Source organism: Corallincola spongiicola, assembly GCF_004284785.1.
In the GTDB taxonomy this organism is placed as follows: Bacteria; Pseudomonadota; Gammaproteobacteria; order Enterobacterales; family Neiellaceae; genus Corallincola; species Corallincola holothuriorum.
Genome location: NZ_SHLY01000002.1, coordinates 115,344 through 346,029, shown reverse-complemented (window position 1 = coordinate 346,029; position 230,686 = coordinate 115,344). Strand labels below are relative to the sequence as shown.

The window sequence follows — 230,686 nt, the reverse complement described above, 5'->3', positions numbered from 1 at the left end:
CGACGCCGTGCCGACAGATAGCGATAGCCACTATGGCCAGCCACACCGAAAAGGCCGCCAAAAATAGCCAGGGAACCGAAGGCGTCGACCAGCGAATGGGAATCTCGTCCCAGCAGGTAGAAATCGTTCAACCCCGCCAAGCGCCCCTGTTGCTGGTGACATTCAATGCAGTCCACCGCTTGCTCACCGGGCGCCACCATATGTTTGATAGGCCAGTAGCCATTGGTCTCGATAAACCCGTAACTGCCACTGAATTCAACATGGTTATTGTCAGCCCCTACCTGCAACGCTCTTTGCCAATCAAATTCAGTCCAAAATGCACCGGAGCCTTTTTTGCCATAGAGCTTGATCGGCAAGATGCGATTAAATTCAGTGTCATAGGGTTGTTTGCCGCGATGGATCTTAAATGGCCAGATGCGGGCATCCTGATCACGGTAGTCACCGGTCGGCGGGTTAATATCAATAGGGGCAGCCATCGGATCGATGACGTCCTGTAGAGTTTTCTGCTGCAGTTCACCTTTGTACCAGCGATACTCTGGCACCACATTTTTACCCCAAGTAAAGGTGCCTTTCTTCGACATATAGCGATGGGCTTCCACACCGTCGAACAGCGCATCTTCAGAGAATGGCTTGCCATCTTTCAGCTGACCCGCGGTGGACCAATCCCAACTCAATTTGGTCAGGTAAGGGCCTCGGGCCATCTCCGGAATATGGCAGGAGGCACACGCTACCTTGGCGGTGTGGTTGTCGAGTTGCCTTTGATCGTGGGGCTTGTTGCCGTGACAGGACTCGCAGGAGAGGTTTTTGCCATCACGCTCGGCGCGTCCCATATCTAATTGGTGATCAACAAATGCCACCTTGCCGTTGTAACGTCCGGCGATCTCATGGCCACTAGTTTTATGACAGGTTTGGCAACTGAAATTGAGCTTGTCACTGCTCATGTGCACATCAAGTTCATGCACTGGGTCAACCAATGACATGTCGGTGTCGCCATGTTTTACACCGTTACCTCCGCCCCCGTTGGCATGGCAAGAGAGGCAATTTTCTCGCTGTGGTTGGCCGACATTCTGTGCCACACGGCGCAGATCCACGGCGGGGATCAGTTGACCACCAATCAAGGTATCTTCGTAGTAAGGGTGGCCAGACATGGCCGCGGATTTTTTATAGGTGCCCGTAGTGTCATGACACACCAGGCAATCGACATTCTCTTCCGCTTCAAAGTCGAATTTATCATTACGCCAACCATAGCCAGCGTGACACTGAGTACAGCTCTCATTACCGCGGGCAGCGACACAATAATTGTTAAAACCGTTCTCGCCTTTGCCTACCATTTTGCCGTCTACTTTCGCAGCCCAACGCCAATGAAATGAGTCATGTACCTGTTCAGCGGCTTCGGTATGGCATTCCAAGCAGGCTTCGGTGACGTCCGGAGCGTAATCAAACGCCTGATCCAGTTGTTCAAATTTGCTGTGATCGGCAGTCATTGCCGCACGAGGTTTTGGCGTACCATCAGCTTGTTCATTGGCCAATACATTGGTTAAAACCAAAAGCAATACGCTGGCAAACAGCAACAACCCTTTAATTTTCATCCCACCTCACCACTCACGATGTCGATATGCTGTTTCTGCGGTGGCTAGGATCGCTACTCAGCAGATAACGATCGGAAAATTAACATGGGGGTTACAAAGGAAAGGCGGGTTGAGATCAATATAAATAGTGAATTGCGTATTTTCTTAATTAATTTATTTCGAATGTGACTTGGTTAACAGCCGTTTATTCGATAGGCAAAGAACGGGGTTGTCGTTAATAACATTTAGGGAGGTGTCATTTCGGGAAAAACAGATGAGTCAGCAGGCATCTGCCTGCGAACTCATCCCCGAATAGGTCTAAGTGAAGCGTTTCGCCAACCACAGTCCGATTGTCATCGCTACGACAAACAGCAGCAGCTGAGTTCCGGCAAAACTGAGGGAGGCTAATGCCGGGCCAGGACAAAGCCCGACCATACCCCAACCGACACCAAACAGGGCAGCACCAGACACAAGGCGACGATCAATCTGTTTGAACGCGGGCAGCTTAAAGCTATCACTGAACAGTGGCTTAGCGGTGCCAGACGAATCATCCGCAGAACGCTCCACTCTCGGTTTAACCAGCAGAAAATACCCCGGCAGATACACTAACAGTGCACCGCCCATCACCAACATCAGTGAGGGATCCCAGTAGCCAAACAGATCGAGAAAACCAAGCACTTTCGTTGGATCCAACATCTGCGAAAATGCGAGACCGACACCAAATAGCAACCCCGCCAACAGCGCCGATAAACATGACTTCATCAGAGGCCTCCAGCAATCACATTGAACTGGTTGATAATCACGACCGTGACGATGGCGCTGACCATGAAGGTGACCGTGGCCACCAGCGAACGCGGTGATAAGCGGCCAATCCCACAGATGCCATGACCCGATGTGCAACCAGAACCCACGCCCGTGCCCAAACCCACCAGCAAACCGGCAGCCATGAGCCAAAGGACGCTATGCTTTGGAAAAATCGGCAATTCACCGCCGGCCAATTGCCACAGCTGCGGACCAAGTAACAAGCCAGCCAAAAACATCAGGCGCCAGCGTTTGTCAGCCATCGACAGTGAAAACAAGCCACTGAAGATGCCACTGATACCGGCTATTCGCCCATTGGCGAGTAGCAACCAAAGCGCTGCCGTCCCAATTAGCATGCCCCCCAAGAGTGCACTCACCGGAGTAAAGTTTGCCATATCGATCATCAGGCTACTCCCCTTCAACCACCAGCGGTGTCGCTTGACGACAGCCTTTAAACATCTGCCAGGTTTTAAAGCCACCGGTCAGATTTTTCGCTTTAAAGCCACGGTTTACCAACATGCGATAAGCCACATGGCCGCGCAAGCCGACCTGACACGCCACCAGATATTCGACCGTCGGGTCCAGTTCAGTCAGACGATCACGCAGTTCGTCCACCGGAATATTAATGGCGCCGTCGAATGCCCCCACGCGCTCTAATTCAGCAGGAGTGCGCACATCCAGTAATTTCTGCTCTGCAGTTATTGCAGCGAGTTCTTCGGCAAAACAAAGCTCTGTGTCACCCCGCAGCCAGTTCGCCGCGACAAATCCGGCCAGATTGACAGGATCTTTGGCCGAACCGTAGGGCGGCGCATAACACAGCTCAAGTTCTTCGAGATCAAACACGGTCATGCCAGCACGCTGCGCCACCGCTAGTACGTCGATGCGCTTATCAACGCCTTTTTTACCTAACGCTTGGGCGCCAAGAATTTTGCCTTCATCAGGGGTAAATAGCAGTTTGAGACTGATCTGCTCAGCCCCCGGGAAATAGGAAGCATGATCCATCGGGTGCACATACACCTTGCGGTAGTCGATCCCTGCGCGGCGCAGAGATTTTTCGTTCATACCCGTGGCAGCAACCGTCAGATCAAATACCCGACATACCGCCGTACCCTGGGTCTTGGTAAATGCACGCTTGGCGCCCAACGCATTATCAGCAGCGATCCGCCCTTGCCTGTTAGCTGGCCCTGCCAAAGGAATAAGCGCAGGCTTGCCACTGACCCACTCGGTGATCTCTACCGCATCCCCCACCGCCAGAATATCGGGATCAGAGGTACGCATTTGCTCATCGACCTGAATGCCGCCACGCTCACCCAACGCAAGCCCTGCCGCTTTCGCCAATGCGGTTTCCGGGCGCACGCCGATCGCGAGGATCACGATCCCGGTCTCCAAATCACTGCCGTCAGAGAGCGATAAAGTTAAGCCGGTATCCGTCGCCGTCACCTTGGTTAATCCAGCGTGCAAACGCAGATCGACACCATGTGCCTCCAGCTCACTGTGCAGTGGTGTCGCCATTTCGATATCAACTGGCGCCATTACCTGACCGGAGAGCTCGACCAAAGTGGTCTCTAAACCACGCTGCCGTAACGCTTCAGCTGCCTCTAGTCCAATAAAGCCGCCGCCAACCACGGTGGCATGGGTTGGCCGTTGTTGCTCCAATATCCGCATAATGCGGTCCATATCCGGAATATTGCGCATGGTCTGAATACGGTCATCACTGATCCCTTCAACGTCAGGGATAAATGGAGCCGCTCCGGGACTCAAAATCAAAGTGTCATAGTCAACAAGATAGCTGGTGTTCTGCTGCGCATCCCGCACCGTGATCTGCTTTTGTTCGCGATCAATGGCAATCACGTCTGAGTGCAATCGCACCTCGACATTAAAACGGCGCTTAAAGCTTTCTGGGGTTTGCAACAGCAGAGCATCACGCGACTGAATATCACCACCGATATGATATGGCAGACCACAATTAGCAAAGGAGATATAAGCACCACGATCCAGCATGATGATCTCAGCATCTTCCGACATTCTACGCGCCCTTGCCGCCGCAGACGCACCACCAGCCACACCACCCACTATCACAATACGTTTCATCTCAACCTCACTGATTGCGATCTTGTTCACCATGATCGCATCGATTATTTACTGCCGATTAATCGGCGCTTGGGCAGAAGACATCGTGCAGCGCATTGATCACCGTTGCCACTGAGGGCTGGGCAATACGATAGTAAACTGACTGCCCCTCCTTCCGGGAAGAGACCAGTCCAGCATGGCGCAATTGCGCCAAGTGCTGAGAAAACGCTGGCGCAGACATACCGCTGCCCTGTTGTAGCTCAGCGACAGAGTGTTCCTTTTCAATCAACCGGCACAAGATCAGCAAACGCTGAGGGTGAGCAAGCTGTTTGAGAAAGTCGGCCGCTTGCTGGGCATTTGCTTTCATCTGTTCGATATCATTCATGGGCGTCAGTAAACCATATTCGGAGTAGATAGTTAAGTAATTACGCAACTAATTAATGACCAATTAGTCCTATCCCATCATAGTACTCAAGATAAGGTATCGATTAAATGACTGATAAATCTGTCATCTGGGTTAATAAAAATCCCCCTAAGCTGTGGAAACTGATTAAACTCTTAATTGTCACACCAAAACTGCTTATTTGATCGGAAAAACAATAAGGTAACCTGTTATGTCACAAACGGATCTGCAAGCTGATCGTCAGTTCACAAAGCGCGCCTTAGAAGCAGCAATACGTATCGCTGCCGTATTCTTTATAGCGTCATGGTGTTACGACATCATCAAACCCTTCTTGGCTCCCATCATCTGGGCCGCCATTATTGCCGTTGCGGTAAAACCCGTCAGTGACTGGATCGAAGTAAAAACCGGCTTAAGCAGAAAGTTAACCGCCACTCTGGTAACTGTGAGCCTACTCGCCGCCCTCATTGCTCCGGCAAGTATTGTCGCGGATAAGATCACTGAAAATATTCAGACCGTGTCAGCGCAAGTCGAAAAAGGGGAGTTCGACCTGCCTAACCCAGAGGAAAAAGTGAAAGAGTGGCCACTCATTGGCGAGAAAGTCCACGCAGCCTGGGATGATGCCGCCAATAATTTAGAAGGCTTTTTGAAAAAGCATGACACGCAAGTCAAGGAAGCAGGTCGGGTAGTCTTTAGTAAAGCCGCTGGCATTACTGTTTCACTGCTTGTCATGGTGTTTTCAATCATCATTGCTGGTGTTTTTCTTGCTGGGGCTGACGGCTCGGAACGTTTTGTCACACGCTTATCGAAACGCTTAGCTGGGGAAAAAGGGGCCAAGTTCGCCAACCTTGCGAGCGTGACGGTGAGAAACGTGACCCGCGGCATTCTCGGCGTTGCCATCCTGCAAGCCCTATTAGCAGGCCTAGGCTTCTATCTGATCGACCTGCCTGCAGCGCCGCTACTGGCACTATTGGTGCTGGTCATGAGCATCATCCAGATTAATCCGCTGCTACTGATGGTGCCTTTAGCCATTTATGTATTCTCCTTCGCCTCACCCGTGGTTGCGGTTATCTATATGATATGGAGCATCGCTGTCGGACTGATGGACAACGTATTGAAACCGTTGATCATGGGTAAAGGCTCACAGGTACCTATGATGGTGATATTTCTTGGTGCCGTTGGAGGCTTTATCACCATGGGTTTCGTCGGACTATTTGTCGGTGCGGTGATTATGGTGTTGGGATATGAGTTGTTTAGCGCCTGGCTGAGTGACAATCAAGAAACCACATCGAACTCAAGCACAGAGAAGACACTGGAGCAACCTTCAGAAAGCTAACACAACCCATATGAGAAGGATGGTACACCTTGGTCTCCTAGCCTAACGAGACTAAGGTGTAACCATTTTGATGTTCACTATCAAGCGACTACCAACACGTAGCACTATATTAATAACATATTTCAATTAAGGCTGGTGATCGCCTCATCTTTATGAAAACTTAACGCTATTTCCTCCTGCGACTGCTCGCATGGAAACAAACCAAGACTAATAGGCCCCGTTAGGCTTAAGTAATTTTTAGGAACCCGTGAATGAGTAAATTACTGTCGATCTCCTTTTCGCTGTTAATTGGCGTAACGTTGCTTGCCGGCTGCATCGCCAAACCAGATGTATCAGCGACCTATTCTGGTTTCTTAGGTGATGCTGAAGATTACGCCGTCTTAAAGCCAGTCAAAGATGAGCAAGGTAATGTAATCGCGATGCGTTACCTGCACCCCTCCTTCGACCTAGCCGCCTATCAGCACATTATGATCCAACCAGTGAAGTTCTACCTAAGAACTGACTTAGCGCGGATGACGACGCTTACTGAAGAACAAAAACAGGAGATAGCCTCCGTATTCGAAGCCAAATTAATGGCAGCGGTCAATGGCCAGTTCACCCTAGTCGACAAACCTGGCCCTGGCACATTGATTATTCAACCAGCCATTTCAGGGGTGGCAATCGCACGCCCAGATATGGCAGGAAAAGACTATCTCCCTATCGGTTTCGTGGTTCGAAGCTTAGGAGAAATGAGACAAACTGCCGATCAAGTATCAGTAGTATTTTTTGAAGGAAAATTCTTCGATGGTGAAACTGGTTTACGTGTCGGTGCCCTCGTAGAAGGCCATCAAGGGCGAACTGTCGCGCGAGGAGAACCACTGACGATCGAAGATCTAAGGCCTGCGTTAGGATACTGGGCTGGGAAATTGGAAAATGCGCTGCATGAAGCCTCCAATGGCACCTTAGACAGCACGAAAGCCGATAGCCAGTAACACAAAAAGAGCTACGCCCCACCAGCAATGGTCGCCCAATTAATTATTGGGCGGCCTGTTCTTCTGCTTGCTGGGTTAGCGGAGCCTTCTTGTGGTAACGCCCCAACACCGAGCTCAGCACCACAAAGCTAAAGGCTGAATAAGCCACCTGCACCAACGGAAACAACATTAATCCAGCGGCAACAACAATCAGATCCATCATCAAGATCACTTTGCCTGCGTGAATACCGGTACGTTTTTCCATATACAGCGCAAGAATATTCACACCACCCAACGACGTGCCGTGACGGAACAATAAAATCAATCCGATACCGATCAAGCCGCCACCAATCAAGGCACTCATTAACGGTGGGATCTCTTCAAAACGGATCAAGTAGATCATCAAATCACTGGTTGCAGAGACACAAACAATACAGATCAAGCTGCGCCAGGCAAACGCCATACCCAGTTGCTTAATTGCCAATGCAAAGAACGGCAAATTGATAACAAAGAACCAGAAGCCAAAGGTTACTGGGAGCAGCTCATTCGTGACGATCGATAGCCCGGCAGTACCGCTAACCAGCAACCCGGCAGCGGAAAGAAAGCATATTCCGAGAGAAACCAGAAAGCAGCCCTCCAAGCGCGCAAACCATTCATGCCCAAACTTTTTCAACGCCGCCATATTAGAAAACCTTTGCCAGAATCCGGCCTGTTGTAATGTATTCATAACGAACCCTTAGCCGTCATCGCTGATGGGAGCGGCTGGATTGGCTGCTTCACCTGTCGTGGATGATAACGACCAATCACTGATGCCAATACGGCAAATGCAATCAATGAGCTAACGACTGTTTGCCAATCAAAAATTAATAGCGACAGCAAACCGATGGAGATATCCCAAGCCAATATCACTTTTGCCGAGTGCCAACCCCATCTCAGCTCCAGATAGAGCGCTAAAATATTCACCCCACCGATAGAGCCGCGCTGACGAAACAGCACCACCAAACCAAAACCGATCAACAAACCCGCCAGTAACGCTGCCAATGGCTGTGGCATATGCACTTCCGCCAGCAGTGGCCCCAGCAGGTCGACCAATAGAGAAACAATAAAGCTACAAGCTAAACTGATCAGCGCAAACTCGCGGCGCAAACGCAGAAAAGCCAACACAAAAAACGGCAGGTTAGCCAATAGCAACCAGCTTCCCATGGTAAGCGGCAAATAATGGTGAGCAATCAACGCCAAACCCGGGCTACCACCGACGATGAGATCGGCATTGCCCAGAATGATGACACCGATAGCGACAAGGAAGCAGCCTTCGAGCAAGGCATACCAGCGTAACGCGTGAAACTTCATCACGACTCCATATAAAGATGCATCGGCCCTGATTGGGCACAAATAACAGGTAGTACAGAAACAGGGGCGCTTTTATGATGGTTGTAGGTAGAGCCCGAAATGCGAGCGGCATTATATCGGAGCCATTAGCAGATAGATGCCAACAGTAAAGAATTCAAAACAACGACTACAGCGGCAAACTGTGAAGGCAAGTGTCACTTATTATTTACAGGTAAAACATCAGCTAACAAACAAAAATACCCCCTAAGGGGTACTCTTGATTTGCACAGTTTTGAACACTCGCCATGCAAAAGAGAATCTTTTTGGTGAAATTGCCAGCAAAACAGAAGATGCAGCAGAGATACACATTATAAGAACAAATCAATATATATCATATAGTTAAAACGAAAAAATCAAGCTGGCATAGATATTGGAACGCGCAGGTAGACCTGAAAATTATCGGTTCAGAGTAAACAAATGACATCTGCGATGTGCGTACAGACAGCAAAAGAAGCCGTTCCCAACAGCCACCCCATTATCGTCGTGGGAACCGGCCCGGTGGGAATTCGTGCTGCCCAAGAGCTTCGCCAACGCATGCCGACACAACCGCTGACACTGTTTGGTGGTGAACCATGGCAACCATACGACCGAATTAAGCTCTCCTCTTTACTCGCTGGTGAGCTAGACCTCGACGAAATCTCTTTGGAGCGATTTCGTCGCCAGGGCAATGATCATCATCAGACCCAACACCTCAATTGTCCGATCCTCGAAATAGACCGAACGAACCAACAGGTCAAAGACGTTCACGGACAATGGCATCATTACAGCAAGCTCATACTTGCGGTGGGCTCTCACCCCCATATACCGAAAATTGCTGGCACCGAACTGAAAGGTGTCTATACCTTTCGGAACCTCAATGATGCTCAAGCATTGATGGCACGCACAGCCCGTGCTCGTCATGTCGTCGTCATCGGTGGCGGTTTGCTCGGCTTAGAGGCTGCCAAGGCTATGCAATGGGGCAATACCCGCGTCACCGTTGTTCAACAGGGTGAAACCTTGATGAACCGGCAACTGGATAAGCTGGGTGGAAGCTACCTGCAGCAGTCGATAGAACAAGTCGGGATCGACGTACTTACCGGAAATGGCGTGCGCGAGATCCGCGGCGTAGAACGAGTTGAACAGATAGTACTGCGCGATGGCACAGAGTTAACAGCTGACACAGTGATTGTGGCCGCAGGGATCACGCCGAACAGGGAGCTCGCGCTTGCCGCACATCTGCCGGTCGGTCACGGTATCCGCGTCAACGATCAACTGCAGACTGAGGATCCCAACATCTACGCCGTCGGTGAGTGTGCGGAGCATGGCGGTGTCACCTATGGCTTAGTCGCACCTGGCTACGAACAAGCTGCTGTCGCAGCTGAACATATCGCACATCAGCGTGGGCAGTACGCCGGCTCCCTCAATGTCACCGCCCTTAAAGTGGTTGGCGAAGAGGTTTTCAGTATGGGTGAGGTCACCCAACTACCGAAACGTATTGCGCAACAGGAACTGGTATTTCAGGACAATGAGCATTATCGCAAGATAGTGGTACACAAAGGTCGCTTAGTCGGCGCCATCAGTGTCGGCCCCTGGTCCGAAGTTAGGCGAATACAGGAGCATGTCAGACAGAAGCGGCCGCTCTCCATCTGGCAACAATGGCGTTTCAAACGTTACGGCAACATCTGGCCAGACAACGACGATCTCAGCATTCAAGCTTGGCCGGCGGAAGCGATCGTTTGCAACTGCATGAATATCAGCAAAGGTCAGCTGGTTGATTGTGTGAATACCGGCTGCCAAAACTTACAAGCGCTGTCGAATAAGACCGGTGCAGGTACTGTGTGTGGCAGCTGTAAACCGCTGTTACAAGAAGTCTGTGGCAGCCAACAACCTTTAGAACCTGTGCGCTGGTCAAGGTCACTGGCACTGCTCAGCTTGTTGTGCATCATTGGCGCTAGCCTGTTTACCCTGTTCCCATCACCAATTAGCGAATCGGTGCAACAGGGTTGGTGGTTGGAGCAACTGTGGCGCGATGGCACCTGGAAACAAGTCAGCGGCTTCACCATTTTAGGGTTATCAGTCGCTGCCGCCCTATTAAGCCTGCGAAAACGAATTAAAAAATTCACCCTGATGAATTTCGAACACTGGCGCCTAGTACATACAGTGGTAGGTGCATTAATAGTCAGTACGTTGCTTATTCACACCGGATTAAGTTTGGGTAGCAACCTGAATCGATGGCTAATGATCAGTTTTTTGGCACTACTAACCATTGGTTGCGGTGCAGCGATCCATAGCGCAATCAGCCACAAGCTCTCGCTCAGCGGCAGTCGCCGCTGGCAGAAGATTTGGCTATGGGGCCACATTCTTGCGTTCTGGCCTTTGCCAGTACTGCTGACCTTCCACGTGTTATCGGTTTATTACTTCTAGGGGCGCAGTGATGGCAGTAAAGAAGCTCGCTTGGAGTAGTTGGATAGCAATGAGCATTGCGGCCGCAGCCTATCTGGGCTACGTGATGTTCGCCAGTGCCGACAAAGAGCTGTTGCTGATAGGCGAAGCCAGCCATGGTCACTACCAAATCGAATTGGCCTGTAGCAGCTGCCATGGCGATGGCTTCAGCAGCGAAAAAGATCTGCAGAACGCCTGCATTAGCTGCCATGGCGAAGAGCTAGAAGTCGCCAATGACAGCCATCCGGTCAGCAAATTTACCGATCCACGCAACGCTGATCGGCTGGAGAAACTCGATGCCCGTTTCTGTGTCACCTGCCATGTCGAGCATCAACAAGAAAGAACCGGCGAGATGGGCGTCACGCTCCCCGGCGACTTCTGCTACGAGTGCCATCAGGATATTGCCGAAGAGCGACCAACTCACCAAGGGATGGGGTTTGATACCTGTGCCAGTGCTGGCTGCCACAACTATCACGACAACAAGGCTCTGTACGAAGATTTCTTAGTCAAACATGCAGCAGCACCTTGGCTAGAGCAAGGTGCTTCACTGCCTCTACTCAGCGGCGACGCGAAAATCGCAGCCCTCGCAGCTCTAGATATGCAACAAGCAACAGATGACGACGCTACGCCAGAGTCACACCAAAGCTTAGCTGTAACACCACCGACGCCGGACTTCCCTCAAGAATGGCAAGTAGAGGGGCAGTTGATCGCCGACTGGCACGGCAGCGCCCATGGCAACGGCCAGGTAAATTGCGCAGGCTGCCATCAGGACAGCCAGGAAAACTGGATTGAGCAACCCGGCATGGCGCAATGCGCGAGCTGCCATGAGGCGCAAACAACCGCTTTTACTCAGGGAAAACATGGCATGCGCATGGATCCACGGTTAAACGCCTCGCTGACACCAATGCAGCCCAACATGGCCCGTCAGCCGATGCAAGAGGATGCAGGACACCTGACGCTGACCTGTAACAGCTGCCACTCCCCCCATCAGTTCAATATCCAGCAGGCCGCTGTTGAGTCCTGCTTAGGATGCCACGCAGACGAGCATAGCCAGAGCTATGAAGGATCTCCCCATGCTCAATCCTGGTTAGCAGAACAAGCCGGAACCGCAGCCGAGGGAACGGGCGTGAGCTGCGCCAGCTGCCATTTACCCAGAATTACCATCGGCGATGAAGTCATCGCCAACCATAACCAAAACGATAATTTGAGACCCAATGAAAAGATGCTCCGTTCAGTTTGCATGAGCTGCCATAGTTTGAGCTTCTCGCTCGATGCCTTGGCCGACCCGCAACTGATTAAAAACAATTTCAACGGCCAACCAGCAGTTCATATCGAAAGCGTCGATATGGCTGTCGGCAGGCTTGAAAAATAAGACCTACCATCGGGAGAGAAGCACAATGACTACCAAACTACTCGCAATATCAGCAACTGCCGCAGCACTCATGCTGTCTGGTTGTGGTGAAGAGAAAAGCGCCGGCATTTCACCCCAGCAGTTTACCGATGCTCTGCATCTGGTGATGGATTCAGATCGTGCCGTATACACTAAAAAAGTAGTGGGCCGCCTCGCCAAGCAAGAGCAGGTGATTAAAGCCTCTGAACACTTTATGGATGACAAAGCACTACCGCTGCCCGCTCAGATGTTCCGATTTGGCGCAGAAACCGTGGCTGGAAAAACCGACAAATTTAGCTATTCATTGCAATCACTTTGGCCCATCAACAGCCAGAATTCGCCTGTCACAGAAGCCGAAAAAGCGGGACTGCAGTTCATCATCGATAATCCCGGACAGAACTACTATGGCGAAGAGACACTAGGTGGGGTGACCTATTTCACTGCGGTATATCCAGATGTAGCAGTGGCGCCGGTATGCGCCAGTTGCCACAACGAACACAAAGATAGCCCTCGCACTGACTTTAAGGTGGGTGACGTCATGGGTGGTGTTGTGATCCGCGTACCTATCTAAGGAGTTCGCCATGCAAACAGCCAGATATTTGATCTGGCTGCCAGCCCTGCTGGTTATGGGCTGTCAGCCATCGGGTCCGGAGCCGGGCCAGCAGGTATGGGAGCAAACCTGCGCCGTATGTCACCTAAATGGCATAGCAGGCGCGCCCCCCATAGGTAATCAAGCTGCGTGGGCACCGCGGATCGCCAAAGGGCTAGATACCCTGGTCGGCCACGCCCAAAACGGCTTTGAAGGAGAGGAAGGCACCATGCCTGCCCGCGGTGGTAATACGTCCCTGACCGACACTCAGGTGGCGGAGGCCGTTAACTATATGATTAGTCAATCTCAATAAGGGATAGATCATGGGAATATTTTCTAGCCTGTTTGGCAAGAAGGAGCCAAAAATGGAAGCTGAAACCGAAGTAAAACTGAGTTTATATGAGCGTTTAGGTGGCGAAGCTGCCGTTGACGCTGCCGTTGATATTTTTTACCGCAAAGTGCTGATGGATGACCGCATCAGTGAGTATTTTGACGGTATCGATATGGATGCTCAGGCGAAAAAACAAAAAGCATTTTTAACCATGGTTTTTGGTGGGCCAGCGAACTACAACGGCAAAGATCTACGTACAGCTCACGCGGGTATGAAAGGTCTCAGCGACATCCATGTCGATGCTGTGGTTGAAAATCTGGGGGCAACACTAAAAGAGCTCGGCGTACCTGACAGCGATATTGCAGAAGTTGCGGCGATTGCTGAAAGTGTGCGCGATGACGTCCTTAATCGTTAAGCACCTTAATTGCTATACCATGTGACCACGGGGCAGCCCCTTCTCGATATATTGAGAAGGGCTTCCCGAGTCAGCGACATTACACCCTTTGATACAACGAATAACCCCAGGTGACACCATGGCTAAAGTGCAATTTCAAGACGCCACAATAGAGATAAACCCAGACCAATCGCTACTCGAAGCCCTGCTGTCCGCTGACAAAAACATCCCCAACAGCTGCCGCTCCGGCCTGTGCCAAAGCTGCTTAGTCCAGTCCACTGACGGCCACATTCCCCACCCTGCTCAGAAAGGTCTATCGACAGCTGAAATTGAAACCAAACATCTGCTTGCCTGTCAGTGCTATCCCAGTACCGATATGACGGTTCAGCTCCCGGACAGTGGTGACCGCAAGATTGCCGCCACCGTAGTAGAAAAAACCCAACTTCCCGGCCAAGTCATCCGCCTTCGGCTCCATGCCAAACTCGACTATAAACCGGGGCAATACGTTAACCTTTGGCGCGATGAATCAACGATCAGGAGTTACTCCTTAGCCAGTGTTCCCGCTCTCGAAGAACACCTGGAATTTCATATTAGAGTGCAACCTGAAGGGCGTTTTAGCGGCTGGATGCAGGAATCTCTTCAGGTTGGCGATGAGCTACAACTACAAGGCCCGAATGGCCTTTGCTTTTACACTGCTGGCGACCCCGCTCAACCTATGCTGTTGGCAGGCATTGGCACGGGCTTAGCGCCATTGTGGGGAATTGCTCGTGATGCTTTAAAACAGGGGCATAGCGGCCCGATCCATCTCTATACCGGTGCCCGCAATGCCGACAACCTCTACCTGCATGAGGAGATAGCAGCGTTAGCGGCTGCCCATGACAATCTGCATTACCAGGTCAGCCTGCTTGAAACAGACACCCCCAGCGACGCAAAGACAATCGACCAGCTAATTGCCAGCCAGCATGATGCGTTAAATGGTTATCGTGTTTTTCTCTGCGGCTCGCCGCAGCGCGTCAACAAGCTGCGGAAGCTCTGCTTTTTGAAAGGAGCGAGCATGCAAGCGATCCAGTGCGATCTGTTTCAGCCCGCTGCTTAACGAAATAGAACAAACGTGCTAAATGGCCAAGACTCTGGCCGTTCAGCTCACGAACCACCAATAAAACATAGCGTATAGGCCAGCTGAAACCGTTCATCTAACACCAAACAGCACTACTCAGCCTGTGCCAGCTCTGTCGTGGCCAAAGGCAAGTTAGCGGCTTTCCAGCCAATTAAGTCGCCCTCCAGATGACGCAGTTGAGTAAACCCCTTGGCTTGCAATAAGGCTTCAGCGATCCCTGCCCGGCGGCCACTGCGGCAGTAAACCACAATCAACTCTTGTTGCTCACCGTCGAGCTCCTGCCAGCGCTTATCTAACTCATCATAAGAGATATTTATCGCCCCAGGAATATGACCGGCGGCATACTCTTCCGCGCTACGTACATCCAACAGGATCTGCTGAGGGTTATTCTCAGCTAACGCTAACCATTCCTGTTGCGAAATAAGCTGAATTTCACCAGCGGCTACCCAACTGCTCCATAAGGCACATATAGCGACAAGGATCCGTTTCATGATTAATACTCCCAACAATTAAAAGCCATGCAGGAAACGCGCTGTTTCGCGTGTCTCAGCGAAAGTGATTTCCTGCTAACTGAATGCGCTCTATTCAACACTGTCTGAGGAGCGGTTTCAAATTACAGAGGGGAAAAAATGAATATCAAAGCAAGAAACTAGAGCGAATGAAGATCGATGAGGATGGCGGAGATAAAAAAACACCGCCCGGAGGCGGTGCTTTCTACAACTTGCTAGTCAGCACTTAGGCTTCAGCAACAACACTCAGTTTAACGGTCGCAGTGATTTCACTGTGAACCTGAACGTCGATGTCGTATTCGCCAGTGTTGCGAATAGTGCCCAGCGGCAGACGAACTTCGCTCTTAACAACATCAACGCCAGCGGCGGAGATGGCGTCAGCGATGTCGCGAGTACCGATAGAACCGAACAGTTTGCCTTCGTCACCAGCTTTAGATGCGATAACCACATCTTCCAGGGCGCTCAGCTTGTCTGCACGAGCCTGCGCAGTCGCTTGTTGTGAAGCCAATTTAGCTTCCAACTCACTACGACGCTCTTCGAATACAGCCACGTTAGCTTTAGTTGCAGGAACTGCCTTACCGGTAGGGATCAGGTAGTTACGTGCGTAGCCAGCCTTAACGGTTACTTGGTCGCCCAAGCCACCCAGGTTAGCAATTTTATCAAGAAGAATAATTTGCATTACCTTTCCTCTTCAATTGGTCCGAGTTAGGCCCGGCCTTACTTATGCGTATCGCTGTAAGGCAGCAGAGCCAGGTAACGTGCACGTTTAATAGCGCGTGCCAGCTGACGCTGGTACTTTGCGCTAGTGCCGGTAATACGGCTAGGCACGATTTTGCCACTCTCAGTGATGTAACCTTTGAGTGTCTGGATATCTTTGTAATCAATTTCTGTGACGCCATCTGCGCTAAAGCGGCAGAATTTACGGCGGCGGAAAAAACGAGCCATGGCACGATCTCCTAAGCAATCATTTCAATCTGTTGGGCATGTAATACTAATTTTCCTACACCATTTGGTGTTCGATGATGGCTGATAAAGCCAGTCACATTAGCCACACTACCCTTAGTTAAATTTACAGTCTGGGGCTGAATTCCATGCCCGCTGGCGATAACGGTTACGTAACACCAAGCACGACGTGGAAAATCCGCTTCCATCTGCTGAGACTGATGTTCCAGTGCGAATTCGCAGTGGGGAACGCCAGCCGGACTTCTGCTCATCGCCGGTGTCGTTACGACCGTTCCGGTCAACACCAAACGATTATCAGCGTCCATTACTCAGCTTTTGGCGCTTCTTCAGCCGCAGGGGCTTCAGCAGCCGGAGCTGGTGCAGCAGCTGGAGCTGGCGCAGCTTCTTCGCGGCGAGCCGGACGTTCGTCACGGTCGTCACGACGGGCTGGACGCTCGTCACGTGCTTTAGCCATTGGTGACTGCTCAGTAACAGCGCTTTTGGTTTTCATAACCATGTTGCGCAGCACAGCGTCGTTGAAGCGGAAAGCTGTTTCCAGCTCGTCTACGCTTTCAGCAGTCGCTTCTACGTTCATCAGGACGTAGTGTGCTTTGTGCAACTTGTCGATTGGGTAAGCCAGTTGACGACGACCCCAATCTTCAAGACGGTGTACTTGACCGCCTGCAGCAGTGATCACGCCAGTATAACGCTCGATCATGCCTGGTACTTGCTCGCTTTGGTCCGGATGAACCATAAAAACGATTTCGTAATGACGCATTTAAACGCTCCTTACGGGTTAACAGCCTCTGGGCCTCGGCTCAGCCACACCGATATAGAGGCAAGGAACTTATGAAATGGCTGATTTCAGGGACGCGAATAGTACAGAAATTCATCGCCACGCTCAAGGACTATCTTTAGTAGCAGAACGAATAAAAATCCCGCCTTAACAGGTCTACTTCTATGTCACTTGCAGACAACCGAAGGAAATAAGGAACAGCTATGGCAATTGAGCAGATGATCATCGCCTTAATCATGTTGTTAGCTGCTAGCCTGTTTTCAGAACCTGTCGCTCAATGGTTACGCCTACCCCATACTCTGCTGTTAGTATTTATTGGATTCATTGGCTCAGAGCTAGTATTGCTGGCCGGCTATGATACGGGCCTTCGTGCCGACACTTTTCAACACCTAGTGGTGTTTGTCTTTCTACCGATTTTAATTTTTGAAGCAGCATTTGCCATCAATGCTCAGGCACTGATAAGGCTACTCCTACCCATCATGAGCCTAGCAATCATTGGGGTGCTGCTGACCACCGCGGTCATCGGTGCTGCACTGTATTACGCCATCGGTCATCCGCAAGGCTTTCCCTGGAGCTCAGCACTGTTGGCAGGGGTACTACTCGCCGCTACAGATCCTGTCGCTGTCGTCACACAACTAAAGTCATTGGGCGCACCCGAGCGCTTAGCGATCATGCTTGAGGGTGAAAGCCTATTTAATGATGCCACCGCCATCGTCTTGTTCTCCGTACTATTGCTGATCGCCAGTGGCGGTAGCCAGATGAATGCAAGCGATGCCTTGCTTGAGTTTCTCCGCGTGTTTCTCGGTGGGGCAGCCATCGGCGCTGTCATTGGTCTTGTTGGCGTGTGGATTATGCACAAGCTAATCAGTTTTCCGCAACGGGCACAGCTGACCCTGCTACTGGCATACGGCAGCTTTAGTGCTGCTGAGATATGGTGGCACGTGTCCGGCGTGATGGCGGTACTGATCTGTGGCCTGCTGGTGGGGAATCTAAGCCAACGACAAACCGAGGGTGCCTCTTTCCGCACGCAGCAGCCATCACTCCATGAACGCCTGCACCAATTGTGGGGGCTACTTGGCTACTTGGCCAACGGCCTGCTGTTTTTGTTGATGGGTATTACGATCACCCTAAATATGTTCACTGAACGCTACCTGGCGATGATGATTGGCATCTTCGCTATTTTGCTGGCTCGCGGATTGAGCATTCCATTCAGCCTGGCGATTGCCAGACTGATACGCGGCCCAAAAATAACACTACAAGAGCAACGCATTATGCACTGGGGGGGCCTCCGCGGCGCCATAACGTTGGTGCTGGCTCTCTCACTACCCACCTCGATTGAAGGCTGGTGGACCATCCAATCGATTGCTTACGGTGTGGTGATCTTTACCTTGCTGGTTCAAGCCCCCAGCATGCCATGGCTACTGCGTAAAAGTGGTTTAAACCGGAAAAAGTGAACATCCCTTAGCCAGAAAAAACGTTAGTTCACGGTATGTTTGAGCATGAAATGGCGCTTTCAGACAAAGCGGCTGTAACAAGGAGGTGCGATGACCCATAATCAATTGTGCCGTTAGTTGATCATGAGAGAGCCACCATGTTTGAGTTAGATCCATGCTTAGAGCAAGATTCTGTTTTCATTATCGACCTGCCGCTTTGTCAGCTACGCATGGAAAATGATCAACGCTTTCCCTGGCTGCTACTGATCCCCCGTCAACAAGGCCTGGTCGAAGTCACCGAGTTGTCAGCAGCGCAACAACAACAGCTCATACAAGAGAGCTGTCGGGTCTCTAACGCGCTGAAGAAACTCACCGGTTGCAAAAAGATAAATGTGGCCAGTTTAGGTAACGTCGTGGCCCAACTGCATTGGCATGTGGTGGCGCGTTTTGAATCCGATGCAGCCTGGCCTGGACCTGTGTGGGGCGCTGGCGAAGCACAGCCCTGGAACGAAAAAGAGCGCGACGAGTTTATCGCCGCGCTCTTACATCAATTAAACTTATCCGCGCCCTAAGGCACAGCTTAAGATTGACGCTGACGCACCACCTCATACAAACAGATACCCGCAGCCACTGATACATTTAGGCTGCTGACTGTCCCCGCCATCGGCAACTTAACCAGCTCATCGCAATGCTCCCTGGTCAAACGGCGCAAGCCTTTGCCTTCTGCGCCCATGGCAATCGCCATTGGCCCAACCAACTTGGTTTGATAAAGGTTGGTGTCCGTTTCTCCAGCGGTCCCTACGATCCACACGCCCGCATCTTGCAGATGTCGCATGGTACGAGCCAGGTTGGTGACAGCCACCAACGGTACTGACTCAGCAGCGCCACAGGCGACTTTACGCACGGTGGCGTTAAGTGAGGCGGATTTATCCCGAGGCACCACCACGGCATCCACACCGGCGGCATCTGCACATCGTAAACACGCGCCAAGATTGTGCGGATCGGTCACACCATCCAGGATCAACAAAAACGGCTGTTCAGTGCGTTCAAGGATCTTATCCAGATCATGCTCATTGAGCGCAGGCGCGGGCTTAATACGTGCCACAACCCCTTGGTGAGTAGCACCAGCCGTTTTATCATCCAACGCTTTACGGGACATCTGTTGCACCGAGATACCGTTGCGCTGACCGAGATTAACTATCTCAGTCAGTTTTTCATCTAGCCGACCTTTTAACAGGTAAAGCTCAATAAACTGTTCTGGCGATTTCTTCAACGCCGCCGCAACGGCATGAATGCCAAATATAAGATCAGACTGATTCACCAAAATTACCTTCTAATTATTTGGTTGTTAGCTATTTACGCTTTTTCTTGGCTGGTTTTTTCTTCGCTTTACCGCCACCAAGCGCAGCAGCGGCTGAGCGCTGCGCCGCAGACATACCAGAGTTCTTACCCTTCTTACCGCGGCCTCCGGCTTTACCTTTCTTCGATGGCGCAACAATACCGGCTTTCATTTTGTCTCGCTCACTGACCGCTTTTCCGCCGCTTTTGCCACGAGAGGCACCCGCTTTATTCCGTCCAGCGCCACCACTCTTGCCACGCCCTTTACTACTGGAGTTACGACCGCTGCCGCTACGTCCTTTATTCGCCGTGGCGTTTTCACCCGCCAGTTCAAAGTCGATCTTACGATCTTCAAGGTTAACCCCCACCACTTTGACGCAAACAGTATCTCCGAGGCGATAACGTGTATGGCTGTTTTCACCAATCAGCTGATGGTGCACCTGATCAAACTGATAGTAGTCATTCTTCAACGTAGAGACATGAACCAAACCATCGATCAACAGATCATTCAAACGCACAAAGAAGCCAAAACTGTTCACTGACGAGATCACACCGAACAGCTCGTCACCAACGTGATCCTGCATATACTCACATTTCAGAAACGCATCAACATCACGGGTCGCATCATCGGCACGGCGCTCGGTCATCGAGCACTGAGGGCCAAACAGATCCATCTCTTCGCTCTGATAGTGATAGCCGCCGGTGGGTGTCCAGCGTTGTTTTTGATCGCCATGAGTTTCTTTCGCCACCAGATACTTCAACGCCCGATGGAGTAGAAGATCCGGATAGCGGCGGATCGGCGAGGTAAAGTGACTGTATGCAGCCAATGCTAGGCCAAAATGACCTTCATTATCAGCATCATAGATAGCCTGCTGCATCGAGCGCAGCAACATAGTTTGGATCAACTCCTGATCTGGTCGCCCCTCAATCTGACTGACCAGGGCACCAAAATCAGACGGTGTAGGCTTATCATCACCGCTCAAGTTAAGACCTAACTCACCAATAAAGCGCCGGAAGTTCTGCAGCCGTTCTTGCCCTGGAGATTGATGCACGCGATACAGTGCTGGCTCTTTGTGCTTACCGACAAAGCGGGCAGAGGCAACATTTGCCAAGATCATGCACTCTTCGATCATCTTGTGGGCGTCATTGCGCTCCACCGGAACTATCTCTTCAATTTTACGCTGCGCATTAAAAATGAAACGGCTTTCTACTGTTTCAAATTCGATGGCACCACGCTGCTGGCGCGCACCTTTTAAAGCACAATACAGACGATGCAACTCTTGCAAGTGAGGAACCTGAGTCGCGTACTGCTCATTCAGTTTGTCATCGCCATCAAGAATGGCAGCAACTTTGTTGTAGGTGAAACGAGCATGGCTATTCATGACCGCTTCATAAAACTTATATCCGGATAGCTGCCCCTTCGCACTCACCGTCATCTCGCACACCATACAGAGGCGATCGACTTGCGGATTCAAAGAGCAAAGCCCATTGGAGAGCTTCTCAGGCAACATGGGGATCACCTGATTCGGAAAGTAGACTGAGTTGCCACGATTCTGCGCTTCGTTATCCAATGCGGTATCGGGTCGCACGTAATAGCTAACATCGGCAATAGCTACCCACAGGCGCCAACCGCCGGAGCGTTTTTTCTCGCAATAGACGGCGTCATCAAAGTCGCGGGCATCTTCACCATCAATGGTGACAAGTGGTAAGTCACGCAGATCTACTCGGTCGGCCTTGGCCTCTTCCGGTACATCTTCACCGACTTTTTTTATCTGCCGCTTAACATCTTTCGGCCACTCATGGGGGATATCATAGTTGCGCAGGGCGATCTCGATCTCCATGCCCGGCGCCATATGCTCACCCAGCACCTCAATCACCTTACCCATGGCATTGAAACGTTGCGTCGGTCGAGTTGTGATCTGACAAACGACGATCTGACCATGCCGAGCGCCTAATTTATCTTCCGGTGGGATCAGAATATCTTGATTAATACGGGTATCATCGGCCACCACAAAGCCCATGCCATTTTCCACAAAGTAACGCCCGACAATCTCCGGATTGCGCTCCTCCACCACACGAACCACACGGGCTTCTTTGCGCCCCTTTCGATCAGTGCCTACCTCTTGTACCAGCACCTTATCGCCGTGCAGCACTGTGGCCATCTGGCGGTCATGCAGGAACAGGTCTTCTCCTTTGCCACTGGCCGTTTCTGGCCGGACAAAACCAAACCCCTCGCGGTGAGCGATCACTGTACCTTTAATCAAGTTCAGTCGTTCTGGCAGCGCATATTTTTTACTGCGATTAAACACCAGCTGACCATCTCGTTCCATTGCTCGAAGACGGCGTTTCAAAGCGATACTCTGATCCTCGCCCTGCAAATCCAACTGTGCCTTCACTTCATCATAAGAGAGGGGAGCCGAGCTGGCTTCAAACAGAGAAAGAAGATAGGTGCGGCTAGGGATAGGATTTTCGTATTTAGCCTGTTCCGAGGCCAATTCCGGATCTTGATGCGGTTTATTCACTTAAACTGCCTACTGTGTGGAGTTACCCACAGTATACCGGATCTGTGAACAAGCGCCGAATCACAGTTCCACTATGTATTATAAATTAACCCTTTATCGACGCTTGCTTCAGTTCGGCCACCACTTCCGGTGGCATATGAGTGGCCAATTGGGCAAGTAATTTGGCAGCACGTTGGTGGGTTGCCTTGTCGGCGATCACTGCTTCACTTAGCCAACGATAAGCATCCGCGTAGTCATAGGGACTCCCCTGCCCGGCAGCAAAAATCTCTACCAGCTCCAGTTGTGCACGAAGGTTGCCTAATGAAGCCGCTTCCCGCAGGTAAACAATGGCCCTATCGAAATTCTTCTGCACCAAGATGCCTCGATGATAGTAGCGGCCAAGTTGTTCCAATGCTGCAGGTAAGCCTTGACTCGCGGCACGCTCGATATAATGAATGCCTAACGGCGCATCCCGGTCATAACAAACTCCCCAAGCCAGCATGTCGCCATAGAGGAATTGATAAACGGGAACTTCCATCTTTTTAGCGCGCGCTTCGATATCAGCGACCAGCTGACAATCGTCATCCTTTACCTGCTGCAGATGCTTATTTGCAACAATCAACTGTCCTAACAGATCCTGAGAGTAGATCTGAATGGCACGCAAAGGCGGCGCGGTTTCTATCTCTGGTTCACCCGCCAACACTGGGGCGGTGTCAGCACCTGGTGCTGGGGCTGGTTCGTTGGCGAACGTCGTGACAGATAGCCCAAGTAAAATGCATAGGGCACTAAATCGAATAATCATCTTTTACTACCTTTGGTGCGATAACCCGTTATCGGCATCGATGGCTCAAGCTTTAGTGTAACCCAACCACTACATCTTAGTTGAGCCTACGCAGCGCTCAAATTTTGAACAAATAGATGTTCGCCAGTATGATCTTGATCCATTGAGGTGTCACTGAAGCCACCAGCGGCTGAGAAGTCGTTATACTCAACATAGATCAACAAGAGCCTATGCAGGGAGAGCCTAAATGTTGAGACTGATGTTGTTATGTTGTTCGTTATTTATTCTGTTTCCCGCCCATGCCAATAACCAACTAAAGGTGCTTTCTCCTGTTATTGGTCATTGGACAACTAAAGAGGGCAATGCCAGACAACATTTCTACTGGGGTGTGGGTGAGCGGATTATCCACGGTTATATGGAGATACCATTAGGTGACGGTTGGCAACGGGTCTCTGAAGGCTCATACCACTGGGATCCCGTCACCAGCAGTGTTCGTGGCACCTTCGTTGGCATCAACATGGGAATTTCCTTGTTCTACGTAAAAGGCGCAATGGAGGGAGGCAAACTGGTGTTTCATAACCGTACCCTCAGTGAACAAGGGCAATGGCTAGACAGCGTTGAAACATGGACCTTTGGTAACCCAAACAGTTTTGAATATGTTATCGAAAAAGTGGAAGCCGGTCATCGCAAGCCATGGTTACACGGCCAGTGGTTGAGAGTGCAGGAAGAGCCAGAAGAAAACCAACGATAAAATAACGTGACTAAACGACAAACAATAAAAAAGCCGCATCAATGCGGCTTTTTTGCTCCCGTAACACGCTTAAGCTATTCGGCAAAAGGGTGACGCAGGATCATGGTCTCATTTCGGTCTGGACCCGTAGAGATAATATCGACCGGCACTTCCAACAACTCTTCAATGCGCTTGATGTAGTTACGAGCTTCGACTGGGAGTTTCTCAACCTCTGTCACTCCATAAGTCGAACTCTGCCAACCAGGCATTGACTCGTACAAGGTTTCAACCTCTTCGTAGCCATCAGCAGCCATCGGCGGAACCTCAACGACAGAGCCATCTTTAAGCTTATAGCCCGTACAGATTTTCAGTTCGTCCAAGCCATCAAGTACATCCAACTTAGTCAGGCATAAACCTGTGATGGAGTTGATCTGCACAGCACGACGCATCACTACAGCATCAAACCAGCCACAACGACGCTGACGACCAGTGGTTGCGCCAAACTCGTGGCCTTTGGTTCCCAGGTGGTTACCCACTTCACAACCAAGTTCAGTAGGGAACGGACCCGCACCCACACGAGTGGTGTACGCCTTAACGATACCCAGCACATAATCGAGATGACAAGGACCAAAACCAGCACCTGTGGCGACACCACCGACCGTGGTATTGGAAGAGGTCACATAAGGGTATGTACCGTGGTCGATATCCAGCAAGGTACCTTGAGCACCTTCAAACATAATGGATTCGCCGTTCTTACGAGCCTTATCCAATACGTCCGTGACATCAACAGTCATCGCTTTCAATGTATCGGCGATGGCAAGGCAATCGGCCAATACCGTGTCGTAATCCACTGCATCAACTTTGTAGTAATCGGTCAGCATAAAGTTGTGATATGCCATCACCTCTTTCAGCTTCACAGCAAAGTCTTCAGCGTTGAACAGGTCACCGACACGTAAACCGCGACGGGATACCTTATCTTCATAAGCGGGACCGATACCACGACCGGTGGTACCGATAGCTTTCTTACCGCGCGCTTTTTCACGGGCAACATCTAATGCCACGTGATACGGCAGGATAAGCGGACATGCTTCTGAAATGAACAAGCGCTCGCGCGCAGGTACACCACGCTCCTCAAGCATCTTAAGCTCTTTAAACAAAGCATCCGGAGCCAAAACCACGCCATTACCGATAAGGCATTTTACGTTGTCACGTAAAATTCCTGATGGGATAAGGTGCAGAACGGTTTTTTCACCGTCTATCACCAAGGTGTGACCCGCATTGTGTCCGCCTTGATAGCGCACAACATAGCTGGCTTGATCTGTTAGCAGGTCTACGACCTTGCCTTTACCTTCGTCACCCCATTGGGTGCCTAGCACTACAACGTTTTTGCCCATTTCTCAGGTCGCCACTGTTCTAACGGTTGCGAGGAAAAGCGGGATTCTAGCAGATCTGGTGGAGAGATCACCCTTTTTGCCTAAGGATCAGCCATAACAACAGCAAACCTGCTGAAACCATTACCAATCCAATTTGGCGAAGCAACTCTGGGGACTGTGCTGACATGCGCCGAAGTAGACGGCTCCAGCGGTTAGGAAACATGAGTGGGCCAACGCCCTCAACAACAAGTAGTAGTGCAAATCCAATCAATAAACCAGTTGTTAGCATGCTGTCTAAATTCCCTACTCAGAATACACGCAATAAAAAGGGGCCTGAAAGGCCCCTGTCGTCTATTTTAGTTCAGCTTGTTTCATGTACTGAAAGAATTCACTGTCAGGACGGATAACCAAAATATCCCCCTTGTTAGCGAAACTCTCGCGGTAAGCCCGCAAAGAGCGCAAGAAAGCAAAGAACTCAGGATCTTTGTTGTAAGCATCAGCAAAGACTTGTGCCGCAGACGCGTCACCTTCGCCTCGTAACGTACGCGACTGACGTTCAGCATCCGCCAACATGACTGTCACTCGGCGATCCACTTCCGCCATGATGATCTCCGCTTGCTCTCGCCCTTTCGAACGGTGCTCACGGGCAACAACTTCACGTTCAGTACGCATCCGGTTAAAGATCGCATCACGGATCTCTTCCGGCAGGTTGATGGTTTTCACCCGCACATCGACCACTTCGATGCCCAGGTCTTTAGCACTTTCCGCACCTTCGCTTAAGGCTTCCGCCATCAAGTCATCACGTTCACCAGAAACGATCTCCTGAATTGTACGGGTACCAAATTCAGTACGCAGACCGTTCGTGATTTTCAGTTCCAGCAAGCCTTCTGCACGGTAGCGATCACCACCGGTAGCCAGATAATACTTAGCAAAATCTTTGATCCGCCATTTAGCGTACGAATCAACCAGCAAATCTTTCTTCTCTTTGGTGATAAAACGATTTTCCTGAGCGCTCAATGTTTGCAGACGCGCATCCAAAATCTTTACACCATCGATCAGAGGGATCTTAAACTGTATACCTGGCTCATAAACCACTGCCAACCCGTCTGCTCCACGGATGACCTTTTTAAACCGCTCAACAATACCGCGCTCGCCCTCTTTGACGACAAAAACAGAGGAATAGAACAGCACCGCAATCAGGGCAATTAAAACGACTCCAATACGCTGCATGATTAATTTCTCCCCTGACGGAAACCTTGGTCACGAACGGTACGCCCGTTAACCTCTGGATAGCTCTTATCGCTAACCGATGAATCGATCACCATAGGTGGCGTACCTGAACTCGGACTACGAACATTGTCACGTTGCTTCATCATCTGCTCCAGCGGCAGGTACATCAGGTTGTTGCCACCTTCGACATCAACCAATACCTTGCTGGTATTGCTCAATACAGACTGCATCATTTCGATATACAGACGACTACGAGTCACTTCAGGTGCCGCTTGGTATTGAGGCAACATTTGTTCGAACTGGGCCACTTCACCCTGTGCTTCCAACGTTACCTTCTGCTTATAACCTTCAGCCTCTTCCAACATACGCTCTACATGACCTCGAGCCTGAGGCTCTTTCTCGCGAGCGTAAGCGCGTGCCTTGTTGATGATCCGCTCTTCATCTTCTCGTGCCGCAACCGCATCATCAAATGCATCACGTACTTGCTGAGGCGGACGCGCATTCTGAAAGTTAACATCACGAATGGTGATACCGATGCCGTAGTTCTCGATAATCTTTTCTAACTCTTTCCACGTATCTTGACGCACCTGCTCTCGGCCTTCACTAAGCACGTCATCCATGCGGGCATGACCGACGACATAACGCAATGCGCTATCCGTTGCCTGCTTCAGGGTGTCATAAGGATCCGGAACGCTAAATAGGAAGGCACGCGGGTCAACGACGCGGAACTGTACTTCCATCTCCACGCGCACCACATTTTCATCACGGGTTAACATGTTGCCACGGGACGGCATAGATTGCGTGGTGCTGACATCGACAGCGATATAATCGTCAATAAACACTGGACGCCAATGAAGACCAGGCTGTACCTCTTCGTGATAAGCACCAAAACGCAAAACCACACCGCGCTCAGCTTCCCGAATGGTATAAAAACCACTTAATGCCCAAACAATGACGGCAACCACCAGTACCAAGCCGATAATGCCGGCAGAAAAACCGCCGCTGCTCGCACCCGAACCCCCGCTGCCACCAAAGATCCCGCCTAAACGGCGTGAAACATTTCGAATCGCTTCATCTAAATCAGGTGGTCCCTGATCGCGGCCACCTTTATTTCCCCAAGGGTCTTTATCTTGACCCCCTTTCCCCGGCTCATTCCACGCCATCGATGCTACTCCAGTTTTATGGATGCTCTATTAATCAAAGAATTACGTTAATCTATTCTTCTGCCATCCAATTAATGACAAATATATGACTCAATTGGTTCCGGTGAATGCTTAATTAATCTCTGCCAATCAGCACTTGGCATGCGTACCGTCATTAACCAGCCACCTTGTTCCGTATACTCATCTTGCTGCACACAATTCAAGCCATACAGCACCCCTCGCACCCTACCAAGTTGCGGGGGAAGGTTTAAACAGTGCTCAACCACCGTGCCAGATAAACGCTCACTTAACGCTTCAAACAGCAACTCAATACCGAGATCCTGCTGCGCCGACAACCAGACACTGACCGGTAAGCCATCATCATCCCGTTCAATACGGGGCAACATATCCTCGACCAAATCAATCTTGTTATACACCATGAGCACGGGCACTTCACCCGCATCGATCTCATCCAGCACCAAATTGACCTGATAGGTATTGTCTTGCAGACGTTCGTCTGCAACATCAACCACATGCAACAGCAATTGCGCTTCCTGCGTTTCCTGCAGGGTCGCTTTGAATGCCGCCACCAGATCATGGGGGAGATGACGAATAAAACCAACCGTATCCGCTAAAATAGTCGGTCCAACATCATCTATATCCAATTTTCTCAATGTTGGATCTAGGGTCGCAAATAGCTGATCTGCGGCATACACCCCAGCATCAGTAATACGGTTAAACAGCGTCGACTTACCTGCGTTGGTATAACCCACTAATGACACCGTTGGAATTTCCACCCGGCGCCTGGCTCGGCGGCCCTGCTCTCGCTGCTTTGAGACCTTAGCCAATCGCTTGAGAATGTGGTTGATACGCCCGCGCAACAATCGACGATCAGTTTCCAGCTGGGTTTCACCCGGTCCCCGCAAGCCAATACCACCTTTTTGCCGCTCCAAGTGGGTCCAGCCACGGATCAAGCGCGTAGAAAGATGGCGCAATTGGGCAAGTTCAACCTGCAGCTTACCTTCGTGAGTACGCGCCCGCTGCGCAAAGATATCCAGGATCAGGCCGGTACGGTCGATCACTCGACACTTACATATCTGTTCCAGATTGCGCTCTTGGGAGGGAGATAGCGCATGATTAAAGATAATAAGGTCTGCCGAGGTTGCCTGAACCAAGGCAGCCACTTCATCAGCCTTACCTGCGCCAATAAAATATTTTGCACTAGGAGAAGGACGGCGGGTAGTGACCACATCAACAGCATCAACTCCCGCCGAATGAACAAGCATCTTTAACTCTGTTAAATCTTCCCGTTCACCCTCGTCTGTGAAATCAACATGAATCAGGATCGCCTGTTCACCAACGTCATAACGGTCAAACAAGCGTTATCGCCTCCGGTCCATTAACCACTTTGATCGCCATTTTCAGGCTTACCTGCGGTATGACTTGCATGTGAGATGGGACGTGCTGGAACCACGGTTGAAATAGCATGCTTGTAAACCATCTGGCTCACAGTGTTTTTCAAAAGGATCACAAACTGGTCAAATGACTCTACCTGTCCCTGTAATTTAATCCCGTTTACCAGATAAATAGAAACTGGCACACGTTCCTTACGCAAAGCGTTTAAAAATGGATCCTGCAAAGATTGCCCCTTAGACATCGCCTTATCCTTATTATTTTATTATTGCTAATTATTATGTGAAGATATTTCCCTAAACAAGACAGTAGTATAAACAACACAGACCTGTCTAGCGAATGGCTGCAAGCAAGATTTTCAGGTTATTTTTATCATCACTTTGCAACCAGGTAACATTTGGCCAATTTCGTAACCAGGTTAATTGCCTTTTGGCCAATTGTCTTGTCGCCACAACACCTCGAAAGATCATCTCTTTTTCATCATAACGGCCTTCGAGATATTCCCAAACCTGGCGGTAGCCAACACAGCGAATTGACGGCAGATCTATGTGTAGATCGCCACGCTCATACAAGCGCCTCACCTCTTCCACCAAGCCCTGCTCGACCATCTGTTTAAAACGCAATTCGATGCGCTGATGAAGTACCTGACGGTCATTCGGCGCAATCGCAAATTGCACGACATCAAAAGGCAAAGGCTCCGCAGATTGTTGCGCGATCCATTCTGATAAGCTTTTACCACTACGCCGATAAACCTCTATCGCGCGGGACAGCCGTTGCGGATCATTGGGATGGATACGGGCAGCTGAGTCTGGATCGAACGAGGCGAGTTCGTCATGCAAAGCTTGCCAGCCTTTGCTGTCAGCTTCCAGTTCAATCTGTTTGCGCAGCTCGGGATCAGCCTCCGGCAGCTCAGATAGCCCTTCCAGCAAGGTCTTAAAATACAGCATAGTGCCACCAACCAGCACAGGTAATTTACCCGCGGCCACGGCATTGTGCATAAGTTGCAAAGCGTCTTGGCGAAATCGTGCTGCAGAATAGGCCTCCGCCGGATCAATCACATCAATGAGCTGATGCGGACATTGCGCCAGCTCTGCTGAAGAGGGTTTCGCCGTACCAATATCCATCCCTCGATAAACCAGTGCAGAGTCGACACTGATCACCTCACAGGGATACGCCTCATTCAACGCCATCGCCAGATCCGTTTTACCAGAAGCGGTAGGCCCCATCAGAAATATCGCTTTAGGTTTGCTTACGTTAGCATCAGTGTTCATGGTGCTCCGGATAACGATTGCTAAGTTCGGCCATTGCACTGTTTAAGCCGATCTCAATACTGTTATTTCTTAGTAGAGAATCTATCTCATTGGACGGCAACACCTCTTGCAACCAATGTTGCAACTGGGCAAGCGATTGCGTCTGCTGAGCTGTCGCTAGCGGCATAGCCAACCACTTCACTAGCTGTGATAGTGTCACTTCGGCATTTTGCGATAAGAACTCTAACAACGGCGGTATGATTGTCGACCAGCTTACTTGCCGCAATCTTGCCGGGATCGTTTTCAGAATTAGCTTGCCCCTCTTCGGTTGCGCCATCTGCAGTCCTAGCTGCGTAAGCAACGCCTCATGATGTTGCGCGGCATGAACAAGTTCGTCAGATAAAGAGAAGCTCACCGGCAGTAACAGAGGTTGCGCGACGATACCATCAGCGACATCCGCTATCAGAGCACATTGAATTCGCTGTTGATAAGCCGGAATTAATGCCGCTAAATACAACTGTCCATCATCACGAAACAGCAGGTAATGCTGTTGATGAATGGCCAACCATTGAAGATCCGTGCTTTGGTCACCTGATAACACAGGTGTAGCGGCTGAGTCATCGGCCGGCACCGTCATCAACTGGCTATAGGCTGCCGCGGCGGCTGGCTCAACAGCACCCTGACCGCGATAAGTCGATGGCGCATGGCGAGCGCGACCGTCATAGCCGGCCGATTGTGGTTCAGCAATCCTTAATGCCGGTGGCTGGTAGCCCGCATCGTTGCTGGTCTCAGTTTTCGCCTCAGCAGCAAAGCTCGGCGAACTCCCTGAGCTGTCTGCAACAACGCTCTCCGGCAGAGTTTCCGGTGCGGCAATTTCTCCCCAATTAAGGCCTTCATTCAATGCCTGATGCAAAACCTGATAGATATAGTCATGCACCAATCGGGACTGATGAAAACGCACCTCATGTTTGGCGGGATGAACATTCACATCCACCTGCCGTGGGTCGATGTCAAAATAGAGCAGAAATACCGGCTGCAGATCAGCTGGCAGCAGCTCATCATAGGCCTGACGTACCGCATGATTAATCAGTTTATCGCGCATCACACGGCCGTTGACGTAACAGTACTGATAATCATGGCTCGGTTTGCAGGCTTGCGGATGCGCCAACCAACCCCGTATCTGCATATCGTGGTGTTGTGCTTTGACTTGGATAGCTTGCGCCAGAAATTTTTGCCCAAATACCACCTGCAGACGTTTGCCTAAGGCAACATCAGAATCACCACTACGAAACTGGCGCACCGGTTTGCCGTTGTGGGTCAGGGTAATGGACACATCTTGTCGCGCTAATCCAATCCGCTTAACCACTTCATCAATGTGATTGAATTCGGTTTTTTCGGTACGCAAAAAACGGCGACGGGCTGGCGTATTGAAAAATAGATCGGCCACCTCTACGGTAGTGCCTTGAGGGTGGCTGGCAGGGAGTAATTCAACCGTCATGTCACGCCCCTCCGCTTTTGCCGCCCATGCTTCGCTCTGTTCGGCACTGCGGGAGGTAAAAATAAGGCGGGACACGGAACTGATACTGGCGAGTGCTTCGCCACGAAACCCCATGCTAGTGATCGCTTCGAGATCATCCAACGTGCTGACCTTAGATGTCGCGTGGCGGCTCAGTGCCAGTGTCAGTTGCTCCTTTTCAACACCACAGCCATTATCACGAATGCGGATAAGTTGATGACCGCCGCGAAGGATATCGATCTGGATCCGCGTTGCCCCTGCGTCCAAGCTGTTCTCCAACAACTCTTTAACCACAGATGCGGGGCGTTCGACAACTTCACCCGCCGCGATCTGATTAGCCAAACGCGGGGGTAGGATTTGAATGGGCATCGACTCAGGAACTCGGTATTGTCAGCACTTGACCTATTCTGAGCATATCGCTTTTTAACTGATTGGTCTTCTTCAGTTGCGTGACCGACGTATTGTAGCGCTGAGCTAGCACAGATAAAGATTCACCGCTTCGAACCGTATGCGTGCGCGGATGTAAGCTGGCGTAAAGGCTACCTTCAGGTGGCGCTCTGCGAAAATACCGACTAACGCCCTTAAAGATCGCTTTCGCCAATCCTACTTGATGGGATTTGCTATTAAGTAGCTTCTCTTCTTCCGGATTAGAGATAAAGCCAGTTTCAATCAATATAGAAGGGATATCTGGTGATTTCAGCACGGCTAAACTGGCTGATACCGGATCTTTTTTATGTAACTTGGTCACTTTACCCATGTAGTAAAGAATGTCTTTACTCGCCTCATAGCCTGTCGCTCGGCTGTTATCCATCGACATATCAAGCAAGGTTTGCGTTAAGTATTTTTCACTCTGAGCATCAGACAACACCTCGCCAGCGCCACCGAGCAATTCTGAATGTTTCTCAGTCTTCTCCAACCAACGGCCGATCTCTGTTTTGGCTCGACGGTTCGACAAATACCACACCGAGGCCCCCCGCGGCTGTGGCGAAGTAAAGGCATCAGCATGGATCGATAGTAACAGATCAGCACCGTGTTGACGGGCCAGTTCAGAGCGACGGTTGAGGCCGACATAATAATCACCGGTGCGCAACAGCACCGCCTTCATGCCCTTTTCCGCGTCAATAAGCTTACCCAAACGGCGGGCAATTTCTAACGTCACTTTTTTCTCGTAGATACCACGGCCACCGATAGAGCCAGGATCTTCGCCACCATGACCAGCATCAATGGCGATCACAATCTCACGTTTTTGCTCACTACGGTTATTGGTGATCACCGCCTTTTTTTTCTTTTCATCAAACAGATCGATAACCACCCGATCGCCATACGGCTCGGTAGGCTTCAAGGCAAACACCTTTGGCTTCAATGCCTGTTTCAGATCTAACACCACGCGCAGGGTGCCTTTCTTAGGTGGTTTGCTGGTACGTACCTTTTTAACCAGATCGCTGCCTTTAGCAACATTTCGCAAATCTAATGATGTATTTGAAGATTTAAAGTCAAATACCAGACGATCAGGATTTTTCAACGCAAAATAGCTGTACTCTGCCGGTGCTGACAGATCAAACACCACACGGGTATTGTCCGGTGATGGCCACACCCTCACGCCATGCAACTCAGCAGCCATGGCACTCAGACTGACCGCCATCGCTACCCAGACGGTTGCGCCTATTCGGATCAGTTTACCCAACATCTTCATACCACTCATGTCACTCATTTTCTGTTACGCTGCTAAACGCAGTACCGCTCTTTAATGCTGCCAAGATAGCAATACCGCGCACATTTTTTGCTGTCATTGTCAGCTGCCTCGCCTCGCCCTCATAAGCCAAGGAGACAGTGAGATCCGCCTCGGGAAGAAACCCCTCCCCACGTTGCGGCCATTCTATTAGAGAAACGTTATTGTCTGCAAAGTAATCACGAACCCCCATAAATTCAAGTTCCTCGGGGTCTGCAAGGCGATAAAGGTCGAAGTGGAACACACTTTGCTCACTAAACTGGTAACTCTCCACCAAGGTGTAGGTCGGACTTTTCACATTGCCATTATGCCCTAATCCTTGCACTACACCGCGACTAAAGGTGGTTTTGCCTGCACCTAAATCACCATACAGGTAGATCACTGCTCCCTGCTTCAGCGCCGGCGCCAAGCGTTTGCCAAAGGCGACAGTGGCATCACTGTCAGGCAGTAGGAAGTTCAACTGTTTGGTGTCTTCTGTTTCTGTCATCTTACGGATTCACTAACGTTCGAATATGTGGCAATAAATCAGTGGCACAGGTACCACGCTCACCCATGATGGTTGCCATCTCTGCAGCATCTCCATGAATGCAGACAGCCAACGCGGCGGCATCACTGATCGTCAAACCTTGGGCAATCAATGCGGCGATTATACCGCAAAGTATGTCTCCCATCCCGCCACTGGCCATACCGGGATTTCCCACCGTCGCGACAGCGAGCTGTTGGCCGTCATAAATGAGTGTGCCGGGGCCTTTCAGAACCACGACCCCACCTAGTTTTTTCTGCAATGCCCGCACGGCCGCATACCGATCTTGCTCGACCTCTTCAATATCACAGCCAAGCAGACGCGCCGCTTCGCCAGGATGAGGAGTTAATACCCAATTACTGCGATATGGAATATCCGGCATCGCGGCCAGCAGATTCAAGGCATCGGCATCAACGACCAACGGCTGAGGTTGTTGCAAGGTGGCCTGGAGATGTTGTAACCCCCAAGAGCGCCGCCCCAGACCAGGACCGACGACCACCACATCAGCCCAATTAAGTCGGTTTTCAACCAGCTCATCACTCTCGGCGGACTCAAGGCACATCAACTCAGGCTGCTGTGCCAACATCACCGCCTGATGACCAGGATGCGTGATAGTGGCAATCAAACCCGCCCCAGCCCTTAACGCAGCTCGCGCCGCCAATACTAATGCGCCAGCATAACTCTGGTCTCCACCAACCAAACTGACTCGGCCATAATCTCCTTTGTGGGAAACCTTTGAACGGGGCGCGATTAACGGATTAAAGGTCTGACGCCGAACTAAACCAACACAAGATTCAACGAGTCCATCAAATGCCGCGCCGATACCTAAATCATTAAACTGCAGCTCACCCACATGATCTGCGGCGCTACCGGTAAATAGCCCCAACTTACGACCAACAAAACAGATGGTTGCCGTCGCGTGTACTGCGTAGGATTCAACCCACCCCGTATCGGCATTCATCCCCGACGGAATATCAATAGCAAGCACAGGTACACCGGCATTATTGATGCAGGCTATCACCTCATCAAAGGGCGATCGCAGTGGACCTTTTGCCCCAGTACCTAACATGGCGTCGACAATCACATCCGCTTTGGCTAATAGCTCCGGCTGCCAACCGGTAACCTCACCCCCTGCGGCCATAAATGCCGCTTTTGCCTTGGCAGCATCACCAGCGGATTGTTCCGAATGTCCCACTTGACACAGAGTGACCTGCAACTCTTCCGAAAGCGCCAAACGGCCTAAGACAAAGCCGTCACCACCATTATTTCCCCGTCCGCATAATACCAAGATATTGGTGGCTAACGGCCAGCGGCTCCGAAGCGCAAGGTAAGCGGCATTGCCCGCCCGTTGCATCAAATCCCATAGTGACAAGCCGACCGAGATAGCAGCTTCGCCTTCATGCTTTTGCACTTCAGACGCGGAATAGAGTGGGTATGTTAGACTGGAGCCCTTAAGAGTCGAACGATCCATATTCATGTCGATTAAAACTTCACCGGATTTAATTCAGTTAACTGAAGATATCAAGCGCTGGGGCCAAGAGCTAGGCTTTCAGCAAGTTGGTATCAGCGATCTTGATCTGCGCGATCAAAAACAGGGGATGGAGCTGTGGTTAGCCAATGGCTATCACGGTGAGATGCAGTACATGACGGCCCATGGGGATATGCGCTATCACCCAGAGCAGTTGCATCCTGGCGCACTAAGAGCGATCACTGTGCGTATGGACTACCTACCAGAAGACGCCCAGTTTGCTGCCAACTTAAGCGATCCCAATCAGGCCTACATCAGTCGCTATGCCTTAGGGCGCGATTATCACAAATTGATCCGGAATCGGCTAAAGAAATTAGCCCAACGCATTGCCGAACAGATCGATGGTGTGAATGCCCGCCCCTTTGTCGATTCAGCACCCATATTGGAGCGACCATTGGCTGCGAAAGCGGGGCTGGGGTGGATCGGAAAACACAGCCTGTTATTAGACGAGCAGGCTGGAAGCTGGTTTTTCCTAGGTGAGTTACTCATCAATCTACCGCTACCGGTCGATACGGCGAGTGACACTGCCCCCGGTTGTGGCAACTGCAAAGCTTGCATCACCATCTGTCCGACGCAGGCCATTGTTGAACCCTATGTTGTTGATGCCCGCCGCTGTATCAGCTACCTGACCATTGAACACCCAGGGATCATTGATGAAGCGCTACGCCCACTCATGGGAAATCGCATTTATGGCTGCGATGACTGCCAGCTAATCTGCCCATGGAATCGCTACGCGCAACTGACTCAGGAGGGGGACTTTTCACCACGACAACAACTGCATCCACAAAAACTATTAGATCTGTTTGCTTGGGATGAAGCCACCTTTTTGAAAAATACCGAAGGCAGCCCGATCCGGCGGATCGGCCATCAACGCTGGCTACGTAACATCGCCATCGCCTTGGGCAATGCGCCGTATAACGAGGCGATCGTTACTGCGTTAACTAACGTAATACAAGCTGAGCCATCGGAGATGGTTGGTGAACATGTTGGGTGGGCGATTCAACAACAGAGAAGTAAGTCCGCTGATTATGAACTTAGACGGCAAACCCAGCGTCTAATCAACAGTGTCGAACGCGCGCTACCCAGAGATGCGTAATGGCGACACCCAATTAACAATTGCTAACCAAAACTCTGCTTTGGTTCAACCTAATGTCACCAAAGCATAGATATACTAACGCCTGAACTTTGGGTTAAATAGAAAAGGAATCAGTCAGTTATGGATGCAAATCTTTTACCCTATATCATCGTCGCCTTGGCTGGCGTGGTGGTTTACTCCGGCGTAGTCACCGTCAGACAGGGCTTCAACTACACCATCGAGCGCTTTGGTAAATATACACGAACCTTAGCGCCGGGCTTTCACTTCGTCATTCCGTTTATCGACAAGATAGGTAAGCGCATCAATATGATGGAACAAGTGCTGGATATTCCTAGCCAAGAAGTGATCAGTGCTGATAACGCCATGGTACGTATCGATGCACTGTGCTTTTTCATGCCTGTGAATGCCGCCAAAGCCAGTTATGAAGTGAATGATCTGGAACATGCACTGCGTCAGCTCACCATGACCAACATTCGTACCGTGCTTGGCTCCATGGAACTGGATCGCATGCTGTCAGAACGGGACGAAATCAACTCTCGCCTATTAAGCGTGGTCGATGCAGCTGCCGCGCCATGGGGACTCAAAGTAAACCGTATCGAAATTAAAGATATCAATCCGCCACAGGATCTGGTGGAAGCGATGGCGAATCAGATGAAGGCCGAGCGTGAAAAGCGTGCCAACATCTTGGAAGCAGAAGGCTTTCGCCAAGCTGCTATTTTGAAAGCTGAAGGTGAAAAACAGTCACAAATCTTAGAAGCTGAAGGTCGCCGTGAAGCGGCATTCCGTGATGCGGAAGCGCGGGAACGTGAAGCCCAGGCCGAAGCAAAAGCCACCAAAGATGTGTCAGAGGCGATCGCAGCAGGTGATAACAACGCTCTTAATTACTTTGTCGCACAAAGTTATGTCGGTGCGATCGAAAAACTCGCGTCCGCAGACAACCAGAAAGTGCTGATACTGCCGACCGAAACCACCGGAATGCTTGGCGCACTGGATGGCATAAAAGAGCTACTCGGCAGTACCAAAGGAGGCTAAGGATGATGCCCATAATGGAATTTATGCAAACCATGGGACCGGAAGCATGGGCAATTCTTGGCATCACTTTAATTATTATTGAGGTGTTCGCGCCCAGCAGCTTTCTGCTTTGGCCCGGTTTATCTGCACTAACGGTGTCAGTCGGCATGTTGTTGTACCCACTTGCTTGGCAAGACCAATTCATCGTGTTTGCCGTATTGTCAGTTGTCATCACCTTAGTAGGGCGACGATTTTACAATCCGCAGCATATTATTAGCGATCAGCCTGAACTGAATATTGTCAGTAGTCGCTACATTGGTCACATCTATACGCTGGCAGAAGATAGCAACAATGGTCGTGGTCGCGTCAAGATCGGTGATTCTCTTTGGTTAGCAGAAATTGAGGGGGAGAAAAATCTTACCGCAGGCACACCAGTACAGGTGGTTGCTCAACGTGACACCGTATTGAAAGTGAAAGAGTTAGAGCCCTAGCCCTTCCCGCTGCATCACCTTCGTCAGCAGTTGCGCCGAATCTTCGGGGTGCTGCTGACAAATCCACATCCCCATCCGCTCAAACCCTCCCATCGCTTGGGTGATAGGAAAAAATTCGACATAAAGATCATTCCCCGGGCCAATATGCCAAGCATAGTTAAACGCGGGCTCACAGTTCAGGGCAGGCATCGCTGCACGCAATAGCTTGACCCCAAGCTGTACACCTCTGGTCATCGCGCTGAGCTGAGCAGCACTTAACTCATGCAAATAGCCTGTGCCGGTCGTTTTTAAGTGCAACATCATATGCAGCGGGCGGCGCATAAAATAGGGGATTAACAGCACCGCTTCACCGAGATCGGCAATAGTTAAATTAGCCGGATTTTCTGACAACAAAAAGTTGCTAAAGCTGCGCTGATGGCGACGTTGAAAACTCCAATCATGAAAGCTGCGCTGCGGCATGATATTGCAAAAACTTATCTGCTGATGACCATGGCTTAGTGAAGCCCCTGCGGGAGCGCCAAAATTTTTGATGACCGACAGATGACCAAACTTATCAGCCAAGGCATCACTCGGCGGCATATAGCCTTCAGATGTCGTCAACAAGCGCTGCTCTAGTTCAGCGAGCCGTTGCACGGTAATCTCCAGATCCGCCAGCGGCATATTATGCCAATCCAGTTCATGAATAGAGCTGGTCCATTGCAGCAGATGCATGCCGTAAGTTGCCCGCCCATTCCGCTCTGGATCTGGATAAAGGGGTTTATCTAATAACGATTCGTTCATCCGTTCGCAGGGAAACAGGATCGGATATAGGTTTTGCGAAATAAAAGTGAAGCCTTGTGATAGCGGCGTGTAGTCGACAAAGCGAGTTTCAATACCCTCGCAGATGGGACAACCTTCATGCTCATCGTGCTCCGTCAGCGCGACCTCTTCCAAATCATGATGACGCAATGCTCGTGAGGCATTATAAATCACCATATTGCCGTCGCGTGGATCCAGCTGACATAGCTGCTGCGGCACATGCCCTTCTATTTTTGGATCATCAGCCAACCAACTGCGTAATAACTCGGTATCCGCTTCCGCTAACGGCTTTGGCGGCAATAAATGACTGATCGTCTCGAAATCCAACTGTTTAGGCATATGTTTTTGGGACTTAATTACAATTCAACTCCTTAAATTTTTAGTACACTTTGCAGAAATAGGGGCTTATTTTAAATAATAAACAAGCCAAACTTAATCTGGAGAGGGCTGGGATGCAGGTTTTAGGCATAGATATCGGTGGTTCAGGCATTAAAGGCGCGGTAGTCGACTTGACCACAGGAGAGCTGGTCACCGAACGCCACCGGATCCCCACTCCGCAACCTGCCACGCCAGAACAAGTAGCCAACACAGTGGCTGAGCTGGTTGAGCACTTCGCCTGGAAAGGCCCCGTCGGTTGTGGTTTTCCCGCCGCGATCCAGCACGGTATTGCGCGTACCGCAGCAAATATCGACAAAAGCTTTATCGGCACCGATGTTGCCAAGCTGTTCAGTAACATAACAAAATGCCCCTGCTACGTACTCAACGATGCCGATGCCGCCGGCGTGACCGAGATGCACTTTGGTGCCGGCCGAGGGATCAAAGGTGTTGTACTGATGGTCACCATAGGCACCGGATTAGGCACAGCACTGTTCAGCGACGGTAAACTATTACCCAACACTGAACTAGGGCACATCCTGCTGGAAAATGGCCTTGAAGGTGAGCAGTATGCATCATCGGCGGTGCGCGAACGCGAAGAGTTAGGCTGGGGCAAGTGGGGTAAGCGTTTTAATACTTACCTGCAACAAATGGAAGCTCTGTTTTGGCCCGATATTATTCTTCTCGGTGGCGGAGCCAGTAAGAAATTTGAGAAATTTAGCGATAAAATTGAGGTCGATGCCTTGGTGACACCGGCAGCATCACTGAATCAGGCTGGGATCATCGGTGCCGCACTGTATGCTGCTGAACAGCACACCGGCGCAGATCTGACACAACTGCCTGCCTAGTCGGACAAATCAATATCGCTAACGGTGAGAGCCTGCATCAATGCAGATTGACAGCTAGCAACTTCAAAGGTGCTCACTTTGATCTGTTCTGGCCAGCCATCAGCTGGCCAACCACCTTTTTGCAATAACGCCCGCAAAAACTGATCGGCAGAGGGTAGCTGATGCCATACCTGAGGCAAAAACACGGCTCTGCGCGCTCCCTGCTGTAACAGCACACCATCAATGTTGGGTCTTAGTTGATGGCATAACGCCTGATAATCCTCCGCCAAACAGGCCACTAAGGGCGACAACACAGAGACCTCCAGCGTTAACTCAGACAACTCATCACGCCCAACCGGGGCAAATCGTGGATCACGAAAAGCCGCATCATATGCATGCTCAATCAGATCTTGCCAAAGCGGTTGGATCGCCGACAAACCACCAATACATCCGCGGAGCTGCTCAGCTTTGTGCAAAGTGACAAAACAGCAAGCATACTCTTGCAGCCAAGCTGCTGAAGGGAGCTCCAGAGGGCGCCAGCGCTGCGCGCTGTCGACCGCTGACTCGATCGCTTTTGCGGCCAGCCATAACAGTTGCGATTGCTGATTCTCACTGAGCGTAAACGGCAAAGCTGGCATAACCGACCACCCTGTTTTTATCGCCTGTGCTATCGCCTGAATTGCACTGTGCTAACAGGCTTATCTCTGCTTTCTGGTTTTGCAGCAACGCCATGAGCCCATTGATGGCGCGACAACCACAGGCGTCAGCTCCGTGCAGCTGCATTGACTTACTTAAGATCTGAGCAACGGTTTGTTGATCATGCCGCTGCGCGATTGGGTAACTCTCGAAATGGCTGAGATCACTGCTAACGACGATCAAGCAGCTTGGATCATGCCAAAAAGGCTCCAGTAACGCCGCCAGCGTCGCAGCGGGGATCTCGCCGACAACCACGGGCACAATCTCAAACTTCTGCAAACTGAGCTGTAAAAACGGCAGCTGAACCTCTAATCCATGTTCCAAACGGTGGGCTTCATCATGCCATTCTGCCCACTCAGAGGTTGCCAGCAACGCCAATGCGGCACGGTCCAACAGCAGCTGCCCTAGTGGCGTCGAAAACAATTCACAAGTTGGCAAAGCTAAACCGTGCAACGGCACCCTGTGGTTAGGCCCCAACAACAGGACAGTACGGATCTGTTGCGCCCGCCCTTTTAACTGTGCGTAGCCTGCCGCAGCGACTTCACCTGAATACTGATAGCCGGCATGGGGAACAATAAGCGCTTTAGGCATACGTTCAAGTTGCGGCGTATTCATTAACCAGCAAGCGATCTCTGCAGCCAAGAGATCACCGTCGTCCGGGTAAAAGCTGCCCGCATGGGCTGCTTCACGAACCGTCATCATTCCTCCGCCAGCAACTAAACTCTTCTATGAGTATATCTGTTACTGGGATAAATATGACGGCGCCCCCCTCAAGTGACTATCATCCGACCCAATATTGGCAGCTCATGCCAGACAAAAGGGTGCAATGTACTCTTTGCCCCAAGCTCTGCACTTTACGCGAGGGCAAGCGCGGTGCCTGCTACGTGCGCATGGCACATGCAGGGAAAATTGTGCTCACCAGCTATGGTCGCTCTAGCGGATTCTGCATCGACCCTATCGAGAAGAAACCGCTCAACCATTTCTACCCTGGCAGCTCAGTGCTTTCATTCGGTACCGCTGGCTGCAATTTAGGCTGTAAGTTTTGTCAGAACTGGGATATCAGCAAATCCAGAGAGATGGATACGCTCGCCGCAACAGCCAATCCACAACAGATTGTTGCAGCAGCGACGCGTTACCAGTGCCGAAGTGTGGCTTTCACCTATAACGACCCGGTGATTTTTCTTGAGTACGCCACCGATGTCGCGCAAGCTTGTCGCGAACAACAAATTGAGGCTGTGGCCGTCTCCGCAGGCTATATCAACCCCCTACCCCGTGCGGATTTCTACCAAGCTATGAGCGCGGTGAATATCGACCTCAAAGCCTTTACTGAGCGCTTTTATCGCAAGCTATGCGCTGGCCACTTGGCGCCAGTGCTCGACACGCTGCTGTATCTCAAGCATGAAACTCATGTGTGGCTGGAGATAACAAACCTAATCATCCCCGGAGAAAATGATTCTGCAGCGGAAATCACTGCGATGTGTGAGTGGCTAATCACCCATCTAGGCGCAGACGTGCCGCTACACTTCAGCGCTTTCCATCCAGACTTCAAAATGCGCGACACCCCAAGCACACCGAAAGAGACACTGCTTGGTGCACGTGACATCGCCAAACAGATAGGGCTGCACCATGTCTACTTGGGTAATATTCATCACTCGCCCTCAGACAGCAGCTACTGCGCTAACTGCGGCGAGCGCCTGATCGAACGGGACTGGTATCAGTTGGGTGAATATAAGCTAACAGCCGATGGCTGCTGCCCCAAATGCCAAAGCCCACTGGCGGGCCGCTTTCACCATCACGCTGAACGTTTTGGTGCCAAGCGGATCCCCGTCAGCATCAAGGGTTAAGCATCCATTGCATAGCGTACTCCACATGCAGGAGGGTAGAGTCAAGTAATGGGATATGGTGAGTCTGTTCGCGCATTAGCATCGCTAGCTCGGTGCAACCTAACAGAATCGCCTGTGCACCCTGTTGCTCCAATGCATCAATGGTCAGCAATAGCTCGGCCTCGGATGCATCGCGGATCTCACCATGGCAAAGCTCTTTGAAAATAATATCGTGGATCACTCTTTGAGTCCGCTGATCTGGCGTGATGACGTCGATACCATGTACCAACTCCAAGCGTTCACGGTAGAAAGGTTCTTCCATAGTGAAGCGGGTGCCCAGCAAACCAATCTTCTTAATCCCCATCTGCTTGGCTTTAACGGCAGTGATATCAATGATGTTTAGTACCGGGATCGACAACTGATTTTCCAGCTGTGGCGCCACCTTGTGAATCGAATTGCTACACAACAATAAGCCTTCGGCTCCCGCTCGCTCCAACTTTTGCGACGCATGCAGGATCTTCTGACCCACCGCAGTCCAGTCTCCTTGCTCTTGCAACGTGGCTATTTCACGAAAATTGAAGCTGTATATCAAAGTGCTGGCGGAATTAAGACCACCTAAACGCTCATAGATCTCTTCATTCAAGGACTTATAGTAGATGGCTGTCGATTCCCAGCTCATTCCTCCTACCAAACCAATAGTTTTCAACTCAAACCTATCCTTACGTCCAGCGACGTCCTATTCTCAGCGTTAAACCCGATCAACCGGAATAGCTGCCAGCGATTTTCCATACCAAGTGTCACAGCCACCGTGGCCAGTGCACCCCTTAGGTTGTTGCAAACGACGATAACCTTGGCGCAAATACAACGCATTTGCCGCCGCCATACTGGCCAAAGTCTCCAAATAACAATAGCAGTAATGTTGCGCAGCCCACTCCTCTAAACGCACTAACAATTGCCGCCCCCAGCCGAATCCTCGGCCTGCAGCAGCTAAATACATTTTTTGCAGCTCACAAACGCCATCATCGTTCCCTGCCAGCGGGCCGATGCCTCCGCCGCCAAGCAGCACACCATCATGCTCAATCACCAGGTAGTGACATTTTTCATCTTGATAAGTCTGATACATCTGATCCAGTGACGGATCTTGCCATGCAAAGCCCGGCTGATTGGCACCAAATTCAGTTAATACACGACGAATAACGGCTGCTAAGGCAACATTATCCCTAGCTTCAATCTCACGAATAATCACAATCTAGCCATCACTACATATCATCCATTCTTGCGACGCCATGCACCATACGTCGTTGACGCTCCTGCTCATGGCCGATCAAGTTGAGCAGTAGCTCCTCAGTCTCTGTAGACACAGCGTTTGGCACCTGCTGTGATAACAATGCCATCAGCTCGTTGTCGAATTTAAGCACCAGCTTCAGTAACTGATGCTCATCGATATCTTCTGCCAGTTGATAGGCCTGTAGCCGCTCCAATAAATCGGTTTCCCCGGTGTTTTCGAACCAAGTATCCAAAGCCGCCGCAGGCGCTAACTCCATATATTCAACCAGTGCTTGCTGCTGCTCACGCTCTTTACTGGCAAGAAACTGCAATAACAGCTGGCTGCGGGGGTTCTTTAAGTCAGGCAGCCAGGATTGATATCTGTTCGCCAATGCCAAGCGTGCTTCAGCGACAAACGCCAACAGTTCTCGAGCTTGCTTAAAACGCATATAGCCTCCTCAGCCCTGCCCTGTTAATGCCTGAGGCAGGTACAAAAAGGGCCCGCATCGCGAGCCCTTTCACTGGGTTAATCGGCAAACTTAATGCCAATATCCTGATGTTGGTCTCTGGCTTCCGCACTTTTGGGGAGCACTACTTTTAGCACCCCTTTACGATATTCAGCACAGATCCCTTCTCTGTTAATGGCTGCATGAAGCGGTATCCGGCGTTCAAAATGCCCGTAGAAACGCTCCTGTAGATGGTAACCACGGGGATCCTCTTCTTCATCCCGCGCCAACTGCTTTTCTCCCTTAAGGATCAGCTGATCACCATCAAACTGCAGCTGAATATCCTGTTCTTTAATATCAGGTAACTCGGCCGTGACCACAATCTGGTCATCTTTCTCAACGACATCGACGGCAGGAGAGTTCCAATCTGCCATTCCATGTTGAGCCCATTTCAGGCCTGTCCCTGAAAACTCATCAAACAGACTATTTATACGTTGCTGCAATGTGTCTACTGGCATCGACTTGTCGCCAAACAGAGATGGAAAAAGCGGTTTCATAACGCCTCCTCCTCACCATTCAGTGAGTAAACACCTACACATCAGAGGCCACAGACTACTTGGCCTCACTCTTAATATAGCGCGGCAGCTGCACCGCGATAGTGCAATTAGACTTGGCAATGATCGGGATCAAGAATCAGTTTTTGCTTGTTCACGCTGCCACGCATCGATCATTTCTGGCACCACCACAACGACGCCATTGCGGCTGACATAAAACCGCTTTGCATCTAGAACCAAGTCTTCTCCAATCACCATGCCATCAGGGATCTCGCAGCGCTCGGCGATCACAGCTCGGCGAATACGGCAATGCCGTCCAACTTGTACCGACGGCATTAACACGGCGTCCTCAACACTGGAGCCCTGCTCAACCGTCACTTTGTATGAGAGTAAGGAACGCTTAACCACGCCCCCAGAGATAATACAGCCAGCTGAAACCATGCTGTTTAGCGCCATGCCACAATACTTTTCATCCTCAAACACAAACTTGGCGGCAGGAAGCTGCTCTTGATAGGTCCAGATAGGCCAACGCTCATCATACAAATTAAGTTCAGGGTCGATGTTCACCAGGTCCATACTGGCCTGGTAATATTCATCAATGTTCCCTACATCTTTCCAATACGGCTGTACCGATGCGCTATCATCCTCGTAGCAATAAGCGTAGGTATTATGATGAGCCACACACTTAGGAATAATATCCATACCAAAATCGTGGCTTGAATGGGGATTACTGCCATCGGCCATCAGCATTTTTTCTAGAAACGCCATCTCAATCACATAGATACCCATGCTGGCTAACGTCATATCTTCCCGTCCAGGCATAGGTGTTGGCTGTTCCGGCTTTTCAACAAACTCGGTAATACGATGATTGTCATCAATCGACATAACACCAAACTCAGCGCCCCGCTCTTTTGGCACAGGAATACAGCCGATGGTGATATCTGCACCGGTTTCCACATGCTGGGAGAGCAGCAAGGTGTAATCCATCTTATATACATGATCGCCACCGAGAATAAGCACGCGTTCAGGTCGTTGGTCGCGCAGAAAACTCAGATTTTGATAGATCGCATCTGCCGTCCCGCGGTACCAACTGGTACCGATCTGCTGCTGCGCCGGAATGATATTAACAAACTCGCCAAACTCACCGCGAAAGTGACCCCAAGCGCGCTGCAGATGGATGATCAGTTCTGAAGCCTTGTATTGCGTCAGCACACCGATACGCCTGATACCGGAATTCACGCAGTTAGATAGGGTAAAGTCGATGATGCGATATTTACCGCCAAAAGGTGTTGCGGGCTTGGCACGGGCACGGGTCAAGTGCATTAAGCGCTCGCCACGACCACCAGCTAAAATCATCGCCAGTGTTGAGCGAGTTAACTCATTGACATAATTTCCCGGGATCCGAGAAGAGGGCATTCCGTTTTTCACCGTTCCTTTCCGCTTCGACAGCTTAACGACACTTCACAATCTAGTTGCTTAGTGCAAAGCAAGCGATAGCCAATGGTAAAAAAATATTGAAAAATCGATGTTTATAACGAAATAAGCCCGCAGTTGCCGGAATATTAATCGCCAACCGCGACAGCCACAGAACAATTGGCGCAGATTAACCAGCTAGAGCCGCTTCTGATGGTTTTAATGAACACAGCAATGGTCTAGTCGACCATCCAAAATATACTGCGAGAGCAGTCAATCAAGACAACGAGCTTGATTCAAGCACTTGCTTGTCAGCTCAACGCTTGCTGAAAATACCAATGGTGAACAATAAATCGATGCTCGCGAAAAGCGATCGGACGCAGCTTCAGAAAATAGCGAATATCGAATAGCAAGAAACGAAAAATGAGAATAATGAAAAAATAGAGGAAAATTGGAGCGGCACACGAGGTTCGAACTCGTGACCTCGACCTTGGCAAGGTCGCGCTCTACCAGCTGAGCTAGTGCCGCTTATAGAAGATGCCTTAAGAAGAGAAAATTGGAGCGGCACACGAGGTTCGAACTCGTGACCTCGACCTTGGCAAGGTCGCGCTCTACCAGCTGAGCTAGTGCCGCTTCGTATTTCTGGACATCATGTTGAATTGGAGCGGCACACGAGGTTCGAACTCGTGACCTCGACCTTGGCAAGGTCGCGCTCTACCAGCTGAGCTAGTGCCGCTTATCAACGTGCTTTGCGGAGGTCATTCCCACAAGGCGAGCCGCATTTTACAAAATTAAGAGGGCAATGCAAGCCCAGATGCCAATTTTCACTTAAAGAAGTGCGCTCGATAGTACTTCAACTCTGCAATTGACTCACGAATATCATCAAGCGCCAGATGCGTACCTTGCTTGGTAAAACCAGCCAATAACTCCGGCGTCCAGCGCCGACAAAGCTCTTTAATAGTACTGACATCGATATTGCGATAATGAAAGAACGTTTCTAATTCAGGCATATAGGCGTCTAAAAAGCGACGATCCTGGCCAATGCTGTTACCACACATAGGTGACTTGCCAGCGGGCACCCATTGCTTGAGAAATGCCAGCGTTTGCTCGATGGCGTCTTGCTCAGTGACCTTACTGGCTCGAACACGCTCCACTAGGCCACTATTGGTGTGGGTTGTCGTGCACCACTCATCCATTGCCGCCAGCGCTTCCTCCGGTTGGTGGATCGCCAGCACAGGACCTTCTGCCAAGATGTTCAACTCCTTGTCAGTGACAATGGTCGCCATCTCGATTATCACGTCATTACGCGGATCTAAGCCTGTCATTTCCAGGTCAACCCACACCAGATTATCTTCGCTGACTACCATCTCTATCCCCTGCTAGCTGCCCCACAACGAATGATGCGGTCATCGCAGCCCTAAATGCAGTATCATACTGGTAATTTGCAAAACCCCCAACCCGGACACTGGATAGAGTTTGTGGCTAAAAAGAAGAAACTGACCAAAGGGCAGATCCGCAGAGTTCGCGCAAATCAAAAGCGCCGTCTCGACAAAGCTGAGGGCTCCTTAGATTCAGCGCTGCCAGAAGATGACCAACTCGATACGCCACAAACCGGCGTGATCGTCAGCCGCTTTGGTCAGCACTGTGACGTTGAAAGTGAAGACGGCAAGATCCGACGCTGCAACAGTCGCCGCACCATAGAAAGCCTGGTCACCGGTGACAAGGTGATCTGGCGCGCCTATAAGCAAGCAGATGAATCCAGTGGTTTAGGTGGCGTTGTCGAAGTGGTACAACCCCGAACCAGCGAACTGTGCCGTCCCGATTTCTACGATGGCCTAAAGCCCGTCGCAGCCAATATCGATCAGATCCTAATTGTCACCTCCGTGTTGCCGGCATTTTCCAGTCAGATCATTGATCGTTATCTGGTGGCTTCAGAAAATATCGAGATCGAACCCGTCATTGTGCTGAATAAAACCGATCTATTGGATGATGCAACGCGGCAAGAGATAGCGCCAGTATTGGAGAATTATCGCAAGCTGGGTTACCGAGTGTTAGAAGCCAGCAGCCTCACCTTTGAAGGCTTAGAGCCGATCAGAACTGCCCTCATCGACCGTATCAGTGTGTTTGTTGGTCAGTCCGGTGTCGGGAAATCATCGCTGATCAATTCACTGTTACCAGAAGCGGAAGAGGTGATCGGTGATGTATCCAGTAATTCAGGCTTAGGCCAACACACCACCACTGCGGCCAAATTATTACACCTACCGGGCGGAGGCGATTTAATTGACTCACCTGGGGTGCGTGAGTTTGCCTTATGGCATCTAGAGCCTGAGCGGGTGACCTGGTGCTTTAGAGAACTTAGAGAGCTGATTGGCGGTTGCCGCTTCAGAGACTGTAAACACGGTGACGATCCTGGCTGTATTATTCGCGAAAAAGTGGAACTCGGCGAGATTAGCCAACTCAGATATGACAACTATCATCATATCTTAACCACCATGGACAGTGACAAACCGAAGCGACAGCGTCCTTTATAGGCGCAGCCATAACCGAGCTGCGATGACAGTCAACGGCTGATGGTCTAAAATGCCGCAGCACTGCACCAAGAAATTTATTTATTTTTAAGTGAGAACAACGTGTTAGATAAACTAAAAGTCGCCTTACAATACTGTTTCCCACAACATGGTTTATCCCGCTTAGTCGGTTGGATAGCCGCCGCAGAAGCGGGCAAGGTCACCACAGCGTTTATCCGTTGGTTTATCGGTAAGTATCAGGTCAACATGTCGGAAGCGGTGGAATCGGCACCCGAAGCCTACAGTAGCTTTAATCAGTTCTTCACTCGCCCTCTTAAAGAGGGTGTCCGTCCTCTCGATGAAAACAGCCACTCATTGGTACACCCTGTCGATGGTACCGTCAGCCAGTTGGGCCCAATTGAAGAGGGCCGAATTTTCCAAGCCAAAGGGTTCCACTATACGAGTACTGCCCTGCTTGGCGGTGATCCTGCCACTGCCGAACCATTTAATCAGGGTGACTTCGCGACCATCTATCTTGCTCCGCGTGACTATCATCGTATGCACATGCCGCTCGACGGCACACTCAAAGAGATGATCTACGTGCCGGGTAAACTGTTCTCGGTAAACCCACTGACCGCAGAAAATGTCCCTGAATTGTTTGCGCGTAATGAGCGTGTTGTTGCGATTTTTGATACCGAAATTGGCCCGATGGCGATGGTATTGGTCGGCGCCACCATCGTTGCCAGCATCGAAACCGTTTGGGCTGGCACCGTCACGCCTCCAGCAGGCAAGCAAGTATTCCGTTGGACCTATCCCGCAGAGGGCAACGAAGCTGTGAAGCTTAAGCGCGGCGAAGAGATGGGCCGCTTCAAGCTTGGTTCTACCGTGGTGATGCTATTCGGCAAAGACGCTATCAACTTCAACCCTGAGCTTGAAAATGGTGTGGTAACACGTATGGGCGAGGCGATGGCCAGCCGCAAATGACCGACAGTGGTCGCAGCTTATGCTACCTGCATGGATCGGTACTGCTGTTTGGCGGTACCGCCCTGTTCGCCAAGTTAATCCCACTACCCGCGCTTGAAATAACGGTCTTTCGCTGTGTAGTCGCCGCCCTTTTTCTTGCCAGTTTTCTGCTCGTTTCAGGTAAAAAACTGCGCTTGGCCTGCGGTAAAGACTATCTGATCGCGGTGTTCCTTGGGGTGTTGGTGGGTTTCCATTGGGTAACCTATTTTGCCGCCATGCAACTGGCCGGCATTGCCATCGGCATGATCGCACTATTTAGCTTCCCGGTGATGACCGTGGTATTAGAACCACTGTTTAACAAGCAGTTACCGCATAAGGCCGATCTGTTTGCCGCCGTCGCTGTGCTCGCCGGCATTATTTTGATGGTTCCCGCTCCATCATTCGGTAATGAAGTGACGCTGGGAATTGCCACGGGACTGTTTTCAGCACTGCTATACACGTTACGCAATATTTTTCATAAACGTCTGTTTAGTCGCTATAGCGGCCCTCAGGCGATGAGCTACCAAACCGCTGTTGCCGCCATCATCTTGTCGGTACTGCTTGAGATCCCGCCCACGGATGTAAGCCCCCATAGTTGGATGTTATTAGCACTCTTGGGCATCGTATTTACCGCTATGCCCCATGCGATGGTAGCAGAAAGCCTGCGTAAGTTACCTGCAAAAACCGTCGGCTTAGTCTCCTGTCTGCAACCACTTTATGGCACCCTTGCAGCCATCTGGATCTTGAATGAGTATCCATCGCTCACCACGGTCATAGGTGGCAGCATTGTGATCAGTGCTGCGATTTGGGAAACCTGGCGCGCCCAGCGCCGTTAAAACAGCCCCCCGTCACCACCAGCACCGTATCCTCTGAATAATATTCATCAGCAAACAAAGACTTGCCTGTTATGCGGCGCTGCACCTAGGATAAAGAGATAACAATAAGGATCTCTTATTTATGCGCTTTCTAGTTCTCACTCTGAGCCTATTGCTTTGCAGTCATCTGTCTTTCGCCGCGGGGGATAAAACCGACATCCCTGACGCTACCGAACTGGAAGCCAAATTAGCGGCACTGAATACCGAAAGTTCCCCGGAGCTGGCGCGTCTCTATGAGAGTATTTTATCGGAACTCAGATTGACCCATGATGCTGAAGAGACGCGATCGCGTTATCAGAAAATTATCGATAACTATGCCGACCTAAGCAATCAACGAGCTGCCGAATTCACTCAATTACAAAAGCAGAAGCAGGCCGCCGCGCCCAAGGATGACAGTAAATTAGAGCTACTGATTTCGCAAAAAGATGCCGAGTTAGTCCAAGAGCAGAGTCGGCTGAGCGCCTTAGACCAACGTATTACACGCATAAATCAACGCATCCCCTTGATCCCGCAAGATATCGACAAGCTGAAAACCGAACAACGCGCATTAAGGCAACAACTCAGTAAAGCCCCTGCCGCCAGTACAGCGAAAGAGGGGGAAGCCCAACAGTGGCTCGTCATCGCTAAAATCAATCGTGTTGCCGCCGCGGTACAGGCGTTAGAGATTGAGCAGCTTAGTAGCAACAACCGTCTTGAACTCTACCGTCTAGAGCGTGAATGGGTGTCACTGAAGCAAGACCAGCTCAATCAACAACTCAACGAGTGGCGAGAGCGATTAAGTAAACAGCGACGCGCAGACACAGCCGAACTGGTTGAAGCTGCAAAGCAGGGAGCAGAATCCCAGTTACAGGAGCAAGACCCGCTACTCACCGAGCAAGCAGCGAAAAACGAAGAGTGGGCAACACACCTCACCAACCTGACCGAACTAATCGAGCACACCTCCAGCTTACGCACTCAGACCGCCGCAGCATCAAACGAGTTGATGCAAGAGCGCTCGTTACTGCAGGAACAGCTCGGCTTAAGTGACATGGGTGCCGCATTAGGTGAACGATTACTGGGTCAATATGAATCCCTCAATCAGGTTAAACCCGATACCACACTTGAAGAGCGTATCGCTAAGGCACGCGTATGGCGTTTCCGCTATCGAGAACAAGCCGACCTACTAAAAGACAGAAGCGGCCTGATACAATCGCTATTGGCCGAGCAAAAAACCTTACTCACCCCTGCGAAGCGCGAGCGGTTAAACAAGCTACTGGATACCCGTGAGCAACTCGTCAACCAACTCACAAACCTGCAAGAAAAATATATTCTCGAGCTGGCAAAGTATCAGGGCGAAGAGAAACAACGCCTGGCAAATGCCGAGGCTTTGCGAGAACTGATCAGCCAGCACCTATTATGGGTTGCCAATGCCAAACCGATCAGCTTTGGATGGCTTATCAGTGCCATTAAAAGTGTCCCACGCTTTGCCGATCAGGGTATTTGGATCGATATAAAGCTCGCCGCCCAAAGCTCACCGTTGAAACTGAGTCTGTTTATTGCCATCTGTTTGCTGACCTTCTTGCTGCACAACACCAAACGACGTTATCTGCAACAAGAGATCTCCGGGCTAGCGAAACCGGTTGGGCGTGTTACCCAAGATGACATCAGCTACACGCTGAAAGCGCTGGCATGGAGCTTCTTCGCCGCCGCCATCTACCTACTGCCCCTGCTCGGACTCGCTTGGCTGTTCCACATACCTCCATGGGAACACCCCCATGCATCTGCGGTAGGCAGTTCAGCCCAAAGTACCTCCTACACTCTAATGGTCGTGCTACTTATTCATCATCTATGCCGCCCAGACGGCGTACTTTGTTGTCATTTTGGCCGCAATGTTAAGGTCACCAGTGCTTTTGCCAAGGTTATTTACCAGTTTGGTATGGCCTATATCCCCATCGCTGCAATCTCCTCATTCAGTAACCACTTTAGCGATCCGTTGATCAATGCCGGGCTGGGTAGAATGCTGTTTATGGTGATGTGTTTGTTGCTTATCGTGATGCTGCAACGCGTTACCTACGTTTATCTGCAACACGTCAACTTCTCTTCGCAACAAAAGAAATGGTTCACACTGTTCCGCTGGACGCTAATTTGTGTTCCATTCGCCGCATTCATCGCCTCGTTTAGTGGTTACTACTATTCCGGACGCGTGTTGCTAAGCTTGGTGGCCGACTCGCTAATTATCAGCAGTGGATTTTGGCTAATCTATTTAGTTGCCTACCGCTTTATGGCCATCCAGGAACGCCGAGTGGCCTATGAACGAGCCAAGGCAAAACGTGCAGAACTGATTGCGCAACGCGAGAAAGAGCAAAATCAGGAAGACACCAGTGTTGATAAAACGATTGAACTGGAAGAGTACGAAGTAGACGTTGATCAACTCAAAGCGCAAGCGCTGCGCTTAATTCGCACCAGTTTACTACTGGGCCTCGCATTTGTGCTGATGGCCGTATGGAGTGATGTACTGTCTGCCCTAACCTGGCTGGACGACATTGTGGCTTGGCAAACGCAAAGCGGCGATGTCACCGTGGATATCACCTTGAAAAAGATGCTGACCGGGGCGATCACCCTGATCATGACCTTTATTATTGCCCGCAACCTGCCTAGTTTAATAGAGCTGGCCATCTTACAACGTTTAACATTGGAGCCCGGCGTCGGCTTTGCCATCTCCACCCTCACCCGTTATGGCGCAACGCTCATTGGTTTGCTCTGGGGCTTTAGTATTATTGGCTTTGAATGGTCTAAATTGCAGTGGCTAGTTGCCGCACTGGGTGTTGGCTTGGGCTTCGGCCTGCAAGAGATCTTCGCCAATATGGTCTCAGGTCTGATCATCCTGTTTGAACGTCCTATTCGACCAGGGGATACCGTCACCATTGATAACCTCAGTGGTACGGTGAGTAAAATTCATATCCGCGCCACTACTATTGTTGACTGGGATAGAAAAGAGATAGTTATCCCTAATAAGACCTTTATTACTCAACAATTTATCAACTGGTCGCTCAGCGATGGCATCACCCGCGTGGTGCTTAAAGTCGGGGTCGCCTATGGCTCAGATGTTGATTTAGTGGAAAGACTGCTGCGTGAAACGACGCAAGAGTGTGCCAATGTATTAGACACACCTGAGCCCAGCGTGTTTTTCCTTGGCTTCGGTAACAGTACCTTGGACTTTGAAGTGCGTGTATTTACCTCTGAATTGGGTCAACGCCTACCGGTCACTCATCGTATGCACCAGCTGATTAACGCCAAGTTTAATGACCATGGCGTGACTATCGCCTTCCCGCAACTCGATGTGCATATGTTTCGAGGTAAATAGTCTTAGAAAGTCAGTGATTGATAGTGATCAAAGGGCAGGCAGATAACTGCCTGCCAGCTCAATTGGCAACAAGAATGCCGATCATTTCAACAGTTATAAGAGCAACTTAACGATAAGCTGAGCGCCATTGATTCAGTTCAGGAACGGATACGTGTCATGGTTGAATGGAAAAAAATGCTGTTCTGTGTGATTTGCTTTGTGGTCGTCATGCTGATGCCAATAGAGTGGATCCCCCTGGCGGGCATTAACATCGTTCAGCAACGTCTGCTGGCAATTTTTGTACTGGCAGCCTTACTTTGGGTGTTAGAACCGATCCCGGTATTTGCCACATCATTGCTCATCATCAGCCTGCTGCTGACATTGATTTCCAATCAAGGGCTGGCACCCGCCATCTCAGCCATACAGCAGCAAGATCCAGCACTGTTACTGCACTATAAATCTATTTTTGCCGCGTTTAGTTCACCTATTATTATTCTGTTTTTAGGTGGCTTTGCTTTAGCCGTCGCCGCCACAAAATATGAGTTAGATATCAACCTCGCCCGCGTGCTACTGAAACCGTTTGGCACCCAACCCAAGTTTGTGATGTTGGGGCTGATGCTGATCACCGCTGTCTTCTCCATGTTTATGTCCAACACCGCAACCACAGTGATGATGCTCGCGATCTTGGCACCGGTCCTTAGCGGCTTATCTGACGAAGACCCTGGCGTACGCGGCTTGGTACTGGCCGTGCCGGTCGCCGCCAACGTTGGTGGTATTGGTACCCCAATTGGCACGCCACCTAACGCCATTGCACTGCAATACTTAGTGGGTGAACACAGCGTCAGTTTTGGTACTTGGATGGCCTTCGCTATCCCATTTGTTATCGTCATGCTGGCATTCGCCTGGGTACTGCTACAGAAACTATTTCCAACCCAGTCAGCGGAAGTCAAAGTTAACATCGACAGTAAGTTCCGCCGCAGCCCTCAGGCATGGATCGTCTACATCACATTCGCCACCACTATCCTGTTGTGGTTGACCACCAAACTGCACGGCATGAATGCCTACGTGGTGGCAATACTGCCGCTCACGGTATTCACCATGACCCGGATTATCACCAAAGAAGATCTGAAAAAATTCAACTGGGATGTGATTTGGCTCGTCGCTGGTGGTATCGCCATTGGTGCAGCACTAGAAAATACCGGGCTCGCCTCGTCACTGGCCCACAGTGTTGACTACTCGGTGATGACCGTCTTCTGGATCATCGTATCACTGGCAATATTGTGCTGGATGATGGCGAACTTTATGTCCAATACCGCCACGGCTAACTTACTGATGCCCATCGCCGCCGCAATGGCCACCACCCTCAGCGCCAGTGGCCAGCTCGAAGATGTGCGACTGCTGCTGATTATCGTGGCGATGTCCGCTTCGATGGGCATGGTATTACCGGTAAGCACCCCACCCAATGCACTGGCCTATGCGTCGGGCAAAATCAGCAATGGCGACATGGCCAAAGTAGGTATCATCGTCAGTAGTTTGGGTATCTTGATTTTACTGGTGGTCGCGAAACTAATGCTCTAACCAGCAGCTCGACTACTTAAAAAAATATAGGTATGCCCCAAACGAGGGGTAATATCACCAATGACAAGCACTTGTTCACTCTCCTTGAGACTGAACAAGTGCAAAGATCGTGCGTAAGAAAGCACCATCAAGCCTATCGATATTCACAACGCCCCCAACCGTTAGCAAATACTAATTACTCCCTTTGCACCACTCACTAATAATACTTTAGACGCTAAAAACATTATTATTAATACGCTCACAACAAAAATCTCTTATTAACTAATATAACAACCGCTTAAACACTATTTAATGATTAAATTCATTTAGTTGCACTTACTATTAAGACTCTTTATCTTGGGGAATCATAAGGTTCATATAAACCGATAGTTAACTGATTAATACATTAGATTAATGAGGTTGAAGCTTTAGTTTACCCATCTCATTTTCTGAATAATAAATATCAATCAGTTTGCCGCATAAAATGCAGCCTTCGTTGGTTGTATGAAAATATTCCCCTACCTACGGAGAGCAAGGATGAAGAAAGTAAAATTTCTAGCATACGCAACTGCCTGTATGTTTACGGCATTTTTTTCTTTATATAGCAGTAACAGTTTAGCCATCACCCCAAAAAAGAATTGGGCAGACAGCTACTCTAGTAATGGAAAATGTTATTGCGCCAGTACATTTGATCACGGCATTGGCGATTACAAAGTAGCAACCCCCCAAGGCCAGAAAAGTGTGAGAGAAGTATGCGCGAAAATCGGCCCGGGGCCAGGCAAAGGCAGTAACCCAGTCTACAACACGGTTCAGTGCGGCCATGAACCAGGCCATGACGACGCCATCACTATCGACGGCAAAAAGGTCAAAGACGAGAAAGTCTGCCCGGGACGTGTCGACAAAGGCGAAAGTGGGTGCTCACTTATAGGTCCAAAATGGGATTTAAGTGTTTATAGCAGTGACTCAGACATTGTCTCTCAACCTGCCCCCACCAACCCTCCATTTGCGGCGCCCGCAGGCTACAAATGGCAACGAGTCGATGCACTTTCTGACAACTTTAATGGCAACACGCTCGATAGCACTAAATGGTATGACTACCATCCTGGTTGGTCAGGGCGTCTGCCGTCACAGTTTAAAAAGGGCAACTCATTTGTAAAGGATGGCTTTTTGTATCTTCGCAGCACCAGTCGCATAGACAGTATGTCGGAAGTATCAAAACCATATGAGGATGTGTGGGTCGATGCGGCTGCCGTTTCTTCCAAGACCAAAATGGCACAACCAGGATGGTATTACGAGACGTCGATGCGCGCCTCAAATACCGCCATGAGTTCTTCATTCTGGTTTCGTATGGGCAAGTTCTCCGAGATTGATGTAATCGAGCATATTGGACACGCAACTAAAGGCGATGTCGATAAAACTAAATCATATCTATATGAAGCCAACACACATATTTATGGCACTCAGTCTGGCGCGTCAAAAGCAAACTCTTATAAGATGGCAACCCGAGGTAGAGATGAGTTCCACCGTTATGGCTTATGGTGGAAAGATGCTAATAACTTATGGTTCTATCACAACGGTAAGAAGGTATTTGAAATAAAACCGAATACCGCATTTACCGAAAATCTACATATGATATTCGATACAGAAACGTTAGCATCGCAGTGGGTAGGGTTGCCCACCATCGAATCGTTAAAAGATAACTCCAGAAACGCTATGTTGGTCGACTGGGTGCGTACTTGGAAGCTTGTGGAAGGTAATAACGAGGTACCACAACAAGGTCAAATCCCCGGAAAAATAGAGGCTGAGTCTTTTTATAATCAAAGCGGCATTAAGACTGAAGCAACAACCGACCATGGCAAAGGAAAAAATATTGGTTATATAGAAGATGGTGATTCAGCAATATATAAAGTGAATATTGAAACATCTGGCACTTACCAGTTTAAATTCCGTGTTGCCAGTAAAACTGCCGGCGGAAATATAGTTTTAAATAGCAACAATAGTCGTTTAACGTCCATCAATGTTGCAAATACAGGTGGTTGGCAAAGCTGGAAAACAGTAACCGCAGAAGCCGTATTGGCTGCGGGTCTGCAAGACATAAATATCACATTCTCAGGTGGCAAAGGCTACTTACTAAACCTTAATTGGTTTGAAGCAGAACTCATTGACAACAGTGATGGCAGTGCATTCAAAACCCACGCTATCCCAGGCATTATTCAAGCCGAAGATTACGACAACGGAGGGGAAGGCATCGGCTACCGTGATAACTCAACAGGCAACCATGGCGGTAATTATCGTAAAGATGACGTCGATATTGGCATTGCCTCAGATATCGGTGGCGGTTACATGGTTGGCTGGATCGCGGAAAACGAATGGCTGCAATACACCATTGGTAACATTGCCAGTGGCTACTATGACATTCATATGCGCGTGGCTGCTGACGGCTCAAGCGGCAAAAGTCTCAGCTTAGAGTTGAACAATAAGCCGTTAGGTAGCATTAACTTCAATGGCACCGGCGGTTGGCAAAACTGGCAAACAGCAGTCTTGGAAAATGTATATATTGATGACCAAAGCAATCAACAGCTTCGTCTATATGTGGACTCAAGCCTATTTAATATCAACTGGATAGAGTTTAGGCCGGCGAATGAGTTTGGTGAGGATCAGTGCAATACGACAGCCCAATGTAGAAACATCTTTGGGAGTGGTGCAACTGACTGTCTAAACAGTCGTTCAGATGAGAGTATTTGCATGTGCGGTACATCGCAGTGTAAATAGAAATAGCTGACTGACGCTTCTCCCGCCCGCCTCTGCGGGAGGGGCTCGGCCAAATGTTGAAAAGATTGGCATTCTCGTCCGCAGCTAGGTGTATTCATCTTGCTGATTGTCGCGCAGTAAACCGCTCTAACAGACAACAAAAAAGGTGTAGGAACGCTATCCTACACCTCTTGCCACTATCACATGACGTTAAGCAATGTGCTTACGCCATCGATCTCATCGCTTAATCAAGCTCTGCCAGTGAACTTACGCTCTTCAACATTGATCTTAATTTTGTCACCACTGGAGATATGCTCTGGCACCTGCACAACTAATCCGGTCGATAGTGTGGCGGGCTTTGTTCGCGCTGTCGCCGAACCGCCTTTAATTGAAGGATCAGTTTCAACAATTTCCAATTCTACCGAGGTCGGCAAGTCGATGCCCACTGGCGACTCATCAACGATAACGACCAATACGCCACTGGTGTCTTCATTGATAAACAGGATCTCATCGGCGATCGATTCTTTGTTGATGTGATAAGGCGTGTAGTCTTCATTGTCCATGAACACATACTCGTCACCATCGATATAGGAAAACATGACGGGGCGACGCGTTAAATCTGCAAGATTAAGCATGTCTGAGTCTTTAAAGGTTTCGTCGACCTTGCCGCCATTCACCACGTCATACATGCGCATACGGTATAAGCTACCACCGGCACGCCCTTGCGGAACAGAGCGCTCGATGTCTCTTACCACTAAGACTCTGCCATTAAATTCAATCGCCGTATTTTTCTTTATTTCACTTGCCTTTGGCATCTTCTTTAGTCCTAAGATAAAAACGCTATCAAACTACCATATTCGTCTGTTTACGCAATAGATGAGCAGGCGTACAACTTATAAAGCGAAATATTATGCTTTATACATCAGTGCGTTATAGCCAGAATCCCTGTAACCAAGTCAACTTCAGCGCACAAGCCGGCAGCAACAACACGCAACGGCCACCCCCTTCGCAAAAGAATAGAGTTCAGCCTTTTAATTTTTTATACAAGGTTGGCTGATCTAACGCGGGTAAAATCTCTTCGTAATCCAAGCCCTGATCCAGAATAAACTCGGTCAATAAACGACGACAAGTCTCTGTCAATTCATCCACCTGCCAGGGCTTCTCGAAGTAATGATCTATACGGGCAGCATTGATGGCATTAATAGTATCTTTGTGCGTAGCCTGCCCGGTTAGCAATATCTTTTTGGTATGAGCAAAACGACCATCTTCCGAGATCTGTCCCAACAGATCGACACCGCTGGTTCCCGGCATCACATGATCAGAAATGACCAAACCAACAAGCTCGCCACGGGCTTCCAACTCATCCAGCAGATCCAAACATTCGTCAGCAGATTCCGCTTCTTCAATATTAAAATGCACCGCCAGCGTCGACAGATCTTTTATCACTGCATCCAGCACTTCCGGCTGGTCATCAACGCAGACGATATTAATAGTTTCCATGCGTGCCCCCTATCGGTAACTTGACTTTAAATGTGGTTTTTCCCGGTCGGCTACGCAGAACCACTTCGCCCTGATAGCTCTCAACCAAGCGTTGCACAATAGCCAACCCTAATCCCAAGCCGAACGACAAACCGCTCTTCTTAGTGGTGAAATCAGGTTGGAATATTTTTTCTTTTAATTCTTCTGGTACACCCGGACCGTTGTCAGTCACACTGACTTCCAGATGATATTTATATACTTTCGACTTCACCGTCACAGTCGGGTTATTGGTCTTGGCGATCACCATGGCATCAACGGCATTTTTCAATAGATTCACCCAGACTTGAACCAGCTCGGTGATATTGCCAAACACAGTGGGCAGAGGTTGCAGATCTAACTCGACATTGACCGCCCGCAGATCTGACTTCACCAAAGCGATCGCTTCAACGATCGACTCCTCAATATCAGTCTCAGGGCCCCGCTCAAAGTCACCACGCCCCAGTACTTTCACCGATTTAACGATATTGGCAGCGTGATAGGCTGCGAACTCCATATCATGGATATCCCGTCCCAATTCCCAGTAACGCGCCATATTATCGAGCTGAGATAGCACACCGGGGCCAAGACTTTTGGCGTCATCAATGGTCGGGGCTATACGCGCCAACTGCTTCGCGGCAAGCCGAGATATATCAAAAGCGCGCTGATAGTCACGCACTCGCTTGCGCATCTCAGCACTAACGCCATGCTCTCCACTTTGCCGACCTTTCCGATAAAAGCGAGCTTCCACAGGCAGGTGTGTCTGCAGTAGTTCATCAAGGAAGTTCGACATATATTCAGTTTTACGAGAGATCACGCCGATGGCATTATTCATCTCATGGGCTAAGCCTGCCGCCAACTGACCTAACGTTGACATCTTTTCGGCACGGTATAGATTTGCCTGTGCTTCCTCTTTCTCCGCTGCACGTCGTGTTGCACGCAGTGTGCGCGCAGCCAACTCGCTGACCATCAAAGGCATAAACTGCTCAACGAATGATCCATATTTTTCTGGTTCAACCGCAGTCACGCCGCGGTCGATATAAGCCAGCTCGGCGTCATTCTCAACCACAATACGAGTAGAGCTGATGTAATCACCGGAAAAGAAACTGTGCATCCCTACAAACGCACCAGGGCCGGAACGAAACACCTCAATCAGATCTTTTTGACCATCCTGTTCATGTTCGCGATAGCCAATCACCCGCCCTTCTAACAATAGATAAAGGCGTTCATTGCGCTCCCCCTGATCAACCAGCATCTCACCCTCAGCCAAACGCAAGCGTCGATCATCATCATCGAAATATGCTCTCTTCAGCCGCTCCATCTTGGCGTGGATATCACTGGTCATCTAAATTCCCCTAAACGAAGCCTATCTGACGCAGAATAAACACCATGGCGTAAGTCATCAGTAGGCCGACAACGCCAATGATCACGCCGACTTTAGCCATGTCACCGGTCTGCATATAACCTGTGGCATGGGCCAAGGCGTTCGGTGGCGTACTGATGGGCAGCGACATACCTAACGATGCAGCAAAAGTGACACAGAGAATCAACGCTTGGGTCCCGCCCAGCGGGATCAGTGAATCCATCGACACGGCTAACGCCACCACAATTGGCATCAGTAAGTTAGCGGTAGCGGTATGGGACATAAAGTTTGCCATTAACAAGCAAAGACCACTGGCGGAGGCTATCACCAAGTAAGGCGAGAACTGATCGAACGGAATAGCGGCCACCATGTTTCGTGCCAAGCCGCTCTTATCCATCGCCAGCCCCAGCGCAAAACCACCCGCCACCAACCAGAGTACATCCCAGCTGATTTTCTTCAGATCTTCTTTGGTGATCACCTTGGTAACACTGAATACCGCCACAGGGATCATCGCCACCACATAGGAGTTCATGCCGTGAGCACTGCCAAATAGCCACAGCAAAATCGTCGCCGTGAAAGTGACATATACCAAAATTGCTTTTGGCGAGCGCTGAAACTTGCCACGAATATTAAGCTCAATTTTTTCCTGGGCAGCGGGGAACATCTTCACCAGCAAGACCCAGGCAAATGCCAGCATGATGATCACGAAAGGCACAGCGAAAGCCATCCAACTGCCAAAACTGATAGCGTCTTCACCCACGAGGTATTTCAACGCAATAGCGTTTGGCGGCGTACCAATCGGGGTACCAATACCACCGATATTAGCTGCCACGGGTATCGACAAAGCAAAGGCGATACGCCCACGATCTTCCGCTTTAAATAGCCCTAATACCGGCGCCAGAATAGAGAGCATCATGGCCGTGGTGGCCGTGTTAGACATAAACATGGAAAAGATCGCCGTGATCCCCATCAACCCCAACATCACCATGGCAGGGTTCTGGCCAAAGGGCTTCAATAACACCCGTGCTAGGTTCACATCCAAGCGGTATTTAGTCGCTGCCATCGCCAGAAAAAAACCACCGAGAAACAGCATAATGATCGGCGATGCCATGGTGGCCATAATCGCTTTATGGCTAATCAAGGTGCCAAAGCCTTCACTTTCCGCGCCACTGCGCAGAAAAATCAGTCCTTTATCAGACACCAGCAGCAGCTCAATAACGATCACCAACACTGAAGTCGCATAGATTGGAAAGGGCTCCAATACCCAACACAGCGCCGCAAGCAAAAAGATCGCGATCACCCGCTGCTCAATCAGCGACAGCCCCTCTATCGGGAAGGCTGTGACTGGCAGCAATAACACCACGAGAGGTAATCCTAAACAGATACCCAACTTAATAAATATGTTCATTTTGAAACAACTCGACCTTTTGCCGGCACAAAACCTGATTACAGGTACACAATAGCGCTTAGTGTGAAAGTCATTGATTTTTCTTGCCTTGAAGCGGGTCAAAAACCGCTCATTCGGCTCATATCGATGCCGGAGATGTGCGGATGATCACACTATGAAACACGCAGTACCAAGTTAGAAACGGTAGCAAATAACAAAGTTGGCTTAACGTACAGACAAACATAGAAACAATGGTAGCTCTACCTGAATAGGTACATTGACAGAATGGATTTACTGGCAGTAAACAAAACAATAAGTTAACTTATTGGCTTGGTGCAAAAAAAGGAATTTAAACCATGCCAAAGTTACTCATGATTTTTACTTTTTTCAGTTCACTCTTTATATCCTTTACATCCCTTGCTGCAGTATACCGCTGTGAAGTTAACGGTGTTCAAACATTCTCACAAACCCCATGCGGAATCGATGGTGGCAAGGAAATAGAAGTAGCAGTATCCAAGCCCCAGCAAAGTATTGATGCCAACGAAAAAGATTTATTTGTTAATAGCTTAGATGAGCTCAGTAACGAAAGAACAATTAGAGATCATCAGTACAGAATAAAAGCTCTGAAACAGCAGATAACAACCCTGTCCGAACAAGCAAGAAATGAAGCAGACCAAATTCTTATCGATAATAGAAATGAACTTAGAAACGCCACAAATGAGCACGCACAAGCTCTTTATGACAGTAAAATCAATGTAATAAAAGCAAAATACATGGACGAAATTCAAGGCAAAAAAGATGAGATAAAACAGCTTGAAGCTAAGATAGAAGAACTTCAGGGATGAGGTCGTCAAACATCAAATATAAATAGCCCAGCACACCTCCGCATAGTCTAAGCCCACCAAGGACGGCAAATTCAAGTCGTCCTTTTGTGCTTTACTCGCTTAAGTTAGTTGCCTTCAAATGCAGCCAGTAACGCCTGCTTAAATCTATCCACACTCCAATCTTTCCCTTTGCGCAAAGGGCTAATCTTAGTAGCTTGCTCCCGATCAGGGTGTATAACTATAAAGTAGGGGTAACCGGTGATTGCAAAATGGTCGGCAATCTTCTGCTCTTCGGCACCATGTTCTGGATTTAACTTAACCCGATATTGGCGACTCAATACCAGATCAATCTCAAATTCTGTCAGGTATTCACTTTCAAACTTCTTACAGTACTTACACCAATCCGTTTTGAAATAAACAACCAAGGGTTTGTCTTTGCGTTGCGCTTGTGACAGAGCGGCCTCAAATCCTCTCGCATCTTCATACCAAAACACCGTCGAAGCCGACGTTGAGCTGGAAATAAGACCGAACAGGAAACAAAGGATGTACCGCAATTTTTTACTTGGTAATCGAAAGTAACGACTAAGTGAATTCATGAAATCACACTCCTTGTGTCAAACCACCATATGTGAAATATGTGGTGAAAAACTCAGCTAACAGCTAAAAACAAGCTATCACGATTCACCAATTGAAAACAGAAGAGAGCAGTCAATACGCCTCTATCCGACCTCAATGCATTACAACAAATAACGAATTTTTTATCTGTAACCTGAGAAAATCGGAACAACACTGCCACAACTGAGTGTGAAAATTGGCAAAATTCACCGTTCTGCCATACAACTGTGTCAAAGGTAGGTGTAAATTTTAATTCGGAAGTTTGCTCATGCTTGTGATCGCCCACCGCGGTGCCAGTGGCTACGCCCCGGAAAACAGTCATTCCGCCATTTGCCGTGCGCTAGAGATGAATGTCGACGCAATTGAGATCGACCTGCACAGTGTCGAAGGGGAGCTGTTAGTCATTCATGACCGCTGGTTGCACCGCACCACACAAGCCCGCGGACAACTCAAAGATTACACGCTGGCACAACTGCGAGAAATTGATGCAGGCGACGGTAAACCGATCCCAACTCTTTGGGAGGTATTGCAACTGGTGGATGGTCGCTGTGACCTTAATCTGGAACTGAAATGCGAACACACCCTCATCCCCACGTTAAAAAATCTGGATCAAGCGGTTAACGCCCTCAACTTTACGCCCAATCAGTTTCTCATCAGCTCGTTCAACCACCATCTACTCAACGAGTCGGTATCGTTGCAGCCAAAATTCGCCACAGGGGCATTAATCGCCAGCTGTCCCATTGATTACGCCGCGTTTGCCCAGCAGCTAGGCTGTTACGCCATTCACCTGGATATCGACTTTATCAATCAAGCTTTTGTGGATGATGCCAAGGCAAGAGGCCTAAAAGTGTTTGTTTATACGGTCGATGAAGAATCAGATATCCGCTATTTAGAGGAGCTAGGTGTCGATGGCATTTTTAGTAATTATCCAGACAAAGCGCTACGGGCAGTGAAGCGTCTTGATGCTGAATATCCTCATCAACGCCAAGGGCTCATCCAGCTAACCCGCTGAACGCATACGATCTATTTCCAGTTTTTCTATGTTAGCCTTGGTCATTACGTTACTCAGTTTAAGCCTCGTCAATGAACAAGCCTTATCAATGGTTGGAAGCCCGCTTTAACCGCCTTTCTCAGCTCGCGCACTTCAACCATTTAGCCAACTGGGATCAAGCGACTCAGATGCCTAGTGGTGGTGCGGCTGCACGCGGAGAAGCGATGGCAGAGCTATCTTTAATCCGCCATGAACTGCTCACCGCGACAGAGGTTGCGGAACAACTGGCAATGGCATCCGGCGAGGCGTTAACCGCCATACAGCAAGCCAATCTGCGCGCCATGCAACGACAGTACGACCTCAGCGTCGCTGTACCAGGCAAATTGGTCAGAGCAAAAACCCAAGCCGCAATGGCAGCAGAAAATGCATGGCGGCAGCTAAGGCCAGCCAATAACTGGACAGAATATGCGCCCATACTGAAAAACATGGTCGATCTGGTGCGGGAAGAGGCTGACGCGCGGGTGGACTCCGCAAGTAAGCAAAACGCTAACATCACAGCAGGTAAAGCCGCGCGCTATGACCAACTAATTAATCTCTATGAACCGGGTTGCAGCAGTGCTTTTATTGCCCCTATTTTTGCCCGGTTAAAACAAACCCTGCCAGCACTTATCAATCAAGTCAGCGAAAGGCAGGCAAGCCAGCCCCTGATGCCACTACCAACCCCCTTGCATGCCGAGAAGCAGTTTCAATTAGCCCGTGGCGTCAGCCAGAAGTTAGGCTTTGATTTTGAACGGGGGCGCATGGACCTGAGTCACCATCCTTTTTGTGGTGGTGTGCCTGACGACATTCGCATCACCAGTCGATTTGATCCTAACGACCTGTTTGATGGCTTGATGAGTACCATCCATGAAACCGGCCACGCCCTGTATGAAGCGGGACTGCCCAAGTCGCTGCGCGGACAACCTGTCGGCGAAGCACAAAGCACCGGATTACATGAATCACAAAGCCTGCTGTTTGAGATGCAGCTGGCCAGAACGCCTGAGTTTGTCAGCTTCCTTCAGCCCCAAGTAGAACAAAATTTTGGTTCCCACTCGGCGTTTGCCTCGGACAATCTGTATCGCCATATCACTCGCGTTTCTGCAGGCCATATCCGCGTCGCAGCCGATGAACTGACCTACCCAATGCATATCATCCTGCGCTACGAAATCGAACAAGCATTGATGCTGGAACAGATAGAAGTGGCCGACATTCCAGCGTTATGGGATGAAAAAATGCAGCAATATTTGGGCGTTGCTACGTTAGGGAATGACAAAGATGGTTGTATGCAGGATGTGCATTGGGCAGCAGGGGAATTTGGCTACTTTCCCACGTATACACTAGGCGCTCTATATGCTGCGCAGTTGACCGCATCACTGCGTAAGACACAACCTGACTTTGGCGCAGCCATTGCCCAAGGTGATTTTGGCTCGATCAAACATTGGCTATCACAACACGTCTGGCAACACGGTGGCCGTTACACTACTGAGCAGATCATCACCATGGCGACGGGCGAGCCGTTAAACCCCGACTTTTTCGTTAACCACCTAAAACGTCGATACCTAGATGAATAACGGCCTAAGCAGTGCACGAGCCCGAGCATGATGTAATGAGTAATAAAGTCAGCGACCTGATCCGCTACTACCAAGCGTGTTATGCGCTAGATAACGCCAGCCTCAATCTTTGGAACCTGCATAAGATTAAGGCCGCAGATCGTGTCACCTTGACCGGCAATGAACTGCTGCTGAGCGATCAAATGCCCGGTGCGCCGATCGCAGATGAGATCGCCGAGCCGCTATATAAGCGGGTGCAGCTTTACCAACGTGAACGTCAGCTGATTTACGCTTGCATGTTTATTGCCGGAACAACAGAGATCAAAGGAGAAAAACGCCAACTGGCCAGCCCTCTGGTGTATGTCAACGTCACACTGCACCAAGACGAAAAAGGCTACTACGTGACGGCCGACAACAGCGAATTTGTATTGAATGAGGCGCTGTTAGCCGAGCTGATACCTCAAGATGCTTCATCCTCCGGCGGTACGCACACCAAGGACAAAGCATCTTCACTCTCGCTAATCCCAGGAGAGTTTAAAGCGGTGACATTGGCAGATATGCTGCGCGCCTCTTCTCACGCTATCGACCTGCTGCCGGCACTAAAATATCCCGCTCTCGCGGCAAAAAGTGTCCTCAGTAAACTATCGAAGCAGCACGGATTAACACTGATCCCATCGGCGATGGTGGCGCTGATAGAAAAACCCAAAGGCACACGGGGCGTTATCCATGAGCTGGATAAAATCTCTGCCTGCAGCGTTCTTTCTCCCCCGATACGGCAGCTGTTTGACACCGTTCCGCCATCCACCAGCGCAGTTACCAGTCAAGCAGACCTGCTGCCAGGGCTACTTTCCAACGTACAAACGCAGGTAACCCAGATCGCCGCCTCGGCGCCGCTTGGATTTGTCTCTGGCCCACCAGGCACAGGAAAAAGTTACACCATCGCTGCCGTCGCCGCTGAGCATATGGCGCGGGGAGAATCGGTACTGATCGCCACCTCATCAGAAAATCCGCTCAACGTCATCGCTGACAAGATAACAAGCCAGTATGGCCTGAAAGATGTGCATGTCAGAGTGGGCAGCCCAAACTATCTACGTCAACTAAAAAGCTATCTAAACGACCTTCTAAGCGGCTACCAACCCAACATCACAGAACAGGCTCTCACCGCACTCACGCAGCAGGTGGTCAGCCTAAATGAACAATTAAGTCGTGCTGAAACTCGGTTAACAAAGAAAAATCGCGCGGGCGTCAAGCGCGGACAACGGCTCAGTAGCCTAGAGCAACGCTATCCGCGCCTGGGCCGTTGGTACTTAAAACTGGCTCGCCAACGCATACGTAAGATGAGCCAGCTATGGCCCTTACTGCAACAGATCCATCAACAGCAGCAGCAACGTGAATCCCTCGCTGCTCAGTTGTTACAGCAGCAAACCCAGTGGAATATCGCAAACCTACTTGGACAATCCCGCTCAACACTGCAAACCTTTAACAAGGCGATCAGGTCCAGAGCGTCAGCAACCCAAGCGGAGCTGTTCGAGCAGATTGACTACCGGCTACTGTTAAAAACCTTTCCGATCTGGCTGGCACAACTGAATAGCTTGCATCGTGCGATACCTAATCAAGCCGCGCTGTTTGATCTGGTGATCATCGACGAAGCCACACAAACCGATATCGCAAGCTGCCTGCCCGCTCTTTATCGCGCCAAGCGCGCACTGATCGTGGGTGATGACAAACAACTACGCCATGTGTCATTTCTGTCTTACGCCAAACAGCAAGCCGTGGCCGCAAAGTACGCGCTGCCTTCCACACAGAAAGGGGTTTTGAGTTATCGAGACTGCAGCATTCTGGATCTAGCCCAACAGGCCATCAACAACCAAGACCATGTTGCGTTTCTTAATGAACATTTCCGTAGCAGCGCAAAACTGATCGATTTCAGTAATCAGAAATTCTACCGCAACCAACTTAAAATCATGCAGCAGCGCCCAGATCATGAGAAAGGCGAGATGATTATCCACCATGTTGCAGGAAACAGAGATAGCCAGGGCACCAACGACATCGAAGCCGAAGCGCTACTTAACCGGCTGGAAGTCCTGATCCGCGATGCTGACGCGCAACAGCAGCCAAAAAGTATCGGCGTACTCTCCCCGTTTCGCGCCCAAGTGGAAAAGCTCACCGCGGCGATCCAGTCCCGCATTTCGCTCGATCAAATAGAACGTTTTAACATTACCGTCGCCACCCCATATGGCTTTCAAGGCGAAGAACGCGACATCATGCTTAGTTCATGGGTCGTAGACCCTTTATCTAAACGAGCTGCGGTCTATCTCAACAAACCTGACATGTTTAATGTCGCCGTGACCCGTGCTCGTGGTGCCCATGAGCTTTTCGTTTCCGTCACCGAATCAGAGCTTCCCTCCAACTTACTCACCGAATACCGGGCCAACCTGCGCAACTACGAAGCAAAACAGCTCGAAAGTGCTGTTTGCGACCAGTTCCAACAGGAGGTGATCCACGCACTGGCACAGCACAATATTCGCTGTTGGAGTGGAGTACACATTGCGGGCACAGATATCGACATTCTGTGCAAATACGACGACCACTATTTGGCGATTGATTTAATCGGCTTTCCGGGGCCTTGGGTAGATTTCTTCGACCTGACGACGTACAAAATACTCAAACGCGCTGCACTTGATGTGGTTCCAATCAGTTATGGCCTGTGGCGTGTAGACTCTGCCTTTTGTGTTGAAGAGGTGCTCAACCGACTTAAAAACGCCTCAACAACGGTTGCCAGTGAAGCCCTAACCAATTGCAAGATAGACAAATAGACACTGACATTGTCACCACCAAAACATGGATCGCCGAAATGATTTGTTCTGCCACTAAAGCCCTGCTCATCGCCATCTTAAGCCTCTCACTGTTTGGCCTGCCAGCCTTGGCTAATTCAGTACCCAGCGACCAAGAGCTGGAAGATATGGCGAAAAAATTTGAGGACGCAAATCAATTCATGGAACAGATGGAGGGCAAATTAACCCCCATTCTCGAACACAGCGCCCGCCTGGCGGATATGATTTCACAGGTCATCGATCAGAATGAATCTGCAGACACGATTGATTCACTCATTGCTGCGGCAATGAACGGCGACGATGGTTTAGAAGCCCTCGGCAAAGCGATCAAATTCACGCCAGAGCAAAAAAGCGCCATCAATAAAGATCTCACGCAAAACCTCACCCTGTTCGACAGTTTTCTCACTGAATTGATTGCCACCACACAGAGTGCCCCATGCCACAACCAAGTACAAAAACTGCAAGGGCAACTGCAAGAGGTCACGCCCTACTTTGATGACTTCAAGCAGCTAGACGTCACCCATACCGAACAGCGCGGAGAAGCTTACATCCAACTGATGAGCTTTACAGGCTTAGAGTTGTTAATTGGACAATCTGGGCTTGTTCTATTTAGTTGCAGTATGGCGTAGTCAGCTAGCGAGTTGGGCTAGGACAACTAGCCCTTATCTTCCAAACGGGTGATTCTGAAATCCGGTCGCGGGCAGTGTTAAGCCCTATCGCAGCATGTCACCGATCTCAATATTGCCTCAGGAGGTTTACTCCATCACCGCCCACGACTCTCCATCTCTGATATACAGATGTTCGGATAAAGCATGAGTCTCGCTGTAATCAAACGATTGCATTGTCTCTTTTAGCTTAGCGATGGCATCGGGGTTGTTTCGAGGCGCATACAGCACATAGTCACGATGCGGAATAGCTATCACAACAGCATCGTTAATCTCGCCCTCTATTTGCTCCCAAAGCGGTGAGAACAGGACGGCATTGGCAATCATGTTGTTTTCACAGCTCAAGGAGAAAAAGCCGTCATGTTCGTTTTTGCGGATATCTTTCAGATACAGCAATACGTTTTGTGTTGCTGTCGCTTTGATCGTATCAAGGTCAATTCCGTGTTGTTTGGCCAAAGCTGGGCTAAGCGCAATAAAGTTATCCCCATCATCAATGGCGTAGGTCAGCCACAAATCCGAGAACAAGAACTCAGAAATGGGTCGCATTTCATCGGTCATCTGCGGTATGTCATCCATCGCTTTAACAAAAGCATGGTTCTTCAATCGTGGCACAACGAAGGGAGTGGAGGCCTCCTCTTCCGTTTCCTGAGTAAGCTGATCTTGAGGTAGAAGTGTGCTTTTTACTACACCAGACTTAAGTCCAACGTAGTAAGCAAACTCTGCAATCAGCCACCAAGCAACAACCGCAACCATCACCACTGAAAAGGTGTAGCCTAAGTATTTCTCAATCAACAACCATAGGACGATAGCGACAACCAAGCCTACCGCAGCAAACCCCCAAGCATGAGTTTTGTCTACGCCGATATCTGAATCACAGCTTGCACAGTTGATATTGGCCGGGCTAGATGCGGTCACCACCTTTCTTAAATCAAGTGATTCTCCGCAATGGCTACATACACGTGTTGTCATAACTCCCCAAAAAGGCTTCCTTGTCTCTAAAGTGGGGGCAGTATAACGAGAGGAATTAGACTTGTATGCGCTGAGGATTAAGAACCTGCTAAACAGATATCCAGAAATCCCCTCAAAAACAGAGTTCTATATTAGGAAATGACGCTTGGCGTTACTACACGCTATACACATAAGAGATGAGTTGTCTGAAAAGGCGCTGTGGATACCGTAAGCGACGATAGAGATGAGATGTTATGCAGAACCTAGGCGGGGGGAGTACCCCCACCAAATTTAATTAGTGATATCTTGTATAAAATAGATAGTCCGACGGCGTTAGCTTTTCCATGTCACTTTCCGAAACTTCGCGAGAAACAAATCCGTTCTCTGTTGCAGTAAAGTGAAGACCATTATTGAAGCACCAACCAATGAACTCATTCTTTGCTACTTCTACCTGCTCGCAATACTGCTCACCAGGATCGTCATATACATCCAGTATTACAGGAGCTTCACCACAGGTATTTTTTACCAGCGTAAATGAAGCCGCAGTACCATACATAGTGCCGTAGTTAACGTAGTCGGCGCACTCGTCACCATCAACATCGACCTCTATTGTCATAGTCGTGTGAATATCTGGAAAGCCACCGTCATACAGCTCAAGAATGCTTATATCAAATGGCACGTAGACAACCTCATTAAAATTGCCTTCACCATCATTGAGCAGAACCGCATTCATTCCATTAACATCATTACCGTGGATGTCGTTGCGATCATAAGGGCTGGCTGTACCACCCATGACTAAATCCAGCGCGTCATCACCATCGAAGTCCATTTGCTGGCACCATGTATACATTAAATATACATTTCCAACATCTTCTGGAATGTCATTTAACGTCCCAACATACTCTTGTGATATGTAATCCAATGGCAAACGCCCAACGACTTCATTGTTCATGATGGCATTACCATCATTTGCCATATAGGAAACATCATTCAAGTAAGTGATCACTACATCATTTACGCCAACACCACGAAAATCACCACTACATGAGCCATGAGAGAAAGTTAGTTCTTGCTGCAACGTATCAGTGGCAACAACAAAGTCATTTCCTTCCACTTGTAGCCATAGGCCATCTTGACCACCTGGCCAAACGCCTTCATCAGGCGCCTCGTAGCCATGATCTGCGAAATATATATCATCCAATCCATCGCCATTGAAATCACGGATCTCAGCAGTACGCGTACCTTCACCAACACTCAACTTCTTCATGGTAAAGTTATTGTTGCCATCATTAAGGTAAAGATAGGCACTACCATCAATAACCACGTGTTGTTGATGATCATTGTAATCACTGGTGAGCACCAAAACATCGCGATGGCCATTGCCGCCCATATCAATATTGTAGAAATTGAACCATCGAATTAACTCATAGCGGTCAGGATCGTCTTCGACTTCTACAGGAACGTGTCCGAAGTAAATGTCTTCGATGACTTGCTCACGTAATTTTTCATATAACGCTAACGTAGTCAGCTCTGGCCCATCATTACAGCTAGCATCCCACCAATACTTACCTTCAGCTTCACACTGCTCTTGCGGTGTTGGTTCAGGGGTGCCATTACACTGCTGATCCCACCAATAATTGCCTTCTGCTTCGCATTGTTCTTGCGGCGTCGGTTCAGAGGTGTCATTACACTGCCCATTCCACCAATAGTTACCATCTGCCATGCATTGCTCTTGTGGCGTAAGCGTTGGTTCGGGATCTGATGAATCAGCATCACCGCTGCCACCACCTCCGCCACCACATGCGACGAGTCCAAGCGAAACGAAAAGTACTACGAGTATCTTCATGCGATTAAAATCTACTTTTTGCTTCGTGAACAAATCCTCTATTACACGAAGGGAAGTTATTGGCTTCGACCATCTATGGCAGAACTGCTTAGTTACATAATACCTATCGGTATTAGGAGGGTATGTTCCTTAAGTAACAGAGGTGACTACTTTTTGAACAACTAAAAGAGAGAGCGGAATTTATAGTGTTGAGATGGGTATTTCAATTGCTTCCGATCAAAAAACAACCATATAACTAAGTCAAAAAAAATAACATACACAAAGGCTTAACCAAGCTCATACCAATCAATAACAAGAGGTAGAGCAGGGCAACAGATGAAACCGAAACGTAACACTTAACAGCTTACGTCAGTTAAAAAGCACGTTAGATAGTTTTTCTTACCGATGCAGCGATCCTGACCGTCAATCGCGAGAAATCAATGGAGCAGCTCCCTTTGTTCCCAAAGAATGCCGACCCAAGACAGTCATCAGAGTAGATATTAACGCCGCAGCCGCGTGCTGCCTGATATCCAAAGAGCGAAGAGGAGTTGATAAGCTACGTTGTCAGCGCTTTTATAACGCGAGCTGGGTTGCCTGCAACCACCACGTTATCCGGGAAATTTTTAGTCACCACCGCCCCGGACCCGACAACGACATTGTCACCCAGACGAACCCCGGGATTAATGGTCGCATGACCGCCAATCCAGCAGCTATCGCCAATCGTGATAGGCTTTGCGAACTCAATACCTTTATTGCGTTCGATGGGGTCTAGAGGGTGACAAGCCGTATAGAGACCCACTTGAGGGCCGATGAAACAGTTATCGCCAATGCGAACTTCAGCACAATCCAAAATGACACAGCCGAAATTCATATAGAAGTTGTTACCAACAAAGATGTGCTGACCATAATCACAGTTGAAATGAGGTTCGATTTTAATCTCGCCACCAATGCCACCCAATAGCTGCGCAAGTAATTTTGTGCGTGCTGCCAGATCTCGACGTGGAGTCACATTGTAGCGAGCAGTGATTTCACGCGCCTCTGCTCGCAACATTGTTAATACTTCATCGCTGGGATCATAGATATCACCAGACAGCATTTTTTCTAATTCGCTCAACCTAGTCATCCAGTATTTTAAGTGGTTGAAATGACTTACTACAGAGTTTAGCTGGTCACCGGATGAAAAGGACTAATGCCGCGTGCCACCGAATGTCTTGCCAGTGCGGCGTTCCTTACCGCGAATCTCGACAAACCAATTGATCTGACGCCTCTGGTCGCGAAGTGGCCTTGTCCAGTGACGAGCTAGTGACAGGGATTGTTATACCTAAAAGTCGATACGCCAAACATTAAGAATTCTCATTGAGAGAAGAACTACAGCTAATGTAGCCACCAGAAAAAACGCAGCTACGATGTAGTAGAACGATCTGACAACCCTTACCTTGGCGCGAAAGAGAAAATTGCATGATTTGTCCGGAACAGCGGGGATGTTAGGAAAAACTGCCAGAAGGAAGCTGAATAGCAACGTCCATAAAAAAACCACTACGCTGGGGATGAGATAAACATCTTTACTGGCTCCCTCAGCGATCAAGACAACATAGAGAAAAGCTGACAAAGACACGACAGAAGCAATCGTAACAACCGGTTTTAGCCATCCTGCTTTTGTGGAAGCAGAATTGAGAACTTCAAGCATTTAAGAGCTCCTTATCAGGGATGTGACACTTGCATAAGCGGCACAAAATGCTTGGCTATAATTTGCGATAAACGAGCACAAAACAAGCTTTTTGCGTCCGCATACTCGGTAACTTGTTGCCTAATCTCAACAGATTAGCGTTGTTTCGCAATCTATTGGCTCTCAAATTTTACTTCTGTGCGGACAAAAGAGGATTGGGGAATTAGGCCTGTCACCCCCAATCTTATCGATGGTTGGCTCTGGCCGCCTAGTGACAACTCTGCTCAATCGCCACGGCCACTGCCACACTCGCCCCCACCATGGGGTTATTCCCCATGCCGACAAACCCCATCATTTCAACGTGGGCGGGCACCGAGGATGAGCCTGCAAACTGGGCATCGCAGTGCATCCGTCCCATGGTGTCGGTCATGCCATAGCTGGCGGGTCCCGCACCGACGTTATCGGGGTGCATGGTGCGTCCGGTACCGCCACCAGATGCCACGGAAAAATATTCCTGCCCTAGCAACAATCGCTCTTTTTTATAGGTGCCAGCAACCGGGTGCTGAAAACGAGCGGCATTGGTGCTGTTGCCGGTGATAGACACATCCACCGCTTCATGATGCATCACCGCAACCCCCTCCACCACGTCGTCGGTACCGTAGCAGCGGATACCTGCACGTTCGCTGTGGCCAAACCTCTTTTCCCGCACGATGGCAAGCTTGCCAGTGGCATAATCAAGTTGAGTTTGCACATAGGTAAAGCCGTTCATCCGCGCGATAAGATAAGCGGCGTCTTTACCTAAGCCGTTCAAAATCACCCGGATCGGCTTTGCTCTGGCTTGGTTCGCATATTGCGCGATCTTAATCGCGCCTTCTGCCGCCGCGAATGACTCATGGCCCGCCAGGAAACAAAAACATTCGGTCTCTTCATCCAGCAACCTTGCGGCCAAATTGCCATGGCCTAACCCCACCTGTCGCTGCTGCGCGACAGAGCCTGACACACAAAAAGCCTGTAATCCTTCACCTAGCGCGGTCGCTGCCTCTTTTGCCTTGTGGGCGTTAGAGCGCAGTGCAATGGCTGCGCCCAATACATACGCCCAAGCGGCATCTTCAAACGCGATGGGCTGGGTTTCAAACACGATCTGATACGGGTCAAAGCCCCGTTCGCTGCACAGCTCCCGTGCGGCTTGTAAGTCTGCCAGTTGATACTTCTTTAGTGCTGCTTCAATGCTTTGCTGGCGGCGCTCAAAACCTTCAAATAGATTCATTTTTCGCCCCTTAAGATTTGCGTGGATCGATGGTTTCTACGGCATCATCGAAACGGCCATAACGGCTCTTGGTTTGTGCCAGTGCGTCGTTGGCATCCATACCATCAGCGATTTTGGCCATCATCTGGCCCATATTGACGATCTCGTAGCCGATGATTTCCCGATCCTCATCCAAGGCCAGTTGAGTCACATAACCTTCCGCGATCTCTAAATAACGCGCCCCTTTGGCCTTGGTGCCATAAGCGGTACCCACTTGTGAACGCAGCCCTTTGCCAAGATCTTCAAGCCCAGCGCCCACAGGTAATCCCCCTTCAGAGAACGCCGTTTGGCTGCGGCCATAGGCCAAATTCTTAAATATCTCCCGCATTGCAACGTTGATGGCATCGCACACCAAATCGGTATTGAGTGCTTCAAGTATGGTGCGCCCGGTGAGGATCTCTGATGCCATGGCGGCCGAATGGGTCATACCGGAACAGCCGACGGTTTCAATCAGACACTCCTCTATCACGCCGTTTTTAACATTCAATGACACTTTGGTTGCCCCTTGGTGGGGCGCGCAAGTACCGACGCCGTTAGAAAATCCTGAAATGTCTTTAATGCCAATGGCATTAACCCATTCACCTTCAACCGGAATGGGCGCATTCGCGTGATCTGGGCCGCGGGTCAACGGGCACATGTTTTCAATAGTGGTGGTGTAGTTCATAACTATCCCCATAAGCTGAAACGTCTTCAATGAGTTTAGGCTCATTGACGCAGCATGCGCCAAAACGATGAACAATTAATAGCCAATAAAATATGACGATTCTAATTGAAGCGTGTGAGCGACAGTCATAAGCGAAAACTGCAGATATGGCGGTCATGGGATTTTTCTCTGAACAGGGAGGGTGGAAATGAAGCGGGAGCAAAAGAAAAGGCATGCTGGATGGAGCCTCACCAGCATGCCTTGATCATGGGTAGACGCGCTCTTGCCACAAAGGACAAGAGCTAACATATGTCTTTCAACACTGTTTAACTACATGTTTTCTCGACGCCTTCCAATAACAACACACCATTGCTGCTGGCAGGGAAAGTCACCTTGCCGTTTGCCACTGTCGCTTTGTTGTTATTGTAGAACTCTGTCACTTCCCAGCAGTCGCCGAACACAGATGACACATCCACCGTAACATTACCGCTGGCACCAAATACAACGATCACCGCGTCACCATCTTTCTCACGCTTAAAGGTGTAAGGTGATGCGCTGAGTTGGGTATGGCTACCGGCACCCACTGCAACGTGACGCGCACGGAACTGCCCTAAACGCTGCCAGTGGCTATGCACGTTCTGATCGATACTGCTCCAGTTCATAAATGAGCGTAGCGTTAGGTCGCCAAACGGCGCATCAACCAATGGACGTGCGGTTTCATCACCGTAATAGATCTGCACGGCACCCGGAGCCATCAACAGCGCTGAACCGCCATCAATCAAGTTACTGCGGCTATACATGCTCTTATCATGGCTTGAAATGTAACTCAGTACGTTAAACGTTGGATCCGTGTTGATAGACGCTGCATAACTGCTGTAAACACCTTCAATACTGCCCAGTGACACACCGGCAAAATTAAAGTTGATCATCGAATCAAAACCATAGTCGAACCAATGGCTGCGCCCTACCCCATGGTCGAAGTACTCGCCCGTCATCCAGAAGTCCAGTTCTTGCTCATCTGGAAATTTGTTAGGATTGGCAGCACGCCATTCGTTCAGTGCGATAACCGATTGATCTTTCAGACGCTTGAGCACCTCTTCGCCCTGGCCTTCCATATTTTTAACGGTGTCCATACGGATACCGTCAAAGCCGTATTCACGCACCCAATCGGTGATCCATTTGATAAAGTGATTACCTACCGTGCGTGGATAACCGGTGTTGTTGAAGAAGGCATCCAACTCAGCCTGTTCTTGGCTCAAGCGACCCTCTTTCGCCCATTTGTTTTGCAGTAAAGGGGGTAAAGAAACGGTGGCGTTACTTTCTAACTTCACATCAGGTAAGCCACCACCACAATCAAAAGCACCATAGGCTTCAGCACAAATGTCGTAGCCAGTTGCTTTGGTATGACGGATCCAATCTCGGCCCCAGAACTGGCTCCATGCGCCATCACTGTAGTTAAAATAGTTACCGTAGGTTTCATAGTGGATGGTACTTGGATCACTGGTGTAGTAGTAATCTTCCCAGCCAGCATTAAGCGCACCATACGGCTGCTGAGAGGCATCGATCAGGTTGTCGTAGCCGACGTGATTAATCACTACGTCGAGCACCACACGGATCCCCTTCTCATGTGCGGTATCAACGAATTCAAGCAAGTCAGCCTCTGTGCCCATATTGGCGTCAACAGCAGTGGGGTCGAGCATCCAGTAACCGTGGTTACCGTAGTACTTGAAGTTTGCACCACCAACAAAACCGTGGATCTGCTCAATGGGTGATGTCAGCCAGATCGCTGTGATGCCTAAGTCGTTGAAGTAGTCCTCTTTCAGTTTTTGCGTCAGCCCTTTTAGATCACCGCCTTGGAACGCACCTACACGGTTTTCATAACCGGCATATGGCGAGCCATTACGGTCCTTCTCACGACCATAGCTGTGGTCATTGCTGGTATCTGCGTTTAGGAAACGATCGGTCAATACGAAGTAAACAGTGGCGTTGTCCCAGCTGAAACTGGATGCCGACGGCTTTTCAATCTTCTCGAAAAGGAAACTTTCAGTATCGGTAGACACGTCATTACTTGCCCAAAGGCGCAGCTCAACTGTATCGCCAATATCCAGACCTTCACCCAACGAGATCTGGTCGCCTGTGTTGTATGGCGTGCCCGCCATTGGGTCTGAACCGTCCAAGGTATATCGACCACCAGTGACGTTGTCACCGTCAGCTTCCAAGGTCACAACAATCGACGCTTGCCAGAACTTCAATTTGGCACCACTGATACCCACTTCTGCAGGTACTGGGGGCACATCACAACTGTCTGTCCAGCGGTTGTCAGCATAGTAGTAACAACCATCCGATGAACGGGTCAACGTGTCTGTTTGGCTGGCGCCATTGTTGTTAAAGATCATTTTGCTAGAGCTGCTATTGGGGAATTTATAGCGGAACCAGTCTTCGCCCAGCTCTTTCATGTCATCACCGCTCCAATCGGTGTCCGGCCATGAGCCTTCTGGTATGGCGTCCCAGTGGTGGATCTTGGCATCCCAGCCACTGGGCGCTTTCAACCACACAGTAAAACCAACTTGTTCCGGATCGCCTTTGGTATAGGTGTACGTAGCAGAGTCGCTACCCACGTCATTGGCAACCTCGACATAGAGATCAACCGACTGACCGATCTCTAAATCAGCGCCTACGACAATGACATCGCCATTTTCAAATGCAACCGCATCACCCGTGCTGTCGCTTAACAGGTAAGTCGCGTCTGTCGCTTCACCTTTATAACTCAGGGTGACCGACAAGTTATCGCTGGTAAACGTTTTGCTCTGGGGGCTTACCGTCAACTCTGGAGCAGACGGACCCACAACCAACTCTGCATCAACCTGCTTAGCGGTTTCATCAAAGCTGATTAGAAATTTTTCACCATCTGTGACAGGAAAATCTTGCGTGGGATAGGATTCCTGCCAATCAGTGGAACAGCGTGCCACTTTAAAGCGCGCCGGATCTTCTTCACCATTAAACGGCTGCAGCAATTCAAATAACCCGGTATCTGGGTTGTATGGCATCACTGTCTTTGTCCAGCCGTTCGGCGTTCCGCGGAAGCACCAGTCGGACTCTGGATCACCCGTCACATTCACAGTGACTGAAGCTGTGCCCTTGGCTCCACCATCGTCAACCACAGTCAGAGAGATGCTTTGTTCACCCAGTTCATTGAAGGTGAATTGTGCGGTTTCTGTGGTTTCGCGATTACTCCATGCATAACTGGCGATCTGCCCATCTTCATCCCAAGAGTCACTGCCGTCAAAGATGATAGAATCACCTAGCTCGACCTCAAGCGGCCCCTCAGGCGTGATCACGGCATGGGGCGCAATATTTGGCTCGCCCATAGACATGCTCAACGTATTGGCGTTTTCATTCACCTCGATGGTGTAACGCCCAATGACCTGGGTATATATATCACCGCCGCTTTGCACCAGCATGATCGGGTCGCTACTGTCACTGCTGCCGTAGTTCAGGCTCCAATCACCATACACATCTAGCTTAAAGCGCTGGTCCTGACGACCATCAAAGTCGACCTCCACCTGCCACACACCCTCTGTTTGCTCGACAAAAGGCGTGATATCCCAATCATTTGGCGTGCCACGGAAGTAAAGGGATGGCCATCCGTCTGGCTCACCCTCACAATCGGCCACTTCCACACGCTCAATGTGCTTGCTGTCGCTGTAGAACGTAATCTGGTAGCTAGTATTGGCAACAACGGATATATCATCTTGCGGGTAGCTTTCTTGCCAATTTCCCCAACGGTCAATTTTGAATCGGGGGTTATCACTGCCGAAAGTCTGACAAGTCTGATATTCAGTGCCTTGTACATGCGTTAACGGTGTTGTTTTCCAGTCGTTTGGTGTGCCGCGGAACTCCCACTCTGCTTGCGCAGTAAAGGAAGCAGCGAACATACCAACGAGCAATAGCTTCTTCATCATCAATTCCCTTGTTTAAGGCTTCGCCTATCGAAAGCCTTAGATAGTGATCCTGTCGGTGGCGGCGTAAACGCCGAGAAATCACCGACAAAAATAGCGCCTCACTGGCGCCACTCGGGTTGACCATCGCAACCACGATGATCCGCTATCACTTCTAATACTTGCGCCCAAAACCTCATGAAAAAGCACACGCGAAGAACGCTATTGATGTGCCGCTAGGAGAGCACTCCTATTGCTCGCTGCTCTATCTAAATCATGAAGAAAACTGCTTGCACAAACCGCCACCAGAAGTTAGCGGTATCATGCTAGCAATAGATATCGCTAACACGAAGGTAATCTGTTTACTTATTGACCTTTGTCATATTCGAATAAATGAATGCGCTGGAACTGAGATCTGTATCACGCGGCAAACAGAGCCAAATGACGATTTCATAAAATGGAAATATTTCTTTATTAACAGAAGGAAAGATGAAGGTTGTGTGACAATAAGCGAGAAGACAAGTACCGTAGTAAAGAGAATGCGATGGCGACGCCACAAACATCACGGTGAAGCAGTGATGTTTGTGGCGTCAATGTTAATCCACTACAACAGCTGTCTTTTTCTGGTGCAAAATGTTACTTATCATGCGAAAAATAAGCCCAGTGCAAGCCAGTGAACAAACCACGGTTGCTCCACTTGGCCAATCCAGCATTGCGGAAAGCCCCAAACCGATAACATAGGCGACTACGCCAACGCCGTAACCACACAGCAGACGCATAGGTCCTGGGGCTAACAGCCAAGTAGCTAACGTCGGCATAACTAATGATGCGAACACCAAATAGACACCCACTAAGCTGACAGAGCTCGTTATGGCGATAGCGAAAAGTGGATAGAACCAGCCACTCTCGATCAATTTAGGCCGCAAGTAAGTCAGCAGCAGTATGCTCAGGTAAATCAATCCATGTACCCACAGATCTTGCCAGCTGACCCAAAGGATAGAGCCTGAAAGCGTCTGTTTTATCAGTTCAGCACCGTGTGGGTCATGAGAGAGCAGCAGTAACGCCAACGCCGCAGACACCACATAAACACAACCGATTACTGCTTCCAGTTCTTGCTTTAAACGCGTTTCAAGCCACGCCAACAAGCCCGCCCCCACCAATGCAAAACCGGCAGAAGCGAGGTAAGTGGCCCAGGCACCATAATGCTCGAAGTGCATTAACTGCGCAAAAACCACACCTAACGCGGCCACTTGGGCAATCGCCAGGTCGATAAAGATGATGCCACGTTTAAGTACTTGGTAGCCCAAAGGCACATGGGTTGCTAACACTAAGACACCGGCGCAAAGCGCCGGTAACAGGATCAATGTTAGATCCGCAAACTCCATCAGGCTCTCTCCACCGCTGCCAACAATTGTTGAATTATGCGTTGATAGAGCATAAACAGATCAGCAGTGTCATCCGCCCCCACACTGTACGCCAGTGGGATCACCGGCTCGTCAGATTTTCCACCCAGCCATTGCGCTGCTTTCGGATCTTGATAGTTGGCGTAGATGATACCTAACAACGGTTGCTCCTGAAGCTGTTTCAACACGCTGGTTAGGTGGCCACTGGTGGGTGGCAACCCCGGCTTAGGCTCCAGATCTGCGATCTGGGTAATACCCAACCAGTCAAACAGATAACGGAAAGAGCTGTGGTAAGCCACCACCTGCTGTCCCTGCAACGGTTTGGTTTGTTGTTCCCATTCAGCCAGTGCCGCTTGCCAGCGTGTGGTAAATGCTGTCAGCCGTTGTTGATAGTTATCGGCATTTTCAGGATCAATCTGCTGCAAGCGTTTAGCCAGTGCAATGGCAATCGTCTGTATGCGATGGGGATCAAGATGCACATGGGGATTCCCTGAAGCATGTACGTCGCCCATCAAGCGCGATACATTCTCCAGCACATCGAGCCGTTCAACCTGCTCGGCGGCGTAAAATGCCCCCGGCTGGCTATCACGGACATCACTATTATTGGCCTTCATCTGCAGCGCTGGTAACCAGCCGGTCTCCAGCTCGGCACCACTGCAAATAAACATATCTGCACGCCGCAGTTTGGCGATCAAACTCGGCCGAGCTTGCACCATGTGTGGATCCTGATAGGCGGTGGTAGCGCTGTAGATATCAGCGTCCGGCACCAGCTCCTTGGCCAGCGCAGCCCATTCAGGTTCACAGGCAAAAATGTTCAGCGCCTGCAGCTGCGGTGCCAACAATAGCAACGCAGCAAGCAGGGTTAAGCGTTTAGAAAAGGTGCGCACCGTGAGCCCCCATAGATCCAACGAACTGAATGGAGAAGATGTCATCATCCATATCTTCCATGCTCTCATCGCGGGTGTACTGTAAACGCACAGTCGCAAAATGGGAGTAGTTCCAATCCACCATCAGATCGGTGGCTTTAGGTTTAAATCCGTCACTGTAGGTATCAGACGGCTTCAGCTCACTGTAACGGATGCCAGCCGACCAGTTAGGTGACCAACGATAGACCACGCTGCTATACCAGCCTGTATTGTGGTCGTCTTGGCGCAGTTCGCGCTCAAATGCACCCTCATGCTCTTCACCGTACCAGCCATCTTCCTTAACGTAGAAATATTCACTCTGCCAAGTCAGGCTCTGGTATTTATAGTTGCCATTCGGCGCCCACTTCCAGACAAAATCAGCAACGTAGAAATCTTTGTTACCGTCAAAATCACACGCGCCAAACTCAAAGCCATGATCGTGATCGTCGTGGTCATCATGATCGTCATGATCGTCATGATCATCGTGGTCGTCATGTTCATCGTGGTCATCGCCATGATCATGGGTGGAACACTCACCAAAATCATTGTCTGTGCGGAGCCAGCTAATACCCGCCTGCCAGCTATTCGACTCATCAAAGTCATCACCGAATTTTGCGTAAACATTGGTCGCGCCGATGTTGCTACTGGCCGCCGCGGGGAACTGACCGCCTTTAAATGCCTCTGCGCCCAGTTCAATATAAGTCTCGGTTGGGGCGATCCAATTCAGTCGCACACCGTCATCATAGTAATGACTGCCAACAAAAGCACGGTACACCAGCGGACGATCAACATAATTATCCGTGTGGGTGTGCTTACTGTTGAGATACCCTAGGTTCGACATAAATCGACCACCACGCACCGACAAGCCATAAGGCATCGCCATGGTTTGGACGAATGCTTCTTCCAGCTCTACTTCCGTACTGCCATCATGCTCTTCCAACACGGTGGTGACCTTGCCGTAAAACATCTCATCAAACGCGGCGGACAGCGCCAATTCAGTGTGATCTAACCAAAAGCCATCGTCAGGGCCTGCAGAATGATCGCCATCGATGGGCAAGTTACCTATGCCATGAAAGTCACTACGATCGGTATAACCGACATTAATCACAGCAGAAATATTCGGGTTAATACCTGTTTCCGCGAGTAGAACAGTAGGCGCCATTGCGCCGATAAGCGTGCAGGTCAAGGCACGGGAAATTGCATGCAGTTTCACAATAAACTCCAAAAAACCAAAAAAGGTCGAAAGTTAAAATCGAATTATTTGTTTTGATTAAGCAGAGTAGGAAGGAGGACCACGGATGGAAGTACGACGAGAGGCCTGTTCGATCTGAACGACAACCAGCCCCTGATAGCCACCAAAATCAGCGACCAGCTCAGGAACAACAATGCCGGCAACAGCAAAACCTGGTTGCGCCTGCTGAAAATGGACGGCACAAACCGCATCGCTGTCCTGCAGATGGATCGGGTGCTCGGCATTGTGGATGCACTGCATGCCTTGCCAAAGCAACATGAAGACGAATAAAAGCCGTCCCAGCGACAAGCGCTGCAACACTGCTTTTTTTGATTGGCCGTTAATTGCGCCCACTCGTCTCACCCAATAGTAATAACAGGGGGATTGTATCGTTGAATTTGATAGTGGCAACCCTGGCGTTACACTTGGTCACAAAAAGATCACGAGCAGAACACAATAAAAAAGGGCCATTCAGGCCCTATTTCCAAATACTCAGTCGCTAAAAGTTCGCAGCAGGCGGGAGTTGTGCGTATCGCTCTCCAAGCGTATTCAGCACTTCACAGTCTCCCTCCAGCACGGCGACAATCAAAGATGTCTGCCGAAAGTGCTCAGGCAGAATAACTCGTCCGCCTTTGGTATCCTTCATGTTGTAAAAGCAGCGACGTCTAATCTGCTGCAGATCCTGTATGTCGTAATATAAAACTGTAATCGTATCGTGTTGCATCGCCAGCCCTCCAGGTCGCCGTCAATGCGCTCTCCCGACGCATAGCACTACTCCATTGCTGCGCACTTCTTAATCGCTGCGTTAAGTAGAGTGTAGACCCGCATGTGAAGTAACTCTAATCAGAGTTAATAACGATTTGAACTAGCAAAGCGATCAACTTAAACAAAAGCTAGTTTAGCGACCACTAAATAATATAAGTACTTATACGGATCCATTTCACATATTTGCTGATAAAACAGGCAGATCGGCAAGGAACACTACGACTTGCAACGAAATTAGATTTAACTCAAAACCTGTGTGCCGCTGATCGCTACTATGGGATCAGACTTATAACTAGAAACACTCCTATAACCATCTTGCCTCGTCAGGAGGATACCCGTGCAAACGATTACCACAGATATAGCTATTGTGGGAGCCGGAGGAGCAGGCTTACGGGCGGCCATCGCCGCTGCTGAAGCCAATCCGGAACTGGAGGTTGCGCTAATCTCCAAGGTCTACCCAATGCGAAGTCATACCGTTGCTGCCGAAGGTGGCGCTGCCGGTGTGATCCAAGATCATGACCAACTCGACTATCACTTCAATGACACCGTGTCCGGTGGCGACTGGCTGTGTGAGCAGGATGTGGTGGATTACTTTGTCGAAAACTGCACCGAAGAGATGATCCAGCTGGAACACTGGGGTTGCCCCTGGTCGCGTAAGCCCGATGGCAGCATTAACGTACGTGCATTTGGTGGCATGAAGATTGAGCGCACATGGTTTGCCGCTGACAAAACCGGCTTCCATATGCTGCATACGCTATTCCAAACCTCAACCAAGTATCCCCAGATCAAGCGCTACGATGAGCATTTCTGTCTTGATCTGGTGGTCGAAGATGGCCGCTGTCAGGGTGTGCTAGTCCAAGACATGGCAGAGGGTGAAACAAGCTTTATTCAAGCCAAGTCAGTGATTATCGCCACCGGCGGTGCAGGTCGTGTTTATCGCTACAATACCAACGGTGGCATTGTCACCGGTGATGGCATGGCGCTGGCGTTCCGCCACGGCGTACCATTGCGGGATATGGAGTTTGTTCAGTATCACCCAACGGGCCTTCCCGGCACTGGCGTACTGATGACAGAAGGCTGCCGCGGTGAAGGCGGCATTATGATGAACAAAGATGGCTACCGTTATCTACAAGATTACGGCTTAGGGCCAGAAGTGCCGCTCGGCACAACCAAAAATAAGCATATGGAGTTAGGGCCGCGAGATAAGCTCAGCCAATGCTTCTATCAGGAACAGAAAAAAGGCCGCACCATCAAGGACGAGACCTGGGGCGATGTGGTTCATCTAGATCTTCGCCACCTCGGTGAAGCCAAAATCGACGAACGCCTGCCCTTTATCCGTGAGCTATCCAAAGCTTATGTCGGTGTTGACCCGGTACACGCACCTATTCCAGTGCGACCTACGGTGCACTACACCATGGGCGGTATTGAAACCAACGGCCAATGTGCCACCTCCCTGCCCGGCCTCTATGCGGTCGGCGAGTGTGCCAGTGTCGGGCTCCATGGTGCCAACCGTTTAGGCTCAAACTCGCTGGCCGAGATCGTTGTGTTTGGCAAAGTTGCGGGGGAGCAGGCCGCACAGTTTGCTTTGAACAATAGCAATAGCGACAGTGCCAAACTGCAGGCGCAAGCCCAAGCGGGTCTCGATTCAGCGATGGCACTGCTTAACAGCGACGGCGATGAGTCGATGCCAGCGATCCGTAATGAGCTGGGACTAACCATGGAGGAGGGTGTTGGCATCTACCGCACCGAGGAGAGCATGCAGAAGTCCTGCGATGCGGTAGCGGCGCTGAAAGCACGCTTCAAAAACATCAAGATCGAAGATAAAAGCACGGTATTTAATACCGAGTGGCTGTACGCGATTGAACTTGGCTTCCTGCTCGACGTAGCGGAAACCATGTGTCACTCGGCGCTGCAGCGCAAAGAGAGCCGAGGCTCACATCAACGCATCGACGGCTATGAAGCCCGTGATGATGAGAATTTCCTCAAGCACACATTGGCCCATTTCAATGCGGAAGGCGCCCCAGAACTCAGCTATAGCGACGTTAAGATCACCAAGAGTCAGCCCGCTAAGCGTGTCTATGGTGCCGAGCTGGAGCAACAGGAGGCTGCGAAATGAGTTCAGCCCAAGAAAATATCACAGTAGAGGTACTGCGCTACCGGCCAGAGCAAGACGATAAGCCCTGGCTGCAAAGCTTTGACATCCCTTACAGCTATGAGATGTCGATCCTTGATGCGCTGCATTACATCAAAGATAACTGTGACAGCTCACTCTCCTATCGTTGGTCGTGCCGTATGGCGATCTGCGGTAGCTGTGGCTACATGGTTAACAAAGTGCCCAAGTTAGGCTGTAAAACCTTCTTACGGGACTACGTTAAATCGAATGGCGGCTCAGGTAAGATCCGCGTCGAAGCGCTGGCAAATTTCCCGATAGAGCGGGACTTGGTCGCCAAAATCGATGACTTTGTCGAAAAGTTGGAAACCATCAAGCCCTACATCATTCGGGAAACCGAGGAAAAACTGGCCGATGGGGCTTATCAGCAAACACCAGAAGAGATGGCTCGTTATAAGCAGTTTTCGATGTGCATCAACTGTGGGCTTTGCTATGCCGCCTGCCCTCAATATGGCCTGAATAATGAATTCATGGGCCCAGCAGCGCTGGCCTTGTTACAGCGTTATAACCGCGATTCCCGAGATCAGGGCAAAGGTGAACGCCTGCCAATTCTAAACTCAGAAGAGGGTGTTTGGGGCTGTACCTTTGTCGGCTACTGCTCGCAGGTTTGCCCAAAAGGCGTCGATCCTGCGGCAGCGATTAACCAAGGTAAGGTCGAAAGTAGTACCGACTATGTGTTGAATCTCGCCGGCATGAGCAAGGCTAAACAGTACAAAAGCGCCAAGCAGGAAAAACAAGCCGACTGCGGTAAAGGCGACTGTGGCTGCGGAGGTAAGTCATGAGTAAGCGTAAACCTTATACTCGCCCCATGGGGCCAACGTGGTGGGCAAGCCACCCCTACTATCGCTTCTACATGCTGCGGGAAGGCACCAGCGTGTTTGTCACCCTGTATACGCTCGCGCTGGTTTGTGCACTGTTTGCTCTGGTGAAAGGGGAAGCCGCCTGGGATGCCTATGTCGCTGCCATGAGCTCGCCGGCTGCCATTGTTTTCCATCTGGTTTGCCTCGCTATGGCGATGCTCCATGCGGTGACTTGGTTCTCCCTGACACCGAAAACTATGGATATCTGGATCAAAGGGAAACCCTTGCCGGAGAACCTGATTGTTGGCGGTCACTATGCTGGATTTGTAGTGGCGTCCATTGTCGTCATCGTTGCGATTGGAGGTTGGTTATGAGTTTTCAACGTTCTCACGAACCCATCGTCTGGTCGCTGTTTGGCGGTGGCGGTGTGGTTGCCGCATTCCTACTACCCGCACTGATACTGGTTACCGGGATCATGGCACCTGCAGGGTTATTAGATGGCGACGCGCTGTCCTATGCTCGCGTGCTGGCCTTCAGCCAGCACTGGTTGGGTAAACTTTGCTGGCTCACCGTGATCAGCTTGCCGATGTGGCATGCCATGCACCGTGTCTATCATGGCTTGCATGACCTGAAAGTGGGTGCGCGCGGTCTATTCTTTGTGCTTTGTTATGGCTTCGCTTTAGTGGTGACCATCGCCACAGGGACGCTGTTACTGGCGCTGTAAGCAAGCGTATTGACCGCCAAAAACAAACAAAGCGCCTACGGGCGCTTTGTCTTTATCTGCAGCGATTGTTCTATACCAGATAAGCACCAAACAGCTCTCCGTGGAAGCGCACGCAGATGGCATAAAGCAGTGCACCCAAGGCAACGACCAGCGCGTCACGCCAGTTCGCTTGCGGTGGCAAAGTGCATAACTTCTCTTGTTTCAGTGCCGATACCACAGCAAAGATAGCAAACAGGCCAAAGCTGCCAAACAGCAGCATCGAAGCCAAATCACCATTGACGATCAGGTGCCCCCAACTCCAGAAAGCGATACCGAGCAGAAAAGGATGGTGCAAACGGCGTCTTAGATTACAAGGGATCAGCATCGCCATCAGCAGAATGAAAAACAGCAGGGAAAACGCATAGGTTAAATGGCGCAAAATACCGGGCCAAACAGGCGACCAGAGATAGATATAACTAGCGATCGCCTTGCCATAAATAATCAGCGCCAGCCCGCTCACCGAGAGCAAAGAAAACCCAACCTTATAGCCCGAATCGCCAAGGCGACGCACCAACATACCACGAATAGCTGGGCGATAAGGCACCAGGTGCACGGCAAAAAACAGCAATAATCCAAAAGCCAGAATTGTCATAGTTACTCCATTAGGCCCATGACAGGAACGGAAGTTAATTGTCGTCTTTTAAGCATGGCATATCGAGATGATTAGTCCCAAGCATTCCCTGCTGACAGCATATAAATTAACGAAAAACTGTCTCATATCAGCTCCATTGGATCAGTGTTCAGTTTCAGGCACACTCTAGGTTTAACTTATCCTCCACCGAAGCGAAGTCACACCATTGAAATCAACGCCGTCTAATGCAACAACTCAGGTACTGATCATCGGCTACGTCTGGCCGGAGCCAAACTCCTCTGCGGCAGGCAGCCATATGATCTCATTCATCAAGCTGTTTCTCGCCCAAGGCTGGCAGGTCTGTTTTGCCAGCCCTGCACAGCTAACCGAGCACATGGTGGATTTGCAGACGATGGGCGTTAAGGTACAGGCGATCCCGCTCAATGATTCTGCGTTCGACAGCTTTGCTGCTGCGCTTAACCCCGACATCGTGCTGTTCGACCGCTTTATGATGGAGGAGCAATTCGGCTGGCGGATCAGCCAGCACAGCCCAAATGCGATCAAGCTATTGGATACCGAAGATCTGCACAGCCTGCGTCATGCTCGCCATATTGCTCACAAAGCAGAGCGGTCAATGACAGATGAAGATCTGGCCAGCGACTATGCCCTGCGAGAAGTCGCCAGTATCTACCGTTGTGACCTTAGCTTTATTATCTCGGATTTCGAGCTAGAGCTTCTGCAGCAACACTTCAACGTGCCAGCGCAACTGCTTTGTTACTGCCCCTTTATGCTCGATCTGGCTAACCTAGATAATCAGGTACCAAGCTTTGATCAACGAACAGATTTCATCAGTATCGGTAACTTCCGCCATGCGCCCAATTGGGACGCAGTGCTCTGGCTTCGTGAGACTATTTGGCCTCTGATCCGTAAGCAGCTACCACAAGCACAATTGCGCATCTATGGCGCTTATCCGCCGCCGAAAGCCACCGCATTGCATAACCCAAAGCTAGGTTTCTTAGTTAAAGGCTGGGCACCGAATGCTGAGCAAGCAGTAAAACAGAGTCGGGTACTATTAGCGCCTCTAAGATTCGGCGCGGGCATTAAAGGTAAGCTCACCGACGCCATGCTGTGGGGCACCCCCAGTGTGACTACAGAGATCGGTGCCGAAGGGATGGCAGAAGCAGATCAATGGCCCGGCGTTGTCGCCCATTCAGCAGAAGCATTTGTTGACGCAGCCGTAGCGCTATACAACGATCAGCAACGCTGGCAGCAGTGCCAACAACAAGCTGTTTCGGTATTAAAACAGCGCTTTGATGGTGAACAGATAGGCCAGCGAGTTATTGCGGCAGTGACAGAGTTGCAAGCAAATTTATCCCAGCACCGCCTGCGTAACTTCACCGGTGCTATGCTGCAACACCATCACCATAAAAGCACCCAATATATGGCACAGTGGATAGAGGCAAAGAACAAAGTGCTGGCCTTGACCGATGAAAATGGCTCAGACTGAAATACAGGTATTTGCCGCACCGAGTTAGCTAAGCGATACCAACTCGGTGCGCCGAACGCTTGGGGTTTAACTTGCCTTAGCGCTTCGCCAAAGGGTGTCCCACATATGCTTGCTATCTGGCCGCTGACACTGGCATTGAAGCTTGCTTTTGACAAAGTGGCAGCTTTTATTCGGCCCGGTATCTTTACCGGTGATTTTAGTCGTGTAGTTAACCACGGCACTCAGCTTGTCTGCGCCACGATTCACACAGTGATCGCCGTGACATTGGCAATAGGCTTTGCCTGCATTGTAATGACAATCATCGTCATTCCGACAGCCCATCGCCGGACGCTGACAACCATATGATGCCGTCGCTTTATCAAGCAACGCGAACTTACGCAGCATCACCTTATCTTTTTTATCCATCACTTTGGCACAACCGCAGCCATGTAACTGTGAGCAATTAAAAGAGAGAAAGCCTTCAAAATAAGCCTGCATCGACTTTGCTATTTTCTGCTCTTTCGTTCCGGGTTCGAAACGGCTTTCTAACAGCTGCCAAATTGGCATCAATTCATATTTCACACCGTCTTGCAGAGTTTCTCCGGTTTTTGCGAATTCGGCCAATAACTCTGGTGTGGCTGCTTTGCCAGCTCCAAGCAGCTGTCTAAGCTCCTCACTGCCGCCAAACGCTTTTGAGTTGACCTGATAATCAGATAGGCTAATCGCTTGCTTCTGCTGACGGGTCACTCCTTCACAACCCTTCACTGACGCTTGCCCCTCTTGGGTAGGCCCTTCCGCTGACAAGCAGGCGGCCACCGCTAGCTCACGCTCCTTTATTGCACTACTGCTTTTTAATGTGACAAAACTACGATAACGGGCTCCAGCAAACAATTTCGAGACAAAGTGAGATCCATACTTTTTTAGGAAACGATCATAACTCTCCCAAGAAGACTCCATTTCTGGCTTATTGACCGGATAGGGTAAAGCCTTATAGTCCGCCAGAAAGTCGGCAGCCAAACTCCCTTTGCCATGCCTACCTGTAATGCAATCATCAGCCAAGTCGAAACGTTGTTTGTACGCATTGAATTCAAATACCGCACCAAGCAATGAGGTATTCTTTTCATTGCTGGATTTGGTAACCACTTTCACTGTGGTGCCAAGCGTCACCGGCCCTTCCAGACTGGCGTCAAGTGATGTGTCACTGCTTAGATATTCGTAAAAAGCGGTCGACTTAGTCCACGTATGAACAACACTGTCTGACGACTTGGCCAGCTCATCGAACACCACACAACCGTCACTTTCCAACGACGCAAACAATTGTTTGGCGGTACCTTCACCTAAAGGCTCAGTCAGTAGTGTTGCAGGCACATAAACAGCCGCGCCAACGACGGTACGACTGGCACCCAAAGACGTTGCAATAGTAGGGGAAGTATCACTACTGGCGACGGATCCTGCCGGCGTTTTCGGCGCATCCTGACAACCATTCAAAAAACATATGGAGATGGCCGCGCAAACAACATAAAAAAATGGAATAACACCTCTTGATCTGTTGAAAGTATTCATTATGAAAATCCTTTTTTATAGAAATTTTCATCCGTACATAATGGATTGATTGAACTCTAAGGATAGGGTGGTAGACATTAACAGAGGGGAATGGGTTACACTGAATGAGACTAACTTATAACTAAAATCAGGCGTACAAAGCGATACTCAATGATCCACCTTACCCCGCAGCTGCTTGGTTTTACCGTGGAGCGTCTTCTTATCCATACGGCGGCGTTGGGATCCACGAGTGGGCTTCGTAGGACGTCGGGTCTTCTGCTGTACCGTCGCAGATAAGATCAACGCTTTAAGTCGCTGCAGCGCATCATCACGATTCATCTCCTGCGTTCGATACTGTTGCGCCTTAATCACGATCACCCCCTCTTTGGTGATCCTATGGTCTTTTAGGTTGAGCAGGCGCTCCTTATAAAAGGCTGGCAGGGTGGAACGCTTAATATCAAAACGCAGATGAATGGCACTGGAGACTTTATTGACGTTCTGGCCACCCGCGCCTTGGGCACGGATCGCGGTCAGCTCAATCTCCCACTCGGCGAGGGTGACACTACTGGAAATTTCTAGCATTAATCTGTGCTCTTATTCATGTTCAGCCGGTAATAGACCACGTCCATATCCCCTAATGGATCTTTATGCAGAGCTTTCTTCTCGAACCGCATGCCGAGCTTGGTCATGATATTGATGGAAGCATGATTATCTTCTACCGCTAAGGCACTGAACTTAGTCACAGCTGTCGCCTGCGAGATTGTCATCATAATCTGTCTCGCCGCTTCAGTGGCATACCCCTTACCCCAGGCTGCGCGCTTAAAGCGCCAACCCAACTCTAAGTCGCTGTCATCACGGTCGGCAGAAAAGAACGCCATCGGCCGCACCAGTACCCAACCAATAAATTCATCGCTTGCCGATTCAACAACCTTCCACAACCCCCAGCCTTTTGTTGGATTAAGATACTGGGCCAGGCGCGGCAAAAACACCTGCAATACATCGTCATAAGAGGTTGTCTTCCCGCCCGAGATGAAGTGCATCACTTCTGGATCTTGGTCCAGCTCAAACATCAGTGGCGCATCGGATGCATCCATCATAGAAAATGTCAGGCGTTCACTTGGGAGCACGTCCATAAATTGATATCTCGGGGTCGTTAAACCCATACAAAGTGCAATACATCGCTATTGTTGCGTTTTATCGATTAGGAGTCGAGCTAAGACCCTTCTTATAACTACAGACCGAAATAATCTATTGCGTATAGTCAAACTGGCAGTTCACCCGGCATATCGCAACGAAGCCTAGCGCAGGCGCGACCGAATGAGACTATGCATTCAGAAATCAGATGATGATCACCAAATTAACAAGCGCCCCGAACGCTGAGTAAATAACCAGTAAAACATTGATCTGATCGGAATATAACAACACTTACGACCGTTAGCATGCACTGCAATAGCCACTCTTGAGCTAGGGACAGCCGTGCTTCGGCATGAGAACAATCGAAGTAATCCAGGCAACGCAATACGATTGTCATCGTAAACATATAGATGGCCCCAGTTATAGAGCAACGGAATTCATGCATCAATCAAGCTTACGGGCAAAAGGAGAAGTTAATGCCTCAATACAAATCACCGGGCCAAAAGCGTAAACGTTGGGTACAGATCATTGCGTTAATGATCTTCATTGCAGCCAGCTACGCAGGCTCCCTGTTTATGCAAAAATTCCATAACCAGCAACTGGCCTGGACAGACGATCATCAGGTTGTAGCTGCGACCGTGACCGGACTTGACGCCGAAGATGAAGAGTATCGAAATTTAAAAGGACGGTTACGGCACCGCACTGTCTACTACCTAACTTACGAGTTTAACGTTGATGAAATAAGCTACGAAAATATGGTAGAGATCAGCGCATACGAATTCGAACAATTGACGCTTAATACACAGGTTGACGTCTGGTACGCCACTACATCGCCAAATATCAACGACACTGCTGACAACGTGAACAGCGATTTATCCAGTAACGATGACATCGGCAACACCATTGATGTTCTCCCCTATACCGGCCCAGCCAGTCTGTTCATCTACTGGGTGATGACTTTTATCTTTGTCAAAGAATCAAAGAAAGCGCTCCCCAAAGGCTTTTACACTGAAACATCTTGGTTAGATATCGATGACAACTACCTGGTCGCTTTAGACGGCAATGATTTGGTGATGTTCGACATCGACGGTAAGCAAGCCTCAAAAGTGCAATCAAGCTATCAAAATGGCGCTTCAATAGAAGAACTGATGGCTATCAGCAAGTCAGACAAGTTCAAACGTATCCCACTTTCAGAGATTAAAGAGTTGGTCAGTGACCATAATTCGGATGTACTCACCATTGAATGGGGTGAAGAGAGCGAATCAGTCGAGTTCTTAAATCAAACGGTGAAGGCGCATGCTCTAGAACGTATTCAGCCACTGCTAAGCAATGAGCTGCAATACCACAAGTTGGAGAAAAGTCGTCTTGGGGCCGCCACTCCCGCATTGATCCTATTAGCCATTTTTACCGCCATCGCCTATTTTGCCAGCATCTTCTGGCTGACAGCTCTTATCGGCTTCATCTGCCTGGTGAAGGTGATACCCCGGATAATAGTTCGCCTTTGGGATCCGACGGTACGACAATCCTGGAAACTAGCAGAAACCGTCGCAGATGCATGTACGGAGTAACTCTCTGCTGAAATGATCGTTAGATAATTACAACGGGAAGCATAGCGTTGCTTCCCGTTGACCTCATTCGAAGTAGATGAAGAAGCTTACAACCCACCATCACAAGAGAAAAATTACTAACAAAACAAAGCGTTAGTAAACTACTCATCAATCTCTCCAATACGACTTAATCGCTGACGATGATTCCATTTTGGATATCGGCATGCACTGCCGTGGCATGTCACTTCAGGCGCATTGTTAAACGTGCCATCCCATCGATAGATTTATTAGCTTCATAAAAAATCATGGATAAACAGCCGCTTACATAAGCAGCTTGTGAACTACCCCTCTAACAAAGCGCTGAACTGACCACGTGCAAGAAAATGCTTTACTTGCTCAACCACCATTGGCCGCCACATCAACATAGGATGCGAAACAGGGACAACGATGAAATCTTGCATGCCTGCCACTTTCGTTCGTTCAATAGAAACCTTACCGTCGTCACTACCGGGCAACCAGCGCGATAGCAATGGATTGATACTGCGATCGCCCGCAATAACTCCCACCTCATAATTGACAGCACCTAACGAGTGTGTGATACCTGCCCCCTGAGTAGTTAACTGCCTTGCAGCCGGCCCTAACAACGCCAGGACGCGCGGAACATCAGCTAGATGGTCGATCACTTCACTGCCCTGATTGGGTGGCCCTAACATCACCACACGTCCCAAATTTTCAATCTTGTGCTCTGACAGGTAATGCCGTAACAGAATTCCTCCCATCGAATGAGTGACAAAGTGGATCTGACGATATTGATCCCCTTGGCATTGGCTGATCGCGGCGCTGACAGTTGCTTCAGATAGCTGCTCAATCGGTTGACTCAAGGATGGATAGCTCTGATTAATCACTCGATAATCTGCGCTTAATTGCTGTTGTAGCCACCACATCGACCGTGATGATTTACCCAGGCCATGCAGTAGCACCACGCAATCGGCCGGTTTGTTTAATGAAGTAGGTACTGTCACGCCCCCTCCCCCTCGCCAAAATTTGGTCACTTGAATGGCTCGTTCTTGGGCAGCGAGAAGGGCAGCGGCCCCGCCTCCTAACAGGGCCACCAATATCGTGCTCACTAAAAATCTACAGCATGAAACCATTGTCGATTAGCTCCCCTGAGCCATACGGCGACGCATACCAACAAACTGACGTCCAACGACAACAAGCAGTAACAACGTCAACCCACTCCAGCCCATGCTGCCACCACCACCGCTAAAGCCTGAACGGGGCTTGTTGTATTGCGGGTTTTGCTTATCCACCTGGCGATCAACCACCGGCTGCGATTTTCTTATTTCACGGGCTTTTTGCTCGGTCTCAATGCGCTGCGCATTTTTTTGCTCAATCCCGTGTTCGGCAAAGCGATCCGCCTCTAATACCAGCATCGAGGTGTATTCAGTCACTAAGCCGTACTGTTTCGCCAGATCTACCACAGCATCTTTCCGGTCGGCGTCTTCACCGAAATCACGTTGTTCTGCCATCAGCTCATCAATTTGCGCAAACGCCCACAAACGTTCGATTTCAGGGAGTTCGGTTGACTGCTCAGGCAGCTTGAATTGGGTACGGTAAGAGATTGGTTGACCACCACGTTTGGCTTTCACCGTCACTTTCACGTCACCGCCTTTCCAGTAGTGACCAAACAGTTGCAACTGCTGACCGCGATACAAACTGCCAATGGTGGCTGGCTGTAAGTCGCCAACCTTTACGCCGTCCACTTCGACTTCGATATCATGCAATGCTTGGTGATTTACCTTACTGGCGGCCAGGGTCAATTGCCCCATGATGTCGTCAGCGTTAGAGACCTCCAGCGCAAAGCCATTACTTCGTTTAGCTAGCGCATCAAGCAGTGGGCGATTCGCTTCATTGCCCAGAATCATGGTAAACAAACGCAGATCTTTATCTTTGATAACTTCAAGGAACTTTTTCTGCTGGGTTTCACCAACATTGGCAACACCATCAGTGACTAACCAGATCCCGGTAGTGCGGTCGGCATCCAAAGATTTGATACCCATTTTCAGACCGGCCATGAGGTTAGTGCCGCCACCGGGACTGCGCGCCGCTAAACGGTTCGCCAAGTCATCTAAGTTAGCTGGTGTCGCGTTGACGTAGCCGCCACTGAAATCTTCCGAGCTGTTATTAAACAGCACAATACGAACCCGATCTTCAGGGCCAAATTTTTCAAAACCACGGCGTACGCCTTCAATCAGTGTTTGGTATTTGCCGCTCATTGAGCCAGACATGTCGAGGATCAATACCCAGTCACGCCCGCTGTTCAGTGGCTGCAAGTCATCTGATGGGGTCAGTGTCAGCATAAAGGTACCCTGGCTTTTCGCATCTGGCTTGTAGCTGACCAGCTCGACAGCACCTGGCAACCCTTGCTGTAAACGCCAGTACAGTAAAATATCTTCATCTAGAGAGAAATGACTGGCACTGCCGTCTTCCGCTATTTCTGCACGACTGTCATAGTGGGCACGCCAGTGTTGCGGGCCAAGTTGTTCAAGCTGGAACTGCGCATGCTTAGGGAAGCGCAACGCCTCAACCGGGAAGCCACTTTTCAACTCCAACTCAAAAGAAAACTGCCCTTTGACTACCGGATCAGTACTCCAAAACGCCTTCTGTGCTTCATCGACACCGCCGCTCTCGAGTGGGTAGAGAAATCGACCAACACCGTGGTCAACCTCTATTGGCTGCAGATAAACCAATCGTATTTTTACGCTATTTTGCGCCTTAACCGGAAATACTCGGATCTCGAAACGCTGATAGCTTTCCTGCTCAGTTAAGGCAACGTGGTTACCCTGCTGCTTTTCCTGCTCATAGATATCTCGGGCCTTTTGCTTTTCAACCACTTCACCGTGTACTGGCGCGCCATCGATCCAGTAAGTGAACTCTCCAACGGATGCGCGACTGGGCACAGGAAAGCTATATATCGCTTCCAAATCCTGGGCATGGGGATTGGCAAAAACCTGCTCCACTGTGGTGGTAGCAAAGCCATCAGCAATGGTGACTTTCACTTTGTGGTCCTGCAGCGTCAATTCGCTCTGACCACTGTTTATCGGTGTCATCAACCCTGCGGCTTGTGTCGCACCGGCAATACCTGTCAGCAGTAACACCGCCGCGCTGATTATTCGTTTTAGTTGCTTCAAAGATTGTTTCATCATCGGATCCTCGATCTAATTGAACAGCGTTCAAAATAAGTCCGTTAAAAAACGCGGTTACAACACCATCTAATGATTGATATTGAACAGCGTTCAATTAAGATAGAGCGAATCCGATAGCAAAGTCAATTATTTTTAACACTGTTCAATTATGGCCAGACGAAACGATCACAGTCCCGAGCAACTCCGCGCACTGACACTCACCACAGTGACAGCCTTCCTTGAACAACAACCCGCTGCCGACTTAAGTTTGCGTCAGGCCGCGAAACTGGTGGGCTATTCTGCCGGCACGCTGATCAACCTGTTTGGCAGTTATTCATATCTACTGTTGGCATTGAACGGCCATACCATGGATGAGATGAGCGGTGACTTGTCCGCCGCAATGGACCAAGCCTCGACGGCAAAAGATAAACTGCGGGCGATGGCAGAACAGTATCTGGCGTTTGCGCAGCAGCACCCTCATCGGTGGCGTTTAGTGTTTGAGCATCGATTAGCCGAAGGAGAAACCCTGCCCGATTGGCAGCAACAACGTATTGACCGCCTGCTTGCCTTGGTTGAAGAGTGCATGCTGCCACTTTATCCAGACGCCTCAACCACAGAGATACAGCTAAAAATACGCACGGTGTGGGCCAGTGTTCACGGCATCGTGCATCTCACCTTGGAGGATAAACTGTTTGCGAAACCAGCCATCAGCGGTAAAGCACTGATCGATGATCTGCTGACGCGGTATTTGCCAGCATAGCCGCGCCCTAGGTAGCAGGAGGCAATCGATTCGTTATGCAAAAATAGGAGTCGGGTTTATTTACACGGGAACCAAAAAAACCACACAAACAAAAGGGCCTTGTTCATAAAAAAACATATAAATTCAAACAGATGAGTTAATAGTTAATTTAGTGGAATAGTTCCTGCTTCGTAGCGACAACAACAATAAAAAAACCTATAGTCCGAAGCTAAGGAAGTACTATGTTCTCAATTAAAACACTGCAAAACTGGTTAAAAACAACGGCCATTATCTCTGCAACATCACTGTCGTTCGGCGCAAATGCCGGACTGATGGGTGACAGCGTCGAAGGTGCTTTAAGCACAGGAAACCAAACAATCACAACCCAATTCTCCTCTCCCGCCATTGTCGATGCAGGCGTCGAGTTTGAAGGGGTCATGACCGACGTATTCAATCAAGTCTGGAGTGTCAGTGTCGACATCGCCGACACCTCTTTCTCGGTATCAATCACAGAAAGTACCCGCAACGGTGACGGGAATGTTTCCTCTGGCAATGATTTGCTGATGATTTCACTATGGGATTTAGTCACTGTTGATGAGGTTATCCTGACAAATTACACATGCTCTTCCACTGGAAGTTCATGCGATTGGGGCGGCAACAATAGCCATCTAGCAACGCTCGACTACACGCCTACGTCTCTAAGCTTGGGTTTCAACGCGTTATATGACGGTGAAACATATACCTTCTCCACCCTCTCGCAGGCTGATGTACCCGCCCCGTTGGCAATAGGCTTGATGTTGATTGGCTTGGTCGGTGTAAGGGCTGCACGCGGTCGCAAATAACGCTTGTAACGAAACAATCAGAAAACCGCTCTTTCCATGGGCGGTTTTTTTATGCCGCCACAGCACAGCTGTTAACGCCCTGTCGCTTTTCAAAAAACAGCGTTACCTGGCCCACAGTGAGACCAAATTTAATCAGTTCGCTACGGTTAAACAGGCGCCTCTCATCCATCAGATACATCCAATCATCGACCTTTATCTGATACTCGGTAACACTGCCATCGTCATCTTTGATCGGCACCAGCAATTCATACTGCCAATGAAAAACCGAGCCCTCCGCTCGTCCAGATGCCTCCCCCACCACATCAGCGGCATTGCCTGTGTAGTGGTGGGATCCCTGATCATCAGTATGGCGTACCAGATGCCAGATCCGCTTGCTCTGCTCACCATCATCAAAGAAAAAATCCTCATCAATGGTTCCGCGCAGTACGCCATCCTGGCGCTGCCAAACACCATTTATTTCGACACAGAAGCGTCGGGTCAATTTGTTGCTGTAATCTTGCACCATGCCATAAGCAATAAGATCACCATCAAAATAGCTTTCTAACTGAAATGCTGGCGTACTGCCGCGATACTCTTCAACATCGGTGGAGCAGGCTGACAGCAACAACACAGCCAACAACAAAATTGGCAATCTATTAGCCATTACTCGGCTCCTAACAGGGCTAAACGAAGTTGTGGTCTGCTGGTATTCGGGGAGAGCCAAATATCAACAAAGTGCTGACCAAAGTCAGGATCCTCGACCCTGCCGATGGGTGTGTTGTTGAGCAAAAATAAGCTATGGCCAGCATCATCAATAACGATCGCAAGCCGGTCATTCTCTGTAATATCTGGCCACATCATTTCCAAGGTTTGCAGCCAAAGCACTTGGTTGGGGTGATTCACTCCGAGGTGCTTCCACTCCTCTTTCGTCCTGCTGATCAGATCTTCGGCATCTATGTCCATCAAGTACTCTATCTCAAGCTTGATAGGCCGCTGACCGTCGACGTATCGTCCACTGGGGCTGTATAGACGTGAGTAATATACATCCCAAAACATCACCTTCAATTTTGCTTCGCCAACCACATTCATCATCTGTGCGTTGGCTTGAAGAGCAAACATCAATGCGACGGCTACCATCGCAAGCGCTAAGATCCTGGTCACACGCATCAACCCTTTCATGGTGAACCTCCAGTGCGCATTGTTGATTTAATCGGGCGGGATAAAAACTCATGTAATAGAAGTAATAACGGCAACAGTATTGCCCATAAAAAACCTAGCAATACCAGCGTGGTGGATAGCGGAAAGCCAAATTCCACAGCGCCCAGCTTCTCACCTCCCCAATAGCTGAGTGGGCCAAAAAACGCCCCCGTCATCATCGCCAACCAAGGGCGGGCGATCAGCGGTTTTAAACTGCGCCCCAGCGTTGAAACAAAACCCAACCACAGACAAATTAACCAGACAGGGATAACGACATCATGATCGAATTTAAATACCCCAGCGACACTCAGCCCACTGTCGACAGCAATGCCAAACAGTCCCAATACGGCCCATATCCTGAGTTCCACCAGTTTTTCACTGATCAACAGAAGGTGTAACGCAAGTAGTGCAACGGAAGCGGGAAACCAAGCGGATTGACCAACAACACACGTAAGCCAAAATAGATCGAACCACAGCACATTAACCAGCAGTCTGTCGCCCAATCCAGATACTCTGAAGCCACTTGTTTGAGTCAATGACGCTAACGTACCCATGATTATCCGTCTTAAAGTTTGCCTTACTCATACATACGAACCGTGGTAACAAAAAGATCCCTTTGCTTTGCGTTTGCTCAGATCTATGCCTGCAATGCTGCAGGCGAAGATGATGCTGAATAGGTATACTTGCCGCAGCAAATTTGAAAGAAGGTTAATCCGATGTCTTTGAGCAAGACCCTGAGCCAACGTAGCGGCGACAAATGTGAACTGTGTGGTGCAGAAAATGATCTGGCGGCACAGGAGGTCAGTGGTAGCGATCAGATCGGTGATGCCAGCACAGTAGCCGCTTGTATCAAATGCCGCGATGAAATCAACGGTGACACGTTAGATATGAATCACTGGCGCTGCCTTAATGACAGCATGTGGAGCCAAGTACCGGCAGTACAAGTGATGGCCTACCGCATGTTACATCGCCTCGCTGGTGAAGGTTGGGCGCAAGACCTGCTAGAGATGATGTATCTAGAAGAAGATACAAAAAAGTGGGCTGATGCCGGCCTAATAGAGGTAGAAAAAACACTCGACGTGAATGGCACCGAACTGAAAAAAGGTGACAACGTGACAGTGATTAAAGACCTTCCGGTGAAAGGCTCTTCACAGGTGATTAAGCAAGGCACCATGGTGCGCGGTATCAGCTTGGCAGATGATCCAACGCTTATCTCTGGCAAGGCCAATGGTCAATCGATGTACCTGATTGCCGCTTACTGCCGGAAGAAATAACCCAACAGCATAGTTGTTGATAAAAAAGCACCATTCAGGTGCTTTTTTAAGCATGGAAATAGGTCGTTTAGCTAACTAAGCAGCTTTTTCACCACAAGACATACCATATTTGGTATACCAGCTAGTCTCTGCAGTGGCTGTCTCAAGCTCCCCTCTCCCCCTAATATCTTGCGATATCAACTTCAAGGGGACACGACCTATGAACACAGCCAAAACACAACGCATTTGGTTTCGCATCGTCGCCTTCGTCACCGCGGCATTTTCAATATTTAGCGCGGTCTTAATGACTGAGCCAGGACAAAGTTTAGATCTGCCACGAGAATGGATTGTCACCTACTATCAATACCGTTGGTGGTTCATCGGCTTAAATCTGGCCATGATGGGATACCTATGGCACCTACATTGTCGCTACAAAATGTGGACCAAGTTCTGGATGACGATGGCCACCAGTGGCGTATTAGTCTGTATCATCGCGGCTAATTTCCTACTCGCCGCTTTCTTCCCTTCCTATCAGCATACGGCTAACTACGTAAGCGTTATTGAGGCTGATGTGATAATAAATGACGAAGACATTGTCTACGCAGTAGAGATCAACGGTGACGTACGCGGCTTCCCGCGCAAGCATCTTGAAATACCTCACATTGCCGGTGACAACATCGGCGGTAAAGAGGTCACCATGACGTTCTGTGCGCTAAGCAATCTACCCGTGGTTATTGAGCAAGATCTCGGTCAAGGTGAGTCCGACATAGGTATTTTAATCCAAACCAATAACAACCTAGTTATGGTGGACCGTCAGAGTGGCGACCTCATTCAGCAAGTCACCATGACTTCAGAGTTTGGCAAAACAAGTCCCGTAGAGCATCCCAACACCATGATGACCTGGGCCGATTTTAAAGAATTCTACCCGCATGGTACGGTATTTATTTATGGCTTTGACCGCGCGCTCGACGACTTCTTGCTCACACTCTTTGAACAACCCATGAAAAACCAATTCAGTGAAGAGCATGGCCCGATTTTCCCCACGCTGGATATGAAAGATGAACGTGTTGGCTTTAAAGAGCAGGTGTGGGGCTACCGTGGCGACAAAAAAGAGATCGCTTTCACCTTGGATTTCGTCAAGAGTCAGCCTACCTATGAGTTCGAGTTTGAGGGACAACCCATGGTACTGGTGTACGACGAGCAGCGCAGTATCACCAATTTATTCAGCCGAACAATCGACAGTCAAACAGTCTCTGTCGACAGTCTTGGCACCATCGATATTCACGGCAACACGGCACTTGGTCGACTAGAACAAATCCCTATGCTCAACGGTATATTTTGGATGGTCTGGTCGCACTGGTTCCCCCACACAGAAGTGATGAACTAACGGCAGAGACACCCAACATGCTCTAGCTTGGCGCCGAAAGGCGCCTTTTTTGGTTCTCGGCACAAATAGACTAAGTAGGTAAAGCTCACACATCCTGAAATAGCGAACTGATCACTTGTGTTAACCATTGATACTTCTTAGTCCGGTGCTGACTGTTGTGATAGAGCAAAACCACCGGCATATCGATGCCTTTATCTTGATGACTGAGCTCAACAAAACGAAAACGTGTCTGCATCTGCGTGGTGTAACTGCTTCGGGGCGCAATACACAAGGCGTCAGATGAAGCCGTATAATCGAGTATGGTACTTAGTTGCTGGCTTCTGAATTTGGGCTTCAGATGCTGACCAGGTTTAAGGAGCTTTTCTATCTGCATGCCTTGCTCATTGAACTCAGACAGAATTAACCCCGCAATGGGATAGCACAGCAGATCATCTGCGGTAAACACCTGTCCTTGTATAGGGTGGTTCAATTGACAGAAGGCCCCTACCGGGGTGCTTGTTATCTTAGTCTGACGTATCTCTTTCGACACTTCTAACGGATAAAAACTGATGGCCGCATCGATGGTTTGGCGAACCAATTGGATCTGCGTGGATGGACTGTAGTTATGTAGCTCTAGTTCTATATTGGGGGCTGCAGACAACAATGCTTGGCAAATAGCAAAACCATGACTTTCGGAGAGATAGTTATTGATCGCCAGACGCAGTTTTCCGGTCAGTTGGGATGGCTCAAACTCCTGACCTGCCAAGCAGCTTTCAAGCTTAGCCAATACGTCAGGCAGTTGTTCTGCCAACTCTACCGCTCTGTCAGTTAACCCCAGTCCTCGCGCCTGCTTCACGAACAGAGGGTCATCAAAATGTGTCCGTATTTTCGCCAATGAACGGCTCACAGCGGGCTGGCTAACGCCTAATCTTTCTGCCGCTTTACTGGTGTTCTTCTCTTGCAGCAACACCATTAGGCATTTTAATAAATTCAGGTCGAACTTAGACAGATCCATAGCTCATTCACGATGTAAATGCTCGAACACTAAGCCTAACAGAGAGTTATCGACGGATGAAAACAGTTTACAGTTTCACCCCTCCGACCTATCCCCCCTGCAACAGGCCGTTCCTTCATAGCGCGCATCTTCAACTATACTTAACCGGATGGCCGACCTCATATTGGAGCACTCTTATGGATGTTTCAAAAGCCAAGTTGGGCAATTTCTGCGCAACAAAAAAAGGCGATGGCCGGATACGCAGCATCGATAAGGAGCATCATCTGTTGTTGATGGCTGACTATGTAGATGATCATGAGTTTGTCGTACGCTTCGACGAAGTCATTAATGACCCGCAGGTACATAACAGCGATGACATCTACTACTGACGCGGATCGATGGATGCCGACAACGGTAGCCCCCTGCCACTGTAGGCAAACATTCTATCGATGAAAGCTAAACGAAAAGCTCGAACTATAGTTCGAGCTTTTCGTTCTTTAGTACTTGGCACGCTTTGCTGACCGATTTAGGATTAGCCCAGTCCGAACAGGAGTGACCATGAATAAGACACCTATACAAAACCACCTACCTAAAGCCAGCCGACTGATATATGGCTGTATGGGACTGGGCGGTAGCTGGGATAACGCCCCCTATAGTCAACAAGATATCGATCTGGCCCATCAAGCCGTCAATACCGCACTGGAGTGCGGGATAAACTATTTTGATCACGCTGATATCTACACCATGGGTAAAGCTGAACAGGTATTTGGCGAAGTGCTTAAAGCCCGTCCAGAGCTGCGTGAACAGATCATCTTGCAATCCAAATGTGGGATCCGCTTTGAAGATGCTCATGGTCCGAAACGTTATGACCTATCCCCTGAGTGGATTGAAGAGAGTGTTAATAACATCCTTAGTCGCTTAGGTACTGAATATCTGGATACATTGCTGTTGCATCGCCCGGATCCACTGATGCAACCCGAACTGATTGCGGAGGCATTTGACCGCTTGCAAAGCGCGGGTAAAGTACGCCACTTTGGTGTCTCCAATATGAACCAACACCAGATCTCGCTGCTACAGTCTCAGATTAAGCAGCCATTGGTGATCAACCAATTACCCCTCAGTTTGAGCCAAGCGGATTTTGTTGAAGATGCTGTGCTAGTAGGCACTGGCGATAGCGCTAATGTGGGTTATACCGCTGGCCTGACGGATTACTGCAAGCAGAACGACATTCAATTGCAATCATGGGGTTGTTTAGCACAAGGGTTATTCAGTGGCCGCAACCTTGATGGCCAACCACCCCATGTACACGCCACCGCCGGATTGGTCAGAGAGATGGCTCACGGCTATCAAACCAGCGCAGAAGCTATTGTTCTGGCTTGGTTGATGCAGCATCCCGCGACTATCCAACCGGTATTGGGTACCACCCACGAAGGCCGTCTTCGCGCCTGTGCGATGGCCACCCAGGTGCAACTCAGTCGCGAAGACTGGTACAAGCTTTTCGTTACCGCCCGTGGCCAAGAGCTACCTTAAGCAACACAGGAATGAACATGGATATCAGTTTTTCTCACGCTCAAACATTACTCAATAAATCGCTCGAATTGGCCACAGCCAAAGGCGTGGTTATTGCAGCGGCCATCGTCGATGCCCATGGTGAACTGGTCAGTTTCGCCCGTATGGACGGAGTGGCGTTTCATGCCGCGGTTCTGGCACAAAACAAAGCCTATACCTCAGCGAGGGATCGTCAACCTAGCGCGAATTTGGCGCAATGGGCGCAAGAAACAGGCAAAGATATGGGCTATTGGAGTGACGCTCGTTTCACCGGTATCGGTGGTGGTGTTCCCATCTATGTGGACGGACAGGTGGTGGGTGCCATCGGCATCAGCGGTATGAGTGAACAGGATGATGCTGCTTTAGGTCAATCTGCTATCGACGCCCTTTAAATAGTTTGTTCAGGCTTTTCCCTATTCACGCACAGAGGCGGCCAAGTGTCGCCTCTTTTTGCGCCCACTTTTCCTGCACAGCTTCAGCGCTAACCACGCCCACTCACTAGCACCACAACTTCCTCGTATTTGATCCCTCAAGCACACGGGCAACCCATTGGTGATTTACACCACAAAACCACTCACCATCGGCCGGAACGATGATCCAAAATGTGGCATGTTTCCTATTATTTAACAAAAAGTTGTTTAGCCTTACATCAAGGATTTAGATGCTCCTAGCCGCGATGCCGCTACATCTGAATTAACGCTACGCTGAACAAGGCACGATGCCGGGGCAAAGCCACTAAACCATTCTCTGGCTTGGCCGATAACTAAAGCAGCCGCGAAAAGCCATTTAGCCAATTGGAAACCTATGTCTATGTCAGAACCCACGCTTCCATTCCGCCGCCAAGCCGATCAACTGATGCAGATCATTCTAGTGGCACTATTTGCCCTGGCACTGATCCTGGCGATCTCAGGTGGTAGCTGGCTCGCTGCGATCCTGATCGGTGCACCGGCGATGATCATCCCTATCCTATTGATGAAGTCTGCTCAGGATTCTGCCCTGGCGCGGATCGCTGTGGGGGTCGCCCTCATGGTATTTGCGGCATTGCATATCCATCAAGTAGAAGGGCTGATAGAGATGCATTTCTCTATTTTTGTGTTGTTAGCTCTACTGATCATGTACCGCGACTGGAAATGTATTCTGGCTGCGGCCGTGGTTATCGCACTGCATCACATCAGCTTTCTAATGCTGCAAAACAGTGGTGCCGGAGTTTGGGCATTTGAAGAGGGGCATAATACCTTCGGTTACATGTTGATCCACGCCGCCTTTGTCGTCGTCGAAGCAGCCCTACTCATCATCATTGCCAAACGTTCTTTCGCTGAAGGGGTAATGGGCACTGAATTAGCTGAAATAACCAAGCAGATCACCCGAGATCCTAATTCACTGGATCTGATGGCGCGCTGCCAGAATGAAGATATCCCTCTGCTGAAACAGTTCAATGACATGCTGGCAAGGATGTCTCAACTGCTATTACAGATAGACCACTCAAACACCACACTGCAAGGTGCCTCCAGCGGCATGAATCGCGCCAGTGAAGATCTTAACCGCATCGTCAATACCAAGCGCGGCCGCGTGGAGCAGATCGCCGCGGCAACCGAGCAGATGTCTCATTCCGTCGTACAAGAAGCAGAGATGGCGCAGCAAGTGATGGGCGCCATGGACAATGCCAACGGCCAGATCAACGATGGCCAAAGCACGATTAATGAAACTCGAGTTATGGTTACTGATCTGGAACAGTTGCTGCAAAACACGAGCAGCACGGTGACCGAATTAGCCGCTTCCTGCGAAAGCATCAGTGCCGCCCTCAACGTTATTCAAGCTATCGCCGAGCAAACCAATTTACTCGCCCTCAATGCAGCGATTGAAGCAGCTCGCGCTGGTGAGCAGGGGCGCGGTTTCGCCGTCGTTGCCGATGAGGTGCGCTCACTCGCCTCACGGACACAGGAGTCGACAGAAGAGATTAAAGGGATCATCGATTCCCTACAACAAGGCAGCAGCGCCTCTGTCGACGCGATGACAGCTTGTTTAAGCAAAGCGGGTGGGAGTGTTGAAGCGGCCAACCAGTCTGAATCGGCATTTGAACAAACCCGTATCCAATTGACAGAAGCACTGGAACTGACCCGCTTGATGACCTCGGCGATTGATGAACAGCAAGGTGCCAGCGCAGAGATCGCCGCCGCGGCCTCAGAAGTGAGGGACGTAACAGAAGAGGAAGCGACCATCAGCGAAGGGGCTGCTAACCGCGCTAAGGAGTTAGAGAAACTATCTAACAGCTTGAAAGATGCGCTGGTCAGCTTCCATCTCGAACAGCGCAATTAACCCAATATGGGGCTAGTCCAAATAGCCCCTCATTCAAAATATTGGCCCGTTGAAACAGATCGTCAGTAGAAAATATCTAGCAAGCTTTGCCCTATTCGTGGTCTGGATAGGGTTTACCGCTTGGGCATTTTGGTACACCCAATTTGCCCCGCTGATTCTTTTTGATCAGCACGACCGCGTGCGTCCGCTCACTGAATCACCGGCAACATTCACTGCAACCCTAAGACAGCATCTCCCCATCGCAAGTGAACAGAACGGCGCCGTGATGGTGCATTTCACCCAACAGGGTTGCGACTGCCTGCCCCGCGCCAGTCGCCATATCGAACAGCTACAAAAACAAGCCACCGAGCTCAAAGTAAGGAATATCACGCTGTCATTAGAGCAGCACCCTGTGCTAGCACGTTGGATACCGGCGACACCAGCAACCCTGTTGCTCGATAGTACGGGACAATTACGCTACTTTGGCCCTTACTCTGCTGGCCTGCTGTGCAGCAGCCGCAATAGCTTGGTGGAAAGTATCCTCAAACAGATCGCCACGCCCCATCCGGCGCTGATGCCGATGGAAGTGTTAGGTTGTTATTGTCCGACTGATACACTTAGTCAGCACAACGTTTAGACATAACTCCAACCGGCCCCGGCCAATTATTATCGATTTAACAACAAGAAAAAGCCCCCTCATCCCAACCTTCTCCCGCAAGGGGAGAAGGAGCAAAGACAGAATAGCCGAGCAAATTTTCAATTCGCCGGCAGCGCGGCATTTCTCTTTTTCCCTCTCCTAGGGGAGAGGACTAGGGTGAGGGGTATTTTGGTGTTTTGGTGTTTGGTGTTTGGTGTTTAGCGTCACCTAATAAGCCTCCTCATCACAGCCTTGCCGCGGAGGGAGAACGAGCAAAGGTAAAGAGGCAGGCCACCCCTCACGCTCTGTCGGTTGGAAATGCAATCACTTCAGCAATGCTATCAGCAGCTAGCGCCAACATCACCAAGCGGTCGATACCCAGTGCCACACCTGCACAATCGGGGAAACCAGCGGCCAACCCATCAAGCAGACGATTGTCGATCGGGCGTTGTGGTAAGCCATGACGTAAGCGTTTCTGGTTATCGGCTTGAAAACGGCGTCGCTGTTCATTGGCATCGGCCAATTCATGGAAACCATTGGCCAGTTCGATCCCTTTAAAGTAGACCTCAAAACGTTCGGCAACCCGAGGATCTTCCACTGAGATCCGTGCGAGTGCAGCTTGGCTGGCAGGAAAATGGTAGATAAAACAGGGCGAATCATTCTGCCCAATCACCGGTTCCACGCACTCCGCAAACAACAGTTGCAGCAAGGTATCCTTGTCCTGCTCCTGTTCAGCTATGTCCCGCAAAGACTCAGGAGCCAAACGCCGCAGTTCATCCATCGACGCGGTTAGCGGGTCACACGCAAACACCAGGAAGAACGCTTCAGCGTACGTTAGTCGCTCGGCCATCTGACATCCCAATACCTGTTGCAGTAGCTGATCCATCTCGTCCATTAATGCATGATGGTCGAAATCAGGGCGATACCACTCCAGAATCGAAAACTCTGGATTGTGAAAGCGTCCCGCTTCTTCATTACGAAACGCTTTACAGATTTGGTAAATCGCACCGCTACCGGCACTGAGCAACCGCTTCATATGAAACTCAGGTGAGGTCATCAAGTAAAGTGATACACCTTGAGCAGCACCAGGCCCAACAAACTCCGTTGCAAAACTGTGCAGATGCAGATCCGTGGTAGCAGCATGGGACAGCGCGGGGGTATCGACCTCCAAGACATTGCGTTCAGCGAAAAAAGAGCGAATTTCAGCAACGATCTGCGCTCGCTTACGTATCGCTTCAATAGTCGCGGTGGGCTGCCACATAGAGAGAGTTCCTGAGATGAAAAGGTGCTGAGCGTGTTATAGCAAAACCCCACATCAGCGGCCAGCAACAGAGCCATAGCGTAGTTCAAATATACACGAGCTTGTAAGGTCAACAGCGATAAGAGCTGGCGCCTCAGGAAAATGTAACAATATTGTAAAAAATAATTTATTCCATTCTAATTTTACGAGTAAAATCAATGCCGCACCGTAACTCGTTAGATGCACTCTATCGCTCAGGTACTGCTTGCATATTAACTAAGGGTTAGTGAATGGTATCCATGGAAGAACTACACCGTTTCCTCTTGCGATAAGCTCTCTAACTTGTTGGTTGCTAATTTTTCCAATAAAAAAGAGGTTGTAATGAAGTTCTTTAAACATCTAGTTCAAGTATCTGTTGTTGTATCCGTCCTGCTAGCCAGTGGTTGTGCTAGCGTAAAGCAAGCGTCGCCCGAGCTAGATGCTGCAGCAAAAGAGTTTAAAAAGGATCCCGCGACATCACAGGTTTACGTTTATCGAAATGAAACACTGGGTGCAGCCTTATCTATGCCCGTTACAGTCAATGGTAAATTAGCAGGAAACACTGGACCGAACTCTTTCTTTAAGTTCGACCTGCCAGCTGGTGAGCACGAACTGACCTCCCAGGGTAAAGAGTCGGTACTTAATATCACGACAGAAAATGGCGAAATTTATTACATCTGGCAAGAAGTTAAAATGGGCGCTTTCTCAGGCGGTTCACTTCTGCAACTCGTTGGCGAACAAGAAGGTCAGCAGGGCGTCAAAGAGTGCTCTTTGATTGATGCAACGTTGTAGAACTCTTCTAAACATATAACTACTGTTTGTTTTCACCAAAACGCAGTTTAACGCGTGCAAGCAGTAGTTATCCTCCTTGGCCACCTCTCTCCTTTAAAATCATTATTCAAAGAGGCTTTCATGCCCGCCAACATACAAATTTAATCAACGCAGACAGATAGTGACCACTCACATACAACACCATCACCGCGGCCACAACCAGCTCTCCTAAACCTGCTATCGCGGTGAGCTCTGCTAACTCGGCCATACCATTTTGCTGTGCCCACTGGCTTAACAGTAGCTGTGCCGTGGCACCAATCACTAAAGGAAAAGTAAAGGCAGCATAACCTGGGCTAAAAGGCAGTTGTAGCAGCTTAATCAACGCCAAATAGACCAAAGCCGTCATAGATAAGGCAATAGGTGCCAACAGCAGCACTAACAGATGATTTGGCGTATCAAAACAGCTCAAATAACCTGCCAGCAATAAACTCGCAGGCGCCCCCATGATGGCAAATGTACATAACGCACTTTCTGGAATTCGCTCTACAAACAGCAAGCGATAGAGCATCACTGGCAACTTAATCCCATAAGCCACTAAACCAAACCAGAACAGTGGTTGTGCCACCAGTTCCAATCCCATCGCTGGTGCGGTGACACAGGCCACCACAATGCCAATGGGCGGCACAAACCAACTGGGTACCATGCGGTCCAAACTAAACAGGCGCCACTGACGACCACAGAAACCGATCAACAAAACGGCGTGCAGCGCCACGGCGCCAGACCAAAGCACGACCCCTGCCTGCTGGACGACAGCAGTGTCCAGTTGCACTAACCAACTGGCCGCCACCATCATCGCCATCGCCGCGGTGGGTAATACACTGCCCAATACGGGATGCGCCAGTTCATTGAGCAATAAGCGGGGTTGCAACAGATATTTACTTAGCAGCGGCAGTAGCCAGAAGCCACCCAACGCTAACAGTAGCGGTACGAAGAACCCAGCCAAGCCGGGGAGCAGTAGCTGCTGACTTTCTGCCAAGGCCAATGCCGACGCTAAGCTGAAACTAGCCAGAGAGACGCCTCCCGTAGGTGCAGGAATGCGAGCCAGCTGGTAAACAAAGCCCCCGGAGCGAGTTTCAAGGGATGAGTGCTGCTCCAGTATTGGCACCGCTAAGCTAACCGGTTGAGCCCCATGTGCTGATTTAGTCATCGATACCATGACCGACACTCCGACAGAAAGTAACGTTGACAGTGTAGGCGGCATCAAAATACATTAAAATCTATTAATAATTATCAGTTGATAGGTTTTACTTGTATGAAATACACCCTTAGACAGCTGCAAGTATTTACTGCAATCGCTGAGATAGGCACCGTACGCGCTGCAGCAGAGCAATGCTTTATCACCCAAGCGGCAGCCAGTGCCGCCTTGCGCGAGCTGGAAATACACTTAGAGGGACCGCTGTTTAGCCGTATAGGTAAACGCTTACAACTCAATGCTCGAGGTCAGTGGCTGATCCCCCGTGCCCATCACCTTATTCAAGAGGCCGAAGCATTATCGGAAGGGTTAGCGCAGCTCGACGAAATGGCTGGAGTATTGGCCATCGGTGCCAGCCAAACCATTGCCGAACATCGACTGCCGCAGTTACTGCAGCGTTATCACAGCAGGTACCCTCAGGTCTCATTGAAGCTGGAGGTCAGCAACAGCCGTGAGGTGATGCAGCATGTCAAAGAGGGCAAGTTAAGCATCGGTCTGATTGAAGCTGAATGTCGGGATCCTGAGTTGAACCCAAGACAATGGCAAACCGATGAGCTGGTCATTGTGGCGGCAAGCCAACACCCGCTGGCAAACCAAACTCTGACCATGGCACAACTCAATCAACAGCAGTGGCTGCTAAGAGAAAGCGGCTCAGGCACCCGCGCCATCTTTGAGCAGCAGATGGCCCGGCATGGCCTAACCCCAACCGTCGCCATGAGCATCAATCACCCAAAGTCCCTACTCGCTTTGCTAGAGAGTGGCGACTATCTCAGCTGCGTATCCCGAACGCTGGTACAGGAATCTTTAGCAGCCAAGCGACTGGTTGAACTCTCTTTACCTGCGTTAACGCTATCCCGCCCCTTTAACTTGATTGCCCTCAGCAGCAACCTTTGTCAGCCCAGGGTAAAGTGTTTCATCGAACAGATGGGGAGCTAACACCAAAACGACACCCTGCTGCGGTGCGAGGGTTAGCCGCCGTTGATTGCCGATAGCGCCAGAGCTATGGGTTGCAGGCCACTCCTGCATATAGTTCTGGTATTCGGCCGCGGGCAGATTCACGGTCTGTAACTCTCGCGTACGATTAACCACCACCAAGGCCTTGTCGGCACCCAATTCACGTTTAAAAATCAATAACTCAGGATTATCTGCCTCAACAAAACTGACATCGCCAAGGCGTAATACGGGATGCGCATGACGCAACCGCGTCAACGATTGGTACGTCGCCAACAGATCATGATCCTGCAACGCCGGTTCATGCCAAGGATACGCTTCGCGGCAATAGGGATCGTCGGCGCCGGAAACTCCCACCTCATCACCATAATAGATACAGGGTGCGCCCGGCATCGTCATCTGCAGCAGCACACACAACGCCAGCGAGGGTTTATCTTCCCCCATAATCCAAAGGGCGCGGGCGGTATCATGACTGTCTAACAGATTTAATTGCGCCTGATTCACCTCATCGGAGTACCAACTCAGCATCCGTTCAACTACCTGGCGGTATTCACTTACACTGAGCGGGGTTAGGGGCATATGCTCTTTGATGTAGTCACGGCGCAAGCTGGCCGCACCGATAAAGCTCATTGCCGACCAGGCAAAGGTATAGTTCATGGTGGCGTCAAAACGATCTCCCTGTAGCCAATCACCTGCATGCCCCCATATCTCGCCACAAATATAGGCTTGCGGATTCACCTCTTTGACTACACGCCGAAACGCCTGCCAGAACGGCACATCATCAATCTCTTCTGGCACATCTAAACGCCAACCATCGATACCAAATTCGAGCCAAAAACGTGCGACCTTCAACAGATAATCCCGAACCCCGGGATTCTTAATATTAAACTTGGGTAGTGCAGGGAGGTTCCACCACGCTTCATAGTTTGGCGGTTGGGTTTCGTCACTATGATAGGGGCGAAGTGGCCAATCATTTATCATAAACCAATCGACATATGGCGAATCCCCACCGTTTTCCAAAATATGGTGAAACGCCCAAAATCCACGGCTGGCGTGATTAAACACCCCATCCAGTATCACCTTAATACCGCGATGATGCGCTTGCTCCAACAGTGCCCGCAATGCATCGTTGCCCCCTAATAAGGGATCGACCTGCAGGTAATCAAAGGTATGGTATCTATGGTTCGAGGCTGAGCTAAAAATAGGGTTAAGGTAGAGGGCATTAACGCCGAGGGTCTTCAGGTAATCCAGCTTATCTATCACACCGTAGAGGTCACCGCCCTGGTAGCCCTGCTCCGCCGGATCCGCCCCCCATGGCTGAAAACGCAAACCGCGTTCATGAACCATACCCGCACCACGAGCAAAGCGATCAGGGTAGATCTGATAGAACACCGCGTGCTTTACCCAATCAGGAGTTTTCATCTGCATTCTTAGCCCTCTATAAGCTCAGTGCTCTCTAATGATTTACATTACTCCCATAAAGCCAGAGATAGCTATTCATATCTCAAACCTGATTCACGAATTGAGCAGCTAACCGTAAGAAAATAGGAACTAAATGTTATTAATTGTAAGGCCTTGAAGGCTGTCGTTGTAACAGCTGGTTCTATCCAATAGTTTAGAATCCTCTTTCAAAAAAAAGCCAAGGAAACTGGCATGAAGTATCTTTCACTTGCCCCATTAACAATCTGCTCTCTTTTTCTCGTCACAGCATGCGGAGGCGGCGGAGGCTCAGATAGCTCTCCCATGGCGTTTAGTCTTAACGCTGAAGCCGACACGGTCGACGAAAATAAAACCTTTGTTGTCGAATACGAATTTGACCAATTAGTTGACGCCAACATAACGGTAACGGCAGACAAAGGCACTGTTGATACAGTCAATAAGCAGGTCTCTTGGTCCGCCTATGAGGTAGACAACAATACGCTTGAAACCATTACTGTCACCGCAAGCAACGGCATCGATAGCTATAGCCAAACCATCCACCTTTCGGTAATCGACACTGACTATGTTTTTTACTTTACCGATCCCGATGTTCGCAATCAGGACTTTTGGGATGACAGGAACTACGCCGCTCCCCGCGTAAACTCAGCCTATATTGACGGGCTTATTGCTGAAGACACACCGATAAATATTGCCATGAGCGAGATTGGCTATATCCCACATCCAGATATGCCTGAACTAGCAGGCACATTCCCAGATAAAAATACCAAGCACCACCACGGTACCTTAGTCGGCTCATTAATGGTGGCACTACAAAACAATGATCAAGGTATCGCAGGCATAGTCAGTAACGCTGAGCTCTATCGAATAACATATACGACTCTTGGCTGGGCACAGTACTTAATCGATAATGAGGCTCTCGTATTAAACATCAGCTACGGTGGTATGGAGTGTAATCGTTCAGATCGCATAGGGTTGCAGGATGAGATAGACACCTATATCAACGCAGGCGGTATTATCATCATCAGCGCTGGAAATGACGCCTATACGACCGAGCAGGACTGTGACAATGTGATTGTCGTGGCATCTGTAGATATTGATGGCAGCCCATCTCGCTTTAGTAGTTTCGGTGGCAGAGTTGATATCTCAGCCTTTGGGGGCGATCAATTATTAGCAGATGAAAATGAAAGTTATAAATATGTTCACGGCACAAGCTATTCATCACCCTCGGTTGCGTCTGCGGTGGCTTTAGGCAAACAGAAATATCCTCAACTTAATTACGAAATCGCCTTACTTGCTTTAACTCAAACAGCTAAACCGGTTCTAAATACATCCAATATTAAAGGCTACGGTGCAGGGATACTTGACGCGTATGCTTTCTTAGAGTGGTTAGATCTCTACTATGGCAATGACTAGGGCCTAGTTCCAAGTCATCCTTATATCGTGTAAACATACCAAACGACTGGGGACGGCACTGCAATCTTGCAGCTCCGTCCCTGACCGCGGCTTCTTGGCGATAACGACGGCCACTCCTTTGCACTATTGATTCAATTACATCTGTATCAGCCAGTATATGAATCGGGTTCTTCCAAAACACTACCTGTAATGGCTCATCGATAGATCGAAGTGTTAAAGCTCGCCAGTTGACGTGGAAAACATCAGTTGCGCTTTTCTCAATCAACCAATGTCTCTAATCCCCCACACTAACTTTCGGCCGGTAGGGAAGTTGCTTCAGAAACGAGAGTCATTTTGAGGGTAGTGATATCGGCCTTGATCATCCTCTTCCAGCTCGAGGAATTCAGAGTAGACAAACTGATCAGGGTGAACGCCATAGATCTTATGTGTTTGCCAATACACGTGGTTGGCATCAAGCGAATAGCCTTTCTCTATCACCTTAAACGTGGGGATATCGGCACCGATGATTGGCTTTTCACCAAAGAAGATGGTGTTATTTGAAAGCAAATGTTGACCATAGCTATTATGGCCGAGCAGTTGATAGTCATTGGCATCACTTCCCTCTATCGACCGCAAACCGAAGTAGATACGCCCTTCAAAAATGAAATAACTGTCATTTAAAGGCGTCACATCACTGCGCTTAACATATCGAGAATTAAAAGCATCTAAGCTCAACTCAATATACTGATAACTCTGTAACTCTTTGGCTAGGTGGCGCGTCATTTTCTCTGGTGCAAGCCCGACTAACCTGCTCCCCAAATAGTAGACGCCGTCTTTATCTTTCCAAAAATAACCATCCACGTCTTTTACAGACGCGACATCGCCAAACGGCAAGTATTCATCGTTATACAAGACGCCATTTTGATCGAACTGAACCGCGTGATTCAAGATCTGAAATGACGGAGCATGGGCATTGTTGAGCGCCTCGCCTCTGTAAAAAACATACCGATGATCTTTAGAGTAACCATCAACTAAGAGTTCAAACTCATTAGGACTCGCCCCTTTTAGTACTTCGCCATCACAAAACACCTCATCACGGATAGCTAGGTATCTATCAGATTCTTCACCCGTAAACGTTTTAAAGTCGGCTGAAAATGACGCGATCATCTGGTCAAAATAGAAGACGTTCCGTTCATCGTGAGCATATATCGTATTAATCAGAGAGAAGCTGGCAGGATTAGCGCCAACTAAAAGTTGGCCATAGGAATAAACGTGCTCATTGTCCTTTGCGAAGTAAGTCTCCTGATGACTGATATGCGCCATCGAAATAACTGAAAATGAATCAGGATTAGCGCCATCGATCGGCTCGCCTTTCCAATACGCTCGGCGACTATCTTTTGCATAGTCTTCACTAAGTACCGTGAAGCTTTCCAAATCAGCACCTTCTATCTTATTGGCGCCCAATTGAAAGAAATTACCCATCCGGACAAAAAACACCTCTCCCTTTTTGGCGTAATATTGTTCACTGACTCCTTTATCTATGGCGGAATAACCAATCCGAGGCGCGAGGTAAAAGAAAGCAAAGACAATGACAGGAAAAGCGACGACTGCCGCACCCAAAGTCAGGAACCATTTCATATCGTGTTCATCCTTGAAAATACATAAAATTAAAAGAGCCTCAGGAGAGGCTCTTTTAGCTGAGATTTTGTCACCTCTACTCGACGATATCCATCTCTTCGATCAGATTGTCGGCACCATCCACATATTTCATCACCCACAACATATAGCGCGTATCGACGTGGATGGAGCGATTGAGATCATCGTTGAAGTCCCAATCACCGATAATGCTTTCATATACCCCATCAAACAGTAAACCGACCAGTTCAGCACGGCCATTGAGCGTTGGCGAGCCAGAGTTCCCCCCCGTGGTGTCTACGGTAGACAGGAAGTTCACAGGCACCGAACCCAATGATGGCAATAGATAATCACCGTACTTTTTGCTGGTGATCAGCTGCAGCTGTTTTGCAGGTGCATTAAATGGTTCAACGCCGGTGTCTTTACCAACAATGCCTTCCAGACGGGTGAATGGCAGATTAACTAAGCCATCTTGCGGTGAATTACCTTTCACCTGACCATGACTAACACGCAGGGTGCTGTTGGCATCGGCATAGATCGGCTGACCTTTGCTCTTGGCAAACGCGATCAGTGCTGCCATGTATTGCGGACGCCATTGCTGGAACTCGCCAGTCAGTGCTTTGTCGGCTTTTTCCAGCATCATCCGCTCTTGGTAAGTGCTACGGGCAAACTTAATAAACGGGTCGTCCACTTTATTCAGTGCGTCTAAATCGGTTTCCATCCATTGCTGCCGCATCGCCGCATCACCGATCTTGGTGCTGGCATAAAGCTTATCCAGATGAGCGCTCAACGCCTTGCTATCCAGCTTGTCAGTAATACCGAAGAAGCTGTCGATAGTGGGCAGGCGTTGCTCTTTTGGTAGTTTGGCGTATTCCTGAAGCAGGAACATCAGTAGTGCTTTATCCACTTCTGGGGCGTAGCGGCGATCCATTCGTGCCAGAGACGCTTTAAAGCGTGTCATATCGCGATCTTGATAGCCGGGCTCACGCTCAGCATCTGGCTTCTGTTTTTCATTCGCCAGACGATAGAGTTTCTTCGCCATCTGCGGTGCCTGCGCATAGTACATGTAGTAGAACACCAGATCGCGAGCCTGGGTACTTTGCGATTGATCGACCAGCTCGGCTAACGACGAGACGGCCTTGCCATACTGCTTCTGGCGGCTTTTATCAGCCTTGATCCAAGCGTTGAGATCTTTTTCTAACTTTTGCTTACGCTTAAGAAAATCACTGTGATGGTAGCTTTCCACCATCGACTGAAAGTTTTTAGCGTAGTTAGCCAAACTGGCAAGGGTAGACTCATACTTGATACGGGCATCAGAGCCCTCTTCTGCAGTCACCTTAATCAGGTCGATCAACGCTTCACGCATAATACGGCCGTTAGGGTAGGCCCACTCAAACTGATTTTGCACTTCATCAGCGGTACGATAACGATTGGTACGACCCGGATAGCCCGCCACCATCACTAAATCGCCCTTTTCGACGCCTTTCGCCGACACTTTCAAGAAGCTCTTCGGCTCATAAGGGACGTTGTCTTTACTGAAATCTGCTGGCTGCCCATCGGGCCCAACATAGGCACGATAGAAAGAGTAATCTCCGGTATGACGTGGCCACATCCAGTTGTCAATGTCACCACCGTACTTGCCCACACTCATGGCAGGGGCGTGTACCAGACGAACATCACGGATCTCCAACTTCTTGGTCAAAAAGTACTCTAAACCATGGTGGAAGCTGGCGACATCACAACGATAGCCTGCGGCTTGCTCACACTCCGCAACTAACGTTTTACGTTTCGCTTCAATCGCCTGATAACGTTGTTCACCATTCATTTTACTGGTAACAGATGCCAGTACCTGGTCGGTCACCTCTGTCACTGACTCTGTGACATACACTCGAGAACCAGGTGCCGCAGGCAGCTCCTGATCCAACTGCTTAGCCAAAAAGCCATCTTCCAGATAGTTCTGATCCGGGGTGGAGTTAAACTGAATACTGCCATACGCACAGTGGTGATTAGTGACCACTAAGCCCTTAGGAGAGACGAACGACGCGGTACAGCCGCCAAGGCTGATCACCGCATTCATCGGGAATTCGGTCAAACTACTGAGTTTTTCCGGAGCAATTTCCAAGCCTCGCTTGGTCAACGTATCAGCGAGTTGCGGCAGCTGGTGAGGTTGCCACATACCTTCATCAGCAATCGCAGAGAACGCCGCCATACTGACAATAGCAGCGCCTAAAAAAGTGCGTTTTGAGAGTGTCATTATTTCTTCCTGGAGAGTATTTATCTATTTTTGCAGCTTATTTTGCCGCTTGTTGTTTTATATTCGATCGTTTGGATCTGGAGCAGTTTCGATCTCATACTCTCTTTTGGCAAGCGGGAATTAATTGAACTCCGCCTTTAGACACCCTTAGTTACAAATTACTTGATCTCAAGCATGCGAATGATAATGATTTTTATTTACAAAAAGGTAAAGCGATCATAAACTGCTATTCAATGAGTGAGGCAAGGTAGTCAGCATCACTTATGTGATGGTCGTTGTTGCTACGATCATCGTGGTTGGTCTGTTGTCACGCTCCCATATGACAGCTGATCTACCATCTTTCGTTACGCTGGGTGGTTGTTCGGAGCATCGACTCCTCCATAGTGGCGAGAGGTCATCTTATAAGCAGGTAGGTTGCTTGTAAGGTTAACGGGAATCTTTCTTTCGGGCGACTTAATAGTCGCCCATTTTTTTTGCCCCTATAGCGACCCCTCTCTTTTCACTGGTTCGCCCAACTGACTTTTCACTTTACATCAGACAGTGAGTACCATAATTTAAAGGCTCAGCAATTTAATAGGTCACCCATGCCAAACGTATCAGTCATGCTCAGCGTCAACCATTGGCTCCTCCTAGCAGAGCCGATGCAGTCACGCGTGTTCTGATTGAAAACACCATTGACTGCGGAACCCGCAGTCAATAACGCCAGTTCCGCAGTCCATTTCCCAGCCGCAACAAGGAACTGCGCGATGACCACCTCACCCATAGCATTACCAGACAACGCCATCCAGGATAGGACGAAAGGCATCTTGCTTGCCGCTTTCGCGACGGCACTGTTTTCAGCCAAAGGCATCTTCATCAAGCTGGCTTATCAATATCAGGTCGACAGCGTCACCCTGATGAGCTTACGTATGTTGTTTTCACTGCCGGTATATCTGGCGTTGGGAGCTTGGGGCTGGCATCAGGGCTGGCTTAGCAGCCAGCTGCTAAAACGGCACGGAATACCTATTGCCGGTATTGGTTTGTTGGGCTACTACGGTGCCAGCTTCTTTGATCTGTGGGGCTTAGAGTACGTGCCCGCACAATTGGAGCGCTTAGTCCTATTTGCCTATCCAACCTTCACCGTTTTGCTCAGCTGGTGGTGGATGAAACAACGTCCAACGCGACAGATGTTTTGGATCTTACCCATCACCTGGGCGGGCGTCGCTGTCATGGTCGGTCATGATCTGAAGCAGCAAGGCCAGCATATCCTGCTGGGCACAGGATTAGTCGCCACCAGCGCGGTCATATTTGCCTTCTACATGGTGTTCAGTAAACCACTGATCAACAAAGTCAGTAGTGCTGCATTCACCATTGTCGCCATGGTGGCAGCAAGTATCGGCATATTGCTGCACTATCTCTTCAGTCAGCCAAACTTATTGGTGATCACGCAACAGCCACTACCGGTCTACGGTTACGGGCTGATCATCGCTCTGTTCTGTACCGTATTACCGTCATTTATGTTTAGCGATGCAATACGCTTGGTGGGGCCTGATAAGACGTCAGTGACAGGCTCTTTGGGGCCGGTGTGCACCGCGATTGCAGCAGTGCTGATACTCGGTGAACCTTTCACCATCTGGCACCTGCTAGGTACAGCCATGGTCGTTGTCCCTATCACCTTTATGGCTGTGACGAAAAGTAAACACTAAGCCCTGCTAAGCAAACAACGAATCCAACCAGCTGCAGTCGCTCGCTCAGCGACTACAGCTGGTTGGCAGTAGCAGACAATCTGAACACCATTTCAGCACCCAACATTTAGATATCGCTAACATAAAGAGATCACTCTCCTCTTGCCTACTGCAGTTCATCACTGGCCGGATCATGCAGCTGTTCAGGTACAAAATACAGGTAGGGTTTGGCTTAAAAGATAGTGACGACATGATTGGCCTTAGCTAACGCGAAACAGATCACAAAAATAACATTTGCTTGACACAAATCACACGCAGAGTTACAACTGCAAACTCAGATACAAAAGTTTGCATGTTTTGTTTTTTAGTTTTTAATCATATAGTTACGGAGTGATATATGAAAAAATTAGTCGTTAGCATCGCCCTTCTGTTCATCTCTTCAACCTCGGCATTATTTGCCGCCCAGGTTGACCTTATCAAAGGCTCATCCATCCTTCACAGCCGCTACGGATACAACTGGCAATCATTCAGTTTCGATATCCGAGTGGACAACCTCACCTTTGATAAGAAAGTCTCTATCCACTACCGTGATAGCGATGGCATATGGTATGACCGCCCAGCAGTTTTTGCAGGCTCAATCGATAATAGCCAAGAACTCTGGCAAGCCGGCTGGGAGCGTGTTACCAGCAGCCCATATGAAAAGAAAGAACCATTGGAACTGGAATATGTCATCAAATATGAAGTCGATGGCACCACCTACTGGGATAACAACGATGGCCAGAACTATCGCTTGTTTGTCGGTGAGGGTGAGCAAATCACGACGCCAGTTTATGCAGACTTTTCCGTCGCATCCAAGCCTTCGGTGTACAACTACAACGGTCAAGAAACCAAGGTACCTGGCAGCTTTAGAGTCAGCCTCTTCCTGCAAAACCTAGGCTATGCCAAAGAGGTGAAGATCCACTACTCCTATGACAACTGGGCGACTACTTATGTTGGTGACGCAGTATTTCAAGCACAGCGCTACTTAGGCTATGCCAGTATCCATTATCCTAACGATTACGGCACAGAATACTGGGCATTCACAACCCGAGGCGACGAAGCCCAAGACAGTTCTGCCACGCAAGTTGATTACGCCATTTCCTATACTGTGAACGGTGAAACCTATTGGGATAACAACTTCGGTAACAACTACCAAGTTCCCGTGCAGTAAATAGCAATCCTCGTTCTCCAAATAAAAAGCACCGGCAAACGACCGGTGCTTTTCAATAACTAAACATGTTAATCCAGTTAACTAGAAACCGCTTTACAGCTTAACAATGGCGGCAGATTGCGCACTCAAACAGAGCGTAGTTGTCGCAATCGAGATCTTGTCGCCCAATTGGAAAAGCAGTTCCCCATCTTTCGGCAACGTTAACGACACCGCTTGCTGATTTGGATTGAGTGCCACCAACAGGGTGTCACCCTGATATTTCCGGGTAAACAACACACAATTCTGTTGTGGCGAAAGGAACTGAATTTCACCATGACACAGCGTCGCCGAGCCTTTTCTCACTTCCGCAAGTTGCGCAATAAATTGGAATAACGCTCTATCCTGTTTTTCCGGCTCATCCCACGGGTAACCTTCACGACAATAAGGATCGTCACCGGCTGACATACCGATCTCGTCACCATAGTAAATACAAGGTGCCCCCGGCGTAGCAAACATGGTTAGCAAAGCCAGTTTCATCGCCTTTTTGTCTTCACCCATGATCCACAAAGGCCGAGCCATATCATGGCTACCAAGCAGGTTAAGCTGCATCTCGTTGATGCCCCAAGCATAGCTGGCATACATATCTTCCATCACTTCAACAAAGCTGTCGGCGCCCATCGGGGACACTTCCAGATTGTTACGACGGTAACCATTCCAACTGTCGGCGCCGATATAGCTGAGTGTGGCGCAGGCTTGAATGTAGTTCATGGTAGCGTCAAACATATCGCCCTGCAGCCAACGCTGAGCTTTCATCCAGATCTCACCACAAATATAGGCGTCAGGGTTCACCGCCTTACAACGAGTACGGAACTCACGCCAAAAATCATCGTCTTCGATCTCTCTTGGCACATCGAGACGCCAGCCATCGATACCAAACTTCAGCCAGTATTCTGCGACATCGAAGATGTGTGCACGCCAACCTGGATTTTGGTGATTAAACTTCGGCAATGCAGGCAAATTCCACCAAGCATCGTAGTTTGGTGGATTATCTTCATCACTACTGTACGGGCGAAGTGGCCAATCCTGTACTTTAAACCAGTCGATATAAGGCGAATCACCACCATTCTCCAAGATATGATGGAACGCCCAAAACCCACGGCTGGCATGATTAAACACACCGTCCAGTACCACTTTCATATCTCGGGCATGGGCTTCGTCCAGCAATTTGCGTAGGGCGTCGTTACCCCCTAACAGCGGATCTACCTGCATGTAATCAAATGTGTGGTACCTGTGATTACAGGCACTGGTAAAAATAGGACACAAATAGATAGCGGTAACACCCAGTGATTTCAAGTAGTCCAGCTTATCGATGACACCGTAAAGGTCGCCCCCTTGAAAGCCCTGCTCTGCCGGATCTGCCCCCCAAGGTTTAAACACTAACCCTGGGCTATGAGAGATCTCTTTGCCACGGGCAAAGCGGTCTGGAAAGATCTGATAAAACACCGCTTCTTTTACCCAGTCAGGGCCTATCGCTTGTTCGCTCATGTGTGTTGAATTCCTTGTGCCTGAGTCAAAAAAGCCGGCACAGTGGCCGGCCTCTCTTACTATTTACGTTAGCATTACCATCTTCAGATTAGCGAATAATACGTTTCGCCGCAGTATCCAGCGCTTTATCCACTTGCTGACGTCCGGTAGTGATATTAGAAATAATGGTGCCCATCGATGACCAAAAGCGTCCCATCGCTGCTGCATTCGGCATCGGCTCACCCATTGCTGCACTGGCATAAACAGCCTGCACCATGGGATCTTTTTCTAGCTCTTTCTGCAAGTTTTTATTTGCCATCGCGCCCAGCTCGCCGCTGGTATAAAGCAAACGCTGGTTCTCTTCCGTCATCAGATAATTGTTCAGCAATTCTTTTACTAACAACGCATTAGGCGAAGCCAAATTAATCATCGCAGCCCATACCCCAACAAATGGCTTGGCCGGATGTCCATCCACCGTTGGCAAAGGTGTCACGCCGAAGTCGATCCCCTCTTTCTGCAGATCGTCCCAATACCAAGGACCATTGAGCATCATAGCGATCTCTTGCTTCTTAAACTTCATCTCCATGATGGAGTAGTCACTATTGCGTGGCATCAAGCCCTCATCCAGCATCCGCTTTAACAGCTTGGCTCCCACCTTAGCGCCCGGTTTGTTCACTCCGGTATCTTTGACATCATACCCACTGTCCTTTCGGGCAAACACATAACCGCCATTAGCGGCCAACAAAGGCCAGGTGTAATAGGTGTTGTTGTAATCCCATAAAATAGCGTTGACACCTTTCTCTGCCATGAGTTTCTTATCAAGTGCGAACATCTCCTCAAACGAAGCGGGCGGCGTATCGATAAGTGCTTTGTTGTAAATAAGGCTAATCGCTTCAATGGCAATGGGATAACCATACACGCGCCCATCGACAGTCACGGCGTCCCAGGCATAATCAATGGCTGAAGCACGCAGTTCCGGAGATGGCTTAATTTCGCTAATCAAGCCGCCACGAGCCCAATCACCCATGCGGTCGTGGGGCCAAAAATAGATATCAGGGCCATCACCTGCACCGGCCTGAATTTCAAACTGTTTCGTGGAATCGACAGGGCTCTCAACATTTACCACCACGCCGGTATCAGCACTGAACTGAGCGGCGATCTGCTTCATCTGCTCAGCACCTTTGCCGATCCAGATAGTGATCTCGCCCTCTACCATGCCAGCGTTAGCAGGTTGACCGAGAACACAACATAGCAATGCGGCCAGCGTAAAGGGCTTCCCTATTTTTTTTATCATTATTATTTGTCCCACTCCATCAATTCCAATTGGCCAAGAATCCGTCAGCCATCGCCACATTGCAACCGGTAACATGGCAGCGAAAGATCTGGATCACATTCGCATTAAAGTTATTTGCAGCAATGCTAAAGTAAGAATAGGTGGCCACGAGGGCGATCCTTGGCCGCTAATGTCGAGCAAGGAGCAGGGCATAACTACCTCGCCCAATTAGAGAACGGAAAAAAACAGGCATCAATGATTTGCCAAGAAAGCACAATCAACGATGAATAGCGCGTTCAGCCCTAAATCCAAACCTAGAGCTATCTAGCTGAATCCAGCCATGCACGGATCTGCGGCTCGAACGGCGCCACCGCATTAATATCTTCATCCGGTACCGTTTCCAGCACCTCGATGGTTTTCATCACTGCAGCGTACTCTTGCAGCAGGCGATCGCGGGTTTCTTCATCTATATCTTGATCGTTAGCCAACTGTGTCATCGCGTCGCGTAACGACGGACCAATATTCTTGGCTCGCATATTTAGGGCACTAACCGCCAACATCAGTCGCTCAAACATCTGCGACCACTCATCATAGTTATTGAAACCGTGCTTGGACAATAATTGACTTAACGCTTCGGAATCTTTGCCTGACGCCCTCACTCGTTGGCTAAACACTTCTGATAACTGGGTGATATCAGTAATTTGATGAGCTGATGCCGTTTCTGGGTGCTCCCTGCTCCACTGATAAACCGCCGGAGCGGCAGCTAACCACTGTGTTATCTGTTCAGATTTCATCGGGGGCACCTCCGCCGCGGCAACCTCTGCCATCAACATCCCCCCGAACAACAGCGCGCACCATCCCAGGTGCTTTTTCCTACACATAGTGTTTGTCCTTATGGCGTCATCGTCTTTAGTGTAGCTGATCAAGATTCTAGCGAATTGCTATCAAATCATACTTTTGTAAAACATTAAACGTAAGCCGATAACCATTGAGGCACTTGCCGACACAAGTTAAAACAAACGCAACAAAAACCCAACAACTTTCTTATTATTCAGCATGTTATGGACATATATTTGTCATAAACAGTGGCCAAACTTCAGCACTACTCACTGAGAATTAATGAAGTACAGGAGTTTTAAATGCAGTCCATTGTTAAACGCAGTCCTATCACTATTGCATTCCTCACCAGCGCATCCATCCCCCTGACAGCACATGCCAATGTCGGCGTTGATGAGATACTCAACGGCGTACAGGTATACGGCAAGCTCAACTTGTCATGGCAAGTTTCCGACGAAGGTGATGGCTCATTTACGGATATGTCGAGTAACGCTTCGCGTTTCGGACTAAAAGGCGATGTCGGCGTTAATGACGACCTATCCGTTATCTACCAACTCGAATACGAAGCGGTGATCGAAGATGGCGATGACACCATCAAAAACCGAAACCAATTTGTCGGTCTTCACAGTAAAACTTTTGGTACGGGTAAGATTGGCCGCCACGACACCATGCTAAAAATGAGTCAGGGCAAAGTCGATCAGTTCAACGATTTTGAAGGGGATCTGAAATATATGTTTGTCGGCGAAAACCGTATGTCCGAAACCCTGACTTACATAAGCCCGTCCCTTGCCGGCTTTACATTAGGCATGACCTGGGTGGCCACTGGCGCAGATAACGAAAGTGACTCCGTCAACGGTGAAAGCGACAGTGATGGTTTCTCTACCGCCTTGATGTATGGCGACAGTAAGTTAAACAGCACGCCATTCTATGCCGCTGTCGCTTATGACGATGATGTAAATAATTTTGATACGATTCGCACCACGGCTCAAGCCAGGTTAGCCAACCTAACCGTCGGCGGTATGTGGCAAGAATCTGAACGCTCTGATGGTACAGGCAGCGCGCAATCAAGCTGGTTGGCAAGTGCGGCCTATCAACTGACCCATAACGTGTCACTACGTAGCCAATATCAACAAAGTGATATGCACAAACTGGAACACGTTGATGGTTCCCGTCCGGCGGTCGATTTTAAAGAGGGTTATAGCGTTGGGGCCAGCTATGACTTCAGCAAAAAGACCGCGCTTTATGCCTGGTACACCGACCGCACCGCCGCCAATAGCAGTAGTAAATCGGACTCTGACTACTTCTCAGTCGGCATCAGTCACAGCTTCTAAGAGATCTTGAAATAAGTTTTAGGGAGCCGTTGCCAGAACAGGGACGTTCACCTAATAACAAAAAAGCCGCTGTTCCAAGCGGCTTTTCTTAGCGTCGATAGTAATAACTTACTTCACACGGGAAACGTATTCACCGGTACGAGTATCTACTTTCACTACTTCACCAATCTGAATAAACAGCGGCACACGTACCACAGCACCGGTGCTCAATGTCGCTGGCTTCCCGCCGGTACCGGCCGTATCACCTTTCAAACCGGGATCGGTTTCAGTCACTTCCAGTTCAACGAAGTTAGGTGGAGTCACTGAGATTGGATTCTCATTCCAGGTAGTAATGGTGCAAACGTCTTGCTCAACCAACCACTTCTCTTGATCACCGATCGCTTTAGCATCCGCCGCAAGCTGCTCGAATGTGTCATTGTTCATAAAGTGCCAAAACTCACCATCGTTGTAGAGGTAAGCCAGCTCAATATCCATGACGTCAGCGGCTTCAACCGTTTCGCCCGACTTGAAAGTTTTTTCCAACACCTTACCGGAGATAAGTTTGCGGATCTTTACACGGTTAAAGGCTTGACCCTTGCCAGGCTTCACGAACTCGTTATCAATAATTGAACAGGGCTCGCCATCCAGCATGAACTTTAGCCCTCCACGAAATTCGTTGGTACTATACGTCGCCATTTCTACCTCGTTACCAAAGCTGATTATTTCAAATGCCGCAGATGATAACCCGAAAACCCCTCGAGGGTGAACGACCATGGCAACAAGAGCTGGCAAAAGCGGTCACCGATCCGGCGGTTTTGCTTACCATGCTTGAGATAGATCAAACTGCATTCGCCGACGGCTTTGCGGCGAGAAAGCAATTTCCGATGCGTGTTCCTCAACCATTTATCGATCGCATGGTAAAAGGCGATCCGAATGACCCACTGCTACGCCAAGTTCTGCCGCTGAGCGATGAACTCATTACATCCAACGGTTATGTTAGCGACCCGCTTGGCGAACATGACACCCAAGCACCAGGCTTAATGCACAAGTATCAAAGCCGTGTCCTCCTGATCCTCCGTGGTGGCTGTGCGGTAAACTGTCGTTACTGTTTTCGCCGTCACTTTCCTTACGGCGATAACAGCCCTAGCAAGCAGGAGTGGCAACAGTCATTTGACTACATAGCGGCTCACCCTGAGATTAACGAGGTTTTGCTCTCTGGTGGCGACCCGCTAATGGCCAACGATCAGCAGCTTGACTGGCTACTGACTCAGCTAGAGCAGATCCCCCATCTACGCCGTGTACGCATACATACGCGCTTACCCGTGGTGATACCAAGCCGTATTACCGATGCGCTCGTCAGTCGCTTAGCCAGCTCAAGATTAAAAGCATTAATGGTGCTGCATATTAATCACGCCAATGAAATTGATAACGCACTACAACGGGCAGCTCAGAAACTAAAACAAGCCGGGATCTGGCTGCTCAACCAAAGCGTACTATTGCAACAGGTGAATGACTCAGCCGATGCATTGTGTGAGTTAAGCGAACGCCTGTTTGAAGCCGATATACAACCCTATTATCTACATCTAATGGATAAGGTCGCCCAAGCAGAACACTTTGACTTGCCGCTAGCACGGGTACAGGCGCTAAACAAAGCAATGATGCAGCGTCTACCCGGTTTCTTAGTACCCAAGTTTGTCCGTGAAATAGCCGGACAGCAAAGCAAAACCCCCATAGATTTAGGTTTTAACCCATTTATTGAGCAAACAGATCTCGATTTTTTCCAGCAAAGCTGACACTGCCCATGTGCAGAAGAAAGCGCTAGAATAGCAACCGACTATAGATACCTTTGATATGAGAGAACCGCTTTAGATGTCGAGCCATGACCAGCTTTTTGAACACCTCAGTGCCAATTTAAAACAGGCTTACCGACAAGCAATTGATGCTGATGCCATCCTCAACGAAATGCTGCAGCTTGATGTCGGGAAGTTCGACGCCGTTTTCCGTAAAGATCAAGGCTTTGAATGTGAAGCGATCAGATTTGTTCCCTATGTTGAAGAGCTCGCTGCTGAGATCGAACCACTGAAAACGGCTTCGCCCGACAAATTCGAAGCACAGCTAAAAACATGGGTAAGCAAACTGGAACTGCTCCTGCGCACGCTGGCAGAATTTAAGCGCAACCTAAAAGCCAAGTAAGCGGTCCACTCTTTCTCCAGCGGCTTCGCCCCATGCAAGCGGGTTAAAATCGACTAAACTTAGAGCAGGCTTTCAACAGATCATCGTTACAGCTTGGTGATATAGGTTTAAGTTAATGGAACCCGTAAATGCGAACGTCGCCGCCTCAGTGACGCAGCAGCTTCCACCACAGAGTAATAACGCGCAACAAACTGCCTTAGCCAGTATCAGTGAGGTAGTGGCAGCGCCGCCTTCGTCAGAAACGACAGAGGAGGATGCAACCGAATCCGTGCAGGTATCAAACTCTTTAGGACAGGCCGCTGAAGCGTCCAACCTCACGCGTAGCCGAGCAATTGAGTTATATAGAGCGGTCGCCGCACTGGTATAAGCGAGCGTGAAAGGAAAAGAGAAAGGGACAATTAATCGAGTAAAAAAGGGTACCGCTGATCTTGTCTAAAAGCTGTACGCCACACCAACGCCTAACGTGTATTCGTAAACAGGCGCTTCAGCTTTCGCTTCATTCGCTTCGAGCTTACCAACAGCGGCATTGTAATTCAGTTGCCAGCTTTCACTGAGGCCCTGCTTTGCAGCAACGCCGACACTCACCTTGGATGCACCCTCCGTGACCGCACTACCATCTTCAGCGAGCAATGGCTGACCAAGATAATGCTCGGCGTACTCACCGTTCATATAGGTGTAACTCACTTCGGGAAACAGCTTCAGATCGCCGGTCACCTGCAAAGGGTAGCTGTAACTTAACTTACCGTATTCTCCCCGCGCCTGCTCACTGAGCTCTGATACGAGTGACACGGCCACCGTTCCCCAAAAGTCCTGGTAACGATACTCAGCGCCCAAGTTGACCCGATCTTTTTCTTCCGCGGAGTCGAACGCTGGCTCCCACAGATCCTGACTATGCTCCACCAACGTTGCCACCGAATGCTTGGTACTGGAAAACAGCGGTTGTGACGATGCTTCAGAGACAACAAATTGTGCGCCTCGGTATTCAACCTGTAGGTCTTTTTCTGGTTGCTGTGCAAGTTGCTGGGAGAGTAGGGGGAAATTCGGAAAACGATCGCCAGCAGTAGCCACACCATCAGTGACTTCAGTCGCTTGTGCGGCACCGCTAACCAGCAGCGCAAGGCTAAGCGCCTTTACTACATTCCGCATTGGCTTCCCTTACTGTTTCTTATCGTTTTGATTTTTAGTATAGCCAGAGAACGAGATATCTCCGTGCATGGATCAAATTTATCGATCTGGCTCTGAACTTTTCACTACCAGCCATGTCATCAGTAGACCGGTAAATGCAATTTTTCATTACCAACAGATATAAAAAAACCCGCCAGATGGCGGGTTTTTTGGTCGCTTAGGAAGCGGAAGGCTACATCATACCGCCCATGCCACCCATGCCACCCATACCACCCATGCCGCCCATATCTGGGGCGCCACCAGCAGCTGCTTCTTGAGGTACGTCAGTCACCATCGCTTCGGTGGTGATCATTAAGCCACCCACAGACGCTGCAAACTGCAGTGCTGAACGAGTTACCTTAGTTGGGTCAAGAATACCCATGTCGATCATGTCACCGTAAACGCCGGTTTGAGCGTTGTAGCCGTAGTTAGCTTCGCCACCACGTACGTTATTAGCTACCACAGAGGCTTCTTCACCCGCGTTAGTTACGATTTGACGCAGAGGAGCTTCCATCGCACGCAGAGCCAGCTTGATGCCGTGGTTCTGATCTTCGTTGTCGCCTTCCAGCTCGGCGATCTTCGCAGCAACACGCACCAGCGCAGTACCACCACCGGCAACCACGCCCTCTTCTACGGCTGCGCGAGTTGCGTGCAATGCATCTTCTACGCGCGCTTTCTTCTCTTTCATTTCAACTTCAGTCGCTGCGCCCACTTTGATCACAGCAACACCGCCAGCCAACTTGGCTACACGCTCTTGCAGTTTCTCACGATCGTAGTCTGAAGAGGCTTCTTCGATTTGCTGACGAATTTGACCAACACGGCCTTCAATCATCTCAGCGTCGCCTGCACCATCAATAATGGTTGAGTTATCCTTGTTGATAACCACACGCTTAGCTGTACCCAGATCTTCCAATGTCGCTTTTTCCAGATCCAAGCCAACTTCTTCAGAAATAACCGTACCACCAGTCAACACAGCGATATCTTGCAGCATCGCTTTACGACGGTCACCGAAGCCTGGAGCTTTAACAGCAGCCACTTTCACAATGCCGCGCATGTTGTTTACAACCAAGGTTGCCAACGCTTCGCCCTCAACGTCTTCAGCAATAATCAGCAGTGGCTTACCTGCTTTTGCCAGACCTTCCAGAACAGGAAGCAGTTCACGGATGTTGGAGATTTTCTTGTCAACTAACAGGATGAACGGGCTTTCCAGTTCAACATTGCCAGTTTCCTGGTTGTTGATGAAGTAAGGAGACAGGTAGCCACGGTCAAACTGCATACCTTCAACCACGTCCAGTTCATTTTCCAGACCCTGGCCATCTTCAACTGTGATAACGCCTTCTTTGCCGACTTTGTCCATCGCAGTAGCGATGATTTCGCCAACATGAGCGTCAGAGTTAGCAGAGATAGTACCTACCTGCGCAATCGCTTTGCTGTCAGCACAAGGTACAGAGAGTTCTTTCAGCTCAGCAACCGCAGCGATAACCGCTTTGTCGATGCCGCGCTTGAGATCCATAGGGTTCATGCCAGCAGCAACGGCTTTAACACCTTCGTTGACGATCGCTTGTGCCAATACTGTCGCAGTGGTGGTGCCATCACCGGCGTCATCAGAGGTCTTAGAAGAAACTTCTTTCACCATCTGTGCGCCCATGTTTTCGAACTTGTCTTCCAGCTCGATCTCTTTTGCCACAGAAACACCGTCTTTAGTTACGGTAGGTGCACCGAAGCTCTTATCCAGAACGACGTTACGACCTTTAGGGCCCAGAGTAACTTTTACTGCGTTAGCCAGTACGTTTACACCAGCCAGCATTTTTACGCGTGCGTCTTCACCAAATTTGACTTCTTTTGCAGCCATTTTTCTCTTTCCTCAAATTCTTTAGCGTTCTGATTACCTGAATACGCGTATTACTTACGCTTCAATCACTGCCAGTACGTTGTCTTCTTTCATGATCAGTAACTCCTGACCATCAACTTTGTGGGCTTTTTCGACGTAACCACCGAACAGAACTGTGTCACCAACGTTCACGGCAACGGCACGAGTGTCACCGTTATCAAGGGTGCGGCCAGCGCCTACTGCTACAACTTCACCTTTGCTGGACTTTTCAGCAGCACTGCCAGTCAGGACAATACCGCCTGCTGACGTAGATTCTTCTTCCAAACGTTTAACCACAACACGGTCTTGTAATGGACGGATAGTCATCTATTGATCTCCCGAGATTAACCTTTAGTTGATATAAGAAGCGCCACTTGAGGACGCTGGTGGATTTAAGATGGGGATGGGTAGAAAAAAACCAAGCGGGACAGGTGAAAAAAAATCAAAAAACCAACCTAACCCGCTGAAACAGATCTAATCTTTTCTTTCGAACTCGCCGTCAATCACATGACCACGGCGATCACTCGACTCTGTAGATGTCGAATTCAAAGGTTCATTGGCGCTGGCCGCCGATGAGTCAAACCCTGGTCGGCTATGGGCATAGTAAGCCCCGCCAGGCGCCGCGGCATTGACCACCTGAAACTGGAAGCGCTTGATCAATGCCAACGCAACCAACTTACGCAGTGGTGCCGTCAGGATAAGGATACCGACGATGTCGGTGACAAAGCCAGGCGTAACCAGAAGCACGCCGGCAACCAATAACAGCAGGCCTTCAACAATCTCGGTGCTGGGCATCTGGCCCTGAGCCATTTTTTGCCGCACCGACATCAGCGTAGCAACCCCCTGGCTGCGCACGAGTGAGGCGCCAATCATTGCTGAAAGGATCATCAGTGCAACCGTGGGCATCACACCCAACACGCTGCCCACTTGAATAATGACGCTAACTTCAAGGATAGGAATAAGAATAAACATCAAAAAAAGAACAAACGCCAAAATGCACCTCTCATGCTGTGGGGTTGGCTTAAATCTCTATATTTGGGCGTTATGCCCTTTTATCAATGCAGCAACCGGTTAAAAATGGGACAGGTTAAATGCAACAAGGTTCCCTTCCGTGCCATCAGCAGAAAAAAACGTCACCGAACAGCGAAAGCAAATCACCGCCAAACTGGTCTTATCTACGTGCCCGGACGTTGAACATGCGCAACGGATCGCGAGCTGTCTGGTAGCAGAACGCCTGGCTGCCTGTGTCAATCTTATTCCGCAAATGCAGTCTATTTATCGTTGGCAGGATAAGATCGAGCAAACCAATGAGGTACAGTTGCTTATTAAAAGTGACCACGGCACTCTGTCGGATCTCGAGGCACGGCTGACGGAGCTGCATCCCTACGACGTACCCGAATTTTTGGTGGTAACCATCGAAGATGGTAGCGCCAATTACCTGGCCTGGTTAGGCCAATGTTTACAGAGAGACACAAAATAATGTGGTTAAAAATGCGCTTTTTCTCGATGCTGTTCCTACTGCCGACATTGGTATCGGCCTCTGGGTTATCGGGTCTACTGCCCGCAGATGATCAATTTCTCCCCGTTGATGAGGCTTTCCAATTCAGCTATCAGCAAAACGGAAGCAGTGTTGAGCTAAATTGGCAGGTAGCCGATGAGTACTATCTGTACCGTGACAAGTTCAAATTTAAAGTTAACGGCGCAGAGATGGGCACCGCTGAACGCCCCGCCGGTATCCTCTACATGGATGAGTACTTCGGTGAGACTCAAGTCTATTATCATCAAGCCGTCATCACGGTCCCTGTCTCCAGTATCTCCGACAACGCTGAGCTCACGGTCACCTATCAGGGCTGTGCTGCTGCCGGCTTGTGTTATCCGCCAACTCGGAAAACCGTTTACCTGCAACCGCAACCGGACGAAGCTGCCGCAGCCCTAGCCACAGACACACCTGCGGCAGACGGCAACGCGACAACAGAGAGAGCATCCGGCGTGCCTATGGATCAAGGTGGGTTTAACGCGCTACTTAGCGAAGCCAGTGTAGGTTGGGCACTACTGCTGTTTTTTATCTTAGGCGTAGGGCTAGCTTTCACCCCTTGCGTTTTTCCTATGTACCCCATTCTTTCCGGCATTCTGGTCGGCCAAGGTGACAAATTAACCACTCGCCGCGCCTTCAGCTTGTCATTGGTGTATGTCCAGGGAATGGCGATCACTTATGCGGCACTGGGATTGGTGGTAGCAACCGCCGGTTTGAAATTTCAGGCTGCACTACAACACCCAGCGGTACTACTAAGTTTAGGCGGTCTGTTTGTCGTTTTGTCTCTTTCAATGTTTGGCGCGTTTAATTTCCAACTGCCCAGCCATTGGGTCAGCCGCATCAGCAATGTCAGCAACAGCCAAAAGAGTGGCAGCTATATCGGTGTGGGTATCATGGGTGTGCTCTCTGGTCTCGTCGCCTCACCATGCACTACGGCGCCCCTTTCCGGCGCGCTACTCTATGTTGCGCAGTCGGGTGATCTGGTGCTCGGCGGTCTGGCTCTCTACCTGTTAAGTGTCGGTATGGGGTTACCCTTACTGATCATCGGCACTAGCGGCGGCAAACTCCTACCGAAGGCAGGCGCCTGGATGGACAGCATTAAGATGTTGTTTGGTTTTGTCCTATTAGCTGCCGCACTGCTGTTGGTTGGCCGCCTGCTCCCCACCATAGTAGAGAGCTTGCTATGGGCACTGTTGATTACTGTCACCCTGCTGTTTCTTGCCTTTACTAAATACGGCGCGGAACGTGGCCACTTTACCGCCCGCATCACTGTCGCGGTATTGGCTTTGACTGTTGGGGGTTGGACCGCCATCAATGGCCTGAAGCAGCAACCAGCAACCATCACCGGCCAGTTTATTAACGTGGCGAATGTCAGCGAATTACAACAACAGGTTGACGCTGCGGCAGCAGCAGGTAAGCCGGTGATGCTGGATCTTTATGCTGATTGGTGTGTGGCATGCAAAGAGTTTGAACAGAAAACGTTTCCAGCGGAACACGTGGTTCAGCGTCTAGATCAGTTTGTTTTGCTTAAGGCCGATGTGACCGACAACAGTGGCGAAGCCATTGCATTACTGGAGTCCCTTGGCGTACTCGGACTGCCAACCTTGGTATTCTATGACCCCAGTGCCGCCGAGTTGGCAACACTGCGGGTTACCGGATTCCAAGGGCCGGATCGTTTTGCCGAACACCTGGACAGGGTCTTGGCCGAATAAGGGATCGTTGCAACCATGACAGCTGCATGCTCATTTTCCTGGATGGCAACACGGCGAGTGATCTCCGTCGCCCTACTCACGTTGGTGGGGGTATTGGGGTGCGCCAGCGTTCCCTTATCCACCATGGTCAAAATGAGCCAGTTTGGCCCAGAAGAGTTTGTCGAACTTAAGCCCGAAGATATTCGGGCAAAGGTGACGGTTGAGGAGGCAGTTGGGTTAAAGCCAGAACAGACCATACTCGAAGTCACGCTCGCCAGCCCCAACGGGCAACTAATGAAAACCTTCAACTTTGAACTGATCTCGGAAACTCCGCGCACCGAAGAGCGCTGGCTGCGCGCACCGCTGCACTGGATCGACTACGAAATGAAACTCACCGATGAAGGTGAGTCTGCATTTAAATCGTTTCAGCAGTTTGCCGCCAATGACCCTGAGCTAAATTCATTTGCCATCAGTGTTGGAGCAAAAGTCAAAAACCCACCGCCAGAGGGTGAGATCATGGTGATGTCTATTGCGCTCAAGCTTTATCAACAAGAAGCCTATATGCCGTTATTTGAAAAAGCCGAGATAAAAATGGGGAAAACAGAGATCTAACTCGCCTGAACAAATCTCGCTGCACAGTGTCAAACAAAAGCGGCAGACTCCGCCACTTCATCTATGCTTGGAGCAGTATTTAACTGTTCAGATAAGCCAAGTTAGAGTAAAACCTCTAATCAACATCAAAACTTTGCACTGATTCGACCAGAAAAATGCTGCGATTTTCTGCGAAAACAATATAATTCGAAAAAAGCGGGAACTTTTCACCGTTCCGACAGCTCAAAAAGCTAAATTTTGCTCAGATTTGACGTGCAATAGCCCATAAACACGAATTAGAAGAAAAAGCCTGCAAGATGGAAGCAAAACTCAACATTTTATTGCTGAATGGCCCAAACCTAAATCTACTTGGTTTACGCGAGCCTGAGATCTATGGCCATCAAACACTGACCGATGTGGTTCAGGCACTTGATGCCCAAGCCGCTTCTTATGGTGTGCAGCTTTCCCATCTTCAAAGCAACGCTGAGCATGAGCTAATTGAAGCGATCCATAAGGCGCGGGGAAAGATGGACTTCATCTTGATTAACCCTGCCGCTTTCACTCACACCAGTGTGGCAATACGCGATGCACTGCTGGGGGTGGCTATTCCATTTATAGAAATACACCTGTCCAATGTCCATGCCCGCGAATCGTTCCGCCACCACTCCTACTTGTCTGATGTAGCAGAAGGCGTCATTTGCGGTTTGGGCATTCAAGGTTATGAGTTTGCACTGCAGGCGGCATGTCGCCGACTGTGCCCCAACGACTAGAACAACGTACTAACGCAGAGAGAAATCGATGGATATTCGCAAAATTAAAAAACTGATCGAGTTAGTCGAAGAATCAGGTATCAATGAACTGGAGATCACCGAAGGTGAAGAATCCGTGCGCATCAGCTGTGGTGGCACAGTGATGCAGGCACCGGTCCAGTATCAAGCCGCCCCAGCGGCCGCGCCAGCTGCAGCACCATCCGCAGCACCTGCGGCAGCAGCGGCTCCTGTAGCTGACGAACCGGCGGGTCATTTGGTTCGCTCACCTATGGTCGGTACCTTCTACCGCGCATCATCGCCTGAAGCTAAGCCATTTTCCGAAGTCGGCCAGCATGTAAATGCTGGAGACGTCCTCTGCATCGTCGAAGCGATGAAGATGATGAACCAGATCGAAGCAGACACGTCCGGTGTTATTAAAGCGATCCTGGTCAACAACGGCGACGCTGTTGAGTTCGACGAACCCATGTTTGTTATCGAATAACCACAGAGAATTGTCATGCTGGATAAAGTCGTCATCGCCAATCGCGGCGAAATCGCGCTTCGTATCCTCCGAGCTTGTAAAGAGCTGGGGATCAAGACAGTCGCAGTGCACTCCACTGCTGACCGCGAACTAAAACATGTACTGCTGGCCGACGAGTCGATCTGTATCGGTAATGCGCCAGCCCAAGAAAGCTACCTCAACGTACCGTCCATCATCAGTGCGGCAGAAGTTAGCGACGCAGTGGCTATCCACCCTGGTTACGGCTTTTTGGCTGAGAACGCTGAATTTGCCGAACAGGTAGAGAATAGTGGTTTCATCTTTATTGGGCCAACGGCCGAAACCATCCGCCTGATGGGTGACAAAGTCTCAGCCATTGAGGCGATGAAGAAAGCGGGTGTCCCCTGTGTTCCCGGTTCTGATGGGCCTCTGGGCGACGATGAGGCGAAGAATATCTCTATCGCCAAACGTATCGGCTACCCTGTGATCATCAAAGCCTCCGGTGGTGGTGGTGGTCGTGGTATGCGTGTTGTACGAGAAGAGAAAGAGCTGATCCAATCGATCGCCATGACTCGCGCCGAAGCTAAAGCTGCCTTTAACAACGATATTGTCTACATGGAGAAGTTCCTCGAGAACCCTCGCCATATCGAAGTTCAGGTCATGGCTGACGGTCAGGGCAGTGCGATCCACTTTGGTGAGCGCGATTGTTCTATGCAACGTCGCCACCAAAAAGTGGTTGAAGAAGCACCTGCGCCAGGCGTAACTGAAGAGATGCGCCGCTTTATCGGTGAGCGCTGCTGCCGTGCCTGTGTAGAGATTAACTACCGTGGTGCTGGCACCTTCGAATTCCTATTTGAGAACGGCGAGTTCTATTTCATCGAAATGAACACCCGTATTCAGGTAGAGCACCCTGTGACAGAGATGGTCACCGGTGTGGATCTGATTAAAGAGCAACTGCGCGTGGCTGCAGGCCAACCGCTCTCTTTCACTCAGGAAGAGATTAAGATCCGTGGTCATGCCATTGAATGCCGGATTAACGCAGAAGATCCTAAGTCGTTTATTCCGTCGCCAGGTAAGATCAAGCGCTTTCATGCTCCGGGTGGTTTAGGGGTGCGTTGGGATTCCCATATCTATACAGATTATTCAGTGCCGCCGAACTATGACTCTATGGTAGGTAAGCTGATCTGTTACGGCGAAAGCCGCGATGTCGCCATCGCTCGCATGAAGCACGCGCTGAATGAGATCGTAGTCGAAGGGATCAAGACCAACATCAACCTGCACAAAGAGATCATGGCCGACGAGAACTTCCAGTTTGGTGGTGCGAATATCCACTATTTGGAAAAGAAACTCGGTTTGCAGTAATCACCACTGCTATGCTCTTAAAGGCTGCCTCGGCAGCCTTTTTTATTAGCAAAATCAGATCCCCCTTGCGCTTGGTCAACACCGGCGTATAGATTTAAGTCGCGCTAATCAACCATTCAGAGACCGACATGAAGCCCGCCAATCTATTATTCATCAGCTTGCTATCTATACTCTTGTGTCGCTTTGCGATCGCCGAAGAAGCCACCGAACAAAACACCACGAAGGCGCTCCCCGAACCGGTGCGGGTGGAGAAAAAGCTGTCAGGAAAATTCAATGATAAAAAGATCGAGTACCGCGTTATCGCCGCTGATACTCATCTGGTCGATGATGACAGCAAGCCAATGGCCAGTATCTTTAGCACGGCCTATATCGCTACCGGCAAGAAAAAGAGTGAGCAACGACCGCTGATATTCTTTTTCAATGGCGGCCCTGGCAGCGCGTCAGTTTGGCTGCACCTGGGGGGCTTTGGACCAAAACGTGTCGTTGTCCCCTCCAATGGTGAAAATGCAGGCGCACCGCCTTATCCCCTGATCGACAACCCGTTAGCGATGCTGGACATTGCCGACCTGGTGTTCGTTGACCCCGTTGGCACGGGTTACTCCCGAGCAATAGGGGAGTATCAAGGCACCGATTTCTGGGGCGTGAAAAAAGACGCTGAAGTGCTGTCTCGCTTCGTTCGTCACTTTATCAGTGAACACAAACGCTGGAACTCACCACGTTACCTGGCAGGCGAAAGCTATGGCACGACGCGTATCGGGGCGCTGGTACGAGAACTACAAGAGGGCTGGAACGCAGTCAATCTGAACGGCATTCTGCTGATCTCTGCGATTGTCGATTACCAAACCGGTGACTTTTTTCCCGGTAATGAGCAACCGTTTATGAGCTTCCTGCCGACTTATGCAGCCACCGCTTGGTATCACAATGCACTGCCTAACAAACCCGAACAGTTGGCACCATTCATTGAAGAAGTGAAGGCGTTTGTTCTCAATGAATACTCTGTTGCCCTGCTCAAAGGCAGTCGGCTGACCACAGAAGAACGTGCAGTGATCATTGAAAAGCTGCATCAATACACTGGACTCTCCAAGCAGTATCTCGCCGCAACCGATCTGCGTATTCATGAGATGCGTTTTATGAAAGAGCTGCTTCGTGAACAAGGAAAAGTCGTAGGCCGTCTGGACTCCCGTTATTTAGGTACTGATGCCGATAGCGCAGGGGAAACGTTCGAAGCCGATCCGTCGGGTTATGGTATCGCCGCAGCTTATACCGCAGCGATAAATGACTATCTGGGACGCCAGATCGGAGTTGAGCGTAAAGAGATCTACCAGATCCTGAGCAGCGAAGTTTACAGACATTGGGATTGGTCCATGGGCGGCTCGCCCCGAGAAGAAAACGTCATCAATGTCGCTCCTTTGATTGCTAAAGGGATGCGCCAAAATCGTGATCTCAGGATCTTTGTCGCCAATGGCTACTACGATATGGCAACGCCCTTTTTCGCTACCGAACAATCCTTTGCCCATTACGGCATCGATCCAAAGCGTGTCACCATGACCTATTATCCGGCCGGACATATGATGTATGTCCACGAACCCAGCCTAAAACAGCTTACTGATGATGTCCGTAGGTTTATCGAAACTCCCTAGTTAGCGCACAAATCCAGCAGCAGCTTGGCACTATCGGTGCAAAGCTGCTTGTACCTTAACTAGATATCGTTCTACCCTTGCCCTATAAAAAACAACATCATACTGGCACTTTTCAGCCAATTCGATCAGCAATAAGGCATGCAAGTCGATGACAGAGAACAAAACACAGACAGAGACGTCCTCTAATGAAGAGCCTCAAGCCGCCGTCGATGAGTCTCTCACCTCTGATGCAGAGCAAACGGCAGCGATCGATGAGCAAGCGAAAGCATTAAAAGTGAAAAAAATTACACAAGGCGTCTTAATTGCCTGTGTATTACTGTTTGTCTGGTATCTGATCGCCGATCGCGTTACCCCCAACACCGATCAAGCACGACTACGCGCTTACGTGGTCCCCGTGGTTGCAGAAGTCGCCGGCACAGTGATAGAGATAGGTGTCGACAATAACGAAATCGTTAAACAAGACAGCCTGTTGTTTCGTATTGATCCGGAGAAATACCAACTCGCAGTCGTTCAGGCAGAAGCCGACTTAGAGATGGCAGGCCAAGCGATTGGCGCGGATCTGGAAGCGGTCAGTGCTGCGCAAGCCAATGTGTTAGACGCCCAAGCCCACCTGACCAATAAAGAAGCACAAGCCAAACGAACGCTTACCCTGACCAAGAAAGGGATCATGGCGCAATCATTTGGTGACCAAGCCGTTGCTTCAGTGGCCAAAGCAAAAGCTTCGCTGGCAAAGGCGCAGGCCGATCTGCGTGCTTCGAAACAGAAGTTAGGTAGTGAAGGAGAAAACAACCCGCGCATCCGTAACGCCATTGCCGCTCTGCGAAAAGCTCGTCTTGATCTGCAAAATACCGTAGTCACGGCTCCTCATTTAGGAGTAGCGACCAACGTGCAGATCAGCGTGGGACATTACGCCCAGACAGGTGCGCCACTGATGACTTTTATCTCGGCTGAAGATGTTTGGATCGAAGCCTATATGCGTGAGAACAACCTCGAAAACATTAAGGCCGGTGATGATGTTGAGATGGTACTTGATGCTGCACCAGGCCGCGTTTTTAAAGGCAAGGTCGCCAGCGTCGGCTTCGGTATTAACTGGGATAAGAACAACCAGCTTGGGCAACTACAAACCATTAATACCGCCAGTGGCTGGTTACGGGAAGCGCAGCGCATGCCGGTTATCATTCAGTTCACTGACGACGACAGCACTGGCTTACGCCGAGTCGGCGGACAAGTGGATGTGATTGTTTATACTGGCGACGGTTGGATTATGAATAGCATAGGTAAGCTGTGGATACGCTTCATCAGTCTGCTCAGTTATGCCTACTAACAGACGCTGACGCTTAAAGGCTGATCTCAATGACCCCGACCATCACGGATCCACAACAGCGACGGATGCTCAGGTTTGCCATCGGCACTACTTTAGCGATGGTATTTGCCTGCATCTCAGGCCTGCCGGTCGGCTACCTGATCCCAGTACTCACGGTATCACTGTTAGGCAACACCCAACCCAATCCCGGGTTTAAAGGCGGCGGCAAGCTAATAATACTCATCGCTGGCAGTGCGTTGCTCGGGTTGCTGTTTTCCGCCGCGACCCTGCGCTATCCCATTGTCTGCATGCTGTTAGTGATCCTGTTTCTATTTCGCATTTTTAAAGGAGCAGCCAAAGGTACGCCAGCGATCGTCAGCGTGATGTTGTTACTTGCCTTCACCATGATACCGGTTGTTTCGTTAACCCATCAGGCGCTTTCTTTAACCGTTGCTGGGGGCCTAGCCACCGCCGGTTTGTTTGCAGTGCTCTTCCTATGGTTTAGCCATTGGCTAATCCCAGATCTGGATGTCACCACTGGCGTACCAGATAAGCAACAGGCAACGACCGTCAGTGACAGTGATGCGATCCACTCGGCGTGGATAAGCACAGTAGTGGTCACCCCTGCCGTGGTCAGCTTTTTCTATTTTGGCCTCACCGAAGACCTAATCACTCTGGTGTTTATCTGTTTATTGGCACTGACCCCGGATCTACAAAAAAGCAGTAAGGGCGCCACCGCCCTGCTTTTAGCCAATATCGCTGGAGGCTTAGTTGCATTGGTTCTGTTCCGCCTGCTTGTCGCGGTGCCTGAACTGAGTGCATTGCTGTTACTGATCCTACTCACCGCCCTACTATTTAGTCAGCGGATCTTTTCTGATCGACCGGTGGCACCGCTGTACGCTTCGGCCTTTTCCACCGTGCTGCTGCTGATTGGTTCAACCACCGGCAATTTTGGTGGTGACGCCGATGCCAAATTCTACGCCCGCATTATTGGTATTGGTTTGGCTGCCGCCTATGTGATCTTTGCTTTTATCGTGGTGGCAATCTACAGCCGTCGCAGTCGCGCCACGGTCATCGCTGGCGGAACAAGCGCCAGCAATTAAAACACCCACCGATGGGGGCGTTACATAAAGCACCCACCGGTGACTTAACATCGACGCGGCGATATGTCAGAGTCTATTCATCTCCTTTCGCAAGCAACCATCACTGACTATGGCTATTGAAGTTTTCGATCGTATCTATCAACGTGCCGCCGAGCGTAAAGGCGGTGAACGCGCCTTGGAGTTTCTCCTTAGCACGCCATTAAACGCTAATGAGCTGTGCCAGATCCCTGATCATCGCTATCTGTCGACGATGACCAAAGTGATCTTTCAAAGTGGTTTTGTTTGGCGGGTGATCGAGAACAAATGGCCAGCATTTGAAGAGGCTTTCTTTGGCTTTGAACCAGAAAAAATGGTGATGCTAGGTGATGCTCATATCGACCGCTTGCTGCAAGACGCCCGCATTGTGCGAAATGGCCAAAAAATAGCGACTGTGCCGAAAAATGCCCAGATGATCCTCGATGTCAGCAAACAACATGGCAGTTTTGCTCAATTCATTGCTGATTGGCCCGGAACAGATATCACCGGTTTATGGCTCTGGCTGAAAAAGCATGGTGCCCGACTTGGCGGCAACAGTAGCGCCTACCTATTGCGGCGCATGGGCAAAGACACCTTTGTATTGAGTAAAGATGTGGTCGCCCATCTGATTGGCGCAGGCGTGGTTGATAAGGCCCCCTCTAGTCAACGAGACTTAAAAGCCACGCAGACGGCATTTAATCATTGGGCTGAGCAATCTGGACGCTCTCTGACCGAAATAAGCCAGGTCATTGCCTACAGTGTTGGCGATAACCGAGTACAGGCTGAGTAACCTCACGGCCACCGCTAAGTCGATTAAGTAGGGAGTGGTAACTCACACTCACAGACAGCCACGCCGTTTAGGTCAGCATAAATATATTCACCCGGGTGAACCTCGACCCCGGCGATCTCGATTACGATTTCGACATCTCCTTGGCCACGTTTCGCGGTTTTAATCGGGCAAGTGGCCAATGCCTTTACACCAAAAGGCATCTGATTAATCGTACCGACATCGCGCATGGCGCCATTGATGATCACCCCACCCCAGCCATTATCTATCGCTTTCTGCACCAGGTTATCGCCTAACAGCGAGCGGGCATTGGAGCCGCCGCCATCCACCAGCAACACGCGCCCGTTTCCTGGCAGAGCCAACTGCTCGGCAACACGGCTATTGTCTTCAAAACAACAAACTGTCTGTAGCGGCCCGAAAATAATCGGATGCAGGCCAAAACTACGCCAAGGCAAATTGAGTAAGCGCAACGCTTGCGGGTGTTCATCAAACAGATCAGGTAGCAGGTCTAACATCCTCTCTCCTATGCCATCATTCATCGCGAAATTTAGATTAGAGTTATTACTCAATCTGGTAGATATTCTAACAATTAGCAAGTCATCGAATATTTTTCACTCTAATCAGAGCCACCAGCAATAGCGTTGGTACTGTTATATAACGCCCCTGCCAGCTACAATCCGCCCATTCAAGATAATTCCAGGAGATGCCATGCCTTGGCTCCAGCTTCGCCTAAATGCCACCGCCGATACCGCAGAAAAAGTCGGTGACTTAATGTCTGCTTGCGGTGCCTTGTCTGTGACATTTTTGGATTCGAAAGACAATCCGGTGTTTGAACCTATGCCAGGAGAAACCCGCTTATGGGGAGAAACTGACGTGATGGGTTTATGGGATGCGGAAGCGGACATGGACATTGTGGTCAGCTATCTACAGATGCATGGCGGATTAACCAAAGGCCAACGCTATAAGCTAGAACCGCTGGAAGACAAGGACTGGGAGCGGGAGTGGATGGATAACTTTCATCCGATGCAGTTTGGCGAACGTCTGTGGATATGCCCAAGCTGGCGCGACGCGCCTGCGGCCGATGCTGTTAATGTGATCCTGGATCCTGGCCTGGCATTTGGTACTGGCACCCATCCAACCACTGCGCTTTGCCTGCAGTGGTTAGATAGTTTGGATTTAACCGATAAGACGGTGATCGATTTCGGTTGTGGCTCAGGTATTCTTGCTGTGGCGGCGCTTAAACTAGGTGCAAAAAGCGCCATCGGCATCGATATTGACCCACAGGCGATCCTTGCCAGTCGTGACAACGCCGAACGCAATGGCGTCAGCGACAAGCTCAGCCTCTATCTGCCCGATGAGCAACCTGCGGACTTAAAAGCTGACGTAGTGGTCGCCAATATTCTTGCCGGCCCACTCCGGGAGCTCGCACCTTTAATTTGCCGATTACCCCTGCCGGGCGGTCACCTTGCGCTCTCTGGCGTACTAGAATCTCAGGCGGAAGAGGTCGCATCAGCCTATCAATCACACATAAATCTCGATCCTATTTGTCAAAAAGAGGAGTGGGCGAGAATTAGTGGGATCGCGAAATAATTGCTTACAAACATGCTCTTTTACTTATGTATCAACAAGTTAACTAGAAAGCAAAAATATAAATAAATCGCTTGCTTTTGCGTCTGGTCAATAGCTGTTCGAAAGGTTAAAAACTGACCTTTCTTACGGCGAAAAAAAAAAGTAAACTACGCCGCTCTCAACAGATGGGTGGTGAAACTTTGAGCATTCAGATTGGCCCTTACCGTCTCGACAATCCGCTGATTGTCGCGCCGATGGCTGGGATAACCGATCGTCCTTACCGTCAACTTTGCCGCCGTATGGGGGCAGGTTTAGCAGTATCGGAGATGCTTTCAAGTAATCCCAAAGTCTGGGGTACAGAAAAATCGCAGAAACGCATGGACCATTCAGGTGAGTCCGGTATCCGCTCGGTGCAAATTGCCGGCGCAGATCCAGATCTGATGGCCGAAGCTGCGCAATTTAATGTCGCCAATGGCGCCCAAATTATTGATATCAATATGGGGTGTCCAGCCAAAAAGGTGAACAAAAAATTAGCCGGCTCAGCATTACTGCAGTATCCGGAACTGGTAGAAAAAATCATCAAAGCCGTGGTAAACGCGGTCGATGTACCAGTCACGCTAAAGACCCGCACCGGATGGGCACCTGAGTACAAAAACGGCGTCGAGATTGCCCGCCTGGCTGAACGTAATGGGATCCAGGCAATTGCTATACATGGTCGTACGCGAGCATGTATGTATAAGGGGAATGCGGAGTACGACACCATTGCTGCGATTAAGCAGTCAGTGTCTATTCCTGTTATTGCCAATGGCGATATCGATAGCCCGCAAAAAGCACAGCAGGTTTTAACCGACACCGGCGCGGATGCGCTGATGATTGGTCGAGCCGCTCAAGGACGACCGTGGCTGTTTAAGCAGATTGCTCACTATCTTCACTGTAATGAGCTACTGCCTGATCCGCCGGCACAGGAAATACGCGAAATCGTGTTAGCGCATATTGATGCGTTACACATATTTTATGGAGATGTGATGGGTCCACGGATCGCCCGCAAGCATGTGGGTTGGTATCTGGCGGAGCTTGATCAAACCAGAGAATTTCGAAGCAAATTTAACGCTTTGATATCAGCTAAGGATCAGCTGCAGGCGTTAGATGCATTCTTTGCATTAGAAAATTAATCACAATTTATTAAGCGAGCTAAGGCGTATGTTTGAGACTAATCTGAAAAATGAAGTAATGGGTACTGTTAATCAAATGCCAAACACTTCTTCCAATGCGCAACCTCTCCGCGAATCCGTTAAAAAAGCGATGCGCAACTATCTGACACAGTTAAACGGTCAGGACATCAATGACCTGTACGAGCTGTTCCTGTCGGAAGTAGAAGCGCCGTTGCTTGAAGAAGTGATGACCTACACCCGTGGTAATCAGACTCGTGCCTCAAACCTGTTGGGCGTCAACCGCGGTACGCTGCGTAAGAAGCTCAAAAAGTACGGTATGAACTAAAATAGTTTGCTACAGGGTCCAATCGGGCCCTGTTGTCTATCTGGAGCCCATGCTCCAACACGGGAAGCCTTTTCGCCTCCCCCTATCAAATGAGTTGAGGAATGTTACTCGATGGAAGCTGCTAGACCGATCCGCCGTGCGCTTATCAGCGTTTCAGACAAGACCGGTATCGTAGAATTCGCCCGTGCGCTGGCCGAAAAGGGTGTAGAAATCCTGTCTACTGGTGGTACTGCTCGCCTGCTTGCCGAACAAGGCATCGATGTCATTGAAGTCTCTGATTACACCGGGTTCCCTGAGATGATGGATGGCCGGGTAAAAACCCTACATCCAAAGGTCCACGGTGGCATCTTGGGTCGTCGTGATCAAGATGATGCAGTGATGAATAGCCATGGCATCAACCCAATCGATATGGTTGTCGTTAACCTGTATCCATTTGCAGCCACAGTCGCTAATCCTGACTGCAGCCTCGCCGACGCAGTCGAGAACATCGATATCGGTGGTCCAACTATGGTGCGCTCTGCAGCAAAGAACCATAAAGATGTCGCTATCGTAGTCAACGCATCAGATTACAACCGCGTACTTGGCGAAATGGATAGCAATGAGGGTTCATTGGCCCTGGCGACCCGTTTCGATCTTGCTATCGCCGCTTTCGAACATACTGCAGCCTACGATGGCATGATCGCTAACTATTTCGGCACCAAAGTTCCTAGCTATGGTGACACCGACGAGAACAGCGAAAATAGCCAGTTTCCACGTACTTTCAACAGTCAGTTCATCAAAAAGCAGGATATGCGCTACGGCGAGAACAGCCACCAAGCCGCTGCTTTTTATGTTGAAAAGGATCTCCAGGAAGCCTCTGTTGCATCAGCGAAGCAGATCCAAGGTAAAGCCCTCAGCTACAACAATATTGCCGATACCGACGCCGCGCTGGAATGCGTGAAAGAGTTCGAGCAACCAGCCTGTGTCATCGTCAAGCATGCGAATCCGTGTGGCGTGGCGTTAGCCGAGACGCAACTGGAAGCTTACGAACGCGCTTTCAAAACGGATCCAACATCAGCATTTGGCGGTATCATCGCTTTCAACCGTGAACTCGATGCCGACACCGCTGAAGCGATTGTCAGCCGTCAGTTTGTGGAAGTGATTATTGCGCCAACCGTCAGCCCTGCGGCGGCACAAATCGTCGCTGCGAAGAAGAATGTTCGCTTGCTCGAGTGTGGCCAGTGGGATAAAACGACCACCGAATATGACTTTAAACGAGTCAACGGCGGCTTACTGGTACAAGATCGCGATCAAGGCATGGTGACGCTGGACGATTTAACCGTGGTAACCAAGCGTAAGCCAACCGACAAAGAGCTGCAGGATCTGCTGTTCTGCTGGAAAGTGGCTAAATTTGTTAAATCAAATGCCATTGTTTACGCCAAAGACAGCATGACGATCGGTGTTGGCGCGGGTCAAATGAGCCGTGTATATAGTGCCAAAATCGCTGGCATTAAAGCGGAAGATGAAGGTCTCGAAGTCGCCGGTTCAGTGATGGCTTCAGATGCTTTCTTCCCATTCCGTGATGGCATTGATGCCGCAGCGAAAGCGGGCATTAGCTGTGTTATCCAGCCTGGCGGCTCTATCCGCGATGATGAGGTGATTGCAGCGGCGGACGAACATGGCATGACCATGGTGTTCACCAACATGCGTCATTTCCGTCACTAAAATAGTTGGCGTCCTAATGTTGGACGCTAAATGAAAGAGACGCGGGTTAGCACAAGCTAACCCTACAAAACCGCAGCAGCATTGCCGCGGTTTTTGCACATATAATCCGACCGATTAGCCCCATATTGAGGGAGATAAGAATGAACGTATTGGTAATTGGCAGCGGTGGCCGTGAACACGCCTTAGCATGGAAAGCGGCGCAATCTTCCGACGTCAGTAAAGTCTTCGTCGCGCCAGGCAACGCAGGCACAGCTTTAGAACCAAAGCTAGAGAATGTCGCCATTGGCGTCAGTGATCAGCCAGCATTAATCAAATTCGCTCAAGAGAATGATGTCGCACTCACTATCGTTGGCCCAGAAGTGCCTTTGGTTGAAGGTGTAGTCGACGCATTTCAAGCGGCAAACCTCAAAGCTTTCGGTCCAAGCCAAGGCGCAGCCCAGCTGGAAGGCTCTAAAGCCTTCACCAAGGACTTCCTTGCCCGTCACAGCATTCCAACAGCCGAATACGCAAACTTCACCGAGATCGAGCCAGCACTGAGCTATCTGCGGGAAAAAGGCGCGCCTATCGTCGTTAAGGCTGATGGCTTAGCCGCTGGCAAAGGTGTGATTGTTGCCATGACGCTGGCAGAAGCTGAAGAGGCGGTACGCGACATGCTTGCCGGTAATGCCTTTGGCGATGCCGGCCACCGCGTGGTCATTGAAGAGTTCCTTGATGGTGAAGAAGCGTCGTTCATCGTCATGGTAGACGGTAAGAATGTGCTACCGATGGCGACAAGTCAGGATCACAAGCGCGTCGGCAATGGCGACACCGGTCCCAACACCGGTGGAATGGGCGCTTATTCACCAGCTCCAGTAGTCACCCCTGAGATCCACGACCGCGTGATGAACGAAGTGATCATGCCGACAGTGAACGGCATGGCAGCGGAAGGGAATACCTATGTCGGCTTCCTCTACGCCGGTTTAATGATCGCTGCCGACGGCACACCGAAAGTAATTGAATACAATTGCCGTTTCGGCGATCCAGAAACTCAACCCATCATGCTACGTATGCAATCTGATCTGGTGACACTGTGCCTAGCAGCGATTGCTGGAGAGTTGGATCAGCATGAAGCCAAATACGACAACCGTGCCGCTGTCGGCGTTGTATTAGCCGCAGGTGGTTATCCTGGTGACTATGCCAAAGGTATTAAGATCCACGGTTTAAACAGCAACGAAGTCGCCGGTGAGAAGATCTTCCATGCAGGTACGGCTGAAAAAGATGGCGCTGTTGTTACTGCTGGTGGTCGCGTCCTATGTGCCACGGCCCTCGGCAATACCGTAACCGAGGCGCAACAGCGTGCTTACGCGCTTGCTAAGCAGATCAGCTGGGATGGTATGTTTTACCGCACAGATATTGCCTACCGCGCAATTGAACGGGAACAACAGAGCTAAACACGCGCTGTTTGACGTATAAAAAAGGCCAGCTATTGCTGGCCTTTCTCATATCAGTCAGTTATTCCTGTCTATTCTAAAGCCGTTAAACTACCTGTTGGTCAATAAAATTAAGGGCGAACTCACTTAACGGTTTTGGATGGCCAATATTAAATCCCTGAACAAAGTCGATCCCCAGATCACAGGCACTTTGATAGACAGCGTCATTTTCAACATATTCAGCCACCGTCTGCATTCCTAAAACGTTACAAACCTGATGTATCGATTGTACTAATGCCAGATCTTTCGGATCTTCATGCATGGTGCGTACAAAACCGCCATCTATCTTCACAAAGTCCACCGGCAGAGATTTCAGATAGCCATATGATGAGAAGCCGCTACCAAAATCATCCAAGGCAAAACGAAACCCCTGGTTACGCAAGCGCTTAAGTAACTCGATCATTTTCTGCTGGTTACGTATCGCTGCACGTTCAGTAATTTCAAAGCAGATACTGCTATTAGGGATACGGTAACGATGGCATAAACTGGCTAAATAGGGCTCAAACTTATCACTGCCTAGCGTTTCTGTAGACAAGTTGATACTGACCCGGCTATGACTCCAACACTCTGGATGACGGGCAAGCCATTGATAAACATGCTCCAACACCCAGTGGTCGAGCTTTTCACATAGATGGTAACGCTCAGCCGCGGGGAGAAAGCTATCCGGTAATAACAGCTCTCCATTAGCTTCTCGCATGCGTACCAATACTTCAATCCGCTTCATACCCTCTGTCGTCGGCGCCAGCGGCATGATCTCCTGATAGAAAAGTTCGAGCTTATCGGCGTCAATCGCATCATTGATCTTGATAGCCCAACGAGGGGCTTGCTGATGATCGGTCACCTCTTGATTATCAGCATCATAGAAACAGATATTATTACTTCCAGGTAACTTAGCCCCACGACAAGCAGCGTCAGCTTCCTGCAGCACCGCTTTTAATTGAGTCTGTTCTGGGCGCAAAAAGCTCACTCCGATACTGGCGCCAACGGAGTAAGCACTGGCCCCCCAGTACACACTCACCGACTCAATCTCCTCACTGATCTTAACCATCACTTTGCGCACTGCATCAATATCGATATCTCGCAATACCAAAGCAAACTCATCGCCACCCATTCTGGCCAACAGATCCGTCTCACGAATGCAGCGACGAATAGCATCAGAGATCTCACGCAGTAAACGATCACCGACACCATGGCCGCAGTTATCATTCACTAACTTGAAATTATCCAAGTCAATGTAACAAACGGCATGCTCGCCTGATGTTAACTCTGGACTTAACAGACTGATCATCTGTTCAAAGCGCCCACGGGTATATAAGCCAGTGACAGGATCATGACTCGACTGATGCTGTAGCTTCTCTTTTAATAGCTCAGCACTGCTGATATCTCGAAGCACCAGCACGGCGCCGGTGATCTCATCGGCAGCCCCCAGAAGAGGGGAAACCGTTTGCTCAATACTAACCGACCGACCAGCAATCTGCAGGCGACGCATACTACGCTGAGTGGTTGCGCTAGGCATATCAGCAAACATCGCAATCTGTGGTGCTAGTGACATGCCATCGACGCTTTGTAAGACCTTGTCGATTGGCAAGCCAACCCCTTGCTCCTGCGTCAGCTGCAGCAGCTTCTCGGCAACCGGACTCAAATAAGTAATGCTGCCACGGCTATCAGTACTGATCACAGCTTCACCAATAGATGCCAGCGTGGTTCTGGCACGCACTTTTTCCTTAAAGAGGGAATCCATCAAGCGATTAAACTTTTCGCCTAATATTTTAATTTCACGACTTTTACCGACGATAATTGGCTGACACTCTTCGGCATCCGCGTCTATCGCGTTCACCTGCCGCGTCAAAGACGCCACTGGCGCCGCCACGTATTGACGGATAAACAGGTAAAGTGCAGCCAAAAGTGCCAACAAGCTACAAATAGTGATCACTAAGTAGCGTTCGATCCCTTCCGCACCAAACAGAAACAGGGAGCGATCCATCGAAATAGATAGTTCAAATTGCGTATCATGATCGAGACCATAAAGGGTTCGAGTGACCCACAGCGAACTTTGTGTCCGATCTAGCTGGGTATCATCATGGCTCTGAAGCTTTTGTGGCCCTTGATGTGGCTGCAAGTTAACGCTGTAGCCCATGGCCTGCGAAATCCGAAACAGTAGCTGGGCATCCACCCGCTCTGCAAACACCAAATAGCCAGTCGTTGTACCATTAATATTGGCGTCATCTAACGGTCGAATCGCTCGGATCGTTAACATCATCGGCGCATGATCGAACTGTACCATTCCAGTGATCGTCTTACGTTCCAGTTCCGATGCCTGCTGTTGGATCCTATGTTGGATTTTCTGCTTTATATTGGCAGGCACAGTGGCATTAACAAGGTCACTATCTGTGTCGATGAAACGCTCAAATAAAACAGAGACATCAGCATCAAAAAACATCACCAGATGCGAGCGGTTAAACACCAACAGGTCATCAGGAAAGTAACCGGTTTCAAACGCCTTAGAAGGGGTGACAACATACTTCACCAGATCCGGCTCTTGCGACCATTCAAAGCCCCATGTTTCTAAGCGCTGCAGGTAAAACTCAAATTGATTGTATGTTTGTCTGAGATGATTTTCCGCGACCATATGCTCAATACGCTGCAAGGTATCGAGTAGCAGCCCGCGAGAAGCTATCCAGAGGAAAAGCAGGGCTGGCAAACAGATCATGGCCAATAATGTGAAGAGTCGCCGCGTCAAAGACATGAGTAAAGAAACACCAATGAGTGACTGTGTCTAAATTCAGGCGACAGTGTACCCTATATTTTTACAATCGGTTAACAAAGCGTCATTATTTTTTCTTTCGCGCCATTATTTTGTCACTCAACCCAATGCAGTAGATCCCTGATCACTGACCAACGGGGCTTTTTATCTACTGCTCCGCCACCCAAAATCCAAAAGTCATATTGCGATTGGATATCGCCATTAGCCCGTTTCACAGTTATCCAACTATTAAGCATATTCAACAAATCCGTGTTGCGTTTAGCGACCACATAACCAGTGGCAAACTGATTACCCTGTTGAGTGGGTAAAACCACGCCATAACGAGGATGCAAAATACTCCAAGCGTAGCCAGATTCTGCACTGATCAAAAGCGCATCATAGGCTTCTGGTTCCTGAAAGAACTCATCATAAGAGGTTAACGCCACGGTATCGATCTGCGGTAAGCGTTTTTGGAGCAGATCCAACTCACGAATATGCTCCACCGTCGCCAAGGTAAACCCTTCATGCTCACGGAGCTTGGCCATTGAATCGAACTCCCGCAGGCGGTAGTCCATCGCCATGAGCGACAAGTTCAATTCTAAAACTGGCTTAGTAAAACTCATGTGCTGAATATCATAGACATCAAGCTTGATACCCGACATTGCGACATCGAAATAGCCTTTGTTCAGTGGTATTCGCAAGTTATCTCGGACAAAAGGAATAAACTCAACTTTGACTCCCAGATCTCGCGCCAACTGGTGAGCCAAAGAGATATCAAAACCAACTAACTGACCATCACGATTAAAAAATGAAAACGGCACATTAGTCGGACTGTAACCCACCCGCAGCACACCGCGCTTCTTAATCACCTCTATATTCGTCAAGGCATATTCGCCGCCGGTATATGACTTGGGGATCTGCGCATACACATGCTCCGGCACCTTATCCGGCACCCGCATGGTAGACAGTTGCTCACCGATCTTATTGTCATCACCAAGAAAAATGCCGTTAACAAACCGGCTGCCATACAGAATAATAAAACTCACGCCAATACCGAATAGGGCGAACCGCACTATTCTTCCCAAGCTGATTTTCACCTGATCCTGGATCACGGCCACTGACAACAGCACAAATATTAACAACTGCATCGCAGCAACCAGTGAGTTGAACTTACCCGTCAGAACATTGGAAATAATAAACAGCTCAAACATATCTGCTGGCAAGCGAAAGCTATCCAGCATGAAAGGGATGGCGACGTTGACACTACCAAACAAACTAAAAACACCACTGACGCTAAACAGCGGCATATCGGTTATTTCAATGCTCTTGCCATTAAACCAACCAGCAAACAATACAAACATCAGTACGGTCAGCTTGCCTACGTTTGGAAAACTGTAAGCGATGGGCATCAACACTTCGAGCATGTAATCCGTGTCTTCTTTGCGCATACGATTCTTACGAAACAGGCGCTTTGCTCCCTCAACCAATACAGGCAGCAAGACGAATACATTACCCGTAGTAAACGCCGTCACTAGGGCATCTCGGCTAACAGCCAACACCTCCCCAGTTTTAAAGGGGCTGATCGCCGCTAACATGCGCGGAAACACCCAGAATGTCAGTACCAGTGACAATACCAGGTAACTCACCAGATAGACCTGCAACGAGCCGAACTGTTCCAGGGTTAATGTGCCCGCTGCGCTGGCTGTTAGCGCAAAAACACTCACCGGCAAAGTTTTAACTAATGCCCCATTAAGCTTCGACAACGCTTCAGCTAAGGTACCTAAGGATTCGAGCAACGATGTTTTGTGCTTCAAACTAATCAGTGTCACCCCCAGCGAAATCGAGAATAGAACCACTGCGGGGATAGCACCGTTGGCCATCGACTGAAACGGGTTTGAAGGGATATAGATGGAGAGGAAATCCACTTCAGCTTGCGGAGTCACCAAAGAACGACTGAAAAACGATGCCGATTCCAACGCAGGAAAAGCAAACTGGGTCAGCAATATAACGATCATACCGACCAACCATATGGCTAGCATCACTAAAGAAGCCCGCGAGAACATCTGCTTGGCATGTTCTTTGGTTAAACGACCGATACCGCCGATCAGTGAGACGACGATATATGGCAAGATCGTCATCTGCATCAACATGATCACAGCATTACCGATCCAGCTCATCCAACCGACCATCTCACCAAAGAAGATGCCCGTGAGGAAACCAAAGAACAGTGCCCATAAGATCACGGTTGAAAGAGAGAAACGAAAGTGAGAAAAACTCATTCAGATAGATTCACGGGTTAATTCATTACCATTGCACAGGGTATTGTGCTTTTCGCGCTTTGCAAGCCTCAACACAAACAGGCATGATATGGCACAGATTAAAGGCAGCGGAGAGAAGGCTGCTGATAACTGAATGGCGATCATCATTTCGCCATCTATAATTGGTTCAATTATGAATCAGATGCCGATAATGGCATCACCAGAAACAGTTCTGGAGGTAGGGTTGACTTGCGTCAACCCTACTTTCGTTGCACCAAGCCATACTTATTCGCTAGTAATTTTACTACAATTTCCGCACAAAAGTCGGACAGGAGAAAAACTGATGAGACGCCCCCTGGTACTAGGTAATTGGAAAATGAACGGCACCAAAGCCAGTAACGCAGAGCTGATCGAAGGCCTTAAAGCCGCTGCCGCTGGTGTTGATTCAGTCACCATCGGCGTTTGCCCCCCTGCAGTTTTTATTGCTCAAATCCAGGAGCTTGCGGGTGACAGCAACATCTGTATCGGTGCCCAGGACGTGAGCGTTCACGCCGGCGGTGCGTACACAGGTGAATGCTCAGCAGATATGCTGAAAGAGTTCGGTGTCAGCTACGTTTTAGTTGGCCATAGCGAGCGTCGCACCTATCAAAACGAATCTGACGAACTGATCGCCAAGAAATTCAAAGCGACTCAAGATGCTGGTTTAGTTCCTGTGCTTTGCATCGGTGAAACTCTGGAAGAGCGCGAAGCTGGCAAGCTGGAAGCGGTTATCACCACTCAGGTTAATGCAGTAATCGATGCCTACGGCATCGAAGCTTATAAAAACGCAGTGATTGCCTACGAGCCAGTTTGGGCTATCGGCACCGGTGTAACAGCATCATCAGAACAGGCACAAGAAGCACACGCTCTGATCCGTAAGTTGCTAGCCGCGCAAGACGCAGAAGTCGCCGCAGGCATGCAGATCCTTTACGGTGGAAGCATGAAGCCTGGTAACGCTGCAGAACTGATGGCGATGGAAGACATCGACGGCGGTCTGGTTGGTGGAGCCTCTCTGGTAGCTGCTGATTTCGCTGGCATTTTCAACGCAGCTAAGTAAACCTGTTTAAAGGTATTCAAGCATGATTAAACGTATTGGTGTATTGACCAGTGGTGGCGACGCCCCCGGCATGAATGCTGCGGTACGTGCTGTTGTCCGCAGCGGCCTGCAGGCTGGTCTGGAAGTTTATGGTGTCAACAATGGTTTTGCTGGCCTTCACTCCGGTGATATCCACAAATTGGACCGCTACTCTGTATCTGACACGATCAACAAAGGCGGAACATTTCTAGGTTCTGCACGCTTTCCTGACTTCAAAAAAGTAGAAGTTCGTGAGCAAGCGATCGAACAGATGAGAGAGCGCGGCATCGAGGCCTTAATCGTGGTCGGCGGTGACGGCTCCTACATGGGCGCTAAGAAGCTGACTGAGATGGGTTACCCCTGTATCGGTGTTCCTGGCACTATCGACAACGATATTGCCGGTACCAACTTCACCATCGGCTTCGATACCGCGCTAAACGTGGTAATGGAAGCGATTGACCGCTTGCGCGATACCTGCAGCTCTCACAATCGTATCTCAATCGTTGAAGTGATGGGTCGCCATTGTGGTGATTTGGCACTGTGGGCCTCAATTGCCGGCGGCGCTGAATTCCTCGTGATCCCAGAAGCTGACGCTTGGGACGAAGCCAAGCTTTTACAGCAGATCCAAGATGGCATCGCCAAAGGTAAAAAACACGCTATTGTGGTTATTACCGAGCATGTAACCGATGTAAATGCACTCGCCAAGAACATTGAAGGACAAACAGGTCTGGAAACTCGAGCGACAGTTCTGGGTCATATCCAGCGCGGTGGTTCACCGACCTGTCGTGACCGTGTTCTGGCCAGCCGCATGGGTGACTATGCAGTACAGCTTCTGGTCGAAGGCCAAGGCGGTCGCTGCGTTGGGATCCTGGCTAACAAGCTGGTACATCACGATATTATCGAAGCTTTGGAAGAGATGGTTCGTCCATTCGACAAAGAGCTATACGATCTATCGCAACGTCTGTTCTAAACAGCACTTTGTCGATTGAACATCGACAAAACATAAAGCCGATATTACGTCCCATGTAATGTCGGCTTTTTTATTCCCTAAGCAATAGATTAAACTGCCTACTTCGCTCCCCTATCAAAGACCCTACATGACTAACCGCCTCTGTCAGCTGTTAGACGAAATCAACGGTTGTCGCCTATGCGAAGCATCTTTACCTCTTGGGCCGCACCCTGTTGTCAGGGCGTCTAGCAGCGCAAAGGTTCTGATCATAGGGCAAGCTCCCGGCACCAAAGTGCATGCATCAGGTATTCCTTGGGATGACGCCTCAGGTAAACGATTGAGAAACTGGCTAGGGCTGTCGCCCGAGCTGTTTTACGACGAGCAGCAAATTGCGATTATGCCAATGGGGTTTTGCTACCCGGGCAAGGGCAAACAGGGCGATCTTCCCCCTCGACCAGAGTGTGCGCCAAAGTGGCATCAGGCACTGCTGGCACAAATGCCAAACATCCAATTAACGTTACTGATTGGACAATATGCACAGCGCTATTACCTTAAAACGCCATTTAAAACACTCACAGAGAATGTTAAACACTGGCAGAACTACCGTAGTGAAGGCCAGTTTCCTCTGCCGCATCCCTCGCCAAGAAACCAACTTTGGCTGAAAAAAAATCCGTGGTTCGAAGAGTTACTTCTGCCACCTTTAAAATCGAAGATTCAGGCTCTTATAGAGAGATAGTCCGGTGATAAAAGCCATGAAAACGTTACTCATCTTAGTCTTGGTTATACCATTTGTTAGCTTGACCAATGCAGAAGCTACACAGCCTGCAACAACGCCTATCGATCAACTGCTGAATACGTTTCACCAGTCTGCCGCGACAGCCAACGGCGAAGTCTATTTTTCACTATTTCATCGCAATGGGGTATTTATCGGTACCGATGCTGGCGAGCGTTGGACAGTCAATCAGTTCCAGGAATACGCACAGCCGTATTTCAGCCAAGGTAAGGGGTGGACTTATACACCGTCAACCCGGCACATCGATATCAGCGAAGATGGTCAGTTCGCCTGGTTCGACGAACTGCTCTGGAATGAAAAATACGGGCAATGCAGAGGCTCAGGCGCCTTGATTAAGACGCCGACGGGCTGGAAAATACTGCAATACCACCTGACATTTCCCATACCCAATACGCTGGCTAAAGAGCTAACCGAGAAGATAAAAGCGCATATCACCAAAGAATAGACACAACCACCTGTTATCGTTTGTAAGGGCGCCCATCAGGGCGCCTCTGACTCTAAAGCGGCCACGATCCGCTACTTTTGGTGATATGGCTTGCTCAATTCATGCACCGCAGATACAAAGGCACCAGCATTTTCCGGTGGTACATCCAGGTGGATGCCATGACCAAGGTTAAACACGTGGCCAGAACCTTCGCCAAACTCATCGAGAATAGTGGCGACCTCTTGTCTAATCTGCGCAGGCTCGGCATAGAGCATGGAAGGATCCATATTGCCTTGCAGCGCTACTTTATCGCCAACTCGACGTCTGGCATCTGCCATATTGGTGGTCCAATCCAGTCCCAAGGCATCACAGCCGGTAGCCGCAATCTTCTCCAACCACTGGCCGCCACCTTTGGTAAACAAGGTGACAGGCACACGACGACCATCCGCCTCACGAGTCAATCCATCAACGATTTTCGCCATGTAACGCAATGAAAATTCTTCATAAGCGCGATGCCCCAACGCCCCGCCCCATGAATCAAAAATCATCACCGACTGTGCACCTGCAGCGATCTGCGCATTCAGGTACAAAATCACCGAATCAGCAAGTTTATCCAGTAAAAGATGAAGCGCCTTCGGCTCTGCAAAAGCCATCTTCTTAATCACTGAGAAGGTTTTGGATGACCCACCTTCGACCATATAAGTTGCCAATGTCCATGGGCTACCGGAAAAGCCGATCAGCGGTACTTCGCCTTTCAGTTCACGGCGAATAGTGCGGACTGCATCCATCACGTAGCGGAGTGAATCCTCTGGATCAGGCACCGCTAACTTGGCTACGGCGTCATAAGAGCGCACCGGATGCATAAATTTAGGTCCTTCTCCCTGTTCGAAATAAAGCCCTAGGCCCATGGCATCTGGCACAGTTAGGATATCCGAAAACAAGATAGCTGCATCCAACGGAAAACGGCGTAGCGGCTGCAACGTCACTTCACAAGCCAGCTCTGCATTCTTACACAGACTCATGAAGTCACCTGCTTGTGCCCGCACTTCACGGTACTCAGGAAGGTAGCGGCCTGCTTGGCGCATCATCCATACAGGGGTGACATCAACAGGCTGTTTCAGCAGCGCCCGTAAATAACGATCATTTTTCAATTCAGTCATATCTATTCCGTTCTAAGCAGCTTGCCTGCATCATAACACTGCGCGTTGACGCACGCATTTTAACAACAGATCCGACCAATTTATGCGCAGTATCACAGTATCCATTTATGCCGATTGCAGCTTACGCTATGTGCTTGATATAAAGAGCGTGTGCTAGCGAAAATAACAAAGAAGCTCGTCAAAACGAGACTCTGTACCTTAGCCGCTTAACAGCCTCACACTCCGGTGAGGCTTTTTTATGCCCGCTGTTTAATCATTCTGTTCAATATCTGCGATCAGCTGCTCAATCAACTGCCGCGCCACGGTATAATCATCAGGTAGCGGTGGCCACACTTCGCGTTCCGTAATCGCATACCAGCCTGCATCAGAGATCTCTTTCTGTTCGAGTACTAGGTCTCCGGCAAGATAGTCAGCAGTGAATGCCATCATTAGTGCATGGGGAAATGGCCAGGGCTGGCTAGCACGATAAGTCAATCCAGTCACCGCAATACCGACCTCTTCTGCTAACTCTCTATGCACCGCTTGTTCCACCGTCTCCCCAGGTTCAATAAATCCAGCAACAACGCTATACACACCACTCTTATGACGTTTATTCTGAGCCAAAAGTATCTGCCTATCTCGGCGCACCGCAACAATAATGCAAGGGGAAAGCCGCGGATAACAGCGATGCTTACAATGGTCACAATGCATCGCCAGTTCCCACTGCACCTGTCGCATCCGCGCACCACAACGGCCACAAAATCGATGGTTGTTAAGGAAGGTTTCCCACTGACATGCCTTACCTGCCATCGCAAACTGTTCAGCAGGTAGCCGTTCTGCTAAAGAACGTAAATCGACCATCTCTGCCTGTGCAAAAGCAGTGTCCTGCTCTAGCACCACCATGTGACACGATCTCCCTTGTAACTCGCCTAGCACCATTGGCTCAAGCTTATCGTCGCTAATCGCGCCAGGTAATGCGCTAGGTAAATCACCATTGGAGGTCAATAGGATCTTTTGGCCAAAAACAATAAACCACACACTCTGCTTAGGATTTGAGGGGTCTGTTTGATAGTGAGACAAAGTCGCTTGCTCCTTAGGCAAAGATGATGTGATATAGACAACCCGATGAAATTCGGGGAAAGTATATATAACGGCTGTATCGAATACTCGGTACCTCTATCTTCCATCGGTAACGTAACGATGGCAACTCCAACGAAGAAGCAAGGAGAAGGGTAATGCTAACGCGATTGGAGCAAGCGCAAAAAGCATGGGGCGGCAGCCACGATGCCATAGACAACTGGCTAAATGAACGTCAAGACGTGTTGGTAAGCTACTGTAAATTAGCAGGGTTACCACCATACACAGCAGACAAGCAGACCCTGCCAGAAGTAGATAACATTAAACAGTTCTGTCAGCTGTTGGTGGATTACATTTCAGCTGGGCATTTCGAAGTGTACGACCGCATTGTTTCCCAATGTGAAATCAATGGTGGTAAGCACAAATTATTAGCAGAAGAACAGCAGGCTCGGCTGACTGAAACAACTCAAGCAGCACTGGAGTTTAATGACCTTTATGCTGAATCCACGGAAAGTGACGACCTGGATGGCTTCGACCAGAATATGGCAGCCCTTGGCAATGCGCTGGAAGTGAGATTTGAGCTCGAAGATCAGCTGATAGCGACACTTTTTGAAAGCGCATCAAATAAAGCAGAAACTGCTTAGCCTCATTTAGACAATATTGCTGCTGGTATGCCTCCGGCGGCAATCTTTTATGTCTGTCTGACCGAATAAAAAACCCGCTTTCATTAAAAAAGGCGCCGACATAAGGGCGCCTTTTTTAGTTGAACAGATCACATTGAATTAATGCGCGTGACCTTCATGTTCATCAGCTGCGCCAGCTTCTGCGGCGGCAGCGGCAACTTCAACATCCAATAGTTCAACTTCGAAAATCAATGTTGAATTTGGTGGAATAGTGCCGGCACCCATCTCGCCGTAAGCCAGTTCAGAAGGGATCACGAACTTATACTTTGAACCTACGTTCATCAGCTGAACACCTTCGGTCCAACCAGGGATAACCCGGTTCAAAGGAAATACTGCTGGCTGTCCACGATCCAGGGAGCTATCAAACTTAGTGCCGTCGATCAGCGTGCCAGTATAGTGAACTGTCACAGTGTCTTCAGCTTTAGGTTGAGCACCTTCGCCTTGAACCATCACTTCATACAGTAGACCCGATTCAGTGGCGGTAACGCCTTCAGTCTTAGCAAACTCAACAAGGTAGGCAGCGCCCTTTTCCTTATTTTCAACTTTCAGCACTTCAGCTTGAGTTTCACGAGCTTGGTTCAACTGGCCGTCCAAACCTTGCAATAACGTCTGGATCTCTTGATCGCTCAATTGACCGCTGTTACCTAAACCTTCAACAAAGCCCTTTTGAACCATGTCACGGTCCAATTGAATACCTAAAGCTTCATGCTCGCTCAAGTTACGGGCAATAAAGCTGCCCACAGATGAACCCAGCGCATAGGCTTGCTTCTGAGCTTCTGTTTCCAACTTGGCTGGTGCAGCCTCATTAGCGGCATCTTGTTGGCATGCAACCAGTGCGCTTACGCCCAAGGCTATCAGTGACACTTTAAACAGTGTTTTCATTTTTTCTGTGTTCTCCGTTCCTATCATGATTCGACCATGCGCCACCAACGAAAGCTTAGCTGGCTAAAGCGTGGACATTTTGTTTTACTTTCATATACAAAACGGCGCTACTCGACTTTCCAGTCGAACGCATGAGCGCCCTATATTACCGTTTACATCATCAAGCACAAGTGATAGCGAGCGCCAATGTCTAGGTTTAACTTGATCATCACATTTATCGCTCTGACCAGCCTGATCAGCGGCTGCCAGAGAAGTGAATCACCCGTCGAACAGTTCGAACACGCCGTTGGAGGCGCCTATACTGCCGCACTCTCTGAAGATGGTCGCTATGCGATAGTCTCATCGAATCAGCATGCCATTTCACTTTGGGATATCCAGCGCAATGCCCTGAAGTATGTCTGGCGTCATGAAGGCGAAGACAACTTGGTGTTAGCAGCAGATATCGCTGATGACAACAGCTTTGCCGTCACCGCAGATGTTAATCGTTTCGCGATCTGGAATATCAGTACAGGCGAATCGGTCGGCTTTTGGCAGATCCGCGACTCCAGCATCAGAGACGTTGCCATCTCCAAAGGTGGACGCTATGTACTCATAGGCAAAAGCAGTGGTGTTGTTGTTCACGTCGATATAGACACAGGGCGGCGCATAGAGTTCCTTGGCCACCAAACCAAAATTAACAGTGTCGATCTTTCCCCAAATGGGCGCTATGCCCTGTCTGGCAGTAATGACTACGTCGCTTACCTCTGGGACACGCAGACAGGTCAAGCGGTGTATCGCTTTGTGCATGAGTCCAGAGTCAGTATGGTTGCCTTAGACCATCAAGGCAGATATGCCTTTACCGCCGACAGTAAACGCGGCTCCAGGATCTGGGATCTGAAAACAGGTAAAGAGATCAGCCAGCTTAAATTTGCTCAACGGCAGAATATCTTTAGCGCCGTCAGGTTTTCTGACGATGGAAAATACCTTGCCACCGGCTCCCCCTCTCGGGTGCTTGCGCTTTGGGATGTCAGCAGTGGTAAACGGCTGCAAAAATGGTACGTCACGCCAAGAAAAGATACCCGTCCGCAAAGCGCGGTGGTGTATGCTGTCGCCTTCCAGGATGCAAACACCCTGATCACCGAAAGCTCCAGCGGGTTCGCCGAATTTTGGCCGATTGATATCCCGCAATAATTAACACCAGCAGGCTGTAACAAGATGAGTCAGACAGACGTCGAAATACGAATTGATGAACTGGAAAGCAAACTCGCTTTTCAGGAAGATACCATCCAGCAACTCAGTGAAGTTTTAGCCAAGCAGGATGAGACCCTGCGTACAGTAGAGCGGCAACTGAAGCTGATGGCTGACAAGTTCAAAAGCATGCAAAGTCATCAGATCGCCAGTGAAGCGGAAGAAACCCCGCCGCCACACTATTAATGTCGCAGACTCTGCCCATTAATTAAAAAAACCGGCGTTTGCCGGTTTTTTTGTTGTTGAACCTTGGATTAATCCGGCTTAAATATGCCAATCAGTTGATCATCAGCCACCGGGCCGCCACTCTCGCCTTGCTCCGGCCGCAATGCATGATAATCACAAGCAACACAAGCGATCTGCTCTACATCATCTTCAAAATAAACCATGATGGTGTCTTGCTGCTGACACTCCGGGCAGGTGGCTCCGGCAATGAATCGTTTACGTTGTCGCGCCATATCAACTCCTCTTGGCTTATGCGCAACAGTGTACCGATCCAGCAAGGATCTGCCAGCTCTGTCGCGGCCAAGCGACATGAGGTAAACTTCTGCCCCACTATTCCTGCACTGTTGTTGTCATGATCCAACTTAATCAGGTAGAGCTGCGCCAAGGCGCTAAACTACTGCTCGAAAATGCCAGTTTCACCCTGTTTCCCGGTCACAAAGTTGGCCTAGTCGGTGCTAACGGCTGCGGTAAATCCTCTTTGTTACAGCTACTTAGGGGTGAAATCAGCGTTGATGCTGGCGATATTCAGGTGCCAGCTCAATGGCGTATTGTCAGTGTGAAGCAGGAAACACCAGCATTGCAGAAACCAGCGATCGAATATGTGCTTGATGGCCATGTGGAGTATCGACGCCTATGTGATGCCCTAGCGGCGGCAGAGGCGCACGCTGAAGATGGCCACGCCTTAGCCGAGCTACACAGCGCGTTTGAAACCATTAATGGTTACCAACTGCCAGCAGAAGCTGCTCGCCTGATGTCTGGCTTGGGATTTGAAGAAGCCCAACTGCAGAAACCAGTATCAGATTTTTCTGGTGGTTGGCGCATGCGCTTGAATCTAGCGCAAGCCCTATTAATGCCTTCTGATGCATTGCTACTCGATGAGCCAACTAACCACTTGGATCTCGATGCCGTGATCTGGTTTGAGCGTTGGCTACAGCGCTATCCCGGCAGTGTCATCCTGATCTCACACGATCGAGATTTTCTCGATGCGACCATTGGCGGGATCCTCAGTATTGCCCATGGCGAGCTCACCCAGTACACGGGCAATTACTCCTCATTTGAACGCCAGCGTGCCGAACAACAGTTGCAGAAACAGATCGCTTTTGACCGACAACAGCAAAAAAGAGCCGAACTGCAGGGCTTTATCAACCGCTTCAAGGCCAAGGCCAGCAAGGCTAAACAAGCACAAAGCCGGATTAAAGTGCTGGAAAAAATGGAAGACCTACTGCCGGCCCATCAAGCCTCGCCGTTTAGTTTTCAGTTTCCACCGCCGCCCCATATGCCCAACCCACTAATGTCACTGGATCGAACTGATATTGGCTATAACAACACGCCGCTGCTGACCAACGTCAACTTAATGTTACTGCCAGGCAGTCGATTGGGTTTGCTCGGACATAATGGTGCAGGTAAATCGACCCTCATCAAACTGATGGCGGGCAAGCTAGCACCATTGAGCGGTGGGATCGTAATCAATCAAGGTGTGCGCCTCGGTTACTTTGCCCAGCACCAATTGGAAGCGCTCGACAGCCACGCTTCTCCGCTACTGCATCTGCAACGACTGGCACCGAAAGAGCGGGAACAGGTGTTGCGAGATTTTCTCGGCCGCTTCGGCTTTATTGGTGATCAAGCGCTCGCACCGGTTGCTCCTTTTTCCGGTGGTGAAAAAGCGCGTTTGGCCTTGGCCATTTTGGTATGGCAGGCACCCAATCTATTGCTACTGGATGAGCCGACCAACCACCTCGATCTCGAGATGCGCCATGCGCTCACCATGGCATTGCAAGCCTTCGAAGGCGCTATCGTCATTGTCTCCCACGATCGCCATTTACTAAAATCATGTTGTGATGAGTTTGTGCTAGTTGATAGCCAACAAGTCACCGACTTTAGCGGTGATCTGGATGAGTACCAGCAATGGCTACTGAGCAGCAACAAGGTTGCCTCAGATCTGGACGGTACTGACGGCAGTAGTGAAACTGCCCCGGTAAAAATAGATCGAAAAGCACAGAAGCGATTGGAAGCCGAGTTCCGGCAACAAACCAAAGCCACACGCAAGCGCATAGAAAACTTAGAAAAATTGATGGAAAAGGGCACTGATTCATTGGCAACAATAGAGCAGCGCCTCGCCGAGCCATCACTTTATGAGGCCGAAAACAAAGCCGAACTAAATCAATTGCTTTTGCAACAGGCCGAATATAAGCAGACACTGGAACAAAGCGAAGCGGAATGGCTCGAGCTGCAAGAGCAACTAGAAGAAGAAACAGAACAGTTTAGGGAACAATTAGATGGAACTGGAAGCAGATAGTTTTTGGCAGGCCTCTTACAGCCATTATCAACAGCCAGACGTAAAAGACGCTTGCTTATGGCTACAGGATGAAAAAGGCCTCAACGTTAACTTACTCCTGCTTATCTGTTGGGCAGCGGAACAGGGCATTGAATTAACACCTGTAGAGATCGACACCATGTTAACGGCTGCGGCTGAGTGGCATGAGCAAAACATAGCGATGATCCGCCAGTTACGCCGTGCCACAGAAGCGGCAACCTGGATGGATGATGATAAACGTGAGCAGTTGAAACAGAAATTACTGGACAGCGAACTGACCATGGAGCGCATCGAACAGCAGATATTAGTGGAACAGCTAAAGAGGCTTGCTCCTGCCCAAAGAAACAATGCACGGGCCGAACAAAGTTTCTGGAACTACCTGCTACACCTCAACATCCCATTAGACGAAGAGATTCAAGCCAAATTTGGCCAACTGCTGTGATCCTGTCCTGTCATCTGCTGTGCCAACCGAGTGGCATTTCTTGCCACCATGGCATAGATAGATAACTGCGGATTTGCGCCTAAACTCGTCGGGAACATCGAACCATCCATGATCCACAGATTATCTAAGCGGTGATAGCGACCATCTGAGTCAATCACCGAACTCACTGCATCATTCCCCATCGCGCACCCCCCCATCACATGAGCTGAGGTCAAGGTAGTCTGACGCGGTGCCATCGTTAGTTGCTTAATCGCCTGCTGTGCCTTCTTCCAACTGGGAAACATCTCAGCAGATTCATGCATGGGTAGAACCGCTGTCGCCCCTGCAGCAAACTGCAGTTCAGCCATTCTCAGCAGGGCATTCCGGGCGCTTTTCCAAAGGTAGTCATTGAGCGGATAATCGAGACGCGGCGCACCATCACTGCTCAATACCACATGACCGCCCTGGCTTTGCTCCTCAAAACCATCCCGCAGCAACGCCAAAGTCACTTGCAGGTGATTGAAGTCTGCCATGACATCAGCATGCCATTGACCAAAACCAACCAACTTCGAAGCGATCAAAATTGGGTGTAATGGCGGGACTTCCAGCTTGAATCCCATCTCCTCTGCTGTCGGCCAAAGAAACTGATCTGAATAGACACTTTGTGGCGCTCCACTGTGCCCATTCACCGCCTCGTTAAAGCGCGCACCACTGATCAGTACCGGATGCAAAAATGTCCGCTTACCCACCATGCCATAAGGATCAGGCAACGAGGAGCGCATGATGATCGCTGGCGTGCCGATAGCCCCCGCGGCCATCACCACTTGCGTCGCTCTAACTTGTACTGAAACTTCTGCCCGCGCCTTTCCAAACCGATCTAGCGGTCGACAATGAATGGTTGATATGCGATCACGCTCGCGCGCCAACCGCTCCACGCGCATATGGCTCATCAAGGTGGCACCGTTGTCCATTGCTGACGGTAATGTGGTCACCAACATCGATTGCTTAGCGTTGATCGGACAGCCCATACCGCAGTAGCCGAGGTTGGCACAGCCCATCACATTCCTGGGTATCACCTTATGAGACCAGCCTAAATGCTCACACCCCTGAGCCAATAATGCGTTGTTTTGATTCGGCGGTACCGCCCAAGGGTGTATATGCAGGCGCTGTTCGACACGCTCAAACCACGGCGCTAGCGCTTCGGAGGTATGCTCCTTGAGACCAAATGCTTGCTGCCAGTGTTGCAACGTATTATCAGGAGTACGCAGTGAAGTGGTCCAATTGACTGTGGTTCCGCCGCCAACACAGCGCCCTTGCAGAACAGAGATGGCACCATCCATCGTTCTACGCCCTGCCGCCTCTTGATAGAGGTGAGGATAGGCGCTGCGCTCCTCCATGTTGAAACTGCTGCTCGTGTGCAGGCCTCCCTCTTCAATGATAATGACCCGCAATCCGGCTAACGCGAATATCTCTGCAGCAAGACCACCACCGGCACCACTACCCACGACAGCAACGTCAGCTTCTAACTGCAAATCGTTACCCAGCAAAGCACCATCGATATGCTTTGCTCCGGCATTTAACACTGCTGCCATCGGATCTTTCATCGGCCCGGTACCACCCATGATGGTTTCTGGTAATTGAGATAACTCCAGTGCGATGGCTCGCCGTACCAAGCAGCCAAAACAATTTCCCGCAGCCCTTGATAAGCTTGCTGTAGCAGGTCGAGAAAACTATGACGCCACTCCTGCAACAGCGTCATACGTTGTGCCATGGTAAGTTGGTCAAGCTGTTGCCATTGACCAGCAAGTGCCCAGCGACTTAAACGCCGAGACAAGAGTGAGAGCAGTTCAAAAAATTGATCCCGGCTGAATTCCGGTAGGTACTTCAAAGCAAGTTCTATCTGCCTGGTCAGGTGATCCATCTGCTCAGCACGCTGATCCGTTTGCCGACTAATGACACCGTTAAGAATGACAGGTAAAAATGCCCGCAAAGCGGTTTCTTGATAGGGATCTAGCAGTTCAGCATGGCGTCGAGTGACCAAATCACGGTCGAAATAGAGTACCGAACCGAAAGCAACTACCGTTCCGGTACCCAGCATTGTCAGTAAAAATCGACGCCTAGATATCTGATCCATCACCACCACACAGCAGGAATTCAAACAAACGTTTAGATCATTTACTCAGATTAACTCAAAAGCCGTATAATGCAATGAGCGTCATCAAGGAGAGCTACGTTTGATCGCACCCTTTAACCCCCCGTGGTGGCTCAAAAATCCCCACTTGCAAACTATTTTGCCAACCCTGCTCCGCCGCAAGAAGCTGGTTAACACGTGGCGTGAACGCTGGGAGCTGGAAGATGGCGATTTTATCGATCTTGACTGGCTAAGCCGCACAACTGCAAGTAAACAACCCATTGTGGTTCTACTCCATGGCTTGGAGGGCTCTGTGAACAGCCCCTACGCCCAAGGTATGTTGCAAGCGATTAAGCATCAGGGGTGGCAAGGCGTGCTGATGCACTTCCGCGGTTGCAGTGGCGAACCGAATCGCCTACCTCGCGCCTACCATAGCGGTGAGATCGGCGATATCTCGGCACTCATAGATAAGCTGCAACTGGCACACCCCGATTCACCGCTGCTTGCCGTTGGCTACTCTCTCGGTGCGAATGTGTTGATCCGCTATCAGGGTGAAAAGGGAAAGAGCTCGCCCCTCTGCGCCGCCTGCGCTATATCACCCCCTTTGGATTTAGCAGCCTGCGCGGATCGTATCGGCCAAGGGCTATCCCGCATTTATCAACGACATCTGCTAACGAGAATGCGGAAAAATGTGCAACGAAAATTGACGAACAGCAAACTTAGGGCGCAGATGGAGCTTAACCAACAACAGATTGCTGAGCTCAGAACTTTCTGGCAGTTTGACCAGCATATCACCGCCCCGCTGCATGGCTTTAGCGGGGTTGATGACTACTACCAACGCATGAGTGGTCTCAGATTTATTACCCAGATCAAGCGCCCAACCCTATTGATCCATGCCGCCGATGACCCGTTTATGACCAGCGCGGTGATCCCGAAGCAGCAACAATTACCCCCTTCCTTGCAATATGAACTGTATGCTAATGGTGGTCATGTCGGCTTTCTTGACGGTGGCTTACCTTGGCGCCCAAGTTACTGGTTAGAACGGCGGGTACCACAATTTTTTCATAGTCAATTGGAAACACAATGATCATTCCTTATCAGCAGCTCGCTCCAAACACTCTGGAAAGCATCCTCGAAAGCTATGCACTGCGAGAGGGGACAGACTACGGAATTGATGAGGTACCTTTGCAACATAAAGTCGAACAGCTTATGCAACAGTTACAGCAGGGCGATCTCTTATTGGTATGGTCAGAACTGCATGAAACAATTAATCTGATGTCAAAACAATCATGGCAACAACTGCAGCAAGAGGCTTCTACAACGCAAGCATTTAACAAAGACAGCTCAAGCTAATTCATCAGCGGGGTTGACCCCGTGAGGTTAGGTTGCGATAACTAGTATTCTATATATGAAAGGTTAACTGCATGTCGGCTAAACATCCCATCATTGCTATCACTGGTTCTTCCGGTGCAGGTACCACTACCACCAGCACCGCGTTTGAACATATCTTCCGCCACAAAAAAGTGACGGCAGCCTTGGTACAAGGGGATGCTTTTCACCGTTATTCTCGCCCCGAGATGGATGTTGCCATCCGCAAAGCACAAGAGCAGGGTAAACACATCAGCTACTTTGGCCCCAAGGCCAATGACTTTGGTTTACTGGAAAACTTCTTCAAGATATATGGTGAAAGTGGCGGCGGACGTTATCGTCGTTATCTACACACTTTCGATGAAGCGGTGCCGTTTAATCAAATGCCGGGGACTTTTACACCCTGGCAGGAGTTGCCGGACAACACTGATGTACTGTTTTATGAGGGCCTACATGGCGGTATTGTCACCGAAGAGAACAATGTTGCGGAACACGTTGACCTACTGATCGGCATGGTACCGATTGTAAACCTAGAATGGATCCAGAAGATCATCAGGGACACAGGAGAACGAGGTCACTCTCGGGAAGCTGTCACCCAATCAATCCTGCGCTCTATGGAAGATTACGTTAACTTTATTACGCCGCAGTTCTCCCGTACCCATGTTAACTTCCAGCGTGTACCAACCGTTGATACTTCCAACCCATTCTCGGCATCTGATATCCCCAGCCTGGATGAAAGCTTTGTCGTGATCCGCTTTGATGATGCCAGTAAAGTCGACTTTCCCTACTGCTTGCAGATGATTGACGGCGCATTTATGTCTCGCCTCAATACCTTAGTGGTACCCGGCGGCAAAATGAGTTTTGCCATGGAGCTGATCTTGGCACCGATGATTGAAGAGCTACTGGAAAAACGGCGTAAACTGCTTGAGTTTTAAAAGCGTCACCTTTTTTGACAAAAAAAGCTCGACGCTTTCCTCCTCCATCCCCAACCAACTGATAAGTCTGATCTTTATAGGTTGGCACAAGTTATGCTCATTACTTAGTCGTAGAGGTAGTTTTAACGTAGTAAGGACGCTACCCCTGTAAATGGATTAACTAAGGAGCAAATATGAAGTACTTCATTAGCCTAATACTGTTATCACTCACCGTATTTTCGATTCCAGCGAAATCAGCAGTACTGGCTTTGGATACCGCGGGAGCTGATGTAGCAGTCTCTGTTGGTGATTGGGTGGCTAGCAAAGGAACAGGCCTTTTTAACCCTAAAACAAATGTCGGTGGCGGTAATCTGCTCGGTGTTTTGGATGGCAGTCTTGATCAAACAACCTTAAAAACAGCAGGGTTTGGTCTGGGCTTGGGCGCGTTAAAAGTTTGGAGTGGTGCTAACGTAATGTACAGCGGCAGCTCTGTGAACAAATATGTAGCCACTTTCCTCGGCACTGATGCAAGCTTCGATAATCAGCTTTATGACTTCCTGCTTGGTGGTGACCAAGTCTTCAGTAACAAAACAGCTAAGTCTGGTGATCAATCAGAGATTGATCCCCCAGATAGTGAGCCTGATGGCTATCTCGACTTCGCGTTTTACGTTACGAATACTGGCAAGTCCGTATCAAACGGTGCAAATTCTGCGGATGAAACCGGCCAAGGCCCCAACTTCCTGGTATCTGACGTATTTAGGTACAACAACTGGGAACACGTTTTTGTATTTCTAAATGATACAGGTGCTGGTCCAGATAAAGATGCTGATGATATGGTCGTGTTACTGTCTGTAGACGTACCGACTCCTTCTACCACCCTAATATACGCACTTTGCTTGTTAGGTCTGGCAGGTTTGAAGTTTAGACGTCGTTAAGTCATGTAAGCAAAACGATTGCATAGTTAAAAGGCGCCGATATGAGGCGCCTTTTTAATTAACGGACGGTGCGCTGATATCAACGAATATCAAATTCCGCTTCACAGCTCTTGAAGTAAGAGATTAGACTTTCATGCTTCGGCAGATCCAACTCAATGCCAAACATATAACCACTTTGAATAATATTGAGATGCTTAATCTTACCGCTAAAGGTGCGATTATTTCCTAATCCTAATACCGTTACTTTTACTTTTGCGTCACTGCCGCCTGGAGGCGCTTCCTTTGAATGGATCCCGACCCCTTTAGGACTGACATTTATCACCATGATATTGACCGGTTTGGCGAACATACCACCCAATCCCGCAGGCTTAATCTGCGCAGTGATAGTATTCCGGAGTTTATAGCGGGTCTCTCGACGCCGTTCCTGCTCGTCACTCATGCAAAAACCTCTTGATATATAGCATAAATGTATCATCAAACAGGCGACTAGCAAGCAACTGTTCGCTTTCCTTCACTGTTTTTGCGCTCGAGAGCAGGCTTAACAGACAAATAACTGTGCGAAACCGGAGCAAACACGACTCAGGTCAGTGATAACTACTTGGCTTTGCCACAAACTGTGGTAGTGTAGCCTGTTGACGCCGCGTGTTAACAAGGTGTTACAAGGCTAATAGATAAACGTGGTGATTTCGACATCCAGTCGGTCAACCATATATAAGTTAAAAACAAAAGACAGGAAGGAGTACCCATGGCCCTAATAGGCAAACCACAGGCCGACCCGGTATTGGAGTGGTTCCTTTCCCACTGCCATATCCACAAGTATCCGGCAAAAAGTACGCTGATCCATGCTGGCGAAAAAGCTGATACCTTGTACTACATCGTTAAGGGTTCAGTCGCGGTACTGATTAAAGATGAAGAAGGCAAGGAGATGATCCTTTCCTACCTTAATCAAGGCGATTTTATCGGCGAACTCGGTTTATTCGAAGAAGAACCAGAACGTACGGCGTGGGTGAGAGCTAAAGCACCATGTGAAGTAGCAGAGATCTCCTATAAGAAGTTCCGTCAACTGATTCAGGTTAACCCTGAAATCTTGATGCGGCTTTCAGGTCAGATGGCTGCCCGCTTGCAGACCACCAGCCAGAAAGTAGGTGATCTTGCGTTTCTGGATGTTGCAGGCCGTATTGCACAAACATTGCTTAACTTGGCAAAACAGCCGGATGCGATGACCCATCCTGACGGCATGCAGATCAAGATAACCCGTCAGGAGATAGGCCAAATCGTTGGTTGTTCTCGTGAAACCGTGGGCCGCATCTTAAAGATGTTGGAAGAGCAAAACCTCATCCATGCACACGGGAAAACTATAGTGGTTTTTGGCACACGCTAAACTTCACTTGTGTGAATACAGAAAAGGCAGCCTCAGGGCTGCCTTTTTGTTGTCCTACAAGCAACACCTAACGCACGTCGGTACTCTCAAAAATTTTATCCGCTGAAGCTGCAACAAATCCGGTATAAAGCTCACCATTAGCCATAGGATAGCGCAAGGCAAACTCATAGAAGCAGCTAGGAACCAGTCGCTTGCCGTCACTAAATAGCACGCTAGCCTGATCAGCCAAGGTTGAGGACTGCTCCAATAGCACCCCAGGAGAGCCTTTTATCTCACCGCCACTGCTATTAAGTGCAAAGCCTGCTTGTTTCAGTGCTTCATTAACAGAAGCGAGTGTAGGGTAAGCGGGCAAATGATTTACTGATACAGTGAAGTGGTTAGCACGATAGCCCCAAGCGGCCATCCAAGCCGCGTACTCGCTCTCAGCCAGTAAGCTTTTGTACTCCTGCAGTGAGCATTGCCAATGACGGCCAGAATAGAGAAAGTCATCGTTAGTCACCACGGACTTGTCCATCTGCGCAGCCAACGCCTCTACGATCTGCTGCAATTCCGGGGAACACTGTTCTACTAGCAACTCACTGATAAACACCTTCGGCAAAGCAGGATCGAGATGCTCGAAGTGTCGGGCAAACAGCTTCTTTCCAACAAATTGATACTCTTCCTTGGCTTCGTACCCAAGTGTAAAAAAATGAGCGGCAAGAACATCTAAACCAATACCTGGCAGATTAAAGGTCCGCAGCGCAATATGATCGTTGATGATCTCACCCTGCTGCCCTAACAGGTTATGTATTTTTTCTGCCGATGGTGTCACTTGCAGATAATGCTGCCACAAACCGTCAAACAGGGTGGTTGCTTGTTGATGCATTGGGCACCTCAACTCTTGTTTTAGGATTACAAAGGATAGCGGGGCCAGATTGACCCCTACTCATTTAACTTTCACCAAGCTGGCTCAGTCGATGGTTAGTCCAGGGCTTAATTTATCTGGCATAGAGATCTGCTCGACCTCCACAGAGGCCACCGGATAAGCACAATAGTCTGCCGCGTAGTAAGCACTGGGACGATGATTGCCACTGTCACCTACACCACCAAAGGGTGCAGCACTGCTAGCGCCAGTAATTGGTCGGTTCCAATTCACGATCCCTGCACGGATACGATTGTAAAACAGATCATAGAGATCTCGGCGGTCACTCAGCAGCCCTGCAGATAAGCCATAACGGGTATCATTCGCGACTTCTAAGGCTTGCTCAAAATCATCGTAACGGATCACCTGTAGTAACGGACCAAAATATTCATCATCCGGCAATCGCTCGATCTGACTCACTTCAATGAGTCCCGGGGTAATAAAGCCGTTCGCACTATCGCCACGTTGCATCGTCACGAGTGGCTTACCACCCATGGCAATCAGTTCTTCCTGTGCTTGCATCAAAGCATCAGCCGCCGCAGGCGAAATAACTGGCCCCATGAAGGGTTGCGGCTCATCCTCCGGCCCGCCGACACGGATCAACTCGACCGCCTTGATAAGACGCGCCAATATCTGATCCCCTTCACCGCCTTTTGGCAGGAATAGACGACGAGCACAGGTACAGCGCTGGCCGCTTGAGATATAGGCTGAATGGACAATATCATGCACCGCGGCTTGCGGGTCGCTGACATCTTTCACCAACAACGGGTTGTTACCCCCCATCTCTAGCGCCAAGATCTTTTCTGGTTGCCCACCAAATTGCTGATGCAACAGCTTGCCTGTATGGGAACTTCCGGTAAAAAACAAACCATCAATACCGCGATGGCCAGCCAGGTGCTTACCGGTTTCAGCAGCCCCTTGCACCATATTGATCACACCGGCAGGAAGACCAGCGGCATGCCATAAGTTAACCATTTCCTGGCCAACCATAGGTGTCTGTTCACTGGGCTTAAAGACAATACAGTTGCCAGCCAGCAAGGCCGGAATAATATGCCCATTAGGGAGGTGCCCGGGGAAGTTGTAAGGCCCAAAGACGGCCACTACTCCATGGGGCTTGTGGCGAATAACTGCGCGGCCTACTGGCATCGCTTTCTCGACAGTGCCGCTGCGCTCTTCATAGGCTTTGACAGAGATCTCGATCTTCGCCAGCATCGCTGCGACTTCGGTACGCGTCTCCCACAACGGCTTGCCGGTCTCTCTGGAGATCACCAAGGCTAATGATTCTTTCGCGCCAGCAACTTGCTCGCCAAATTGACGAATAATGGTCAATCGGTCCTCGAAGCTGCGTTGCGCCCACTCAAACGAAACAGCACGGGCGCTACTAATAGCCACATCAATCTGCGCAGAGTCTGCCATATTTCCCTGCCAAACCACTTCACCCGTCGCCGGATTGATAGAGCTAAACAGCTCACCACTGCCCGCTAACCATTTGCCATCGATGTACTGTACTTTCTCTGTCATTATTATATTCCTCGTGGCTTACTTCACGGCCAGTACACGCAGAGGATCCCCCTGCTTTACACATAAAACATCTGCAACCTCAGGCGATATCACTATGGCGCCGGTTTCATCATCGAGCACGGCCTCAACCAAGGTACAGCGATACTGAGCTAACTGGGTATTCGCGATCATATACAGCGAACCTTTGTCGACCTCTGCGAGCAACGCATGCCGACGCTGGGAGCTACGCACACTGCGGATCTGGCTTAGTTCAGCCTCAACCGTTGGCCCAGCGTCGAAGATATCGACATAACCTTTACACCTAAACCCCTCTGTTTTCAGTAGCTGCAAGGCTGGTTGTGTTTTCTCATGAACACGACCAATCACCTCTTGCGCCGCTTTACTCAGCAAGTTGACGTAAATAGGGTACTTCGGCATCAATTCGGCAATAAATACTTTTTGGCCAATACCCGTGAGGTAATCGGCGGTTGGAAAATCCATGGAGAAAAAATGCTGTTCTAACCATTGCCAGAAAGGTGAGCGGCCATGTTCGTCGGACACTCCACGCATCTCTGCGATCACAGGGGCACCAAACAGCTCTGGATGCTCGGCCATCAGTAACATACGGCTACGAGACAGCAAACGACCTGCCAAGCCTTTACGGTGGCTCTCACGCAGGAATAGCGTACAAAGCTCGGCCGCCCCCGTGTAGTCATTACACAGAGTCAGCGTTTCCACCATATTATGGATCTTCAATTCGCGGGAAGAGTGCACCACTTGCCCAACATGGTAGTGATAAAAGGCATCGGTCAAGCCAACACACGCCTCAATGCCACATGTGCCAACCACATCGCCGGATTCGGTGTCTTCCATCACCATCAAGTAACTTTCCGCTCCCGGTTTATGAGCTCGACGGGAGAAAGAACGAACAGCTCGAGTGATCTTGGAGCGCAGCAACTCTTCATTGACAGGCAAGGAGGTAAAACCGATCCCCGATTCGCAGGCGATTTGATAAAGCGACGCATAGTCCGATTCTCTAATAGGACGGATCACTAACATAGCTATACCTCCCTCTATATCCCGGCTATCAAGCAGTCACGATCTTAGCAACGGCGCGCTCAAATCGAGCCAATCCCTCTTTTACATCGGCTTCGGGAATAATCAATGACGGGGTAAAACGCAGCACATTCGGTCCAGCCACCAACATCATGGTGCCCTCTTCGACAGCCGCCATTAAGAAGTCTCGCGCACGGCCAGCGTACTTTTCGTTTAATGCCGCGCCAACCAACAGCCCTTGACCACGAATTTCAGCAAATACCTGATGTTTTTCATTAATTTGCTTCAGAGCATCACGGAACCACTGTTCTCTCTGCTTAACACCCGCCAGTACTTCAGGCGTATTCACCAACGAAAGAACCGCCTCACCCACGGCACAAGCCATCGGATTACCACCATAGGTACTACCGTGAGTCCCGACTTTCAGGGAAGGCGCTAATTTATCCGTGGTGAGCATGGCTGCAATAGGGAAGCCGCCACCCAATGCTTTCGCCGTAGTCAGCACATCAGGTGTCACTCCCAGCCCCATATAAGCGTATAGCTCGCCAGTACGACCAACCCCTGTTTGCACCTCATCAAACACCAAAAGTGCATTAAATTTGTCACATAGCGCTCTAACGCCCTTCGCAAACTCAGGATCAGCAGAAATAATTCCACCTTCCCCTTGCAGCGGCTCCATCATCACGGCGCAGGTACGATCAGAAAACAATGCCTCCAGCGCTGCCAAATCGTTATAGGGGGAATGCTCAATCGCACCAGGCTTAGGGCCGAAGCCATCAGAGTAAGTGGTTTGCCCACCGACTGTGACAGTGAAAAAAGTTCGGCCGTGGAAACCCTGTTTGAAAGAGATAATTTGGTCTTTTTCTTCACCAAAGTTCTCAACGGCATAGCGCCGCACCAACTTCAGCGCTGCTTCATTCGCCTCTGCACCTGAGTTGGCAAAAAACACCTTGTCTGCAAAGGTTGCTTCCGTGAGTTGCTTAGCGAGTCGCAGTGCTGGCTCGTTAGTAAACACATTGCTCAAGTGCCAAAGCTTGTCTGCTTGCGCCTTCACCGCGTCAACCATGGCAGGGTGACAATGACCCAGACAGTTCACAGCGATGCCACCCGCGAAGTCGATATATTCCCGTCCCTCTTGATCCCATACCCGTGAACCTGCTCCCTTAACTGGGATCATCTTCGCAGGTGCATAGGTGGGCACCATTACTTCATCAAAAAGGGCTCGAGAAACGTTCGACTCTGACATATTTTGGCTCCTATGGCCGGGAATTTGTGAAGGCACATTGGCTATTCATTGCTCAATATCAATGCAGCCGAGCCTACTCTAATGTAACCGCATTATTACCAATGCGAACAACTAAGGGAAATTTTGATTAAACAACGACTAAATATGCAAAATAAGCACTAAACACCCAATTTAAATGCATAGTTATTGCATAACAAACTCAACTTATGGCTATGCACGCGCTTTTTTAAGATTTTGCCGTGTTAATTCCTGTAGATCGTCACCTGAAAAACCGTACTGTGCCATTAACTTTACAGCCTCATCGAGCTGTATCCGACGCTGTTCATTCAAGCATAGATACTGGCTATAACAGCTAGCAAACTTCACGATTCGAGCGTATGGCGAGGTGAGTTTCCACGGCAACGAACTATGCAGCTCTCGGCTGACTGTAACACATGTTTTACATTCAGGAGAAATCTGCGGCAATAGCGCTTTCGTGATCACTTTCTGGTAACGGGAGAATTGCCTTTTGAGCATGGTAGCAGGAAGATCTAGCTCGCTAAGCAATTGATGGATCTCAGGTTTAGCTGTCAACCTTGCCTGTTGCATGTGATGCTCACACAGTGCCAGAAAGATCTGCTTAATCAACCTCAATAGCGTCAGCGAGCCGTAACTGTTGACCCAACTTAAACGACCCGCGAGATAGGGATCTAACTCCTGCTTCTCTGCCAAATAATGCGCGGCATTCGCACTGACCAGCGCATGTTGCCAAAGCCGCCGAGCAGAGTTTGCGAAAGGTCGATTATCATCCGGCAACATCTGTTCACATAAATGTCGCGCTAACAGCTGCTTCAAGCGTTCTTGACCAAAACTCGCCAGCGCATGGGGCAGGTCAACTATTGGCGTCGTAATTGCGTGGCTTTGCTTGAATAACGGCGAATTAACCGTGGCGAGCAATTCTCGTGTCAGCCAGGACAGCTGCCGTAGCTGCTGCTCCAGGTGGGATGCTGGCGCATCAAGCGCCAACATGGCTAATGACTCAGTGAGCTTGGGATTGATCGGCAGTTGCTGAAGCACAACCGGCCAATCACCAGTGAGTAATTCTGTCAATTTCGCTTCAGTTTGGGCGGTGATCCGTTGCACTAAGGTTGCCCTCAGCATCTCTTTCTGTGCCAGTCGCTGCGCATGCTGTTGTCGACGCTGCTGATCAATAGCCAGTCCCTGCAGCTTGACCTGCTGTTCATCACTAGACTCAATGAGCTCAGAGGGGGTATGGAAAGGTATGCCACAAAGATAATCCAAGTGACGCTGCTCGAGGATATGAGCGGATCCATTCAGATCCAACTCGGTCTCATGGTCGCTGGTTTGTGATGATTGAGAATGAAAACGCCCCCGCGACGGCGTTGTTGCTGATGCCATTTAGATACTCAAGGGATCAATAATCGTCTCTCACATTCTAACGGCTTTCCTTATGAACACCCGCCTAACAATGAGTAAATGTGATGCCAGCGAAATACACCAGCACCAAAAGCAAGCGCAGTAGCTAATTCAAATCGAGGAGCAGGATGGCGCGTAACGCGTTAAGAAGTTATCCAGCAGTTCATGCCCTTGCTCACTGAGAATGGATTCAGGATGAAATTGCACACCTTCCACAGCAATATCTCTATGCCTAACTGCCATCACCTCATCCATCTTGCCATTGCTGTCGCAAGTCCAGGCGGTCACTTCAAGGCAGCAGGGAAGGCTCGCAGCGTCCAGCACCAACGAATGATAGCGAGTCACTGTGAGTGGGTTCGATAATCCACAAAAGATCCCTTCGCCACGATGGCTAATGGCACTGGTCTTGCCATGCATCATCTGCCTGGCAAGAGTGACTGTCGCACCAAAAACTTGCCCCAACGCTTGATGACCTAAGCAGACACCCAAGATAGGCAGCTTACCGGCAAAGTACTCGATAGCCGGCAGCGAGATACCAGCGTCATCAGGAGTGCAGGGACCCGGGCTGATCACCAGGTACTCTGGTGCTAGCGCCTCGATCTCAGCCAGCGTTATTTCGTCGTTACGAACCACCTCGACCTGCTGGCCGAGCACCATAAAATACTGCACCAGGTTATAGGTAAACGAATCATAGTTATCGATCATTAACAGCATCTATCTCTACCTACTCTATAACCGCCTATAGACTCAACTCTCAGTATAAATCTTAAGGCAAAACCGACGTGCGCCATACGCCAAGCAATCGTCTGAAAAGAAAAGGGCTGCCTTCAATGACAGCCCTTCTATTGCGGTAACAATACTTTAAGGACGAGCGACTAAACCGACGCGCTCATACACCGTTTTTAAGGTCTCAGAAGCGATCGCTGATGCCTTCTCTGCACCTACCGCCATTATCTGCGTCAATGCCGTTTCATCTTCACGCAGCTCTTTATAACGTTGTTGGATAGGCGTCAACATCGAGACCACAGCATCGGCAACGTCTTTCTTCAAGTGACCATACATTTTATCTTCGTATTGCGGCACCAAACTTTCCACGGATTCGCCTGTCGCGCAGCTCAGCAATGTCAGCAGATTGGATACACCTGCTTTCTCTTGCTGATCGAAATAGATCCGCGCCTGCTCATCAGAATCGGTCATCGCCCGTTTAATCTTCTTCTCGATCTTCTTTGGTTCCTCTAACATCAAGACAAAATTATTCGGGTTATCATCCGATTTTGACATCTTCTTCTCTGGCTCCTGCAGGCTCATGATCCGAGCCCCCACTTCAGGGATAAAGGGGTCCGGTACTACAAAAGTATCACCATGAAGATTGTTAAAACGGGTCGCGATATCGCGAGTCAGCTCTAGATGCTGTTTTTGGTCATTGCCCACAGGTACTTTATTGGCTTGATACAGTAATACATCTGCCGCCATCAATACCGGATAACCAAACAAGCCAACATTGATATTGTTGACATTTTTCTGCGACTTATCTTTAAACTGAGTCATTCGATTCAGTTCACCCATCTGCGTATAACAGTTCAATATCCAAGCTAACTGAGCATGCTCTGGCACATGTGACTGGACAAACACGCTGCTCTGTTGTGGATCTAAACCACAAGCGAGATACAACGCCATGCCATCAAAGGTACGCTCGCGCAGCAACGCTGGCTCTTGGCGGACCGTGATCGCATGCAGATCCACCAGCATGAATAAGCACTCATGGTCCTGCTGTAACGTAATCCAGTTACGTATGGCGCCAAAATAGTTACCAATGGTAAGACCGCCGGAAGGCTGCGCGCCGCTAAGGACGATGGGTTTAGACATGTGAATGTTCCTGCAAATGCTTTGAAAAATTAGTTACACGGATTCAGGCACAGATAATAACAGCGCCGGAAGCTCCGCTAGTTGATTAAGTACCCGATCCGGGTTGCAAAGAGCGATATCTTCCCCGTAGTTGTAGCCATAGGTCAAGCCAATACTCGGGCTCAAGGCTGCTTTTGCGGCTTGAATATCATTCCTAGAATCTCCCACCATCAGTAACTCAGTAGCGGAGATATCAAAATGTTCGGCACAATATAGCAACTGATCGGGACTCGGTTTTTTCTGTGGCAGCGTGTCACCACAGACCACCAAGTCAATCAAACCTGACAAACCGAACTGTTGGACTAACGGTAAGGTAAACTCGGTCGCTTTATTAGTAACAATGGCCAGTTTCATGCCTGCCGCTTTCAACGCCATCAACACGGCTTCTACATCAGGATATAGCGAGCTAAAGCGGTGTAGTGCATTGGCATAAAACAGCTTAAACAAGCCCAACGCCTGCTCAACAAGTTCTGGCTCCAAGCGAGTATCAACTTTGAAACTACGGCTGAGCGCACGCTGCACAAGGACTTCGATACCATTCCCGATCCAACCCGTTACCTGTCCTAGTGACACCGGTTCACGGCCAAGTTCAATCAGCATCTGGTTAACCGCGTAGTGCAGGTCTGGCGCGCTGTGCAGAAGCGTACCATCGAGATCAAATGCAATGGCACGGATCTGACGAAAGGACGACGGCATTTAAACGGTGGCCAACTTTTGACGGAATTGGCCTACCACCTCGTTATAGTCACCTTGGCCAAAAATGGCTGAACCCGCAATAAACATATCTGCGCCAGCTTTGGCGATCTCGACAATATTATCCTGTTTCACGCCACCATCGACAGCTAAACGAATATTCAGGCCACGCTGCTCTATCTGCTGTTTCACCGCTTCGATCTTAGCCAGCGTTGCAGGGATAAACGCCTGCCCACCAAACCCAGGGTTAACTGACATCAATAAGATAAAGTCCAAACGATCCCATACGTAGTCCAACACCTGCAGTGGCGTTGCCGGATTCAACACCAACCCGGCCTTACAACCCTTGTCTCGGATAAGTTGCAACGAACGATCGACATGCTGGCTCGCCTCCGGATGAAAGCTGATCATACTCGCGCCCGCATCGGCAAACTGTTCGATCAGCTCATCTACCGGTGACACCATCAAATGCACATCGATTGGCGCAGTCACGCCATAGTTTCGCAATGCCTGGCAAATCATCGGGCCGAAAGTGAGATTCGGCACGTAATGATTATCCATCACATCAAAATGCACAACGTCCGCCCCCGCCTCAAGCACATGGGTGACCTCTTCACCTAAACGGGCCAAATCTGCAGATAAGATAGAGGGAGCAAGTAGATAAGGTTGCATGAGTGGTTTCTCGCCGAGCTATTAAGAGAGACGCAGTGTACTAAAAAGTAGGCAGTTTTTCAGCTCCAGTTTTCGCGAAGGATGCACTCAATTAAAGCGACGCACCAAAACAATGCGCCGATAAATGTTTTGTAAAACTAATGCACCATGATGTTACAAAAATTGATATCCCTTCCCGCGGCGCCAAGGCCAAAAATCATATTAACCATTACTTTTCATGGCGTTAAAAAAACTGGCACGATGATCGCTTTAACCACAGCGATAATTCCAAACCCAGGAAAATACTAAAATGAAAAAAGCACTTTCTTTAGCTATCAGCTCAGTTTTGGGTGTTGCAGCACTCGCTTCTACTAACGCATACGCCATCGAAGGCTTGTCAGCCAACGCTAGCGTAACTAGCAACTACTTATGGCGTGGTGTGACCCAAACTGATGACGGCGCAGCCGTACAGGGTGGCATCGACTATGAACATTCTTCAGGTATCTATGTAGGTACATGGGCATCAAACGTAGATTTTGGTGGTGATGAAGTATCCGGACTCGACGCATCTTACGAAGCAGACTTCTACTTCGGCTACGCTGGAGCAGTTGGTGACTTCGGTTATGACGTAGGTTACATCTACTATGCATATCCAGACGACAGCGCTGAAATCGACTTAGGCGAGGTATATGGTTCTGTTAGCTATTCTTACTTCACCGTAGGTGCAGCAACACTGGTTAACTCTGGCGATGACGCATTCAGCGATGGCCAGGATGATGACTGGGTTTACGTCTATGCTGACGCCGCTTTTGAAATTTCAGAAGGCTTAGAGCTTGGCCTACACGTAGGTAACTTCAGCGGTGATTCTGCAGAAGATTGGTTTGGCGACAGCTATACCGATTACAGCGTAAGCTTGTCTAAAGGCGGCTTCGGTCTGTTGGTTTCTAAAACTGACATCGACGGCGGCAACTTAGACGATGTTAAAGTTGCTGTTTCTTACGCTGTTGACTTCGATCTGTAAGAACAACTGCCGTAACATAAACGCCGCCATCGGGCGGCGTTATTCCTTGCCACAGCATACACCGCTCAAAATTTAACCTTTATTTAACACTCCAAGCATAGTTTCCCTTTATTAGCAGTGGTATATTTGTCTGTATCTCTGTCAGGGAGGCAGTGAAATGATTCGTTCGAAGATCTTTTTATCAAGTGCAGCAACCGTAGTTTTAAGCTCTATTGTTGCTTTCCATCAGTGGCCCACTAGTGCAAGCCTGGGTGACGCATGTTCCTGCGAAGCAGAGAGCATTACTTTTGACGCCAGCCTTCCGGTCAGCCACCCTGCAAACCGCTGCTCATTGCAAAACAAAGCATCAAATGAAAGCTGGTGGGCATGGTTAGCTGGCGATAGCCGTTCGGCAGAATATCACTTCATAGATCTGCTTGAACTCCTATCCCGTTCGAATACTACTGATAAGCCTATCTCGCCGAAAGAACCCCAGAGCTAGGGCTGAATTGCAACTCCCGACGATATCAGTTCACCCGTTGCGAGTCATAAGAGCGGTGGTATCGGCTTTCTTTGGCGTGCAGAGTGAAGCGGCGAGAAAACAAGATTTTCAGTACCACAATCCGGTGCCATTTATCATTGCTGGCATCGTTATGGCATCAATGCTGGTGCTAACGCTGATAGCTGTCGTTAGCTGGGTACTAGATAAATAAGCCTATTCCGCGACTAACCGCCCCTCGTAAAAAGCAAGCAACTCACTTACCTTTTGCCGCCCTGACCCATTACGACTGATAGTACGCTTAACACGGACTATATCGAGATTAGCAGGAGCATAAAGTGCTCGCGTCTCGGTTACCTCATGGTTACTGATTAACACGGGCACCCCGTTTTTTGAGGAAACCTCTTGCGCTACCAGCGCCAAAGACTCCTGCTCGGCGCGATTGAATCCCGCACCATGATAGGAGGTAAAGCTGGCAGTGGGACTAAGCGGCCAATAGGGAGGATCGCAGTACACGACATCGCCTGGCGCTGTAGCCCGCATCACCTCGGCGAATGGCATACAGGTAAACGTGGCTCGTTTCGCTTTCTCAGCAAAGAATGCCATCTCTTTTTCTGGAAAATATGGGCGCTTATAACGACCAAAAGGCACATTAAAAGCACCTTTCTTATTGTAACGACAAAGTCCGTTATAGCCGTGACGATTCAAGTAGAGGAAGAGTCGCGAACGCAATTCAGGATCAGCACTCTGATTAAACACTTGTCGCCAATGATAGTAAGCTTCTGGCGTATTATGCTGCTCCGAGAATAGCGGTTTCACCGCAGCAATAAACCTATCCCCCTGATCTGCTAGGAGCCGATAAAGACCAATCAGATCAGGATTAATATCGTTTAATCGGTAATTTTTATAATCAGAGTTAATAAATACCGAGCCAGCACCTACAAAAGGTTCTACTAAGGTATCACCCGAGGGTAAGCGCCGGTTGATCTCTTCAACTAACCCATACTTTCCGCCCGCCCACTTTAGGAAAGCACGCACTTTACTACTCACTACGCGCAGCCCCCTGCGCTTCCGTTATATCCGCTTGCACAGCTGCAACACTTTTTGTCCAAGGCTTTAAGGCGCGCAGATCTGCCGAAGACGCTTGCAGGTATGCCGTAGCTTCTGCACGAGTAGCAAAGTTCCCCAAGATAAGCACATGACGAGGCAGCCCCTTCTTCGTCACAATGTACTCGAGAATATCATCCTTCAGTAGCGCAATTTCTGCTCGCTGGTAAAAACGTGCAAGAACGGCTTCGTCAGAAAATACACCGAGTTGCAGTGTGTAATGCTCTGTTGGCCACGCAGATATGCGCTGGCGAACTTCCGCATCTTCTTGCGTCATCGGCAAAGCTACGACTTTTTGCTCACCTGTCTCAGGGGTGACATCCAAGCTCGCCTCAGGAACCACTGTGGCAGGGTCGGTCTCCTCTGCACCTGACTCATCGCCATCGCTTTCCTCGGTCGAGATCGGCGGGACGGAAGGAGATACTGGCAGCAAGTTCTGCTGTTCAGCCTCAATCAGCAGCTCATCGGGGATCTCGATTACCACATTTTGACCACTTGGCGGCGCAGCTTCAATCTCCACTGGCGGTTCGGTCAATTCAGCAGGCAGTAACTCATCGGCACTCAATATCGGGTTCTCTGCCGGTACAGAAGGCGCTTTTACGACCTCTTCTCCAATTGCCTGATCAGATAGCTTTTCATCGTCAGGTAGCCGTTCAGTTACAGGGGGAGGTTCAACGCGCGGAGAAGCATCGTCGGGAGATGGCTGGAATTCCCACAACAACAAAGCGATAAGCAGCGCAGTGACCAACCCCGCTAGCACTGCATGTTGCCACGGAAATGCTGTTTTCTTCACACCGCCTCCCATAATTTTTGTTGCCAGCGCCATAACGGCGGCAGGTGATTTTGCTAATGCGAGATGACGTTCAATCGCTTCGCTGTTGAGCAGCATAGATGGCTCTGCCGCGAGTAATTCAGATAGAAAATGGCGGCGTTCCTCCATCGGCAAAGGTGGCATAGCCACCTCTACGACGCCATCACCAACCAAACTGGCCAGTGACAGGTTAGCTGAGCTATCTATGGAGCCAATCACCGATAATTGATGCTTTCCATCTCTGCGAAAGGTGATAATTAACTCAGCAATTTCCTGCCAAACTTCATTGCTGAAAAACTGGCAATCGTCCAACACCACTAACATTCTTTGCGGTTCATCAGGCAACATCCGCAATAAACTATCAGACAGGGGATCGGCTTCATCAAACAAGGGATTAGTGATCAGCTGCGTCAGTATTTGGTGGCGATAGTGACAAACATCAGCGTCCGATTGGCACTGAACGAAAGCATGATTAGTTGTGGTGTCGTGATTGGTGACATAACTGAGCAGTGTCGTACTTCGACCACTTCCGGTGCTACCTTTTAGTAGCACAATATTTGAATCGAATTCGACGAGAAAGCCTAACCGCTCGTGCAGCTGCTGTTGTGAGACAAACAATTCGCCTTCACTGTGTTGAACGTTTTGCAAACACACCCCTCCAATAGGGTATAGGCGTCATTACGCCAGCACTGAACGCAACACGGCCTCTTCGACATCGTCAAACATCGCACAGCGACCTATTCTCTCTGGCAAAATAAGCCGAAGTTTACCTTGCAATACCTTCTTATCACGCTGCATATGCGTCATAAAAGAATCGAAGTCCATCTCAGCAGGAGGAACGACAGGAAGGTCATAAAGTCGAATGAGTGCGACTTGCCGTTGATACATAGCTTCATCAATCAAACCAAGCGCTAATGATGTTTTTGCGGCTAACACCATGCCCACTGCCACGGCCTCACCGTGTAGCCATTGACCATACCCTTGTTCAGCTTCTATTGCGTGACCAAATGTATGCCCCAGATTAAGTAACGCGCGAACACCTTTTTCTGTTTCATCAGCGGCAACGATATCCGCTTTTATCTGACAACAACGTTCGATCGCATAACGCAAAGCCTCTGGCTGTAACGCCTGCAACTCGTCCGCATGTTGCTCTAACCATTCAAAGAAGGGCTCATCGGCAATAATACCGTACTTAATCACCTCGGCCATCCCTGCTGCGAACTCCCTTGCAGGCAATGTCCCTAAACAGAGGGTATCGATAAAAACTGCTTGAGGCTGATAGAACGCCCCAATCATATTTTTTCCTAAAGGGTGGTTAACGGCTGTTTTACCACCAACAGAAGAATCGACCTGTGAAAGCAAGGTCGTTGGTATTTGAATGAACGGCACCCCGCGCTGATAGCACGCGGCGGCAAAGCCGGCCATATCGCCAATAACACCTCCACCTAGAGCAATAACCGTGGTGTCACGCCCGTGGTTTCCTTCAAGCAACGCGGTAAACACCTGATTCAAGGTATCAAGGGTTTTATACGATTCACCGTCAGGTAGAACCACAGAAGCAACTTTCTTGCTGGTCAGAGCGGCTTCGAGTTGCGCCAGATAAAGCGGCGCCACGGTCTCATTGGTGACAATCATTACCCGATCACCACGCACATATTTGACCACAGCACCAGCGGCCCGAAAGGCCTCTGGAGCAATAGTAATGGGATAACTTCTCTCACCCAATACAACCTGAAGGACGCTCATATCCTGCACCACTATCTTAAAAACCGAGTTCCTTGATAATTTGATTTGCTACGACACGAGCACTTTGCTCATCCGTCTTCACAGTCAAATCGGCGATCTCGCTATACAGAGGGTTTCTGACATCGGTCAGATCTTCTAACGTCTTACGTGGGTCGTCGGTCTGTAATAAAGGCCGACGCTTATCACGCTGCGTACGCGCATACTGCTTATCAATTGAAGTCTCGAGATAGACAACGATACCGCGAGCAGATAACTTATTTCGGTTCTCTTTACTCATGATCGATCCACCACCTGTTGCAAGCACAATGCCCTGCAACTCTGTTAGATCATTAATCACTGTCTCTTCTCGAGCGCGAAAGCCCTCTTCACCCTCAATATCGAACACCCACGCGATATCAGCGCCTGTGCGACTCTCAATTTCGCTATCAGAATCATAAAATTCTAGGTGAAGTTCTTGCGCCAAATGACGCCCAATCGTACTTTTACCAGCCCCCATGGGGCCTACTAGGAATATATTTCTTTTTTCTGCCATTGCCGTCTACAGCCGATTAAACAGAGTGAAACCTTGGTCTCTCCTTAAAGAGTTAAGGACCCGCGAACAATCTACCATTATCTCAGGAACAGTACCCCTTTGGCAATTAAGATCAAAAAAGGGGAGCAAGCTCCCCTTTTTAAGCTAACTACCAGTTAGAAAGTTTCAGTCACAATCCTTGGTGTTACAAAGATCAGGATCTCTTTCTTCTCATTGGTATCGCTGGTATTTCTGAACATCCAGCCTACGCCAGGCAAGTCACCAAGCAGCGGCACTTTACTGACCGCACGCTTAATTTCCTGCTGATAGATACCACCAAGAACAATGGTTTCCCCGTTATTGACCAAAACTTGCGTGCCAATTTCCTGGGTATTAATTGCCGTCGCTAGACCAGTACCAGTAGGTACGGTATCGCCTTTGGTATCCTGAGTAATAACCAAATCGAGAATAATACGGTCATCAGGCGTAATGTGCGGTGTAACACGTAGCGCTAACACCGCTTTTTTAAAGGTCACAGATGTCGCACCAGAAGAAGCTGATTCCACAAATGGGATCTCTGTACCCTGTTCGATATAAGCCGGTTTCTGGTTAGCCGTGGTGATACGTGGACTCGCAATCACTTCACCCTTATTTTCGCGCTCTAAAGCAGAAAGCTCTAAATCAAGGATGGTACCATCCGCCAGTTTTGCTACCTGGAATGCGATACTACCCGCTGGTGACGCGACCGGAAGATTTACATTCAAGCGGTCAGCTAAGTCAGGAACAATACCTGCAGCTGCATCGTCAGCCCCCTCAAGGGTACCGGACGTTGCACCATCATCGAAGGTATCAGTGATACCCCAACGGATACCAAGATCTTCCTGAACACCATCATTGATAGTCACCATTCGCGCTTCAATCATCACCTGCTTAACCGGCACATCAAGTACATCAATCATGCGACGGATATCTTCTAAGCGTTCCGCGGTATCGCGAACCAACAGAGTATTGGTACGTTCATCCATAGAAACAGCACCACGCTTCGACAGCAATGAAGATTCAGAAGAGGTAATAATCGCAGTCAATTCCGCAGCTTTAGCATAGTTAACCTGAATATATTCAGAGTACAGAGGCGCCAAGTCCTTAACTTCACGCTCCGCTTTTAATTCGTTAGCTTCACGTACCGCCAGCTCCTCAGAAGGTGCAATCATCAGGATGCGTCCCTCTACTCGCTTACCAAGGCCTTTAACCTTCAAAATAATATCAAGCGCTTGGTCCCAAGGCACACCGTCTAAACGAAGTGTAATATTGCCATCCACAGAATCAGTGGTTACAAGGTTGAATCCGTTGTAATCAGCAATAATCTGTAAAACAGTACGCACAGGAATATCCTGGAAGTTAAGCGAAATAGGCTGACCTGCGTATTGGTCTGACACATCATCTTCGTCTTCCGAGATGGGGGAAACAGTCAAGGTAAAGAGATTATCTAACTGATAGTAGTTGTAGGTATAGTCAGTTAATGGTTCGACCATAAACTGAGTATAGTTTTCCCCTTTAAATGTCTCGATGGTTTTCACTGGCGTATTAAAATCAATAACATCCATCATGTAGATCAGTTCTTTCATGATGTCAGTGTTATGGAATTCAACGATCAGCTTCTCACCCTTTTGCGTCACATCCACCGCAGCAGATTGGCCTTCAAGGTAAACAAGGAACTGACCTTCGCCTTCCGCTCCACGTCGAAAATCGAGAGCATTAATTCGATTAAGGAAAACGTCATCAGGCGTCGGCCCAGCAACGACTTCATTACCAATGCTGATAATAAAGGAGTTACCTTTCCGCTGGGTACGATAAGGACGCAGGGATTTTAGCCCCACCACCATTTTCATACCACGGAAACCTTCCTGAATACTCAAGCCACGAACATCGGCCTTATCAATTGGGATACTACGCAGATCCAGATCTGACGTGACGTCAGGAAATCTAAACTCAATCTCTGTAGGGCGATGGTTCACCCGACTCTCTGGATCTTCAACCGGCGCATCGAATACAAGTTCGATCTCCAGAAGATCTTCCACGACCGCGTTATAGCGGATGTCCTTGAGTTGCGCTGCATTCACTGCACTTGGCGTCAGCAGCAGGCATAAGAACAGTGTTACTAGCCTATTAGAAATCACGGCTCTCAACTCTCCCGAAGTTATCGACCCAACAACTTGGCCTAAATGCCTCACCGTCCGTTCACTAAACATATCCGTTCCTGAATTCTACTTATTATTCCGCAAGTGCCACATCGGTGTAGCGCTCTACCCAACAGCCTGAGCCGTCAGGGATTAACTCGATAAGATCTAAACCATCACGGCGCACTTGCGTCACCAATCCGAAATAGAGCCCCATATGATAACCGGCTCTCACACGGAACAAGCCTCCGTCATCAGTCTGCATCAACGCCCAAAGACCTTCGGCATCACCAACGGTGCCCTTCATTGTCAGATTATCAATCGCATAAGCTTCCAAAGGCTCTTTAATACGATTGACATCAGGTGTTAAGCAATCTTTTACTACTTCAACCGCTTCTACGATAAGCTCAGGCTGAGGCGCCACAAACGGGCTTCTCAATTCACTCGCCACGTAATCTTCATGCTGAAACGGCGCAACTTCAGGCATAGGTTCAACGTAACCTGACTGCGTCGCTTTAACGGAGGAAACAAACTCCTGTAGATCGCTAATATCGTCTCCGCAACCATAAAGTCCCGCACTAACCAAGGCGAGCAATGCTAACTTCTTCATTACTGAGCCTCCTTGTAGCGGTATGTTTTAGCTAAAATACTCAGCTGCAACTTCGACTCATCTATACGCTTAATAGAAAAGTCATGGAGACTCACAATTCGTGGTAATGCTGAGACATCTGACACGAAGTCACCAAATTGGTGATAGTCACCCTCAACAACGATCGCGATAGGCAGCTCGATATAAAACTCCTGTGGCCGCTCGGGTTCCCAGTTAATGTTAACGAACTCGAGGCCATGGGTAGTGCCGACATAGGTAATATCGTCCAACAGACCCGGTGTTTCATGACTTAACGGCAAGATACGCAGCAAATTTTCGAACGTTTCTTCCATCGCTTTCATCTGCTCACGGTAGGTTTTCACCCGCGCGGCCAAATGATATTTCGAGCGAAACTGTTCCCGTAATTCAATTTCACGTGCCTGCTCTCGCGACAAATCGTCGAGCTGGTCACCGATCATGAAGTAATAAAACAGGAAGCAAGTAAGAACACCAACGATCCCTATGAATATGGCCTTAACCGTAGAAGGCCATTCGCCCATATTGTTAAGATCCAACTCATTGAAATCGATTTCATTCAGCTCTTTCAAGTCAAATTTCATCGTTTAGCTCCCCTCTGCTTAGCGTCTTCAGCAACAGGTGCTGCAGCTTCTTTGATACGAAGACGCATTGAGAAGCTCTTCAACTTCGGTTCTTTCGGATCTGCCTGAATCGATTGCAAGGTTGGATCAGTCAACCAACTTGAATTCACGACACGGCGCATCAAATTAGAAAGGTGATTATTAGACTCGGAGCGCCCAACAATCTGGATATTGCCAGACTTGCGGTCAAGTTCCGTCATGTATACACCACCAGGTACTGATGATGCTAATTCATTAAATACCCGCGTCACCATATTCCGGTTCTTCTGCAGGTCGCTAATCAACTTCATACGTTGTGCCAGTTCAGATTTTTTCTTGCGCAGCTCTTTAATCTCTGCAATCTGACGATCCAGAACTTGAATTTCCTGCTGTAGGTACGCATTTCGATGACGTTGGCTGTCAATGACACCATCAACAATAGAGTAAACACCATACATCAACAAAACACCCGCAAATACAGTCGCTCCAAGCATCGCAGTGAAGGCATTTTGGCGACGCTTACGCGCCTCTTCGCGCCAAGGAAGGAGGTTTATATGTGCCATTGGCTAAAACTCCTTAATGCTAGGCCGCAGGCAACAGCATATTTTGCTGCATCCGTTGTTATCGCTTCCGGGGCTATTTCATCAGCCAATGTCATACCGCTAAAGGGGTTAGCCACGATAGTTTCCACACCTAACTCATCTGAAAGCAGTTGCACAATACCTTCAAGCTGTGCGGTACCACCGGCAAGAATTAAATTATCGACTTTATCGTAACCGCTTGAGGTCGAAAAAATCTGAATAGTTCTTCGCAGCTGTTGAATCAACGATGTTTGAAACGGCGCCAACACTTCAAACGTGTAGTTACGCGGAAGTTCGCCAGTTAGTTTGGCCGTCTCGGCTTCGGCATGTTCCATACCGTAATAAGACATCAACGACTGGGTAAATTGCTCACCACCAAAAGCTTGCTCACGGGTATACACAATCTGACCATCTACGACAAAACTAAAGGTTGTCATATTTGAACCGATATCGACCACCGCAGTAACACTTTTCTCAGAGTAGCCTTCGAGCTGTGCCACCATCAATTCGACGCTGCGGCCCAGCGCGTAAGCCTCAACATCGATCACTTTGGCGCTGAAATTACCCTCTTCAAGGGCACTAACACGCGCTTCCACATTCTCTGTGCGAGAAGCGGTCAACAATACGTCAGCTTTGGTTGGATCTGCACGATTGGGACCAATGGTCTCAAAGTCTAAACTCACTTCATCCAATGCGTACGGAATTAAGTTATCTGCTTCAATCCGGATCTGTTCTTCCATCTCATTGTCAGACAGAGCCGCATCCATGAAAATCACTTTAGTCATGACGGACGAGCCACTGACAGCAGCCGCCGCCAGGCGCACTTTTCTGTCAAAACGTTTGCGAAGTGTTTTAATCACTCCACCAACGGCCTCGATGTCCTGAATCTCGTGATCTACAACCGCCCCTTTTGGTACCGGCATCTGAGCCACGCCATCCAATCTAAATCCGTCTGTTGTTTTAGATAACAACACGGCTTTGATTGAATTCGAGCCAATATCTATGCCGACCATCGGGGGGGTTTGCTGTTCTAAAAAGCCCTTCAGCATGACCCCTCGCCAAACTCCCTGAAAATAGAAAGATTGCTATTATGTTAATTTTTTGGTTCTGGCTGTTAGCATAGAACAGTTCGAGTCGCCATCCAACAGTAGAGTTCTCAAAACTATTCGTTATTTATGAGCGAGATCCCTATACTAGCCTTCTCTGATCACAGAAATGAAAATTAGTCCCCCTGGAGTCTGCCACCGTGAAGTGGATTAAATGGCTATCGATAGCATTCATCAGCTGCTTTTTGACCGGTACATTGGCTGTTATTGGCCTTTATTTTTATATAGCGCCCGAACTACCCAATGTAGATACGTTAAAAACTATGCGCTTACAAACGCCAATGAAGGTTTATAGCGCTGACGGTCATTTACTTTCCCAGTTTGGCGAAAAAAGACGAATTCCATTGGAAATGGAACAGATCCCGGAGACCATGGTTAATGCGTTTCTGGCGACGGAAGATTGGCGATTTTATGACCACCCAGGCATCGATGTCATTGGTATCGCCCGCGCATTCACCTCTTTATTAATGACAGGTGAGAAGCGTCAAGGGGCAAGCACAATTACCATGCAGGTAGCACGTAACTTTTTCCTATCTCGGGAAAAAACATACATGCGAAAAATTAAAGAGATATTTCTCGCTTGGCATATTGAAGAACTTTTAACCAAAGACGAAATTCTCCAACTTTATTTAAATAAAATCCCTTTGGGTTATCGTGCCCATGGTGTCGGCGCTGCAGCAGAAGTTTATTACGGCAAATCAGTTGATGAATTATCTCTAGCTCAGATCGCGGTTATTGCTGGCTTACCCAAAGCTCCCTCTTTACTTAACCCAATCCGCTCCCCTGAACGCGCCAAAGACAGAAGACATCACGTACTAAGGCGAATGCTAGAGGTCGGCGCAATTGATCAAGCGAGTTTCGCAGAAGCAGATGCAGCCCCCATCACAGGAAAATATCACGGCCCTCAAGTGGGTATTTACGCCCCCTATCTGTCAGAGATGGTTCGTCAGGAAATCATTAACCTGCTCGGCGAAGATGAGGCTTATACCGGCGGCTACAACGTTTATACAACAGTACAAAGCAAAGCACAGATAGCAGCCGAAAAGGCGGTTGTCGGTAATCTATTCGCTTATGATATTCGCCACGGCTACCGCGGTGCAGTGAAGCAGCTTTGGCAGGACGGTTCAAATGCCCTTATCAGCTCAGACGAAGCGCAGCAAAACAACAGTGAGATAGTACCGACAAGCGAAGGCTGGACGACCGAGAAGATTTTCGATTATTTGGATGATGTCTCACCCGTCGGCGATCTGCTACCAGCGGTGGTTATTTCCGTATCGGAAACAACGGCGGAAGTCGCTGTTCGCGGCGGCTTGCTGAGTACCATGCCATGGGAAGGGATGAACTGGGCACGCCCTTATATCTCTGATGAGCGCCAGGGAAAAGCACCGAAGACAGCAGCCGAAATAGTTAGTCCTGGCGATCAAATCTGGATACGCACTCACGAAGAGGGAGAATTGTCACTGGCTCAAGTACCAGAAGCCAACGCCGCACTTGTTGCACTCAATCCAAAAAACGGTGGCATCGAAGCGTTAGTCGGTGGCTTTAACTACCAGTTCAGCCAGTACAATCGGGTGACTCAGGCTAAGCGCCAGGTCGGCTCAAACATTAAGCCTTTTATCTACTCAGCCGCTCTTGAAGATAACTTCAGCTTAGCAAGCATCATTAATGACGCGCCCATCAACCAATGGGACTCCCGTCAGGGCACGGCATGGCGACCAAAGAATTCACCGCCAGTCTACGAAGGGCCAACTCGACTGCGCGTCGCCTTGGCTAAATCGAAAAACGTTATCTCAGTGCGCTTGTTACGGGCGGTTGGACTTCAAGATCTGCGCCGTTACATGACGCGATTCGGCTTCGATATCAACGAATTACCCAGAAATGAATCTCTAGCCCTTGGTTCTGCGTCGCTGACACCGATGGAAGTCGCCACAGCTTTTGCCGTCTTTGCCAACGGTGGCTTTCTCGTAGAGCCCTATCTGATCGAGAAGATTGAAGACCCTCAGGGCAATATCATTTTTCAAAGTACTCCCAAAGTAGCCTGCAGCGATTGCACGCCAATACCAAAACAGAGCGCTGATGACGAGTTTCCAATTAGTCCTGCCACTCCGGTAGAGCCTGCGCAGCTAGCACCACGTGTTATCTCAGCCCAAAACGCATTCCTTGTCACCCAAGCACTAAACAGCGCCGTATGGGGAGGAGGCAGCTGGCGAGATGGTACGGGTTGGAACGGTACCGCCTGGCGCGCGGCCAGACAGCTGAAGCGCCGGGATATTGCAGGTAAAACAGGTACCACCAACGAAGCGAAAGACGCTTGGTTTTCCGGCTACAACAGTAACCTGGTTGCGACCTCATGGATCGGCTTTGACGATCATCAACGCAACCTAGGCGCTGCTTCACGTAATGCCAACATGGGCAAGGAGCAGATCACGGGCAAGGAGTTTGGAGCAAAAACCGCGCTACCCGCTTGGATTACTTTCATGCAAGCCAGCCTCAAAGGCCAAAAAGAGGCCAGAATGGCAACACCGGAAGGGATCGTCAGTGTTCGTATCGATCGTGAAACAGGTAAGCTAGCGAGAAGAGCAGACCACACATCCAGATTCGAGTATTTCATCCAAGGCAGTGAACCCACCACGTTTGCCGAAGCCACCCAAGACAATCCATTCGACAGTGATGAGAGCTCTGACCAACAAAGCTCTGAGGAACTGTTCTAAACAGATAAACGGAGTGTGATCCCCTTAGTATCACGCTCCCGTTTCATAGGTTAGACTGCAGCCATGATTAAGCCTTGTTATTACTGCGCAGTTTAAATGCTGAAGACAATTTCAATCGATCAGCTCAAAGCTGGTATGTATGTAGACGGTATTGCCAAACAAGCTGGCGGTAAGCATCACAACATAAAAAAAGCGGGCAAGGTGCCTAGCCAAAGTGTTGTTGATTTGATGCGTAAAAAAGGCGTGGTTGAAGTCGTTATCGATACCGATCGAGGCGACGATCTCCCTCAATCCCCAGTTCCTGCAAAACAAGCCAAAACAACACCAGATAAAGCGGAACAACATGGCAGTGCCAGTTTCGCTGACGAAATGGTAAAAGCAGAGAAACTCTATACCGAAGCCAGAGGCCTACAACAAAAAGCACTGGATGATATCGCAGCCGGTAAGACCCTTGAAATTAAGCCGATGGCAGAACTAACAGGATCATTCATCGATTCTGTGTTCCGCAATCAAGATGCATTGCTCTGCTTAACCCGCATCCGCGAAAAAGATTCTTATCTACTCGAACATTCCATCAATGTATCTATTCTGATGGCCGTGTTTGCTAAGCATCTAAAATTAGATCGAAAAATAACCGATCAAATCTGCTTAGGTGCACTGCTCCATGATTTAGGCAAAATTAAAATCGCCGAAGAGGTGCTACATAAGCCGGGTAAATTAACTGCCGAAGAGTTTCAGTTAATGAAAAATCACGTGGTATATAGTCGGGATGTGGTCATTGAAAGCGGCGTTGAAGTTCCACGTTTAACCATGGAAGTCATTATTCAACACCATGAGAAACTCAACGGCGGCGGTTACCCATATAAATTAACGGCCAATAAAATTTCAAAGTATGGTCGCATGGTGTCTATCGTCGACATATATGACGCACTAACGGCGGACCGTTGTTATAAGCGTGGCATGGTGCCGAACGCAGCATTAGGGATCTTAAAAGGCTTATGTCCGGATCAATTAGATGCCGACTTGGTATTAGAGTTTATTCGCTGCATGAGTATCTATCCGGTTGGCACTCTGGTGAAACTGGAAAGTGAAAAATTAGGCATTGTCACCAAAACTAATGAAAAAGAGCTCACTAAACCGCAAGTAAAAGTGTTTTACAGTGTCAAGTATCAGCATCATATTGACGTAGAATTTATCGATCTTGCAGACCCTAAATGCAATGAAAAGATCGCCTCCTGCGAAAAGCCTGAGACCCATAAATTAGACATCCAAAAGTATTTCTAATCGCCAACCTTCGCGTTTCCCATACCTCCTTTTTGTTATGGCACACATCCTGCTTTAGTTATTGAACTGTTCAGGTGCAAACCATAGCAGCCCAACAATCACAAACATAAGTGATTGATAAAAATAATTAAATTTATTAAAGCGAAGCTAATTTTCACTCCTTGCTCAACAAGGCGTGAAATTTTTGCACTTAATTGGCGCATTTTGCACCAATTAAATGCGCTCGATTTAAACTGGAGGAATTGTGGAAGACATCAATAGCGCGGTGGAAACACTGCTTCAAAGTGCCGACACTCTATTTGTACTGGGCGGTGCCATCATGGTATTGGCCATGCACGCCGGCTTTGCCTTTTTGGAAGTGGGTACCGTACGCGAAAAAAACCAGGTCAACGCCTTAGTGAAAATCATCACTGACTTCGGCGTTTCGACATTAGGTTACTTTTTTGTTGGTTATTGGCTGGCTTATGGCGAGCACTTTTTCGCCAGTGCAGACACTTTAGCTGCAGACAACGGTTATCAGCTGGTCAAATTTTTCTTCCTGCTGACTTTCGCTGCTGCCATCCCAGCCATTGTCAGTGGTGGCGTTGCCGAGCGTGCGCGCTTCTACCCCATGCTATTAGCTTCTCTGCTGTGTGTTTCTCTGCTCTATCCCACCTTTGAAGGTATGATCTGGAATGGTAATTATGGCTTCCAGACTTGGTTGGAAGAGAGTTTTGGCGCCCAATTCCACGATTTCGCAGGCTCCGTTGTGGTTCATGGTGTCGGCGGTTGGATCGCACTTGCTGCCATCATGTTGCTCGGTACTCGTCAAGGGCGTGTTAAAGGTGGCACCGTCGTTGGTTTCGCTCCCTCCAATATCCCTATGCTAGCGCTAGGTGCATGGGTTCTGACCGTAGGATGGTTTGGTTTTAATGTCATGTCTGCTCAGCAACTGACAGGTATATCAGGCCTCGTGGCATTGAACTCGCTGATGGCCATGGTTGGCGGTATTGTCGTTGCCATGCTGATGGGTAAAAACGACCCAGGCTTTATCCATAATGGTCCTTTAGCCGGCCTTGTGGCTGTTTGTGCAGGCTCGGACTTGATGCATCCTATTGGTGCACTGATCGTTGGATCTGTTGCTGGCGGCTTATTCATCGTCGTCTTTACCTACCTGCAGAATCGCCGCCCGGATATCGATGACGTATTGGGTGTTTGGCCTTTGCACGGTTTATGCGGCGTTTGGGGCGGTATCGCTGCGGGCATCTTCGGTCTGGAAGCGCTTGGCGGCCTTGGCGGTGTAACCTTTATGAGCCAACTGATCGGCTCTATTACGGGTCTAGTTATTGCGCTGGTTGGCGGCTTCGTTATCTACGGGCTAGTTAAAACCATCATAGGTATTCGTCTGAGCCAAGAGGATGAATTCCAAGGCGCTGATTTAGCGATTCACAAGATTAAAGCAATCAACTCCGAAGTGCCTTAACCTCTGCACTTAACATGAAAAAGGGCATTCCGCGGAATGCCCTTTTTTGTGCTTACAATCTAATCAATCAACCTAATGAGATGATGGATAGAGTGAAGCTTTTCGTTAGTCGTCAGTAATCACGAAGTTGCGACCCGCTTCTTTGGCCCGATAAAGATACTCATCCACCCCTTGGTACATATTATCCAAACAACTAGATAGCTGGTTGGTAACTCCCGCGCTAAAGGTCACCTGAAGCTCTGTATCACCATACATAAAGGGTTGCTGCGCCACCATCAAACGAAAGCCTTCTAAAAGCTGATTGGCTTGATCGTTATTTAGGCCGGGCATCATGATACAAAACTCTTCACCGCCCATACGCGCGCAAATAAAACGAGGAAAGGCCTGCGTCATCTTAGATGCCAGTTGTCGTAACACCTCATCGCCAGCTTCATGGCCGTAGTTATCATTCAGTTGCTTGAAGTGATCAATATCCAGCATCGCCAACGCCAATTGCTGACCTTTGGCAACCGCTTGCTCATGGTGCTTCCCACCTGTGGTGAAAAAGTAGCGGCGGTTATAGAGCTGAGTTAGATAATCCCTATTGGCTGCGTCCTGGATCGCCTGGATCAACTCCATCTCTTCCAGGTTATGCATTAAACGGCAGTGAAACTCTTCATGAAAGAAAGGCTTACGCAAGAAGTCATTGGCGCCATTTTTAATAAACTTGGCGGACAACGCACCACTTTCAGTGGATGACAGGCCGATAATCACCAGTTCGTGCTTATCTTTTTCGGTGCGCACCTGCTTGACCAATTCGAACCCATCCATTTCAGGCATCGCATAGTCGGTGATCAGGATACTGACATCGGGATGTTGAGCTAAGACTTTAAGGGCTTCCTTACCATCTTTCGCTTCTAACACTTGGTATAAATGCTGCTGTAGCAAGCCTTTAATGAAACGGCGGGTAGTGCCGGAATCATCAGCGACCAGTACTTTAATATGACGATTTTTTTGCAAGCGACGCAGCAGCTTTACGACATAGTCGTAACTATGACGACTCTCTTTAACGACGTAATCCACTACTCCCATACTCAGCAGGCGCTCTCGCCGCTCATCATCATAACTACCGGTTAACACCACGGTAGGTATTTGACGATCAAGCACGAGTTCAACCACTTCACCATTGGGCGCGTCAGGAAGATTCAGATCGACAACAGCGGCAAAAAACTCACCATCGCTATCAAGCTGTTCACGACAACTTGCTAAATCGGTTTGGGTTACAACATCAACATCCAGCCCCTGTAAGATCAAATGACGAATAATCTTCAGCACCATAGGGCTGTCTTCTACAACCAGGATCCGCTCCATATCCGTTATCTTCTCCAGATAAGTGAGAATACTTAAAACAGAATCAGTATGTGGTGCCTGTACCTGGCTAAACTACATCGAGGATCTCAAGCCCTAGCATGTAGCTCCCGTCCCCTTGGGGCGTACACCGAATCACTTTGGTCTTAGCATTGAGTGCAGGAACCATTTGGTCAGCGGCTTCAAGCCGTGCTTCCAGTTCCATATCTGCATCAATCATTTCATCTACCGACACTGCCATCCCAGTTGCACTGAGGTTGATACAGGTTCCCTCATAACGAGAGTCCGTCGTCACTTGCGTTAATGTGACTTCAGCATTCACCATCATGCGGTAGAAATTTCTACGATCATCATGCGAGATCATCGCATCCTCCCTGTTTGGTTGCCTAACTTATTGGCTTATCCAGCGCTGTGAATATAACCTCGCATTGCCTCTTTCACCACTTCCGAGCACAGATCTGAGAGCGGCGTACAGGTTCTGCTAATACCAGAGCCTTTTCGCCACAGCATCACGATGTCCCGTGTTGGTTGCGGTGCGCTAAAATTAGCGTAGCAAAGGCCGTGGGATTTACCTGTTTCTGAACAGGCCAATAACGGCATTAATGTGATCCCCCTCCCCAAAGCCACCATATGACGTAAGGTTTCCAAGCTAGTCGCGCGAAAACTGGGATCCTCTTCCGCGCCAGCAGCAAAACAGACACCGAGCGCTTGATCCCGCAAACAGTGGCCATCTTCCAGCATCAGCACAGATTCGCCCTGCAATTGCGCCAGCTGCAAGGAGGGTTGCTGCAACAGAGGGTGATCAGATGCGGCGGCGAGCAGCATTGGCTCCTGATAAAGCAGCCGGTCATCATATTTCTCCATCCCCGGCAATTTAGCCAAAATAAGCGCATCCAATTTGCCTTGTCCCAGTTGCTCTAATAACACCTCGGTTTGCAACTCATGCAATTCGACTCTTAGCGCTGGAAACTCTCTTTGCACCGCAGGTAGCAGATGAGGCAAAAGATAAGGCGCCACCGTCGGTATCAGTCCCAGTCGCAATGTGGTCGCCATAGGATCACGCCAACGTTCGGCCTCATGTTTAACTTCGTCCACAGCTAACAATACCTGCCTTGCTTGAGCCACGATGGCCTCTCCAGCCGGCGTAAACATCATGCTGCGACGACTGCGTTCCACCAGCTGCAGACCCAACTCATCTTCCAACTTACTTAGCTGGCCACTGAGCGTGGGCTGACTGACATAGCAACTCGCGGCAGCGCGGCCGAAGTGGCCAGTATCATGTAATGCGATTAAGTACTGAAAATCTCTAATGTTCATCTTTAATAGCCAAAACCTATCACTAAAATAAATATAAACGATTTCACCAATATAACAATCCCACCTATAGTTACTCCCGAAGCAAGCAATGACCCGGGCAAAACGCCCCACAGATAATCAACTGGAGCACGACATGGCTTTTGAAAACAAAGAAGGACAACGCGTCCCTAACGTTACTTTCCACACTCGCAAAGACGATCAGTGGGTTGATATCAGCACAAACGAGTTGTTCGCAGGTAAAACCGTCGCTGTATTCGCCTTACCGGGTGCATTTACGCCAACGTGTTCAAGCACACACCTGCCACGCTACAACGAGTTGGCGCCCGTGTTGTTTGAAAACGGCGTCGATGAGATCGTTTGTTTAAGTGTTAACGACACCTTTGTAATGAATGCATGGTTAGCCGACCAAGAAGCAGAAAACATCACCGTTATTCCAGACGGCAATGGCGAGTTCAGTGAAGGTATGGGTCTGCTGGTTGATAAAGATGACCTCGGCTTTGGCAAGCGTTCATGGCGCTACAGCATGTTGGTGAAAGATGGCGTGATTGCAAAAATGTTCATCGAGCCAGAAAAGCCAGGCGACCCGTTTGAAGTATCTGACGCTGACACCATGCTGGAATATATCAATCCGCAGGCAAAAGCACCGTCGTCAATCAGCATCATCACTAAGCCAGGATGCCCGTTCTGTGCCCGCGCTAAGCAAGCCCTGCTCGACAAAGGCTTGCGTTACGAAGAAGTGATTCTGGGCACCGACGCCACTAGCGTCAGCCTCAAAGCCATTTCTGGCCGCAGCACTGTGCCGCAAGTCTTCATCGACGGTAAGCACATCGGCGGTAGCGAAGAGTTAGACGCCCATTTGGCCGGCTAATTAAGTCATCGCCATGTCAGCGGCGGGTCACACCGCCGCCCCATATTTTTAACGCGATGGATGGCTAAGCCATCGATCGTGACAGTATAAGAGGTTCGATATGCAACAACTGAACGTAGATGTCGCTGTGATCGGCGCAGGCACCGCTGGCCTTGGCGCTTACCGCGCAGCAAAAGAACACAACGCCAGCGTCGTCATGATCGAAGGTGGCCCTTACGGTACGACATGCGCACGCGTCGGTTGTATGCCATCGAAACTACTGATTGCCGCCGCCGAAGCCGCCCACGATATCGGCAAGGCCGACAAGTTTGGTATTGAAGTGCCCGCCAAGCCAATCATTCATGGCAAGCAGGTGATGCAGCGGGTAAAAAGCGAGCGTGACCGCTTTGCCGGCTTCGTAGTTGAAGCGGTCGATGGTATTCCGGCTGAAGACAAGATCCGTGGTTACGCCAAGTTTATCGATGCCACAACGCTGCAGATCGATGATCACACCCAGATCACAGCCAAGCGCATTGTTATCGCCACCGGCTCTCGCCCCACTTATCCCGCACCATGGGCAGAACTGGGTGACCGTTTACTAATTAACGATGATGTCTTCGAATGGGACGACCTGCCAGAATCTGTGGCCGTATTTGGACCCGGCGTTATTGGCCTGGAGCTAGGGCAAGCACTGCACCGGCTTGGTGTACGTGTGTTGATGTTTGGTGTCGGTAACCAAGTCGGTCCGCTGAGCGATCCCGATGTCGCCGAATACGCCCGCAACACCTTTGCCGAAGAGTTCTATCTTGATGCGGATGCCAAAGTTGAAACCATCAAGCGTGATGGCAACCGTGTGTTCCTCGCCTATAACGATAAGCAGGGCGAATATATCGAAACCCATGTTGACTACGTGATAGCCGCCACGGGTCGCCGTCCTAACGTTGATAAGCTGGGACTGGAAAACATCAATATCGAGCTGGATGAACGGGGTGTACCCACGGCAGATCACTACACACTGCAAACCTCAGTGCCGAATCTGTTTATTGCGGGTGATGCCAGTAATCAAATCCCGCTATTGCACGAAGCGGCTGATCAAGGGCGTATCGCCGGAGACAATGCCGGACGCTTTCCCGATATTCGTGCCGGTCTGCGCCGCAGCGCCATCGCTGCCGTATTTTCTGACCCACAAATCGCTATGGTCGGTCAAAGCCATCGTGAGCTGGAAAAACAGTATGGTAGCTGTGGCTGTTTCGCTACCGGCGAGGTGAGCTTTGAAAATCAGGGCCGTAGCCGAGTGATGCTGAAAAACAAAGGGATGTTGCACGTATACGGTGAGCAGGGCACCGGACGCTTTTTAGGCGCTGAAATGATCGGCCCCAGTGCGGAGCACATCGCCCACCTGCTGGCTTGGGCCCATCAACAAAAGATGACCATTGCCCAGATGTTGGATATGCCGTTCTATCATCCGGTGATCGAAGAGGGCTTGCGCACCGCATTACGTGACCTTAACGCCAAACTGCATTTGGGTCCGGCAATGTTCGAACAGTGCATGGAGTGTGGTCCAGGCGCATAGTGACGGCTCACAATAACCCATATGTGATTTTGTGCTGCAAGTAAAAATAAGGCGCCCCATGGCGCCTTACCTGTTTAATTGATATCTCTCCACGGTTAAATGAGAGCGCACTGCCGCCTAGCTTAAGTCCCACACAGCAAATCCTGTTGCTGGCAGAGTGATAACGCCATCCTTGTTAATACCTTCCCCAACCAGCAGTGACCACTGACCCGCTTTGCTCAATGCCGCCATAAAATCTGCCGTAAGCGCCATGGTTAACGGCCTGTCGACGCTGCGGTTAATCGCGATAACGCAGCACTGCTCAGCATCAAATCGAGCAAACACAAATCCATCCCCTTCAGCATATAGCGTGTGATAGGCGCCCGCCTGCAGTGCGGGTGTTTGCTGGCGCAATGCGATCATCTGCTGATAATGCTGCCACAGAGAGTGATTCCAGTGCGCTTCATCCCAATCAAAACAAGCACGGTTGTAGGGATCATTGCCCCCAACCATGCCCGTTTCATCGCCGTAATAGATACACGGCACACCGGGGTAAGTCATCAGTAACACCGCGGCCAGCTTCATCAGCCCTTCATCTTCATTCAACAGGGTAAAAAAGCGTGCCGTGTCGTGGGTGTCCAGCAAATTAAGTTGGCAAAGCTGAGTGGCATAAGGGGTACGGGAACGGGTTTGACGCAACCAAGCATCGAACTGCTCAGCGCTGAGCTGATGGGGGTGATAATTCACATCCTGCTTTGCCAGAAACGCCCGCAGTGGCAATGCAAAGCCGTAGTAGTTCATCGCTCCATCTTCGAGCTCTCCTTGGGTCCAGCGGGTATTTTCAAAGAAATGTTCACCGAGGAAGTATCCCTCAGGGTTGGTCTCCTTAATTGCTTGGCGCATCTGTCCAAGCACTTTGGCATTGTTATCGGCGTGGGGGCCTTCTCCCATCATATGGATCACATCCACTCGCCAACCATCGACATTATAAGGGGGCTGCATCCAGCGACGGGTGATCGCACCTGGCGCGTCAAAGAAATAAGCCTTTAGCTCAGGGTGGCCCAGATTTAAAACAGGGATCACCTTACTTCCCTGCCAACAAAATTCACTGTCAGGATTATTAGGATCCATAAAGGTGAAGTAGTCGTAATAGGGCGAATGCTTACCTTGGTATGCGCCGATGGAGTCTTGCGTTCCCCAGCGGTTAAACCAGGGATGGGTATCCGAGCAATGATTAAATACTGCATCCAGTAAGATCTTCATACCACGCTGATGCATATCATCGGTCAGCGCAGCGAGGGCTTGATTGCCGCCAAAGTTCAGGTCGACATTTTCATAATCTTCTATGTCGTACTTATGCACACTGGGCGAAGTAAACACCGGATTAAGATAAAGCGCGGTGACGCCAAGCGACTGCAGATAATCCAGTTTATTTTTAACACCGACCAGATCCCCCCCGTAAAACTCTGTATTTGGATTATCCCCATCTATTGGTTCTCCCCAGGGCTTGGCTTTAACCGGTCCCTGATGACGCACTTGATACGCACCTTTCGCCATATCGCAGGTGGGATCACCATTATTAAACCGCTCAACAAAGACCTGATAAAACACCTGTTGTGGCACCCACGCAGGCGGCGCAATACCCACCACGATCTTAAAGCTCTGCTCTCGCATCGGCATATGTGGCGATTCACCGGCAGCATCCAGCCACAACTGGTTATCCTCCGTCACCACCTTGAAGCAATACACGGTGGTAGGTTCCGCTGGATTTAATGGCAATTCAGCTTGATAGCTGAGCCAATCGCCAGCACCTGCAGAGGTAAGAGTCATCGGCAGCAGATACTCTTCGTTATCCGGCTCCGCGCGCAGAAACACCTGCTTTGCATTGAGACTTGAATGCAATAACAGAGTGACCAGGTAAGAGTGATTTGACTGAACCAGATAAGGGGCGATCTGCCAATGTAATAAACGCTGGCCGGAAGCGGCAGCAGAAGACAAGTCAGCAATAGGCGAGGCGGTAATAGGCGACATAAGATCACTCCATGAAAAATACCTCCTCAGAGACTAGATCTAACCGTTAAAAAGTAACAGCGACGGTCACGACAAAACGAGTAATAACTTCGCACTCAGGTATGTTTTAGCAATGCAGCAGAGCAAATAAAGCAGATGTATTACCGCCTATCAAAGCTGCTTCACTTCAGGATGCCGCTCGCTGGCATACAACCGCCATGGATGGCGGGAATGTCGAAAACGCAGGGAGCATTTTTCGACCGTACTTCCTGAACACAGCCTGCCCAGCGAAGCACAGTGGGTATCGTCGCTCTTGTGCATTAGCACACCCCACGAAGTGTATTGGGTGCCATGCACCCGCGACAAAGCTCACCCCGCGCAGCGCTTTGGGCATACGACCGCCATGGATGGCGGGAATGTCGAAAACGCAGGGAGCATTTTTCGACCGTACATCCTGTAACTTACCACTCCTATACATCCATGTATCCGTGGCATACCGTACATCCTGTACGTAAAAAAAAGCCCCCAATCACCGAGGTGTTGGGGGCAAACAAGGGTGGTAATAAGAGGACTAACTCTCTCACCCTATCTCCAGAGAGACGGTTACAGTACGTATTCCATTGCAACTTCATCGCAAGCGTGTTTCTTCGGACAGATATCGCAATCTTTCATCACTTTTTCCGGCAATTGGTCTTTGCTGGTGTATGTGAAGCCCAGTTTCTCAAAGAACATGGGGACCCGAGTCAACACGACTAAACGTTTGAGCTCTAATTCCTTTCCGCGTTGAAGCATGTACTGCACCAGTGCTTTCCCCTGGCCTTGACCATGCTGCGTACGCTCCACTCCTAACGAGCGGATTTCTGCTAACCCCGTGCCGTAGATGTACAAAGATGCACAACCGATAACCTGATTTTCCTGTTCAGCAACAGCAAAATCGAGAATGCTGCGCACCAGGTCATCGCGACTCCGAGGCAATGTTTCGCCCACTTCAGCCCAGTGACTGACGATCTCATCGATGGCATCGAGATCACTTAACTTGGCACTACGCACTTTCAGCACTTCGGCTTTCTGTGCATTCAAGCGCGTCTGCGCTTGCGCTAAAGCGTGTTTTACCTGCTGGTAGGTCGTGCCACCCAGCGCCTGTCCCTGCTGCACATCCACTGGCGCCTTGGCCTGCTGTGCCTTGCCTAATGCTTCTGACACGCTGATCCGTGCGGTACCACCCAACACTTCACGCTTAGCCAAACAGGCATCAATGGTCAGATGCTGATAAACATCTTCTTCAATCTTGTCAGAGAAAGCTTTTAGCTCTGACAGGGCAAAATCTTCCAGAGGTTGCTTCTTAGCGATTGCCGCAACCACCACCTCACCAACAATGTGGTGGGCTTCGCGGAACGGCACATCACGGGCAACCAGATAATCAGCCAGCTCTGTAGCATTAGCATACCCTTGCTGGGCCGCTTCCATGGTCCGATCACGGTTAACTTTTAACCCTTCGAGACACAATGCCGCCATATCCAGGCACATCACCCAGCTATCGATGGCATCAAACAGCCCCTCTTTGTCCTCTTGCATATCTTTGTTATATGCCAGAGGTAGCGCTTTCACTGTCATCATCATGGCAGCCAGCGAGCCATACACTCGGCCGGTTTTGCCGCGGATCAACTCCAGCGCATCGGGGTTTTTCTTCTGTGGCATCAGGGACGATCCCGATGTCACGTTATCACTCAGTTCGATGAAGTTGGCTTCACCCGTGTTGTAGAAGATCAGATCTTCTGACATCCGTGACAGGTGCAGCATGCTGATGCTGGCGCTCGACATCAATTCCATTACATGGTCGCGATCAGATACCGCGTCCAGGCTGTTGTATGTTGGACGAGTAAAACCAAGGCTGTGAGCCAGCTTTTCACGGTCGATAGGATACGCCGTGCCCGCCAGAGCACCTGAGCCCAGTGGGCAGGTATCAAGCCGCTGCATGGCGTCTTTCAGACGGTCGATATCACGATGGAACATCTCGACATAAGCCAGACACCAGTGACCAAAAGTGATCGGCTGCGCGCGTTGCAGGTGGGTATATCCCGGTAACACGGTTTCAGATTCGCGATTAGCCAGGTCCACTAAGGCTTGCTGCAGGCGAACCAGCGCTTCAAGTACCAGATCGCCGTAGTCTTTACACCATAACTTCAGGTCGGTAGCGACCTGATCGTTACGGCTACGACCAGTGTGGAGCTTCTTACCCAAGTCACCGACCTTATCGATCAGCTTGCCTTCAACCCAGCTATGGATATCTTCGGCATCGCTCTGCAGGATCTGCTTAGGATCGGCCTGAACTTCAGCGCGTAGTTGCAACAGCGCCGTTTCCAGCGCTTTCACCTCTTCATCACTGAGCACGCCGACGCTATTCAGCGCACCCGCCCAAGCGATCGAGCCCATGATATCCTGCTCGGCCAGCTGGTAATCAAACTTCAACGAGTCGTTGAACTCTTTAAACCGGCTGTCTGCCGCCTGGGAAAAACGTCCACCCCACAACGCCATCTTATTTCTCCTGCTTCAGCGCTTTAATGCGGCTGGAAAGCGAGAACAGACGGATAAAGCCTTCTGCATGGCTTTGGTCGTAAACGTCATCTTCCCCAAAGGTCGCAAACTCTTCTGAGTAGAGTGAGTTTGGTGACTTCTTCTTCACTGCAGTGGCTGTGCCCTTGTACAGCTTAACGACGACTTCACCGTTAGCATCTTCAGCGAAGCTTTCTGCCGCCGCCAGCAGTGATTTGTTCAGTGGCGTGAACCAACGACCGTCATACATGACGTGAGAAAACTCCACCGCCAGTTGGTCACGGAACTTACGCGAGTTCTTATCCAGGATCAGTTCGTCGATACCACGCAGCGCCGCCATGATCACGGTGCCGCCAGGAGTTTCATAACAACCACGCGACTTCATGCCGACTAAACGGTTTTCCAAAATATCGACACGACCCACACCATGGGGCGCCGCGATTTTGTTCAATTTCACCAGCGTGTCGTAAGGGCTAAGTGCTTCACCATCAACGGCTACAACGCGGCCTTTTTCAACGGTCAGGGAAACATACGCTGGGGTATCAGGCGCTTGCTCAGGCGCCGTTGTCCATGCCCAACAGTTTTCTGTCGGCTCGTTCCACGGATCTTCCAGCTCGCCACCTTCGGTGGAAATGTGCCATGCATTCGCATCACGGCTATAGATCTTGGTCAGGCTGGCAGTACAAGGGATGTCGCGCTCAGCTAAGTAGTTCAACAACTCTTCACGACTGGACATAGTCCACTCACGCCAAGGGGCGATCACCGCCAGTTGCGGTGCCAATGCGGCGTAGGTGCTTTCAAAACGGACTTGGTCATTACCTTTACCAGTACAACCGTGGCACAAGGCGTCTGCGCCTACTTTCAAAGCCACTTCTACCTGCGCTTTGGCGATGATAGGACGCGCCATCGAGGTACCCAGCAAGTAGCTACCTTCGTAAACCGCACCCGTAGTCAGGCTTGGATACACGTAGTCCGCTACGAACTCATCTTTCAGATCAACGATATGACATTCACTGGCGCCGGATGCCAGTGCTTTTTCTTCCAGACCTTCAAGCTCTTCATCACCCTGACCTACATCAGCAGCGAATGCGACCACTTCACAGCCATCATAGTTTTCTTTCAGCCAAGGAATAATGGCTGAGGTATCGAGACCACCGGAATAGGCCAGTACGACTTTTTTAACTTGTTGCTTACTCATGTTTGCCATCACCCTTACTTTAATAATTCCAGCATTACTGAATTTTGTGCCCACATGCGGTTCTCCGCCTGCGGTAATATTAATGATTGTTCGCCATCCAACACCTCAGAGGTCACTTCGTACTCGCGATGTGCCGGTTGGCAATGCATAAAGAATTTCGCGCCAGTATTCGCCATCAACTCAGCATTGATCTGATATGAAGAGAACACGGCTTTAATCTGATCCAATGGCGTGCTGTCACCCATCGACACCCAAGTATCGGCATAAATGGCGTCAACACCGTTGAGCGCACTCAACTCACTGGAGATAGTCAGCTTACCGCCAGTACGCGCATTAATCGCCTGACAATCAACCACAACCTGACCATCCACGTTATAACCTGGAGGACAGACCACCACCATTTCAGCGCCGATCTGCGCCGCCAACAACATCAGTGAATGGGTCACATTATTGCCATCACCGACATAGGCCAGTTTCACTTTTGACGGATCGCCAAGCTTTTCCTGTAACGCGAGAAAATCGGCCAATGCCTGACAAGGGTGATAGAGATCGCTCAGTGCATTGATCACCGGAATAGAACCACCCGTCGCAAGCTGCTCCAACGTACTCTGCTTAAACACACGCGCGACGATGCCATCAGCCCAGCAGGAGATATTCGCGCCGAAGTCTTTTACTGTTTCCCGTGCGCCTAGCTCACCATTTTGCTGATCCAGATAGACCGCGTGGCCACCCATTTTATTTAAACCGATGTCGAAGCTCACCCGCGTCCGCAGCGATGGCTTCTCAAATAACATCACCACACTTTTGCCACGCAGGGCATTGGCGTAATCCTGAGGAGCAGCCTTAATTTTTGCGGCTTGATCCAGCAAATGAAGGATCTGCTCTTTATCGAGATCCTTCAGTGTTAACAGGTGATTTAATGGTTTCATCTAACACTCCATCATGTCTGCGGCTTCTCGCCTCTTCTTGCAGACATCTGTTTCGTTCTTTCTCGTATGCCATCAAGATGGTATACGCATTAATTCTTTTGCTGTGTTTTGCTGCTTAACGCGATGCAGCCTAGCCCAGCACCTTAGTGCCTACCGGCTTACCAGCCAACAGGTCGGTCAATTTTTCTGGCTCACGCCAGCTGGCCACAGCAATACTGCGACCGAGCGTTCGTGCGGCTTGCAGTGCAGCTTGCACCTTAACAGCCATACCATCGGTGATCACACCCTCAGCAACCAGTTGATCGGCTTTTTGCTGATCAATTTCTGGGATCAACTGACGCTCACCATCGAGAATGCCTTCGACATCGGATAACAGCACCAGTTCCGCTTGCAGTAATTGACACAACGCCAGCGCAGCCTGATCGGCGTTAACATTCAACAACTGACCTTCGCGAGATACGGCGATAGAACTAATAATGGGTGTATAGCCATTATCGACCAACAACTTCAACAAGGCCGGATCACCCGCTGAGCCATCTTCGCTGCACTGCCCGACACACCCTAATGCAGGATCGAGTACGCTGGCTTCGACAGTGAACGCATCGCCGATACAAACACCCACCGCTTTCATGCCCGCATTCAGGCCATAAGCTAATAACTGTTTATTGCTGGTGCCCGCTAAAGCGCCGGTGATCACAGCCATCTGCTCCGGTGGCGTGATCCGCAGGCCATCTTTCTTTTCACTGACCATGCCCATGGCAGCCAACTGCTGTTCAACGATACAGCCGCCACCGTGAATGATCATCACTGGCCGCAAACGCTGAACGTCCGCCAAGGCTGCAAACAGTGCTTGCAATGCCTGAGCATTTTCCAGCAAGGCACCGCCAACTTTAATCAGTACCGGAGCACTCATAGCGCAGCCTTCTTACTTATCGGATAATTGGTTAAACCAAAACGAATATTGGCGCACTGGATCGCTTGTGACGCGGCGCCTTTTAGTAGATTGTCGATAGCCGAACCAATCACGATATGACCGCTTTCCAAATCTGCTTTCCAGCCGATATCGCAATAGGGCGTATTGGCCACACCACCGATGCTTGGCCAATGACCTGGCGACAGCTGATTATACAAACGCACCGCTGGCTTACCGGCATAGGCGTGGTCATAGGCTTGGTCAATTGCTGCTGCCGTCACCCCATCCGCCAGTTGAGCGGTGATAGTAGCCACGATACCGCGAGGGAAGTTGCCAAGATGTGGCGTAAAGATAACTGAATTTCCCAAATGCAGAGCGATCTCAGGCTGATGCCGATGATTAAGGACGCCGTATGGGTTGTAGCTGACTTCACAGAAACTATTCACCATGCTGGCTTTACGCCCAGCACCAGATACACCGCTAACAGCGTTAATCACCGGCGTAGTCTCTGCTTTAAGTAAGCCTGCTTCCTGCAAAGGTTTTAACGCCAACAGGCTAGCAGTAGGGTAACAGCCCGGCACAGCAACCAATTGAGCGTGACTGATCTCAGCCGCATTCCATTCTGCTAAGCCATAAACGGCCTGCTCAAGCCATTCGGGGGAGTCATGGGTAAAGCCATAAAACTGGTCATAAGGCGCGGCCGTATCAAAACGGAAACCACCAGACAGATCCATGACCGTGACGCCAGTTTCCAGCAAGCCGGGCGCCAGAGCCACTGAGACCTTATGATCCGTGGCGAGAAAAACCAGATCCACGCCTTCAGCGGCTTTGGCTACATCGGCTGTGGCCAAGGGTGTCAAAGGCAGGTTTAGCTGGCCGAGATAGCGTCGATGAAGAGTTCCTAATTCGGTGTCGGCATCAGCACTACGCTCTGATACATAGATAGCCTTAAGCGTCATCTGTGGATGCTGCTCAACCAAATTTGCTAATTCGGCGCCGGTATAACCACTGGCACCGATAATGGAACATTTCACCATCTGTTTTTGCCCCTCCGCAAGGAACCCTAACTATAGTTGTTCTAACCTTACTCACTCTTCGATTGCTTATCGTATTCGCCTTTCCAGTCATTGGAACTGCCATACTGGCTGATAAAGAATGAGCCTTATGTTGGCAAAGCTAAATCAAAATGACTTCTTATGCAAGATATCTGCATTTTTATTGGGTTTATTCATTTTTCGCAGCAGCCATTGAACTGGAATGTAAACTTTACGTATATATAACGAAAAACAGGCACCATCGCGCGACTATTAACCATTCGCTAAGTTGCATAATTATTAAAATCGGGAGTTAACATATGCACTAGTGCACATTGCACGCAGTTTCCTTTATTATTTGAACCTCTAAAGTTTGTTTTGTGGCAAAAAGCTATCCAGCTTTGCGCGATAGCCTTGCCGGTTTTTTGCTAGCACACATGCACATAAGGTATTACCAGTATGGATAAATACGCGGCGCTAAGAAGCAATGTCAGCTTCCTCGGCACCCTACTGGGTCGAGCGATCCAGCATGACATGGGTGACGCCTTTCTCGAAAAAATTGAGTCGATTCGACAATTGTCTAAAGGTGCCCAGTCTGGTTCGGAGCAAGACAGAGCAGCCCTTATTGATATTCTGAACTCTCTTGGCGATGAAGAGCTGCTGCCCGTTGCCAAAGCGTTCCAACAGTTTCTTGCCCAAGCCAATATGGCAGAGCAGTTTCACACCATCTCTCGTGATGGGCGGCAACAAGTAGACAAGCCAGATCCATTCGGCGAACTGTTTGACCGTTTGCACGCACAAGAGGTGTCTGCAGATGAGATCATTGATGCGCTGACCACGCTCAATATTGAATTGGTATTAACCGCGCATCCAACTGAAGTGAATCGTCGAACCCAGATCAACAAGTATGTGCAAGCGGCGCACTGCTTGGGGGATTTGGAAAGTCCACTGAACACAGAGCGGGAAAAAGGCTTGGTTGAAAACCGCCTGGAGCAGTTGATCACCCAGGTGTGGCACACCAACGAGATCCGCGACCAACGCCCGACCCCTGTAGACGAAGCCAAGTGGGGCTTCGCCGTTATCGAACACTCACTTTGGGAAGCGGTACCGAGCTTTCTGCGTGATCTCAACGCGGAACTGGATAGTCGCTTTGGCCGAAAGCTTCCGGTCGATGGCGTGGCGCCCATTCGCTTTGCCAGTTGGATGGGCGGCGACCGTGACGGTAACCCGTTTGTTACGGCCAAGGTGACCCGCGAAGTGCTGTTGCTGGCGCGCTGGAAAGTGGCCGATCTCTATATTCGCGATTTAGGGCCACTGATTGGCGAGTTGTCGATGAGCCAATGCGACGACGCCCTTGCTGACTACAGTAACGGTGCCAAAGAACCCTACCGCCATGTACTTAAGCGTTTGCGAGATCACCTGCGCGCCACCCGCGAAGGGATCGAAGCGGTATTGGATGGTCGCTCTGTAGGGGTATGCCCTCTGATCCGTGATGTCAAAGATATCCGTGAGCCCCTGCAACTCTGCTACGAATCATTGCATAACTGTGGCATGGGCGTAGTCGCTGATGGCGCCCTATTAGATACCCTGCGCCGTGTCGCCTGTTTCGGTATTAATCTGGTAAAACTGGATGTTCGTCAAGATGCTGCGCGCCATGCCGATGCGATTGGCGAGATCACCCGTTATTTAGGGTTGGGTGATTACAGCAGCTGGCGTGAAGAGGATAAACAAGCCTTCCTGTTGCAGGAGCTGGCCAGTAAACGGCCATTACTTCCGAAGCAGTGGCAACCCAGCGCAGATACGCAAGAAGTATTAGACACCTGCGAAGTGATCGCTGAACAGCACCCGGATGCCCTCGGCACCTATGTGATCTCGATGGCATCAGATCCTTCCGATGTGTTAGCTGTACAACTGTTACTAAAAGAGTCTGGTGTCAGCTTTAACATGGGCGTCGCGCCACTGTTTGAAACTCTGGATGACCTCAATGGTGGTGCAGACTGTATCAAGCGCTTACTGGAGATTGACTGGTATCGCGGCTATATCAAAGGCCATCAGGAAGTGATGATTGGCTACTCTGATTCCGCTAAAGATGCCGGCATGATGGCCGCGGCATGGGCACAGTACAGTGCGCAGGAAGATCTGGTACAGGTCTGTAAAGAAGCTGACGTCGCTTTGATGCTGTTTCACGGCCGCGGCGGCACTATTGGACGTGGGGGCGGCCCGGCACACAATGCGATCCTGTCTCAACCTCCAGGTTCGTTAGATGGCGGTATTCGCGTCACTGAACAGGGCGAAATGATCCGGGTGAAATTTGGTTTACCAGAAGTCGCTCAGCACTCACTGGCGTTATATGGCAGTGCCGTGCTCGAAGGTAAACTGCTACCACCTCCGGTACCGGAGCAAAGCTGGCGCCAGCTAATGGATCAGCTGTCTGCAACCTCCTGTGAAGCCTATCGTGCAGTGGTGCGCGGCGAGCCTCAATTCGTCGAATACTTCCGCGCTGCAACACCGGAAGTTGAGCTGGGCAAACTGCCATTGGGTTCACGCCCACCGAAGCGTAAACCCACTGGCGGAATTGAAAGCTTGCGTGCTATCCCATGGATCTTCGCTTGGGCTCAGAACCGGTTAGTGTTGCCGGCCTGGTTAGGCTCACCTGCGGGTCTAAAAGAGGTGATAGCCAATGGCCAACAACCTCTGCTCGAAGAGATGTTCGAACAGTGGCCATTCTTCCGCACCCGCCTCAACATGCTTGAGATGGTGTTCATGAAAGCTGAACCTGAAGTTTCCAAGTATTACGAGCAGGTATTGGTGCCGCAAGAGCTGCACGCACTGGGTGACAAGCTTCGCGCTCAGCTACAGGAAGGGATCGACATTGTATTGTCGCTGACACACGATAACGATCTGATGGAACGGGAAACATGGCAGCAACAGTCTATTAAGCTACGTAACCCTTACATGGACCCATTGCATATGTTGCAAGCAGAGCTGCTGCGACGTTCTCGCGCATCAGACGAGGTTTGCAATGCTGTGGATCAGGCATTGATGGTGACCATGACCGGGATCTCTGCGGGTATGCGTAATACCGGTTAATCCCAAAGTAGCAAAAAACGAAAAAGCCACCTAATCCAGGTGGCTTTTCTGTCTCTAGGCCTACTCAAAATCTAGGCAGACTCTGCCATCTCCGATGACTTCGGCGTGACGTCGGGCATTTCCCACTCAGGGTGCTGCTGTTTATGTTGCTCGAACAAAAAGCGCCCCAATGCTTGCTCTAAATCGGGTTCATCAAATAACAGGTTGTAAGCCACCGTTTGCTGGTCAATACGCCTAACTTTTGCGCCAGAAAGAGGCAGTAGCGAACCACACTCGGGCAATTCCAGCTGCAACTCCAGCTTCTCTGGTGCGGGGCCTTCATGTTCAGGCAGTGTCACAGAGAAGCCGCTGAGAGAAATATCATGCACCTTCAGTTCAGCTTCTTTGCCGCATGCTTCCAACAAACGCAGCGGTAACTGGGGCTGCATCCGCCATTGCCGCATAGTGGGGCCGGTTTCGAAGATCTGTGGCGCCTGTAACTCCATGGTTAAACGGTTAAACTCGTCCTGAAACAACTGTAACGGAAAGATAAGACGGCGGTTTTTGAACTGCGCCACCATCTGCATACTGGCAGCCTGTCCGAGACGGCCAAGCATTTCACTGTGCTCTTGATCACCATCCAACGTAAACGACGGCTGAACCTGATTTCCTTCAGGCAAGCGACTGAACATCACTTCATTGAGAAAACTCAACTCTTCAGATTCTAAAATTGACGACTCACTCATTTGCGACATCCTTGGGCTGCAAACGTGGGATTTCTGCTGAAAAAACAGTCACTATTCGTGCCAATTATGCACAGTTCACATTTTTTTAACAAGTGTGTGTTAGTGCAAACTGTTATCAAATTTCAACCGGCATAGCTTGTCAGCTGTTCATGAGTAGCCAACGCAAGCGGACTGCTTGTTCGAGTCACGGCTACAGATCACTATCAAGGAGTATCGAACAGCAACGAAAGTCACCACTATTCCTAATACTCTCATTGCCGACGAACCAAAATAAAAGCAAGAGAGCTGCTTTGTGATGATCTAAACAACTAACGACGATTCAGCGGTACTACGCGGAACCAAACCCACTCACCAATGCCGCCACCTAGAAAAAATAAATTAATTAAAACAGCCTATTGAGATCTAAAACGGTGATTTTAACTAACGAAGCATTAGTTGATCACCTATCATTAAATAACGCGGGGGAATACGCGATTTAAGACAACAGGACAGCGAATGGCGTTAACATCAGGGTCCAATAAGCAACAGCCTCAACCAGTTATTGATCGAATAAAATCAACCAAACTCGGCCCATTTGTATTAAAGATTTCCCATCACTTCAGCGACGGCTCGGTTTACCACTGGACATCTCGGGCTCACCGTAAAGGTAGTGGCCATGGTGCAGTCAACCAAACAAGTCCCACTCTTAGTCAGCAGCTATTGGTTTTTCGGCCGACATTTTTAAGCTGGTGTATGGCGATGCTATTCATGATCGGTGCCGTTTGTTTTGCCGCCCCCTGTATCAACGAGGTCTGGCCTGGGCTAATCAATCACTGGTTAGAAGATGTCGACACCATCAATATGGTGTTTTTTGTTGGCTCTATCTTCTTCACCAGTGCCGCTTACCTACAGCTTCTCGAGGTGGTCAATGCTGATCGACGGGCAGAATTAGAAGCAGGTGTTACGCCCACTAACCCCTTCACGTGGTTCAGCTGGCAACCTAATCAGATTGGCTGGTTAAGTGCATTTATCCAGCTTGCCGGTACCTTGTTCTTCAATCTGAATACCTTTGATGTGATGTTAAGTGACCTGAACTGGTTGCAACAAGATTTACTGATCTGGACTCCCGACATCATCGGTTGCCTCTGTTTCCTGGCGGCCAGCGGTCTTGCGGTAATTGAAGAGTGCCACAGCTTTTGGGCATGGAAGCCACGCTCTATTTCATGGTGGGTCGTCATGGTTAACATGCTCGGCTCTATCGCCTTTATGGTCGCAGGCGTATTCACGCTGATCTTACCCAGTAGCCAGGAGGTTCTCGACTTGTATCAAATCAACCTTTGGACCTTAGTCGGCGCAGTCTGCTTTTTTGTTGGCGCTTATCTGACCCTACCAGAAATGACGCAGTGGAAACGTCCAGCCATGTTAGTTCGGCAACAGGCTCATAACTGACTCTAGATAGTTGGAACAAGCCTAACGTGAGAAGAAAAAGAGCCGGCCTATGGCCAGCTCTTTTTTTGCTTAAATAATCTGTTGGATTAGTTACTCGGACGTACGCCCAATGAATGGCAGATGGCGTAACTCAGATCAGCACGATTCAGGGTATAGAAGTGAAAGTCTTTCACGCCCTCTTTCGCCAGCACCTTGACCATATCCATAGCGATCGATGCGCCGAGCAGGTTACGCGTCATGGCGTCATCATCAAGGCCGTCATACATTTTATGCAGCCACTGCGGTAGATGAACGCTGGTCATGCCTGCGAAGCGTTTAAGTTGGTTAAAGTTTGATACCGGCAATATACCTGGCACGATCTCAACATCGATACCCGCGGTGACACACCGGTCACGAAAACGCAGATAGCTTTCCACATCAAAGAAAAACTGGGTGATGGCACGGTTGGCACCGGCATCCACTTTGCGTTTTAGGTTAATCAGATCCGCTTGCGCACTTTTCGCTTCTGGGTGCACTTCTGGGTAGGCCGCTACCGAAATATCAAAATCCGCTTCCGATTTCAGCAAAGCCACCAGATCTGCCGCATACATATCTGGGCGCTCATTGCTGCCTTCCGGCAAATCACCACGTAGTGCGACAATCTCCCGAATACCATTTTGCCAGTAATCACGGGCGATCTGGCGTAACTCATCTCGGCTGGCATCAATACAAGTTAAGTGAGGGGCAGCGGTCAAGCCGGTATCTTTCTTAATCCGCTTAACGATGTCGTGGGTACGATCCCGTTCACCGCTGCAGGCACCATAAGTCACTGAGACAAATTTAGGCTTTAGAGGGGCTAAACGCTCAATCGAGTTCCACAGCGTCTGCTCCATCTTTTCATTACTTGGCGGGAAGAACTCAAAAGAAACATTGATCTTGCCAAGCTCCGACAAGCTTTGGTTCAACAGACCTATCTGCTGTGCGTGACTTAATGCCATTTCACTTAACTCCCTGGCCTTGCCAGTGCTGAATGCAATGTGACTCACAGGGTCACATTTAGATGTTTAGACGTCTATACGGCCTAAATTTGAGGTGATCGGCATTTAATGTCAAGTCATTTTTGTGCCAAAACACCGAGCGCAACAGCACTCAGTTTGCCCGTGCCTTACCCGTTAGGTGACCAAAAGGCGATAAAAAAGGAGGCAACGGCCTCCTTATTACGCAATCCAAATGACGGTGAGCGACTAATCTTCGGTGTGCAGATCCGGGATCGGTAAGCCTAACTCTTCCATCTGCTTGCGTACCTCTTCAGGCAAGTCATCTGGACTGTCTTTTCGTAGGTCGTCATCAGCGGGCAGCGGTTGCCCTGTGTAGGCATGCAGAAACGCTTCACAAAGCAGCTCACTATTAGTGGCATGGCGTAAATTATTAACCTGACGACGCGTACGTTCGTCGGTCAGGATCTTAAGCACCTTAAGCGGAATAGAAACAGTGATTTTTTTAACCTGCTCATTCTTCTTACCATGCTCTGCATAAGGGCTGATATATTCGCCGTTCCACTCTGCCATGTCAGCGCTGCCTACCTTCGTTTGCTGCAAATAACCCTGCTGATTGTACCGAGTCAGACGAGTCAGTCAAATATAGCAATCCAAATGGCGGGATGTTTAGACGTCCAGATATCTTGACGTCTGAAAGTTCATCCCTTATCGTTGCCTCATGCCCGCCTCTGCCTGCATATTTTGATGTCCAGCAGATGGCCCCTTAGCCAAAGTGAGAGCAACCAGATGAGCAAACGTAACATTGCCACCGTATCGGTGCGTGCCGGTATCGATACTGACCATCAGCACGGTGCTGTGGTGCCGCCAATCTATCTGTCCAGCAACTATACGTTTGCGGACTTCGATCAGCCGCGACAATATGATTACACACGTTCAGGCAACCCTACCCGTGATGCGCTAGCCGAAGCGTTAGCTGAACTCGAACAGGGCGCGAAAGGCGTAATCACCAGCACGGGTATGGCGGCAGTGCATTTGGCTACCATGTTATTAGAAGCCGATGATCTGCTGGTTGTTCCTCACGACTGTTATGGCGGTAGCTATCGCCTGTTCACCAATTTAGAAAAGAAAGGCCATTTCAAATTGTTGGTGGTTGATCAGAATGATCCCACCGCGTTCGCTGCGGCGTTGGCACAAAAGCCAAAAATGGTTTGGGTAGAAACACCAAGTAACCCACTGCTACGTGTGGTTGACGTGGCAGCTATCTGCGAGCAAGCCCACGCTCAAGGTGCCTTAGTCACGGTTGATAACACTTTCCTGTCACCGGTATTGCAACAGCCGTTAACTCTGGGTGCAGATATCGTCGTCCACTCTACAACCAAATACATTAACGGCCATTCCGACGTTGTTGGCGGTGCCGTTGTCGCCAAAGAGCAGGCAATGGGAGATGATTTAGCTTGGTGGGCAAACTGTATCGGGATCACAGGTTCTCCGTTTGACAGCTTCCTGACCATGCGGGGTTTGCGCACGCTCAAGCCACGAGTGAAACAACACCAGGATAATGCCGCGGAGATCATCAAATTCTTACAGCAACAAACCAAAGTTGCGGCGATTTATCACCCGAGCCTGCCGGATCATCCAGGCCACGAGATCGCCAAGCGTCAGCAGCATGGTTTTGGTGCCATGTTGAGCTTTGAGCTGAAAGGCGGCGTCGATGAGGTAAAAGCATTTCTCAGTGGTCTGAGTTTGTTCTCATTGGCAGAATCTCTTGGCGGTGTAGAAAGCTTAGTTGCCCACCCGGCAACCATGACCCACGCAGCCATGGATGAAGCAGCGCGCATTGAAGCGGGCATTGGCAACAACCTGCTTCGTTTATCTGTCGGCATCGAAGATGTGGCAGATCTAATTGCAGATCTGCAAGCGGGCTTTGATGCGGTTTAAGTTATAATTGGCCGACTGGCATAACCTAAGGTAATCAGCCGATATGTGGCAGCACGCACAGCGCAGTGAATCCGTGTCATCACGGAGCAGAGTTCATAAGTTTGGTGGCAGTAGTTTGGCCGATGCAGATTGCTATCTGCGGGTCGTAGAGCTGCTAAAAGAGCACACCTCCGCAGGGGATCTTGTGGTGGTCTCAGCGGCGGGTAAAACCACCAACGCGCTGGTGTTGTGCAGCAAAAGTGCGGGCAGCAATGACGAGCTGGTAAAACAAACCTTAACTGATCTGGAGCGCTTTCAAGGCAGTCTGATCACCCAGCTGTTAGACGGTGCCGCGGCAAAACAAGCCCTGCAATCGTTAAGCGATGATCTCAACCAGATCCAGACTCTGCTGCAAGCTGGCGATGAGTCGGCGCGCTATAACGAAACTGTCGGATTTGGCGAGCTATGGTCAGCTCGGCTACTGGCGGCATTGCTCAATCAGTCCACTGTTCCCGCAGGCTGGTTGGATGCACGCGAGATTTTCTCGGCACAACCGGGACCGCAACCAGAGATCGATGTTGCACTGTCGCAGCCAAAACTGGCCGAACAACTGTTACAGCGCCAAGAGGAGCTCACCATTGTCACTGGCTTTATCAGCCGTGGCCCGGACGGTGAAACCGTGACCCTTGGCCGTAACGGCAGTGACTACAGCGCGACTATGCTGGCCACCTTAGCCGATGCGCAAGCCGCTACGATTTGGACTGATGTTGCCGGTATCTTTAGTGCCGATCCCAATAAGGTCAAAGGGGCGCGTACGCAACCAATTCTATCGCTGGCGGAAGCAGCTGAGCTGGCACGTTTAGGCTCACCGGTACTGCATACTCGCACGCTACAGCCGATGGTCGGCCGCAAGACGCGCTTGTCGATCCGTTCAACCTTTGCCGCCACCGGTAGTCATACCCAAATAGCCCCCACTCAGGTGGGTGAAAAGGGTGCCAAGATTGTCACCTCATTAGATAAAGTCTGCCTGATCAGTATGAACACCTCATCCCGTCAGGCATTTGAGGAAGCCACGGCCACCATTCGCGCTTATCTCGACCGTTATCAGTTAGTGCCACTGGCAAAACAATATCAACCCGATCAGCGCTTGATCCGGCTCTGTTTTACCGCAGAAGTCGCGGAAACTGCGTTTGCCCGACTGAAAGACTTTCAGCTGCAGGGCGCGTTCTGCAACCTAACACTGAATGACAACTACGCCTTAGCAGCCATGGTTGGCGATGGTGTCACCGAGAATGCCCGCCACTACCACTGCTTCTATCGCCATCTGCAAGATGCGCCAGTTGAGTTTATTCAACCCGGTGAACATGGCCTCAGTTTAGTGGCAGTGCTGCGGGAAACCGACCTAGATACCCTGCTCTCGCATATGCATCACGGTATCTCCAGCCCCGATAAGAAACTGGGCGTGGCATTGTTTGGTACCGGCAATATCGGCTCTGGTTGGTTACGCCTGTATCAAGAACAGCAGCATTACTTGTCCAACTATCACCGCCTCGAAGTGCAACTCTGTGCACTGTACAACCAAGACGGCGCGATTATCGACTTCACCGGTATCGAGGTAGATGATTGGCAGGCGCGTTTTCAGCAGCACAAAGAAGATATGGGCTTCGAACAGTTACTCGAACTGCTCGCAGGCCACCCCTATGACGAACTGGTTGTGATCGACGCAACCGATAGTCGAGATCTGGCGTATCAATACCCTGCGCTGATGGAACATGGCATCCATCTGATCAGCGCCAATAAATATCCGGCGTCGGCACCATTATCGCTGTACCGTGAAATTACCCAGCAACGCAAAGAGAAAGCTGTGGTTTGGCTCAACAATGCCACCGTGGGTGCCGGACTGCCGGTGCACTATGTCACGGGCGACCTGCAACACTCCGGCGACGAAGTGGTCAGCATCAGTGGCGTATGGTCAGGCACCATGTCTTGGCTGCTACAGCAATATGATGGCAAACAGCCATTCTCTTCTTTGATCCGTGAGGCAATGGATCAGGGGCTCACCGAGCCAGATCCACGGGAAGATCTCACTGGCGAAGATGTTTGCTGTAAGTTGCTGATCCTCGCCCGTCAGCTGGGCATGGAAGAGTTTGAAATGGATGACATCGAGGTGGTTTCTCTGGTCGATGAAGAGGCTCTGGAGGGCTCGATCGAAGAGTTCTTCGCCAATGCCGAGGTATTTGATCGCCAAATTGCTTCCGCATATGGTCGCGCCGAAGCCAGTGGCCGCGTATTGCGCTATATCGCCCGTCTAGAGCGTGGCGGTCAGGCTCACGTTGGTTTGGAATTTCTCGATCCAAGTGACCCCATGGCCAACTGCCATGCAGGGGAAAACATCTATGCTATCCACAGTGAATGGTTTAAAGAGCAGCCGTTGGTGATCCGTGGCCCGGCAGTTGGCCCCGAGCTCACGGCCGGCTCGGTACAGTCAGATCTGTTTAAGCTATGCCAGCATATTAAGTCAGCCTAAACGCATTACAACCAGACAATAAAAAGGGCCGCTATTCGTTAGCGGCCCTTTTTATTTTTGGAACAACAATATGTTTACTAAGAAGTTTTTACGGCCACCGTCGCCAATGCGGCGGTTAATTTTGCCCGCGCTTCTCGAAACTGCTCAAGCGCTCTTACCAGATAGGTATTCGCCTCTTCCAGATAACCATCGGCCGACGCCGACCAGATACGATTGATATAACGCTCACCGGCGGCAAACGGCGACATCACATCCGCAAACACCTGCACACCGCAGCTATGGCGAATACTGTACCTGGCCTCGGCAAACTGATTCAGATCGGCACGAAACAGGCGGTCAATCTCAAAACGGTATTCATGCACCGGCAACTCGTGGCGCCTATCCACCAGCTGTTCTGCCTCCATCACAATACGACCAAGGGCATCATTCAGTTGACCCAGATTTTCCTCAAGCTGTTCCGGATCATGAGCAACAAGGTGTTGATGACGCTTCACCATCACCAAGCCAACGGCTCCCACCACCATGGCTACAGCATAATAGCCCCACGGCAACGTGGCAGGATCCAGAGAGGTGGTAAACGCCGCAGCCAGCGCACCAATAATCAATAGCATATAACCAAGCAGCAACATTACAGCCCCTCCATCACGTAACTCACGGCGAATCCAACCCCTATTAACGCTTCACCGACGATCAAGCCTGCGGCGATAGGAATACCGACCGACTCACTGTATGCATCACCTTTATAACGGTCGCATAGTTCCCGTAGCAGGGTACCCAGGGCATAGGTCAGCACGATATTAAAGGGAAGATAGAAACCCAGCCCCACAGTAATACCTAAGCCACCGGACAACGCCGAGAGTAGAGCACCAATACCGGCACCCGCCAGATACTTTTCTGTGGGGATGTCACCGCCGAGAATACCGCTGATCATGCTAGCCAACGCTTGCCCCTGAGGGGCGGGTAGTTTTTCCGATCCTAAGCCGTAGGCTTCATGCAGCACCATGATCAAACCGATCACCAGCAGCGGCCCTAACCAGGCTCCTAAGAATTGTCCCATCTGTTGCATCTTCGGCGTTGCGCCCACCAGATAGCCGGTTTTCAGATCCAGCATCAGATCGGTGGCCTGACTCATAGCAACACATACCGCCGCGCCCAAGGTCACCGCAGCAATCACGGCTTCGGCGTCACCCAACCCTTTAGCGATAATGATCAGTATGGTCACCGCGATCAGCGTCATACCAGAGAGTGGCGACCAATTAGTGCGGCCAATCGCTTCCGATAAGATCACCCCAGCAATCCAGATCCAGAGGGTACCCATCACCGCCATGAGTAGGCCGCGTCCCAAGCCCATATGCTCCGTCGACAAAATAGACATCACTGCCAGTAGGATCGCCGCCGCCACAATGGCGATATACAGCAGCTTAATCGGCATCTCGTCTTTACTTACCACCGACTTACTCACCGCGGCACTCTGCATTGAGCGGATAGCGGAGATGATCAGGGGCAAGGCCAGGGCGATCCCCATCAACGCGCCCCCAATTAACATGCCGATCCCCACCGGCCGAAACAGATCAACCCGTAAAGCATTCGGCAGCGTCACCGGATTGCCAGCCGCATCCAGCGGCAACAAATCAAAGCCACTAAGTAAGGGCGCTAATAACCAGTAACAGACAAAACCACCAAGAATAAAGGCGATACCACCTCGGCCAGCGATAAAACCAACCCCAACCGTGAGTAGCGACAGATACCAGACACCATTCATATACTCGGGCAAGCCAATCAAAGCGCCCAGATCCCAGTTATCGACACCGCCCATTTGCGATCCAAAGTGAACCAGCGCAGCCACTGCCGCGGCCCCTACTAACAGCTTGGCTTTTTGCACGCCAGCACCCGGTGACTTGAGGATCGTGGCCACCGCCACGCCCCCTGGATAGGTCAGGCGCTCATAGTCGATCATCTGTTTACGTAACGGAATAATAAAAGCGATACCAAGAAAGGCACCGGCAATACAACCAAAGGTCAGCAGCACGGGGTCAAAGTCGGTATACCCCAGAATAAACAGCGCGGGCACCGAGAACATCATCCCCGAAGATGCGCCATTAACCGCACTGGCGACAGTTTGGGTGACGTTATTTTCAACAATGGAGTGACGCCCAAGCATTCCCCGCAGCACGGCAAATCCCAAAATGGCGGCTAACTCGGAGCCCTCAATAGAAAAACCGAGGATCAGGGCGGCATAACCGATACTGATGGCAATAATGGCGCCAAGAAAATATCCCACCAGCACGGCAGGTAGCGTCAACTCGGGGTAGGGACCGTGACGCACCACGGTATCTGTCTGTTTCAAAACACAGCCCTCTTATATATTTGGCTTTCCCTAATGCGGATACCGCCACTAAGCGCCGATCCGCTGCTGTTACGACATCACAGCAGTAAGCAATGAAGCCTTGATAACACTCTAACTATGCATGCAGCGCGTCCCAAAGCAAGCCAAATGACTGATCACATTCGATTTCTGTGGGCATACGCCGCTGCGAAATATAATAAAATGCGGTCTGCAGCAGTAATCCATGACAGGTTTCATACAGCAGCTCCACTGGTAAACACTTAAACACGGCTTGCTGCTGACCAACACGCAACAAGCCATTGATAAAGCCAAACACTTGGGTCTGCGCCGTTTGCTGTGTCTGGTTGTTGATGTATGGAGAGTGATTGTATTGCGCAAAAAAACGCACTTTTTCCGGCATGCTGACACACCAGCACAAAGAGTGCTGCCAAAACTGCTTGGCAACAGTGCGAAGTTGCTGTGACGAAGGCTGTCCAGACAAGGAGAGAGACTGCGCCGCGATACCCTCAGCTAACTCTGCTTTAACAGCGAGATAGAGGGCATTAATTAACGCCTCCTTGGAGGCGAAATGATGAAACAGCGTGCCGGTAGCTACGCCAGCGTGCTTGGCTATGGCTGCCGTCGAGGTGCCATGAAACCCCTGTTCTATAAACAGTGTTAGCGCCGCATCTAAAATACGCTGACGCTTATGGATCGATCTCGGGGCAGGTTTCAGATTAGCGGACAAAAATCTTCACCAACAGCTTTTGCAGCCAACGACCATAGGGGGGATGCACCAGCAGTGACGATGCAAATAGTCCCTGCTTCAACACCGTTTTCGCTTTCGAGAAAGTGAGAAATCCTTCATGGCCATGATAGTGGCCCATACCCGAGGGGCCAATACCACCAAACGGCGCATCGTCCGCAGCGACATGGAAAATCGTATCGTTTATGCAAACACCACCGGAATGAGTTTCTGTTTCTATCCGCTGCTGCAAAGCTTTGTCGAAAGAGAGCAGATACAAGGCCAATGGCCGCGGCCGTTTAGCAATATATTCCAGTGCCTCATCAATATCGGTATATGGGATAATCGGAAGCAGAGGGCCAAAAATCTCCTGCTGCATCAGCGTCATCTCATCACTGACATTAAGGAGCAGCTGGGTGGCCATGCGGCGTTGGTTATCGTCACCGCGACCACCACAAGGGATCACCTGCGCGCCTTTCTCCTCCGCATCCGCTAACCAAGCTTGTAGCCGCTGATACTGCCGCGAGTTAATTACACAGCTGTAATCGTCACCCCCCTCTCCATTCGGATACATCTGCTGAAAGCGGCGCACAAACTGTTCACAGAATTCGCTCAACTTATCGGCCGGACACAATACATAATCGGGCGACACGCAGATCTGACCAGCATTAACCGTCTTACCATAGATCATCCGCGCTACAGCGGTATCGATCGCCATATCAGGGGCGATAATCACCGGCGACTTACCACCCAACTCAAGGGTGACAGGGGTTAAGTTTTCCGCTGCCGCACGCATCACATGATGTCCGACAGCGGTCGAACCGGTAAACAACAGATGATCAAAAGGCAGCGCTGAAAACGCCTGGGCAACATCCGCCTCTCCCTCGACGATAGCCACTTCATCTTCACAAAACTGTTGTGCCAATAAACGTTTCAGCAAGGCATTGGTATGAGGGGTAAATTCTGACATTTTAATCATGGCGCGGTTGCCCGCCGCCAATGCCGATGCCAATGGCCCGATAGATAACATCAACGGAAAGTTCCACGGCACGACAATACCAACCACACCTAACGGCTGATACACCACTTTTACCTGGGCCGGCGCCAGTAATAGGCCGGCACGACGGCGCTGTGGTTTCATCCAACGCTTAAGATGACGGATCTGATATTTCACCATCTGCACCGACGGCAAAATATCACCAAACATAGAATCATCTTTGGCGCGATGCCCAAAGTCAGCACTCAACGCCTGCGCCAACGCTTGCTGATTATCAACCAGCAGACGTTGCAACCCGGACAATTGAGTTAAACGAGTCTCGGCCGAAGGAAATGGGCAAGCAGAAAAAGCTGCACGTTGATGTTCAAGCCGCTGTTTCAACGTCGGCTCTGCACCGTCCGGTGCCTGCGCGCATTCAGTATTGACCATCGCAGCAGGATCACGGACCTCAACATCCTCCGCAACGGGTTGGCTACTCTCCAGCATGGCGCTACTCCAAACTATCTCTAGGCATAAAAGGTGGCAGTATAAACAAAACCGACTAATCAGTCGGTTTGAGCATAGTTGCTATCCTCCGTCCGCACAAACCCAACCTGTAGTAACTAAAAGTGATAACAAAATAGTAAATATTCTAAGTCAACCCAGAGCCTCGCCAGCGGCTGTTCTAGGCTTTATTAGATAACCTTGGCAGGGACGACTCATGATTATTTCACACCGACACAAGTTCATTTTTCTAAAAACCAACAAGACGGCGGGAACCAGCATCGAACTGGCTCTCAGGCAACATTGTGGTGGTGAAGATGTGATCACCCGAGTCACCCCAACGGACGAATCAAAAAGCCAGCAGCTCGGGGGCTGTGGGGCGCAACACTATTTAGTACCGTTGAAACATTACAGCAAAGGTGACTGGATCAACCTGTTAAAAGGTAAGCCGCGACGCTTCTACAATCATATTCGTGCGGCAGAGGTGAGAGAGCTAGTTGGCGCAGAGATATGGAATAGCTACTACAAATTTTGCTTCGAGCGTAATCCTTGGGACAAAGTCGTCTCGCTCTATTTTTGGCGCTGTCGCCAAGACCCCAGACCTAGCTTGGAAAAATTTGTCGAAGAGGAAGCGTCCAAAGCGATCAATTTGCGCGGCTGGCAGGTTTACACCATCAATAACCAAATCGCTGTCGATAAAGTATATCGCTTTGAACAGATGGATCAGGCGATGAAGGAGCTAGCAGAACGTTTTGCTCTACCTTCGCTATGCCTACCTAATGCCAAAAGCTCTTTCCGCGAGAGCAAAAATTATCGAGAGTTATTCTCTGAGCCTTTACGTCAGCGGGTCGGTGAACTGTTCAGCAAACAGGTGTCATTGTTTGACTATCAGTTTTGACGCGGTGGCAGATTGCTGATCAGCGCCAGCTGCCAAGGATGCTCTAAACGCATACGCAGCCTGTCATAAGCATCGTAAACCCGGCCGGTGATGCGAACAGTCTCTAATAGCTGAGTACGCAGGTTAAACTCAGAAAAGAGTTCAAGATGCTGTTTATCCAGCTCGACATAGATCCGGTTATCTAACACCAGATGTAAAGATTTCGGCGAGTCTTCAATCCGCGTGATCTTTCCTACCACATCCACTTGGCGCCGCGATTCAGGTTGCACTGAAACTGCACTGCGAGGCTGATTTTCTGCCAGCGCCCATAAACCGACTCGAGCGGCACGAGCCTGCCGTTCATGGAGTTGATAGCAAAACCAGCCGTAATAATTTGGCGGTATCCAGTATTGCCGCGCGAGTCCAGCTTTCAACAAAGCTTCGGATACATTCTGCCGCTGCTGATTAACGACTACCGCCAAGGTACGCCCATATTTATCCTTAACTCTCACATCATGGCGCAAAGAGACACTGCTACCCTCAGGCAACAGGCTTTTTAATAGATCGGTGGCGGGCAACGCTAACGCTTCAGATTTTTCAGGGTAGAGGTGTTCCACTTCTGGCGCGTCGATCCCCAACAGCCGTATCTTTCTACCATCATGCAGGGTAAAGGTATCACCATCATTCACATACTTGACCACACCACTATCATTGTATTCCGGCGGGATACACTCAACGGCAAAACTCACACTCGCCACAGGCAAAAGTGCGATCAACAGGGAGCGGACAAATTTGACGATAAATGTATTGGGCATAGATAACTAACGGCTAGGATTTACAACAGTATGCACTGGATAAAACAAAGGCGCCATTGCGGCGCCTTTGTAAAATTCTTTTCGCTTAAGCGAAGCTTACTTCTTGCTGCTAAGTGCACCAAAACGCTTCTTGAAGCGATCAACACGACCACCTGAAGCAGCTTCTTTCTGCTTACCAGTGTAGAAAGGGTGACAAGCTGAACATACGTCCAGGTGCAGATCCTTACCAACTGTTGAACGGATAGTCAGTACGTTGCCGCAAGAACAAGTCGCAGTCACTTCTGCGTAATCAGGATGGATACCATCTTTCATGGGATAACCTCATTGGGCCGTGTCGCCATCCGGTCACCCCTTGTGCCGGACACCACACGTATTGTGGATAAATTTGGGTCGCGAATGTTACCGGATCAGGGTCTGATCGATCAAGCGTTATTGGTAATAAATTGACCAACTTTATAAATACCGAACCAACTAACCCGTCAGCGGCTTGTGATCTGCAGATGCCATCGGTATGTTGCTGCAGAGAGTTATCAACTGTTGTGGCGAATGTCTTCAACCAATTTCACACCCCGTTATCTTAAAGTGGCTCTATCTGTGCCAATGCGCAGACTGTTTGACTACCAATTACCGGAAGGCGAATCGGTCAGTGACTGGCCTGCAGGTATTCGCGTCAAAGTACCGTTTGGCAAGTCCCATCGCATCGGTTTGCTGGTTGAACATGCCAGCAGCACAGAATGGCAGCCAGAACAGGTCAAGCCTGCGCAACAGCGACTAGATGATCAACCACTGCTTCCAGAATCGCTATGGCAACTGAGCTTGTGGAGCGCAAAATACTACCAACACGCCTTAGGCGATGCTTTGCTCAGCACCTTACCCACGAAACTGCGCGAAGGCGGCGCGCTGTCGGCGGGTAACATTCGCCAATGGCGCTTAACCGCTGCCGGACAACAAACCACCCCTGCCTGCTTATCCAGAGCCAAAGCACAACAGCACCTGCTATCCCTATTTCAGCAGGAGCCAGCACTGACGGACAACGCCATCGCAGAACAAGCCGGCAGCCGTAGTGCGCTATTGGCGATGGAGAAGAAAGCGCTGATTGAAGCGTTCAGCATTGCCAGCGGCGATGCCAAGTGGGGAGAAAAGCTCCAGATCAGTAGTGACACACCTGTGCTGAACAAAGAGCAGGCCGCCGCAGTGGCAGCCATCAGAGGATCACAACAACAGTTCCAACCCTTTCTC

At 49.7% G+C, this 230,686-nt stretch carries 215 protein-coding genes and 3 tRNA genes (2 of these 218 only partly in view); 94 read left to right on the top strand and 124 right to left on the bottom strand.

Annotated elements, in window-relative coordinates:
- From EXY25_RS07270 to EXY25_RS07250, 5 genes are all read right to left on the bottom strand, one after another.
- Positions 1-1,589: the 5' portion of a tetrathionate reductase family octaheme c-type cytochrome gene (locus EXY25_RS07270; protein WP_130566262.1), read on the bottom strand. The gene continues 28 nt to the left of window position 1, outside the view; 1,589 of the gene's 1,617 nt are visible here — the first part of the coding sequence; the start codon lies at positions 1,587-1,589; its stop codon lies off the left edge, out of view.
- A 297-nt stretch (positions 1,590-1,886) separates the two neighbouring features.
- Positions 1,887-2,330: a YeeE/YedE family protein gene (locus tag EXY25_RS07265; RefSeq protein WP_114336965.1), complete on the bottom strand. Its 444-nt coding sequence runs from the start codon at positions 2,328-2,330 to the stop codon at positions 1,887-1,889.
- A complete protein-coding gene (locus EXY25_RS07260) occupies positions 2,330-2,773 on the bottom strand; it encodes a YeeE/YedE family protein (protein WP_114336964.1) in 444 nt (147 codons plus the stop codon). The genes EXY25_RS07265 and EXY25_RS07260 overlap by 1 nt, the downstream gene beginning before the upstream one ends.
- Before the next feature lie 4 nt (positions 2,774-2,777).
- The gene (locus EXY25_RS07255) at positions 2,778-4,460 is read right to left on the bottom strand and encodes an FAD-dependent oxidoreductase (RefSeq protein WP_130566688.1); all 1,683 of its coding nucleotides are present in this window, start codon (positions 4,458-4,460) and stop codon (positions 2,778-2,780) included.
- 58 nt (positions 4,461-4,518) lie between these two features.
- A complete protein-coding gene (locus EXY25_RS07250) occupies positions 4,519-4,872 on the bottom strand; it encodes an ArsR/SmtB family transcription factor (RefSeq protein ID WP_213014111.1) in 354 nt (117 codons plus the stop codon).
- A gap of 181 nt (positions 4,873-5,053) precedes the next feature.
- Between EXY25_RS07250 and EXY25_RS07245 the strand changes: the two genes are divergently transcribed.
- Together EXY25_RS07245 and EXY25_RS07240 are read left to right on the top strand one after the other, a co-directional pair.
- Entirely contained in the window at positions 5,054-6,175 is a 1,122-nt protein-coding gene (locus EXY25_RS07245) for an AI-2E family transporter (RefSeq protein WP_130566261.1), read from the top strand.
- Positions 6,176-6,426: 251 nt separating this feature from the next.
- Entirely contained in the window at positions 6,427-7,146 is a 720-nt protein-coding gene (locus tag EXY25_RS07240) for a DUF3313 domain-containing protein (RefSeq protein ID WP_130566260.1), read from the top strand.
- 43 nt (positions 7,147-7,189) lie between these two features.
- On the opposite strand, the gene EXY25_RS07235 is transcribed toward EXY25_RS07240, so the two are convergent.
- Together EXY25_RS07235 and EXY25_RS07230 are read right to left on the bottom strand one after the other, a co-directional pair.
- Complete coding sequence (locus EXY25_RS07235; RefSeq protein WP_130566259.1) at positions 7,190-7,852, bottom strand: YitT family protein; 663 nt, start codon at positions 7,850-7,852, stop codon at positions 7,190-7,192.
- Positions 7,849-8,475 carry a DUF6198 family protein gene (locus EXY25_RS07230; protein ID WP_130566258.1) on the bottom strand — a complete coding sequence of 209 codons (627 nt, stop codon included), beginning with the start codon at positions 8,473-8,475 and terminating at the stop codon, positions 7,849-7,851. Before EXY25_RS07230 ends, EXY25_RS07235 begins: the two co-directional genes overlap by 4 nt.
- A gap of 456 nt (positions 8,476-8,931) precedes the next feature.
- Here EXY25_RS07230 and EXY25_RS07225 point away from each other — a divergent pair, with 456 nt between their 5' ends.
- The 6 genes from EXY25_RS07225 to EXY25_RS07200 all read left to right on the top strand — a co-directional run bounded on the left by EXY25_RS07225 (position 8,932) and on the right by EXY25_RS07200 (position 14,735).
- Positions 8,932-10,917: an FAD-dependent oxidoreductase gene (locus EXY25_RS07225; protein WP_130566257.1), complete on the top strand. Its 1,986-nt coding sequence runs from the start codon at positions 8,932-8,934 to the stop codon at positions 10,915-10,917.
- 10 nt (positions 10,918-10,927) lie between these two features.
- The gene (locus EXY25_RS07220; protein ID WP_130566256.1) at positions 10,928-12,307 is read left to right on the top strand and encodes a cytochrome c3 family protein; all 1,380 of its coding nucleotides are present in this window, start codon (positions 10,928-10,930) and stop codon (positions 12,305-12,307) included.
- Between the two features lie 25 nt (positions 12,308-12,332).
- Positions 12,333-12,896 (top strand): Tll0287-like domain-containing protein, encoded by a 564-nt coding sequence (locus tag EXY25_RS07215; RefSeq protein ID WP_114336956.1) that lies wholly within the window; start codon positions 12,333-12,335, stop codon positions 12,894-12,896.
- 10 nt (positions 12,897-12,906) lie between these two features.
- A complete protein-coding gene (locus tag EXY25_RS07210) occupies positions 12,907-13,227 on the top strand; it encodes a c-type cytochrome (RefSeq protein ID WP_114336955.1) in 321 nt (106 codons plus the stop codon).
- 10 nt (positions 13,228-13,237) lie between these two features.
- The gene (locus EXY25_RS07205) at positions 13,238-13,660 is read left to right on the top strand and encodes a group I truncated hemoglobin (RefSeq protein WP_233496406.1); all 423 of its coding nucleotides are present in this window, start codon (positions 13,238-13,240) and stop codon (positions 13,658-13,660) included.
- A 118-nt stretch (positions 13,661-13,778) separates the two neighbouring features.
- Positions 13,779-14,735, top strand: a complete 957-nt coding sequence (locus tag EXY25_RS07200; protein ID WP_130566255.1) for a 2Fe-2S iron-sulfur cluster-binding protein — start codon at positions 13,779-13,781, stop codon at positions 14,733-14,735.
- A gap of 113 nt (positions 14,736-14,848) precedes the next feature.
- On the opposite strand, the gene EXY25_RS07195 is transcribed toward EXY25_RS07200, so the two are convergent.
- From EXY25_RS07195 to rpsF, 5 genes are all read right to left on the bottom strand, one after another.
- On the bottom strand, positions 14,849-15,247 hold the full coding sequence (locus EXY25_RS07195; RefSeq protein WP_114336952.1) for a rhodanese-like domain-containing protein: 399 nt from the start codon (positions 15,245-15,247) through the stop codon (positions 14,849-14,851).
- A gap of 244 nt (positions 15,248-15,491) precedes the next feature.
- Positions 15,492-15,944: a 50S ribosomal protein L9 gene (gene rplI / locus EXY25_RS07190; protein ID WP_114336951.1), complete on the bottom strand. Its 453-nt coding sequence runs from the start codon at positions 15,942-15,944 to the stop codon at positions 15,492-15,494.
- 38 nt (positions 15,945-15,982) lie between these two features.
- On the bottom strand, positions 15,983-16,210 hold the full coding sequence (rpsR, locus tag EXY25_RS07185; RefSeq protein ID WP_114336950.1) for a 30S ribosomal protein S18: 228 nt from the start codon (positions 16,208-16,210) through the stop codon (positions 15,983-15,985).
- A gap of 11 nt (positions 16,211-16,221) precedes the next feature.
- Positions 16,222-16,533, bottom strand: a complete 312-nt coding sequence (gene priB / locus EXY25_RS07180) for a primosomal replication protein N (RefSeq protein WP_114336949.1) — start codon at positions 16,531-16,533, stop codon at positions 16,222-16,224.
- Positions 16,533-16,985 (bottom strand): 30S ribosomal protein S6, encoded by a 453-nt coding sequence (gene rpsF / locus EXY25_RS07175; protein WP_114336948.1) that lies wholly within the window; start codon positions 16,983-16,985, stop codon positions 16,533-16,535. The genes priB and rpsF overlap by 1 nt, the downstream gene beginning before the upstream one ends.
- Before the next feature lie 221 nt (positions 16,986-17,206).
- On the opposite strand from rpsF, the gene EXY25_RS07170 reads away from it, so the two are divergent.
- Both EXY25_RS07170 and EXY25_RS07165 read left to right on the top strand, forming a co-directional pair.
- Positions 17,207-18,457, top strand: a complete 1,251-nt coding sequence (locus EXY25_RS07170) for a cation:proton antiporter (protein ID WP_130566254.1) — start codon at positions 17,207-17,209, stop codon at positions 18,455-18,457.
- A 137-nt stretch (positions 18,458-18,594) separates the two neighbouring features.
- Positions 18,595-19,008 carry an HIT domain-containing protein gene (locus EXY25_RS07165; protein WP_114337371.1) on the top strand — a complete coding sequence of 138 codons (414 nt, stop codon included), beginning with the start codon at positions 18,595-18,597 and terminating at the stop codon, positions 19,006-19,008.
- Between the two features lie 8 nt (positions 19,009-19,016).
- Here EXY25_RS07165 and rlmB read toward each other — a convergent pair whose 3' ends face one another.
- The 3 genes from rlmB to EXY25_RS07150 form a co-directional block, all read right to left on the bottom strand.
- On the bottom strand, positions 19,017-19,757 hold the full coding sequence (rlmB, locus tag EXY25_RS07160) for a 23S rRNA (guanosine(2251)-2'-O)-methyltransferase RlmB (RefSeq protein WP_114336946.1): 741 nt from the start codon (positions 19,755-19,757) through the stop codon (positions 19,017-19,019).
- A 31-nt stretch (positions 19,758-19,788) separates the two neighbouring features.
- Positions 19,789-22,296 carry a ribonuclease R gene (rnr, locus tag EXY25_RS07155; protein ID WP_130566253.1) on the bottom strand — a complete coding sequence of 836 codons (2,508 nt, stop codon included), beginning with the start codon at positions 22,294-22,296 and terminating at the stop codon, positions 19,789-19,791.
- An 85-nt stretch (positions 22,297-22,381) separates the two neighbouring features.
- A complete protein-coding gene (locus tag EXY25_RS07150; RefSeq protein ID WP_130566252.1) occupies positions 22,382-23,077 on the bottom strand; it encodes a tetratricopeptide repeat protein in 696 nt (231 codons plus the stop codon).
- 226 nt (positions 23,078-23,303) lie between these two features.
- Between EXY25_RS07150 and EXY25_RS07145 the strand changes: the two genes are divergently transcribed.
- Entirely contained in the window at positions 23,304-23,807 is a 504-nt protein-coding gene (locus tag EXY25_RS07145) for a hypothetical protein (protein WP_130566251.1), read from the top strand.
- A gap of 74 nt (positions 23,808-23,881) precedes the next feature.
- On the opposite strand, the gene EXY25_RS07140 is transcribed toward EXY25_RS07145, so the two are convergent.
- The 11 genes from EXY25_RS07140 to EXY25_RS07090 all read right to left on the bottom strand — a co-directional run bounded on the left by EXY25_RS07140 (position 23,882) and on the right by EXY25_RS07090 (position 35,433).
- Positions 23,882-25,180 carry an adenylosuccinate synthase gene (locus tag EXY25_RS07140; protein WP_130566250.1) on the bottom strand — a complete coding sequence of 433 codons (1,299 nt, stop codon included), beginning with the start codon at positions 25,178-25,180 and terminating at the stop codon, positions 23,882-23,884.
- A 67-nt stretch (positions 25,181-25,247) separates the two neighbouring features.
- Complete coding sequence (locus EXY25_RS07135) at positions 25,248-25,448, bottom strand: DUF2065 domain-containing protein (protein WP_114336941.1); 201 nt, start codon at positions 25,446-25,448, stop codon at positions 25,248-25,250.
- Between the two features lie 62 nt (positions 25,449-25,510).
- Complete coding sequence (gene hflC, locus EXY25_RS07130; RefSeq protein WP_130566249.1) at positions 25,511-26,389, bottom strand: protease modulator HflC; 879 nt, start codon at positions 26,387-26,389, stop codon at positions 25,511-25,513.
- Positions 26,390-26,391: 2 nt separating this feature from the next.
- A complete protein-coding gene (hflK, locus tag EXY25_RS07125) occupies positions 26,392-27,552 on the bottom strand; it encodes an FtsH protease activity modulator HflK (protein WP_130566248.1) in 1,161 nt (386 codons plus the stop codon).
- Between the two features lie 71 nt (positions 27,553-27,623).
- Positions 27,624-28,910 carry a ribosome rescue GTPase HflX gene (gene hflX / locus EXY25_RS07120; protein WP_130566247.1) on the bottom strand — a complete coding sequence of 429 codons (1,287 nt, stop codon included), beginning with the start codon at positions 28,908-28,910 and terminating at the stop codon, positions 27,624-27,626.
- Positions 28,911-28,930: 20 nt separating this feature from the next.
- A complete protein-coding gene (gene hfq, locus EXY25_RS07115) occupies positions 28,931-29,188 on the bottom strand; it encodes an RNA chaperone Hfq (RefSeq protein ID WP_114336938.1) in 258 nt (85 codons plus the stop codon).
- 88 nt (positions 29,189-29,276) lie between these two features.
- Entirely contained in the window at positions 29,277-30,215 is a 939-nt protein-coding gene (gene miaA, locus EXY25_RS07110) for a tRNA (adenosine(37)-N6)-dimethylallyltransferase MiaA (RefSeq protein WP_130566246.1), read from the bottom strand.
- Positions 30,205-32,079: a DNA mismatch repair endonuclease MutL gene (mutL, locus tag EXY25_RS07105; RefSeq protein WP_130566245.1), complete on the bottom strand. Its 1,875-nt coding sequence runs from the start codon at positions 32,077-32,079 to the stop codon at positions 30,205-30,207. Before mutL ends, miaA begins: the two co-directional genes overlap by 11 nt.
- 4 nt (positions 32,080-32,083) lie before the next feature.
- On the bottom strand, positions 32,084-33,412 hold the full coding sequence (locus tag EXY25_RS07100) for an N-acetylmuramoyl-L-alanine amidase (RefSeq protein ID WP_246019521.1): 1,329 nt from the start codon (positions 33,410-33,412) through the stop codon (positions 32,084-32,086).
- Between the two features lies 1 nt (position 33,413).
- Positions 33,414-33,926, bottom strand: coding sequence for a tRNA (adenosine(37)-N6)-threonylcarbamoyltransferase complex ATPase subunit type 1 TsaE (gene tsaE, locus EXY25_RS07095; protein WP_130566244.1), 513 nt, complete (start codon positions 33,924-33,926; stop codon positions 33,414-33,416).
- 1 nt (position 33,927) lies between these two features.
- Positions 33,928-35,433, bottom strand: a complete 1,506-nt coding sequence (locus EXY25_RS07090; RefSeq protein WP_165419294.1) for an NAD(P)H-hydrate dehydratase — start codon at positions 35,431-35,433, stop codon at positions 33,928-33,930.
- A 4-nt stretch (positions 35,434-35,437) separates the two neighbouring features.
- Here EXY25_RS07090 and queG point away from each other — a divergent pair, with 4 nt between their 5' ends.
- The 3 genes from queG (at position 35,438) to EXY25_RS07075 (ending at position 38,088) form a co-directional block, all read left to right on the top strand.
- Positions 35,438-36,586 carry a tRNA epoxyqueuosine(34) reductase QueG gene (gene queG, locus EXY25_RS07085; RefSeq protein WP_130566242.1) on the top strand — a complete coding sequence of 383 codons (1,149 nt, stop codon included), beginning with the start codon at positions 35,438-35,440 and terminating at the stop codon, positions 36,584-36,586.
- Between the two features lie 120 nt (positions 36,587-36,706).
- A complete protein-coding gene (locus tag EXY25_RS07080) occupies positions 36,707-37,618 on the top strand; it encodes an SPFH domain-containing protein (protein ID WP_130566241.1) in 912 nt (303 codons plus the stop codon).
- A 2-nt stretch (positions 37,619-37,620) separates the two neighbouring features.
- Positions 37,621-38,088, top strand: a complete 468-nt coding sequence (locus EXY25_RS07075) for an NfeD family protein (protein ID WP_114336931.1) — start codon at positions 37,621-37,623, stop codon at positions 38,086-38,088.
- Here EXY25_RS07075 and EXY25_RS07070 read toward each other — a convergent pair.
- Positions 38,077-39,225 carry an HIT family protein gene (locus EXY25_RS07070; protein ID WP_130566240.1) on the bottom strand — a complete coding sequence of 383 codons (1,149 nt, stop codon included), beginning with the start codon at positions 39,223-39,225 and terminating at the stop codon, positions 38,077-38,079. The two genes, EXY25_RS07075 and EXY25_RS07070, sit on opposite strands and share 12 nt — an antisense overlap.
- Before the next feature lie 113 nt (positions 39,226-39,338).
- On the opposite strand from EXY25_RS07070, the gene ppgK reads away from it, so the two are divergent.
- A complete protein-coding gene (gene ppgK / locus EXY25_RS07065; protein ID WP_130566239.1) occupies positions 39,339-40,109 on the top strand; it encodes a polyphosphate--glucose phosphotransferase in 771 nt (256 codons plus the stop codon).
- Here the strand turns inward: ppgK and amrA are convergent.
- Positions 40,106-40,726, bottom strand: a complete 621-nt coding sequence (amrA, locus tag EXY25_RS07060) for an AmmeMemoRadiSam system protein A (protein ID WP_130566238.1) — start codon at positions 40,724-40,726, stop codon at positions 40,106-40,108. The genes ppgK and amrA overlap by 4 nt on opposite strands.
- Entirely contained in the window at positions 40,698-41,486 is a 789-nt protein-coding gene (gene amrB / locus EXY25_RS07055) for an AmmeMemoRadiSam system protein B (RefSeq protein WP_130566237.1), read from the bottom strand. Before amrB ends, amrA begins: the two co-directional genes overlap by 29 nt.
- Before the next feature lie 26 nt (positions 41,487-41,512).
- Between amrB and amrS the strand changes: the two genes are divergently transcribed.
- Positions 41,513-42,628, top strand: coding sequence for an AmmeMemoRadiSam system radical SAM enzyme (amrS, locus tag EXY25_RS07050; protein ID WP_425455749.1), 1,116 nt, complete (start codon positions 41,513-41,515; stop codon positions 42,626-42,628).
- Here the strand turns inward: amrS and EXY25_RS07045 are convergent.
- The 9 genes from EXY25_RS07045 to orn form a co-directional block, all read right to left on the bottom strand.
- Complete coding sequence (locus EXY25_RS07045) at positions 42,618-43,313, bottom strand: aspartate/glutamate racemase family protein (RefSeq protein WP_130566235.1); 696 nt, start codon at positions 43,311-43,313, stop codon at positions 42,618-42,620. The two genes, amrS and EXY25_RS07045, sit on opposite strands and share 11 nt — an antisense overlap.
- Positions 43,314-43,355: 42 nt before the next feature.
- Positions 43,356-43,853: a GNAT family N-acetyltransferase gene (locus tag EXY25_RS07040; protein WP_207232124.1), complete on the bottom strand. Its 498-nt coding sequence runs from the start codon at positions 43,851-43,853 to the stop codon at positions 43,356-43,358.
- 13 nt (positions 43,854-43,866) lie between these two features.
- Positions 43,867-44,322 (bottom strand): hypothetical protein, encoded by a 456-nt coding sequence (locus EXY25_RS07035; RefSeq protein WP_114336923.1) that lies wholly within the window; start codon positions 44,320-44,322, stop codon positions 43,867-43,869.
- Between the two features lie 77 nt (positions 44,323-44,399).
- Positions 44,400-44,876 carry an Hsp20/alpha crystallin family protein gene (locus EXY25_RS07030; protein ID WP_130566233.1) on the bottom strand — a complete coding sequence of 159 codons (477 nt, stop codon included), beginning with the start codon at positions 44,874-44,876 and terminating at the stop codon, positions 44,400-44,402.
- Positions 44,877-45,005: 129 nt separating this feature from the next.
- Positions 45,006-46,301 carry a glucose-1-phosphate adenylyltransferase gene (glgC, locus tag EXY25_RS07025; RefSeq protein WP_325048489.1) on the bottom strand — a complete coding sequence of 432 codons (1,296 nt, stop codon included), beginning with the start codon at positions 46,299-46,301 and terminating at the stop codon, positions 45,006-45,008.
- Between the two features lie 437 nt (positions 46,302-46,738).
- Positions 46,739-46,814 (bottom strand) — tRNA-Gly (locus tag EXY25_RS07020).
- Positions 46,815-46,843: 29 nt separating this feature from the next.
- Positions 46,844-46,919: transfer RNA gene (locus EXY25_RS07015), tRNA-Gly, on the bottom strand.
- Positions 46,920-46,946: 27 nt separating this feature from the next.
- Positions 46,947-47,022, bottom strand: a tRNA-Gly gene (locus EXY25_RS07010).
- 88 nt (positions 47,023-47,110) lie between these two features.
- The gene (gene orn, locus EXY25_RS07005; protein WP_130566232.1) at positions 47,111-47,653 is read right to left on the bottom strand and encodes an oligoribonuclease; all 543 of its coding nucleotides are present in this window, start codon (positions 47,651-47,653) and stop codon (positions 47,111-47,113) included.
- A gap of 111 nt (positions 47,654-47,764) precedes the next feature.
- Here orn and rsgA point away from each other — a divergent pair, with 111 nt between their 5' ends.
- The 6 genes from rsgA to EXY25_RS06975 all read left to right on the top strand — a co-directional run bounded on the left by rsgA (position 47,765) and on the right by EXY25_RS06975 (position 58,321).
- The gene (gene rsgA, locus EXY25_RS07000) at positions 47,765-48,817 is read left to right on the top strand and encodes a small ribosomal subunit biogenesis GTPase RsgA (protein ID WP_114337368.1); all 1,053 of its coding nucleotides are present in this window, start codon (positions 47,765-47,767) and stop codon (positions 48,815-48,817) included.
- 99 nt (positions 48,818-48,916) lie between these two features.
- Complete coding sequence (gene asd / locus EXY25_RS06995) at positions 48,917-49,777, top strand: archaetidylserine decarboxylase (protein ID WP_130566231.1); 861 nt, start codon at positions 48,917-48,919, stop codon at positions 49,775-49,777.
- Positions 49,774-50,631 carry a DMT family transporter gene (locus EXY25_RS06990; protein WP_130566230.1) on the top strand — a complete coding sequence of 286 codons (858 nt, stop codon included), beginning with the start codon at positions 49,774-49,776 and terminating at the stop codon, positions 50,629-50,631. The genes asd and EXY25_RS06990 overlap by 4 nt, the downstream gene beginning before the upstream one ends.
- Before the next feature lie 121 nt (positions 50,632-50,752).
- A complete protein-coding gene (locus tag EXY25_RS06985; protein WP_130566229.1) occupies positions 50,753-54,013 on the top strand; it encodes a mechanosensitive ion channel domain-containing protein in 3,261 nt (1,086 codons plus the stop codon).
- Between the two features lie 156 nt (positions 54,014-54,169).
- The gene (locus EXY25_RS06980) at positions 54,170-55,570 is read left to right on the top strand and encodes an SLC13 family permease (protein ID WP_130566228.1); all 1,401 of its coding nucleotides are present in this window, start codon (positions 54,170-54,172) and stop codon (positions 55,568-55,570) included.
- Positions 55,571-56,086: 516 nt separating this feature from the next.
- Positions 56,087-58,321 (top strand): carbohydrate-binding protein, encoded by a 2,235-nt coding sequence (locus EXY25_RS06975; protein ID WP_165419293.1) that lies wholly within the window; start codon positions 56,087-56,089, stop codon positions 58,319-58,321.
- 227 nt (positions 58,322-58,548) lie between these two features.
- On the opposite strand, the gene efpL is transcribed toward EXY25_RS06975, so the two are convergent.
- From efpL to EXY25_RS06955, 4 genes are all read right to left on the bottom strand, one after another.
- Positions 58,549-59,115: an elongation factor P-like protein EfpL gene (gene efpL / locus EXY25_RS06970; protein WP_114336914.1), complete on the bottom strand. Its 567-nt coding sequence runs from the start codon at positions 59,113-59,115 to the stop codon at positions 58,549-58,551.
- Positions 59,116-59,323: 208 nt separating this feature from the next.
- Positions 59,324-59,800, bottom strand: coding sequence for a response regulator (locus EXY25_RS06965; protein ID WP_114336913.1), 477 nt, complete (start codon positions 59,798-59,800; stop codon positions 59,324-59,326).
- Positions 59,787-61,160 carry an ATP-binding protein gene (locus EXY25_RS06960; RefSeq protein WP_114336912.1) on the bottom strand — a complete coding sequence of 458 codons (1,374 nt, stop codon included), beginning with the start codon at positions 61,158-61,160 and terminating at the stop codon, positions 59,787-59,789. The genes EXY25_RS06965 and EXY25_RS06960 overlap by 14 nt, the downstream gene beginning before the upstream one ends.
- A 10-nt stretch (positions 61,161-61,170) precedes the next feature.
- Complete coding sequence (locus EXY25_RS06955) at positions 61,171-62,586, bottom strand: SLC13 family permease (RefSeq protein WP_130566226.1); 1,416 nt, start codon at positions 62,584-62,586, stop codon at positions 61,171-61,173.
- 335 nt (positions 62,587-62,921) lie between these two features.
- On the opposite strand from EXY25_RS06955, the gene EXY25_RS06950 reads away from it, so the two are divergent.
- Entirely contained in the window at positions 62,922-63,410 is a 489-nt protein-coding gene (locus EXY25_RS06950) for an SH3 domain-containing protein (RefSeq protein WP_130566225.1), read from the top strand.
- Between the two features lie 104 nt (positions 63,411-63,514).
- On the opposite strand, the gene EXY25_RS06945 is transcribed toward EXY25_RS06950, so the two are convergent.
- Positions 63,515-63,985 (bottom strand): thioredoxin family protein, encoded by a 471-nt coding sequence (locus tag EXY25_RS06945; RefSeq protein ID WP_130566224.1) that lies wholly within the window; start codon positions 63,983-63,985, stop codon positions 63,515-63,517.
- A 287-nt stretch (positions 63,986-64,272) separates the two neighbouring features.
- On the opposite strand from EXY25_RS06945, the gene EXY25_RS06940 reads away from it, so the two are divergent.
- The 4 genes from EXY25_RS06940 to EXY25_RS06925 all read left to right on the top strand — a co-directional run bounded on the left by EXY25_RS06940 (position 64,273) and on the right by EXY25_RS06925 (position 70,047).
- Positions 64,273-65,016, top strand: coding sequence for a glycerophosphodiester phosphodiesterase (locus EXY25_RS06940; protein WP_114336910.1), 744 nt, complete (start codon positions 64,273-64,275; stop codon positions 65,014-65,016).
- 71 nt (positions 65,017-65,087) lie between these two features.
- Positions 65,088-66,605: a carboxypeptidase M32 gene (locus EXY25_RS06935; RefSeq protein ID WP_130566223.1), complete on the top strand. Its 1,518-nt coding sequence runs from the start codon at positions 65,088-65,090 to the stop codon at positions 66,603-66,605.
- A gap of 35 nt (positions 66,606-66,640) precedes the next feature.
- Entirely contained in the window at positions 66,641-69,400 is a 2,760-nt protein-coding gene (locus EXY25_RS06930; RefSeq protein ID WP_130566222.1) for a DEAD/DEAH box helicase, read from the top strand.
- Between the two features lie 38 nt (positions 69,401-69,438).
- The gene (locus tag EXY25_RS06925; protein ID WP_130566221.1) at positions 69,439-70,047 is read left to right on the top strand and encodes a hypothetical protein; all 609 of its coding nucleotides are present in this window, start codon (positions 69,439-69,441) and stop codon (positions 70,045-70,047) included.
- Between the two features lie 126 nt (positions 70,048-70,173).
- Here the strand turns inward: EXY25_RS06925 and EXY25_RS06920 are convergent, their stop codons facing one another.
- The 12 genes from EXY25_RS06920 to EXY25_RS19000 all read right to left on the bottom strand — a co-directional run bounded on the left by EXY25_RS06920 (position 70,174) and on the right by EXY25_RS19000 (position 84,672).
- Positions 70,174-71,052, bottom strand: a complete 879-nt coding sequence (locus EXY25_RS06920; protein WP_130566220.1) for a DUF1444 family protein — start codon at positions 71,050-71,052, stop codon at positions 70,174-70,176.
- Between the two features lie 274 nt (positions 71,053-71,326).
- Positions 71,327-72,877 carry an FG-GAP repeat domain-containing protein gene (locus EXY25_RS06915; protein ID WP_130566219.1) on the bottom strand — a complete coding sequence of 517 codons (1,551 nt, stop codon included), beginning with the start codon at positions 72,875-72,877 and terminating at the stop codon, positions 71,327-71,329.
- 535 nt (positions 72,878-73,412) lie between these two features.
- Positions 73,413-73,970, bottom strand: coding sequence for a sugar O-acetyltransferase (locus tag EXY25_RS06910; RefSeq protein WP_281275296.1), 558 nt, complete (start codon positions 73,968-73,970; stop codon positions 73,413-73,415).
- Between the two features lie 207 nt (positions 73,971-74,177).
- Positions 74,178-74,543: a hypothetical protein gene (locus tag EXY25_RS06905; protein WP_130566218.1), complete on the bottom strand. Its 366-nt coding sequence runs from the start codon at positions 74,541-74,543 to the stop codon at positions 74,178-74,180.
- 247 nt (positions 74,544-74,790) lie between these two features.
- A complete protein-coding gene (locus EXY25_RS06900) occupies positions 74,791-75,789 on the bottom strand; it encodes a GGGtGRT protein (protein ID WP_114336903.1) in 999 nt (332 codons plus the stop codon).
- A gap of 10 nt (positions 75,790-75,799) precedes the next feature.
- The gene (locus EXY25_RS06895; protein ID WP_114336902.1) at positions 75,800-76,492 is read right to left on the bottom strand and encodes an iron-sulfur cluster assembly scaffold protein; all 693 of its coding nucleotides are present in this window, start codon (positions 76,490-76,492) and stop codon (positions 75,800-75,802) included.
- A 305-nt stretch (positions 76,493-76,797) separates the two neighbouring features.
- Positions 76,798-80,430 carry an alpha-amylase family glycosyl hydrolase gene (locus EXY25_RS06890; RefSeq protein WP_165419292.1) on the bottom strand — a complete coding sequence of 1,211 codons (3,633 nt, stop codon included), beginning with the start codon at positions 80,428-80,430 and terminating at the stop codon, positions 76,798-76,800.
- 575 nt (positions 80,431-81,005) lie between these two features.
- Complete coding sequence (locus tag EXY25_RS06885; RefSeq protein ID WP_114336900.1) at positions 81,006-81,794, bottom strand: metal ABC transporter permease; 789 nt, start codon at positions 81,792-81,794, stop codon at positions 81,006-81,008.
- Positions 81,794-82,744: a metal ABC transporter solute-binding protein, Zn/Mn family gene (locus EXY25_RS06880; RefSeq protein WP_130566683.1), complete on the bottom strand. Its 951-nt coding sequence runs from the start codon at positions 82,742-82,744 to the stop codon at positions 81,794-81,796. Before EXY25_RS06880 ends, EXY25_RS06885 begins: the two co-directional genes overlap by 1 nt.
- Positions 82,683-83,930, bottom strand: coding sequence for a hypothetical protein (locus EXY25_RS06875; RefSeq protein WP_246019519.1), 1,248 nt, complete (start codon positions 83,928-83,930; stop codon positions 82,683-82,685). The genes EXY25_RS06880 and EXY25_RS06875 overlap by 62 nt, the downstream gene beginning before the upstream one ends.
- A 57-nt stretch (positions 83,931-83,987) precedes the next feature.
- Positions 83,988-84,302: a hypothetical protein gene (locus EXY25_RS06870; protein ID WP_114336899.1), complete on the bottom strand. Its 315-nt coding sequence runs from the start codon at positions 84,300-84,302 to the stop codon at positions 83,988-83,990.
- Positions 84,303-84,447: 145 nt separating this feature from the next.
- Positions 84,448-84,672, bottom strand: a complete 225-nt coding sequence (locus EXY25_RS19000; protein WP_114336898.1) for a DUF2375 family protein — start codon at positions 84,670-84,672, stop codon at positions 84,448-84,450.
- A 378-nt stretch (positions 84,673-85,050) separates the two neighbouring features.
- On the opposite strand from EXY25_RS19000, the gene frdA reads away from it, so the two are divergent.
- The 4 genes from frdA to frdD are packed head-to-tail and all read left to right on the top strand — an operon-like array spanning position 85,051 to position 88,407.
- Positions 85,051-86,829: a fumarate reductase (quinol) flavoprotein subunit gene (frdA, locus tag EXY25_RS06860; protein ID WP_130566216.1), complete on the top strand. Its 1,779-nt coding sequence runs from the start codon at positions 85,051-85,053 to the stop codon at positions 86,827-86,829.
- Complete coding sequence (locus tag EXY25_RS06855; RefSeq protein ID WP_130566215.1) at positions 86,826-87,665, top strand: succinate dehydrogenase/fumarate reductase iron-sulfur subunit; 840 nt, start codon at positions 86,826-86,828, stop codon at positions 87,663-87,665. The genes frdA and EXY25_RS06855 overlap by 4 nt, the downstream gene beginning before the upstream one ends.
- Entirely contained in the window at positions 87,662-88,057 is a 396-nt protein-coding gene (locus tag EXY25_RS06850) for a fumarate reductase subunit C (RefSeq protein WP_130566214.1), read from the top strand. The genes EXY25_RS06855 and EXY25_RS06850 overlap by 4 nt, the downstream gene beginning before the upstream one ends.
- Complete coding sequence (gene frdD, locus EXY25_RS06845; protein ID WP_130566213.1) at positions 88,054-88,407, top strand: fumarate reductase subunit FrdD; 354 nt, start codon at positions 88,054-88,056, stop codon at positions 88,405-88,407. The genes EXY25_RS06850 and frdD overlap by 4 nt, the downstream gene beginning before the upstream one ends.
- A 70-nt stretch (positions 88,408-88,477) precedes the next feature.
- On the opposite strand, the gene EXY25_RS06840 is transcribed toward frdD, so the two are convergent.
- Positions 88,478-89,038 carry an NnrU family protein gene (locus EXY25_RS06840; RefSeq protein WP_130566212.1) on the bottom strand — a complete coding sequence of 187 codons (561 nt, stop codon included), beginning with the start codon at positions 89,036-89,038 and terminating at the stop codon, positions 88,478-88,480.
- Between the two features lie 205 nt (positions 89,039-89,243).
- Here EXY25_RS06840 and EXY25_RS06835 point away from each other — a divergent pair, with 205 nt between their 5' ends.
- On the top strand, positions 89,244-90,524 hold the full coding sequence (locus tag EXY25_RS06835) for a glycosyltransferase (RefSeq protein WP_246019518.1): 1,281 nt from the start codon (positions 89,244-89,246) through the stop codon (positions 90,522-90,524).
- 66 nt (positions 90,525-90,590) lie between these two features.
- Here EXY25_RS06835 and EXY25_RS06830 read toward each other — a convergent pair whose 3' ends face one another.
- The 3 genes from EXY25_RS06830 to EXY25_RS06820 all read right to left on the bottom strand — a co-directional run bounded on the left by EXY25_RS06830 (position 90,591) and on the right by EXY25_RS06820 (position 93,178).
- Positions 90,591-92,066 carry an MAC/perforin domain-containing protein gene (locus EXY25_RS06830; protein ID WP_130566211.1) on the bottom strand — a complete coding sequence of 492 codons (1,476 nt, stop codon included), beginning with the start codon at positions 92,064-92,066 and terminating at the stop codon, positions 90,591-90,593.
- Positions 92,067-92,213: 147 nt separating this feature from the next.
- Positions 92,214-92,627 carry an alternative ribosome rescue aminoacyl-tRNA hydrolase ArfB gene (arfB, locus tag EXY25_RS06825; protein ID WP_114336890.1) on the bottom strand — a complete coding sequence of 138 codons (414 nt, stop codon included), beginning with the start codon at positions 92,625-92,627 and terminating at the stop codon, positions 92,214-92,216.
- The gene (locus EXY25_RS06820; protein WP_130566210.1) at positions 92,627-93,178 is read right to left on the bottom strand and encodes a GNAT family N-acetyltransferase; all 552 of its coding nucleotides are present in this window, start codon (positions 93,176-93,178) and stop codon (positions 92,627-92,629) included. Before EXY25_RS06820 ends, arfB begins: the two co-directional genes overlap by 1 nt.
- Before the next feature lie 477 nt (positions 93,179-93,655).
- On the opposite strand from EXY25_RS06820, the gene EXY25_RS06815 reads away from it, so the two are divergent.
- A complete protein-coding gene (locus EXY25_RS06815) occupies positions 93,656-94,747 on the top strand; it encodes a hypothetical protein (protein ID WP_130566209.1) in 1,092 nt (363 codons plus the stop codon).
- Positions 94,748-95,067: 320 nt separating this feature from the next.
- On the opposite strand, the gene EXY25_RS06810 is transcribed toward EXY25_RS06815, so the two are convergent.
- A complete protein-coding gene (locus tag EXY25_RS06810) occupies positions 95,068-95,748 on the bottom strand; it encodes an esterase/lipase family protein (protein ID WP_246019517.1) in 681 nt (226 codons plus the stop codon).
- 135 nt (positions 95,749-95,883) lie between these two features.
- Complete coding sequence (locus EXY25_RS06805) at positions 95,884-97,932, bottom strand: VIT and vWA domain-containing protein (RefSeq protein ID WP_207232122.1); 2,049 nt, start codon at positions 97,930-97,932, stop codon at positions 95,884-95,886.
- Between the two features lie 148 nt (positions 97,933-98,080).
- On the opposite strand from EXY25_RS06805, the gene EXY25_RS06800 reads away from it, so the two are divergent.
- Together EXY25_RS06800 and EXY25_RS06795 are read left to right on the top strand one after the other, a co-directional pair.
- Positions 98,081-98,671 carry a TetR/AcrR family transcriptional regulator gene (locus tag EXY25_RS06800; RefSeq protein ID WP_130566207.1) on the top strand — a complete coding sequence of 197 codons (591 nt, stop codon included), beginning with the start codon at positions 98,081-98,083 and terminating at the stop codon, positions 98,669-98,671.
- A gap of 221 nt (positions 98,672-98,892) precedes the next feature.
- The gene (locus EXY25_RS06795; protein ID WP_130566206.1) at positions 98,893-99,492 is read left to right on the top strand and encodes a hypothetical protein; all 600 of its coding nucleotides are present in this window, start codon (positions 98,893-98,895) and stop codon (positions 99,490-99,492) included.
- A gap of 49 nt (positions 99,493-99,541) precedes the next feature.
- Here EXY25_RS06795 and EXY25_RS06790 read toward each other — a convergent pair whose 3' ends face one another.
- The 3 genes from EXY25_RS06790 to EXY25_RS06780 are packed head-to-tail and all read right to left on the bottom strand — an operon-like array spanning position 99,542 to position 101,222.
- A complete protein-coding gene (locus EXY25_RS06790; RefSeq protein WP_130566205.1) occupies positions 99,542-100,135 on the bottom strand; it encodes a DUF3833 domain-containing protein in 594 nt (197 codons plus the stop codon).
- Complete coding sequence (locus tag EXY25_RS06785; RefSeq protein WP_130566204.1) at positions 100,135-100,650, bottom strand: chalcone isomerase family protein; 516 nt, start codon at positions 100,648-100,650, stop codon at positions 100,135-100,137. Before EXY25_RS06785 ends, EXY25_RS06790 begins: the two co-directional genes overlap by 1 nt.
- Positions 100,647-101,222: a DUF2878 domain-containing protein gene (locus EXY25_RS06780; RefSeq protein ID WP_130566203.1), complete on the bottom strand. Its 576-nt coding sequence runs from the start codon at positions 101,220-101,222 to the stop codon at positions 100,647-100,649. Before EXY25_RS06780 ends, EXY25_RS06785 begins: the two co-directional genes overlap by 4 nt.
- A 162-nt stretch (positions 101,223-101,384) precedes the next feature.
- On the opposite strand from EXY25_RS06780, the gene EXY25_RS06775 reads away from it, so the two are divergent.
- Together EXY25_RS06775 and EXY25_RS06770 are read left to right on the top strand one after the other, a co-directional pair.
- On the top strand, positions 101,385-101,942 hold the full coding sequence (locus EXY25_RS06775; RefSeq protein WP_130566202.1) for a PhnA domain-containing protein: 558 nt from the start codon (positions 101,385-101,387) through the stop codon (positions 101,940-101,942).
- A 199-nt stretch (positions 101,943-102,141) separates the two neighbouring features.
- Positions 102,142-103,308 (top strand): DUF3179 domain-containing (seleno)protein, encoded by a 1,167-nt coding sequence (locus EXY25_RS06770; protein ID WP_130566201.1) that lies wholly within the window; start codon positions 102,142-102,144, stop codon positions 103,306-103,308.
- A gap of 85 nt (positions 103,309-103,393) precedes the next feature.
- On the opposite strand, the gene EXY25_RS06765 is transcribed toward EXY25_RS06770, so the two are convergent.
- Positions 103,394-104,302, bottom strand: a complete 909-nt coding sequence (locus tag EXY25_RS06765; RefSeq protein ID WP_130566200.1) for a LysR family transcriptional regulator — start codon at positions 104,300-104,302, stop codon at positions 103,394-103,396.
- 176 nt (positions 104,303-104,478) lie between these two features.
- On the opposite strand from EXY25_RS06765, the gene EXY25_RS06760 reads away from it, so the two are divergent.
- From EXY25_RS06760 to EXY25_RS06740, 5 genes are all read left to right on the top strand, one after another.
- Positions 104,479-104,670: a hypothetical protein gene (locus EXY25_RS06760; protein ID WP_114336878.1), complete on the top strand. Its 192-nt coding sequence runs from the start codon at positions 104,479-104,481 to the stop codon at positions 104,668-104,670.
- Positions 104,671-104,833: 163 nt separating this feature from the next.
- On the top strand, positions 104,834-105,811 hold the full coding sequence (locus EXY25_RS06755) for an aldo/keto reductase (RefSeq protein WP_407642896.1): 978 nt from the start codon (positions 104,834-104,836) through the stop codon (positions 105,809-105,811).
- Positions 105,812-105,828: 17 nt separating this feature from the next.
- Positions 105,829-106,221, top strand: a complete 393-nt coding sequence (locus EXY25_RS06750) for a GlcG/HbpS family heme-binding protein (RefSeq protein WP_130566199.1) — start codon at positions 105,829-105,831, stop codon at positions 106,219-106,221.
- A 412-nt stretch (positions 106,222-106,633) separates the two neighbouring features.
- On the top strand, positions 106,634-108,145 hold the full coding sequence (locus tag EXY25_RS06745; protein ID WP_130566198.1) for a methyl-accepting chemotaxis protein: 1,512 nt from the start codon (positions 106,634-106,636) through the stop codon (positions 108,143-108,145).
- 49 nt (positions 108,146-108,194) lie between these two features.
- A complete protein-coding gene (locus tag EXY25_RS06740; protein WP_130566197.1) occupies positions 108,195-108,761 on the top strand; it encodes a DUF6436 domain-containing protein in 567 nt (188 codons plus the stop codon).
- A gap of 298 nt (positions 108,762-109,059) precedes the next feature.
- On the opposite strand, the gene epmA is transcribed toward EXY25_RS06740, so the two are convergent.
- Positions 109,060-110,022: an elongation factor P--(R)-beta-lysine ligase gene (gene epmA / locus EXY25_RS06735; RefSeq protein WP_130566196.1), complete on the bottom strand. Its 963-nt coding sequence runs from the start codon at positions 110,020-110,022 to the stop codon at positions 109,060-109,062.
- A gap of 360 nt (positions 110,023-110,382) precedes the next feature.
- Between epmA and EXY25_RS06730 the strand changes: the two genes are divergently transcribed.
- Positions 110,383-110,832, top strand: a complete 450-nt coding sequence (locus EXY25_RS06730; RefSeq protein WP_130566195.1) for a DUF2846 domain-containing protein — start codon at positions 110,383-110,385, stop codon at positions 110,830-110,832.
- A 118-nt stretch (positions 110,833-110,950) separates the two neighbouring features.
- On the opposite strand, the gene EXY25_RS06725 is transcribed toward EXY25_RS06730, so the two are convergent.
- Positions 110,951-112,027 (bottom strand): TDT family transporter, encoded by a 1,077-nt coding sequence (locus EXY25_RS06725; protein WP_207232121.1) that lies wholly within the window; start codon positions 112,025-112,027, stop codon positions 110,951-110,953.
- Positions 112,028-112,123: 96 nt separating this feature from the next.
- Between EXY25_RS06725 and EXY25_RS06720 the strand changes: the two genes are divergently transcribed.
- On the top strand, positions 112,124-112,999 hold the full coding sequence (locus EXY25_RS06720) for a LysR substrate-binding domain-containing protein (RefSeq protein ID WP_130566193.1): 876 nt from the start codon (positions 112,124-112,126) through the stop codon (positions 112,997-112,999).
- On the opposite strand, the gene EXY25_RS06715 is transcribed toward EXY25_RS06720, so the two are convergent.
- Positions 112,913-114,442, bottom strand: a complete 1,530-nt coding sequence (locus EXY25_RS06715) for a glycoside hydrolase family 13 protein (protein ID WP_207232120.1) — start codon at positions 114,440-114,442, stop codon at positions 112,913-112,915. The two genes, EXY25_RS06720 and EXY25_RS06715, sit on opposite strands and share 87 nt — an antisense overlap.
- Positions 114,443-114,667: 225 nt before the next feature.
- On the opposite strand from EXY25_RS06715, the gene EXY25_RS06710 reads away from it, so the two are divergent.
- The gene (locus tag EXY25_RS06710; RefSeq protein WP_130566192.1) at positions 114,668-115,867 is read left to right on the top strand and encodes a S8 family peptidase; all 1,200 of its coding nucleotides are present in this window, start codon (positions 114,668-114,670) and stop codon (positions 115,865-115,867) included.
- 315 nt (positions 115,868-116,182) lie between these two features.
- Here the strand turns inward: EXY25_RS06710 and EXY25_RS06705 are convergent, their stop codons facing one another.
- Complete coding sequence (locus EXY25_RS06705; RefSeq protein WP_130566191.1) at positions 116,183-117,484, bottom strand: DKNYY domain-containing protein; 1,302 nt, start codon at positions 117,482-117,484, stop codon at positions 116,183-116,185.
- 76 nt (positions 117,485-117,560) lie between these two features.
- Positions 117,561-119,735 (bottom strand): S46 family peptidase, encoded by a 2,175-nt coding sequence (locus tag EXY25_RS06700; RefSeq protein ID WP_114339902.1) that lies wholly within the window; start codon positions 119,733-119,735, stop codon positions 117,561-117,563.
- A 746-nt stretch (positions 119,736-120,481) separates the two neighbouring features.
- Here EXY25_RS06700 and EXY25_RS06695 point away from each other — a divergent pair.
- Positions 120,482-121,420, top strand: coding sequence for a DMT family transporter (locus EXY25_RS06695; protein ID WP_130566190.1), 939 nt, complete (start codon positions 120,482-120,484; stop codon positions 121,418-121,420).
- Positions 121,421-121,796: 376 nt separating this feature from the next.
- Positions 121,797-122,609 (top strand): carbohydrate-binding protein, encoded by an 813-nt coding sequence (locus EXY25_RS06690; RefSeq protein ID WP_130566189.1) that lies wholly within the window; start codon positions 121,797-121,799, stop codon positions 122,607-122,609.
- Between the two features lie 93 nt (positions 122,610-122,702).
- On the opposite strand, the gene EXY25_RS06685 is transcribed toward EXY25_RS06690, so the two are convergent.
- From EXY25_RS06685 to EXY25_RS06675, 3 genes are all read right to left on the bottom strand, one after another.
- Complete coding sequence (locus EXY25_RS06685) at positions 122,703-124,133, bottom strand: glycoside hydrolase family 13 protein (protein WP_165419290.1); 1,431 nt, start codon at positions 124,131-124,133, stop codon at positions 122,703-122,705.
- A gap of 88 nt (positions 124,134-124,221) precedes the next feature.
- A complete protein-coding gene (malE, locus tag EXY25_RS06680) occupies positions 124,222-125,406 on the bottom strand; it encodes a maltose/maltodextrin ABC transporter substrate-binding protein MalE (protein WP_130566188.1) in 1,185 nt (394 codons plus the stop codon).
- 299 nt (positions 125,407-125,705) lie between these two features.
- Entirely contained in the window at positions 125,706-126,266 is a 561-nt protein-coding gene (locus EXY25_RS06675; protein ID WP_130566187.1) for a hypothetical protein, read from the bottom strand.
- A 258-nt stretch (positions 126,267-126,524) separates the two neighbouring features.
- On the opposite strand from EXY25_RS06675, the gene EXY25_RS06670 reads away from it, so the two are divergent.
- Positions 126,525-127,553 (top strand): porin, encoded by a 1,029-nt coding sequence (locus tag EXY25_RS06670; RefSeq protein WP_130566186.1) that lies wholly within the window; start codon positions 126,525-126,527, stop codon positions 127,551-127,553.
- 108 nt (positions 127,554-127,661) lie between these two features.
- Here EXY25_RS06670 and efp read toward each other — a convergent pair whose 3' ends face one another.
- The gene (gene efp / locus EXY25_RS06665) at positions 127,662-128,228 is read right to left on the bottom strand and encodes an elongation factor P (RefSeq protein WP_114339894.1); all 567 of its coding nucleotides are present in this window, start codon (positions 128,226-128,228) and stop codon (positions 127,662-127,664) included.
- A 32-nt stretch (positions 128,229-128,260) separates the two neighbouring features.
- Here efp and epmB point away from each other — a divergent pair, with 32 nt between their 5' ends.
- The 3 genes from epmB to EXY25_RS06650 all read left to right on the top strand — a co-directional run bounded on the left by epmB (position 128,261) and on the right by EXY25_RS06650 (position 130,092).
- Positions 128,261-129,325 carry an EF-P beta-lysylation protein EpmB gene (gene epmB, locus EXY25_RS06660; protein ID WP_130566185.1) on the top strand — a complete coding sequence of 355 codons (1,065 nt, stop codon included), beginning with the start codon at positions 128,261-128,263 and terminating at the stop codon, positions 129,323-129,325.
- 76 nt (positions 129,326-129,401) lie between these two features.
- The gene (locus tag EXY25_RS06655) at positions 129,402-129,725 is read left to right on the top strand and encodes a prephenate dehydrogenase (protein WP_130566184.1); all 324 of its coding nucleotides are present in this window, start codon (positions 129,402-129,404) and stop codon (positions 129,723-129,725) included.
- Positions 129,726-129,840: 115 nt separating this feature from the next.
- Entirely contained in the window at positions 129,841-130,092 is a 252-nt protein-coding gene (locus EXY25_RS06650) for a hypothetical protein (protein ID WP_114339891.1), read from the top strand.
- Between the two features lie 65 nt (positions 130,093-130,157).
- Here the strand turns inward: EXY25_RS06650 and EXY25_RS06645 are convergent, their stop codons facing one another.
- The 4 genes from EXY25_RS06645 to EXY25_RS06630 form a co-directional block, all read right to left on the bottom strand.
- Positions 130,158-130,871, bottom strand: a complete 714-nt coding sequence (locus EXY25_RS06645; RefSeq protein WP_130566183.1) for a MipA/OmpV family protein — start codon at positions 130,869-130,871, stop codon at positions 130,158-130,160.
- A gap of 211 nt (positions 130,872-131,082) precedes the next feature.
- A complete protein-coding gene (gene groL / locus EXY25_RS06640; protein WP_114339884.1) occupies positions 131,083-132,741 on the bottom strand; it encodes a chaperonin GroEL in 1,659 nt (552 codons plus the stop codon).
- A 54-nt stretch (positions 132,742-132,795) separates the two neighbouring features.
- Complete coding sequence (locus tag EXY25_RS06635) at positions 132,796-133,086, bottom strand: co-chaperone GroES (protein WP_114339883.1); 291 nt, start codon at positions 133,084-133,086, stop codon at positions 132,796-132,798.
- Between the two features lie 147 nt (positions 133,087-133,233).
- Positions 133,234-133,752, bottom strand: coding sequence for an FxsA family protein (locus EXY25_RS06630; RefSeq protein ID WP_130566182.1), 519 nt, complete (start codon positions 133,750-133,752; stop codon positions 133,234-133,236).
- 118 nt (positions 133,753-133,870) lie between these two features.
- Here EXY25_RS06630 and cutA point away from each other — a divergent pair, with 118 nt between their 5' ends.
- From cutA to EXY25_RS06580, 10 genes are all read left to right on the top strand, one after another.
- Entirely contained in the window at positions 133,871-134,239 is a 369-nt protein-coding gene (cutA, locus tag EXY25_RS06625) for a divalent-cation tolerance protein CutA (protein ID WP_246019516.1), read from the top strand.
- Positions 134,239-136,005: a protein-disulfide reductase DsbD gene (locus EXY25_RS06620; protein WP_130566181.1), complete on the top strand. Its 1,767-nt coding sequence runs from the start codon at positions 134,239-134,241 to the stop codon at positions 136,003-136,005. The genes cutA and EXY25_RS06620 overlap by 1 nt, the downstream gene beginning before the upstream one ends.
- A gap of 15 nt (positions 136,006-136,020) precedes the next feature.
- Positions 136,021-136,596 (top strand): hypothetical protein, encoded by a 576-nt coding sequence (locus tag EXY25_RS06615; protein WP_130566180.1) that lies wholly within the window; start codon positions 136,021-136,023, stop codon positions 136,594-136,596.
- 296 nt (positions 136,597-136,892) lie between these two features.
- Positions 136,893-137,345 carry a type II 3-dehydroquinate dehydratase gene (gene aroQ / locus EXY25_RS06610; protein WP_114339879.1) on the top strand — a complete coding sequence of 151 codons (453 nt, stop codon included), beginning with the start codon at positions 136,893-136,895 and terminating at the stop codon, positions 137,343-137,345.
- Between the two features lie 28 nt (positions 137,346-137,373).
- The gene (gene accB, locus EXY25_RS06605; protein ID WP_130566179.1) at positions 137,374-137,826 is read left to right on the top strand and encodes an acetyl-CoA carboxylase biotin carboxyl carrier protein; all 453 of its coding nucleotides are present in this window, start codon (positions 137,374-137,376) and stop codon (positions 137,824-137,826) included.
- Between the two features lie 15 nt (positions 137,827-137,841).
- On the top strand, positions 137,842-139,185 hold the full coding sequence (gene accC / locus EXY25_RS06600; protein ID WP_114339877.1) for an acetyl-CoA carboxylase biotin carboxylase subunit: 1,344 nt from the start codon (positions 137,842-137,844) through the stop codon (positions 139,183-139,185).
- 128 nt (positions 139,186-139,313) lie between these two features.
- A complete protein-coding gene (locus tag EXY25_RS06595) occupies positions 139,314-140,825 on the top strand; it encodes a S10 family peptidase (protein ID WP_114339876.1) in 1,512 nt (503 codons plus the stop codon).
- Positions 140,826-140,973: 148 nt separating this feature from the next.
- Positions 140,974-142,149, top strand: a complete 1,176-nt coding sequence (locus EXY25_RS06590; RefSeq protein WP_130566178.1) for an HlyD family secretion protein — start codon at positions 140,974-140,976, stop codon at positions 142,147-142,149.
- 29 nt (positions 142,150-142,178) lie between these two features.
- A complete protein-coding gene (locus EXY25_RS06585; protein ID WP_130566177.1) occupies positions 142,179-143,231 on the top strand; it encodes a DUF2955 domain-containing protein in 1,053 nt (350 codons plus the stop codon).
- Between the two features lie 109 nt (positions 143,232-143,340).
- The gene (locus EXY25_RS06580) at positions 143,341-144,036 is read left to right on the top strand and encodes a DNA-3-methyladenine glycosylase I (protein WP_114339873.1); all 696 of its coding nucleotides are present in this window, start codon (positions 143,341-143,343) and stop codon (positions 144,034-144,036) included.
- Between the two features lie 23 nt (positions 144,037-144,059).
- Here the strand turns inward: EXY25_RS06580 and EXY25_RS06575 are convergent, their stop codons facing one another.
- A complete protein-coding gene (locus EXY25_RS06575; protein ID WP_130566176.1) occupies positions 144,060-144,548 on the bottom strand; it encodes a putative 4-hydroxy-4-methyl-2-oxoglutarate aldolase in 489 nt (162 codons plus the stop codon).
- Between the two features lie 193 nt (positions 144,549-144,741).
- Between EXY25_RS06575 and prmA the strand changes: the two genes are divergently transcribed.
- The 5 genes from prmA to purD all read left to right on the top strand — a co-directional run bounded on the left by prmA (position 144,742) and on the right by purD (position 150,233).
- The gene (gene prmA, locus EXY25_RS06570) at positions 144,742-145,623 is read left to right on the top strand and encodes a 50S ribosomal protein L11 methyltransferase (RefSeq protein WP_130566175.1); all 882 of its coding nucleotides are present in this window, start codon (positions 144,742-144,744) and stop codon (positions 145,621-145,623) included.
- A 185-nt stretch (positions 145,624-145,808) separates the two neighbouring features.
- A complete protein-coding gene (gene dusB, locus EXY25_RS06565; RefSeq protein WP_170308595.1) occupies positions 145,809-146,774 on the top strand; it encodes a tRNA dihydrouridine synthase DusB in 966 nt (321 codons plus the stop codon).
- Positions 146,775-146,802: 28 nt separating this feature from the next.
- Complete coding sequence (gene fis, locus EXY25_RS06560; RefSeq protein ID WP_114339869.1) at positions 146,803-147,099, top strand: DNA-binding transcriptional regulator Fis; 297 nt, start codon at positions 146,803-146,805, stop codon at positions 147,097-147,099.
- Positions 147,100-147,210: 111 nt separating this feature from the next.
- Complete coding sequence (purH, locus tag EXY25_RS06555; protein ID WP_114339868.1) at positions 147,211-148,803, top strand: bifunctional phosphoribosylaminoimidazolecarboxamide formyltransferase/IMP cyclohydrolase; 1,593 nt, start codon at positions 147,211-147,213, stop codon at positions 148,801-148,803.
- A 140-nt stretch (positions 148,804-148,943) separates the two neighbouring features.
- Positions 148,944-150,233, top strand: coding sequence for a phosphoribosylamine--glycine ligase (gene purD / locus EXY25_RS06550; protein ID WP_130566173.1), 1,290 nt, complete (start codon positions 148,944-148,946; stop codon positions 150,231-150,233).
- A gap of 85 nt (positions 150,234-150,318) precedes the next feature.
- Here the strand turns inward: purD and EXY25_RS06545 are convergent, their stop codons facing one another.
- Complete coding sequence (locus tag EXY25_RS06545; protein WP_130566172.1) at positions 150,319-153,018, bottom strand: EAL domain-containing protein; 2,700 nt, start codon at positions 153,016-153,018, stop codon at positions 150,319-150,321.
- Positions 153,019-153,131: 113 nt separating this feature from the next.
- Complete coding sequence (locus EXY25_RS06540) at positions 153,132-155,294, bottom strand: cation:dicarboxylate symporter family transporter (RefSeq protein WP_114339865.1); 2,163 nt, start codon at positions 155,292-155,294, stop codon at positions 153,132-153,134.
- A gap of 322 nt (positions 155,295-155,616) precedes the next feature.
- Between EXY25_RS06540 and tpiA the strand changes: the two genes are divergently transcribed.
- The 4 genes from tpiA (at position 155,617) to EXY25_RS06520 (ending at position 158,574) form a co-directional block, all read left to right on the top strand.
- The gene (tpiA, locus tag EXY25_RS06535; RefSeq protein WP_130566171.1) at positions 155,617-156,369 is read left to right on the top strand and encodes a triose-phosphate isomerase; all 753 of its coding nucleotides are present in this window, start codon (positions 155,617-155,619) and stop codon (positions 156,367-156,369) included.
- Between the two features lie 22 nt (positions 156,370-156,391).
- Positions 156,392-157,357, top strand: coding sequence for a 6-phosphofructokinase (gene pfkA, locus EXY25_RS06530; protein WP_114339863.1), 966 nt, complete (start codon positions 156,392-156,394; stop codon positions 157,355-157,357).
- A gap of 127 nt (positions 157,358-157,484) precedes the next feature.
- A complete protein-coding gene (locus tag EXY25_RS06525) occupies positions 157,485-158,072 on the top strand; it encodes a uracil-DNA glycosylase family protein (protein ID WP_130566170.1) in 588 nt (195 codons plus the stop codon).
- Positions 158,073-158,088: 16 nt separating this feature from the next.
- Entirely contained in the window at positions 158,089-158,574 is a 486-nt protein-coding gene (locus EXY25_RS06520; protein ID WP_130566169.1) for a nuclear transport factor 2 family protein, read from the top strand.
- 71 nt (positions 158,575-158,645) lie between these two features.
- Here EXY25_RS06520 and hemE read toward each other — a convergent pair whose 3' ends face one another.
- A complete protein-coding gene (hemE, locus tag EXY25_RS06515) occupies positions 158,646-159,713 on the bottom strand; it encodes a uroporphyrinogen decarboxylase (protein ID WP_114339860.1) in 1,068 nt (355 codons plus the stop codon).
- Between the two features lie 249 nt (positions 159,714-159,962).
- Positions 159,963-160,772 (bottom strand): NAD(+) diphosphatase, encoded by an 810-nt coding sequence (nudC, locus tag EXY25_RS06510; RefSeq protein ID WP_165419289.1) that lies wholly within the window; start codon positions 160,770-160,772, stop codon positions 159,963-159,965.
- Positions 160,773-160,927: 155 nt separating this feature from the next.
- Here nudC and rsd point away from each other — a divergent pair, with 155 nt between their 5' ends.
- A complete protein-coding gene (gene rsd, locus EXY25_RS06505) occupies positions 160,928-161,413 on the top strand; it encodes a sigma D regulator (RefSeq protein ID WP_114339858.1) in 486 nt (161 codons plus the stop codon).
- A 138-nt stretch (positions 161,414-161,551) separates the two neighbouring features.
- On the opposite strand, the gene fkpA is transcribed toward rsd, so the two are convergent.
- Positions 161,552-162,334 carry an FKBP-type peptidyl-prolyl cis-trans isomerase gene (gene fkpA, locus EXY25_RS06500; RefSeq protein ID WP_130566167.1) on the bottom strand — a complete coding sequence of 261 codons (783 nt, stop codon included), beginning with the start codon at positions 162,332-162,334 and terminating at the stop codon, positions 161,552-161,554.
- A 186-nt stretch (positions 162,335-162,520) separates the two neighbouring features.
- Between fkpA and EXY25_RS06495 the strand changes: the two genes are divergently transcribed.
- Together EXY25_RS06495 and EXY25_RS06490 are read left to right on the top strand one after the other, a co-directional pair.
- A complete protein-coding gene (locus EXY25_RS06495; protein ID WP_130566166.1) occupies positions 162,521-163,504 on the top strand; it encodes a WD40 repeat domain-containing protein in 984 nt (327 codons plus the stop codon).
- Positions 163,505-163,528: 24 nt separating this feature from the next.
- A complete protein-coding gene (locus EXY25_RS06490) occupies positions 163,529-163,747 on the top strand; it encodes a SlyX family protein (RefSeq protein ID WP_114339855.1) in 219 nt (72 codons plus the stop codon).
- 68 nt (positions 163,748-163,815) lie between these two features.
- Here EXY25_RS06490 and EXY25_RS06485 read toward each other — a convergent pair whose 3' ends face one another.
- Entirely contained in the window at positions 163,816-164,019 is a 204-nt protein-coding gene (locus EXY25_RS06485; protein WP_114339854.1) for a YheV family putative zinc ribbon protein, read from the bottom strand.
- A gap of 119 nt (positions 164,020-164,138) precedes the next feature.
- On the opposite strand from EXY25_RS06485, the gene EXY25_RS06480 reads away from it, so the two are divergent.
- Both EXY25_RS06480 and EXY25_RS06475 read left to right on the top strand, forming a co-directional pair.
- Positions 164,139-166,082, top strand: a complete 1,944-nt coding sequence (locus EXY25_RS06480) for an ATP-binding cassette domain-containing protein (protein ID WP_130566165.1) — start codon at positions 164,139-164,141, stop codon at positions 166,080-166,082.
- Positions 166,063-166,542, top strand: a complete 480-nt coding sequence (locus EXY25_RS06475) for a TIGR02444 family protein (RefSeq protein WP_114339852.1) — start codon at positions 166,063-166,065, stop codon at positions 166,540-166,542. The genes EXY25_RS06480 and EXY25_RS06475 overlap by 20 nt, the downstream gene beginning before the upstream one ends.
- Here EXY25_RS06475 and EXY25_RS06470 read toward each other — a convergent pair.
- Both EXY25_RS06470 and EXY25_RS06465 read right to left on the bottom strand, forming a co-directional pair.
- Positions 166,515-168,143, bottom strand: coding sequence for a GMC family oxidoreductase (locus tag EXY25_RS06470; protein WP_114339851.1), 1,629 nt, complete (start codon positions 168,141-168,143; stop codon positions 166,515-166,517). The two genes, EXY25_RS06475 and EXY25_RS06470, sit on opposite strands and share 28 nt — an antisense overlap.
- Positions 168,122-168,655 carry a hypothetical protein gene (locus EXY25_RS06465; RefSeq protein WP_130566164.1) on the bottom strand — a complete coding sequence of 178 codons (534 nt, stop codon included), beginning with the start codon at positions 168,653-168,655 and terminating at the stop codon, positions 168,122-168,124. Before EXY25_RS06465 ends, EXY25_RS06470 begins: the two co-directional genes overlap by 22 nt.
- 100 nt (positions 168,656-168,755) lie before the next feature.
- On the opposite strand from EXY25_RS06465, the gene EXY25_RS06460 reads away from it, so the two are divergent.
- The 4 genes from EXY25_RS06460 (at position 168,756) to EXY25_RS06445 (ending at position 171,869) form a co-directional block, all read left to right on the top strand.
- Positions 168,756-169,739, top strand: a complete 984-nt coding sequence (locus EXY25_RS06460) for a hydrolase (protein WP_130566163.1) — start codon at positions 168,756-168,758, stop codon at positions 169,737-169,739.
- A complete protein-coding gene (locus EXY25_RS06455; protein WP_130566162.1) occupies positions 169,736-170,005 on the top strand; it encodes a YheU family protein in 270 nt (89 codons plus the stop codon). Before EXY25_RS06460 ends, EXY25_RS06455 begins: the two co-directional genes overlap by 4 nt.
- Before the next feature lie 71 nt (positions 170,006-170,076).
- A complete protein-coding gene (locus EXY25_RS06450) occupies positions 170,077-170,955 on the top strand; it encodes a phosphoribulokinase (protein ID WP_114339847.1) in 879 nt (292 codons plus the stop codon).
- A gap of 173 nt (positions 170,956-171,128) precedes the next feature.
- On the top strand, positions 171,129-171,869 hold the full coding sequence (locus EXY25_RS06445; protein ID WP_130566161.1) for a hypothetical protein: 741 nt from the start codon (positions 171,129-171,131) through the stop codon (positions 171,867-171,869).
- A 79-nt stretch (positions 171,870-171,948) separates the two neighbouring features.
- On the opposite strand, the gene EXY25_RS06440 is transcribed toward EXY25_RS06445, so the two are convergent.
- Positions 171,949-172,308, bottom strand: coding sequence for a PilZ domain-containing protein (locus EXY25_RS06440; RefSeq protein WP_158538110.1), 360 nt, complete (start codon positions 172,306-172,308; stop codon positions 171,949-171,951).
- A gap of 306 nt (positions 172,309-172,614) precedes the next feature.
- Between EXY25_RS06440 and crp the strand changes: the two genes are divergently transcribed.
- On the top strand, positions 172,615-173,250 hold the full coding sequence (gene crp, locus EXY25_RS06435; RefSeq protein WP_114339581.1) for a cAMP-activated global transcriptional regulator CRP: 636 nt from the start codon (positions 172,615-172,617) through the stop codon (positions 173,248-173,250).
- A gap of 67 nt (positions 173,251-173,317) precedes the next feature.
- Here crp and EXY25_RS06430 read toward each other — a convergent pair whose 3' ends face one another.
- The 9 genes from EXY25_RS06430 to rpe all read right to left on the bottom strand — a co-directional run bounded on the left by EXY25_RS06430 (position 173,318) and on the right by rpe (position 182,639).
- On the bottom strand, positions 173,318-174,115 hold the full coding sequence (locus tag EXY25_RS06430) for a DUF1338 domain-containing protein (protein WP_130566160.1): 798 nt from the start codon (positions 174,113-174,115) through the stop codon (positions 173,318-173,320).
- 84 nt (positions 174,116-174,199) lie between these two features.
- The gene (gene astD / locus EXY25_RS06425; RefSeq protein ID WP_130566159.1) at positions 174,200-175,672 is read right to left on the bottom strand and encodes a succinylglutamate-semialdehyde dehydrogenase; all 1,473 of its coding nucleotides are present in this window, start codon (positions 175,670-175,672) and stop codon (positions 174,200-174,202) included.
- An 18-nt stretch (positions 175,673-175,690) separates the two neighbouring features.
- Positions 175,691-176,710 carry an arginine N-succinyltransferase gene (astA, locus tag EXY25_RS06420; protein WP_114339584.1) on the bottom strand — a complete coding sequence of 340 codons (1,020 nt, stop codon included), beginning with the start codon at positions 176,708-176,710 and terminating at the stop codon, positions 175,691-175,693.
- Between the two features lie 28 nt (positions 176,711-176,738).
- Positions 176,739-177,953, bottom strand: coding sequence for an aspartate aminotransferase family protein (locus EXY25_RS06415; protein ID WP_130566158.1), 1,215 nt, complete (start codon positions 177,951-177,953; stop codon positions 176,739-176,741).
- 210 nt (positions 177,954-178,163) lie between these two features.
- Entirely contained in the window at positions 178,164-179,351 is a 1,188-nt protein-coding gene (locus tag EXY25_RS06410) for an HDOD domain-containing protein (RefSeq protein ID WP_130566157.1), read from the bottom strand.
- A gap of 129 nt (positions 179,352-179,480) precedes the next feature.
- A complete protein-coding gene (locus tag EXY25_RS06405; protein ID WP_130566156.1) occupies positions 179,481-180,083 on the bottom strand; it encodes an anthranilate synthase component II in 603 nt (200 codons plus the stop codon).
- A gap of 147 nt (positions 180,084-180,230) precedes the next feature.
- Entirely contained in the window at positions 180,231-181,235 is a 1,005-nt protein-coding gene (gene trpS, locus EXY25_RS06400; protein ID WP_130566155.1) for a tryptophan--tRNA ligase, read from the bottom strand.
- Positions 181,236-181,268: 33 nt separating this feature from the next.
- Complete coding sequence (locus tag EXY25_RS06395) at positions 181,269-181,970, bottom strand: phosphoglycolate phosphatase (RefSeq protein WP_130566154.1); 702 nt, start codon at positions 181,968-181,970, stop codon at positions 181,269-181,271.
- Entirely contained in the window at positions 181,971-182,639 is a 669-nt protein-coding gene (gene rpe, locus EXY25_RS06390) for a ribulose-phosphate 3-epimerase (RefSeq protein WP_114339590.1), read from the bottom strand.
- 289 nt (positions 182,640-182,928) lie between these two features.
- Here rpe and EXY25_RS06385 point away from each other — a divergent pair, with 289 nt between their 5' ends.
- The 3 genes from EXY25_RS06385 (at position 182,929) to EXY25_RS06375 (ending at position 184,331) form a co-directional block, all read left to right on the top strand.
- A complete protein-coding gene (locus EXY25_RS06385; RefSeq protein ID WP_130566153.1) occupies positions 182,929-183,639 on the top strand; it encodes a TorF family putative porin in 711 nt (236 codons plus the stop codon).
- Positions 183,640-183,796: 157 nt separating this feature from the next.
- Positions 183,797-184,120, top strand: coding sequence for a hypothetical protein (locus tag EXY25_RS06380; protein ID WP_130566152.1), 324 nt, complete (start codon positions 183,797-183,799; stop codon positions 184,118-184,120).
- A 37-nt stretch (positions 184,121-184,157) separates the two neighbouring features.
- Positions 184,158-184,331, top strand: coding sequence for a DUF2970 domain-containing protein (locus EXY25_RS06375; RefSeq protein WP_246019515.1), 174 nt, complete (start codon positions 184,158-184,160; stop codon positions 184,329-184,331).
- A gap of 2 nt (positions 184,332-184,333) precedes the next feature.
- Here EXY25_RS06375 and EXY25_RS06370 read toward each other — a convergent pair whose 3' ends face one another.
- From EXY25_RS06370 to EXY25_RS06330, 9 genes are all read right to left on the bottom strand, one after another.
- The gene (locus EXY25_RS06370) at positions 184,334-185,167 is read right to left on the bottom strand and encodes a Dam family site-specific DNA-(adenine-N6)-methyltransferase (RefSeq protein ID WP_130566151.1); all 834 of its coding nucleotides are present in this window, start codon (positions 185,165-185,167) and stop codon (positions 184,334-184,336) included.
- The gene (locus EXY25_RS06365; RefSeq protein WP_130566150.1) at positions 185,160-186,683 is read right to left on the bottom strand and encodes an SPOR domain-containing protein; all 1,524 of its coding nucleotides are present in this window, start codon (positions 186,681-186,683) and stop codon (positions 185,160-185,162) included. The genes EXY25_RS06370 and EXY25_RS06365 overlap by 8 nt, the downstream gene beginning before the upstream one ends.
- Positions 186,684-186,713: 30 nt before the next feature.
- Entirely contained in the window at positions 186,714-187,781 is a 1,068-nt protein-coding gene (aroB, locus tag EXY25_RS06360; RefSeq protein ID WP_130566149.1) for a 3-dehydroquinate synthase, read from the bottom strand.
- 16 nt (positions 187,782-187,797) lie between these two features.
- Positions 187,798-188,313 (bottom strand): shikimate kinase AroK, encoded by a 516-nt coding sequence (gene aroK / locus EXY25_RS06355; RefSeq protein WP_114339596.1) that lies wholly within the window; start codon positions 188,311-188,313, stop codon positions 187,798-187,800.
- A 155-nt stretch (positions 188,314-188,468) separates the two neighbouring features.
- Positions 188,469-190,541 carry a type IV pilus secretin PilQ gene (locus tag EXY25_RS06350; protein ID WP_130566148.1) on the bottom strand — a complete coding sequence of 691 codons (2,073 nt, stop codon included), beginning with the start codon at positions 190,539-190,541 and terminating at the stop codon, positions 188,469-188,471.
- A 22-nt stretch (positions 190,542-190,563) separates the two neighbouring features.
- Positions 190,564-191,079, bottom strand: a complete 516-nt coding sequence (locus EXY25_RS06345; protein WP_114339598.1) for a pilus assembly protein PilP — start codon at positions 191,077-191,079, stop codon at positions 190,564-190,566.
- Positions 191,079-191,678 carry a type IV pilus inner membrane component PilO gene (locus EXY25_RS06340; RefSeq protein WP_114339599.1) on the bottom strand — a complete coding sequence of 200 codons (600 nt, stop codon included), beginning with the start codon at positions 191,676-191,678 and terminating at the stop codon, positions 191,079-191,081. Before EXY25_RS06340 ends, EXY25_RS06345 begins: the two co-directional genes overlap by 1 nt.
- Positions 191,675-192,259 carry a PilN domain-containing protein gene (locus EXY25_RS06335; protein ID WP_130566147.1) on the bottom strand — a complete coding sequence of 195 codons (585 nt, stop codon included), beginning with the start codon at positions 192,257-192,259 and terminating at the stop codon, positions 191,675-191,677. Before EXY25_RS06335 ends, EXY25_RS06340 begins: the two co-directional genes overlap by 4 nt.
- Positions 192,247-193,326, bottom strand: coding sequence for a pilus assembly protein PilM (locus EXY25_RS06330; protein ID WP_205695289.1), 1,080 nt, complete (start codon positions 193,324-193,326; stop codon positions 192,247-192,249). Before EXY25_RS06330 ends, EXY25_RS06335 begins: the two co-directional genes overlap by 13 nt.
- A gap of 197 nt (positions 193,327-193,523) precedes the next feature.
- On the opposite strand from EXY25_RS06330, the gene EXY25_RS06325 reads away from it, so the two are divergent.
- The 3 genes from EXY25_RS06325 to EXY25_RS06315 all read left to right on the top strand — a co-directional run bounded on the left by EXY25_RS06325 (position 193,524) and on the right by EXY25_RS06315 (position 198,840).
- Positions 193,524-196,094: a penicillin-binding protein 1A gene (locus tag EXY25_RS06325; RefSeq protein WP_130566146.1), complete on the top strand. Its 2,571-nt coding sequence runs from the start codon at positions 193,524-193,526 to the stop codon at positions 196,092-196,094.
- 96 nt (positions 196,095-196,190) lie between these two features.
- Complete coding sequence (locus EXY25_RS06320) at positions 196,191-197,378, top strand: cyclic di-GMP phosphodiesterase (protein ID WP_130566145.1); 1,188 nt, start codon at positions 196,191-196,193, stop codon at positions 197,376-197,378.
- A 244-nt stretch (positions 197,379-197,622) separates the two neighbouring features.
- The gene (locus EXY25_RS06315; RefSeq protein ID WP_130566144.1) at positions 197,623-198,840 is read left to right on the top strand and encodes an ammonium transporter; all 1,218 of its coding nucleotides are present in this window, start codon (positions 197,623-197,625) and stop codon (positions 198,838-198,840) included.
- Between the two features lie 105 nt (positions 198,841-198,945).
- Here the strand turns inward: EXY25_RS06315 and EXY25_RS06310 are convergent, their stop codons facing one another.
- The 3 genes from EXY25_RS06310 to oxyR form a co-directional block, all read right to left on the bottom strand.
- The gene (locus EXY25_RS06310; protein WP_114339605.1) at positions 198,946-200,190 is read right to left on the bottom strand and encodes a diguanylate cyclase; all 1,245 of its coding nucleotides are present in this window, start codon (positions 200,188-200,190) and stop codon (positions 198,946-198,948) included.
- Positions 200,191-200,257: 67 nt separating this feature from the next.
- Positions 200,258-200,551: a PilZ domain-containing protein gene (locus tag EXY25_RS06305; RefSeq protein WP_114339606.1), complete on the bottom strand. Its 294-nt coding sequence runs from the start codon at positions 200,549-200,551 to the stop codon at positions 200,258-200,260.
- Between the two features lie 35 nt (positions 200,552-200,586).
- A complete protein-coding gene (gene oxyR, locus EXY25_RS06300; protein ID WP_130566143.1) occupies positions 200,587-201,504 on the bottom strand; it encodes a DNA-binding transcriptional regulator OxyR in 918 nt (305 codons plus the stop codon).
- Positions 201,505-201,637: 133 nt separating this feature from the next.
- On the opposite strand from oxyR, the gene EXY25_RS06295 reads away from it, so the two are divergent.
- Together EXY25_RS06295 and EXY25_RS06290 are read left to right on the top strand one after the other, a co-directional pair.
- Positions 201,638-202,372, top strand: a complete 735-nt coding sequence (locus EXY25_RS06295; protein ID WP_114339608.1) for a glutathione peroxidase — start codon at positions 201,638-201,640, stop codon at positions 202,370-202,372.
- A gap of 100 nt (positions 202,373-202,472) precedes the next feature.
- Positions 202,473-203,924 (top strand): dihydrolipoyl dehydrogenase, encoded by a 1,452-nt coding sequence (locus tag EXY25_RS06290; protein ID WP_130566142.1) that lies wholly within the window; start codon positions 202,473-202,475, stop codon positions 203,922-203,924.
- A 117-nt stretch (positions 203,925-204,041) separates the two neighbouring features.
- Here the strand turns inward: EXY25_RS06290 and malZ are convergent, their stop codons facing one another.
- From malZ to argC, 6 genes are all read right to left on the bottom strand, one after another.
- Positions 204,042-205,934: a maltodextrin glucosidase gene (gene malZ, locus EXY25_RS06285; RefSeq protein WP_130566141.1), complete on the bottom strand. Its 1,893-nt coding sequence runs from the start codon at positions 205,932-205,934 to the stop codon at positions 204,042-204,044.
- Positions 205,935-206,516: 582 nt separating this feature from the next.
- On the bottom strand, positions 206,517-208,448 hold the full coding sequence (gene argH, locus EXY25_RS06280) for an argininosuccinate lyase (protein WP_114339615.1): 1,932 nt from the start codon (positions 208,446-208,448) through the stop codon (positions 206,517-206,519).
- A gap of 1 nt (position 208,449) precedes the next feature.
- Positions 208,450-209,664 carry an argininosuccinate synthase gene (locus tag EXY25_RS06275; RefSeq protein WP_130566140.1) on the bottom strand — a complete coding sequence of 405 codons (1,215 nt, stop codon included), beginning with the start codon at positions 209,662-209,664 and terminating at the stop codon, positions 208,450-208,452.
- A 14-nt stretch (positions 209,665-209,678) separates the two neighbouring features.
- Positions 209,679-210,593 (bottom strand): ornithine carbamoyltransferase, encoded by a 915-nt coding sequence (locus EXY25_RS06270; protein WP_114339616.1) that lies wholly within the window; start codon positions 210,591-210,593, stop codon positions 209,679-209,681.
- A gap of 130 nt (positions 210,594-210,723) precedes the next feature.
- The gene (gene argB / locus EXY25_RS06265) at positions 210,724-211,506 is read right to left on the bottom strand and encodes an acetylglutamate kinase (RefSeq protein ID WP_114339617.1); all 783 of its coding nucleotides are present in this window, start codon (positions 211,504-211,506) and stop codon (positions 210,724-210,726) included.
- Entirely contained in the window at positions 211,503-212,543 is a 1,041-nt protein-coding gene (gene argC / locus EXY25_RS06260; protein WP_114339618.1) for an N-acetyl-gamma-glutamyl-phosphate reductase, read from the bottom strand. Before argC ends, argB begins: the two co-directional genes overlap by 4 nt.
- 456 nt (positions 212,544-212,999) lie before the next feature.
- Here argC and ppc point away from each other — a divergent pair, with 456 nt between their 5' ends.
- Positions 213,000-215,630, top strand: coding sequence for a phosphoenolpyruvate carboxylase (gene ppc, locus EXY25_RS06255; protein ID WP_130566139.1), 2,631 nt, complete (start codon positions 213,000-213,002; stop codon positions 215,628-215,630).
- 71 nt (positions 215,631-215,701) lie between these two features.
- Here ppc and EXY25_RS06250 read toward each other — a convergent pair whose 3' ends face one another.
- A complete protein-coding gene (locus EXY25_RS06250) occupies positions 215,702-216,355 on the bottom strand; it encodes a PilZ domain-containing protein (protein ID WP_165419288.1) in 654 nt (217 codons plus the stop codon).
- A gap of 495 nt (positions 216,356-216,850) precedes the next feature.
- On the opposite strand from EXY25_RS06250, the gene EXY25_RS06245 reads away from it, so the two are divergent.
- Complete coding sequence (locus EXY25_RS06245; RefSeq protein WP_130566137.1) at positions 216,851-217,783, top strand: hypothetical protein; 933 nt, start codon at positions 216,851-216,853, stop codon at positions 217,781-217,783.
- 86 nt (positions 217,784-217,869) lie between these two features.
- Here EXY25_RS06245 and metF read toward each other — a convergent pair whose 3' ends face one another.
- Together metF and metJ are read right to left on the bottom strand one after the other, a co-directional pair.
- Positions 217,870-218,760, bottom strand: coding sequence for a methylenetetrahydrofolate reductase (metF, locus tag EXY25_RS06240; RefSeq protein WP_114339622.1), 891 nt, complete (start codon positions 218,758-218,760; stop codon positions 217,870-217,872).
- A gap of 246 nt (positions 218,761-219,006) precedes the next feature.
- Positions 219,007-219,330 (bottom strand): met regulon transcriptional regulator MetJ, encoded by a 324-nt coding sequence (metJ, locus tag EXY25_RS06235; protein WP_114339718.1) that lies wholly within the window; start codon positions 219,328-219,330, stop codon positions 219,007-219,009.
- Between the two features lie 216 nt (positions 219,331-219,546).
- On the opposite strand from metJ, the gene metB reads away from it, so the two are divergent.
- Together metB and metL are read left to right on the top strand one after the other, a co-directional pair.
- On the top strand, positions 219,547-220,698 hold the full coding sequence (metB, locus tag EXY25_RS06230) for a cystathionine gamma-synthase (RefSeq protein WP_114339623.1): 1,152 nt from the start codon (positions 219,547-219,549) through the stop codon (positions 220,696-220,698).
- Between the two features lie 43 nt (positions 220,699-220,741).
- Positions 220,742-223,204: a bifunctional aspartate kinase/homoserine dehydrogenase II gene (gene metL, locus EXY25_RS06225; RefSeq protein ID WP_114339624.1), complete on the top strand. Its 2,463-nt coding sequence runs from the start codon at positions 220,742-220,744 to the stop codon at positions 223,202-223,204.
- Positions 223,205-223,281: 77 nt separating this feature from the next.
- Here the strand turns inward: metL and EXY25_RS06220 are convergent, their stop codons facing one another.
- From EXY25_RS06220 to EXY25_RS06205, 4 genes are all read right to left on the bottom strand, one after another.
- Positions 223,282-223,833, bottom strand: a complete 552-nt coding sequence (locus tag EXY25_RS06220; RefSeq protein ID WP_130566136.1) for a hypothetical protein — start codon at positions 223,831-223,833, stop codon at positions 223,282-223,284.
- Positions 223,833-225,551 (bottom strand): OPT family oligopeptide transporter, encoded by a 1,719-nt coding sequence (locus EXY25_RS06215; RefSeq protein ID WP_114339626.1) that lies wholly within the window; start codon positions 225,549-225,551, stop codon positions 223,833-223,835. The genes EXY25_RS06220 and EXY25_RS06215 overlap by 1 nt, the downstream gene beginning before the upstream one ends.
- Positions 225,552-225,666: 115 nt before the next feature.
- Positions 225,667-226,278: a TetR/AcrR family transcriptional regulator gene (locus EXY25_RS06210; protein ID WP_130566135.1), complete on the bottom strand. Its 612-nt coding sequence runs from the start codon at positions 226,276-226,278 to the stop codon at positions 225,667-225,669.
- Positions 226,268-227,758, bottom strand: coding sequence for a coniferyl aldehyde dehydrogenase (locus EXY25_RS06205; protein ID WP_130566134.1), 1,491 nt, complete (start codon positions 227,756-227,758; stop codon positions 226,268-226,270). The genes EXY25_RS06210 and EXY25_RS06205 overlap by 11 nt, the downstream gene beginning before the upstream one ends.
- Before the next feature lie 214 nt (positions 227,759-227,972).
- Between EXY25_RS06205 and EXY25_RS06200 the strand changes: the two genes are divergently transcribed.
- On the top strand, positions 227,973-228,653 hold the full coding sequence (locus EXY25_RS06200) for a sulfotransferase family 2 domain-containing protein (RefSeq protein ID WP_130566133.1): 681 nt from the start codon (positions 227,973-227,975) through the stop codon (positions 228,651-228,653).
- Here the strand turns inward: EXY25_RS06200 and EXY25_RS06195 are convergent.
- Both EXY25_RS06195 and rpmE read right to left on the bottom strand, forming a co-directional pair.
- On the bottom strand, positions 228,644-229,447 hold the full coding sequence (locus EXY25_RS06195; RefSeq protein WP_130566132.1) for a thermonuclease family protein: 804 nt from the start codon (positions 229,445-229,447) through the stop codon (positions 228,644-228,646). The genes EXY25_RS06200 and EXY25_RS06195 overlap by 10 nt on opposite strands.
- A 96-nt stretch (positions 229,448-229,543) precedes the next feature.
- Positions 229,544-229,759, bottom strand: coding sequence for a 50S ribosomal protein L31 (gene rpmE, locus EXY25_RS06190; protein WP_114339631.1), 216 nt, complete (start codon positions 229,757-229,759; stop codon positions 229,544-229,546).
- A 234-nt stretch (positions 229,760-229,993) separates the two neighbouring features.
- Between rpmE and priA the strand changes: the two genes are divergently transcribed.
- Positions 229,994-230,686, top strand: the 5' end (the start) of a protein-coding gene (gene priA / locus EXY25_RS06185; protein WP_130566131.1) for a primosomal protein N'. It continues 1,545 nt past the right edge of the window; 693 of the gene's 2,238 nt are visible here — the first part of the coding sequence; the start codon lies at positions 229,994-229,996; its stop codon lies beyond the right edge, outside the window.

Coding starts and splice junctions, on each gene's coding strand:
- EXY25_RS07265 (WP_114336965.1), bottom strand. CDS start 2,330: ATGAAGTCATGTTTATCGGCGCTGTTGGCGGGGTTGCTATTTGGTGTC.
- EXY25_RS07260 (WP_114336964.1), bottom strand. CDS start 2,773: ATGATCGATATGGCAAACTTTACTCCGGTGAGTGCACTCTTGGGGGGC.
- EXY25_RS07255 (WP_130566688.1), bottom strand. CDS start 4,460: ATGAAACGTATTGTGATAGTGGGTGGTGTGGCTGGTGGTGCGTCTGCG.
- EXY25_RS07245 (WP_130566261.1), top strand. CDS start 5,054: ATGTCACAAACGGATCTGCAAGCTGATCGTCAGTTCACAAAGCGCGCC.
- EXY25_RS07240 (WP_130566260.1), top strand. CDS start 6,427: ATGAGTAAATTACTGTCGATCTCCTTTTCGCTGTTAATTGGCGTAACG.
- EXY25_RS07235 (WP_130566259.1), bottom strand. CDS start 7,852: ATGAATACATTACAACAGGCCGGATTCTGGCAAAGGTTTTCTAATATG.
- EXY25_RS07230 (WP_130566258.1), bottom strand. CDS start 8,475: ATGAAGTTTCACGCGTTACGCTGGTATGCCTTGCTCGAAGGCTGCTTC.
- EXY25_RS07225 (WP_130566257.1), top strand. CDS start 8,932: ATGACATCTGCGATGTGCGTACAGACAGCAAAAGAAGCCGTTCCCAAC.
- EXY25_RS07220 (WP_130566256.1), top strand. CDS start 10,928: ATGGCAGTAAAGAAGCTCGCTTGGAGTAGTTGGATAGCAATGAGCATT.
- EXY25_RS07215 (WP_114336956.1), top strand. CDS start 12,333: ATGACTACCAAACTACTCGCAATATCAGCAACTGCCGCAGCACTCATG.
- EXY25_RS07210 (WP_114336955.1), top strand. CDS start 12,907: ATGCAAACAGCCAGATATTTGATCTGGCTGCCAGCCCTGCTGGTTATG.
- EXY25_RS07205 (WP_233496406.1), top strand. CDS start 13,238: ATGGGAATATTTTCTAGCCTGTTTGGCAAGAAGGAGCCAAAAATGGAA.
- EXY25_RS07200 (WP_130566255.1), top strand. CDS start 13,779: ATGGCTAAAGTGCAATTTCAAGACGCCACAATAGAGATAAACCCAGAC.
- EXY25_RS07195 (WP_114336952.1), bottom strand. CDS start 15,247: ATGAAACGGATCCTTGTCGCTATATGTGCCTTATGGAGCAGTTGGGTA.
- rplI (WP_114336951.1), bottom strand. CDS start 15,944: ATGCAAATTATTCTTCTTGATAAAATTGCTAACCTGGGTGGCTTGGGC.
- rpsR (WP_114336950.1), bottom strand. CDS start 16,210: ATGGCTCGTTTTTTCCGCCGCCGTAAATTCTGCCGCTTTAGCGCAGAT.
- priB (WP_114336949.1), bottom strand. CDS start 16,533: ATGGACGCTGATAATCGTTTGGTGTTGACCGGAACGGTCGTAACGACA.
- rpsF (WP_114336948.1), bottom strand. CDS start 16,985: ATGCGTCATTACGAAATCGTTTTTATGGTTCATCCGGACCAAAGCGAG.
- EXY25_RS07170 (WP_130566254.1), top strand. CDS start 17,207: ATGGCAATTGAGCAGATGATCATCGCCTTAATCATGTTGTTAGCTGCT.
- EXY25_RS07165 (WP_114337371.1), top strand. CDS start 18,595: ATGTTTGAGTTAGATCCATGCTTAGAGCAAGATTCTGTTTTCATTATC.
- EXY25_RS07150 (WP_130566252.1), bottom strand. CDS start 23,077: ATGATTATTCGATTTAGTGCCCTATGCATTTTACTTGGGCTATCTGTC.
- EXY25_RS07145 (WP_130566251.1), top strand. CDS start 23,304: ATGTTGAGACTGATGTTGTTATGTTGTTCGTTATTTATTCTGTTTCCC.
- EXY25_RS07140 (WP_130566250.1), bottom strand. CDS start 25,180: ATGGGCAAAAACGTTGTAGTGCTAGGCACCCAATGGGGTGACGAAGGT.
- EXY25_RS07135 (WP_114336941.1), bottom strand. CDS start 25,448: ATGCTAACAACTGGTTTATTGATTGGATTTGCACTACTACTTGTTGTT.
- hflC (WP_130566249.1), bottom strand. CDS start 26,389: ATGCAGCGTATTGGAGTCGTTTTAATTGCCCTGATTGCGGTGCTGTTC.
- hflK (WP_130566248.1), bottom strand. CDS start 27,552: ATGGCGTGGAATGAGCCGGGGAAAGGGGGTCAAGATAAAGACCCTTGG.
- hfq (WP_114336938.1), bottom strand. CDS start 29,188: ATGTCTAAGGGGCAATCTTTGCAGGATCCATTTTTAAACGCTTTGCGT.
- miaA (WP_130566246.1), bottom strand. CDS start 30,215: ATGAACACTGATGCTAACGTAAGCAAACCTAAAGCGATATTTCTGATG.
- mutL (WP_130566245.1), bottom strand. CDS start 32,079: ATGCCCATTCAAATCCTACCCCCGCGTTTGGCTAATCAGATCGCGGCG.
- EXY25_RS07100 (WP_246019521.1), bottom strand. CDS start 33,412: ATGAGTGGTATGAAGATGTTGGGTAAACTGATCCGAATAGGCGCAACC.
- tsaE (WP_130566244.1), bottom strand. CDS start 33,926: ATGACAGAAACAGAAGACACCAAACAGTTGAACTTCCTACTGCCTGAC.
- EXY25_RS07090 (WP_165419294.1), bottom strand. CDS start 35,433: ATGGATCGTTCGACTCTTAAGGGCTCCAGTCTAACATACCCACTCTAT.
- queG (WP_130566242.1), top strand. CDS start 35,438: ATGTCGATTAAAACTTCACCGGATTTAATTCAGTTAACTGAAGATATC.
- EXY25_RS07080 (WP_130566241.1), top strand. CDS start 36,707: ATGGATGCAAATCTTTTACCCTATATCATCGTCGCCTTGGCTGGCGTG.
- EXY25_RS07075 (WP_114336931.1), top strand. CDS start 37,621: ATGATGCCCATAATGGAATTTATGCAAACCATGGGACCGGAAGCATGG.
- EXY25_RS07070 (WP_130566240.1), bottom strand. CDS start 39,225: ATGCCTAAACAGTTGGATTTCGAGACGATCAGTCATTTATTGCCGCCA.
- ppgK (WP_130566239.1), top strand. CDS start 39,339: ATGCAGGTTTTAGGCATAGATATCGGTGGTTCAGGCATTAAAGGCGCG.
- amrA (WP_130566238.1), bottom strand. CDS start 40,726: ATGCCAGCTTTGCCGTTTACGCTCAGTGAGAATCAGCAATCGCAACTG.
- amrB (WP_130566237.1), bottom strand. CDS start 41,486: ATGATGACGGTTCGTGAAGCAGCCCATGCGGGCAGCTTTTACCCGGAC.
- amrS (WP_425455749.1), top strand. CDS start 41,513: ATGAGTATATCTGTTACTGGGATAAATATGACGGCGCCCCCCTCAAGT.
- EXY25_RS07035 (WP_114336923.1), bottom strand. CDS start 44,322: ATGCGTTTTAAGCAAGCTCGAGAACTGTTGGCGTTTGTCGCTGAAGCA.
- EXY25_RS07030 (WP_130566233.1), bottom strand. CDS start 44,876: ATGAAACCGCTTTTTCCATCTCTGTTTGGCGACAAGTCGATGCCAGTA.
- orn (WP_130566232.1), bottom strand. CDS start 47,653: ATGGTAGTCAGCGAAGATAATCTGGTGTGGGTTGACCTGGAAATGACA.
- EXY25_RS06990 (WP_130566230.1), top strand. CDS start 49,774: ATGACCGACAGTGGTCGCAGCTTATGCTACCTGCATGGATCGGTACTG.
- EXY25_RS06985 (WP_130566229.1), top strand. CDS start 50,753: ATGCGCTTTCTAGTTCTCACTCTGAGCCTATTGCTTTGCAGTCATCTG.
- EXY25_RS06980 (WP_130566228.1), top strand. CDS start 54,170: ATGGTTGAATGGAAAAAAATGCTGTTCTGTGTGATTTGCTTTGTGGTC.
- EXY25_RS06975 (WP_165419293.1), top strand. CDS start 56,087: ATGAAGAAAGTAAAATTTCTAGCATACGCAACTGCCTGTATGTTTACG.
- efpL (WP_114336914.1), bottom strand. CDS start 59,115: ATGCCAAAGGCAAGTGAAATAAAGAAAAATACGGCGATTGAATTTAAT.
- EXY25_RS06965 (WP_114336913.1), bottom strand. CDS start 59,800: ATGGAAACTATTAATATCGTCTGCGTTGATGACCAGCCGGAAGTGCTG.
- EXY25_RS06960 (WP_114336912.1), bottom strand. CDS start 61,160: ATGACCAGTGATATCCACGCCAAGATGGAGCGGCTGAAGAGAGCATAT.
- EXY25_RS06955 (WP_130566226.1), bottom strand. CDS start 62,586: ATGAACATATTTATTAAGTTGGGTATCTGTTTAGGATTACCTCTCGTG.
- EXY25_RS06950 (WP_130566225.1), top strand. CDS start 62,922: ATGCCAAAGTTACTCATGATTTTTACTTTTTTCAGTTCACTCTTTATA.
- EXY25_RS06945 (WP_130566224.1), bottom strand. CDS start 63,985: ATGAATTCACTTAGTCGTTACTTTCGATTACCAAGTAAAAAATTGCGG.
- EXY25_RS06940 (WP_114336910.1), top strand. CDS start 64,273: ATGCTTGTGATCGCCCACCGCGGTGCCAGTGGCTACGCCCCGGAAAAC.
- EXY25_RS06935 (WP_130566223.1), top strand. CDS start 65,088: ATGAACAAGCCTTATCAATGGTTGGAAGCCCGCTTTAACCGCCTTTCT.
- EXY25_RS06930 (WP_130566222.1), top strand. CDS start 66,641: ATGAGTAATAAAGTCAGCGACCTGATCCGCTACTACCAAGCGTGTTAT.
- EXY25_RS06925 (WP_130566221.1), top strand. CDS start 69,439: ATGATTTGTTCTGCCACTAAAGCCCTGCTCATCGCCATCTTAAGCCTC.
- EXY25_RS06920 (WP_130566220.1), bottom strand. CDS start 71,052: ATGACAACACGTGTATGTAGCCATTGCGGAGAATCACTTGATTTAAGA.
- EXY25_RS06915 (WP_130566219.1), bottom strand. CDS start 72,877: ATGAAGATACTCGTAGTACTTTTCGTTTCGCTTGGACTCGTCGCATGT.
- EXY25_RS06905 (WP_130566218.1), bottom strand. CDS start 74,543: ATGCTTGAAGTTCTCAATTCTGCTTCCACAAAAGCAGGATGGCTAAAA.
- EXY25_RS06900 (WP_114336903.1), bottom strand. CDS start 75,789: ATGAATCTATTTGAAGGTTTTGAGCGCCGCCAGCAAAGCATTGAAGCA.
- EXY25_RS06895 (WP_114336902.1), bottom strand. CDS start 76,492: ATGAACTACACCACCACTATTGAAAACATGTGCCCGTTGACCCGCGGC.
- EXY25_RS06890 (WP_165419292.1), bottom strand. CDS start 80,430: ATGAAGAAGCTATTGCTCGTTGGTATGTTCGCTGCTTCCTTTACTGCG.
- EXY25_RS06885 (WP_114336900.1), bottom strand. CDS start 81,794: ATGGAGTTTGCGGATCTAACATTGATCCTGTTACCGGCGCTTTGCGCC.
- EXY25_RS06880 (WP_130566683.1), bottom strand. CDS start 82,744: ATGACATCTTCTCCATTCAGTTCGTTGGATCTATGGGGGCTCACGGTG.
- EXY25_RS19000 (WP_114336898.1), bottom strand. CDS start 84,672: ATGCAACACGATACGATTACAGTTTTATATTACGACATACAGGATCTG.
- EXY25_RS06855 (WP_130566215.1), top strand. CDS start 86,826: ATGAGTTCAGCCCAAGAAAATATCACAGTAGAGGTACTGCGCTACCGG.
- EXY25_RS06850 (WP_130566214.1), top strand. CDS start 87,662: ATGAGTAAGCGTAAACCTTATACTCGCCCCATGGGGCCAACGTGGTGG.
- frdD (WP_130566213.1), top strand. CDS start 88,054: ATGAGTTTTCAACGTTCTCACGAACCCATCGTCTGGTCGCTGTTTGGC.
- EXY25_RS06840 (WP_130566212.1), bottom strand. CDS start 89,038: ATGACAATTCTGGCTTTTGGATTATTGCTGTTTTTTGCCGTGCACCTG.
- EXY25_RS06830 (WP_130566211.1), bottom strand. CDS start 92,066: ATGAATACTTTCAACAGATCAAGAGGTGTTATTCCATTTTTTTATGTT.
- arfB (WP_114336890.1), bottom strand. CDS start 92,627: ATGCTAGAAATTTCCAGTAGTGTCACCCTCGCCGAGTGGGAGATTGAG.
- EXY25_RS06820 (WP_130566210.1), bottom strand. CDS start 93,178: ATGGACGTGCTCCCAAGTGAACGCCTGACATTTTCTATGATGGATGCA.
- EXY25_RS06815 (WP_130566209.1), top strand. CDS start 93,656: ATGCCTCAATACAAATCACCGGGCCAAAAGCGTAAACGTTGGGTACAG.
- EXY25_RS06805 (WP_207232122.1), bottom strand. CDS start 97,932: ATGATGAAACAATCTTTGAAGCAACTAAAACGAATAATCAGCGCGGCG.
- EXY25_RS06800 (WP_130566207.1), top strand. CDS start 98,081: ATGGCCAGACGAAACGATCACAGTCCCGAGCAACTCCGCGCACTGACA.
- EXY25_RS06795 (WP_130566206.1), top strand. CDS start 98,893: ATGTTCTCAATTAAAACACTGCAAAACTGGTTAAAAACAACGGCCATT.
- EXY25_RS06790 (WP_130566205.1), bottom strand. CDS start 100,135: ATGGCTAATAGATTGCCAATTTTGTTGTTGGCTGTGTTGTTGCTGTCA.
- EXY25_RS06785 (WP_130566204.1), bottom strand. CDS start 100,650: ATGAAAGGGTTGATGCGTGTGACCAGGATCTTAGCGCTTGCGATGGTA.
- EXY25_RS06780 (WP_130566203.1), bottom strand. CDS start 101,222: ATGGGTACGTTAGCGTCATTGACTCAAACAAGTGGCTTCAGAGTATCT.
- EXY25_RS06775 (WP_130566202.1), top strand. CDS start 101,385: ATGTCTTTGAGCAAGACCCTGAGCCAACGTAGCGGCGACAAATGTGAA.
- EXY25_RS06770 (WP_130566201.1), top strand. CDS start 102,142: ATGAACACAGCCAAAACACAACGCATTTGGTTTCGCATCGTCGCCTTC.
- EXY25_RS06765 (WP_130566200.1), bottom strand. CDS start 104,302: ATGGATCTGTCTAAGTTCGACCTGAATTTATTAAAATGCCTAATGGTG.
- EXY25_RS06760 (WP_114336878.1), top strand. CDS start 104,479: ATGGATGTTTCAAAAGCCAAGTTGGGCAATTTCTGCGCAACAAAAAAA.
- EXY25_RS06750 (WP_130566199.1), top strand. CDS start 105,829: ATGGATATCAGTTTTTCTCACGCTCAAACATTACTCAATAAATCGCTC.
- EXY25_RS06745 (WP_130566198.1), top strand. CDS start 106,634: ATGTCTATGTCAGAACCCACGCTTCCATTCCGCCGCCAAGCCGATCAA.
- epmA (WP_130566196.1), bottom strand. CDS start 110,022: ATGTGGCAGCCCACCGCGACTATTGAAGCGATACGTAAGCGAGCGCAG.
- EXY25_RS06730 (WP_130566195.1), top strand. CDS start 110,383: ATGAAGTTCTTTAAACATCTAGTTCAAGTATCTGTTGTTGTATCCGTC.
- EXY25_RS06725 (WP_207232121.1), bottom strand. CDS start 112,027: ATGGTATCGATGACTAAATCAGCACATGGGGCTCAACCGGTTAGCTTA.
- EXY25_RS06720 (WP_130566193.1), top strand. CDS start 112,124: ATGAAATACACCCTTAGACAGCTGCAAGTATTTACTGCAATCGCTGAG.
- EXY25_RS06715 (WP_207232120.1), bottom strand. CDS start 114,442: ATGCAGATGAAAACTCCTGATTGGGTAAAGCACGCGGTGTTCTATCAG.
- EXY25_RS06710 (WP_130566192.1), top strand. CDS start 114,668: ATGAAGTATCTTTCACTTGCCCCATTAACAATCTGCTCTCTTTTTCTC.
- EXY25_RS06705 (WP_130566191.1), bottom strand. CDS start 117,484: ATGAAATGGTTCCTGACTTTGGGTGCGGCAGTCGTCGCTTTTCCTGTC.
- EXY25_RS06700 (WP_114339902.1), bottom strand. CDS start 119,735: ATGACACTCTCAAAACGCACTTTTTTAGGCGCTGCTATTGTCAGTATG.
- EXY25_RS06695 (WP_130566190.1), top strand. CDS start 120,482: ATGACCACCTCACCCATAGCATTACCAGACAACGCCATCCAGGATAGG.
- EXY25_RS06690 (WP_130566189.1), top strand. CDS start 121,797: ATGAAAAAATTAGTCGTTAGCATCGCCCTTCTGTTCATCTCTTCAACC.
- EXY25_RS06685 (WP_165419290.1), bottom strand. CDS start 124,133: ATGAGCGAACAAGCGATAGGCCCTGACTGGGTAAAAGAAGCGGTGTTT.
- malE (WP_130566188.1), bottom strand. CDS start 125,406: ATGATAAAAAAAATAGGGAAGCCCTTTACGCTGGCCGCATTGCTATGT.
- EXY25_RS06675 (WP_130566187.1), bottom strand. CDS start 126,266: ATGTGTAGGAAAAAGCACCTGGGATGGTGCGCGCTGTTGTTCGGGGGG.
- EXY25_RS06670 (WP_130566186.1), top strand. CDS start 126,525: ATGCAGTCCATTGTTAAACGCAGTCCTATCACTATTGCATTCCTCACC.
- efp (WP_114339894.1), bottom strand. CDS start 128,228: ATGGCGACGTATAGTACCAACGAATTTCGTGGAGGGCTAAAGTTCATG.
- epmB (WP_130566185.1), top strand. CDS start 128,261: ATGCCGCAGATGATAACCCGAAAACCCCTCGAGGGTGAACGACCATGG.
- EXY25_RS06655 (WP_130566184.1), top strand. CDS start 129,402: ATGTCGAGCCATGACCAGCTTTTTGAACACCTCAGTGCCAATTTAAAA.
- EXY25_RS06650 (WP_114339891.1), top strand. CDS start 129,841: ATGGAACCCGTAAATGCGAACGTCGCCGCCTCAGTGACGCAGCAGCTT.
- EXY25_RS06645 (WP_130566183.1), bottom strand. CDS start 130,871: ATGCGGAATGTAGTAAAGGCGCTTAGCCTTGCGCTGCTGGTTAGCGGT.
- groL (WP_114339884.1), bottom strand. CDS start 132,741: ATGGCTGCAAAAGAAGTCAAATTTGGTGAAGACGCACGCGTAAAAATG.
- EXY25_RS06635 (WP_114339883.1), bottom strand. CDS start 133,086: ATGACTATCCGTCCATTACAAGACCGTGTTGTGGTTAAACGTTTGGAA.
- EXY25_RS06620 (WP_130566181.1), top strand. CDS start 134,239: ATGTGGTTAAAAATGCGCTTTTTCTCGATGCTGTTCCTACTGCCGACA.
- EXY25_RS06615 (WP_130566180.1), top strand. CDS start 136,021: ATGACAGCTGCATGCTCATTTTCCTGGATGGCAACACGGCGAGTGATC.
- aroQ (WP_114339879.1), top strand. CDS start 136,893: ATGGAAGCAAAACTCAACATTTTATTGCTGAATGGCCCAAACCTAAAT.
- accB (WP_130566179.1), top strand. CDS start 137,374: ATGGATATTCGCAAAATTAAAAAACTGATCGAGTTAGTCGAAGAATCA.
- accC (WP_114339877.1), top strand. CDS start 137,842: ATGCTGGATAAAGTCGTCATCGCCAATCGCGGCGAAATCGCGCTTCGT.
- EXY25_RS06595 (WP_114339876.1), top strand. CDS start 139,314: ATGAAGCCCGCCAATCTATTATTCATCAGCTTGCTATCTATACTCTTG.
- EXY25_RS06590 (WP_130566178.1), top strand. CDS start 140,974: ATGACAGAGAACAAAACACAGACAGAGACGTCCTCTAATGAAGAGCCT.
- EXY25_RS06585 (WP_130566177.1), top strand. CDS start 142,179: ATGACCCCGACCATCACGGATCCACAACAGCGACGGATGCTCAGGTTT.
- EXY25_RS06580 (WP_114339873.1), top strand. CDS start 143,341: ATGGCTATTGAAGTTTTCGATCGTATCTATCAACGTGCCGCCGAGCGT.
- EXY25_RS06575 (WP_130566176.1), bottom strand. CDS start 144,548: ATGTTAGACCTGCTACCTGATCTGTTTGATGAACACCCGCAAGCGTTG.
- prmA (WP_130566175.1), top strand. CDS start 144,742: ATGCCTTGGCTCCAGCTTCGCCTAAATGCCACCGCCGATACCGCAGAA.
- fis (WP_114339869.1), top strand. CDS start 146,803: ATGTTTGAGACTAATCTGAAAAATGAAGTAATGGGTACTGTTAATCAA.
- purH (WP_114339868.1), top strand. CDS start 147,211: ATGGAAGCTGCTAGACCGATCCGCCGTGCGCTTATCAGCGTTTCAGAC.
- purD (WP_130566173.1), top strand. CDS start 148,944: ATGAACGTATTGGTAATTGGCAGCGGTGGCCGTGAACACGCCTTAGCA.
- EXY25_RS06545 (WP_130566172.1), bottom strand. CDS start 153,018: ATGTCTTTGACGCGGCGACTCTTCACATTATTGGCCATGATCTGTTTG.
- EXY25_RS06540 (WP_114339865.1), bottom strand. CDS start 155,294: ATGAGTTTTTCTCACTTTCGTTTCTCTCTTTCAACCGTGATCTTATGG.
- tpiA (WP_130566171.1), top strand. CDS start 155,617: ATGAGACGCCCCCTGGTACTAGGTAATTGGAAAATGAACGGCACCAAA.
- pfkA (WP_114339863.1), top strand. CDS start 156,392: ATGATTAAACGTATTGGTGTATTGACCAGTGGTGGCGACGCCCCCGGC.
- EXY25_RS06525 (WP_130566170.1), top strand. CDS start 157,485: ATGACTAACCGCCTCTGTCAGCTGTTAGACGAAATCAACGGTTGTCGC.
- EXY25_RS06520 (WP_130566169.1), top strand. CDS start 158,089: ATGAAAACGTTACTCATCTTAGTCTTGGTTATACCATTTGTTAGCTTG.
- hemE (WP_114339860.1), bottom strand. CDS start 159,713: ATGACTGAATTGAAAAATGATCGTTATTTACGGGCGCTGCTGAAACAG.
- rsd (WP_114339858.1), top strand. CDS start 160,928: ATGCTAACGCGATTGGAGCAAGCGCAAAAAGCATGGGGCGGCAGCCAC.
- fkpA (WP_130566167.1), bottom strand. CDS start 162,334: ATGAAAACACTGTTTAAAGTGTCACTGATAGCCTTGGGCGTAAGCGCA.
- EXY25_RS06495 (WP_130566166.1), top strand. CDS start 162,521: ATGTCTAGGTTTAACTTGATCATCACATTTATCGCTCTGACCAGCCTG.
- EXY25_RS06490 (WP_114339855.1), top strand. CDS start 163,529: ATGAGTCAGACAGACGTCGAAATACGAATTGATGAACTGGAAAGCAAA.
- EXY25_RS06485 (WP_114339854.1), bottom strand. CDS start 164,019: ATGGCGCGACAACGTAAACGATTCATTGCCGGAGCCACCTGCCCGGAG.
- EXY25_RS06480 (WP_130566165.1), top strand. CDS start 164,139: ATGATCCAACTTAATCAGGTAGAGCTGCGCCAAGGCGCTAAACTACTG.
- EXY25_RS06475 (WP_114339852.1), top strand. CDS start 166,063: ATGGAACTGGAAGCAGATAGTTTTTGGCAGGCCTCTTACAGCCATTAT.
- EXY25_RS06470 (WP_114339851.1), bottom strand. CDS start 168,143: ATGGGTGGTACCGGGCCGATGAAAGATCCGATGGCAGCAGTGTTAAAT.
- EXY25_RS06465 (WP_130566164.1), bottom strand. CDS start 168,655: ATGGATCAGATATCTAGGCGTCGATTTTTACTGACAATGCTGGGTACC.
- EXY25_RS06455 (WP_130566162.1), top strand. CDS start 169,736: ATGATCATTCCTTATCAGCAGCTCGCTCCAAACACTCTGGAAAGCATC.
- EXY25_RS06450 (WP_114339847.1), top strand. CDS start 170,077: ATGTCGGCTAAACATCCCATCATTGCTATCACTGGTTCTTCCGGTGCA.
- EXY25_RS06445 (WP_130566161.1), top strand. CDS start 171,129: ATGAAGTACTTCATTAGCCTAATACTGTTATCACTCACCGTATTTTCG.
- EXY25_RS06440 (WP_158538110.1), bottom strand. CDS start 172,308: ATGAGTGACGAGCAGGAACGGCGTCGAGAGACCCGCTATAAACTCCGG.
- crp (WP_114339581.1), top strand. CDS start 172,615: ATGGCCCTAATAGGCAAACCACAGGCCGACCCGGTATTGGAGTGGTTC.
- EXY25_RS06430 (WP_130566160.1), bottom strand. CDS start 174,115: ATGCATCAACAAGCAACCACCCTGTTTGACGGTTTGTGGCAGCATTAT.
- astD (WP_130566159.1), bottom strand. CDS start 175,672: ATGACAGAGAAAGTACAGTACATCGATGGCAAATGGTTAGCGGGCAGT.
- astA (WP_114339584.1), bottom strand. CDS start 176,710: ATGTTAGTGATCCGTCCTATTAGAGAATCGGACTATGCGTCGCTTTAT.
- EXY25_RS06415 (WP_130566158.1), bottom strand. CDS start 177,953: ATGTCAGAGTCGAACGTTTCTCGAGCCCTTTTTGATGAAGTAATGGTG.
- EXY25_RS06410 (WP_130566157.1), bottom strand. CDS start 179,351: ATGGCATCAGCAACAACGCCGTCGCGGGGGCGTTTTCATTCTCAATCA.
- EXY25_RS06405 (WP_130566156.1), bottom strand. CDS start 180,083: ATGCTGTTAATGATCGATAACTATGATTCGTTTACCTATAACCTGGTG.
- trpS (WP_130566155.1), bottom strand. CDS start 181,235: ATGTCTAAACCCATCGTCCTTAGCGGCGCGCAGCCTTCCGGCGGTCTT.
- EXY25_RS06395 (WP_130566154.1), bottom strand. CDS start 181,970: ATGCCGTCGTCCTTTCGTCAGATCCGTGCCATTGCATTTGATCTCGAT.
- rpe (WP_114339590.1), bottom strand. CDS start 182,639: ATGCAACCTTATCTACTTGCTCCCTCTATCTTATCTGCAGATTTGGCC.
- EXY25_RS06385 (WP_130566153.1), top strand. CDS start 182,929: ATGAAAAAAGCACTTTCTTTAGCTATCAGCTCAGTTTTGGGTGTTGCA.
- EXY25_RS06380 (WP_130566152.1), top strand. CDS start 183,797: ATGATTCGTTCGAAGATCTTTTTATCAAGTGCAGCAACCGTAGTTTTA.
- aroB (WP_130566149.1), bottom strand. CDS start 187,781: ATGAGCGTCCTTCAGGTTGTATTGGGTGAGAGAAGTTATCCCATTACT.
- aroK (WP_114339596.1), bottom strand. CDS start 188,313: ATGGCAGAAAAAAGAAATATATTCCTAGTAGGCCCCATGGGGGCTGGT.
- EXY25_RS06350 (WP_130566148.1), bottom strand. CDS start 190,541: ATGTTTAGTGAACGGACGGTGAGGCATTTAGGCCAAGTTGTTGGGTCG.
- EXY25_RS06345 (WP_114339598.1), bottom strand. CDS start 191,079: ATGAAGAAGTTAGCATTGCTCGCCTTGGTTAGTGCGGGACTTTATGGT.
- EXY25_RS06340 (WP_114339599.1), bottom strand. CDS start 191,678: ATGAAATTTGACTTGAAAGAGCTGAATGAAATCGATTTCAATGAGTTG.
- EXY25_RS06335 (WP_130566147.1), bottom strand. CDS start 192,259: ATGGCACATATAAACCTCCTTCCTTGGCGCGAAGAGGCGCGTAAGCGT.
- EXY25_RS06330 (WP_205695289.1), bottom strand. CDS start 193,326: ATGCTGAAGGGCTTTTTAGAACAGCAAACCCCCCCGATGGTCGGCATA.
- EXY25_RS06320 (WP_130566145.1), top strand. CDS start 196,191: ATGCTGAAGACAATTTCAATCGATCAGCTCAAAGCTGGTATGTATGTA.
- EXY25_RS06310 (WP_114339605.1), bottom strand. CDS start 200,190: ATGGAGCGGATCCTGGTTGTAGAAGACAGCCCTATGGTGCTGAAGATT.
- EXY25_RS06305 (WP_114339606.1), bottom strand. CDS start 200,551: ATGATCTCGCATGATGATCGTAGAAATTTCTACCGCATGATGGTGAAT.
- oxyR (WP_130566143.1), bottom strand. CDS start 201,504: ATGAACATTAGAGATTTTCAGTACTTAATCGCATTACATGATACTGGC.
- EXY25_RS06295 (WP_114339608.1), top strand. CDS start 201,638: ATGGCTTTTGAAAACAAAGAAGGACAACGCGTCCCTAACGTTACTTTC.
- EXY25_RS06290 (WP_130566142.1), top strand. CDS start 202,473: ATGCAACAACTGAACGTAGATGTCGCTGTGATCGGCGCAGGCACCGCT.
- malZ (WP_130566141.1), bottom strand. CDS start 205,934: ATGTCGCCTATTACCGCCTCGCCTATTGCTGACTTGTCTTCTGCTGCC.
- argH (WP_114339615.1), bottom strand. CDS start 208,448: ATGGCGTTGTGGGGTGGACGTTTTTCCCAGGCGGCAGACAGCCGGTTT.
- EXY25_RS06275 (WP_130566140.1), bottom strand. CDS start 209,664: ATGAGTAAGCAACAAGTTAAAAAAGTCGTACTGGCCTATTCCGGTGGT.
- EXY25_RS06270 (WP_114339616.1), bottom strand. CDS start 210,593: ATGAAACCATTAAATCACCTGTTAACACTGAAGGATCTCGATAAAGAG.
- argB (WP_114339617.1), bottom strand. CDS start 211,506: ATGAGTGCTCCGGTACTGATTAAAGTTGGCGGTGCCTTGCTGGAAAAT.
- argC (WP_114339618.1), bottom strand. CDS start 212,543: ATGGTGAAATGTTCCATTATCGGTGCCAGTGGTTATACCGGCGCCGAA.
- ppc (WP_130566139.1), top strand. CDS start 213,000: ATGGATAAATACGCGGCGCTAAGAAGCAATGTCAGCTTCCTCGGCACC.
- EXY25_RS06250 (WP_165419288.1), bottom strand. CDS start 216,355: ATGAGTGAGTCGTCAATTTTAGAATCTGAAGAGTTGAGTTTTCTCAAT.
- EXY25_RS06245 (WP_130566137.1), top strand. CDS start 216,851: ATGGCGTTAACATCAGGGTCCAATAAGCAACAGCCTCAACCAGTTATT.
- metF (WP_114339622.1), bottom strand. CDS start 218,760: ATGGCATTAAGTCACGCACAGCAGATAGGTCTGTTGAACCAAAGCTTG.
- metJ (WP_114339718.1), bottom strand. CDS start 219,330: ATGGCAGAGTGGAACGGCGAATATATCAGCCCTTATGCAGAGCATGGT.
- metB (WP_114339623.1), top strand. CDS start 219,547: ATGAGCAAACGTAACATTGCCACCGTATCGGTGCGTGCCGGTATCGAT.
- metL (WP_114339624.1), top strand. CDS start 220,742: ATGTGGCAGCACGCACAGCGCAGTGAATCCGTGTCATCACGGAGCAGA.
- EXY25_RS06220 (WP_130566136.1), bottom strand. CDS start 223,833: ATGTTGCTGCTTGGTTATATGCTATTGATTATTGGTGCGCTGGCTGCG.
- EXY25_RS06205 (WP_130566134.1), bottom strand. CDS start 227,758: ATGCTGGAGAGTAGCCAACCCGTTGCGGAGGATGTTGAGGTCCGTGAT.
- EXY25_RS06200 (WP_130566133.1), top strand. CDS start 227,973: ATGATTATTTCACACCGACACAAGTTCATTTTTCTAAAAACCAACAAG.
- EXY25_RS06195 (WP_130566132.1), bottom strand. CDS start 229,447: ATGCCCAATACATTTATCGTCAAATTTGTCCGCTCCCTGTTGATCGCA.
- rpmE (WP_114339631.1), bottom strand. CDS start 229,759: ATGAAAGATGGTATCCATCCTGATTACGCAGAAGTGACTGCGACTTGT.